This window comes from Streptomyces albireticuli (assembly GCF_021228125.1).
In the GTDB taxonomy this organism is placed as follows: Bacteria; Actinomycetota; Actinomycetes; order Streptomycetales; family Streptomycetaceae; genus Streptomyces; species Streptomyces albireticuli.
The window spans coordinates 1-208,038 of record NZ_JAJQQS010000018.1; the positions used below are offsets into that span (position 1 = coordinate 1).

Annotated in this window: 192 protein-coding genes and 6 pseudogenes; 92 read left to right on the forward strand and 106 right to left on the reverse strand. The window is 72.5% G+C overall.

All coding sequences use genetic code 11. From position 1 onward, the window contains the following. The 11 genes from LUZ64_RS27815 to LUZ64_RS27865 all read right to left on the reverse strand — a co-directional run. Positions 1-757: SidA/IucD/PvdA family monooxygenase (locus LUZ64_RS27815; RefSeq protein WP_143593296.1), on the reverse strand; the 757-nt coding region annotated here is incomplete at its 3' end. A 159-nt stretch (positions 758-916) separates the two neighbouring features. Next, on the reverse strand, positions 917-2,068 hold the full coding sequence (argJ, locus tag LUZ64_RS27820) for a bifunctional glutamate N-acetyltransferase/amino-acid acetyltransferase ArgJ (RefSeq protein ID WP_095582696.1): 1,152 nt from the start codon (positions 2,066-2,068) through the stop codon (positions 917-919). Between the two features lie 84 nt (positions 2,069-2,152). Beyond that, positions 2,153-3,178, reverse strand: a complete 1,026-nt coding sequence (locus tag LUZ64_RS27825; protein ID WP_095582697.1) for a Rieske 2Fe-2S domain-containing protein — start codon at positions 3,176-3,178, stop codon at positions 2,153-2,155. Between the two features lie 119 nt (positions 3,179-3,297). After that, positions 3,298-4,335, reverse strand: coding sequence for a terpene synthase family protein (locus LUZ64_RS27830; RefSeq protein WP_095582698.1), 1,038 nt, complete (start codon positions 4,333-4,335; stop codon positions 3,298-3,300). Positions 4,336-4,414: 79 nt separating this feature from the next. After that, positions 4,415-5,167, reverse strand: a complete 753-nt coding sequence (gene uppS / locus LUZ64_RS27835) for a polyprenyl diphosphate synthase (RefSeq protein WP_095582699.1) — start codon at positions 5,165-5,167, stop codon at positions 4,415-4,417. A gap of 470 nt (positions 5,168-5,637) precedes the next feature. Beyond that, a complete protein-coding gene (locus tag LUZ64_RS27840) occupies positions 5,638-6,270 on the reverse strand; it encodes a DUF4360 domain-containing protein (RefSeq protein WP_372478749.1) in 633 nt (210 codons plus the stop codon). 275 nt (positions 6,271-6,545) lie between these two features. Continuing rightward, on the reverse strand, positions 6,546-7,190 hold the full coding sequence (locus LUZ64_RS27845; RefSeq protein WP_095582701.1) for a DUF4360 domain-containing protein: 645 nt from the start codon (positions 7,188-7,190) through the stop codon (positions 6,546-6,548). A 112-nt stretch (positions 7,191-7,302) separates the two neighbouring features. Further along, entirely contained in the window at positions 7,303-10,548 is a 3,246-nt protein-coding gene (locus tag LUZ64_RS27850) for a DUF3376 domain-containing protein (protein WP_170116827.1), read from the reverse strand. 335 nt (positions 10,549-10,883) lie between these two features. Continuing rightward, entirely contained in the window at positions 10,884-11,807 is a 924-nt protein-coding gene (locus LUZ64_RS27855) for a MurR/RpiR family transcriptional regulator (RefSeq protein ID WP_170116828.1), read from the reverse strand. Between the two features lie 106 nt (positions 11,808-11,913). Continuing rightward, on the reverse strand, positions 11,914-12,360 hold the full coding sequence (locus tag LUZ64_RS27860; protein WP_095582728.1) for a nitroreductase family deazaflavin-dependent oxidoreductase: 447 nt from the start codon (positions 12,358-12,360) through the stop codon (positions 11,914-11,916). A gap of 133 nt (positions 12,361-12,493) precedes the next feature. Beyond that, positions 12,494-13,606, reverse strand: coding sequence for an FAD-dependent monooxygenase (locus LUZ64_RS27865; RefSeq protein ID WP_095582704.1), 1,113 nt, complete (start codon positions 13,604-13,606; stop codon positions 12,494-12,496). Positions 13,607-13,775: 169 nt separating this feature from the next. Here LUZ64_RS27865 and LUZ64_RS27870 point away from each other — a divergent pair, with 169 nt between their 5' ends. Further along, positions 13,776-14,786, forward strand: a complete 1,011-nt coding sequence (locus LUZ64_RS27870) for a TetR/AcrR family transcriptional regulator C-terminal domain-containing protein (protein WP_095582705.1) — start codon at positions 13,776-13,778, stop codon at positions 14,784-14,786. A gap of 92 nt (positions 14,787-14,878) precedes the next feature. Here LUZ64_RS27870 and LUZ64_RS27875 read toward each other — a convergent pair. The 6 genes and pseudogenes from LUZ64_RS27875 to LUZ64_RS27900 all read right to left on the reverse strand — a co-directional run. After that, positions 14,879-15,589: pseudogene (locus LUZ64_RS27875) on the reverse strand (dioxygenase family protein); the annotation flags it as partial. 38 nt (positions 15,590-15,627) lie between these two features. Beyond that, positions 15,628-16,569, reverse strand: coding sequence for a helix-turn-helix domain-containing protein (locus LUZ64_RS27880; RefSeq protein ID WP_095582707.1), 942 nt, complete (start codon positions 16,567-16,569; stop codon positions 15,628-15,630). Between the two features lie 110 nt (positions 16,570-16,679). Next, a complete protein-coding gene (locus LUZ64_RS27885) occupies positions 16,680-17,258 on the reverse strand; it encodes a TetR/AcrR family transcriptional regulator (protein WP_211305088.1) in 579 nt (192 codons plus the stop codon). Between the two features lie 73 nt (positions 17,259-17,331). Beyond that, positions 17,332-18,555, reverse strand: a complete 1,224-nt coding sequence (locus LUZ64_RS27890) for a Cmx/CmrA family chloramphenicol efflux MFS transporter (protein WP_095582708.1) — start codon at positions 18,553-18,555, stop codon at positions 17,332-17,334. 304 nt (positions 18,556-18,859) lie between these two features. Continuing rightward, positions 18,860-19,027 carry a hypothetical protein gene (locus tag LUZ64_RS27895; protein ID WP_170116829.1) on the reverse strand — a complete coding sequence of 56 codons (168 nt, stop codon included), beginning with the start codon at positions 19,025-19,027 and terminating at the stop codon, positions 18,860-18,862. 213 nt (positions 19,028-19,240) lie between these two features. Then, entirely contained in the window at positions 19,241-20,614 is a 1,374-nt protein-coding gene (locus LUZ64_RS27900; RefSeq protein ID WP_095582710.1) for an NsdA family TPR-like regulatory protein, read from the reverse strand. A 190-nt stretch (positions 20,615-20,804) separates the two neighbouring features. On the opposite strand from LUZ64_RS27900, the gene LUZ64_RS27905 reads away from it, so the two are divergent. From LUZ64_RS27905 to LUZ64_RS27925, 6 genes are all read left to right on the forward strand, one after another. Next, entirely contained in the window at positions 20,805-20,933 is a 129-nt protein-coding gene (locus LUZ64_RS27905; RefSeq protein WP_107426651.1) for a lasso RiPP family leader peptide-containing protein, read from the forward strand. Between the two features lie 161 nt (positions 20,934-21,094). After that, positions 21,095-22,345 carry an asparagine synthase-related protein gene (locus LUZ64_RS27910; RefSeq protein ID WP_170116830.1) on the forward strand — a complete coding sequence of 417 codons (1,251 nt, stop codon included), beginning with the start codon at positions 21,095-21,097 and terminating at the stop codon, positions 22,343-22,345. Beyond that, entirely contained in the window at positions 22,284-22,904 is a 621-nt protein-coding gene (locus LUZ64_RS37830) for an asparagine synthase-related protein (RefSeq protein ID WP_170116831.1), read from the forward strand. The genes LUZ64_RS27910 and LUZ64_RS37830 overlap by 62 nt, the downstream gene beginning before the upstream one ends. Continuing rightward, positions 22,844-23,134 (forward strand): PqqD family peptide modification chaperone, encoded by a 291-nt coding sequence (locus LUZ64_RS27915; protein ID WP_095582712.1) that lies wholly within the window; start codon positions 22,844-22,846, stop codon positions 23,132-23,134. The genes LUZ64_RS37830 and LUZ64_RS27915 overlap by 61 nt, the downstream gene beginning before the upstream one ends. Before the next feature lie 5 nt (positions 23,135-23,139). Beyond that, entirely contained in the window at positions 23,140-23,553 is a 414-nt protein-coding gene (locus LUZ64_RS27920) for a lasso peptide biosynthesis B2 protein (RefSeq protein ID WP_095582731.1), read from the forward strand. Positions 23,554-23,646: 93 nt separating this feature from the next. Continuing rightward, on the forward strand, positions 23,647-24,666 hold the full coding sequence (locus LUZ64_RS27925) for a protein-L-isoaspartate(D-aspartate) O-methyltransferase (protein ID WP_095582713.1): 1,020 nt from the start codon (positions 23,647-23,649) through the stop codon (positions 24,664-24,666). Positions 24,667-24,878: 212 nt separating this feature from the next. On the opposite strand, the gene LUZ64_RS27930 is transcribed toward LUZ64_RS27925, so the two are convergent. The 7 genes from LUZ64_RS27930 to LUZ64_RS27960 form a co-directional block, all read right to left on the reverse strand. Further along, positions 24,879-25,943, reverse strand: a complete 1,065-nt coding sequence (locus LUZ64_RS27930) for a chitinase (protein ID WP_095582714.1) — start codon at positions 25,941-25,943, stop codon at positions 24,879-24,881. 134 nt (positions 25,944-26,077) lie between these two features. Then, positions 26,078-27,184 (reverse strand): PP2C family protein-serine/threonine phosphatase, encoded by a 1,107-nt coding sequence (locus LUZ64_RS27935; protein ID WP_095582715.1) that lies wholly within the window; start codon positions 27,182-27,184, stop codon positions 26,078-26,080. A gap of 256 nt (positions 27,185-27,440) precedes the next feature. Further along, positions 27,441-28,190, reverse strand: coding sequence for an HNH endonuclease family protein (locus LUZ64_RS27940; protein ID WP_095582716.1), 750 nt, complete (start codon positions 28,188-28,190; stop codon positions 27,441-27,443). A gap of 292 nt (positions 28,191-28,482) precedes the next feature. Then, on the reverse strand, positions 28,483-30,429 hold the full coding sequence (locus tag LUZ64_RS27945; protein ID WP_095582717.1) for a M6 family metalloprotease domain-containing protein: 1,947 nt from the start codon (positions 30,427-30,429) through the stop codon (positions 28,483-28,485). A 259-nt stretch (positions 30,430-30,688) separates the two neighbouring features. After that, positions 30,689-31,723 (reverse strand): SIS domain-containing protein, encoded by a 1,035-nt coding sequence (locus tag LUZ64_RS27950; RefSeq protein ID WP_095582718.1) that lies wholly within the window; start codon positions 31,721-31,723, stop codon positions 30,689-30,691. A gap of 108 nt (positions 31,724-31,831) precedes the next feature. Continuing rightward, entirely contained in the window at positions 31,832-32,683 is an 852-nt protein-coding gene (locus LUZ64_RS27955) for an SAM-dependent methyltransferase (protein WP_095582719.1), read from the reverse strand. A gap of 124 nt (positions 32,684-32,807) precedes the next feature. After that, complete coding sequence (locus LUZ64_RS27960) at positions 32,808-34,310, reverse strand: SulP family inorganic anion transporter (protein WP_095582720.1); 1,503 nt, start codon at positions 34,308-34,310, stop codon at positions 32,808-32,810. A gap of 461 nt (positions 34,311-34,771) precedes the next feature. On the opposite strand from LUZ64_RS27960, the gene LUZ64_RS27970 reads away from it, so the two are divergent. After that, positions 34,772-36,175 carry an amino acid permease gene (locus LUZ64_RS27970; RefSeq protein ID WP_095582721.1) on the forward strand — a complete coding sequence of 468 codons (1,404 nt, stop codon included), beginning with the start codon at positions 34,772-34,774 and terminating at the stop codon, positions 36,173-36,175. Between the two features lie 127 nt (positions 36,176-36,302). Here the strand turns inward: LUZ64_RS27970 and LUZ64_RS27975 are convergent, their stop codons facing one another. Both LUZ64_RS27975 and LUZ64_RS27980 read right to left on the reverse strand, forming a co-directional pair. Then, positions 36,303-36,848: a YbaK/EbsC family protein gene (locus tag LUZ64_RS27975; RefSeq protein WP_095582722.1), complete on the reverse strand. Its 546-nt coding sequence runs from the start codon at positions 36,846-36,848 to the stop codon at positions 36,303-36,305. Positions 36,849-36,897: 49 nt separating this feature from the next. Continuing rightward, complete coding sequence (locus LUZ64_RS27980; RefSeq protein ID WP_232398896.1) at positions 36,898-38,148, reverse strand: MFS transporter; 1,251 nt, start codon at positions 38,146-38,148, stop codon at positions 36,898-36,900. Between the two features lie 244 nt (positions 38,149-38,392). Here LUZ64_RS27980 and LUZ64_RS37835 point away from each other — a divergent pair. The 6 genes and pseudogenes from LUZ64_RS37835 to LUZ64_RS28005 form a co-directional block, all read left to right on the forward strand. Continuing rightward, positions 38,393-38,794: pseudogene (locus LUZ64_RS37835) on the forward strand (DUF6002 family protein); the annotation flags it as partial. A gap of 40 nt (positions 38,795-38,834) precedes the next feature. Further along, positions 38,835-39,755 carry a DUF6002 family protein gene (locus tag LUZ64_RS27985; protein ID WP_143593302.1) on the forward strand — a complete coding sequence of 307 codons (921 nt, stop codon included), beginning with the start codon at positions 38,835-38,837 and terminating at the stop codon, positions 39,753-39,755. Between the two features lie 58 nt (positions 39,756-39,813). After that, a complete protein-coding gene (locus LUZ64_RS27990) occupies positions 39,814-40,746 on the forward strand; it encodes an LLM class flavin-dependent oxidoreductase (RefSeq protein ID WP_095582726.1) in 933 nt (310 codons plus the stop codon). Positions 40,747-40,795: 49 nt separating this feature from the next. Beyond that, on the forward strand, positions 40,796-41,593 hold the full coding sequence (locus LUZ64_RS27995) for a class I SAM-dependent methyltransferase (protein ID WP_232398898.1): 798 nt from the start codon (positions 40,796-40,798) through the stop codon (positions 41,591-41,593). 71 nt (positions 41,594-41,664) lie between these two features. Next, entirely contained in the window at positions 41,665-42,750 is a 1,086-nt protein-coding gene (locus tag LUZ64_RS28000) for a GNAT family N-acetyltransferase (protein WP_232398899.1), read from the forward strand. Then, entirely contained in the window at positions 42,747-44,081 is a 1,335-nt protein-coding gene (locus tag LUZ64_RS28005; protein WP_095583152.1) for a hypothetical protein, read from the forward strand. The genes LUZ64_RS28000 and LUZ64_RS28005 overlap by 4 nt, the downstream gene beginning before the upstream one ends. Before the next feature lie 25 nt (positions 44,082-44,106). Here the strand turns inward: LUZ64_RS28005 and LUZ64_RS28010 are convergent, their stop codons facing one another. From LUZ64_RS28010 to LUZ64_RS28020, 3 genes are all read right to left on the reverse strand, one after another. Beyond that, on the reverse strand, positions 44,107-44,910 hold the full coding sequence (locus tag LUZ64_RS28010) for a maleylpyruvate isomerase family mycothiol-dependent enzyme (protein WP_095583153.1): 804 nt from the start codon (positions 44,908-44,910) through the stop codon (positions 44,107-44,109). Positions 44,911-45,173: 263 nt separating this feature from the next. Continuing rightward, entirely contained in the window at positions 45,174-46,835 is a 1,662-nt protein-coding gene (locus LUZ64_RS28015; protein WP_095583154.1) for an APC family permease, read from the reverse strand. 381 nt (positions 46,836-47,216) lie between these two features. Next, positions 47,217-48,200, reverse strand: a complete 984-nt coding sequence (locus LUZ64_RS28020) for an ArsR family transcriptional regulator (protein WP_095583155.1) — start codon at positions 48,198-48,200, stop codon at positions 47,217-47,219. Positions 48,201-48,360: 160 nt separating this feature from the next. Between LUZ64_RS28020 and LUZ64_RS28025 the strand changes: the two genes are divergently transcribed. Beyond that, complete coding sequence (locus LUZ64_RS28025; RefSeq protein WP_107426662.1) at positions 48,361-49,620, forward strand: alpha/beta hydrolase; 1,260 nt, start codon at positions 48,361-48,363, stop codon at positions 49,618-49,620. A gap of 91 nt (positions 49,621-49,711) precedes the next feature. Here the strand turns inward: LUZ64_RS28025 and LUZ64_RS28030 are convergent, their stop codons facing one another. The 6 genes from LUZ64_RS28030 to LUZ64_RS28055 all read right to left on the reverse strand — a co-directional run bounded on the left by LUZ64_RS28030 (position 49,712) and on the right by LUZ64_RS28055 (position 54,695). Further along, complete coding sequence (locus LUZ64_RS28030; protein ID WP_211305105.1) at positions 49,712-50,224, reverse strand: MarR family winged helix-turn-helix transcriptional regulator; 513 nt, start codon at positions 50,222-50,224, stop codon at positions 49,712-49,714. 81 nt (positions 50,225-50,305) lie between these two features. Continuing rightward, positions 50,306-50,809 (reverse strand): phenolic acid decarboxylase, encoded by a 504-nt coding sequence (locus LUZ64_RS28035; RefSeq protein ID WP_095583156.1) that lies wholly within the window; start codon positions 50,807-50,809, stop codon positions 50,306-50,308. A 142-nt stretch (positions 50,810-50,951) separates the two neighbouring features. After that, positions 50,952-51,323, reverse strand: coding sequence for an arsenate reductase family protein (locus tag LUZ64_RS28040; RefSeq protein WP_095583157.1), 372 nt, complete (start codon positions 51,321-51,323; stop codon positions 50,952-50,954). 42 nt (positions 51,324-51,365) lie between these two features. Beyond that, positions 51,366-52,466 (reverse strand): calcium:cation antiporter, encoded by a 1,101-nt coding sequence (locus LUZ64_RS28045; RefSeq protein ID WP_095583158.1) that lies wholly within the window; start codon positions 52,464-52,466, stop codon positions 51,366-51,368. A 128-nt stretch (positions 52,467-52,594) separates the two neighbouring features. Next, positions 52,595-53,596: a TRADD-N-associated membrane domain-containing protein gene (locus LUZ64_RS28050; RefSeq protein ID WP_095583159.1), complete on the reverse strand. Its 1,002-nt coding sequence runs from the start codon at positions 53,594-53,596 to the stop codon at positions 52,595-52,597. A 193-nt stretch (positions 53,597-53,789) separates the two neighbouring features. After that, a complete protein-coding gene (locus tag LUZ64_RS28055) occupies positions 53,790-54,695 on the reverse strand; it encodes a hypothetical protein (RefSeq protein WP_095583160.1) in 906 nt (301 codons plus the stop codon). A gap of 225 nt (positions 54,696-54,920) precedes the next feature. Here LUZ64_RS28055 and LUZ64_RS28060 point away from each other — a divergent pair, with 225 nt between their 5' ends. Beyond that, positions 54,921-55,673: a YoaK family protein gene (locus LUZ64_RS28060; protein ID WP_232398901.1), complete on the forward strand. Its 753-nt coding sequence runs from the start codon at positions 54,921-54,923 to the stop codon at positions 55,671-55,673. Positions 55,674-55,805: 132 nt separating this feature from the next. On the opposite strand, the gene LUZ64_RS28065 is transcribed toward LUZ64_RS28060, so the two are convergent. Both LUZ64_RS28065 and LUZ64_RS28070 read right to left on the reverse strand, forming a co-directional pair. Then, positions 55,806-58,763 carry an NACHT domain-containing protein gene (locus tag LUZ64_RS28065; RefSeq protein ID WP_232398904.1) on the reverse strand — a complete coding sequence of 986 codons (2,958 nt, stop codon included), beginning with the start codon at positions 58,761-58,763 and terminating at the stop codon, positions 55,806-55,808. A 551-nt stretch (positions 58,764-59,314) separates the two neighbouring features. Continuing rightward, the gene (locus LUZ64_RS28070; protein ID WP_095578638.1) at positions 59,315-59,518 is read right to left on the reverse strand and encodes a cold-shock protein; all 204 of its coding nucleotides are present in this window, start codon (positions 59,516-59,518) and stop codon (positions 59,315-59,317) included. Between the two features lie 217 nt (positions 59,519-59,735). On the opposite strand from LUZ64_RS28070, the gene LUZ64_RS28075 reads away from it, so the two are divergent. Further along, complete coding sequence (locus tag LUZ64_RS28075; RefSeq protein ID WP_170116635.1) at positions 59,736-60,569, forward strand: NADPH-dependent F420 reductase; 834 nt, start codon at positions 59,736-59,738, stop codon at positions 60,567-60,569. Between the two features lie 188 nt (positions 60,570-60,757). Here the strand turns inward: LUZ64_RS28075 and LUZ64_RS28080 are convergent, their stop codons facing one another. Both LUZ64_RS28080 and LUZ64_RS28085 read right to left on the reverse strand, forming a co-directional pair. After that, positions 60,758-61,792 (reverse strand): sulfotransferase family protein, encoded by a 1,035-nt coding sequence (locus tag LUZ64_RS28080; RefSeq protein ID WP_211304904.1) that lies wholly within the window; start codon positions 61,790-61,792, stop codon positions 60,758-60,760. Between the two features lie 203 nt (positions 61,793-61,995). Further along, positions 61,996-63,282, reverse strand: a complete 1,287-nt coding sequence (locus tag LUZ64_RS28085) for an MFS transporter (protein WP_095578636.1) — start codon at positions 63,280-63,282, stop codon at positions 61,996-61,998. A gap of 381 nt (positions 63,283-63,663) precedes the next feature. On the opposite strand from LUZ64_RS28085, the gene LUZ64_RS28090 reads away from it, so the two are divergent. Next, the gene (locus tag LUZ64_RS28090; RefSeq protein ID WP_087929588.1) at positions 63,664-64,020 is read left to right on the forward strand and encodes a DUF805 domain-containing protein; all 357 of its coding nucleotides are present in this window, start codon (positions 63,664-63,666) and stop codon (positions 64,018-64,020) included. Here LUZ64_RS28090 and LUZ64_RS28095 read toward each other — a convergent pair. Beyond that, the gene (locus LUZ64_RS28095) at positions 64,014-64,661 is read right to left on the reverse strand and encodes a DUF5701 family protein (RefSeq protein WP_095578635.1); all 648 of its coding nucleotides are present in this window, start codon (positions 64,659-64,661) and stop codon (positions 64,014-64,016) included. The genes LUZ64_RS28090 and LUZ64_RS28095 overlap by 7 nt on opposite strands. Before the next feature lie 229 nt (positions 64,662-64,890). Here LUZ64_RS28095 and LUZ64_RS28100 point away from each other — a divergent pair, with 229 nt between their 5' ends. From LUZ64_RS28100 to LUZ64_RS28120, 5 genes are all read left to right on the forward strand, one after another. Next, positions 64,891-65,859 (forward strand): cyclase family protein, encoded by a 969-nt coding sequence (locus LUZ64_RS28100; protein WP_095578634.1) that lies wholly within the window; start codon positions 64,891-64,893, stop codon positions 65,857-65,859. A gap of 205 nt (positions 65,860-66,064) precedes the next feature. Beyond that, the gene (locus LUZ64_RS28105) at positions 66,065-68,998 is read left to right on the forward strand and encodes a SpoIIE family protein phosphatase (protein ID WP_232398906.1); all 2,934 of its coding nucleotides are present in this window, start codon (positions 66,065-66,067) and stop codon (positions 68,996-68,998) included. 36 nt (positions 68,999-69,034) lie between these two features. After that, on the forward strand, positions 69,035-70,549 hold the full coding sequence (locus tag LUZ64_RS28110; RefSeq protein WP_095583217.1) for a sugar ABC transporter ATP-binding protein: 1,515 nt from the start codon (positions 69,035-69,037) through the stop codon (positions 70,547-70,549). After that, the gene (locus LUZ64_RS28115) at positions 70,546-71,583 is read left to right on the forward strand and encodes an ABC transporter permease (protein WP_095583218.1); all 1,038 of its coding nucleotides are present in this window, start codon (positions 70,546-70,548) and stop codon (positions 71,581-71,583) included. Before LUZ64_RS28110 ends, LUZ64_RS28115 begins: the two co-directional genes overlap by 4 nt. A gap of 119 nt (positions 71,584-71,702) precedes the next feature. Further along, a complete protein-coding gene (locus tag LUZ64_RS28120; protein ID WP_095583251.1) occupies positions 71,703-72,824 on the forward strand; it encodes a substrate-binding domain-containing protein in 1,122 nt (373 codons plus the stop codon). 89 nt (positions 72,825-72,913) lie between these two features. On the opposite strand, the gene LUZ64_RS28125 is transcribed toward LUZ64_RS28120, so the two are convergent. Continuing rightward, on the reverse strand, positions 72,914-74,182 hold the full coding sequence (locus LUZ64_RS28125) for a glycosyltransferase family 4 protein (RefSeq protein WP_095583219.1): 1,269 nt from the start codon (positions 74,180-74,182) through the stop codon (positions 72,914-72,916). A gap of 194 nt (positions 74,183-74,376) precedes the next feature. Between LUZ64_RS28125 and LUZ64_RS28130 the strand changes: the two genes are divergently transcribed. From LUZ64_RS28130 to LUZ64_RS28145, 4 genes are all read left to right on the forward strand, one after another. Further along, on the forward strand, positions 74,377-75,090 hold the full coding sequence (locus tag LUZ64_RS28130; RefSeq protein WP_232398909.1) for a response regulator transcription factor: 714 nt from the start codon (positions 74,377-74,379) through the stop codon (positions 75,088-75,090). Further along, positions 75,090-76,658, forward strand: a complete 1,569-nt coding sequence (locus tag LUZ64_RS28135) for a sensor histidine kinase (protein ID WP_095583220.1) — start codon at positions 75,090-75,092, stop codon at positions 76,656-76,658. The genes LUZ64_RS28130 and LUZ64_RS28135 overlap by 1 nt, the downstream gene beginning before the upstream one ends. A gap of 140 nt (positions 76,659-76,798) precedes the next feature. Then, the gene (locus LUZ64_RS28140; RefSeq protein ID WP_143593365.1) at positions 76,799-77,626 is read left to right on the forward strand and encodes a hypothetical protein; all 828 of its coding nucleotides are present in this window, start codon (positions 76,799-76,801) and stop codon (positions 77,624-77,626) included. A 125-nt stretch (positions 77,627-77,751) separates the two neighbouring features. Then, positions 77,752-78,636: a DMT family transporter gene (locus LUZ64_RS28145; protein WP_095583222.1), complete on the forward strand. Its 885-nt coding sequence runs from the start codon at positions 77,752-77,754 to the stop codon at positions 78,634-78,636. Here LUZ64_RS28145 and LUZ64_RS28150 read toward each other — a convergent pair. Beyond that, positions 78,605-79,237 carry a TetR/AcrR family transcriptional regulator gene (locus LUZ64_RS28150; RefSeq protein WP_095583223.1) on the reverse strand — a complete coding sequence of 211 codons (633 nt, stop codon included), beginning with the start codon at positions 79,235-79,237 and terminating at the stop codon, positions 78,605-78,607. The genes LUZ64_RS28145 and LUZ64_RS28150 overlap by 32 nt on opposite strands. 73 nt (positions 79,238-79,310) lie before the next feature. Here LUZ64_RS28150 and LUZ64_RS28155 point away from each other — a divergent pair, with 73 nt between their 5' ends. Continuing rightward, positions 79,311-80,138 (forward strand): class I SAM-dependent methyltransferase, encoded by an 828-nt coding sequence (locus tag LUZ64_RS28155; RefSeq protein WP_095583224.1) that lies wholly within the window; start codon positions 79,311-79,313, stop codon positions 80,136-80,138. Positions 80,139-80,304: 166 nt separating this feature from the next. On the opposite strand, the gene LUZ64_RS28160 is transcribed toward LUZ64_RS28155, so the two are convergent. Next, on the reverse strand, positions 80,305-80,934 hold the full coding sequence (locus tag LUZ64_RS28160; protein ID WP_095583225.1) for a TetR/AcrR family transcriptional regulator: 630 nt from the start codon (positions 80,932-80,934) through the stop codon (positions 80,305-80,307). A gap of 99 nt (positions 80,935-81,033) precedes the next feature. Here LUZ64_RS28160 and LUZ64_RS28165 point away from each other — a divergent pair, with 99 nt between their 5' ends. Then, on the forward strand, positions 81,034-81,687 hold the full coding sequence (locus tag LUZ64_RS28165) for a CatB-related O-acetyltransferase (RefSeq protein WP_095583226.1): 654 nt from the start codon (positions 81,034-81,036) through the stop codon (positions 81,685-81,687). Between the two features lie 121 nt (positions 81,688-81,808). On the opposite strand, the gene LUZ64_RS28170 is transcribed toward LUZ64_RS28165, so the two are convergent. The 3 genes from LUZ64_RS28170 to LUZ64_RS28180 form a co-directional block, all read right to left on the reverse strand. Next, positions 81,809-82,309, reverse strand: a complete 501-nt coding sequence (locus tag LUZ64_RS28170; RefSeq protein ID WP_143593366.1) for a hypothetical protein — start codon at positions 82,307-82,309, stop codon at positions 81,809-81,811. Positions 82,310-82,372: 63 nt separating this feature from the next. After that, complete coding sequence (folB, locus tag LUZ64_RS28175; RefSeq protein WP_095583228.1) at positions 82,373-82,744, reverse strand: dihydroneopterin aldolase; 372 nt, start codon at positions 82,742-82,744, stop codon at positions 82,373-82,375. An 82-nt stretch (positions 82,745-82,826) separates the two neighbouring features. Then, a complete protein-coding gene (locus LUZ64_RS28180; protein WP_143593367.1) occupies positions 82,827-83,867 on the reverse strand; it encodes a hypothetical protein in 1,041 nt (346 codons plus the stop codon). A 190-nt stretch (positions 83,868-84,057) separates the two neighbouring features. On the opposite strand from LUZ64_RS28180, the gene LUZ64_RS28185 reads away from it, so the two are divergent. From LUZ64_RS28185 to LUZ64_RS28195, 3 genes are all read left to right on the forward strand, one after another. Next, positions 84,058-86,301, forward strand: a complete 2,244-nt coding sequence (locus LUZ64_RS28185) for a tetratricopeptide repeat protein (RefSeq protein WP_143593368.1) — start codon at positions 84,058-84,060, stop codon at positions 86,299-86,301. A gap of 202 nt (positions 86,302-86,503) precedes the next feature. Beyond that, positions 86,504-87,982, forward strand: a complete 1,479-nt coding sequence (locus LUZ64_RS28190; protein WP_143593369.1) for a hypothetical protein — start codon at positions 86,504-86,506, stop codon at positions 87,980-87,982. 358 nt (positions 87,983-88,340) lie between these two features. Continuing rightward, positions 88,341-89,435 (forward strand): hypothetical protein, encoded by a 1,095-nt coding sequence (locus tag LUZ64_RS28195; protein ID WP_095583232.1) that lies wholly within the window; start codon positions 88,341-88,343, stop codon positions 89,433-89,435. 151 nt (positions 89,436-89,586) lie between these two features. On the opposite strand, the gene LUZ64_RS28200 is transcribed toward LUZ64_RS28195, so the two are convergent. From LUZ64_RS28200 to LUZ64_RS28220, 5 genes are all read right to left on the reverse strand, one after another. After that, positions 89,587-90,252: a response regulator transcription factor gene (locus tag LUZ64_RS28200; protein ID WP_095583233.1), complete on the reverse strand. Its 666-nt coding sequence runs from the start codon at positions 90,250-90,252 to the stop codon at positions 89,587-89,589. Further along, complete coding sequence (locus LUZ64_RS28205) at positions 90,249-91,442, reverse strand: sensor histidine kinase (RefSeq protein ID WP_372478747.1); 1,194 nt, start codon at positions 91,440-91,442, stop codon at positions 90,249-90,251. Before LUZ64_RS28205 ends, LUZ64_RS28200 begins: the two co-directional genes overlap by 4 nt. A 20-nt stretch (positions 91,443-91,462) precedes the next feature. Further along, positions 91,463-92,005, reverse strand: a complete 543-nt coding sequence (locus LUZ64_RS28210; RefSeq protein ID WP_095583235.1) for a hypothetical protein — start codon at positions 92,003-92,005, stop codon at positions 91,463-91,465. Between the two features lie 151 nt (positions 92,006-92,156). Further along, the gene (locus tag LUZ64_RS28215) at positions 92,157-92,960 is read right to left on the reverse strand and encodes an ABC transporter permease (RefSeq protein ID WP_095583253.1); all 804 of its coding nucleotides are present in this window, start codon (positions 92,958-92,960) and stop codon (positions 92,157-92,159) included. A 55-nt stretch (positions 92,961-93,015) separates the two neighbouring features. Then, positions 93,016-93,945 carry an ABC transporter ATP-binding protein gene (locus LUZ64_RS28220; RefSeq protein WP_095583254.1) on the reverse strand — a complete coding sequence of 310 codons (930 nt, stop codon included), beginning with the start codon at positions 93,943-93,945 and terminating at the stop codon, positions 93,016-93,018. Between the two features lie 280 nt (positions 93,946-94,225). Between LUZ64_RS28220 and LUZ64_RS28225 the strand changes: the two genes are divergently transcribed. The 4 genes from LUZ64_RS28225 (at position 94,226) to LUZ64_RS28240 (ending at position 98,163) form a co-directional block, all read left to right on the forward strand. Next, the gene (locus LUZ64_RS28225; protein ID WP_095583236.1) at positions 94,226-95,422 is read left to right on the forward strand and encodes a sensor histidine kinase; all 1,197 of its coding nucleotides are present in this window, start codon (positions 94,226-94,228) and stop codon (positions 95,420-95,422) included. After that, positions 95,419-96,078 carry a response regulator gene (locus tag LUZ64_RS28230; RefSeq protein WP_372478748.1) on the forward strand — a complete coding sequence of 220 codons (660 nt, stop codon included), beginning with the start codon at positions 95,419-95,421 and terminating at the stop codon, positions 96,076-96,078. The genes LUZ64_RS28225 and LUZ64_RS28230 overlap by 4 nt, the downstream gene beginning before the upstream one ends. A gap of 177 nt (positions 96,079-96,255) precedes the next feature. Then, the gene (locus tag LUZ64_RS28235) at positions 96,256-96,915 is read left to right on the forward strand and encodes a hypothetical protein (protein ID WP_143593370.1); all 660 of its coding nucleotides are present in this window, start codon (positions 96,256-96,258) and stop codon (positions 96,913-96,915) included. A gap of 168 nt (positions 96,916-97,083) precedes the next feature. After that, the gene (locus LUZ64_RS28240; protein ID WP_095583238.1) at positions 97,084-98,163 is read left to right on the forward strand and encodes an LLM class flavin-dependent oxidoreductase; all 1,080 of its coding nucleotides are present in this window, start codon (positions 97,084-97,086) and stop codon (positions 98,161-98,163) included. A 102-nt stretch (positions 98,164-98,265) separates the two neighbouring features. Here LUZ64_RS28240 and LUZ64_RS28245 read toward each other — a convergent pair whose 3' ends face one another. Then, positions 98,266-98,952: a TetR/AcrR family transcriptional regulator gene (locus LUZ64_RS28245; RefSeq protein ID WP_095583239.1), complete on the reverse strand. Its 687-nt coding sequence runs from the start codon at positions 98,950-98,952 to the stop codon at positions 98,266-98,268. Positions 98,953-99,005: 53 nt separating this feature from the next. Between LUZ64_RS28245 and LUZ64_RS28250 the strand changes: the two genes are divergently transcribed. The 3 genes and pseudogenes from LUZ64_RS28250 to LUZ64_RS28260 form a co-directional block, all read left to right on the forward strand. Beyond that, complete coding sequence (locus LUZ64_RS28250; RefSeq protein WP_095583240.1) at positions 99,006-100,124, forward strand: FAD-dependent oxidoreductase; 1,119 nt, start codon at positions 99,006-99,008, stop codon at positions 100,122-100,124. 115 nt (positions 100,125-100,239) lie between these two features. Next, on the forward strand, positions 100,240-100,713 hold the full coding sequence (locus LUZ64_RS28255; protein ID WP_095583241.1) for a hypothetical protein: 474 nt from the start codon (positions 100,240-100,242) through the stop codon (positions 100,711-100,713). Positions 100,714-100,817: 104 nt separating this feature from the next. Then, a pseudogene (locus LUZ64_RS28260) lies at positions 100,818-101,060 on the forward strand (LysR family transcriptional regulator); the annotation flags it as partial. A 56-nt stretch (positions 101,061-101,116) separates the two neighbouring features. Here LUZ64_RS28260 and LUZ64_RS28265 read toward each other — a convergent pair. After that, positions 101,117-101,455, reverse strand: a complete 339-nt coding sequence (locus LUZ64_RS28265; RefSeq protein WP_095583242.1) for a thioredoxin family protein — start codon at positions 101,453-101,455, stop codon at positions 101,117-101,119. A 240-nt stretch (positions 101,456-101,695) separates the two neighbouring features. Then, on the reverse strand, positions 101,696-102,238 hold the full coding sequence (locus tag LUZ64_RS28270; RefSeq protein ID WP_095583243.1) for an ArsR/SmtB family transcription factor: 543 nt from the start codon (positions 102,236-102,238) through the stop codon (positions 101,696-101,698). Positions 102,239-102,295: 57 nt separating this feature from the next. Between LUZ64_RS28270 and LUZ64_RS28275 the strand changes: the two genes are divergently transcribed. Then, positions 102,296-103,201 (forward strand): S41 family peptidase, encoded by a 906-nt coding sequence (locus LUZ64_RS28275; RefSeq protein ID WP_095583244.1) that lies wholly within the window; start codon positions 102,296-102,298, stop codon positions 103,199-103,201. A gap of 342 nt (positions 103,202-103,543) precedes the next feature. On the opposite strand, the gene LUZ64_RS28280 is transcribed toward LUZ64_RS28275, so the two are convergent. Beyond that, the gene (locus tag LUZ64_RS28280) at positions 103,544-104,098 is read right to left on the reverse strand and encodes a heme-binding beta-barrel domain-containing protein (RefSeq protein WP_095583245.1); all 555 of its coding nucleotides are present in this window, start codon (positions 104,096-104,098) and stop codon (positions 103,544-103,546) included. Between the two features lie 190 nt (positions 104,099-104,288). Here LUZ64_RS28280 and LUZ64_RS28285 point away from each other — a divergent pair, with 190 nt between their 5' ends. After that, positions 104,289-104,990 carry a class I SAM-dependent methyltransferase gene (locus LUZ64_RS28285; protein WP_095583246.1) on the forward strand — a complete coding sequence of 234 codons (702 nt, stop codon included), beginning with the start codon at positions 104,289-104,291 and terminating at the stop codon, positions 104,988-104,990. Between the two features lie 17 nt (positions 104,991-105,007). Here the strand turns inward: LUZ64_RS28285 and LUZ64_RS28290 are convergent, their stop codons facing one another. Further along, the gene (locus LUZ64_RS28290) at positions 105,008-105,556 is read right to left on the reverse strand and encodes a hypothetical protein (RefSeq protein WP_095583247.1); all 549 of its coding nucleotides are present in this window, start codon (positions 105,554-105,556) and stop codon (positions 105,008-105,010) included. Between the two features lie 33 nt (positions 105,557-105,589). On the opposite strand from LUZ64_RS28290, the gene LUZ64_RS28295 reads away from it, so the two are divergent. From LUZ64_RS28295 to LUZ64_RS38195, 5 genes are all read left to right on the forward strand, one after another. Continuing rightward, positions 105,590-106,300: a response regulator transcription factor gene (locus tag LUZ64_RS28295; protein ID WP_095583248.1), complete on the forward strand. Its 711-nt coding sequence runs from the start codon at positions 105,590-105,592 to the stop codon at positions 106,298-106,300. Positions 106,301-106,338: 38 nt separating this feature from the next. After that, positions 106,339-107,886, forward strand: coding sequence for an ATP-binding protein (locus tag LUZ64_RS28300; protein WP_095583256.1), 1,548 nt, complete (start codon positions 106,339-106,341; stop codon positions 107,884-107,886). Positions 107,887-108,114: 228 nt separating this feature from the next. After that, positions 108,115-108,366 carry a hypothetical protein gene (locus tag LUZ64_RS28305; RefSeq protein WP_143593371.1) on the forward strand — a complete coding sequence of 84 codons (252 nt, stop codon included), beginning with the start codon at positions 108,115-108,117 and terminating at the stop codon, positions 108,364-108,366. A gap of 135 nt (positions 108,367-108,501) precedes the next feature. Continuing rightward, positions 108,502-109,548 (forward strand): lytic polysaccharide monooxygenase auxiliary activity family 9 protein, encoded by a 1,047-nt coding sequence (locus LUZ64_RS28310; RefSeq protein WP_095581555.1) that lies wholly within the window; start codon positions 108,502-108,504, stop codon positions 109,546-109,548. A 158-nt stretch (positions 109,549-109,706) separates the two neighbouring features. Further along, positions 109,707-109,781 carry a hypothetical protein gene (locus tag LUZ64_RS38195; RefSeq protein ID WP_467343482.1) on the forward strand — a complete coding sequence of 25 codons (75 nt, stop codon included), beginning with the start codon at positions 109,707-109,709 and terminating at the stop codon, positions 109,779-109,781. 62 nt (positions 109,782-109,843) lie between these two features. Here LUZ64_RS38195 and LUZ64_RS28315 read toward each other — a convergent pair whose 3' ends face one another. Next, complete coding sequence (locus LUZ64_RS28315) at positions 109,844-111,037, reverse strand: saccharopine dehydrogenase family protein (RefSeq protein WP_095581556.1); 1,194 nt, start codon at positions 111,035-111,037, stop codon at positions 109,844-109,846. 339 nt (positions 111,038-111,376) lie between these two features. Here LUZ64_RS28315 and LUZ64_RS28320 point away from each other — a divergent pair, with 339 nt between their 5' ends. Next, positions 111,377-111,961: a hypothetical protein gene (locus LUZ64_RS28320; protein ID WP_143593138.1), complete on the forward strand. Its 585-nt coding sequence runs from the start codon at positions 111,377-111,379 to the stop codon at positions 111,959-111,961. Positions 111,962-112,023: 62 nt separating this feature from the next. On the opposite strand, the gene LUZ64_RS28325 is transcribed toward LUZ64_RS28320, so the two are convergent. From LUZ64_RS28325 to LUZ64_RS28335, 3 genes are all read right to left on the reverse strand, one after another. Continuing rightward, complete coding sequence (locus LUZ64_RS28325; RefSeq protein ID WP_095581558.1) at positions 112,024-114,915, reverse strand: M4 family metallopeptidase; 2,892 nt, start codon at positions 114,913-114,915, stop codon at positions 112,024-112,026. 138 nt (positions 114,916-115,053) lie between these two features. Next, positions 115,054-115,332 carry a DUF1540 domain-containing protein gene (locus LUZ64_RS28330; protein ID WP_232398932.1) on the reverse strand — a complete coding sequence of 93 codons (279 nt, stop codon included), beginning with the start codon at positions 115,330-115,332 and terminating at the stop codon, positions 115,054-115,056. A 141-nt stretch (positions 115,333-115,473) separates the two neighbouring features. Beyond that, positions 115,474-117,579, reverse strand: a complete 2,106-nt coding sequence (locus tag LUZ64_RS28335; protein ID WP_232398915.1) for an alkyl/aryl-sulfatase — start codon at positions 117,577-117,579, stop codon at positions 115,474-115,476. A gap of 393 nt (positions 117,580-117,972) precedes the next feature. Between LUZ64_RS28335 and LUZ64_RS28340 the strand changes: the two genes are divergently transcribed. From LUZ64_RS28340 to LUZ64_RS28350, 3 genes are all read left to right on the forward strand, one after another. After that, on the forward strand, positions 117,973-118,926 hold the full coding sequence (locus tag LUZ64_RS28340; RefSeq protein WP_095582499.1) for a hypothetical protein: 954 nt from the start codon (positions 117,973-117,975) through the stop codon (positions 118,924-118,926). 754 nt (positions 118,927-119,680) lie between these two features. Continuing rightward, positions 119,681-119,917, forward strand: coding sequence for a hypothetical protein (locus LUZ64_RS28345; protein ID WP_170116806.1), 237 nt, complete (start codon positions 119,681-119,683; stop codon positions 119,915-119,917). 112 nt (positions 119,918-120,029) lie between these two features. Beyond that, a complete protein-coding gene (locus LUZ64_RS28350) occupies positions 120,030-120,800 on the forward strand; it encodes a hypothetical protein (RefSeq protein WP_095582497.1) in 771 nt (256 codons plus the stop codon). Between the two features lie 102 nt (positions 120,801-120,902). On the opposite strand, the gene LUZ64_RS28355 is transcribed toward LUZ64_RS28350, so the two are convergent. The 3 genes and pseudogenes from LUZ64_RS28355 to LUZ64_RS28370 form a co-directional block, all read right to left on the reverse strand. Beyond that, a complete protein-coding gene (locus tag LUZ64_RS28355) occupies positions 120,903-121,520 on the reverse strand; it encodes an RICIN domain-containing protein (protein WP_095582496.1) in 618 nt (205 codons plus the stop codon). 164 nt (positions 121,521-121,684) lie between these two features. Further along, positions 121,685-124,462 (reverse strand): helix-turn-helix transcriptional regulator, encoded by a 2,778-nt coding sequence (locus LUZ64_RS37280; protein WP_170116814.1) that lies wholly within the window; start codon positions 124,460-124,462, stop codon positions 121,685-121,687. Positions 124,463-125,104: 642 nt separating this feature from the next. Then, positions 125,105-125,998: pseudogene (locus LUZ64_RS28370) on the reverse strand (EamA family transporter); the annotation flags it as partial. Positions 125,999-126,067: 69 nt separating this feature from the next. Between LUZ64_RS28370 and LUZ64_RS28375 the strand changes: the two are divergent. After that, entirely contained in the window at positions 126,068-127,015 is a 948-nt protein-coding gene (locus tag LUZ64_RS28375; protein ID WP_095582494.1) for a LysR family transcriptional regulator, read from the forward strand. A 130-nt stretch (positions 127,016-127,145) separates the two neighbouring features. On the opposite strand, the gene LUZ64_RS28380 is transcribed toward LUZ64_RS28375, so the two are convergent. Then, positions 127,146-128,084, reverse strand: coding sequence for an oxidoreductase (locus LUZ64_RS28380; protein WP_095582493.1), 939 nt, complete (start codon positions 128,082-128,084; stop codon positions 127,146-127,148). A gap of 104 nt (positions 128,085-128,188) precedes the next feature. Between LUZ64_RS28380 and LUZ64_RS28385 the strand changes: the two genes are divergently transcribed. Continuing rightward, entirely contained in the window at positions 128,189-128,770 is a 582-nt protein-coding gene (locus LUZ64_RS28385) for a TetR family transcriptional regulator (protein WP_211305080.1), read from the forward strand. A gap of 148 nt (positions 128,771-128,918) precedes the next feature. Next, a complete protein-coding gene (locus LUZ64_RS28390) occupies positions 128,919-129,491 on the forward strand; it encodes a TetR/AcrR family transcriptional regulator (protein WP_095582491.1) in 573 nt (190 codons plus the stop codon). Here LUZ64_RS28390 and LUZ64_RS28395 read toward each other — a convergent pair. Continuing rightward, a complete protein-coding gene (locus LUZ64_RS28395; RefSeq protein ID WP_095582490.1) occupies positions 129,475-130,404 on the reverse strand; it encodes an MBL fold metallo-hydrolase in 930 nt (309 codons plus the stop codon). The two genes, LUZ64_RS28390 and LUZ64_RS28395, sit on opposite strands and share 17 nt — an antisense overlap. Positions 130,405-130,604: 200 nt before the next feature. Here LUZ64_RS28395 and LUZ64_RS28400 point away from each other — a divergent pair, with 200 nt between their 5' ends. From LUZ64_RS28400 to LUZ64_RS28410, 3 genes and pseudogenes are all read left to right on the forward strand, one after another. Beyond that, the gene (locus LUZ64_RS28400; protein WP_095582489.1) at positions 130,605-130,814 is read left to right on the forward strand and encodes a hypothetical protein; all 210 of its coding nucleotides are present in this window, start codon (positions 130,605-130,607) and stop codon (positions 130,812-130,814) included. Next, complete coding sequence (locus LUZ64_RS28405) at positions 130,801-132,192, forward strand: amidase (protein ID WP_095582488.1); 1,392 nt, start codon at positions 130,801-130,803, stop codon at positions 132,190-132,192. The genes LUZ64_RS28400 and LUZ64_RS28405 overlap by 14 nt, the downstream gene beginning before the upstream one ends. Before the next feature lie 94 nt (positions 132,193-132,286). Then, a pseudogene (locus LUZ64_RS28410) lies at positions 132,287-132,460 on the forward strand (alpha/beta hydrolase); the annotation flags it as partial. Positions 132,461-132,483: 23 nt separating this feature from the next. Here LUZ64_RS28410 and LUZ64_RS28415 read toward each other — a convergent pair. Both LUZ64_RS28415 and LUZ64_RS28420 read right to left on the reverse strand, forming a co-directional pair. Beyond that, positions 132,484-133,647: an AAA family ATPase gene (locus tag LUZ64_RS28415; protein ID WP_095582487.1), complete on the reverse strand. Its 1,164-nt coding sequence runs from the start codon at positions 133,645-133,647 to the stop codon at positions 132,484-132,486. Between the two features lie 373 nt (positions 133,648-134,020). Further along, a complete protein-coding gene (locus tag LUZ64_RS28420; RefSeq protein WP_095582486.1) occupies positions 134,021-134,854 on the reverse strand; it encodes a maleylpyruvate isomerase N-terminal domain-containing protein in 834 nt (277 codons plus the stop codon). A 293-nt stretch (positions 134,855-135,147) separates the two neighbouring features. Here LUZ64_RS28420 and LUZ64_RS28425 point away from each other — a divergent pair, with 293 nt between their 5' ends. Next, positions 135,148-136,041 (forward strand): alpha/beta hydrolase, encoded by an 894-nt coding sequence (locus LUZ64_RS28425; protein ID WP_095582485.1) that lies wholly within the window; start codon positions 135,148-135,150, stop codon positions 136,039-136,041. Between the two features lie 12 nt (positions 136,042-136,053). Here LUZ64_RS28425 and LUZ64_RS28430 read toward each other — a convergent pair whose 3' ends face one another. Continuing rightward, the gene (locus tag LUZ64_RS28430) at positions 136,054-137,364 is read right to left on the reverse strand and encodes an aminotransferase class V-fold PLP-dependent enzyme (RefSeq protein ID WP_095582484.1); all 1,311 of its coding nucleotides are present in this window, start codon (positions 137,362-137,364) and stop codon (positions 136,054-136,056) included. Between the two features lie 222 nt (positions 137,365-137,586). Here LUZ64_RS28430 and LUZ64_RS28435 point away from each other — a divergent pair, with 222 nt between their 5' ends. After that, positions 137,587-138,573 (forward strand): aldo/keto reductase, encoded by a 987-nt coding sequence (locus tag LUZ64_RS28435; RefSeq protein WP_095582483.1) that lies wholly within the window; start codon positions 137,587-137,589, stop codon positions 138,571-138,573. Positions 138,574-138,641: 68 nt separating this feature from the next. Here the strand turns inward: LUZ64_RS28435 and LUZ64_RS28440 are convergent, their stop codons facing one another. The 4 genes from LUZ64_RS28440 to LUZ64_RS28455 all read right to left on the reverse strand — a co-directional run bounded on the left by LUZ64_RS28440 (position 138,642) and on the right by LUZ64_RS28455 (position 143,035). Beyond that, positions 138,642-139,040 carry a protease inhibitor I42 family protein gene (locus LUZ64_RS28440; protein ID WP_143593270.1) on the reverse strand — a complete coding sequence of 133 codons (399 nt, stop codon included), beginning with the start codon at positions 139,038-139,040 and terminating at the stop codon, positions 138,642-138,644. A gap of 159 nt (positions 139,041-139,199) precedes the next feature. Next, positions 139,200-140,777 (reverse strand): hypothetical protein, encoded by a 1,578-nt coding sequence (locus LUZ64_RS28445; RefSeq protein WP_170116813.1) that lies wholly within the window; start codon positions 140,775-140,777, stop codon positions 139,200-139,202. An 88-nt stretch (positions 140,778-140,865) separates the two neighbouring features. Then, complete coding sequence (locus LUZ64_RS28450; RefSeq protein ID WP_095582480.1) at positions 140,866-142,356, reverse strand: sensor histidine kinase; 1,491 nt, start codon at positions 142,354-142,356, stop codon at positions 140,866-140,868. Further along, the gene (locus LUZ64_RS28455; RefSeq protein ID WP_095582479.1) at positions 142,349-143,035 is read right to left on the reverse strand and encodes a response regulator transcription factor; all 687 of its coding nucleotides are present in this window, start codon (positions 143,033-143,035) and stop codon (positions 142,349-142,351) included. The genes LUZ64_RS28450 and LUZ64_RS28455 overlap by 8 nt, the downstream gene beginning before the upstream one ends. 145 nt (positions 143,036-143,180) lie before the next feature. On the opposite strand from LUZ64_RS28455, the gene LUZ64_RS28460 reads away from it, so the two are divergent. The 3 genes from LUZ64_RS28460 to LUZ64_RS28470 all read left to right on the forward strand — a co-directional run bounded on the left by LUZ64_RS28460 (position 143,181) and on the right by LUZ64_RS28470 (position 145,312). Continuing rightward, complete coding sequence (locus LUZ64_RS28460) at positions 143,181-143,618, forward strand: PepSY domain-containing protein (protein ID WP_095582478.1); 438 nt, start codon at positions 143,181-143,183, stop codon at positions 143,616-143,618. 160 nt (positions 143,619-143,778) lie between these two features. Next, on the forward strand, positions 143,779-144,252 hold the full coding sequence (locus LUZ64_RS28465) for a carboxymuconolactone decarboxylase family protein (protein ID WP_095582477.1): 474 nt from the start codon (positions 143,779-143,781) through the stop codon (positions 144,250-144,252). 136 nt (positions 144,253-144,388) lie between these two features. After that, positions 144,389-145,312 carry an RNA polymerase sigma-70 factor gene (locus LUZ64_RS28470; protein ID WP_095582476.1) on the forward strand — a complete coding sequence of 308 codons (924 nt, stop codon included), beginning with the start codon at positions 144,389-144,391 and terminating at the stop codon, positions 145,310-145,312. A gap of 219 nt (positions 145,313-145,531) precedes the next feature. Here the strand turns inward: LUZ64_RS28470 and rox are convergent, their stop codons facing one another. Both rox and LUZ64_RS28480 read right to left on the reverse strand, forming a co-directional pair. Further along, on the reverse strand, positions 145,532-146,956 hold the full coding sequence (rox, locus tag LUZ64_RS28475) for a rifampin monooxygenase (protein ID WP_095582475.1): 1,425 nt from the start codon (positions 146,954-146,956) through the stop codon (positions 145,532-145,534). 170 nt (positions 146,957-147,126) lie between these two features. After that, entirely contained in the window at positions 147,127-148,542 is a 1,416-nt protein-coding gene (locus tag LUZ64_RS28480) for a polysaccharide lyase 6 family protein (protein ID WP_095582474.1), read from the reverse strand. A gap of 288 nt (positions 148,543-148,830) precedes the next feature. Here LUZ64_RS28480 and LUZ64_RS28485 point away from each other — a divergent pair, with 288 nt between their 5' ends. The 6 genes from LUZ64_RS28485 (at position 148,831) to LUZ64_RS28505 (ending at position 154,968) form a co-directional block, all read left to right on the forward strand. Continuing rightward, positions 148,831-150,117, forward strand: coding sequence for a M14 family metallopeptidase (locus LUZ64_RS28485; RefSeq protein ID WP_170116815.1), 1,287 nt, complete (start codon positions 148,831-148,833; stop codon positions 150,115-150,117). Positions 150,118-150,255: 138 nt separating this feature from the next. Next, the gene (locus LUZ64_RS28490) at positions 150,256-151,116 is read left to right on the forward strand and encodes an ABC transporter ATP-binding protein (RefSeq protein ID WP_095582472.1); all 861 of its coding nucleotides are present in this window, start codon (positions 150,256-150,258) and stop codon (positions 151,114-151,116) included. Beyond that, positions 151,113-152,099, forward strand: a complete 987-nt coding sequence (locus LUZ64_RS28495; protein WP_095582471.1) for an iron-siderophore ABC transporter substrate-binding protein — start codon at positions 151,113-151,115, stop codon at positions 152,097-152,099. The genes LUZ64_RS28490 and LUZ64_RS28495 overlap by 4 nt, the downstream gene beginning before the upstream one ends. A gap of 4 nt (positions 152,100-152,103) precedes the next feature. Further along, on the forward strand, positions 152,104-154,170 hold the full coding sequence (locus LUZ64_RS28500) for an iron ABC transporter permease (RefSeq protein ID WP_095582470.1): 2,067 nt from the start codon (positions 152,104-152,106) through the stop codon (positions 154,168-154,170). 120 nt (positions 154,171-154,290) lie between these two features. Further along, complete coding sequence (locus LUZ64_RS37285; protein ID WP_267897185.1) at positions 154,291-154,413, forward strand: hypothetical protein; 123 nt, start codon at positions 154,291-154,293, stop codon at positions 154,411-154,413. 153 nt (positions 154,414-154,566) lie between these two features. Further along, positions 154,567-154,968 carry a hypothetical protein gene (locus LUZ64_RS28505; RefSeq protein WP_095582469.1) on the forward strand — a complete coding sequence of 134 codons (402 nt, stop codon included), beginning with the start codon at positions 154,567-154,569 and terminating at the stop codon, positions 154,966-154,968. 49 nt (positions 154,969-155,017) lie between these two features. Here LUZ64_RS28505 and LUZ64_RS28510 read toward each other — a convergent pair. From LUZ64_RS28510 to LUZ64_RS28540, 7 genes and pseudogenes are all read right to left on the reverse strand, one after another. Continuing rightward, positions 155,018-155,308 (reverse strand): annotated as a pseudogene (locus tag LUZ64_RS28510) (SDR family oxidoreductase); the annotation flags it as partial. 3 nt (positions 155,309-155,311) lie between these two features. After that, positions 155,312-156,538: a ferritin-like domain-containing protein gene (locus LUZ64_RS28515; protein WP_095582468.1), complete on the reverse strand. Its 1,227-nt coding sequence runs from the start codon at positions 156,536-156,538 to the stop codon at positions 155,312-155,314. A gap of 20 nt (positions 156,539-156,558) precedes the next feature. After that, positions 156,559-157,200 carry an HvfC/BufC N-terminal domain-containing protein gene (locus LUZ64_RS28520; protein ID WP_095582467.1) on the reverse strand — a complete coding sequence of 214 codons (642 nt, stop codon included), beginning with the start codon at positions 157,198-157,200 and terminating at the stop codon, positions 156,559-156,561. Further along, positions 157,193-158,116: an MNIO family bufferin maturase gene (gene bufB, locus LUZ64_RS28525; protein ID WP_211305078.1), complete on the reverse strand. Its 924-nt coding sequence runs from the start codon at positions 158,114-158,116 to the stop codon at positions 157,193-157,195. Before bufB ends, LUZ64_RS28520 begins: the two co-directional genes overlap by 8 nt. Then, a complete protein-coding gene (locus LUZ64_RS28530) occupies positions 158,071-158,952 on the reverse strand; it encodes an Ig-like domain-containing protein (RefSeq protein ID WP_095582466.1) in 882 nt (293 codons plus the stop codon). Before LUZ64_RS28530 ends, bufB begins: the two co-directional genes overlap by 46 nt. Positions 158,953-158,964: 12 nt before the next feature. Then, positions 158,965-160,278: a phosphatidylserine decarboxylase family protein gene (locus tag LUZ64_RS28535; RefSeq protein ID WP_095582465.1), complete on the reverse strand. Its 1,314-nt coding sequence runs from the start codon at positions 160,276-160,278 to the stop codon at positions 158,965-158,967. A 325-nt stretch (positions 160,279-160,603) separates the two neighbouring features. Then, on the reverse strand, positions 160,604-160,924 hold the full coding sequence (locus LUZ64_RS28540; RefSeq protein WP_095582464.1) for a GatB/YqeY domain-containing protein: 321 nt from the start codon (positions 160,922-160,924) through the stop codon (positions 160,604-160,606). 461 nt (positions 160,925-161,385) lie between these two features. On the opposite strand from LUZ64_RS28540, the gene LUZ64_RS28545 reads away from it, so the two are divergent. From LUZ64_RS28545 to LUZ64_RS28555, 3 genes are all read left to right on the forward strand, one after another. Continuing rightward, positions 161,386-163,557, forward strand: a complete 2,172-nt coding sequence (locus LUZ64_RS28545; RefSeq protein ID WP_170116811.1) for a pyridoxal phosphate-dependent decarboxylase family protein — start codon at positions 161,386-161,388, stop codon at positions 163,555-163,557. A gap of 40 nt (positions 163,558-163,597) precedes the next feature. After that, positions 163,598-164,212, forward strand: a complete 615-nt coding sequence (locus LUZ64_RS28550) for a DJ-1/PfpI family protein (RefSeq protein WP_095582462.1) — start codon at positions 163,598-163,600, stop codon at positions 164,210-164,212. 139 nt (positions 164,213-164,351) lie between these two features. Next, the gene (locus LUZ64_RS28555; RefSeq protein WP_095582461.1) at positions 164,352-165,821 is read left to right on the forward strand and encodes a GntP family permease; all 1,470 of its coding nucleotides are present in this window, start codon (positions 164,352-164,354) and stop codon (positions 165,819-165,821) included. 113 nt (positions 165,822-165,934) lie between these two features. On the opposite strand, the gene LUZ64_RS28560 is transcribed toward LUZ64_RS28555, so the two are convergent. Continuing rightward, positions 165,935-166,954 carry an alpha/beta hydrolase gene (locus LUZ64_RS28560; RefSeq protein ID WP_232398917.1) on the reverse strand — a complete coding sequence of 340 codons (1,020 nt, stop codon included), beginning with the start codon at positions 166,952-166,954 and terminating at the stop codon, positions 165,935-165,937. Continuing rightward, positions 166,947-167,204 (reverse strand): hypothetical protein, encoded by a 258-nt coding sequence (locus tag LUZ64_RS28565; RefSeq protein WP_095582460.1) that lies wholly within the window; start codon positions 167,202-167,204, stop codon positions 166,947-166,949. Before LUZ64_RS28565 ends, LUZ64_RS28560 begins: the two co-directional genes overlap by 8 nt. A gap of 75 nt (positions 167,205-167,279) precedes the next feature. Here LUZ64_RS28565 and LUZ64_RS28570 point away from each other — a divergent pair, with 75 nt between their 5' ends. Continuing rightward, entirely contained in the window at positions 167,280-167,882 is a 603-nt protein-coding gene (locus LUZ64_RS28570; RefSeq protein WP_095582459.1) for a TetR/AcrR family transcriptional regulator, read from the forward strand. Positions 167,883-167,987: 105 nt separating this feature from the next. Here the strand turns inward: LUZ64_RS28570 and LUZ64_RS28575 are convergent, their stop codons facing one another. From LUZ64_RS28575 to LUZ64_RS28595, 6 genes are all read right to left on the reverse strand, one after another. Then, complete coding sequence (locus LUZ64_RS28575) at positions 167,988-168,377, reverse strand: hypothetical protein (protein WP_170116810.1); 390 nt, start codon at positions 168,375-168,377, stop codon at positions 167,988-167,990. A gap of 12 nt (positions 168,378-168,389) precedes the next feature. Beyond that, the gene (locus LUZ64_RS28580; RefSeq protein ID WP_143593266.1) at positions 168,390-168,689 is read right to left on the reverse strand and encodes a hypothetical protein; all 300 of its coding nucleotides are present in this window, start codon (positions 168,687-168,689) and stop codon (positions 168,390-168,392) included. Between the two features lie 7 nt (positions 168,690-168,696). Further along, positions 168,697-169,566 carry a GNAT family N-acetyltransferase gene (locus LUZ64_RS28585; protein ID WP_232398919.1) on the reverse strand — a complete coding sequence of 290 codons (870 nt, stop codon included), beginning with the start codon at positions 169,564-169,566 and terminating at the stop codon, positions 168,697-168,699. Between the two features lie 89 nt (positions 169,567-169,655). Next, positions 169,656-169,730: a 50S ribosomal protein bL37 gene (locus LUZ64_RS37840; protein ID WP_372478750.1), complete on the reverse strand. Its 75-nt coding sequence runs from the start codon at positions 169,728-169,730 to the stop codon at positions 169,656-169,658. Positions 169,731-169,775: 45 nt separating this feature from the next. Further along, positions 169,776-170,588: an SDR family NAD(P)-dependent oxidoreductase gene (locus LUZ64_RS28590; RefSeq protein WP_095582456.1), complete on the reverse strand. Its 813-nt coding sequence runs from the start codon at positions 170,586-170,588 to the stop codon at positions 169,776-169,778. Positions 170,589-171,150: 562 nt separating this feature from the next. After that, complete coding sequence (locus LUZ64_RS28595) at positions 171,151-171,897, reverse strand: TetR/AcrR family transcriptional regulator (RefSeq protein WP_095582455.1); 747 nt, start codon at positions 171,895-171,897, stop codon at positions 171,151-171,153. Positions 171,898-171,955: 58 nt separating this feature from the next. Here LUZ64_RS28595 and LUZ64_RS28600 point away from each other — a divergent pair, with 58 nt between their 5' ends. Both LUZ64_RS28600 and LUZ64_RS28605 read left to right on the forward strand, forming a co-directional pair. After that, positions 171,956-172,825, forward strand: coding sequence for an SDR family NAD(P)-dependent oxidoreductase (locus LUZ64_RS28600; protein ID WP_095582454.1), 870 nt, complete (start codon positions 171,956-171,958; stop codon positions 172,823-172,825). 138 nt (positions 172,826-172,963) lie between these two features. Then, positions 172,964-173,317 (forward strand): hypothetical protein, encoded by a 354-nt coding sequence (locus LUZ64_RS28605; protein WP_095582453.1) that lies wholly within the window; start codon positions 172,964-172,966, stop codon positions 173,315-173,317. Between the two features lie 123 nt (positions 173,318-173,440). Here the strand turns inward: LUZ64_RS28605 and LUZ64_RS28610 are convergent, their stop codons facing one another. Continuing rightward, on the reverse strand, positions 173,441-174,295 hold the full coding sequence (locus LUZ64_RS28610; RefSeq protein ID WP_095582506.1) for a glycoside hydrolase family 19 protein: 855 nt from the start codon (positions 174,293-174,295) through the stop codon (positions 173,441-173,443). Positions 174,296-174,716: 421 nt separating this feature from the next. Here LUZ64_RS28610 and LUZ64_RS28615 point away from each other — a divergent pair, with 421 nt between their 5' ends. Continuing rightward, positions 174,717-175,139 carry a cysteine/serine endopeptidase inhibitor gene (locus LUZ64_RS28615; protein WP_095582452.1) on the forward strand — a complete coding sequence of 141 codons (423 nt, stop codon included), beginning with the start codon at positions 174,717-174,719 and terminating at the stop codon, positions 175,137-175,139. 147 nt (positions 175,140-175,286) lie between these two features. Here LUZ64_RS28615 and LUZ64_RS28620 read toward each other — a convergent pair whose 3' ends face one another. The 4 genes from LUZ64_RS28620 to LUZ64_RS28635 form a co-directional block, all read right to left on the reverse strand. Then, positions 175,287-176,039, reverse strand: a complete 753-nt coding sequence (locus tag LUZ64_RS28620) for a DUF1775 domain-containing protein (RefSeq protein WP_095582451.1) — start codon at positions 176,037-176,039, stop codon at positions 175,287-175,289. Between the two features lie 16 nt (positions 176,040-176,055). Beyond that, entirely contained in the window at positions 176,056-177,642 is a 1,587-nt protein-coding gene (locus LUZ64_RS28625; protein ID WP_170116808.1) for a beta-propeller fold lactonase family protein, read from the reverse strand. Positions 177,643-177,754: 112 nt separating this feature from the next. Beyond that, positions 177,755-178,390: a hypothetical protein gene (locus LUZ64_RS28630; RefSeq protein ID WP_095582449.1), complete on the reverse strand. Its 636-nt coding sequence runs from the start codon at positions 178,388-178,390 to the stop codon at positions 177,755-177,757. Beyond that, positions 178,387-178,884: a sigma-70 family RNA polymerase sigma factor gene (locus LUZ64_RS28635; protein ID WP_211305077.1), complete on the reverse strand. Its 498-nt coding sequence runs from the start codon at positions 178,882-178,884 to the stop codon at positions 178,387-178,389. The genes LUZ64_RS28630 and LUZ64_RS28635 overlap by 4 nt, the downstream gene beginning before the upstream one ends. 439 nt (positions 178,885-179,323) lie before the next feature. Here LUZ64_RS28635 and LUZ64_RS28640 point away from each other — a divergent pair, with 439 nt between their 5' ends. The 6 genes from LUZ64_RS28640 to LUZ64_RS28665 all read left to right on the forward strand — a co-directional run bounded on the left by LUZ64_RS28640 (position 179,324) and on the right by LUZ64_RS28665 (position 184,018). Further along, on the forward strand, positions 179,324-179,803 hold the full coding sequence (locus LUZ64_RS28640; protein ID WP_095582504.1) for a hypothetical protein: 480 nt from the start codon (positions 179,324-179,326) through the stop codon (positions 179,801-179,803). 148 nt (positions 179,804-179,951) lie between these two features. Then, complete coding sequence (locus LUZ64_RS28645; protein ID WP_095582448.1) at positions 179,952-180,422, forward strand: hypothetical protein; 471 nt, start codon at positions 179,952-179,954, stop codon at positions 180,420-180,422. A gap of 156 nt (positions 180,423-180,578) precedes the next feature. After that, the gene (locus LUZ64_RS28650; protein WP_095582447.1) at positions 180,579-181,898 is read left to right on the forward strand and encodes a radical SAM protein; all 1,320 of its coding nucleotides are present in this window, start codon (positions 180,579-180,581) and stop codon (positions 181,896-181,898) included. Then, complete coding sequence (locus LUZ64_RS28655) at positions 181,895-182,479, forward strand: hypothetical protein (protein WP_095582446.1); 585 nt, start codon at positions 181,895-181,897, stop codon at positions 182,477-182,479. The genes LUZ64_RS28650 and LUZ64_RS28655 overlap by 4 nt, the downstream gene beginning before the upstream one ends. Before the next feature lie 10 nt (positions 182,480-182,489). Then, positions 182,490-182,729, forward strand: coding sequence for a superoxide dismutase [Ni] (locus LUZ64_RS28660; RefSeq protein ID WP_095582503.1), 240 nt, complete (start codon positions 182,490-182,492; stop codon positions 182,727-182,729). Next, positions 182,726-184,018, forward strand: coding sequence for an NAD(P)/FAD-dependent oxidoreductase (locus tag LUZ64_RS28665; RefSeq protein ID WP_095582445.1), 1,293 nt, complete (start codon positions 182,726-182,728; stop codon positions 184,016-184,018). The genes LUZ64_RS28660 and LUZ64_RS28665 overlap by 4 nt, the downstream gene beginning before the upstream one ends. A 547-nt stretch (positions 184,019-184,565) precedes the next feature. On the opposite strand, the gene LUZ64_RS28670 is transcribed toward LUZ64_RS28665, so the two are convergent. Together LUZ64_RS28670 and LUZ64_RS37290 are read right to left on the reverse strand one after the other, a co-directional pair. Further along, positions 184,566-185,759, reverse strand: a complete 1,194-nt coding sequence (locus LUZ64_RS28670) for a cytochrome P450 family protein (RefSeq protein ID WP_095582444.1) — start codon at positions 185,757-185,759, stop codon at positions 184,566-184,568. After that, on the reverse strand, positions 185,756-185,878 hold the full coding sequence (locus LUZ64_RS37290) for a hypothetical protein (RefSeq protein ID WP_267897184.1): 123 nt from the start codon (positions 185,876-185,878) through the stop codon (positions 185,756-185,758). Before LUZ64_RS37290 ends, LUZ64_RS28670 begins: the two co-directional genes overlap by 4 nt. Positions 185,879-186,028: 150 nt before the next feature. On the opposite strand from LUZ64_RS37290, the gene LUZ64_RS28675 reads away from it, so the two are divergent. Beyond that, positions 186,029-187,246 (forward strand): PP2C family protein-serine/threonine phosphatase, encoded by a 1,218-nt coding sequence (locus LUZ64_RS28675; protein WP_372478751.1) that lies wholly within the window; start codon positions 186,029-186,031, stop codon positions 187,244-187,246. Between the two features lie 235 nt (positions 187,247-187,481). Then, a complete protein-coding gene (locus LUZ64_RS28680) occupies positions 187,482-188,015 on the forward strand; it encodes a hypothetical protein (RefSeq protein WP_143593262.1) in 534 nt (177 codons plus the stop codon). 24 nt (positions 188,016-188,039) lie between these two features. Here LUZ64_RS28680 and LUZ64_RS28685 read toward each other — a convergent pair whose 3' ends face one another. Genes LUZ64_RS28685 through LUZ64_RS28695 form a run of 3 tightly spaced genes read right to left on the reverse strand, consistent with a single transcriptional unit; the run spans position 188,040 to position 193,185 of the window. Further along, positions 188,040-190,868: a pyridoxal-dependent decarboxylase gene (locus LUZ64_RS28685; protein ID WP_095582442.1), complete on the reverse strand. Its 2,829-nt coding sequence runs from the start codon at positions 190,866-190,868 to the stop codon at positions 188,040-188,042. Continuing rightward, entirely contained in the window at positions 190,856-191,791 is a 936-nt protein-coding gene (locus tag LUZ64_RS28690) for a 3-methyl-L-tyrosine peroxygenase-related protein (RefSeq protein WP_095582441.1), read from the reverse strand. Before LUZ64_RS28690 ends, LUZ64_RS28685 begins: the two co-directional genes overlap by 13 nt. An 11-nt stretch (positions 191,792-191,802) precedes the next feature. Next, positions 191,803-193,185, reverse strand: coding sequence for a pyridoxal phosphate-dependent decarboxylase family protein (locus LUZ64_RS28695; RefSeq protein ID WP_095582440.1), 1,383 nt, complete (start codon positions 193,183-193,185; stop codon positions 191,803-191,805). A 512-nt stretch (positions 193,186-193,697) separates the two neighbouring features. Between LUZ64_RS28695 and LUZ64_RS28700 the strand changes: the two genes are divergently transcribed. The 7 genes from LUZ64_RS28700 (at position 193,698) to LUZ64_RS28730 (ending at position 203,564) form a co-directional block, all read left to right on the forward strand. Beyond that, positions 193,698-194,213 (forward strand): RICIN domain-containing protein, encoded by a 516-nt coding sequence (locus LUZ64_RS28700; protein WP_095582439.1) that lies wholly within the window; start codon positions 193,698-193,700, stop codon positions 194,211-194,213. Between the two features lie 700 nt (positions 194,214-194,913). After that, entirely contained in the window at positions 194,914-199,695 is a 4,782-nt protein-coding gene (locus tag LUZ64_RS28705) for a glycosyl hydrolase family 18 protein (RefSeq protein WP_170116807.1), read from the forward strand. A gap of 429 nt (positions 199,696-200,124) precedes the next feature. Further along, positions 200,125-200,466: an ArsR/SmtB family transcription factor gene (locus LUZ64_RS28710; protein ID WP_095582437.1), complete on the forward strand. Its 342-nt coding sequence runs from the start codon at positions 200,125-200,127 to the stop codon at positions 200,464-200,466. Positions 200,467-200,537: 71 nt separating this feature from the next. Next, positions 200,538-202,241 carry a SulP family inorganic anion transporter gene (locus LUZ64_RS28715; protein ID WP_232398934.1) on the forward strand — a complete coding sequence of 568 codons (1,704 nt, stop codon included), beginning with the start codon at positions 200,538-200,540 and terminating at the stop codon, positions 202,239-202,241. Further along, positions 202,238-202,693 (forward strand): pyridoxamine 5'-phosphate oxidase family protein, encoded by a 456-nt coding sequence (locus LUZ64_RS28720; RefSeq protein ID WP_095582872.1) that lies wholly within the window; start codon positions 202,238-202,240, stop codon positions 202,691-202,693. The genes LUZ64_RS28715 and LUZ64_RS28720 overlap by 4 nt, the downstream gene beginning before the upstream one ends. After that, on the forward strand, positions 202,690-203,160 hold the full coding sequence (locus tag LUZ64_RS28725) for an ATP-binding protein (protein WP_095582861.1): 471 nt from the start codon (positions 202,690-202,692) through the stop codon (positions 203,158-203,160). Before LUZ64_RS28720 ends, LUZ64_RS28725 begins: the two co-directional genes overlap by 4 nt. Further along, complete coding sequence (locus LUZ64_RS28730; RefSeq protein WP_095582862.1) at positions 203,157-203,564, forward strand: STAS domain-containing protein; 408 nt, start codon at positions 203,157-203,159, stop codon at positions 203,562-203,564. The genes LUZ64_RS28725 and LUZ64_RS28730 overlap by 4 nt, the downstream gene beginning before the upstream one ends. A 124-nt stretch (positions 203,565-203,688) precedes the next feature. Here the strand turns inward: LUZ64_RS28730 and LUZ64_RS28735 are convergent, their stop codons facing one another. Genes LUZ64_RS28735 through LUZ64_RS28755 form a run of 5 tightly spaced genes read right to left on the reverse strand, consistent with a single transcriptional unit; the run spans position 203,689 to position 205,111 of the window. Then, positions 203,689-203,841 (reverse strand): DUF6126 family protein, encoded by a 153-nt coding sequence (locus LUZ64_RS28735; RefSeq protein ID WP_372478752.1) that lies wholly within the window; start codon positions 203,839-203,841, stop codon positions 203,689-203,691. Positions 203,842-203,864: 23 nt separating this feature from the next. Beyond that, positions 203,865-204,074: a hypothetical protein gene (locus LUZ64_RS28740; RefSeq protein ID WP_095582864.1), complete on the reverse strand. Its 210-nt coding sequence runs from the start codon at positions 204,072-204,074 to the stop codon at positions 203,865-203,867. Next, positions 204,064-204,531 carry an ATP-binding protein gene (locus LUZ64_RS28745; protein WP_372478753.1) on the reverse strand — a complete coding sequence of 156 codons (468 nt, stop codon included), beginning with the start codon at positions 204,529-204,531 and terminating at the stop codon, positions 204,064-204,066. Before LUZ64_RS28745 ends, LUZ64_RS28740 begins: the two co-directional genes overlap by 11 nt. A gap of 26 nt (positions 204,532-204,557) precedes the next feature. Next, positions 204,558-204,908, reverse strand: coding sequence for an ArsR/SmtB family transcription factor (locus LUZ64_RS28750; RefSeq protein WP_095582865.1), 351 nt, complete (start codon positions 204,906-204,908; stop codon positions 204,558-204,560). Then, the gene (locus LUZ64_RS28755; RefSeq protein WP_095582866.1) at positions 204,905-205,111 is read right to left on the reverse strand and encodes a hypothetical protein; all 207 of its coding nucleotides are present in this window, start codon (positions 205,109-205,111) and stop codon (positions 204,905-204,907) included. Before LUZ64_RS28755 ends, LUZ64_RS28750 begins: the two co-directional genes overlap by 4 nt. Positions 205,112-205,254: 143 nt before the next feature. On the opposite strand from LUZ64_RS28755, the gene LUZ64_RS28760 reads away from it, so the two are divergent. The 3 genes from LUZ64_RS28760 to LUZ64_RS28770 all read left to right on the forward strand — a co-directional run bounded on the left by LUZ64_RS28760 (position 205,255) and on the right by LUZ64_RS28770 (position 206,807). Then, on the forward strand, positions 205,255-205,608 hold the full coding sequence (locus LUZ64_RS28760; RefSeq protein WP_095582867.1) for a zinc ribbon domain-containing protein YjdM: 354 nt from the start codon (positions 205,255-205,257) through the stop codon (positions 205,606-205,608). A gap of 111 nt (positions 205,609-205,719) precedes the next feature. Then, positions 205,720-206,124 carry a YunG family protein gene (locus tag LUZ64_RS28765; protein ID WP_095582868.1) on the forward strand — a complete coding sequence of 135 codons (405 nt, stop codon included), beginning with the start codon at positions 205,720-205,722 and terminating at the stop codon, positions 206,122-206,124. Between the two features lie 305 nt (positions 206,125-206,429). Beyond that, a complete protein-coding gene (locus tag LUZ64_RS28770) occupies positions 206,430-206,807 on the forward strand; it encodes a hypothetical protein (protein ID WP_095582870.1) in 378 nt (125 codons plus the stop codon). A gap of 241 nt (positions 206,808-207,048) precedes the next feature. On the opposite strand, the gene LUZ64_RS28775 is transcribed toward LUZ64_RS28770, so the two are convergent. Then, positions 207,049-207,210: a hypothetical protein gene (locus LUZ64_RS28775; protein ID WP_170116841.1), complete on the reverse strand. Its 162-nt coding sequence runs from the start codon at positions 207,208-207,210 to the stop codon at positions 207,049-207,051. 447 nt (positions 207,211-207,657) lie between these two features. Further along, the gene (locus tag LUZ64_RS28780) at positions 207,658-207,852 is read right to left on the reverse strand and encodes a hypothetical protein (RefSeq protein WP_095582871.1); all 195 of its coding nucleotides are present in this window, start codon (positions 207,850-207,852) and stop codon (positions 207,658-207,660) included. Positions 207,853-208,038: the final 186 nt, after the last annotated feature.

Genomic DNA, 208,038 nt, shown 5'->3' on the forward strand with positions numbered 1-208,038 from the left:
CGGGGCTGTAGCCGTAGCGGGAGAAGACGGCGCAGATCTCGGCGTCGGGGAAGGTGCGGTGCAGGTAATCGGCCGTCTCGGCCGCGGACTGACCCGCACCGACCACGACGAACCGCCGATGCGGACGGACCGTCAGTTCCGGTGCGCGGAACAGCAGATCGCGGTTGTGCCAGACGTGCGGACCCAGCCGGACACCTTCCGGCAGGCGCGGGGTCAGCCCGGTGCCGAGCGCGACGTTACGGGCGCGCCGGACGGTCTCGCCGGCCGGGCCCTCCACGGCGCGGTGGACGACGTCCACGCTCTCCACGGTGCCGTCGTCGCCCGTCACCGGCCGCACGGCGACGGCGGTGCGACCGTACCCGACGGATCGCTCGAACGCGGCGGCGCACCACTCGAAGTAGTCGTGGAACTCGATCCGGGTGGGGTAGAAGCTCTTCTGGTTGATGAAGTCCGCGAGCCGGCCGCGCTCCTGGAGGTAGTGGAGGAAGGAGAACCGGCTGCCGGGGTCCCGCATGGTGACCAGGTCCTTGAGGAACGACACCTGCATGGTGGCGCCTTCGAGGAGCATCCCCTGGTGCCAGCCGAACCGCTCCTGGCGCTCCAGGAATCCGGCGCGCAGCGGGCTGCCGGGGTGCTCGCGGTTGTGGCCGTCGATCGCGATGGCCAGGGCGAGATTGGCGGGGCCGAAGCCTATGCCGACCAGATCGTCGATGGGGCCGCCGCCCGTCAGTGCGGTGTCCCCGCGCCGTGCCGACATGCTCATCCTTTCGCCGTGCCGCCCGGCCCGCGAACGCTTCACCGGTCAGCCCAAGAAGTTGATGTTTAGGTAAGCCTAACCTAACTTTCCGATCGGCTTACCTGTCAAGTCCCCGGCCCGTTCGGCATTTGAGGGCCGGCCGGCCCGCCCCCGCGCCCCTCAGGAGCTGTACGCGCTGTTCTCGTGGACGTACTCGGCGGTCAGGTCGTTCGCCCAGATGACGGCGGTCTCGCCGCCGGCCGCCAGATCGGCCGTGATCCGGACCTCCCTGCCCCGCATGTCGACGAGGTCACGGTCGGCCCCGACGGAGCCGTCGCGGCAGACCCAGACGTCGTTGATGGCGACGTTGAGCCTGTCGGGGTCGAAGACGGCGGAGGTCGTGCCGATCGCGGACAGCACCCGCCCCCAGTTCGGGTCCTCACCATGGATCGCGCACTTCAGCAGGTTGTTCCGCGCGAGGGAGCGCCCCACCTCCACCGCGTCGTCCTCGCTCGCGGCGTTGATCACCTCGATGCGGATGTCCTTGGAGGCGCCCTCGGCGTCCCCGATCAGCTGGCGGGCGAGGTCGTCGCAGACGCTGCGCACCGCCTCGGCGAACTCGCCCCCGCCCGGCACCACCCCCGAAGCGCCCGACGCCAGCAACAGCACCGTGTCGTTGGTGGACATGCAGCCGTCGGAGTCGATCCGGTCGAACGTGGTGCGCGTCGAGGCGCGCAGGGCCGCGTCGAGTTCGGGGGCCTCCAGGTCGGCGTCGGTGGTCAGGACCACCAGCATCGTGGCGAGACCCGGCGCGAGCATGCCCGCGCCCTTGGCCATACCACCGACCGTCCACCCGTCCCCCTCGTACACGGCGGTCTTGTGGACGGTGTCCGTCGTCTTGATCGCCAGAGCCGCCGCCTCCCCGCCGTCCGCCGAAAGCTCCGCGGCCGCCTTCCCGATCCCCGGCAGCAGCCGGTCCATCGGCAGGTACACACCGATCAGGCCGGTGGAGGCCACCGCGATCTCGCCCGCGCCGCACCCCAGCGCCTCGGCCGCCCTCTCCGCGGTGGCCCGGGTGTCCCGGAAGCCCCGCGGCCCGGTGCAGGCGTTCGCCCCGCCCGAGTTCAGCACCACCGCCGAGACCCGCCCGCCCTTGAGCACGCGCTCCGACCACAGCACCGGTGCGGCCTTCACCCGGTTCGACGTGAACACCCCCGCCGCCGCCGAACGCGGCCCCTCGTTCACCACCAGCGCCAGATCCGGGTTACCGCTCTCCTTGATCCCGGCCGCGATACCCGCCGCCGTGAATCCCTTCGCTGCCGTCACGCCCATGGAGCCACTCCCGTGATGTCGCTGTCCCACCACCCCCGACGAGGCTTAGCTTAGGCTAACCTAACTTCGATCAGTGGTCGTCCATCATCCAGCCGGGCCGGAGGCATAGAACTGCCGCGCCCAGTTCCGGAAAGCGCCGATGGGGCCATCGCCGCTGTTGAGTTTGGGGTGGGAGAGATACGCCTTGTGATGGAAGACGAACAGGTCGGTCCCGGTGTCGTGCAGCGTCCACCGGTTCATGCCCGCGCTTGAGGCACGCTCGACCGACCGGCGCACCGGGGAGGGAAGCCGGAGCGCGCTGTCGGTGACCACGTTCGCCGCCAGCCAGTAGCGAATGCGCCCTGGCCCGATGGGTGTCGGCAGCATCCACTGTGCCGCGCGGATCCGGTACCGGGGCACGTCGATGAGGATGACCGCGCCACCGAGCCCGAGCAGCCGGAAGCCGACCTCCTGGACCGAGGGGAGCAGGGAGGGGAACAGCGGGAGCGTACGGCGGGCGACGAACGTCATGGTGTAGAACGGCCCGTCGCCCGCGGGTTCCGACACCACCTCGAAGTGCTCGACACCGTGCAGCTCCGTGACGTGCCCGTAGTCGACGAAGTTCTCCATCACGTCCTGCGGGTGCCCCGCCAGCTCTACCGCGCAGAAGGCGCGCGGCCGGGCCAGGGCGGGCAGTTCCGGCAGTTCCCAGCCGGGAGGGGCGCCGTCGGCGTGGTGCCACACCCAGACGATGCCGTACGCCTCCCTCGACGGCAGCACGTCGAGGGACGCCTTCGGCGGCGCCCCGTAGGGCGTACGGGCGCAGGAGCCGTCCACCGCGAAGGCGAACCGGTGGAACGGGCACACCAGGAGTTCCCCGTCGACCGCGCCTCCGGCGCCCAGATGGGCGCCGAGGTGCGGGCAGTACGGCCGGGTGACCCGCAGGGTGCCGGAACGGGTGCGGTAGACGAGGACGTCGGCTCCCATGAAGGGCCGGGTACGGACCGCCCCCGGAGCCCACTCCCGCGAGAACCCCACACAGAACCAGCCGGCCGGATACGGGAACGGCGCCGGGAACGCCTCGTCCGCCGGGCGGGCCTGATGGACGGACTTGTACGTGCGCACTCGCATGTCACTCCCCCACTCGGAAAAGACCGGGCGCCGGGTCCGCCGGGCCCGGGACGGTCGCCACCGGCAACGTCATGTCGGCTCACGGCACTTCACGGCGTCCCACGACAGCTCGCGGTGGCTCACGGCGCGAGGAAGCTCGTCGTGCGGCGGTACCGCAGCGTGTCCTCCTGCCAGCGGAAGTAGCCGGAGATCGCCTCCTCCAGCACCCGCACCCCGCGCAGGATGTCGTCCTTGGCCATGGAGTGCGGGTCGACGGGGCGGTCCACCAGCCCGCGCAGGCGCTCCGCGACCCGGACGAAGTCCCGTAAGCGCTGCTCCACCATGTGCCCAGCCTGCTCGACGGCCTCACCCAGCGTCAGGCCGCGCGCCTCGCGCAGCACCAGGACCAGGTTGTGCGGGTTGCGGTAGTGAAGGTCCTTGCGGACGGTGTAGGTGTCGTTGGACCACAGCCACACCTCGCTCGCGAAGGCGCGGAGTTCACCGTAGAGCCCGTGCCGCAGGGCGTCGGGGACCTCGGCGCCCTGGAGGCCCTCCATCATGTCGATGCTGGAGCGCGTCGCGCCGTTCACCCGGCGCAGCCGCAGGTACGAGTCGAGGTCGGGGATCCGCTCCGCGGCCCGGTTGGCGGTCTCGTCGGCCATGGCCTGCAGGTAGAGCCGGACCGACACCGGGAAGCGCCGCCGCGCGGTCCCGGTCGCGCGGGCGTGGAAGGTTCCCCACAGGTCGGCGAGGGCGCGGGCGAGCGGGAGCGTCGGCCCCTCCCCCGCCCGGCCGGGAGGTTCGAGGGCCCGGTCGACCTGGGCCACCGCGGTCCGGAAGGCCACCGGGTCACGGCCGAGCGGGCCGTCGTCGAAGAGGTCGTCCCACAGGAACAGCCAGATGATCCACTGCGCCATGAGCACCGCGCCGTCGCGGTCGGCCCGCGGGCAGTACAGGGCGGAGAACATGCCGCATCCCATGTCGGCCAGCCGCTGGGCGGCCGCGGGCGTGCGGTCCAGGCCGAACGCGTGGGCCCAGCGCAGGGCCTGCGCCTCCGCGTACGCGTGGTAGGGGCCCAGGACCACCGGGAACGGCACGCTGTACCGCGGCACCCGGTACGCGGCCAGCGCGGCCCGGTCGTTCTCGAACGACTCGGAGAACAGCGGCGGCCTGGACATCGCTCTCCTTTCCACCGGGATTCCACCGGGCCGGGCGGGACATGGACGTGCGGGGCGGAGCACGGTCGTCCGGTGGTGTCTACCGGCCCAGACGGCGCCGGCGGGAGCGGTAGTGCCCCAGCGCCTTGTCGAACTCGCTCCTGTCGAACTCCGGCCAGTGGACGGGGCAGAAGTAGAACTCCGAGTACACGGTCTGCCAGGGCATGAAGCCGGACAGGCGCTGCTCCCCCGAGGTCCGGATCACCAGGTCGGGGTCGGGCTGGCCCGAGGTGTCCAGGTAGTGGTCGAACTCCTCGGGCCGGATCCCGTCGGCCAGGACGGGCAGGGTGCCCGCCTCCCGGTGGGCGAGGAAGAGGTTCCGCACGGCTCGGGTGATCTCGTCGCGGCCGCCGTAGGCGACGGCGATGTTGACGACCGGGTCGGAGCGGTGTCCCGACCGGCGGGCCAGCCGGACCAGTCCGTCGGCGAGCCGGGCGGGCAGCACCTCCGGGGCGCCGATGATCCGGATCCGCCAGTGACCGGTGGCGGCTATCTCCTCGGCGATGCTCATGATGACGTGCAGGAGGCCGGTCAGTTCCCCGTGCGGCCGGTGGAGGTTCTCGATCGACAGCGGCCAGAGGGTGACGGTCTCGATCTCGTCGGCGTCGCGGCACCAGGAAAGCAGGTCCAGGGCCCGCTGCCCGCCCCGCTGGTACCCCGCCAGGGTGGGGAGACCCCGGTCGTGCGCCCAGCGCCGGTTGCCGTCCAGGATCACGGCCAGGTGGCGCAGCAGGGGCCGGCCGCTCGCCACGGGAGGCACGAGGGTGTCGCCACTACCGGTGGTGAGGCTCATGGCATCTCCTGGCCTGGCTCGGCGGAAGAGGTCCTTGGCACCGGGGAGCGGTGCTGCCCGGTGTCGGGGTTGCTCCTTGGTGACGCGTGCTCTTGCCCTCGGTCCGGCGGCCGCCCGTCGACGGCGGCGACCGTGCGGTAATTTCCCTCCGTACCACTGCTGATCCGTGCCGCGTGCTGACGGTGCCCTTGCCTTCCCGCGCCGCCGCCGGACGCCCCGGCGGGCGCACGGCACACCGGCTCCCCCGCCCTTTCCCGGGAAAAGGGCAGGCGGACAAGCGGCGCCTCCCTTCATGGTCCCCGCCGGAGGGGCGTTCGCGAAGGCGCGCGCCACCAGCGCTTGACGCGTACCCATTCCTACGAAGTGCGCGGTGGTGCAACCCCCTTCGTAAGCATCCGTCCGTACGCCAGAGCGACGACCGGGTGTCGAGGGGCGGCGGCCGGGCGCGGTGGGCCCGGTGCGGGTCCGGTTCAGCGCGCGGGGCACTGCTTCCAGGCGAAGTGGTAAAGGGTGTTGATGCTGCCGTCCGTGGAGTCCATGGCCATGAAGCTGTTGGTCTTCGCCGGGTCCGAGGTGCCCGCGTCCACCCGCAGCTCGGTGTTGATGTTGAAATATCGCACGGCACCGCACGGGGCGTAGATCAGCGCGTCGATCTCCGTGGTGTCGGAGGTCTGCCAGCCGTCGTTGAGCGGTCCGGCGAACGGGTGGTTCATATAGGCGGTCTGCGACATGCCCTGGAAGTAGTACGTGGCCCGCTGGAGGGCGGTGGCCCCCTTCTCCAGCTTCGCGAAACCCCGGTAGTCGGCCTTGGCCACGGCGTAGGTGAAGCCCTGGGGGACATGGACGTTCAGGCTGAGCTGACAGTTCTTCCGGGCGTCCGTCGGCTTGGAACCGACGCCCACTTGGGCGACGTAGCTGCTGTACGACACGGTGAAGGCGGTGTTGTCCGGCGAGACGGCCACGATGGCCGAGCCGAGGGGACAGCCGGAGCCGTTCACGGACACCACATCGATCACTATCTTGTCCGGCGGGGGCACTCCGTCGGTGGCCGCCGCCCCGGGCGGCGCCGACACCGCGAGCAGCAGTCCCACCGCGCCGCCCACCGCCGCCGGCCTCGCCGTCGCCCGGCACGCCCTCCCGCGCACCGATCTGATGCCCGTCTCGCGCTTCCGTCTGAACACCGGTCCGAACATGGAGATCCCTCCCACTGCCCCATGGCCCGTTCGAGCGCCTGATGTGCTCATGCCACCATCAGTTACCGGATGTGTACAGAACAGGTTGAGCCGATACCACGGTGCCCGGTGGCCCGCCCTCGGGGCGGACCACCGGGCACAAGCGTGACGTTCCCCGCCGTACGCGCCCCGGGGGGGGCGACCGGTCAGGGGCACTCCTTCCAGGAGAAGTGGTAGAGCGTGTTGACGCTGCCGTCCGTGGAGTCCATCGCCATGAAGCTGTTGGTCGTGTCGGGGTCCGAGGTGCCGGCGGCGACCCGGAGCTCGGTGTTGACGTTGAGGATCCGCTGCGCGCCGCACGGGGCGTAGACGAGGGCGTCGGCCGCCGTCACGTCGGTCGTCCGCCAGTTGTCGCTGAGCGGACCGGTGAAGCGGTGGGTCACGGACGTCGTCTGCGACATCCCCTGGAAGTAGTAGCTGGCCTTCTCCAGGCCCGTGGCCCCTCGCTGGAGGTGGGCGAAGCCCCGGTAGTCGGCCTTGGCTATCGCGTAGGTGTAACCCTGCGGGACGTGGATGTTCAGGCCGAGCTGACAGTTCTTCCGGAAGTCCGTCGGCCGGGACCCGAGGCCGACCTGCGCGAGGTAGTCGCTGTAGGTCACGGTGAACGCCGTGTTGTCACCGGCGACCGCGACCGCCGCCGTCCCGGCCGGGCAGCCCGAGCCGTTGACCGACACCACGTCGATCACGACCTTGTCCGGCGGAGGTGCCCCGTCGGCGGCCGCCGACGGTGAGAACGACGCGGCCACCACCAGCGCCACGGCCGCGCCACCGATCATCACCGGTCTGAACATGGGGTTCCCTCCCACGACTCTGCGGACTCGCTCCGCCCTGTCCTTGCCACCACGAAAATAGGGCATGTACAAGTCAAGTCAAGCCATTCGGAACCCCTAAGACCGCGCGGGATCATCCCACCCCGGTGCGGCCGTCCGGGGCCGTGATCCGGCCATGAGCGGCGTCCGGTCCGGGGTTTTCCGGCCCGACCTCCGGGGCCGCGGTGCGGGTCTCCGGCGCCGGTCCGTCGGGGTCGCCCTCCGGGAGGAAGAGGATGAGGGCGAGGGTCGCCATGGCGAGGACCCCGTAGAGCACGGCGAAGGCGGCCCAGGCGCCGAGGGGGTGCCAGGTGTCCTGGAGGGCGCCCGCCCCGGCGCCGACGAGGAGCGGGGTGAGCACGCTGACCCGCCGGACGCCCACCCCCGCGAGCAGGGGAAGGGCCACGGCTCCGCCGTAACCGAGCGCGGTGACGAGGAAGACGCCCGCGGTCCCGAGGTCCGCCCGCTGGTGGTCCAGCCATCCGTAGCCCGCCACGAGCCCCGCGCCGAGGGGGACGAGGAAACCGGGCAGCAGCGCGCGGCGGCCCTTCGGCAGGTGATGGAGACAGATCCCCGTGACGGCCAGCGAGGCGCCGACGAGGACGGCGAGGTGGGCGGGGAAGGAGAACCAGACCCCGGTGCCGGCCATGACGGCGAACCAGGCGCACACGGCCGACGCGAGCGCCGCGGACGGGGCGACGAGGGACAGGACGAGCGGCAGGCACACGAACGGCAGGCAGAACCACATGAACCCGCGTGCCGCGTGGGTGCGCGGGCGCCCGCCCGAGGGCTGGAGGGCCTCCCAGGCGACGAGGCCGAGCCGCAGGGCGGCGCGGCGGGGCGCGGGCCTGCGGACGAGTTCGCCGACCGGCTGGGCCCCGACGTCGACGAGGGGGGCCAGCCGCTCGTCGAGCGGCCGGTCGTCGGGCGGCGCGGGGACGTCGGGCTCTTCTCCGAGGGGGCCGTCGCGCCTCTCCTCCTGGAGCCTTTCGACCAGGGGGAGTTCCTCGTCGAGGATCTGCCGCTGGATCCGCTCGGTGACGGCGGCGCGCACGGGGTCCCAGGGGCTGCCCGTGGGCGCGGGCTCCACCGGGGCGGCGAGCAGACCGGCGAGCGCCGGGTCGTCCGGGCCGGTGTAGACCTTCGCCAGCCGCTCGTCCGTCGCGACGACGTCCACCAGCGAGGCGGCGGTGTCCAGCCGTCCCCAGGTCCAGTCGTTGAGCCGCCAGCGGACGCTCAGGAAGGAGGCGAAGTTGTGCAGTTCGTTGCCGCCGAGCTTGGCGTCGACCAAGTTCTCCGTGGCGGCGGGGAACGCCTGCCGGGTGGCCCAGCTGGAGTTGGCGGCCGAGACGGTGTGGAAGCGGATGCGGGTGGGTTCGCCCAGCGGGTCGGGGCGCAGGGGCCCGATGAGCACCTCGGCGGCGAGCAGGGCGTCCAGGACGGCCTCCCGGCCCGCGGCGCCCTGGAGCCCGCCGAAGCCCGGTACGGGCGCCCGCACATCGGCGCCGATCGCGAGGCCCAGGGCGACGAGGCGCCGCCACACCGGCGCGTAGAGGTCCTCGGGCCAGTCGGCGTCGAGGTCGGCGGTCGCCGGGTTGGCGACGGCGACCGCGGCGGCCAGCCTGCCCGGCCACTCCTGCCAGGCGGCCACGTCCTCGGGGCCCGGCGTGCCGGCCTCGGCCATGACCGCGCCGAGCCAGACGGTGGCCTCGCGGATCCGCCGTACGGGCTCGTCGCCGCATTCGCGGAAGCGCCGGAGCACGAGCCGGTCCCGGGCGGCGACCAGGGTGGCGACGGCCAGCCGGCAGGCGTACAGGCGCTCGCGGGTGGCCGGTGACACGCTCTGCCCGGTCTCCTCCGCCGCCCGGATCCCGTCGAAGAGCAGCCGCACGGCGCGGGCCAGGGGCAGCGGCGAGACGCCGTGCGTCCGCACCTCCGCGAGCGACCCGGGCGCGGCGGGAAACGCGAGCCCGTCGGCGGCCTCGCGCAGGCGCTGGAGGCAGCGGGGCGAGGAGCCGCCGTCGAGCGGTCCGGGCCCCGGGGGCAGGGGCAGCGGGTCCGGGCCGGTGACCTCGGCGGGGTCCTCCAGGAGGCGGGCGAACCGGTCGGCCTCGGCGTGTCCGGTCAGTGAGCGGTACCGGGGCAGCCGGCCGTTCCGGAGCGCCTCCTCCGCCCAGCCGCTGGCGGGCAGGGCGGACACCGGGGCCCGGCTCTGTTCCGCGGCCGACCGGGCGGCGCGCAGGTCGACGGCGTCCTCCCAGAGCGACTCGGACCCGGTCTTGATGGCCGAGGCCCGCCGGGCGAGCCGCAGCAGCCGGGTCATCCGGCGCTGCGGTACGGGCCGGGTCACGGCGTCGGGGAGCATCGGGGGCACGGGTTGCAGGTAGAACAGCCAGCGGTCCACCGGCGCCTTCGCGGGCATGCCGGCGACGGCCCGGACGGCCCAGGCGACGGGGATGTTGTCCAGCAGGCCGCCGTCGACGAGTTCGAGGCGGCCGTCGGGCGGCTCGCCCTGGCCCGCCTCGCTGCTGACGGAGCTCATGTCGACGACGTCCGGGCCGTTCGGCGGCACGGTGGCCCCGGGGGCGCCGACGAAGGGCCGGGCCGGCTCGAAGGCGCCGGGGAACGACGAGCTCGTACGCGCGGCGTAGGCGAGGCGGCGTACGGCCTCCTCCGGGGGCCAGGGGCCGGACGGGCTGCCGAAGTCGGTCAGGAACGCGGTGCCGGGCCGGTGCCGGAAGCGGAAGAAGGCACGGGCGCGCCCCACTTCCAGCGGCTGGCCGAGGGTGGGGCGCACCCAGTCCTGGCGGGGCCTGACCCGGGTGGCGGTGAGGATCAGGCGTACGGGGCCGCCGCCGGGCCGGTCCGGGGGCTGCTTGCGGATCTCCGCGAGGAGGCTGTCGGCGAGCCGCCCGTAGAAGACCTCGTCGCCGCGGAGCAGGGAGTCCGGGACGGACGCCGGGCCCGGCGTCCGCAGGAAGGACAGCGGGCCCAGGCCGGGACGGCGGGTGAGGGACTCCAGATCGCCCAGGCGCAGCCACAGGCGCCGCATGTTGTCGCCGAACTCCATCCCGTAGGCCAGATGGCAGGCGAGCAGCGCGCCGTTGAGCCCGCCCGCGCTGGTGCCGGCGAGGACGTCGACGGTCACGTCCTCGTAGCGGCAGAGGTCCAGGAGCGCGCCGTAGCCCTCGGCCCCGGGCGCGTCCGCCCCGCGTGCCCGGTCCTGGGCGGCCCCGCGCAGCGCGGCGATCTCCCGGCAGCCCCCGCCCATCCAGACGGCGAGGCTGACTCCGCCGCGCATGGCCACCGCGATCCGCAGCTCCTTGGGGACCTGATCCATGGGACCAGCCTGTACGCGGCGGCTCCGGGGCGCACGTCCGTGCCGTCCTTGGGGGGGCGTTTGCGGCCGGCGGTCCCGGCCCAGGGGGTAGACCGGGGCCGCCGGGGGCGTCCGAGGGGGCGGAGCGCCCGAACGGAACACCGGGGGCCGACGAGGAGGTGTCGTCCCTGGATGTTCGTCCATGTCCCGGGCCGCCGCTTCAGGGGCCCGGGGGTGCCCACGAAGTAAATATATTTACCGCCAAGTAAGCAAGTGCATGAAAAATTTCATGTGCGTTCGGGGAGGAAAATCCCGGTGGGGCGTGGGTGGGCGCACCGGCTCCGGGCGCCCCCCGGTCAGGACTCCAGGAAGAAATCGTGCTGGTCGGCGGCCTGCTCGTACTTCTCCAGACGGAGCTGGGTCCGCTCGGGATCGGCGTCGGCCATGGCCTGGAGGAGCGCCGCGGACAGGATCCCCGGCGCCGCGTACGAGTCGAAGACGAGGCGCGACCCGGTGCCGGCCGTGAACGCCACGTCGGCCTCCTCCACGAGCGGCCCCAGCGTCAGGTCCGTGATCAGCGCGACGCGCAGGCCGGTGCTGCGCGCGGCCCGCATCGCGGCCAGGGTCTCCTTGGCGTGCCGGGGCATCGCGAAGGCGAGCACCCAGGTGCCGCCCGCCTCCCGGGACTGGAGGAGCGTGTCGTAGGCGACGCTGCCGCCGCGGGACACCAGGCGGACGTCCGGGTGGATCCGCCGGGCCGCGTAGGCGAAGTACTCCGCCAGGGAGACGGAGATCCGCAGGCCCAGGACGGTCAGCGGGACCGACGTGGCGAGCTCGCGGCCGACCTCGAGTACCTGGTCGGCGTCGGCGAACACGCGGCGCACGTGCTCCAGGTTCGCGATCTCGGCGTCGACGGCCGCCTGGAGCTCGTTGCGGCGGGCCTCCTCCCTGGCGCCCGGGGAGCCGGCGACCGCGCGCAGCGCGATGGGCTGGAGCACCTCCCGGAGCGCGGGGTACCCGCTGAATCCCAGGGAGGACGCGAAACGCGTCACCGACGGCTGACTGACGCCCACCCGGTCGGCGAGGTCGGTGATCGACAGGAACGCGGCCTCGGTGAGGTGGTCGGTGATGTACTGCGCGATGCGCCGTTGCGCGGGGGACAGCCGGTGGCCGCCGAACAGGGCGCGGACCTTCTCCGCGGCGGGCGGCTCCACCGCCGGGGACCGCGTGCCCGGCGTGATCGCGGACGCCTGCGCGCGTGCCTGCTGCCCTGATGGCACCGGCGTGCCTCCCTCTCGTCCGATCTCCGCTCAACATAGCCCACCGCCCGGCGCCGCCCGCCACGGGCGAACGGCGCCCGGACGGGCGGCGGCCCGCCGGACCGGCTCAGTGGGCGGAGGCGGCGGGCTCCAGGACGAAGACGGGGATCTCGCGCTCCGTCTTCGCTTGGTAGTCGGCGTAGTCCGGGTACGCCGCGACCGCGCGCTCCCACCACAGCGCCTTCTCCGCGCCGCCGACCTCCCGGGCGGTCACGTCCCGTCGCACGGGCCCGTCCTGGAGCTCGGCCCGGGGGTCGGCGACGAGGTTGTGGTACCAGACCGGGTGCGTGGGCGCCCCGCCCTGCGAGGCGACCACGGCGTACGCGCCGTCGTGCTCGACCCGCATCAGGGGCGTCTTGCGGATCTTCCCGCTCTTCGCCCCCAGCGTCGTGAGGATCACGACGGGCATCCCCCGCAGCGTCGTCCCCTCGGTACCCCCGGAGCCCTCGAAGAGCTCGACCTGATCCCGCACCCACCCCGCCGGGCTGGGCTCGTACTCACCCTGAAGAGGCATGTCCATCCTTCCCCTCGTCAAGAACGCGTGTCACGTGTGCTGTCCTGACCATGACGTACCCTCAGCACCTCCGCAATCACACACGTACGCCCGGCCCCGGGGACATACTCTCGGAACGGCCCGCGCGGCCGCGTCACCCGTCCAGCGCGATGCCGTTCTTGGCCTTCTCCAGGGACTCCTCGGAGGGCATGCCGCCCGGGTTCTCGTCCACGAGCGCCTGGTTGAGGCCGACGAACGGCCGCATGCGGGACTCGTAGCGGGCGAACGCGGCGGAGTGGTCGCCGGGGGCCTCGCCGAGTTCGGCGGCCAGTACGTACGCGCCCACGAGGGCCAGGCTCGTGCCCTGGCCGGAGAGCGGGGAGGCGCTGTGGGCCGCGTCGCCGACGAGGGCGACCCTGCCGGCGGTCCAGCGGTCCATGCGGATCTGGGCCATCGCGTCGAAGTAGAAGTCGGGCGCGTTCCTCATCGCCTCCAGCAACCGCGGGGTCTCCCAGCCCACATGGGCCAGCCGCTCCGTCATGAGCGCCTTCTGCCGCTCGACGTCACGGTGGTCGTAGGCGATCGGCTCCGACCGGAAGCCCAGCGTGGCCCGCAGCTCGCTGTTGCCGCGCACGGGGTAGAGGCAGTAGCTCGCGGAGTCCTCGTTCAGCCAGACCTCCCAGTCGTCGAGACCCAGGAAGTTGTCGGTGCTGAAGACCGTCAGATACGCGCCGAGGTGCCGTACGTACCGCTGTTCCGGCCCGAAGGCGAGCCGCCGTACGTTCGAGTGCAGGCCGTCCGCGCCCACCACGAGGTCGAACGTCCGTGCCTCGCCCCGCTCGAAGGCGACCCGTATCCCGTCCGCCCGCTCGTCGAGCGCGGTGACGGAGTCGTCGTAGCGGAACTCCACCCCTTCGTCGAGCGCCCGCCGGTGGAGCAGCCCGGTGAGGTCCTCGCGCAGCAGCTCGATGTCGGCGCTGTCCAGGCGGCCGCCGCTGAAGGTCATCTCGGTGGAGCGCCACTGCTCGTTCCCCTCGGGGTCGAGCATCGACATGCCGCGCAGGCGGGTGCGGGCGCCGCGCGCCTCCTCCAGGATCCCGGCCCGGTCGAGGACGTCGAGGGCGACGCCCCGGACGTCGATCGCCTGGCCGCCGGGGCGTACGGCGGGCGCCCGCTCGACGACGGTCGGGACGAAGCCGTCGCGGCGGAGCCGGCAGGCGAGCGTGAGGCCGGCGACACCGGCACCGGAAACGAGGACGGTCTTCATGGGAATCACCCTTCTGTACGGCGTACGCTTCTGAATGTACGCCGTACATACAGGTGCGCCAAGTCCCGTTCGCAAGGCCACTGCGCGGGGCTGAACTAGTACAGCGGGCCCGGAGCGGCCCATCCCCCCTGCTAGCCTGTGTACTAGTACAGGAGGAAGGAGCCCCTTCGTGGCCGAAAAAAACGTTCCGCCGTACCTGCGCATCGCCGCCGAGCTCCGGCGCCGCATCGCGGACGGCGAACTCGCCCCCGGCGACCGCGTCCCGTCGACGCGGCGGATCGCCCAGGAGTGGAGCGTCGCGCTCGCCACCGCCGCCAAGGTGCTGACCGCACTGCGGCAGGAGGGTCTTGTGGAGGCCCGGCCGCGGATCGGCACCGTGGTCGCGGGGCCGGGGGCCGGCGACCACGGGCGTACGTCCCCGGACGGACCCGCGCGTACGTCCGCGAGGGCCTCGTCTTCGCCCTCGCCCGCCTCCGCGCAGGCGCACGCGCCCGACCGGGAGCTGACCCGCGACCGCGTCGTGCGCGCCGCCGTCGGCATCGCCGACTCCGAGGGCCTGGCCGCGCTGTCCATGCGCGGGGTCGCCGCCCGGCTCGGAGTCGCCGCCATGTCGCCGTACCGCTATGTGAACAGCAAGGAAGACCTGGTGTTCCTCATGGCCGACGCCGTGCTGGCGGAGGCGGAGTACCCCCGCGACGCCCCGGCCGGCTGGCGGAGCCGGCTGGAGCTGGGCGCGCACACGCTCTGGGCGCTGCACCGCGCGCACCCCTGGCTGGCGCAGATCGGGCCCCTCACCCGGCCGCTGGCCGTCCCCTCCCTGATCGCCTACTCCGAGTGGATGCTCACCGCCCTCGACGGCCACGGCCTCGATCCGGCGACCATGCTCGACCTCAACGCGCTGATCTACAGCTACATCCAGGGCACCGCCGTCCACCTGGAGCGGGAGACCCAGGCGGCGAGCGCCACCGGGCTGACGGACGAGCAGTGGATGGACTCCCAGGCCGCCGCCTACGGCGCGCTCGTCGCCTCCGGCCGGTTCCCGACGTTCGCCAAGGTGCTCGGGTCCTTCGGGGACGAGGGCTACGACCTGCGCCTCGACGCGATGTTCGAGCTCGGCCTCACCTCGATGCTGGACGGCCTGACCGCGCTGATGGAGGGCCCGGGGCGGGCCCGGCCGTAAGGATCCTGGCGTGTGGGACCCGGCCGGAGGGCTCCCGGGGTGTGGGGCCCCCGGGAGCCGCCGGCGCCCTACCGCCCGCGCCGGCCGGAGGTGATGACGAAGTCGAAGGTCGCCTGCTTCGCCGGCCCGGCCTGGCGGACGTTCATCAGCAGCGCCGCGTTGAAGATCGGGTCGGTGTTGTTGCGGGGTTCGCCGGGGAAGTAGAGCTGCGTCGTGAGGACGCGTCCGCCGGGCGCCTGGACCTTGACGTGGATGTGGCGGGTGCGGCCCGGGTAGAGCCCCGGCACGATGGTCGTCAGGGTGAACGCCCCCCGGGCGTCCGTGTACTGATGCCCCCTCATCCGGAAGCCCCGGTTGTCGTACGCGCCCGCGTCGTCCGCCTGCCAGAAGTCCATCAGGGCCTGCGCGACGGGCTGACAGGTGAGCCCGAAGACGAAACCGGAGACCGTGAGCCGGGTGCCCCGGGTCCCCGGCTCCAGCAGGGAGGCACGCTCCGGCGAGTTCGGCTTGAAGTACGGGCCCTCGGTCTGCGGCGGCGTCGGGTCGTCACCGTCGTCGCAGAACGGCGTGGGCTCCAGGGGCGCGTCGGAGGGCCGGTGGTCGCGCGCGAGCGCCGCCCCGCCGCCGAGCAGCGCGGGCACCGGCACCGCGACGAGCGCCGCCTTGAGCAGGGTCTTGCGGCTGACCGGCCACCGCCCCGCGGCCGTCGCACCGCCGCCTCCGCCGGCTCTGCCGGTTCCGCCGGTTCCGCCGGTTTCTTCGGGCCCGCCTATGCCACCGCCGGCTCCGCGCTCATCCGTCATCGTCCGCCTCCTGGGGGTGAGTTGGCTCGCTGACGAACCTACGGACGCGGGCCGTCCGGATCGATGGACTCCGTTCGGTGAACGTGGTGATTCCCTCCTGCCGTCCGGCGGAAGTCCCCGGGGCTGACGCCGGTTTCGCGCCGGAAGAAGCGGCAGAAGTACGCGGGGTCCGTGAACCCCACCCGGCGGGCGACCTGACCGACGGTGAGGGCGGATCCGGTCAGCAGCCGCTTGGCCTCCAGGGTCCGCGTGGCGCGGACCAGCTCGCCGGGCGTCCTCCCGGTGGTCTGTTTGACGGCCTCGTTCAGATAGCCGACCGAAACCCCGAGGCGCGCGGCGTACGCCCCGACCGACCGCTCGGCCCCGGTGGTCGCGGTGAGGAGCAGGCCGAACTCCCGGGAGACCGCCGCGGCCCGGCCGGTGCCGGGTCCGGGGCCCGTCGCGCCGGGCAGGCGCAGCGCGCGCACGAGCAGGATGTGCAGGTACGCCTCCAGCACGGACGCGTAGCCGTCCGCCTTGGCGGTGAACTCCCGCCCCATCGCACGGACCAGCCGGCCGAGGCCCGCGGTGTCGTCGCCGTTCGACCCCCGGGGCAGGTCCAGCCACGGCCGTTCGCCGAGGGCCCGCAGGAGCTGCCGGTCGGCGGGGCGGGACAGCAGGAAGTCCTCGGTGAACAGCATCACCACACCGCGCAGCCCGGAGACCCGCTCCCAGTAGTGCACCTGGCCGGGCAGGAGGAAGCACAGGTGGGGCGGGTCGAGCGGACGGCGGACGAGGTCGACGACGTGGGCGCCCGAGCCGCCGGTCACGTGGACGATCTCGTAGAAGGTGTGCCGGTGCGGATAGCCCGCCCGGGAGTCGGGCCCGAAGACGTCGAAGGATCCCATGGCGAAGGGCGGCACCGACGGCCGCGGGACCCCCAGCCGGTGCAGCGGCACCGGGTCGGCGGCCGGTGACCCGGCGCGTGTTCGCGTGTCCATGCCTGCCACGCCCCCACCTCTTCATCCGATGTGGTCCCGGATTCAAGCGCAGGGTGGGGGCCGCCGCCAGAAAGGTATGAGCCGATCGCGCGGGCCGGGGCCGGGGGCGGCTAAAGGTCGGCGAGCGTGCTCTCCACGATGTCCAGCAGGACCTTCCGGTCGTCCTGGACACGGCTCAGGATCCGCAGGCCGTAGTACGCGCTCTGGACCTGCCGGGCCAGGCTCGGGGCGTCCCGCGTGGAGCGGATCTCCCCGGAGCGCTGGCCGACCTCCAGGACCAGGCGGAGCTCCTCCTCGACGCGGGCGAAGTTCCGGCGGGCCTCCTCCTTGACGTCCGGGTCCGCCGCGGCCATCTCGACGGCCGCGTTGATCGCGAAGCACCCGGCCCGCCCGGTGCCCGCGAGGTCGGCGTCGACGCCCTGGACCATCATGGCGCGCAGCCGGTCCTTGGCGGTGCCGGGAGAGCGGAGCAGCGCGATCTGGTCGGCGGTGCTCGTCTCGTAGTACCAGCGCAGGGCGCGCAGGTACAACCGGCGTTTGTCCCCGAAGGTGTTGTACAGGCTCGACGGCCCGAGCCCGGTGCTCTTGCTGAGCTCCCGGGTGGACGTGCCCTCGTAGCCGTGCCGCCAGAACGTCTCCATCGCCGCGCGGATGACACGGCTCTCGTCGAACTCTCTCGGCCTGGCCATGCCCACACGCTAAAGGGTTCGACGCGTTTACGGAAACCAGGGGGCGGAGCGTGCGGCAGGGCGTACGAGGTGGTCAGAGGCCGGGTCCGGCGGGTGCGGGGCGGGGTTCCGGCGTCTCGCGGACCGCGGGAGGCACGGCGGCCCCGGCGCGGTCGGCGCGCTGGAGACGGCCGGCCCAGAAGACGGCCGCGCACCCGGCCGCGCCGAGCGCGGCGCCGACCCAGGCCACGGACGCGAAGCCGAACCCGGCGTCGATGGCCAGTCCGCCCAGCATCGGCGCCAGGGTGTTGCCGACGTTGAACGCCGAGGTGTTGGTCGCGCCGGCCAGCGTGGGGGCGTCCGGGGCGAGGGGGAACACCCGGGCCTGGAGGGTGGGGTTGGTGACGTAGCCGGCCAGGCCGAGCAGGAAGACCAGCGGGATCGTGACGGCCAGGTGCCGTGCCGTCAGCGCGAGCAGTGCCGAGGCGATCACGAGCGCGCCCAGTCCCCAGGCGAGCGTGGCCAGCGGGTGTCCGGCGGCGGTGCGGCCGCCGATCACCAGGCCGAGGAGGCCGCCGACGCCGAACAGCGCCAGCACGGCGGGCACCCAGCGCTCCGGCAGACCGCTCACGTCGGTGAGCACCGGGGCCAGATAGCTGAAGGTGACGATGACCGCCCCGAAGGTGAACGCGGTGACGGCGTACGAGAGCCACAGCTGCGGCCGTGCCATGCCGCGCAGTTCGGCCCTGACCGACCGGGGCCGCTCGTCGGCGCCCGCGGCGGGCACGGCCACCAGGGTGCTCAGCAGGCTGACGACGGTCGCCGCCGCGACGGCCCAGAACGCCGCGCGCCAGCCGGAGAACTGGCTGAGGACGGTGCCGGCCGGCACCCCGACGATGGTGGCGAGCGTGAGCCCCCCGCCGACCACGGCCACGGCCTTGCTCCTGGCCTCCGCGGGCACCAGCGCCACGGCCGTGGTCACGGCCACGCCCCAGAACCCGGCGTAGGCCAGGGCGCTCACGACCCGGGTGGCGAACAGCACTCCGTAACCCGGCGCGAGCGCGCCGACGACGTGCGCGGCGACGAAGACCCCTTGCAGGGCGACCAGGGCCGTCCGGCGCGGCCAGTTCAGGGTGGCGACCGTCAGCAGGGGGGCGCCGACGACCATGCCGACGGCGAAGGCGGAGATCAGCAGCCCGGCGTCGGGGATGGAGACGCCCAGGTCGTCGGCGAGGGTGGGCAGCAGCCCGGACAGCATGAACTCCGAGGTGCCTTGGGTGAAGATTCCGAAGCCGAGTATGTAGACGGCCAGGGGCATGAACGCGTCCTCCGTTGCGGTACGGGGCGGCGGCCGGACGGGCAGATTTTGAATCATCCGCTTCAGAACCGGACCGCGACACCCCTTGCGTGAGGTCGAACGCTAACACGTTATGGATCACTCGCTCCATAACCCTCGGCACTCACGACACCGGCCTTCCCGGACGGGCGCCGCGCCGGCGGCGCCGACCGGGCCACCCTGTCGACGCCACCGTCAGCCCGGGAGCACCCCGCCGCCCGCCGACGCGGCCACTCGCACCGCCCGGCGCCCTAGCCCTCGCCCTCGCCCTCGACGTGCGGCAGGATTACTCGACGTCCCCGGGATCAGAGCCTTCGAAATGAACGACATCACTCGTCGTCGGGCTGTCGCTGTTCACGGTAAGAGTCACTTGGACACCGCCAATGGTGATCACGTCAGTCTGCTGCACCACTTCCTCGTCATCGGGCAATCTGGTCAGCAGCTTCAGCGTCATCTGCCGTGCCGGCACGGTCTGATCGGGCGGAGGCGGGGTCTTGTCCGGCGCACTGTCTGTCTGAGCCGTACGGGTGAAACCGCTTCAGCGATCCGCCATGTCATCGAGGGGCATGCCGACCGGGATACGAGGCCGGGGTACCGGGCACCCGCGGCGAAGGCGCCGCGAGTTTCGCTCAGAGGCCACTCAAGGCCCAAAAACACGTCCTGATGTTCAGCGATGGGCTGTGAGGAAGTCGCGCCCGCGTTCGTCGAGCTCTGCCGCGCAGCGCAGACCACGGGCTCGGAAGCGGGTCAGGTCGCGGCGCATGTTTCTGACGGCCTTGCGGGTTCGGACGGAGGCGACGCCGTCCATGTGGTCCATGGCCCGGCCCCAGGTGACACATGCTTCCTCGATGGCGCCTTGGCCGGCTTGGATTTCCGCTCGGGCGACGAGATCGAGGGCGATGATGCGCGCGTACGTACCCGGCGGCCTGCCGGCAGCAGCGCGGGCGTACTGCTGCGCGGCGTTACGGGGGTCGCCCAGCGCGGCGAATACCTTGGCGGTACGGGAGCGAACAGTGCCCTCGATCGGGCCCCACGCCAGAGCCCAGAAGGGTGTGGAATCGCCCTTGGCCGCATCGAGGCAGGCCCGCGCGCGCTCGACCGCGCGGAGGGCTTGCCTGCTCTGGCTCGTCTTAGCCAGCGCGTGGGCATAGGTGACGTGGAAGAGGGCTTCGGTGGCAGGGTCGACGTGACCTTTGGCTCTGTCCAGGCCGGTCTCGGCCAGGGCCAGGCAGTGCTCGGCGCGGTGGACCTTCATGCCCTGTTGAGCCATGGTCCGCATCACGAAACCATCGTGGCCGGGAACGCCTGACTCGGCGGCGAGCGCATAGCACTGCAAGTAGTACCGCTGCGCGAGCCCCTGTTCCCCGGCGTCATAGCTCTTCCAGCCGGCCAAGTGCACACCCGATGCGGCAACGGAGAGCATCTGACGGCGCGCTTCCTCGGTGCGAAAGCGCCCCCGGCACAGGGTGGCGACGTCGGACATCAGGTACTGCACCAGGGCCGAGCGGCCGTGCTGCCCGCCGTGGAGCTCGTCCATGTCTGTGAAGACCCGCACCATGTCGCGCACGGCGGCGACTTCGGCGTTTCCCGCGATGGCGCCGCTGCGGGCGGCGGCGGCCCGGCCGGCGATGTCGTGGAGGTAGCCCAGTGGCAGGGCTGCGGCTGCGACGGAGTAGGCGGAGGAGGCGAGGAAGCGTCGTCGGTTCACGTCTGCCTTCCCGATCAGGGTCAGGGTCTCGACCGGGTCGGGACCGAGGGACAGTCCGATGCTGTCATCCTCCCCACGCTCTGTGGAAAGACCCAAGTGGTCCACAGTCACGAGGCGACCCAGCAGCCTGGAGAGGGCTTCGGCGAGATACCGGGGAGTGTTTCCGGCAGGCTGGGCCCCGGAGATCCAGTGCTCGACGGTGGAACGGTTGGTGCGTAAGACCTCGCCCGACTCCGCCGCGGCGGCGCGCACGACGTGAGCGATGGTTTCGTACGGCAGCCTCTTCTCGTCGATGAGGGCCTTGAGCTGCATGTTCGGCGTGCGCTTGGTCATAGCCAGCCTCGGTATACGCGATATACGTCTCCGCCAGGCCCACACGGTACCCCTCAACTCGCCCTCGCAGTTCACTGATTGAGCGCCCACAAGCGCGGTCCTCCCGGGCCGTTGAGGGGGCGGCGTAACCCCGTTGGCCGTGTGCCCATGAGGTGGTGCACGGGACGGCGAAGCGACGAAGGAGGAATCGATGGAGATCACCCAGTCCCCGGCCTACACCGCGCCGGTCGTCCTGGACGCCGGAGCTGTCGTGGAGGTGACGCTCGGCAACCAGAACTTCGACACCGTCGACGACACCCAGTACAAGCAGGGCACCTGATCCACCTGCCGGGGCCGGGCGCGGTATTCGCCGCGCCCGGCCCCGGGCCTTTGCAGGTCATGTCCGGTCTTGAGGACGAGGGAGTCAGGAGGCTCACGATGCGGTGGTGCACGGGATGGGAGAGCGGCCCGGCCGGTCGGCAGCCCCGAGCAGGGCGTCCGGTGACCGCGCTGGGCGAGACGTGGACGGTCGGCTGGCCCGAGGACCAGGTCCGCACGGCCGGGGCGGGGGCGGTGGCGCTGGCCGTGATCGGGGTGTGCGGGGCCGGCGACCGGCAACTGGAGGAAGCCTTGCCTGTCGTGCGGGCGCAGCGGTGGCAAGCGCTGACACGGTGGCCCGGCTCTTACCTGGTGGTGGCCCGCAGCGGCCCGACGCTGGCGGTGATCGGCGATCTGTCGGCGCAGCACCCGGTCTACTTCCGGCGGGAGGCGGCCGGGACCTGGTGGGCGACCTCTGCCACCGCCCTCGCCGCGCTGGACGGGGCACCGGCCGATCCCATCGCGCTCGCGGCGCACCTGGCGTTCGGTCAGCCCGACGTCCTGGCCTCCCGTAGCCTGTTCCGCAGCGTGAACAGGGTACCCACCGGGCACCTGCTCCAGATCACCCCCGAGGGTGCCCGGACCGTCCGCTACGAACCCGCCGAGTACGAGCCGGTGAGCCTGCGCGACGCGGCGCCGACGGTGCGGGCGGCCCTGGCCGAGGCGATCGCGGTCCGTATGGACGGCCGCCCGGTGAGCGCGGACCTCGCGGGCCTGGACTCCACCACGTTGGCCTGCCTGGCGGCCCGGCACCGGCCGGTGACAGCGGTGACGTTCGCCGATGAGCGGCTGCGGGACGACGATCTGGCCTATGCGCAGCGGACGGCCGCCGTGGTGCCCCGGCTGCGTCACTACAAGGTGCCCGGCGCGCAGGAGACGGTCTACTACGCGGGACTGGACGACGTGTCTGCCCTCCCGTTCACCGACACACCGAACGCGTTCGCGGTCTCGGCGGCGGTCAAGCGAACTGTCCTGGACACCGTGATCGCCCATCAGACGGCGCCCGGCGTGCACCTGACGGGCGTCGCCGGAGACGGGCTGCTGTCCGCCTCCCCGTCGTACCTGGCTGATCTGCTGCGTGAACGGCAGCACCCGCGAGCCTTGCACCACGCCCAAGGCCACGCGCGACTGCGGCAGACCTCCGTGTGGTCGGTGCTGGGCCGGGCCCGGCCTGCGGCCCGTACCGGGCTGGCGGACGGCTGGCGCCAGGCCGCCGCCGAATTGCGTGAGGCGCCGAGGCAGTGGGTGCCCCAAGCACGCCGTCCGATCGCGTGGACGCCGCTGCTGGCCACGGCCGACTATCAGCCCCGGCGTGCGTCACCGGCTCGCCGACGCCCTCGCTGCGGCGGCCGACGAACTGACGAAGCCGCCTGAGCGGCTGGCGGCGTGGACGGACAGCCAGGACCTCGCCCGTATCGGAGCGGACACCAGCGGCTGGCGCACCCTCGCCCTCGACGAGCACGGCATCGAGATCGCCGCCCCGTACCTGGACAACGAAGTCCGAAGGGCCTGCCTGGCCGTGCCGGCTGACCAGCGCGGGACGCCAGGACGGTACAAGCCGTTGCTGGCCGAAGCCTTCGCGGGCACCGACGTGCTGCCTGACTTCGTCCTCGATCGGGCCACGAAGGGCGGCTTCAACGCGCTCTCCTACGCCGGGCTCGTCCAGCACGCCCCCGCCCTCCGCCGCCTGCTCGGCCCGTCCTCGCGCCTGGGCGCCATGGGCCTGGTGGCCGACGGGCCGGTGGGGGGCGATGCTCGCTCGTGCGGCAGTCGGCCGGACCACCGCCCAAGGTGCCTTGCATGTGGCGGTCGTGACCGAAGTGTGGCTGCGGCAGCTCGAACATGCCGGGGCCCGGTGGGAGGTGACCGGTTGTGTGGCAGCTGCGTGAAGGCTCCCACCCTGTCCTCACGGACGAAGGCGGAGCCATCCTGAACGAGCGGACCGGCCGCTGGGTCTACCTCACGCCGACCGCCGCCGCAGCGGTGCTGCTCCTCACCGCCAGCGGCAGCGAAGACCGGGCCGCCGAGCAGTACGGCACCCGCTACGGTCTGAGCCCCGAGCGGGCCCTCGCCGATGTCCGCGCCGTCGCCGCCGCCCTCACCACGCGGGGCATCGCGGGGGAACCCGTATCCCGGACCCGCTGGTGGGGGTGGTGGCGGTGACCACCATGGAGTCGTACGCCACCATCCGCACCGGCCCCTTCCGTGACCGCCTGGCGGCAGCCACGGGCCTCGCCCTGGCTCTGGTGCTCCTGGCGGTGCCCTTCCGCTACACCGTCCGCGCTGTCCGCCTCGCCCACCGTGCCGGCCGCCGGGCGATAGCACCCGACAGAGCGGAGGCCCTCGTCGCCGCCGTCCGGCACACCGGCCGGCTCTGGCCGGTCCGGGCGGCGTGCGCGGAAATCTCGCTCGGGACGGTCCTGGCCGCAGCCCTCCTCGGCCGACGCCTGGACTGGTGCCTGGGGGTGCGGTTCTCCCCGCCACCCACCGAATACCACGCGTGGACAGCGATTCCCGGCGGCGGACCGGTTGGCGAATACACCGAGGCCGGATGGCACCACTACGCCGCTCTCGTCATCTGAGCGCGTCAACTCGGCGCCCCGTTGACGCGTGTCCCTCACTCACTCGGAGCAGTTGAGGAACGCGTCCTGACCCTTCCACGAAGGAGTGAACTAATGACCCCCGTCGCTGCCGCCGCTGAGAGAGTCCCCGAGCAGCACTACACCCACCACAAGGCCAGGGGCGCGACCATCCACCGCACGAACCCGGTCTTCATCCACCGGGAGCTGGAAGCACTCGACGTCCACATGGGCATGAACGTCGCCGAGGTCGGCACCGGCTCAGGCCTCTCCGGGGGCCTGCTCGCCGAACTCGTCGGGCCGACCGGCATGGTCACCAGCCTCGACATCGACCCGTACCTCACGCGGTGGGCCAACCACATCCACGCCGAGCGCGGAGTGAGCAACATCCGCTGCTACGCCGTGGACGGCACCGCCGGCTATCCCGGCCGGGCGCCCTACGACCGCATGGTGGGCTGGTGCACGCCTCCGCTGCTGCCGAAGGCGTGGGTGAACCAGGTCAAGGACGGCGGACTGATCGTGGCCACGCTGCCGATCACGGCCGTGCCGAACCTGGCGATCGGTGCCGTGATCCGCATCAGCGACGGGCAGCCGAGCGTCGAATCGATCTTCCCCGGCTCCTACATCGAGACCGGCTCCTCTCCCCGCAGCGACTTCTCGGTCCCGGCACGGTGGGTCGACTGGGAGAGCCGCGTCCCGGCCACCTCGTGGGTGTCGATCGCCTGGCGCGAGCAGGACGACTGGCAGAACTCCGGGGCACGTGGGGTCCTCGACCGCCTGCGGGAGCCCGGTCACACCGAGCGGTACAAGGGCGAGGAGATCGACTGGTCCAGCCTGCGCGTGTGGCTGGCCACCACCGGCTCTCGGCTGACGATGACCGAGCTGAAGGCCGACGTCATCGGCCTCGGGCACTCGACCCGCGACACCGCGGCCGTGATCCAGCAGGACGGCACCATCACCGCCGACGCGGCGGACTCGACGTCGCTGACCTTTCTGCGGGGCCGGCTCACCGCATGGGAGGACGCCGGCCGCCCCGCCCCCGACACCTACACCGCGAGCCTGACCCTCGATACGGAAGGCGACGTCTCCGGCTGGGACCTCCGACTGGCACGGTAGCGACGCCGGAGCGAGACTCGGAAACAGAACCGGGCGTCAGCTCACCTCGTCCGTCGGCCCTCTGAGCCGTGGACTCCTGCCTGCGGTCCTGGGAGTCGTCTTGGCCTCGGATCAGCATTGCGAGGCGACCGCGCCGAGGCTCCCGGCCTCACACCGGCCTCACCCGGCCCGGCCACCGCGGTTTCCCATGGTGGCCAGGCCGGGACTGCGGCTCAGCGGCCCTGCAGTCTTTTGACGTTGTCTCCGAAGCTCCACGCCCTAGAGCCGTCCCAGTTGGCCGACCACGTCATCAGCCCCTTCAGGCCGCCCCCGTAGGTGTTCCACGCCTGCGACACCAGGTTGGGGGTCATGTACCCGCCCCCGGCACCCGGTTGTGCCGGCAGGCCCGGGACCTGTTTGTCGTACGGGACCTTGATCGTGGTGCCCTGGACGACGAGGCCCTTGTTCAGGCAGTCGGTCTGGGCGGTGAACCCCTTCACCGTCCCCGCGGAGTACGAGTCACCGGAGCAGCCGTACATGTTGCCGTTGTAGTACTGCATGTTCAGCCACCACAGGCGGCCGTTGTCCGCGTACTTCTTCACGATCGGGAGGTACGCGCCCCAGATCGACCCGTACGTCACACTGCCGCCGGTGACATAGGCGGTCTCGGGCGCCATCGTGAGGCCGAAGCCGGAGGGCATCCGGGCGAGCACGCCGTCGATGATGCGCATGAGGTTGGCCTGCGAGGCCGACGGTTTGGTGATGTCGCCGCCGCCGGTGAGGCCGGTCTCGATGTCGATGTCGATGCCGTCGAAGTTGTACGCCTTGAGGATCGGCACCACCGTCTCGACGAAGCGGTCGGCGACGGTGCTGGAGTTGAGGTCGATCCCGGCGGCCGCGCCGCCTATGGACATGAGGATCGTGGCCCCCGCCGCCTTGGCCTGACACATCTCGGCCGGGGTCGCGACCTTCACGGTGGCGTCCATCCCGTCCTCCCACAGGACTGTGCCGTCCGGGCGGATGACGGGGAAGGCCTCGTTGAGCACGTTGTAGCCGTGGTCGCGGAAACGGGCGTCGGTGATCGGAGCCCACCCGAACGGCGGGTGGACGCCGTTGGCCGCGCCGTCCCAGTTCTCCCAGTACCCCTGGAGCACCTTGCCCGCGGGCTTCGGCTTGACCGCGCAGGTCTCCTCCTTGGTCGGGCCCGCCGCCGCGTCGGCGGGCGGCTGCGCGAGAAAGGCCAGGGCCAGACCGGCCCCGAGCAGACGTGCCGTTCTGCCGAAGACGCTGTTTCCCATCGACATCCCCTCCACGCTCGCCTCCGGCCGCGCCCGACCGCACCGGGGCGCGATGACATCCGGAGGGGGCAATCGTCGGAGCGGCCGGACGGGCCGTCAATAGGTCTGGACCAAGTTAGGGAAGTGTGCGCGGCTCAGGCGCGGCGTTCGACGGCGACGAACGCCGCGTCGTCGTCGAGGGAACCTCCCGCGTGGGCGAGCAGGCTCTCGTGGATCAGCCTGACGAGCCGCGGGGGATCGGTCTCGTTCCAGGCCGCCACGTTCCCGGCGAGGTCGTAGAAGGCGCCGTGGGAGTCGCGCGCCTCGACGACGCCGTCCGTGTAGAGCAGGAGCACATCGCCGCCGCGGTAGGCGAACGTCTCGGACGCGTAGTCGCCCTCCGCCAGCTCGCCGCCCACCCCGAGCGGGAGCGCCGGGTCCCCCGCCGTCAGGAAGGTGACCTTCCCCTCGCGCAGGAGCAGCGGCGGCGGGTGACCGCAGCTGATCAGCCTGACCAGCTGTTCGTCGGCCGGGACCTCCAGGATCGCGGCGGTCACGAAGCTCTCGCCGTCGTCGGGCGCGCCCGTGGGCTCCACCGTGTTCCAGTAGACGGCGTTGTGCAGGTGCGCGACGAGCCGCGCCAGCGGAGGGTTGCGGTGGGCGGCCGCGCGGAAGGCGCCGAGCAGCAGCGCGGCGTCGCCGACGGCGGGCAGGCCCTTGCCGCGCACGTCCCCGATCAGGAAGCGCGTCCCGTACCGCCCGGGCGCCACCGCGTAGAGGTCGCCGCCGATCTGCGCCTCCGCCTCCGCCGCGACGTAGACGGAGGCGATCCGCAGCGCGCCGACCCGGTCCGGGAGCGGCCGGAGCAGGACCTTCTGGGCGACGTCGGCGACCGAGCGGACCCGGTCCAGGGCCCGTTCGTGCCGTTCGTGGACGGCCCTGAAGGCCACGACGAAGAGCGAGACCAGGAAGAGTGCCACGATCTGCGTCTGGCGGTTGGCCGTCGCCACCCCGCCGAGCAGCACGCCGAGGAGGATCTGGGCGCCGACGGCGAGCACCCCGACCAGGGCCGTGAGCCTGACGCCGCCGATCATGGCGGCGACCGCCGGCGCCACCACGAGCAGCGGCCCCAGCTGGATGTCCTTGCCGGTCACCAGGTCGAGCACCATGATCACCACGATGAGCCCGAACGGTACGGCGAGCAGCGCGGGGCGGTGACGCCACGGCTGCCCGAGACCCGGCGGACGGAGCTGGAGGCGCATGACTCCTGCTTACCTTCCCGGCGCACCGGGTGCCTCTCCGGCGCGTCCGACACGCCTCCCGCCCCGCGCTTTCGGGCTCCCGCCCCCCCGCGTTGCCGTGGCGCTCCCGCGCCCGCGTCGCCGTGGCAGGGCCGGAGCTCTCGGACGTACGCGCCGGGTCCGGGAGCCTCGGACGTACGCGCCGGGTCCGGAGCCTCGGACGTACGCGATCGGGGCGGAGGGTCCCCGCTCCGCGCCGTCCCGGGCCGCGGCCCGCTCAGCCCTGCGGCTTCAGCGCGACCTCCGGGCTGGACTCCGCCGGGAGGCGGTGGGCGGGGCAGGTGTCGAGGACCTTCCGCATGGCGGCGCCCTCTTCGGCGGTGACCCAGAGCTTGTACTCCTTCTTCACCGCGATCTGGCGCGCCACATAGGGGCACGCGTACGCCTTGTTCGGGGGCAGCCAGGCGGCGGCGTCCTTGTCGCCTTTGGCCCGGTTGGCCGGGCCGTCGGCCGCGATCAGATTGAGGGGATCGTTGGCCAGGGCCTCACGCTTTCCCTGGGTGAGCTGCTGCGCCCCGGTCCGCCACGCGGCCGAGAGGGCCACGGCGTGGTCGATGTCCACCGGGGAGGACCGGTTCCCGCGCTGGAAGGAGATCGTCCGGCCGGTGTACGGGTCGGCCAGGGTGCCCGAGGCGATCACGCACTTCTTCCCGCCGTCGAACACGGGGTCCTTCAGATCGCGGCGCAGGATGTCGTTCCTGGTGTCGCACTTGTTGCCCGAGCCGGGCGCGTCCGTCTTGTCGGACCAGGCCGGGCCGAACGACTTGGCCCGGTCGTAGCCCTCCTTCGACGCGGCGGCCTTCACGGGCAGTTCCGCCAGCGCCGCCCGGGCGGTGCCCGGTTTCGCGTCGCTGCCGGAGCGGTGTTTCTCGTCCTCTTCGCTGGAGCAACCGGCCAGGGCCGCCAGCAGCAGGAGGGAGAGTACGGAGAGAGCGGAACAGGTGTGGGTACGGGCACGAGGGCGCAACGGAACCCCATCTCCTCGGCGTGGGTCCGTCCGGTCGCCGACGCGGAATCGCGGCGGAACCGCTGCGGGCCCGCGGGAAAACTCCGTTCCGGGAAAGCTGTGCCCGGGGCCCGTAGCGGAACCACCGGCTTCCCGCCGCGCCTCGACGCATACGGGGATCCCGCCCCTCGGGGCCCGCGCACCGGCGTACGCGCGAGGGGAAAGGGGGCGTCCGCCGGACACGGACGACGCGCGGCCACCACCCGTGAGGACGGTGGCCGCGGTCCGTAGGGGAGATCGGGAGGCCGCCGGTCTACCTCTTCAGGGAGCAGGTGGCCCTGGCGGTCTTGCTCGGGTCGCTCTCGGAGCGCGCGGTGAGCACGACCTTGCCGTCCCGGTCGGCGCCCGCCTTGGCGTTCACCGCGACCTCGACGGGCACGGAGGAGCCGGCCTCGGTGGTGGCGAGCCGGTTGGGGAGCCAGGCGGACCAGCCGCGTCCGGCGGCCGTGGCCGACAGCCGGTACACGTCGGAGGACAGGTGCGGACCGGTGTCGCCGGCACGGCCGGTGTTGGCGAGGGCGAAGGTGCACACGGCCCGTCCGTCGGTGGGCCGGCCCTGAGCCTTGCCCTGGCCGAGGGCGAGCCCGCGGGTCTGCGGTCCCGCGCCGTCCAGGGACTTCACGCCGACGCTGTAGGACAGCACCCCGGCGGCGTCGCGCCGCATGTCGAGGACGTAGAAGTGCAGCCGGTTGGCCTGGTCGACGTACTCGTACGAGCTGCCGGAGTCGGCGCCCGCGTGCAGGAGCGCGTCGCTGAGCTGCCGGTAGTCCCCCATGGTGATCTTCTGGGGGGTGCCGTCGGGGCGCAGGAAGTCCACCATGCCGATGTCTTCGGGGTGCGCGTCGATCACCCAGGCGAAGGGGGCGCGGTCCGCGTTCTTGGTCTTGCTGAGCAGGACCCCGTTGTCGGGTGTGAAGGAGTCCATGCCCATGCGGTCGACGACCTCGACGGTGTAGTTGTCGTAACCCCCGCCGTCGCAGAGGGGGTCGGTGGCGCGGTCGCAGGCGGGCGACAGGTCGCGGCCCATGGTGATGTTGACGCCGGTGAGGCCCTTGTCTCCGGGCGGCGCGGAGCGCGCGGTGACGCGGGCGACGACGAGGCCGGAGCCCTTGAGGGCGTCGCGGTCGAGGCGCAGGACGTTCTTCTCGTCGACGATGCCGAGTTTGAGCTTGTCCCGGAGGACGTGCTGGGCGCCCATGGAGCCGCCGGCGGTGGCGGGGACCTGCCAGCGCGTGTGCGGTCCGCCGGGGCCGTTGAACGAGCCCCGGGAGAGCATGCCCCAGATGCCCGTGTAGGCGCGGCTCAGCGGAGTGCCGTAGGGGTTGTTGTAGTTGTCCCCGATGCCCAGGATGTGGCTGAGTTCATGGGCGAAGGTGGCCATGCCGGAGCTCTCGGCCTGGGTGGACGAGCCGCCCGCGGCGTTGGGCCAGATGCGGGCGGCGGCCTGCCAGGACGTCCACGGCACGTAGCGGGTCTTCGCGGCGTTGCCCCCGCCGGGGATCGCGGAGGGCGGGCCCCAGGCGGCGGGCACGTCCTGCGGGGACGCGAACTTCATCGGGCCGAACTCCTGCCAGGCGGAGGACTCGTCGACGCCCGCGGTGAGGTAGAAGACGAAGTCGAACTCCGCGGCCTTGTCGGCGCCCACGTCGGCGACCCAGTTGCGCTTGCCGTCGGTGCGGATGTCCTTGCCGCAGGAGTCGCCGACCGGGCAGGCGCCGGGGTTCATGCCGGGCTCGATGCCGTACTGGTAGGACTTCCACGGCATGCGGTAGACGCCGAAGGCGGTCAGGTTCACGCCGACGCGGCCTCCGGAGTCCTCCATCCAGTATTCGTTGATGGTGTGACCGTGGTTGAGGGCGCCGGGCTTGTTGAGGAAGTCCTCGTAGAACTTCGGGACCCGCGCGCGGGGGATGCCGGACGCGCTGGGCAGCGGGTTCCCGAATCGGGCGGCGCCGGGCGGCTTGCTGACCGAGAACTCCTCGTCGGGGTAGTCCAGGAGCACCAGGGCGCCCTTGAAGGTGCGCTTCGTGGGCTTGAGATCGGGGTCGGCCCAGTTCGTCCCCGGGACCGAGCGGTACTCGGCCCAGGTCATGTCGTCGGGGTTGCGCCAGTTCTGCGGATCGATCGGCTGGACGAGGGGCGGTCGGACCCGGGGGGCGTCGGGCGTCGCCCGCGCGGGTCCGGCGGCGACGACGGCCATGACGCCGAGGAGCAGGGCGACGATACTCGACCGCCGTAATCGGCGTGCGCGTCTGGGGCGCGGGAACACGGCTCACCTCTTGCCTGAACGTCATCGGATGCGGACATGACAAGCTGTTCGAGTGTGCCTAGCGTGGCCAAGGTAGAGCTGGGGGACGGCAGGACGCCAGAGTGCAGGCACGATGTTCGTGGGGCGCCGCCGAAGGCCGTCCGGCCCTGCTCGACCGAGGGTCGCGCTCGGACGGACCGCCGGCGATCGGTCAGTAGTCGATCCTGAACATGTAGCGCCGCTTGTCCGGACCGTGGCCCCGCACCGCCTCCAGGTGCTGGGAGAACCGGGTCGTCACCGTCGCGAGCGCCAGCGGGCCGATCGCCCCCCGCGCCGCCGCGGGCACGCCCGGGAGCCTCAGCTCCGCCGTGTCGATGTAGTGGGCCTTCTTCGTGTGCCGGTCGAGGAAGGCCCGCGCGCGTTCGGCCAGCGGGCGGGTCGCGTCCTCGCCGAGGAAGAGGAGGACGGCCTGCTCCGCCGTGACGATCTCGAAGGCGCCGTGGAAGAACTCGCCCGCGTGGAAGGCGGCGGCGTGCTTCCACTGCTTCTCCAGCAGATGGCACATGGCGAAGGCGTACGCCTCGCCGTACTGGGGGCCCGAGGCCAGGACGTAGGTGACGGGCTCGTCGGCCAGCGCGGTGGCGAGGGCGTGGTTGAGCTCCTCGGTCTCCTCCAGCGTCGCGTACAGCGCGTCGGGCAGCGCCTCGTACGCGGCGCGGACGGTGGCGCGGTCACCTTCCCCCTCCGCGCCGGCCGCTTCGAGGAACGCGTGGGCGAACTGGCCGAGCAGGACCTGCCGGGGCGCCACGACGGTCTCGTCGCTCCGGTAGGTCCAGACCGCGTCGGACATCCCGGCCAGCGGGCTGTCGCCGGCGCGGGTGACGGCGGCGACGCGGGCTCCGGCCGCGCGGGCCAGGCGCGCGGCGGCGAGGGACTCCTTGGTGGTCCCCGTGTGCGAGCTGACCAGGACGACCGAGCCCTCGCCCAGGGTGGCCGGCCGGCGGTGGGTGAACTCGGCGCTGGTCAGGCACCGGACGGGGAACGGCGCTCCGGCCTCCAGCAGGAAGTGCGCCGGGCAGGCGTCGGCCAGCGCGCCCCCGCAGCCGACGAGGAAGACGCCGGACACGCCCGCCGCGAAGGCGCCGGCCGCGAAGTCGCGGACGGCCCCGTACTGGCCGAGCGCGAAGGCGACGGTGTCTCTGAAGTCCTGGGGTATCGGCTGGAGCGGGGTGGCGGTGGTGGTCACGGGTGCCCCTCATCGTCGAAGGTGCGGTGGGAGTGCCGGTCGGTGTCCGGCGCCTTTCCCTTACCCGCCCCGCCCCAAGGGCATCTCCTGGAAATAGCCCACCGCCGGCTAACCCGCGCGCCGCCCGTGCATCACACCCCAGCGCAGCTTCCCCCCGCGCGCCGCCTCCGCCCACACCGGCAGGTTCTCCAGCAGGTGGTCGACGTACGCGCCGCTGACGGTCCTCCGGAGCTCCCCCTCGCGCGCGTGCGTCTCCGCCGTCAGCCGTGTGTAGTGGGTGAGAAGTTGCTCGCTGTGGTCGTCGAAGCCGACGTCCGTCAAGGCGAGTTCGGTGAGTCGCCGGTGGTACGAGGACGGGGTGGCCAGTGTGTCCACGCCGAGGCGGGACACGGCCGGGCGGAGCGCCTCCGCGGGGGTGTCCTCGGCGGCCATGATGTCGGTGAAGGCCAGCGCGCCGCCGGGGGCGAGGACCCGTGCCGCCTCGCCCAGCGCCCTGGCGCGGTCATCGCTGTGGCAGAGGGCTTCCAGGGAGCAGACGGCGTCGAAGTGGCCGTCGGTGAAGGGGATGTCGTGGAACGATCCGGTGACGACCTCGACGAGGCCGGCCAGGCCGCGCTCGGCGTTGGTGGCGCGGTGGTGCGCGTTCTGGGCGGCGCTGAGGTTGAGCGCGACGACGCGGCAGCCGAAGCGTTCCGCCAGATAGCGGGCGGTCCCGCCGTAGCCGGAGCCGAGGTCCAGTACGGAGCGGCCGGGGCCGAGCCGGTCGGCGAGCCGGTCCGCCACCCGTGCGACGGTGCGGCGGGAGGCGGCCGCGACGGGCTCGTCAGGGCGCAGGTAGATGCCGGTGTGGATGTCCTCGCCGCCCCATATGGAGCGGTAGAAGGCGTCGACGTCGGTGGAGTCGTAGTAGCGGCGCGTCGCGTCCTCGCCGGCGCCCGGCGTGCTGGTGTCCTGGCTCATCGGTGCTGACCTCGCTCGTCGTCGATCGGGACCGGCCGGGTTCAGCCTCTCCACCCGGCCGACGACGATCACAGGGACGAACCGGCCAAGTTCGATCAGTCTTACGGGCCCTTGGTCCCCGGCGTCACCCGCCGCCCGCGAGTTCCCCGCTCAGCGCGCCGTGCAGCTTCGCGCTCTCCCCGGCGAGCCCGGTGATCTCCACCGTCTTCCCGCGCTGCGCGTACTTGGCCTCGACCGCGTCCAGCGCGGCCACGGAGGAGGCGTCCCAGACACGGGCCCCGGAGAGGTCGACGACGACCGTGCCGGGGTCGCCCGCGTAGTCGAAGCGGCCGACCAGGTCGTCGGACGAGGCGAAGAAGAGCTCGCCGGTCACCGTGTAGACGACCCGTTCGCCGCCGGGCGCGAGGGCGGCCTCGACGTGGATGACTCGGGCGACCCGCCTGGCGAAGACGGCCATGGCGGCGAGGGAGCCGACGATCACGCCGACGGCGAGGTTGTGGGTGGCGACGACACAGCCGACGGTGACGACCATCACGGCGATCTCGCCCGCGGGCATACGTCTGAGGGTCTTCGGGGCGACGGAGTGCCAGTCGAACGCGGCGACCGACACCATGATCATGACGGCGACGAGGGCGGCCATGGGGATGTCGGAGACTACGGGGCCGAAGACGACGCACAGGACCAGCAGGAACGCCCCGGCCAGGAACGTCGACAGCCGGGTGCGGGCGCCGGACACCCGTACATTGATCATCGTCTGGCCGATCACCGCGCAGCCGCCCATGCCGCCGAGGAAGCCGGTCACGATGTTGGCGACGCCCTGGCCCATGGACTCGCGCCTCTTGTCGGAGGGGGTGTCGGTGAGGTCGTCGACGAGCCGCGCGGTCAGCAGCGACTCCATCAGCCCGACCAGGGCCATCGCCAGCGCGTAGGGGGCGATCGTCGTGAGGGTCCCGACCGTGAGCGGCACGTCCGGCAGGCCGGGGACCGGCAGGGCCGAGGGCAGGTCGCCCCGGTCCCCCACCGTCGGCACCGCGATGCCCGCGGCCACGGTCACCACGGTGAGGGCGACGACGGAGACCAGGGGCGCGGGCACGGCCTTGGTGATCCTGGGGAACAGCACCATCAGCCCGATTCCGGCGGCGACGAGCGGGTAGACGGCCCAGGGCACGTCCCGCAGTTCGGGCACCTGGGCCAGGAAGACCAGGATGGCCAGGGAGTTGACGAACCCGACCATCACGCCGCGCGGGACGAACCGCATCAGCTTCGCGACGCCGAGCGCGCCCAGGACGATCTGGAAGACACCGGCGAGGACGACACAGGCGATCAGGTACCCCAGGCCGTGTTCCCGGTTGAGGGGCGCGATGACGAGGGCGACGGCCCCGGTCGCCGCCGAGATCATGGCGGGTCGGCCGCCCACGACGGCGGTGGTGACCGCCATGGTGAACGAGGCGAAGAGGCCGACGCTCGGGGCGACCCCGGCGATCACCGAGAACGAGATCGCCTCGGGGATCAGGGCCAGCGCCACGACGAGGCCGGCCAGGACCTCGGTGCGCAGGACCTTCGGGGCGAGCCAGGACGGACGGGAGCCGCGCCACCGCGCGCCCCGGGACGATATGGAGGAGGGCAAGGAGAGGTACCTGTCGGGATCGGGCTCCGCCCGGGGCCTCGTCGGCCGGGCACGGTGAGGGGGCCGGGCGTGACCGGCACCGGGCAACTTTACCGTCGGTCCTCATAGGGCCGTCGGTCCTCATACGGCCCGTTTTTCCCGGCCTCCCCCGGAGCCGAGCGGCGGACTGCTCGGCTCCACATCCTTACCGCCGGTTCGGGCGGCGCGATCGAGCGTACGAATCCGGCCACTTGGCGGGCTCAACGACGTGATCGCCACTGGTGGGGCGGGTGTGACGCGTGAGAGGTTCGCGCCATGCAGGCCCCCGGGCCGACCCGGCCGCCACGGGCCCTGCCGAAGCTCTGGTGCGGGACGATCACGCTGCGTAAGGCGATCGTCCGAATATCGGACAGGCGGATCGAGTCTTCGTCCGCTTGCCCATACTCGTAACCCCCGATCTCGCATATTGGACAGGTACGACCATGAGCCGGACAGTCCCGTCCCCTCCCCCGCCGACCGAGACCTCCCCGCAGCAGGGCTCCCCGCTGTCGAACGGACTCAAGCAGCGGCACCTTTCGATGATCGCCCTCGGCGGTGTCATCGGCGCGGGCCTCTTCGTGGGCTCCGGCGCCGGCATCGCCTCGGCCGGCCCGTCCATCGTGCTGGCCTACGCCGTGTCCGGGCTGCTCGTGATGTTCGTGATGCGCATGCTCGGTGAGATGTCCGCCGCGAACCCGGTCTCGGGCTCCTTCTCCGTGCACGCCGACCGCGCGATCGGCCGGTGGGCGGGCTTCACCGCCGGCTGGATGTTCTGGACCCTGCTGGTGGTGGGCGTGGCGATCGAGGCGATCGGCGCGGCCCACATCGTCCAGGGCTGGCTGCCCGGCACCCCGTCCTGGATGTGGGTGCTGATCTTCATGGCGTTCTTCTGCGGCAGCAACCTCGCCGCGGTCTCCAACTTCGGCGAGTTCGAGTTCTGGTTCGCCGCGCTGAAGATCGCCGCCATCGCGGCCTTCCTGATCCTGGGCGTCCTCGCGGTCATGGGCGTACTGCCCGGCAGCGACTCCCCGGGCGCGTCGCACCTGCTGCACGACGGCGGCTTCCTGCCCAACGGCATGGACGGCCTGCTCATCGGCCTGCTGGCCTCCCTCGCCGCGTACGGCGGCCTGGAGACGGTGACCATCGCGGCCGCCGAGTCCGAGAACCCGGTCACCGGTGTGGCGAAGGCCGTGAAGACGACGATGTGGCGCATCGGCATCGTCTACGTCGGCTCGATGCTGGTGATCGTCACGCTGATCCCGTGGAACGACAAGACCGTCACGGAGAACGGTCCGTACGCGGCCGTGCTCGACCGCCTCGGCGTCCCCGCCGGCGGTCAGATCATGAACGTGGTCGTCCTGATCGCCCTGCTGTCGGCGATGAACGCCAACATCTACGGCTCCTCGCGCATGGCCTACTCGCTGGTGTCGCGCGGTCAGGGCCCGAAGGCCCTGGCCAAGGTCTCCGGCGGGGTGCCGCGCCGCGCGGTGCTGGCGTCGTCCGCGTTCGGCTTCTTCGCCGTCCTGCTGTCGTACTGGTGGCCCACCACGGTCTTCGCCTGGCTGCTGAACATGGTCGGCGGCGTGGTGCTGATCGTGTGGGGCTTCATCGCCGCCTCGCAGCTGCTGCTGCGCCGCCGGACGGAGCGCGAGGCGCCCGAGCTGCTGGTGGTGCGGATGTGGGCCTTCCCGTATCTGACCTGGGTGACGCTGGCCGGTGTGGTCGGCGCGCTGGTCCTGATGGGCCTGGAGACCGACACCCGCGTCCAGCTGTACTCCACGGGCGGCCTGGCACTGGCCCTGGCCCTGGTCGGCTACGTCCAGCAGCGGGCGGCCGCGCGGCGCTGAGTGCCGCCACCCGCCACGAAGGCCGGTCACCCCTCCCCGTGCGGGGAGGGGTGACCGGCCTTCGGCGTACGTACGCGGGCCCGCGCGGCACTTCGGCGTACGCGGGCCCGGGAGGAGCCGGTGTGCCCTACCCGACCGGAACGCCGAGCCCCGGGAGGACGTGGGCGCCCGGCAGTCCGGCGAGCAGCGGCCCGGGGACCCAGAGCTTGGAGCCGCGGATCCCGGATCCCACCACCAGCTTGGGGTGGGCGGCGACCGCGGGGTCCACCAGGATCGGCCAGCCCGCCGGGAGCCCGACCGGGGTGATGCCGCCGTACTCCATGCCGGTGGCCGACAGGACGGTGTCCATGGGCGCGAACGACACCTTGCGGGCTTCGAGGTGACGCCGCACCAGGCCGTTGACGTCGGCACGGCCGGTGGCCGGGACGACACAGGCCGCGTAGCTCGTCTCCCCGCCCCGCTTGGCGGCGACGACCACGCAGTTGGCGGAGTCCTCCAGGGCCACGCCGTACGCCTCGCAGAACTCGACCGTGTCGGAGAGCGCGGGGTCGATGCCGGCGATCTCCACCTGGGCAGCGGCCGGCTCGGTCCAGCCGCCGAGGGCGGCGGCGACGGCGGGGGCCATCAGATCGGTCCGGGACAGGGCGGGGCATACCTCGAGCGTGGTGTTCATGGAGCCATCCAACCGCACCGGCCCCACCGGGCGGCGGCCGAGGGGTGGGTCATGCCCCGGCCCGCCCGGCACCCGCCCGTACCGCCCGGCGCCCGGCCGGGAAGCGGCGCACCTGCGGGGAGAGCAGGGCCGCCGAGGTGGCGAGGACGACGAGGGCGGCGCAGCCCAGCAGCGCCGGCCGGGGTCCGGTCGCCGCGGCGACCGGACCGGCCACCAGCAGGCCGAGCGGGGCGAAAGCGAGGGAGCCGAACCAGTCGTAGGCGCTGACCCGGGAGAGGGAGTCGGCGGGCACCTCGCGTTGCAGCGTCGTCGCCCACAGGACCCCGAAGACGTCGCCCGAGACGCCGGCGGCGAACGCCGCCACCGCGGTCACCCAGACCGGGGCGTCCGCGCCCAGCAGCACCATGGGCGCCGCCGCCGGGAAGGTGGCCAGGACGGCGACGAGGAGGGGCCGCCGCGCGCGGAGCCGGATCGCCGCGGCGGCGCCCACGAGCGTGCCCACCGCCTGCGCGGCGACGACGAGGGACCACTCGCGCGCCCCGGCGGGGCTCCGCCCGCTCGCGAGCGGACCCAGGACACCCACCGTGGCGTTGACGGCCGCGACGACGAAGGCGTATTGGGCCACCACCACCCACAGCCACTGCCGCGAGGCGAACTCGCGCCAGCCGTCCCGGAGGTCGGCCCACCCGGTCCCGCCGCGCCGGTGGTGGGCCCGGGCCGGCCGGATGCCGGCGATCAGCACGGCGCTCGCGAGGAACGAGAGCGCGTCGAGGGCCAGTGCCCAGCCCGCCCCGGCCCAGGCCACGACCGTCCCGGACAGCGCCAGACCGAGCACCATGGCGACGTTCGTGCCCATCCGCAGCAGGGCGTTGGCCTCCGCCAGCCGGTCGCGGGCGACGATCTCCGGGACCACGGCGGTCATCGCCGGGGAGAAGAGCGCGGTGGCCGTCCCCGCCGTCGCGGCGAGCAGGGCCATGGCGGGGAGCGGCGCGTGTCCGGTGAGCGTCATGACGGCGAGGCCGCCGTAGGCGAGCGCGCCGGTGGTCTCGGCGACGGCCATGAGGCGTACGCGGGGTATTCGGTCCGCTATGACGCCGCCGGGCAGGACGAAGAGCAGCTGGGGAAGCAGCTGGCAGGCCAGTATCAGGGAGAGCTTCCCGGGGGTGGCGCCGGGCAGGCCGAGCACGGCGAACGCGAGGGCCACGCGGGCGAATCCGTTACCGAGGACGGACACCGTCCGGGCCCAGGAGAGGAGTTGGAAGTTCCGGTCGCGCAGTGGGGCCGGGGCGTCCGGGGGCACGGGTGCGGAGGGTGGTGACGGCGGTGCGGGCCGTCCGGATGAGCGACTCACCCCGCCAGTGTGCGTCGCCTCCCGAGCGGGGAGACCGGAACTTTCGGGCAGAGAACCATTTTCCGGCCAGTTCTCACCGGCTTCTCCGTAACCCCAGGAGAGGGACATTACGGGGTCTAGCATGGGTGAACGGACATGCTCAAGGACGTTCCGGCGAGTCGGCCCATGGGGTCCGGCGGTACGGGAGGGACCGATGGGAGCACACGGGCCGACGGTTCTGGACAATGCGCTCAGCCGTTATTACGACCGCGTCCAGACGGCGCTCCACCGGGTGGCGGAGAGCCGTCGCGCCGACGGCCGGGAGGACTTCTCCCCCGGCCCTCTCCTGCCTCCCCCGACCGACCGGTTGCGTGACTACCTGTCCGTATCCGGCCTGGCGGCGGCCGGGGCGGGAGAGCACCACGGCGTGCGGCTCACCCTGCTGGACCTGATGCGCAACCCCGGGACGAGAACGACCAAGACCATGGCCTCGCTGGTCATCGTGGCACGCGCCGCGCACCATGTGCGCGAGACCGGGGAGCCCCTGATGCTCCTCACCCCCTCCTCCGCGAACAAGGCCACCGCGCTGCGCGACGCCGTCCTGCGCGCCGTCGACCACGGCCTGGTCCGCCGCGGGGGGGCTGCGCGTCGCCTGTGTGGTCCCCGAGGAGTCCGCCCACAAGGTGTGGCGGTCCCGGCTCTCCGACGACCCGGAGCTGCGCCGCCGCAATCCGGTGCTGGTGCACGCCGGCCCCGGCGCGGCCGTCAAGGCCCTGGCGAGCGAGGCCGCCGGGGACGTCGCGGCCCGCGTCCGGCACCTGACCGGCGTCCGCGTCTGGCACACCCTCGACCTCGACAACTACCGCGCCGCGGACACCGTGAGGGCCTACTTCGAGGACGAGTACCTGCCGCCGCCGGACGGCGTCCGCTGGCACTCCCACGCGGTGTCCAGCGCGTTCGGCCTCCTCGGCCACCACTTGGGCACCAGGCTCCTCGCCGAGGAGAAGGCGGGCTCCGGCGCCGCCCGTCCGGCGACCGGGTACCTCCTTGTCCAGCACCTCGCCACCCCCGACATGGTGCTCGACCTGCACGGGGACGGCGGGTTCCCCAAGTACGGCGAGGACCCCGGGAGCGGGCTCTTCACCCAGGACGGAAACCCCCGCTTCCCTTCCGTCACGGACGACCCGGCGGAGGCCATCGACCCCACCTTCTACACGAAGTCGCCCGCCACGGCCCCCGCGATGAGCGGGATCGTCCGGGCCCGGGGCGGCGGGGGCATGGTCGTCTCACGGCACGAGTGCGTCGCGCTGTACGAGCGGGTCCGCGCCCTGGTGGCGCCCTCCGGGGTACACCTGCCGGCCGACCCGGCGCGGCTGCGCGAGTGGTCGCTGGTCATGGCGGTGACGGGCACGCTGCTCGCCGTCGAGCGCGGCCTGGTCGAGGCCGACGAGGTCGTCGTGCACTGCTCCGGCTCCTACACGGCCGACGACTTCACGCCGCTGCCGCCCGCCGCGCTGCGGACCGTGGGCGGCGTCGCCGACGTCGCCGACGCGCTCCACACCGCGGCGGCGGCCTAGGCAGGACGACCGCGGGGCGCGGAGGTCCTCGGGATACAGACGGAAGGAGGCGGCGAGGATGCGCGTCGGGATCGTCATCCTTCCCGAACACCCCTGGCCGGTGGCCCGCCGGCACTGGCTGCGCGCCGAGGAGCTCGGCTTCCACCACGCCTGGACCTACGACCACCTCTCCTGGCGCTCGCTGCGCGACGCGCCGTGGTTCGGCGCGGTCCCGCTGCTGGCCGCGGTCGCCGCGGTCACCACCCGCGTCCGGCTGGGACCCCTGGTCGCCACCCCGAACTTCCGTCACCCGGTGGTGCTGGCCAAGGAACTCATGACGCTCGACCACATCGCGGACGGCAGGATCGTCGCGGGTCTCGGCGCCGGGGCGGCCGGCTCCGACGCCCGCGCGCTCGGCGCCCCGCCGCTCTCCCCCGCCCGGCGGGCCGCCCGCTTCGAGGAGTTCGTCTCCCTGACCGACCGGCTGCTGAGCCAGGACCGCACCGACCACGAGGGACACGTCTACACCGCCCGGGGCGCCCGTACGGTCCCCGGCTGTGTGCAGCGGCCCCGTGTCCCCCTCGCGATCGCGGCGACCGGACCGCGCGGCATGCGCCTGGCGGGGCGGTACGGACAGTCCTGGGTGACCCACGGCACGGACACCGGGCCGGGCGAGCTCCCCGAGGCCGACGTGCTCCCCCTCCTGGCCCGGCAGTCCGCCCTGTTCCGGGAGGCCTGCGCACAGGTGGGCCGCGCCCCCGCCGAGGTCGACCGCATGGTGCTCGGCAGCCGGCTGGTCCCCGGACTCACGGATTCCGTGGACCGGCTGCTCGGCTTCGCCGGGGAGTGCGCCGCGCTGGGCTTCACCGACCTGGTCCTCCACCGGCCCCGCCCGTCAGGGGTGTTCGCAGGGGACGCCACGGCCTTCGAAGAAGTCGTCGCGGCCGCGCTCCCGCACATCGAGCGGCTCAAACCGCCCGGGGGTCCGCGGCGGGGCGGGGAGAACGGCTGACGGCGGCCACATGACGCACGGAGGAAGCACCGGGAAGGAGACGGCGGACGTGGAAGCGGACGAGGAGACCCCGCCACCCGGCCGGGAGCCGGACGGCCACGGCAGCGGCGACTACGGCCGGACCTTCGGCGAGGTCTACGACGACTGGTATCCCCCGGGGTTCGCCGACGGCGACGCGGCGGTGGCGGCCCTGGCAGACCTCGGAGGCGACGGCGAGGCCCTCGAACTGGGCGTCGGCACCGGCCGTATCGCCATACCGCTCGCGCGGCGCGGCCTCCGCGTCCACGGCGTGGACAGCTCGCCGGAGATGCTGCGCCGGCTGCGCGGCAAACCCGGCGGGGACCTGGTGCGCGCCGTGCTCGCGGACATGGCCGACTGCGACCTGGGCCACCGGTTCACCCTCGTCTACTCCGTCTTCAACAGCCTCTTCTGCCTCCCCGACCAGGCCCGGCAGGCCGCGTGCCTCGCCGTCGCCGCCCGACACCTGGCGCCCGGCGGGCGTCTCGTCGTCGAGCACCAGATGCCCGCCGGGGTCTCCCCCGGGGTCTCCGTCCGCCACTTCCACACCGGAGCGGACCGCTTCCGCTTCTCCGTCGTCGACTGCGACCCGGTGACCCAGGTGATGGAACGGCGCACCGTGGCCGTCACCGACGGCGACGCCGTCTCGTACCGGTCGGTCATCCGCTACGTGTGGCCCGGGGAGCTGGACCTGATGGCCGCGGCCGCGGGGCTGGTCCCGCTGGCCCGCACGGCCGACTGGAAGGGGTCGCCGATGAGCCCCGACAGCCCGTGCTGCGTGTCCGTCTACGGCCACCGGGCCCCCGGAGCCCGGGCGGGCGCGCGGTGACGGCGCCCGGCCTCCCCGGCCCCCGCCCCCCGGCGCCCGCCCCGGCCAGGGCGCCGGCACCGCTCCGCGCGGTGCTGCGGGCGCGGTACGCGTGGGACACCGATCCCCGGCTCGCGGCCGTACGCGTCCGGTGGGACGGCGCCGTGCTCGCCCGGCGCCCCTTCATTGCCTGTTCACCGCCGCACAGCCCGGTGCGGCTGTGCTACGAGGGGCTGGGTGACGGCTCGCGCCACGTCCTGCCGTTCCTCCGGCAGCGGGGCGTGGAGACCGTGCGGACACGGCCCGGCGAACGGCACGGCGCGCCCGTGGACGTCCGGCTGTCCGGGCTCCCGGCCCGGCGGATTCCCGCGCCGGGCCCGGCCACGGTCGTGCTTCCCTTCCGGGTACGGCTCGTCGTCCCGGTCGGCGACGGCCCCGAAGCCCTCCGCGCCCGGATCTCCGCGCGCGAGCTCCGCACCTTCCGCGCCCGTCGCGCCGCCCGGGGGTGGACGTGGGAGACCGGCACCGGCCCGTACGCCTTCGACCACTTCTACGAGCGGATGCACCTGCCCACCATGCGCCGCCGGCACGGGGAGGCGGCCCGCGGCCTGCCCGCCGCCCTCGCCTACGAATGCCTCTTCCGCCAGGGGATCCTCTTCTTCCTGGTCGAGAACGGCACCCGGGTGGCCGGAGTGCTGTGCGCCCGAACCCGGCGGCACCGCGTCCTGACCATGCGGCTGCTCGGCGTCCTCGACGGCGCCGAGCGGTACTACGCGGACGGCGCCGTACGAGCGCTGACGCACTTCACGCTGGAGTGGGCGGGCGCGCACGGCTTTGACCACGTCGACCTGTCCGGGTGCGAGCCCTTCCTCAGCAAGGGGATCTTCCAGTTCAAACAGCGCTTCCACCCGCTGTGCCTGCTGCCGGACGACCACTTCGGCGGCAAACGGCTGGTGCTGCGCGTCGAGCGGGACACCCCCGGGGTGCGGGACCTCCTGGTGGCGAACCCGGTGATCGCCTGTGCCGGCGACGGCCTCGAAGCCCTGTACTTCCACGACGCGGACCGGCCGCCCCGCACCGGACTGGCCTGGCGGTGCCCGGGTGTCCGCCGCGCCCGCCACGTCCCGCTGGACGCCTTCCTGAGCGACACCGCCGGGTACGAGGGGGACGGGCCATGACGGAGCACCACCCCTGGTTCGGCTCGTACGCTCCGGACGTCCCCGCCCGGCTCGGCCCGGCCGGTGTCCGCGAGGTCCTCCGCGAGGAGATGCGCGACCTGGGCTTCCACGAGGAGCTGGTGTCGGCCCGGCCGCTGCTCGTTCCCCCGCGCGCCGCCGCGGAGCTGTACGGCGCGGCCGCGCGGCTGCTGGACCTCCTCCGCCGCGCCCTGCTGGCGAGCGGGCCCACGGCGCGGCACCGGATGGCCGCGCTGGGCGTGGACGAGTCGCTGCACCCCCTGTTCACCGACGACCGGCTGGAGGAGCGCTACTGCGGCTGCATGGCCCGTCCGGACGCGGTGATCGGGGCGGACGGTCCGCGGTTCCTGGAGTTCAACGTCGGCGGGGCGGTCGGCGGCGCCGTGCACACCCACATGATGACGCGGGCCTGGCGCCGCGTGTACGGCCCCGGTGGCGTGCCCTTCGACGGCCCTTCGCTGTTCGGGGCGCGCCGCCGGCTCTTCGCCGCCGTCTGCGAGGAGCTGGGGGTGCCGCCGGCCGTCGCCCTGTTGGGCACCGTCCGCGACCTGCCCGGGGTGGGCAGCGCCCGCTACTTCGACGTCGAGGTCGGGCACCTGCGGCGGCACGGATTCCGGGCCGAGTTCTTCGAGCCGGAGGAGCTGGACGGGGGCCACGACCCCGGAGGCGGCTTCCGGTTCCCCGTGGGCCTGCGGCACTTCACGGTCACCGAGTGGCGCGGGCACGGCATCGACCTGGCGCCGGTGCGCCGGGCGCTCGACGCCGGGTGCCTCTTCCTCGCGCCGCAGACCGCCTTCCTGATCTCCAACAAGAAGGTCCTCGGGTGGATCTCGGAGGGGCTGCCCTGGATGACGGGCGCCGACCGGGAGCTGGTCCGCCGGTACCTCCCCTGGACCCGGGTCGTCCGCGAGCGCCGCGTCGTCTGGCGCGGCCGGGGACACGACCTCGGTGAGCTGCTGGTGCGCCGGCGGGCGTGCTTCGTGCTCAAGAAGGCCGTCGGGATGTGCGGCGACGGCGTGCTCCTGGGGCCGTCCACCGGCCCCGCGGTGTGGGAGCGCGCCGTCGGGCGGGCCTTGCGCGAGGAGGACAGCATCGCCCAGGAGTACGTGGAGGCGGGGCGGTGCGCGGCGGTGGTGACGGACGGCACGGGGTCCGGCACCCGGCCCGCGACGATCGCCCCGCTCCTCGGCCCGTACGTCGTGGCCGGGAAGCCGGCGGGATGCCTGGTCCGCTACTTCGCCTCGGGCGAGAGCGGCATCGTCAGCATGTACGGCCACGGGGCCCTGATCAACGTCCTGGTGGCCGGTCGCTGACGTGCGCGGGGTCCCGTGCCGCGGGTCAGAACGCGGAGTTCGCGGACCAGCGCGCCAGCAGTTCCCCGTCCCCGTCCACCCGGAGGGCGTCCGGGCCGGGGCCGAGGCGCCCGTACAGGAACAGCAGCAGATCCGCGGCCGCTCCCTGGACGGTCACGCCGGCGGCGACGGCGGTGCGCGTGCCCTCCGGGTCCGGGCCGGTGGTCTCCACGCCGAAGCCGTCGGGCCGGAGGCGGACGAGCCAGTCGCCGTCGGTGTCGGCGCACCGGAAGCGCAGGGTCTCGCCGTCACCGCGCAAGTCGGCCACCTTGGGGGCGAAGAACGCGGCGTGGGGAAGGTTGACGAGGAACTCGTCGACGCCGTCGGTGGCGAGGTCGCGGTCGATCACGGGCCGGAGGCCGAGGGCGCGTTCCGCGTCGGTGCGGTGGACGAGCGTCTCGAACAGCATCCGCCGGATCCAGAACCTGGCGTGCTGGTCGGCTCCCCAGGCCCACATGGGCGCGTCCGGGTCGAGACCGGCGAAGGCGTCGGCGGCCTCGGCGGCGCTGTCCGCCAGCCAGTCCGGGTAGCCGTCCTCGTTCGCCGGGAGCCGCAGTTCCACGTCGCGGCCGCGCGGCGGCTCCTGGATGCGTCCGCGCAGGAGGACGGAGAACCAGCGCTGGACGCCGCCGGTGTGCTTGACGAGGTCGGCGAGCGTCCAGCCGGGGCAGCCGGGCACCGGGAGGGTGAGGTCCGCGCCCTTGACCGCCGCCACGAACGCGGCGGTCTCGGCGGTGACGGCCTCGCGGTGGACGGCGGGGGCCGACGCGTTGCCCGAGGGGTTCGACATGGTGCGTTTCGCCGCGCTTCCTGGTGCTCCCGGCCCGGCGGTCCGACCCGCGGGCGTCTTGGAGGCAGCCTGCCACAGGGGCCTCGGCGGCCGGCGGGCGGGCCGGGGCGCGCCCTGCGGGCAGCCTGTTCCCCGGCCCCGCCCCTTCCCGAACCCGGGCCCCGCCCCGGACCCGGGTCCTCAAACGCCGGACAGGCTGAAAATCAGCCTGTCCGGCGTTTGAGGACATTCGGGAAGGGGCGGGTAGGGGAAAAGATCCGCCCCTACGCGACCGTCGTCCCGGCCGGGCTGCCCTGCCGGGGGATTTCCGGACCGGCAACCACCGGCTCCGCCACGTCCCCGAGCGGATCCGGAGCCGGCAGCCCCGCCTCATGAGCCCGTACTCCCGCCCGTACCGCCCAGAAGTAGAAGCCCAGGGCCGACACCCCGACCAGCGCCGTGTCGACACCGCTCGGAAGCACTCCGTGGCCGCCGAACTCCTCGCCGCCGAGGGCGGACAGCAGGGACATCCACAGCAGGAAGCCGACCATCCACCAGGCCGGGGCGAACTGCTTCCGCAGGTCGGTCTCGCCCTTGCGGCGCAGCACCAGCGCGGCGATGGGCACGGAGATCAGGGTGAGGAGGGCGACCTTGCCGGTGTTGGGCCACTTCGACCAGTACAGGGCGCAGGCCGCGAAGGCGAAGGTGAGGGGGCAGAGCACCTTGGCCGCGGGGAGGCGGAACGGGCGGGGCAGGTGGGGCTTGGTCTGCCGGAAGACGCCGACGGCGATGGGGCCCATGAGGTAGGAGACGACCATCGCGGCGGAGACGACGCTGGCCAGGGCCTCCCAGCTGTGGCCGATGGTGAGGAGCAGCAGTACGGAGAAGCCGAGGTTCAGCCACATAGCGGGCCGGGCGACGCCGTAGCGGGGGTGCACCTCGGCGATCTTCTTGGGGAAGAAGCCGGTCTCGGCGAGGTTCTGGGCCAGGTAGGCGGCCGAGGCGACATTGCCGATGTTGGCGCCGGACGGCGAGATGAAGGCGCCGAACTGGAGCATCGTGACGACCCAGTGCAGCATCAGCAGCTTGGCGAGGTCGGCGAAGGGGGACGCGAAGTTGATGCCGCTCCAGCCGCCGGCCTCGGCGAGCCGCTCCGGCGGGACGGCGCCGAGGAAGGCGACCTGGAGGGCGAGGTAGATCACGAGGCCGAGGACGAGCGCGCCGACGAGGGCGCGCGGGATGGCGCGGCCCGGGTCCTTGGCTGCGCCGCCGAGGTTGACGACGGCCTGGAAGCCGTTGAAGGCGAAGACGACGCCCGAGGCGGTGACCGCGGTGAGCACGGCGGACCAGCCGTTGGGGGCGAAGCCGCCGTGGCCGGTGAAGTTCTCGGTGTGGAAGCCGGAGGCGATGAGCGCGCCGACCGCGAGGACCGGGATGGCGAACTTGACCAGGGTCAGGAGGTTGTTGGCGCGGGCCAGCAGCGCGACCGACCAGTAGCAGGCCAGCCAGAGGGCGACGGTCAGGAGGAGGGCCACCGCCATGCCGGTGCCCGTGAGGCGGCCGTCGGAGACCAGGCCCTGGGCCCAGCCGAAGTTCCAGGAGGCCATGTACTGGGTACCGGCGATGGACTCGATGGGGATCAGGGAGGCCGTCGCGATCCACACCGCCCAGCCGGTGATGAAGCCCAGCACCGGGCCGTGCGAGATGGAGCCGAACCTGGCCATGGCCCCCGGCAGCGGGTAGGCGGCGCCCACCTCGGCGTACGACATGGCGATCATGCCGATGAAGACGGCACCGATCACCCAGGCGACCAGGGCGGCGGGGCCCGCGACCTGAGCGGCCTGACCGGCTCCGAAGAGCCAGCCGGAGCCGAAGATGGACCCCAGCCCGATCATGATCAGGGCGAAGAGGCTGAGGCCTTTTCGATTGGCCGCGCTCAGATCCACGACGTGCTTTTCCGTTCTGCCAGGAGACAAGGTCTGGAGGCAGCGTCGAGCGACCCTCCGGTCGTACGGCTGCCACACCTGTTGCTTTGGCTCGCGCCGACCGACGGCGCCATTTCCGGACTGAGTGCGTACTGAGTGAGTTCAGCCACCCTCGCTGAAATACCGGCCCCGTCGGCTTTGCCGACATCGGGCCCCCGGGAGCACACACCGGGATTTGCGTGACGGGCCCGGGGAAATTCGTGCGGGCGATTCTCCCCGGCCGTCGGCGACGAGATCGCCGAGGACGCAATAGCGACGCCCGTCATCGTACGGTAATTCGAGGGGCGGATCCAAACGCGAGCGGGCGCCCCATTACCCCTGTGAGCATGCCATTACCGCCGGTCAGGCCCGTCCGTTCCGCGCCCCGTCGCCCCTCCGGACGAGCAGGCTCCCCAGGGCGGTGCGGCGGTGCAGCACCGCCCGTCCGGCGCGGACCGTGCTGACCAGTCCCGCACCGCGCAGCGCGGCGGCGTGGGCGGACGCGGTGGCTCCGCTGACGCCCAGGCGGCGGGCGAGCCCGCCGGTGGTGTGCTCGTCCTCGAGCAGGAGCAGGGCGTCGGCGCGGGTCCGCCCGAGCACCCCGGCGAGCGCGTCACCGGCGCCGCCCGCCCCGGCGGGTTCCGGCGGCAGGCCCGTACCGGCCGGATAGGTCACGACGACCGGCCGGCCGGGCAGGTCGGAGAGCAGGGGACGGCCGGTCCAGTGGAAGGTCGGCAGGAGCAGTACGCCCCGGCCGCGCGGCCGGACGTCCCGTTCCCCGGGCGCCTCCCACTCCCAGACGGCCCCGCGCAGCCGGGTGCCGGGGACGAGCGTGGCGAGCGCGGCCCCGACGCCGTGCTCGGCCACGGCCAGGGCGTGCCGGGTGAACTCCGCGTGGTGCAGGTCCTGCACCAGGGGCCACACGGGGCGCAGCACCGTCTCGAAGGCCGCGCGCTGGGCGCGGTGGAGGATCCGCCACGCGTCGGCGTCGCCCCGGTGCAGCTCACGGACCCAGGGCGGGGCCGGCGCGTGCCCGGCGTACACCCGCTCGATCTCGCTCCGTACCAGGTCCGGTGGTACGGCGCGGACGCTTTCGAGGCCGTCCTCGAGCGAGTCGGCGAACACGTCGACGAAGGCGGGGGCCTCCCGCCCGGGCACCAGGTCGCCGAACGGCTCGGCGGCGGCCGGCAGGGAGTGGAACAGCCGCCGTCGCCAGCGGCCGAAGAGCAGCGCGTCGCCGTGGTCGAACAGCATGGTGAGCGCCGCGTTCAGCTCCTGCAAGGGGGCCGGCCGGGCCGCGAACCGGACCCGGGCGAAGTCCTCGGCCGTGAGGTGGATCCGGATCACTACGCTCCCCGCCGGGGCCGCGCCATCGTTTCGGGCAGGGCCTGAAGGATCGCCCGCGCGCCCCGCCCGCACCAGCATTCAGGTCATGCCCTCGTCATTCACTCAGGGGGCCGGCGCCCGGCACAAGGACCGGCGTCACAGCGGCGCGAAGGGGAGGACCATGTTCCACGGAGAGCTCGGCGACGGCGGGCGCGCGGGGGCCACCGGGGTGGGCCGGCGGGCCGTCGCGAAGGCGGCCGTAGCGGGTGCCGCGCTGGTGGTGACGGGCGGCACGGGCAGTGCGGCGGCTCGGGCCCGCGTCATGGGCGGCGTCGTCCCGCGGCTGCCGGCGCCGACCGGCCCGTACCCGCTCGGGGTCGCCGCGCTGCACCTGGTCGACAGGGGCAGGCGCGACCCTTGGGCGCCCGCGATCGCGGTGCGGGAGCTGATGGTGACGGTCTTCTACCCGGCCCGCGACGTCCGCGGCCGTCCGGTGGCACCTCGGATGACCGCCGACGCCGCCGCCACGTTCGCGGTGCTCGACCCCGCCGTGCACCCCGGACTGCCGACGTCAGGGGTGGACTGGGCGGCGGCCTCGACCCACGCGCACACGGACGCGCCCGCGCTGCCCGGACGGCGCCCGGTGCTGCTGTACAGCCCGGGAGGCGCCGATCCGCGCACGCTGGGCACCGGGCTCGCGGAGGAACTGGCGAGCCGCGGCCGTGTCGTGGTGACCGTCGACCACCCCGGCGACGCGAGCGAGGTCGACTTCCCGGCCCGTACGGCGTGGCGGAAGAAGGTGCGGACGACCGTCTTCGAAGGAGACCCCCGGAAGGACCCCGGTCTCTTCCGGACCGCGATCGGCGCCCGTGTCGCGGACCTCCGGTTCGTCCTGGACCGGTTGGGGGTCCTGGCGGCGGGCGGGAACCCGGACGCGGCGGGGCGGCCGCTGCCGGACGGTCTCGGCCGGGCCCTGGACCTCCGGCGGGTGGGGGCGTACGGGCACTCGGCCGGGGGCACGGCCGTGGCCCAGGCGCTGTACGAGGACCGTCGCATCGGGGCGGCCGTCTGTATGGAGGGGTATCTGGACCACCCTCCGCAGGCGCCCGGCCGGGAGGGTGAGTTGTTCCCGGTCGCGCGGTACGGGGTGGACCGGCCGCTGCTCCTGCTGGGCACCGACGGCTTCGCGGACCAGGAGGCGCTGGAGCGTTCCTGGTCGGCCGCGGCGGCCCACCCGGGGCGCCACGTCCGGCGACGGCGGATCGAGGGGGCCGGGCACTGGGTGTTCACGGACTACGGGCCGGTGGTGGCGCGGCTGCACGAGGCGGGGCTGATGACGAGGGAGGACCGGGTGCGGATGGTGGGGGCCATGGGGGCGGCGGAGTCGGTGCCGCTGGTGCGGGGGCTCGTGGGATCGTTCTTCGACCGGTGGGCGGCGTAGCTCCCGGGCTCCCGGGCTCTACCGGCTTTCCCGGACGTCCACGGGCTCCCACGGATTCCCCGGACGCCCACGGATCCTCCCGGTCGGGCCCTCACCGCTCCGGCGGTTCCGCCCCGGACCGGTCCTCACTCCGGAGTTCCGGCGGCAGGGGCGCGGAGCTCAGGTGCGGCAGCACGCTCCGCGCGATGTCCACCAGATGCGCCTGCTGCTCACGCGTCAGATGGTCCAGCAGGTAACCCCGTACGCCCTCCACGTGCACCGGCGCCGCGACCCGCAGGGCCTCCGCCCCGCTGCCGGTCAGGGCGGCCCGGGCCCGGCGCGGGTCGTCCGCGTCGCCCTCGCGCGTCACCAGGCCGCGCTCCTGCATCCGCCGGATCTGGTGGGAGACCCGGCTCTTGGACCACTGGGCCTCGGCGCACAGGTCGCTGAGGCCCATCCGGTGCCCGGGCGCCTCGGAGAGCAGGACGAGGACGGTGTAGTCGGCGCTCGACAGGCCGACCTTGCGGAGGTCCTGGCCCAGGCGCGCCTCGAGCATTTCGCTCATGGCGACGTACCCGCGCCAGGCCCGCATCTCGTCCCGGTCCAGCCACTTCGGTTCATTCACGGCAGCACCCTAATGAAGGGATTGATCCGCCACCTATTCCGGACCCGTTCGGGCAGGACCGGCCCGGGGCCCGTAAAAGGCTCAGCATCCGTTCTTGACGGACGTGAAGGTGCCCTGGAGCTCCGTGCGCTCCCTGGTCCCGGCATTGTCGAATTCGATGACCGCCCTGACGGTGCGGTCGCGCCAGTTCTGCACCTGCTCGACCGTCGTGCCGTCGGCCTCGGTCCACTTCAGGCGGTAGACGCCCGGCGCCTCCTGACGGTATTCGACCCGGACCGTGCCGCCCGCGGGGTCCTGTCCGGCGACGACCTTCCAATGGGCGGTGCGGGCACCCTCGAAGCGCAGCTCGAACACGAAGCCGTTGTCGTAGGAGACGCGCAGGGTGCGGTCGGCGAATCTCGGCGCGTCCGACCGGGTCGCCGGGTGTGTGTCCGGCGTCCGGTCCGACGCGGCCTGGGCGACGACCGGGCTCAGGCCCAGCAGCGTCACGGCCAGCAGCGCTCCCGCGCCGAGCCGTGCGGCCGGGCGGCGGTCTCCCCGGATCGCCCGGGCTGCTCCCCGGGTTCCACGGATCTCTCGGGTCATCGGTAACCCCTCCTTGGGTTGATGTGTCAACCTTGACGTTACGAGCGAATGGTTGATACGTCAACTCAATGGGCAGGGGGCGGCGGGAACGCGAAGGGCCCGTACGGCGTGTGCCGTACGGGCCCTTCGGCGCGGGTCGCGGTCAGCCTCGCGGGGACCTCGCCAGCGCCTCGCGCACCGCCTCCTCCGTGCGGGCGACCACGGCCGAGCCGTCGTCCGCCGTGATGAGGGGGCGCTGGATCAGCCGGGGGTGGGCGGCCAGCGCGGCGACCCAGCGGTCCCGCGCCGACTCGTCGCGGGGCCAGCTCTTGAGGCCGAGCTCCTTCGCCTCCGCCTCCTGCGTGCGCGTGATGTCCCACGGCTCCAGCCCGAGCCGGCCGAGCACGGCGCGGATCTCGTCCTCGTCCGGCACGTCCTCCAGGTAGCGGCGCACGGTGTACTCCGCGCCTTCCGCGTCCAGCAGACCGACCGCGCTGCGGCACTTGGAACAGGCGGGATTGATCCAGATCTCCATGGCGCACACGGTATCGCGGGGCGGCGGGGCGCCCCGGGGGCGTCAGGGACTGACGGCGAGGACGATGTAGGCCGCCAGGAGGGAGAGGTGCACCCCGCCCTGGAGCGGTGTGGCGCGGCCCGGGATCACCGTGAGGGTGCCGACGACGACCGTGAGGGCGAGCAGCACCATATGGGTCGCGCCGAGACCGAGGACGAGCGGGCCCTCCAGCCAAACGGAGGCCACCGCCACCGCGGGGATGGTCAGGCCGATGCTGGCCATGGCCGAGCCGAGGCCGAGGTTGAGGCTGGTCTGGACCCGGTCGCGGCGGGCGGCGCGCACGGCCGCGATCGTCTCGGGCAGGAGGACCAGCAGCGCGATGACGACACCGACGACGGAGGCGGGCAGTCCGGCGGCGGCCACCCCGGACTCGATGGTCGGCGAGACCCCCTTGGCCAGGCCGACCACCGCGATCAGGGCGACGGCGAGGAGGCCGAGGCTGGTCAGGGCGGCGCGGGCGGACGGCGGGTCGGCGTGGTCGTCGGCGTCGATGACGTCGCCCTCGGCGGTCACGGGCAGGAAGTAGTCGCGGTGCCGGACGGTCTGGGTGGCCACGAACAGCCCGTAGAGGATCAGCGCGGCGACGGCCGCGAAGACGAGCTGCGCCGGGGAGAACCGCGACCCCGGGGTGCTGGTGGTGAAGGTCGGCAGGACCAGGCTCAGGCCGGCGAGCGTGGCCACCGTGCCGAAGGCCGCTCCGGTGCCCTCGGCGTTGAACACCGCGACCCGGCGTTTGAGCGCGCCCACCAGCAGGGACAGGCCGACGATGCCGTTACAGGTGATCATCACGGCGGCGAAGACCGTGTCCCGGGCGAGCGTGCTGCTCTTGTCGCCGCCGTCGGCCATCAGCGTCACGATGAGGGCCACTTCGATGATGGTCACGGCGATGGCCAGGACCAGCGAGCCGAAGGGTTCGCCGACCCGGTGCGCGATCACCTCCGCGTGGTGCACGGCGGACAGCACCGCGGCGGCCAGACAGCAGCTGACCAGGACCACCATTCCGGTGGGCAGTGAGCGCCCCCAGGTCAGGGCGAGCACGGCGGCCGCGAGGACCGGTGCGAGGGTGGGCCAGTGCCGGGCGTACGAGCGGAGCCGAAGGTTCATGGGACGATCTTCGCAGATTGCCCCATGAGGACCGTTTCAGGGCGCTTGATGCCGCTACGGTCACCGAGGCCGGGTTTCCGCACGGCGACGACGCCCGCTTCCGCCGCCGGCCCGCCCGTCGCGCCTCTTCACCCTCCGTCGCCCGGAGGCCCCGGCGGGGCCGGATGCGGGCGGGGCGTCTTCAGCTCGTCGGCCGGCGGTTCCGCCTCGGCGGGCTCCCTGCCGCTCTTGCACGAACCGGCCAGGGACTTGGCCATGGAGCTCAGGGTCTCGTTGCGCAGGGCGTCGTCCCCGGAGATCCTGGCGGCGAGGTAGTTGCCGAAGTGCAGATAGTGGGTGGTGACCAGCCGGTCCTGCTGCGCCGTCAGCCTCTTGGAGGTCTCCTGGAACATCCTCAGGAAGATGTACGCGACGAAATTCGTCAGGATGCCGGCGACCGCGCCCACCCCACCGGTGATCAGTTTGGCCGAGGTGTCCGCTTCCTCGGAGCCGCTGACCTGTTTGAGGCTGTACGCGATGATGACGAAGCCCAGCAGGATGCAGAACAGGCCGAAGAGGAAGATGATGCGCCCCTGCGACAGGGTCTGGCTCTGATGCCGCTTCACCTGTAGCTGGTTCAGCCGGAAGAGCTTGTAGGCGAACAGGTCCACGGGCTGGCGCTCGAAGTCGACGAGGTCCTTCTCGTCGTCGATGTTCTGTATGTCCACCGTCACTTCACCCGCGGACGACAGCATAAAGCCGCCCAGCGCCGTGACCAGCAGGCCGTACAGCACGATCGGAATGGTGAGGGGGCGCGTTTCCTTGTCGAGGGTCACGTACAGGATGACCATGCCGACGGTGGCCAGGCACCCGACGGCCACGAGAACGACCCCGATGATGAGCCTGCGGGAGCGCCTGTCCTTGAGTCCGACCCGGCGCGCGTCGAGGACCTCGACGCGCTCCGCCACCCAGGCGTGCAGTTCGGGGTCGCGCGGAAATCCGGGTGCCCCGGGTTCGGATCCGGATGTCCCGGGCTCGGATCCGGGCTTCTCGGGCTCGCCGGGGACGTTATCCCCTCCGGCGTCCTCGATCGGCGGGAGGTCGATCGGCGGGAGGTCCTTGCGTCGTCCCGGCGACCTGAATCTGCCCATTGCGGCCCTCCCCTTCCCTTGACCGTGCAGGAGGGTGGGTACATCCATTCTCGTCCTTGCGGAGGGATCCCGCGATCGCGGCTCCGACCGGCGGGGCCCTGCTGCGGGCCGGCCGTGGCGGATCCGCCGGGTGCGCGGCACCCGGCGGATCCGCTTTCCCCGTGGTGCGAGGTCAGGGCCGACCGCCGGTGGTTCAGCCGAAGAAGACCGAGGAGACGGTGTTGTCGAAGCCGAGGGCGGCGAGGTCGGCGACGTCGCCGCTGACGACCTTGGACCGGCCGGTGCAGTCGCGCTCGGACCAGATCTTGAGGCTGCCCCGGGCCTGGAGGGACGACGCGACGTCGTCGCGCGCGACGTTCCGGCAGCCCTTGCCCGCCAGGCCCTGGGACGGGTCGCCGAAGGCCCGCTCGTCGAAGAGGACGACGCTGGTGGCGGCCCCCGCCTGGGCACCCGTGCCCGCGGCCCCGGATCCGGACGCGGCCCCCTTACCGGCCTTCTTGCCGTCGGGGGTGACACCGAACCACGTGCCCCCGACGCCCTGCCCCTTGGTGTCGCCCGGCTTGGTGTCCTTGGCGAAGCGGTAGACCGGCCAGCCGCCGATCGTGACCTGGCGGGTGCCGTCGGCCCGCTTGACTACGCCGACCTTCGACCTGTCGACCCCGTCGAGGAAGATCTTGCCGCCGGGCGCGACGACGACCGGCGGCCAGGTGACCGCGCACGCGCCGTCGCACGTGGACTTCGACGGGCTCGCCGTGTCCTTGTCGAAACGGTAGAGGGTGAAGCCCGCGCCGTTGACGACCACCGGGTCGAGCGCCCCGGCCCTGGACGCGGTGAGCTGCGTCCACCGGGTCGCCTCCGGCTTGACCGCGGGCTTCCCCGGGTCGTTCGCCCAGTCGCCGGTCATGGCCGGGGCGTTGTTCTTCTTCGCGGTGCCGCTGAGGAAGTTCAGGTCCTGTCCGGTGGCGTTCGCCCGGTCCTGGGCGGCGGTCGCGCCGGCCGGCGCCGAGGATTCCTTGTCGTCACCGCCGCCGCACGCGGTGAGCAGCAGGGCTCCGAGGGCGGCCGACGTCACGAGCGCTGCGGTGTGCTTGCGGAACATGAGAGATCCCCCCAGTCGTGGCCCCGGACCGGACCGGTGCCGTCGTCCCCCTGTACGGAGCCGGCTCCGCGACCGCCTCAGCCGGTTACCGTCCCGATACACGACGCGGACGATGTCACCGAGCCCGCGTCCCCTGACGTCTCCCCCGCCTCCTCCCGTCTCGCGTGTCCCGGTGGATACGGGCCCCCGGCTCGTGCCGTGCCCGACGCCCGCCGAAGAGAAGGTATGAACCGCATGCAAGGCACGCTGCACCGGGCCTCCGACCGTCTCTTCCCCGGTGGCACCAACCAGTACGGCGCGCTGCCGGCCGTATTCGTCCTGCTGACGGTCGTCACGGGCATCGTGGACGCCGTCAGCTTCCTCGGTCTGGGTCACGTCTTCGTCGCCAACATGACGGGGAACGTCGTCTTCCTGGGGTTCGCCCTGGCCGGAGCGGCGAACCTGTCCGCCGGGTCGTCCCTGGTGGCCGTCGGAAGCTTCATGGCCGGGGCCTGGGCGACGGGCCGTCTGGGCCGGCGCCTCGGGGACCCCGGGCGGCTGTTCACCACCGTCACCACCGCCCACGCCGTGTTCACCGCGGCCGCCCTGGCCGTGGCCCTCGCCGCGGGCCACCGGCCGTACGGCGTCCGGACGGTGCTCACCGCCCTCCTGGCCGTCGGCATGGGCATGCAGAACGCCGTCGTCCGCCGGCTGGCCGTCCCCGACTTCACCACGACGGTCCTCACCAGGGCGGTCACCGGTCTCACCGCCGACCCGCCGGGCCCCGCCACCACGCGTCGGCTCGTGGCCGTCGCCGCGATGTTCACCGGCGCGCTGTGCGGAGCCCTCCTCCAGCTCGGCCCGGGGCCCGGGGCGGCGCTGGTGCCGGTCGTGGTTCTGCTGGTGTGCCTGGCGTTCGCCACCGCTCCCGGTCCGTCCGGCGGCCGAGGGCCGGGGCCGGGGCCGGGGCGAAGCCCCGTTGGGGAAGGGACGGGGTGAGGACGAACCCCGCGGGAACCCGGTGAGGACGAACCCCGCGGGGACCCTGTGAGGACGAACCCGCGGGTGTCCTGTGAGGACGAACCCCCGCGGAGGCCCTGCGAGGACGAACCCCCGGCGGGGACCGGCCCCTCACCCCACCGCGCTCGGCCGCCGGTCCCCCGTCCTCCCGTCCCGCGCCCCCGGGATGTCCCGCACCGCGCCCCCGGCCGCCAGCCGCTCCTGCAACCGGGCGTGCCGGAACTGGTACACCGCCCCCACCTGCCGCAGCACCCCTCGCGCGTGCGCCTCGGCCAGGAAGCCCATCAGCCGCCAGGGCAGCCGCCCGGTCGCGGCCAGCCAGACCCGCGCCGTCATATAGCGGCCCCACGCGGTCACGTAGAGGCAGATCGGGCCGGCGGGCAGGGCCATGGCGAAGGCCACACCGCGGTCGAACAGGCCGAACGCCGGCGGCACATAACCGGACTGGACCCCTCCGTAGCGCCAGACGTGCCAGACCAGGAACACGGCGGTCAGCGCCGCGACGACGAGGCTGCGGATCAGCGCCGCTCTGCGGTCGCCGTGCAGACTCCCCGCCGGGCTGGTGGCCCGGGCGACGTCGGCCGGCGCGGACAGCCAGCGGCGGAGGCCGGCCGCGAGGCCCACGACCAGTCCGACGGTCAGCTGCCCGCGGACGGAGTTGTCCACGGCGTGCGCGGCGAGCACGCGGCGCGGCGCGCGTTCCTGCCACTCCTGGACCGGGCCTCCGGGAGCGAAGCGCACGGGTGTCGGGGCGAGTTCGCCGGGTGACGCGTCCGGGTCCGCCGGTACGGGCCCGCCGGCTTCCCTCACGGCCGGCAGGTTCAGATACCACTCGACCGCCGGGGACTCCCGCACGCCCTTGCCGGCCACGAGGGTCACCCGGCCGCTGCGGAACCCCTTGGAGAAGAGCAGGAGCCTGACGTGGCCCGCGTACCGCGTACAGGAGGCGGCCGGGCGGGGGCAGTTCACGGCCTCGGTGCGCAGCACCCTCTCCCACCGCCCGACATCGCCGCGCAGCCTCGTCCCGTCCCACAGGTGCGGCACGCCGTCGCCGTCGCGCGTCAGCGCCCCGCTGACCGGCCGGGGGATCTCGACGTAACGTGTGCCGTCGGGGAGCCGCCCGTAGCGCCAGCCGTCCGGTGTCCTGGTGTAGCGGGAGCCGTCGGGGGCGACGTGGCGGGTACCGGTGGCGGGCAGCCCGTGGTGCGCCGAGGCCCTGGCGACCGTGACCGCGGCCTGGGCGGCGCCGAACACGGCACCGGTCACCAGACCGGCCGCCAGTCCGGCGGCGAGTGCCACCGGGACGATCCGCAGCAGGCGCCGGAGCTGCTCGGCCCTGCTCCGGTGGGAGGCCCTGAAGGCGCGGGAGAGGGCGGTGGGGGTGTACGAGATGCCCATGGCACGTACGAGAGTCGCGCTCGCGACGCCGAGCAGCGCCAGTTGCAGGACGAGGTTCGTCGGGTGGGTCTGGGGGTCCCAGTAGCCGGACTCCCCGGATTCGTAGGTGAGCGGGCGGAACGCCCCGGTGAGGGCGCCCAGGCCGACGAGCACGGTGCCGCACGCCAGGACGCGCGGCGCGAGCCGCCCGCGGTCCCGCGTGGCCCCGGGCGCCGTCACGTAGGAGAGCAGCCGGTGGGTGCCGCCCATGCCGGCGACGAAGGCGGCCGCTTCCAGGCAGAGCAGTCCGCCGCCGGCGCCGGGCGCGACCAGGTAGGAGGCGAGCAGGGCGACGGGCAGTATCAGCAGGATCCTGGTGAGCGCGCCGAGGCCGCGCGGGGTTCCGGGCGGCAGCTCCCACCAGGCCAGGTCGCGGGTGCCGCGCCGCTGCATGTGGTGGGCGAGGAAGGCGAGGCGCGCGATCGTGCCGTCCGGGCCGTGGGCCTCCGGGGCGTCGGGGAGGTCGCCGTAGGCGGCGGGCACGAACCCGTCGAGGAGGTGGGCCTCCAGAACGGCCGGGTCGGCGAACCGCCGTTCCAGGAGCGTCCGGGGGTCGGCCGAGGTGTCGCTGTGGACGGCGCGCGCCAGTCCCACCATCAGCGGGCTGCCGAGCACGGCGCGCAGCGTGCGGCAGACGGCGTCCCTGGGGTCCTGCTCCACTTCGCGCAGGACGGGCGCCCACGCGGTCTCCGCCGTGCCTCCCGGCCGCGGGGGCGCGGTGCGGGTGAGGTACGCGCCGACGGTCTCCCACGACAGCGGGCGCAGTTCGACCACGGCTGCGGAGGTGATCACGTCGGCGGTCGTCACGAGGTCGGCGTAGTCCCGGGCCCGGCAGGTGAGCACCATCGGGTCGCCGCGGCCGAGGTCGCGGTTCAGGGCGTGGACGGCCTGCGGGCGCAGCGGTGCCGGGAGTTCGTCGAGGCCGTCGAGGAGGGGCAGCACCCTGCCGAGTTCGAGCAGGCGGCGGGCCCGGGTGACACCGGCGGGGTCCCGTACCGCCGTGGCGGGGTAGCCCGCGATCAGCCGTTCCTCCAGCCAGTCGGACAGGCTCCGGGTGCGCGGGTCCCAGGTGGCGAGGCCGAAGACCACCGGGACCGGGTCGTCCGGGCGGCGCCCGGCCAGCAGGTCGAGGGCGAGCTGGAGGAGCAGGACGGTCTTCCCCGCGCCGGGTTCGCCCAGCACGACGAGGCGCCGGGAGGGCACCCGCGCGTAGGCGTCGGCGACCTGACCGAGGTGGCCCCGGAGCGCCGAGGTCATGTCGGGCGGTTCGGCGGCGCCCGCGGTGACGTTGTCCCAGTGGTCGGACAGGTGCGGTTCCGCCGCGGTCCACCGGACGGGGAGGGGTTCGGGGTCCTGGAGGCGGCGCAGCCGGGCCTCCGCCCGCCACTGTTCGCCGACCGCCTCGGCCAGGTCGCGGGCGGTGCGGTCGAGGTGCTCGGCGCGGCCGCTCACGGACGCCTCGTCCGCGGCACCGCGCGCGGTCTCCCGGCCGAGCCCCGCCACGGAGACCAGCAGGGCGAGGATCGAGGCCGCCTGGTTCCCGAGTTCGAGGCCGTGCGCCGCGACGACCACGGCGAGCAGCGCCCCCGTCGCGGCGACGGCTCCCACCCACCACCACTGCCGCCGGTTCATCCGACGCACCGCCTTCCGCACATCCGCTCGACCGAATCGGTGCACGACGTGCGCCGCACCCCTGCTCGATCTGTCAACGACGAGCGGCGCGCCTCCGTAACGAATCAGCGGTAAGGCTGACAAATCGGCGACGGTGTGCGTACGGGCCGCCCCGCGGAGCCTCGGTGCCGGATCCCCTCGTCAGCGCCCCGCGGCCCCTACGCCGCCCGGGTCCGGTGCCACGGCCGGCCGGAGGACCGGCGGCGGAGACCCGCTGACGTCCGCTCACGAGGAATTCCGGGCAGCGGTGAGCGCGCACAGGGTCGCAAGAACGATCCGGAATAACGAAAGTGAAGCCCGGTCGGCGGGCGGATTTCCACCGCATGGCGGAAAGGAGAATTTTCCGTGCCCCGCCAGGAAAACCTGCGGGGCAACGGGCAGGATACGGCCGTGGGGTACTGATACTGGCAGTACGGAACCGGATGAATCGGTTCGGGTCGGCCGGGCCGCAAAAACAACGAGCTGGGGCCCGCACCAAGGTGCGGGCCCCAGCTACGCCGTACGCGGAGACGTCAGGCGGGAACGATGTTCTCGGCCTGCGGGCCCTTCTGGCCCTGCGTGACGTCGAAGGTCACCTTCTGGCCTTCCTGGAGCTCACGGAAGCCCTGGGTGGCGATGTTCGAGTAGTGGGCGAAGACGTCGGGGCCGCCACCGTCCTGCTCGATGAAGCCGAAGCCCTTTTCGGCGTTGAACCACTTCACGGTGCCAGTAGCCATGTCAATCTCCTTCGGGGCAGTGCCCGAGGCGCACACTGTGCGCGCCTCGCGTCGCCGCGATGATCGCCCCGGGCGGAAAAGCACCGGAAAAACAAAAAGCGCACTCACCGGCCCACCGGGGCCAGGAAGCGCATTTGAAGTCCTTGGGAAACCACAACTGCAACTGGATCCACACTAGCACGATGCGGGCCGCCGGGCGGGGTAAGAAAATTCACCGATGCCGCCGCGCCGTAAAAAAAATTACCCCTGTACAAGACACCGATTTTCTGCACGCGCGCGAGAGGGAGCCGGAGGGCCTCGGGCCGGGCGGCCGGGAAGCCGGAATAGGGCCCGCGCCCGCACGGTTGTGGCCTGGCACGACACACGGTCACGGCCTCCGGAAGGACTCCCCATGAAGATCGGCATCATCGGCGCCGGCAACATCGGCGGCAACCTCGTACGACGGCTCACGGCGCTCGGCCACGAGGTCTCCGTCGCCAATTCGCGCGGCCCGCACACCCTCGCCGCGCTCGCCGAGGAGACCGGCGCCACGCCCGTCACCGCGGCCGAGGCGGCGCGCGGTGCCTCGGTGGTCGTGGTCACCGTCCCCCTCAAGGCCGTACCGGACCTGCCGTCCGGGCTGTTCGACGAGGCCGCGGAGGGCTTCGCGGTGATCGACACCAACAACTACTACCCGAAGGAGAGGGACGGCCTGATCACGGCCATCGAGGCCGGTCTGCCGGAGAGCCGCTGGACCGAGCGGCATCTCGGGCACCCCGTCGTCAAGGTGTTCAACGGCACGTACGCCCAGGACCTCCTCGACAAGCCGCTGCCCAAGGGCGACCCCGGGCGGCTCGCCGTACCGGTGGCCGGCGACGACGAGGCCGCCAAGCGCCTCGTCCGCGAGCTGGTCGACGAGCTGGGCTTTGACACCGTCGACGCCGGCGGCATCGAGGACTCCTGGCGCCAGCAGCCCGACACCCCCGTCTACGGTCTCCGCGCGGGCGTCGAGGGCGTCACCAAGGCCCTCGCGGAGGCGTCCCCGGAGCGGCCGGACACGTTCCGCGCGTAGGCGGGCCGGGGCTCACGAGGGGGCGGCGCGGACGTCGGACCGCGCGGGAACGGACCGGAGCGGCCCGGACGTCACCGCCCTCCGGCACCGGCCGAGGCCCGCGGCAGGGTGACGTCACGGGCGGAGAGCGCGCTCTCCGGCGCGGCCCACCGTCCGGCGGGCACCGGCACCCCGGCCGGGCGGTGCCGTCACCGCGTCCGCGTTCCCGCCAGGGTGCGCGTGCCCGGTGCGCACCGCTCCCTGAGTTCGGCGAGTTCGCGGTCGGGCAGGCTCAGCGCGGCGCCGCGCCGACCGCTGTCGAGCAGGTCGCGCCCGTGGTCCAGCCATCGCGGGAGCGGTTCGACGCCGACGAACGCGGCGAGCCGCGCCAGTTCCTCCCGGGGCGCGTCGAGGAGGTGCTCGTAGGCGAGCGTGGTCCGGTGCTCCTCGGGAAGGGGGGCGAGGTGGTCGGTCGCCTCGGTGACGAGTTCGGACCACAGGGTGCCGAACTCCGGGAGCGGCAGGGCCCGGTCGCGCACCAGGGCGGGGTCGAAGCGCTCGCCGAGGAGGGGCGCGAGGTCCGGTGGCAGCGACTTCACGTGTTCCTCGGTCAGGTCGGCGAAGTCCCCGACTCCGGCGAGTTCCTTGATCTCCTTCCAGAGGAAGATCATCCGGTATCCGGGGTGACGGCTCATGGACAGCGCGCAGTCGGGCCCGTCCCTGTGCATGTGCACGAACCGGGCCTCGGGGAACGCGGCCCTCAGGCGCGGCACCCAGGCCGTGGAGTACCCGGACCGCTCCACGACGGCCGTACGCCCGAACTTCGCGCACAGCGTGCCGAACAGGGCCCGGTGGTGGTCGGGCGCGCTCCGCCGGGGGCGGTGGACGACCGTCTCCCGGAGTTCGTCGAGGAGGCCGTCCGGGTCATCGGTGAGGTGGGGCAGCACCATGAGGGAGAGCCCGGGGATGCCGGTGGTCTCCGCCGCGTACCGGCCCGGGCGCCGGGTGTAGAGGAACTCCGGCATCATGACGCCGCTGCGGATCATGGTCGCGAAGTACGGGGTCGGCATGGCGAGGCGCTGCCAGAACTCCTCACCGGTCAGCTCTTCTTCGGGGAAGGCGGTGTCGCCGACGGAGGCCATGAACTCGTTGAGGCTGAGGATGTCCGGATGGGCGTTGAGGATCCGGGACAGCGCGGTCGAACCGCTGCGGCCCGTACCGACGACGAAGGTCAGCGTGCGCACGGTCGGCTCCTTTCCTCTCCGGGGCGGCGGCAGGGTCGTCACCTGTTCCCGGGGCCCGGGTGGGCCGGTGCAGCCTTCCCCGCCCTGTCGGCGGCAAACGGCACCGGTCCGCGCGCGGTTCTTCGGTGCCGTCGGACGCCGGAGCGGCGAACGCCGGAGCGGCCGGGCCTTCCGGCCCGGTCCGTGCCCGCTGTCGCAGTGGCTCAAGGCTGCGGCGACCGCGCGTCGTAGCGTGCGAAACCGCGCCGCTTCAGGGCGATGAGCGCGACCGCCACGACGCAGGCGACACCGCCGCCGAAGACCGCCCGGTGCGGGGAGGCCAGGTCCGCGACGGATCCCGCGAGGAAGTCGCCCAGCCGGGGCCCGCCCGCGACCACGACGAGGAAGACGCCCTGGAGGCGGCCCCGCATGTCGTCGGGGGTGGCCGTCTGGAGCATGGTGGTGCGGAAGACCGCGGATATGGAGTCGGCGCATCCGGCGAGTGCGAGGAAGAGGAGGCCGAGCCACAGGTCGCGGGTGAGGCCGAAGACGGCGATGGCGGTGCCCCAGGCGACGACGGAGAGCAGAACGGCGAGTCCGTGCCGGTGTATCCGGCCGAGCCAGCCGGAGAACAGCCCGCCCAGGACCGCGCCCACGGCGGGTGCCGCGACGAGCAGGCCGACGGTCTTGGTGTCGCCGCCGTACCAGAGCCCCGCGACGGCCGGGAAGAGGGCGCGGGGCTGGGCGAGCACCATGGCCGCGAGGTCGACGAGGAACGTGAGGCGCACATTGGGGCGGGTGGCGAGGAAGCGGAGGCCGCCGCGTACGGAGGCGCGGCCCGGCGCCTTGCCTCCGTCCAGGGCCTCGGGGCGCATCGAGGGCAGGCGCCACATCGCGTACAGGGAGGCCGAGAACGCGACGACGTCGATCAGGTAGGCGGCCTGGTAGCCCCAGAGTCCGACGATGGCGCCGCCCAGCATGGGTCCGCCCATGAGGCCGAGGTTGGTGGTCAGGGAGGACAGGGCGTTGGCGGCGGGGAGTTGTTCCTTGGGCAGCAGTCTCGGGATCATCGCGCTGCGGGCCGGGCTGTTCATGGCGAAGCACACCGCCTGGAGGGCGACGATCGTGTAGAGCAGCCACACATGACGGAGGTCGAGCAGGGCCGCCGCGGCGAGCGCCACGGACAGCAGGGTCGCGCCCGTCGCGCTGACCAGGCCGAGGACGCGGCGGTCGACGGTGTCGGCGACGGCGCCGCCGTACAGGCCGAAGACGATCAGGGGGACGAGCGAGCAGAGCCCCACCATGCCCACCGAGAAGGTGGAGCCGGTGATCGCGTAGACCTGGAGGGAGCCCGCGAGGGCGGTCATCTGCTGGCCGACCCAGGAGACGGTCTGCCCGACCCAGAGCCGGCGGAAGTCGACGGAGCTGCGCAGGGGCGTGATGTCGGCCAGGAAGCGGGAACGGCGGCGTACGGGGCGGGTTTCGACGGCCACGTCGGACACATCGGGCACGGGAAGGTCTCCAGGGTTCGGTCGGCATCTCCTCGGTGACGCGGCGGAGTTACCGGGCGGAGCCGGCGTCGCGACCCGCCTGGAGCGGCCGTTCCGGAGCAGCCAGGAGTCATTCGCCTGTCATGTCCGCAACCCTAGAACATGGTTACTACAACTTCTCAGTCTGTCTGACAATTTTTGGCAAGGGTTTGTCAGAACCCTTGCCGAGCACTCCACTTACCCCCGCGAACCCACCCCGGCGCACACCGGCGGCCGGCGGTGGCGTCCGGGCGCCGCCGGGCGTTCCCGGGCAACGGTTGACCGACCCTCGCCGTCCTCCTACTTTCCCCATGAGGGCTCGGTCCACAAGGACGGGCCCCGCCGTGGTTCTTGGGGGCGCAGGTGCACTGGTATGTGGATGTGCTCAAGAAATACGCGACGTTCAGCGGGCGGGCGGGCCGCCCGGAGTTCTGGATGTTCACCCTGATCAACGTCATCATCAGCATCGTCCTGGCCGTTCTCGACGTCGTGTTCGGCACGGACCCTCTCCTCGGCACGGTGTACAGCCTCGCCGTGTTCCTTCCCGGGCTCGCCGTGGGCACCCGCCGGCTGCACGACACCGACCGGTCGGGCTGGTGGCAGCTGATCATCCTGATCCCGATCGTGGGCCTCATCGTCCTGCTGGTGTTCTGGGCGGGCGCGGGCAAGCCGCACGCGAACGCGTACGGCCCGAGTCCGCAGGAGGTGCCGGCTCACTGACCCCGGGCGCCCGCCGAGGCCATGCCCAGCCAGGTGTGGGGGTTGCCCTCCCAGCACCAGCCGAGCTTCGGCGCGCCCTTGCTGATCCACAGCGCGGGGACACGACGGTCGCCGAAGCGGGTGCCGGCCAGGGAGTAGCACTTGTTCTTGGCCAGCGCCCGCGGGTGCTGGACGAGGAGGGCGAGGCCCTCCTCGATCGTGAGGGGGGTGCGGTTCCGCTCCGCGACGGTCGCCAGGGCGTCCAGGGGGACGACGTCGCAGAACTCCTCGCCCCGCTCGACGTCGAAGACGACGTACACGGCACCGTCCGGCAGCGCCAGTTCCTCGATCGAGACGAACCTCTCCAGTTCACCGGGCTTGTAGAAGCGCTCGATGACGCCGGGCTTGCTCTTGCCCGCGAGCGTGGTCAGCGGCACCGCCTCTTCGAGGGGCACGAGCGCGCGGGTGACCACGATCAGGAACGGGACGCGCCCCTCGGCCGGCGGTTCCATGGCCGCCGCCCGGGCGAGCACGGACTCGCGCAACGGCTCCAGGAGACCGCGGAAGGCGTCTTCCGCCATGCCCGCGAGGGCCGGGTACGTGAGGTCGACCAGCGTCCGGACCTGGCGGTCGAACTCGGTACCGGCGTCGAAAACCGTCATGTGCGGGCCTTCCTGCTGAACGGGCTGGAGCGGTCGGCCCCGCACCGCCTCCGGGACCGACGAGAGGAAAACTTACTACGGACATAATTTTATGTCCACTGCCAATATTCCCTCATGGCACGTTTTTTGTACGGGGATCCCCGCCGTACGCCTCCTCCTCCCACGCGTTCGGTCGCCTACGGCCCATCATCGGCACCATGAACAGGAATCCCGGAGCCCGGAGCGGCGGATGAACGACGACCCGCGCGGCGCGACCGCTCCCCCGCCGCCCGGCCCGCGCAACGGGCCGGCCGTCTCCCGCCCGGAGTTCGACGCGCTCTTCGAGAGGGTCCGCGCGTGGGGCCGCTGGACACCCGCCGACCGCGGCGCCTGGAACCGGGTGACGGCCGACCACGTCCTGCGGGCCACGGCCCTGGTCCGCTCCGGGACGGTCGTGCCGATGGCACGGCCGTGGGACACCGCGCCCGCCCCGGACAACGCCAAGCCCGCCCTCCACTACATGTCCGACCTGGGCGACACGGAGACCCCGGAGCCCTCCACCTACAAGGACTTCGTGGGCGCCGACTACCACGGCAAGGGGGTGAGCCACCTGGACGCGCTGTCCCACATCGCCTACCGCGGGCGGCTCTACGAGGGCGGTGCGGCACGGGAGTCGACCGGCGCGGGCGGCGCCCGCTTCGGCTCCGTCTCGGCACTCGGCCCCCTGGTCACCAAGGGGGTGCTCCTCGACCTCCCCGCCGTCCTGGGGGTCCCCTGGCTGGAGCCCGGGCAGGCCGTGCACGGCATGGACGTCGTCACCGCGGAGCGGGCGCTCGCCACCCGGATCGACGAGGGCGACGCGGTACTGCTACGGACCGGCCGGTTCCGGCGCCGCCGGGAGCGGGGCGCCTGGGACCTCGACGCCGCGAGCGCGGGCCTCCACGTGGACGCCCTGCCCCTGCTGGCCGAGCGTGGCGTCGCCCTCCTCGGCGGCGACGGCGACAGCGACGTACGGCCCTCGCCGGTCGAGGGCCTGCGCTCCCCGGTCCACACGCTCGCGATCGCCGCGATGGGCGTACCGCTGCTGGACAACCTCGACCTCGAAGCGCTCTCCGCCGCCTGCGCCGAGGCGGGGCGCTACGAGTTCCTCCTGGTCGCGGCGCCCTTGAACGTACCGGGCGGTACGGGTTCGCCCGTCAATCCGGTCGCGGTCCTGTGACGGCGGCCGGCCGTCCCGCGCCGCGTACCGGCGCGTGGGCGTCACGGAGGGTGGCGCCCGGCGTCCCTCCGTACCCCTCCCGCCGCACCTCCCTCCATATCAGGGCAAAGCTCTAAAATGGAACAACCGTGCAGCCACCCCGGCGTACAGGCGGCCATGGGCGCGCGCACCGACAACCCGCGTACCGACGAGGGAAGTGATCCGGATGGGGCTCGTGGCGGAGGACATCGGCCCCGCGCTCGCCCGGGAGCGGTTCCTCGGCGGCGGGTCGGTCGAGGGATCCGTGCGCGATCCGATCCTGAGCTCGTGGCAGCGCTGCCGCTCCCTGGGCCTCTCGCCCGCCGGGTGCGAGCTCCCCTACACCGAGGAACTCGACCTCGAAGGCCGCCTCGTCCGCGCGGCCGGACCGGTGATGGACCGGCTGGAGGCCATGTTCGCCGGCCGGAACATGAACATCTCCCTCGCCGACGAGCGCGGCGCGGTGCTGGAACGCCGCTTCGGCGACGCCGCGATGGCCCGGCGGCTGGCCCCGATCCAGAGCGTCCCGGGGTTCGTCTTCGCCGAGAAGTACGGCGGGACCAACGGCATCGGACTGGCGCTCGCGGAGCGGCACCTGGTCAGCATCTACGGCGCCGAGCACTTCGCCGAACGCTCGCAGTCGAACGCGTGCTCGGCAATTCCCGTCCGGGACCTGCTCAACGGACGGATCGAGGGGGTCCTCTGCTTCGGCTTCCCGTACACCGACGCGGACGGGTCGCTGGACGTCGTGATCCGCAGGGCGGCCGGTGTCATCGAACGGCGGCTGCTGGAGCAGAGCTCGGCACGGGAGCGCGCCTTGCTGCGGGCGTACCTCGACGCCCGGCGCCGCGTACCGGCCGACGGTACCGGCGGCGTGGCGACCGGCGGTGCGGGCGACGTGGCGGCCGGTCTCACGGGCGGCATCGGAGGGCCGGGCGAGCTGGCGGCGAGCGGGCTGGACTGGCGCGACCAGATGATCCTCAAGGAGAAGGCCACCGAGCTGATCTCCTCGGCCCAGCGGGCCGCCGTCGAGGTGTCCCTGCCCGGCGGGCGGCGGGTCACCCTGCTGAGCCGCCCGGTCACGAGCGACTCCGGGGTCCAGGGCGTCGCCATCGAGGTGCTCCTGCCCTCACGGCGGCAGCCCCTCACCATCCCCACCGGAGCCGAAGAGACGCCCGGACTCCTGACCCGGCGGGACCTCTCCCCCACCGCCCCGCCGTCCGCGGACAGCGCGTCCGGACCGCCGCCGTCCCATGTGACGGCCCGCCCGCCCGGTGCGCCCCCCGGCATCACCGCGGAACCCCGCGTCACCGATCAGGCCCCCGGCGCCGCGACCAGCGGCCTGGTGCTGGTGGGCGAGCCCGGGGTGGGCAAGTACGCGGTGGCGGCGCGGCGCCGGCTGGAGCTGCTGTCCGAGGCCAGCACCCGCATCGGGACCACCCTGGACGTGAGCCGGACGGCCCGGGAACTGGCCGAGATGGCCGTGCCGCGCCTGGCCGACTACGTCACCATCGACCTTCCCGAGGCCGTGCTGCGCGGCGACGAACCGACCGACCCCCGCAAGGACCTGCACCGCACGGTCGTCCACGGCATCCGCGAGGACTGCCCCTTCTACCCGGCCGGCGAGCGGGTCGACCTCAAGCCGACCACGCCCCAGCTGCGCTGCCTGACCAGCGGGGAGACCGTCCTGGAGCCCGACCTGAGGTCGGCCACCGGCTGGATCTCCCAGGACCCGGCGCGCGCCCAGCGGCTCCTCGCGCACGAGGTCCACTCCCTCATCACCGTCCCGCTCCTGGCCCGTGGCATCGTCCTGGGCATAGCGAGCTTCTACCGCGCGCGGGACCCCGCGCCGTTCGGGGACGACGACCGTTCGCTGGCCCAGGAGCTCGCCACCCGCGCCGCCATCTGCGTCGACAACGCCCGCCGGTACACCCGCGAGCACAGCATGGTCCTCGCCCTCCAGCACAGCCTGCTGCCGCACGGCTTCCCCGAGCAGAACGCCGTCGAGGTCGCGCACCGCTACATGCCGGCCGAGTCCGGCGTCGGCGGCGACTGGTTCGACGTCATCCCGCTCTCCGGCACCCGCGTCGCCCTCGTCGTCGGGGACGTCGTCGGCCACGGGCTGCACGCCGCCGCCACCATGGGCCGGCTGCGCACCGCCGCGCGGAACTTCGCCGAGCTGGACCTGCCGCCGGACGAGGTCCTCTTCCACCTCGACAACCTCGTGGGGCGGCTGGACCGGGAGGAGTGCGGCGACGACCCCGCCGCAGGCAACACCGGGATCATCGGCGCCACCTGCCTCTACGCCATCTACGACCCCACCTCGCAGCGATGTGCCATGGCCCGGGCGGGCCACCCTCCGCCCGCGCTGGTGCGCCCCGACGGGACCGTCGCCTTCCCCGACCTGCCCGCCGGGCCGCCCCTGGGGCTGGGCGGCCTCCCCTTCGAGACGGCCGAGTTCCCGCTCCCCGAGGGCAGCCAGCTGGTCCTCTACACGGACGGGCTCATCGAGGACCGTCACCGCGACTTCGACACCGCCCTGGAACAGCTGCGCCGGGCCCTGGCCCACCCGAACCGGCCGCCCGAGGAGACCTGCGAGGCGGTGGTCCGAGCGGTGGTGCCCGAGCATCCCGCCGACGACATCGCCCTGCTCGTCGCCCGTACCCACGCGCTGGACCCGCAGCGGATCGCCACCTGGGAGCTGCCCGCCGATCCGGCGCTCGTCTCCACCGTCCGCGGTTCCGTCACCCGCCGGCTGGCCGACTGGGGGCTCACGGAGGCCGGCTTCGCCGTCGAACTGCTGCTCAGCGAGCTGGTCACCAACGCGATCCGCTACGGCACCGGCCCGATCGGGGTGCGTCTGCTCTACGACCGCACGCTGACCTGCGAGGTCTCCGACAGGAGCAGCACCGCCCCGCACCTGCGGCACGCCGCCACCACCGACGAGGGCGGGCGCGGCCTGTTCCTCGTCGCCCAGCTCTCCCAGGCCTGGGGCACCCGTTACACCGCCGAGGGAAAGGTCATCTGGGCCGAGTGCGCGCTGGAGGTCCCCGGCGGGCGGCCCGGCGCGGCCGGGGAGCCCCTGGCCGAGGTGTCCTTCGACGACATCCCCGCCATCTGACGGCCCATCCGGCACCGGAAGAAAAGGGGTCGTAGCATGACGAACGTGCGCTCCCCACAGCCTCTCGTCCGCATCCGCGGCCTCGGCAAGCGGTTCGGCGGCACCCTCGCGCTGGACTCCGTCGACCTCGACATCGACTCCGGCCGCGTCCTGGCCCTGCTCGGCCCCAACGGCGCGGGGAAGTCCACCCTCATCAAGGTGCTCGCGGGCGTCCACCACGCGGACGAGGGCGAGGTGACGGTCGCCGGGCACCCGCTCGGCACCGAGGCGGCCTCCCGCGCCATGTCCTTCATCCACCAGGACCTGGGACTCGTCGGGTGGATGACGGTCGCCGAGAACGTCGCGCTGGGCACCGGCTACCCGCGCCGCGCGGGCCTGGTCTCCTGGCGGCGGACCCGCGGGCGGTGCGCCGAGGCGCTGGGCATCGTCGCCGCCCACCTCGACCCCGACGCCGTCGTCGCCGACCTCGCCCGGGCCGAGCGCTCCCTGGTGGCCCTCGCCCGCGCGCTGTGCACCCGGGCCGAGCTCATCGTCCTCGACGAGCCCACGGCCAGCCTCCCGGCGGCGGACTGCGACCGGCTCTTCGGTGTCCTGCGCGCCCTGCGCGACCGCGGCCACGCCGTCGTCTTCGTCACCCACCGCCTCGACGAGGTGCACAAGGTCGCCGACACCTTCGCCGTCCTGCGCGACGGCCGCCTCGTCGCCCACGGCCCGCTCGCCGGCTACGGCCCCGCCCGGCTGGTGCGCGCCGTCGTGGGCCACGAACCGGCCCCCCACCGGCTCGCCGCCACCGCCCCGGGGCCCGCCGTCCTGGCCCTCGACGGCGTACGGACCGGGAACACGGGCCCGGTCGCCCTGCGGCTGCGCGCCGGGGAGGTCCTCGGCCTGGTGGGCCTCACCGGCGCCGGGCACATGGAGCTGGGCCGCGCGCTCGCCGGCGCCCGGCCGCTCCTCGGCGGGCGGGCACTGCTCGACGGCCGCCCGTACCGGCCGGACACGGTCGCGGCCGCCGTCGCCGCGGGCGTCGGCTTCGTCACCGGCGACCGTCAGGAGGAGGGCTGCGCGCCGGAGCTGACCGTGCGGGAGAACTTCCTGGCCAACCCCCGGGCCGGTGGCCCGCCGGGCACCCGCTGGCTCGGCCCCGGACGCGAGCGCGCCCGGGCCGCCGCCCTGATCGAACGGTTCTCGGTGCGCCCCCGGGACAGCGAGGCGCCGATCGCCACCCTGTCCGGGGGGAACCAGCAGAGGGTCATGGTCGGCCGGTGGCTCGGGCTGCCCCGGCGCCTGCTGGTCCTGGAGGAGCCGACCGCCGGAGTGGACGTCGGCGCCAAGGCCGCGATCCACCGCCTGCTCCAGGAGGCGCTGGCCGGCGGGCTCGCCGTGCTGCTCGTCTCCACCGACTTCGAGGAGGTCGCCGACGTGTGCCACCGGGCCCTGGTGTTCGTACGCGGCGACGTGACGGCGGAGCTGAGCGGCACGGCCCTCACCGTCGGCACCCTGACCCACGCCGCCTCGGACATCGACGCCCTCACCGGGACACCGGGGCGGTGACCCCCGCGCACCGCCCGACGGCCCACCGGCTCGGCCATCTCGTCGGCGCCTACGGCCTCCTGGCCCTCACCGCCCTGCTGTTCCTGGCCTTCTCCCTCGCCCTGCCGGACACCTTCCCCACCCTGGACAACATCTCCGCCGTCCTGTCCAACCAGTCGGTCCCCGCCCTTCTGGCGCTCGGCGCGACCGTCCCCGTCGCCGCCGGGAAGTTCGACCTGTCTCTCGGCTACGGCCTCGGCCTCGCGCACGTCATGACGATGCGGCTGGTCGTCACCGAAGGCTGGCCCTGGCCGGTCGCCTGCCTGGTGGTGGTCCTCGGCGGCGCGTTCGTCGGCGCCCTCAACGGCGTCGTCGTCGAGTTCGCGAGGATCGACTCCTTCATCGCCACCCTCGGCACCGGCAGCGTCATGTACGCCTTCACCGGGTGGCTCACGGACGGGGCCCGCATCGTCCCCGGCCCGCACGGCCTGCCCGACGGCTTCACCGCCCTCTACGACTCCCGGTTCCTCGGCCTGCCGGTCTCCGCCTTCTACGTCCTCGCCCTCACCGCCGTGCTGTGGGTGGTCCTGGAACGGCTTCCGCTGGGCCGGTATCTGTACGTCATCGGCTCCAACCGCCGCGCCGCCGACCTGGTGGGCATCCGCTCGCGCCGGCACGTCGTCCACGCCTTCGTCGGATCGGGCCTGGTCGTCGGCGTCGCCGGGGTCCTGCTCGCCTCGCAGCAGCAGATCGGCAACCCCAGCGTCGGCATGGACTACCTGCTGCCCGCCTTCGTCGGGGCGCTGCTCGGCTCCACCGCCGTCCGGCCCGGCCGCGCCAACGCCCTGGGCACCCTCGTGGCCGTCACCGTCCTCGCCGTCGGCCTCGCGGGCATCGGCCAGCTCGGCGCCGCCTTCTGGGTCACGCCGCTGTTCAACGGCGGCACCCTGCTCGTCGCCGTCGGCCTGGCCGGCTACGCCGCCCGCCGACAGCTGCGCCGAAGACGTACGGAACCGGCCCGGACGCCCCGGGAACCGCCGGGAGCCACCTCGTGACCACCGGCCCGGACGCCCCCGAACCCGCCCGGAGCCACCTCACGACCACCGGCCCGGACACCCCCGAACCCGCCCGGAGCCACCTCACGACCACCGGCCCACGACGGCGGGCCGCCGCCCTGGGAGCCGCCGTCGCCCTGGCCGCGCTGGCGGGTCTCACCGGCTGCGAGCGCGGTTCGTCGGCCGGCGGCGCCGCGCCCTCCGCCACCGGGCCGGCCGGCTGCCCCGCGGCGCTGGCCGGGGCGGAGGCCGCCGTCCGCCGGGCCGAGCGGACCGACACGGTGTGGAACGGCCCCACCGACGGGCCCCGGGCGGTGCCCGGCAAGAGCCTCGTCTACGTCGCGCAGACCATGACCAACCCCGGCGTCGCGGGCACCGTCAGGGGCGTACGGGAGGCCGTGAAAGCGATCGGCTGGCACGTCCGGGTGATCGACGGCCAGGGCACCCCCGCCGGGATCCAGGCCGCCTTCGGCCAGGCCGTCGCCCTCCGGCCGTCGGGAATCGTCATCGGCGGCTTCGACCCCCGCCTGACGTCCCAGCAGGTGGCGAGGGCCCACGCGGACCGCGTCCCGCTCGTCGGCTGGCACGCGCTCGACTCCCCCGGCCCGAGCGAGGAACCCCCGCTCTTCACCAACATCACCACCCGGGTCGGGGACGTCGCCCGGATCAGCGCGGACTGGATCATCGCGCACTCCCGGGGCCGCGCCGGTGCCGTCCTGTTCACCGACGCCTCGATCCCGTTCGCCAGGAACAAGTCCGAACTGATCAAGAAGGAGCTCGCGACCTGCTCCGGTGTGCGACTGCTCGCGGAGGAGAACATCCCGATCTCGGACACGAGCGGCAGGACGCCCCAGGAGGTCTCCGGGCTCCTCGCCCGCCTCGGTGACGAGTGGACCCACTCCGTCGCCATCAACGACGTCTACTTCGCGGACGCCGCCCCGGCCCTGCGCGCCGCCCGCCGAGAGGGCGCGGGCCCCCCGTACAACATCGGCGCGGGCGACGGCGACCCCTCCGCGTTCCAGCGCATCGACAGCGGGCAGTTTCAGACGGCCACCGTCCCCGAGGCCCTCATCGAACAGGGCTGGCAGATCGTCGACGAGTTCAACCGCGCCTTCTCCGGCGCCCCCGCGAGCGGTTACGTAGCCCCCGTCCACATCGCCACGTCCGCCAACAGCGCCGGCGCCACCTCCTGGGACCCACCGGGCTACCGCGCGGCCTACCGGAGCATCTGGGGCAAGTGATCAGCCGCGTACGACCTGTCGCTGCCCGGCTCACGGAAGGCGTCCATGGCCCCGAGTGCGGCGTGGCCGCCACCCGGTGGCAGCGGGCGTCACCTTCTCATCGCACGGCGCGCAGTGGATCGCAGGGTGTGCGCGGTGTCGATGGCGGCGGTACGTGTCCGGTGGGCGGTTTCCCGCAGGGGACCGAGCGAGCGCCGGCCGGGGCCGCGTCGGAGCAGGTCCTGGTAGAGGTCGAGGTGCTGCTCGGCGATGTGGTCCGGGGCGTAGCGGGCCGAGTTGTGCCGAGCTGCTTCCCCCATGCGCCGGCGCAGGGTGTCGTCGCGGATGAGGCCGCACAGCGCGGCGGCGAGGCCCTGTGTGTCGCCAGGGCGGACCAGGAGTCCGTCGACGCCGTGGGTGATGATCTCGCGCGGCCCGTTGGGGCAGTCGGTCGCGACGACGGGCAGGCCGCAGCGCATGGCCTCGACGATGGTCATGCCGAAGGACTCCCGGTCGGAGGCGGAGACGGCGATGGACGCTTTCGCCAGCTCGTCCTCCAGGGCGCCGACGTGGTCGTTGAGGAAGACGTGGCCGTTCAACCCAAGGTTGTCGATCAGGGCGGTCAGGCTGTTCTTCTCGTTGCCTGTGGTGTCGCCTTTGCCGAAGATTCGCAGCTGCCAGTCCGGGTGGGAGGCGACGACATCGGCGAAGGCCCTGATGAGGAGGTCGTAGCGTTTCACCGGGATGAGCCGTCCTGCGGCTACGACGACTTTTCCGGTGTGCTCGGCCGGCCTCGCGGTCATGGCGGGGACGCTGTTCGCGATCGCCCGCACCCGCACGTCAGGCAGGCCGAGTTGCCGGTAGGCCCGCGCGTCGGCTTCGGTCACGGTGGTGAGCGCGTCCAACAAGGGGTAGCGATGGCGTATCTCATGGCGCATGCGCAATCCGTGGCCGGAGAGGGTGAGGTGTTCCTGACCCACTCTGACGGCGGCGGGGTGGGCCTGCCGGGCGATGTGCACGTTCAGTCCCGGTCTGGTGCCGACGATCACGTCCGCCTCCAGGCGGGAGAGACAGCGGCCGATGCGTTCATCCGTGAGGCGGCTGTACTGCCTGTGACGGCCGTCCGCGCGGGGAAAGACACGGGCGGGCTGCGCGTGGCGGGGATCGTCGCCGTCGTAGTGCGCCGCGTTGCGGCGCAGATCCACCAGAGGCGTCAACCGCACATGTGGTGGTGCGCCCATGGCCGGCGTCTCGCGGTAGCGGAGGACCGAGATGATCTCCACGTCGTGGTGGGCCGCCAGCGCGGCGGCGAGGTTGAACGTCGATCTGATCGTGCCGCCAAAGGTGTAGGCGTTGTGGAGCAGGAAGGAAATACGCATGTGTCTGCATCTCCGGCTAGCTGGTGGGACGGGTCACGGGTGGTGGACAGCGCCGGGATACGGACCGGCCGGGGGCCGCTCGCGTGCGCGCCCGGGCCGGCGCGAGGCGTTCTGCGTGCGGCGGAGACACACCATGCCGGAACCAGCCCAAAGACCACCTGAAGAACCTAAAGATCACCTTCAGGAAAAAGGGCGTGCGGCATGAAAGGCTCGACTACGTGGAAGGCATCCTGGTCGTCGAGGACGATCCGCAGCTCGGGCCCGCCCTGCGCCGAGGATTGACCGCGGAGGGCTACCGCGTCGAACTCGTCCGTGACGGCACCACCGGACTGGAACGCGCACTGACCGGCGGCCACGCGCTCATCGTGCTGGACATCATGCTGCCCGGCCTCAACGGCTACCGGATCTGCTCCGCTCTGCGCGCCGCGGGCCTCAATACGCCCGTGCTGATGCTGACCGCGAAGGACGGCGAGTACGACGAGGCGGAGGGCCTGGACACCGGAGCCGACGACTACCTGGCCAAGCCGTTCTCCTCAGTGGTCCTGCTCGCACGGCTGCGGGCCCTGCTGCGCCGGGGCACCACCGCCACGTCCGGTCGGCCCGTGCTGCGCGTCGGCGACCTGTGGGCCGACCTGGCCTCCCGCCGCGCGGGCCGGGGCGCCGTCGAGTTCGCCCTGACACCGAAAGAGTTCGCGATCCTCACCTGTCTGCTGCACGCACCGGACTGCCCGGTGTCGAAAGAAGCGATCCTCGACGAAGTCTGGGACCCGGCGTACACCGGAGGCACCGCCATCGTGGAGGTCTATATCTCCGCACTGCGCAAGAAGATCGACGCGCCCTTCGCCACCCGCAGCATCGAAACCATCCGCGGATACGGCTACCGCCTCACGCCCCGCGAACAGCCGTAATGACCGCCCGGCGCCCTTCCCCGCACCGCGCACCGGCCCTGCTCCGTGCCCTGCCCGGACAGGTGCGCATCGCACTCGTGGCGGGAATCACCTCCCTCGTGCTGTTCGGCGGCGGGGCGTGGTGGCTGTTCCAGCACGTCCGCGCGGACGCCTACCGGACGACGGAGAACCGGGCATTCGAACTGTCCGTCCAACTCGCCGCGCAGGCGGCCGCCGGCGAAGAAATCCTCAGCGACCCCCTGCGCGGCTGGCCCCTCATCGAACTCGACCGGACGGGCCGCACCACCGCCGCGGCCGGCGGCACCCAGTACCTCACCGGTCTGACAGCACTGCTCCCCCCGCCCCCGGCCCAGCCTCCCCGCCGGACGACCGGCAGCCCGCAACGGGAGACGGTCCACGTCGGCGCGGTCGACGAACACGAGCGCGACCGCTTCCACCGTCCCGACGGGACGCTGAAGCCACCCCCCAGCAGTAACACCTCCGCCCAGCAGAAAGCCCTCATCGCCCACCGGCAGGCCCACACCCTCGCCCACCGCACCATGACCGTCTTCGCCACCTCCGTGCACGCCCCCGCGAACACATGCCGCCTGCCCACCGAAGCCGACGGATCGTGCCGCTCGACCCTCTACGTCTTCGTACCCCCCGACGACGCCAAGCAGGCCACCGCTCCCTTGCGCACCCCGCTCATCACAGGTGTCCCCCTGGCCGCGCTGCTGGTCGCCGCTCTCGCATGGACCGCCGCACGCCGCTCCCTGCGTCCGGTCGAGGCCATCCGGCAGGAGGTCGCCGAGATCACCGACACCAGCCTCGACCGCCGGGTCCCCGTCCCCGACGCCCGCGACCCCGTCCGCCGCCTGGCACAGACCACCAACACCACCCTGGACCGGCTGGAGACCGCCGTAGAACGCCAACGCCGATTCGTCGCGGACGCCTCACACGAACTGCGCTCCCCCGTCGCCGCCCTGCGCTACGAACTCGAAACCGCTCTCGCCCACCCCGACACCATCGACCCCCACCGGACACTCCACGACGCCCTCACCGCCACACGACGCGTCCACACCCTCACCGAAGACCTGCTCCTGCTGGCCCGCCCCGACCACCCCGCCGCCCAGTCGCTGATCGACCTGGCCGGCCTCGCCGCGGAGCTCGTCTACGAGTACCAGCACCGCGGTCACCCCGTCTCCCTGCGCGGCAGACCCGACCAGGCCCCCGTCCGCGGCGACGGCGCACAGCTCCACCGGCTGCTGCGCAACCTCCTCGACAACGCCGTACGGCACGCGCACACCGCCGTCGTCCTGGACATCACCACCGACGGTCGAACACACACCGTCAGCATCCACAACGACGGCACGCCCCTGACCCCGGACGAATGCGAGCGCGTCTTCGAACGGTTCACCCGCCTCGACGAAGCCCGCGCCCGCGACACAGGCGGCAGCGGCCTCGGCCTCGCCATCGCCCGAGACATCGCCGAGCGCCACCACGGAACCCTCACCGCCCACTCCGACCACCCCCGTCCCGGCACGACCTTCACTCTGACCCTCCCGGGCCCACCGGACGCGATCCCGTGAGCGCCCTCGCCGCGACCGGCCCGGGCGGCCCGGCCCGGCCCGCTCTTGAATCCCTTAGCCCGGACGGGCGAATCTCCGGGTGCTTTCGGGCGTATCGGGCATGCACGCCTTACGGGAGTAACAGCATCGGGGAGGACGCAGTGAAGTGGATCAGGATGTCTGTGATGGCGGCGGTCGCCGCCCTGGCCCTCGCCGCGGGAATGACGGACGCCCCCGGCTGGGCGCGCGGCGCGCCGGCCTCCGGGCCCAGAGTCGCGGCCCCCATGGATCACACCGGTAGTCAAGGCCCCGAGGTGGTCATCGGGGCGGGCGGGGTCGGGACGGCCCTCGCGCCCTGCCCGGCCGGCCGTGAACCGAGCGGAGGCGGCGGCATCAGGTCCGGCAAGGGGCTCTTCATGACCGGCTCCTCGCCCCGCGGCAACGCATGGGAAGTCAAGTTCAGCAACAAATCGGGCGCGGAGCGACGAGGCGCGGCCTTCGTCGTCTGCACCGCCCAGTCCCACACGCGCGTGTCCGGCGACTTCATCACGGTGTCCGCCCACCAGCAGAGCGTCAGCAGCTTCCTCCGCTGCCCCGGCAGCCAGGTGCCCACCGGCGGAGGGTGGGAGGCGACCGGCTTCGACGTCGTCGGTCTGCGGTTCACCGCCTCGACCCAGTCGTACCACGCCGTGGTGTTCAACAACTCGAACGCGACGCAGAACTTCAACGCGATCGCCCTGTGCTCGGCGGTCGCCCATGAGCCCCGGCTCGGCGGCCAGATCACCGTCCAGCCCGGCAACGAGGCGATCGCGACCGCCAATTGCGACCCCGGCCAAGTGGCCAGCGGTGGCGGTTCCTTCCCGAGCGGCCAGGCGTTCATCGGCGCCTCTCGCGCACTCCCCGGCGGCACCGGATGGCAGATCACCGCCGAGAACACGACGGGCACGGCCCAGAAGGTGACCGCGGAGGCGATCTGTACGTCGTCGTGAACGCGTCGCCATGAGCCGCTGCCTCCGGAACGTCCTCCAGAATGTGGGATTCCCGGGCCGGCCCCAGGATGGTCGGTGTCCGCGGACCCCGCCGCGGGCGGGGATCCGGCACCGGGAGGCGGTCCGTGGACACGGCAGCGGCTCTGCTCTTCGCGTTGCTCACCACCGCGAGCAACGCGCTGGCGACGGTGCTGCAGCGCAAGGCGGCCGGCCGGGTGCCCGCGGCGGACGGCCTGCGGTGGAGCCTGATCGCCCGGCTGGCGAGGCAGCGGGTCTGGCTGGCGGGCATCGCGGCGGTCCCCGCCGCGGCCTGCTTCCAGGCGCTGGCACTGGGGTACGGGCCACTGTCGGTGGTGCAGCCGGTGTTCGTCCTGGAGCTCCCGGCGGCGCTGCTGCTCGCCGGGGTGATCCTCGACCGGCGCCCGCCCGCCGGGGTGTGGCGGGCGGCGGCGTGCATCACGGCGGGGCTGGGCATCGCGCTGTGGGCGGCCGCCCCGAGCGCCGGGCACCCGACGGTGCCGACGGACCGCTGGCCGCTGGTCCTGGGCTGCTGCCTGTCCGCGGTCGTCGTCCTCGTCGCCGTCGCGGCGGTGCGGGCCCCCGGCCCCGTCCGGGCCGCCTGCCTCGCGCTGGCCGCCGCGATCTGCTACGCGCTGACGGCGGCTCTCCTCAAGACCTCCGTCCTGCGGTGGGAGGCGGCGGGGGCGGGCGGCTTCTTCTCCGCCTGGCAGACGTACGGCTTCGCCGTCGCGGGCGTCGCCGCGCTCTTCCTCCTGCAGAACGCGTTGCAGTCCGGGTCCCTGGTCTTCTCCCAGCCCGCCCTGACCCTGGGCGACGCCGGTACGAGCGTGGCGCTGGGAATCGCCCTGTACGGGGAGCGGATCCGCGGCGGCTGGTGGGCCGCGCCCGAGCTGGCGGGGGTGGCGCTGATCCTCACCGGCCTCGTCCTGCTCAGCCGGTCACCCCTGGCACACGAACTCAGCGGACCGGCGGGGCGGACGGACGCGTGAAGCCGGTAGGCCGTGACCCCCGCACCGGTGACTCGATCGCGGTCACGACCCTGTGAACGGCTCCGGCATCCGGCGGGGCGCCCTGCCGGTCGGCGAACAGCATGTGCACGGCCCCGACCAGGATGGGAGCGAGCGTGTCCACGTCGGCATCCGCGGTGACGCGGCCGAGTTCACGTTCGGCGGTGAGGTAGGAGGCGATCGCGGTCGCGGCGTCGGTCAGGATCGGGACGCCGGTGGGCCTGGCCTCGCGCAGCCGGGAGCGCAGTTCGTCCCGCGAGGTGACGAGGCTGACGATCGCCACCGCCACCGACGCGAACAGGTCCGTCAGCGCCCGGGTCAGGTTGTCGGCAACGGTGCCGGTTCCGGCGGAGTCGCGCAGGGCGGCGGCCCGGTCGTCGATCCGGGCGGCGCGGTCCAGCACGAGCTCGGTGAGGAAGGCGTCGAAGTCGGCGAAGTGCCGGTGCAGGACGCCTTTGGCGCAGCCCGCCTCCGTGGTGACCGCCCTGCTGGTCAGTGCGCTCGGGCCGTCCCGGAGCAGGACGCGCTCGGCCGCGTCGAAGAGTTGGTCGCGCACGTCGCGGATGGCTACTCCCGTGGGCACAGCACGGCTCCTTCTCCTCCTGATCGACCCGCCTCGATTGACGAGTGGGCATGTGCCCACTCATAGTGGGCACATGCCCACCTTACCGCCGGAGCGCACCCCTTCCTCCGGACACGCACCCCATCAACACCGGCAGTTGGCCGAGTCGTTCGGATCGGACGCCGAGCGCTACGACCGTGCCCGGCCCCGGTACCCCCAAGGCCTGGTGGACCGGATCGTCGCCGCCTGCCCCGGCCCGGACGTCCTCGACGTCGGCTGCGGCACCGGCATCGTGGCCCGGCAGTTCGCGGCGGTCGGCTGCCGGGTGCTGGGCGTCGACGTCGACGCCCGGATGGCCGCCCTGGCGCGACAGCGCGGACTCGAAGTCGAGGTGGCGCCGTTCGAAGCGTGGGACCCGGCCGGCCGGAAGTTCGACGCCGTCGTCGCCGGGCAGACCTGGCACTGGGTGGACCCGGTCGCCGGAGCCGCCAAGGCGGCCCGGGCACTGCGCCCCCGCGGCCTGCTGGCCCTGTTCTGGAACGCGGGGCAGCCCCCGCCCGAACTGGCGGAAGCCTTCGCCGAGGTCTACCGCCGGGTGATACCCGACTCGCTCGCCGCCCGCCAGGGGGCGGTGCCGGCCGCGGAGGCGTACACCGCGCTGGGCACCAAGGCAGCCGACGGGATACGGGAGGCCGGCGCCTTCACCACCCCCGAGCCGTGGCGATTCGACTGGGAACAGCCGTACACGCGGGACGAGTGGCTGGACCAGCTGCCCAGCCAGGGCGCCTTCACCCGGCTTCCGCGAGCCGAGCTGGAGGAGGTGCTGGCGGGCGTCGGCACCGCCATCGACGCCGCGGGAGGCGGCTTCACCATGCGCTACGCCACCGTGGCGGTCACCGCCACGCGAACCGGTACCACCTGACCCGCTTCCAGGGGGGTCCACCACTCCTGACCGCCGCCCCTGCGTGACCTACCCTCCATCGACGCCGACGGTGGCCGGGCCGCGCGGGGGGCCACGGTCGGGCGGCGCAGCCGAAGCCGACCGCGGCCAGGCCTTGTTCATGGAGCCGGGCCCTCAAGGGCCCCCGCTATTCACACGCTTCCTGCCCACGGACGGAGAAGGCACCCGCCGAAGCCGCCAGGACCGCCGTCTCCGCGGCCCGTTCCGGGAGTCGCGGGTCCGGATCGGTGCGCAGGAGCACGAGCTGGTGGTAGAGCGGTGCCGTGGCGGCGATCAGCAGGCTCCTGGCGTCCGTGCGCGTTGCGGGGAGTTCACCGCGCTGGACGGCACGCTCGACGAGGATCTCGCACTGGGCGTACCGGTCGGTCCACAGCTGCGTCTGGGCCCGCGCGGCCGGTTCGGAGTGGAACGAGGCGGCCATCAGGGCGACGGCGAACGACGGCCGCAGGACCAGGGATTCCTGGATCTCCTGGTTGAGGGCCGTGAGATCGCCGCGCAGCGAGCCGGTGTCCGGCGGCTGCCAGTCGATCTCGCCGGCGGCGGCGATGACGTCGACGAGCAGGCCACCGACATCGCGCCACCGCCGGTAGACCGTGGCCCGGTGCACGCCGGCCCGCGTCGCGACGCCCTCCATCGTGAGTCCTTCGTGGCCGTGTTCGGCGAGTTCGGCGCGCACCGCGTCGAGAACCTGTGCGCGGACGCGGGCGGTACGACCGCCCGGACGGCGGTCCGGCGTCGTGTCCAGTGGGTCTGTCATCGGCAATCGTTATCCGGTTGATCAGGGCGGCGGGACTGTGCCAGCATCTTAACGCGACAGCTGTCGCCCTAGGTCCACCGGAGAGGAACCGCCTCCGCCATGCCGCCCGTTCCCGCTGACCCCACCGTTCTCCACCCGATGCCCGAGCACCCGCGCGTGGTCCTGCTCAAACCGTTGGTGAAGTCGCCGCTGATCGAGGTCGGTGACTTCTCCTACTACGACGATCCGGACGACTCGACCGCGTTCGAAACGCGCAACGTCCTGTACCACTACGGCCCCGAGCGGCTCGTCATCGGCAAGTACTGCGCGCTGGGCACGGGCACCCGGTTCATCATGAACGGCGCCAACCACCGCATGGACGGCCCTTCCACCTTCCCGTTCCCCACCATGGGGGGCTCCTGGGCGGAGCACTTCGACCTGATCACAGGCCTGCCCGGCCGGGGCGACACGGTCGTCGGCAACGACGTGTGGTTCGGCCACGGCGTCACGGTCATGCCCGGTGTGCGCATCGGTCACGGCGCGATCATCGCCACCGGCGCCGTGGTCACGGGCGACGTCCCCGACTACGGCATCGTCGGCGGCAACCCCGCCCGGCTCATCCGCACCCGCTACGACGCCGAGGACATCGCCCGGCTCCTCGCCGTGGCGTGGTGGGACTGGCCGGTGCGGCACATCACCAGGCACGTACGGACGATCATGTCAGGAACCGTCGCCGACCTGGAGGAGGCGGCCGCGCGGATCGACCTGCCCTGACAGCGCGGCCTCGGCACGCCGCCCGTACCCGCCCGCACCGGAAGCGAGTGATCGCCCACGCCCCGTCGCCGCGCCCATCTCGCGATGGTCGGCGTCCCCCGGCCGGCGCCGTCCGGGATCCCTAATAGTCGGACGTCTCGAAGGTGACGACTGCGGTGTCCTCGTTTTCCCAGCGGACGTCCACCTTCACCTCGTCCGCCTGGAGGCTGCCCGGCGGCCTGAGAACGTCCAGGGCGAGCCCTTCCTTCCGTTCCACCACGCTGCTTTCGGATCCCGCCCCGTCCGGCTTGCTCCGCTCTCCCGGGAGCGAGGCGAGCCAGGGGCGGGCATCGGCGCGCGGCATGCGGAAGGTGCCCGACCGGGTGTGGCCCGCGAGGCCGCCGCTGAGGTCGGTGCACCGCTGGTCACTCGCATGGTCGGGAAGCACCCAGCCCATGGCGTACATGCTCTCCGAGCAGGCCACCGGACGTTCTCGAAAACCTTCGGCAGCGGCGTCCTCACCCCCGGTGAAGGCATACGTCACACCACCCAAGGCCGCGGTCGCGGCCAAGGCGATGAGCCATAACGCCTTGCGGCGCTTCGGACGAGGAACGGGCGCTGGGATCTCCGTGGCTGTAGACACGGAGAAAGTATGACCCAGGCGGTATGTCCACTGGCCAACCCGGGGATACGAGACCGACTTGCCCTACTCCGCGGGAGCACCGCGCTCGATGATGACGCCGACCGTATGCCCACCGCTGTTCGGCCGGGGTTTGACGAGCTCCAGCCGCAGCCGGCGTACGGAGAACTCGTCGAGGACCATCTGCGCGGTCCGCTCGGCGAGGGTCTCGACGAGCTGGAACGTGCTCGCGCCGACGAACTCCTTCACGCGTCGCAGGACGACGCTGTAGTCCAGCGCCTCGCGGAGGTCGTCGCGGGCGGCGGCCGGCGTGATGTCCGTGGCGAGTTCGAGGTTGATCACCACGATCTGCTCGACCTGCCGTTCCCACTCGACGACGCCGATGAGGGTCGGGATCTCCAGGCCGCGGATGAAGACGGTGTCCGTGGAAGCGTCCATAGGAGGGTGCCTTTCTGCGCGTCCCTGCCGGGGCCGGTCAGGAGCCTGCCCCGGAGACAAGGAAGGTGGTGTTCACCGCCGTTCACCGCGAAGCGGAGACCGATCCGGAGAGCAGCGCGTGAGCCGTTCGGTAGGCGTCGAGGAAGTGTTCACGGTCGACCCAGGGCTTGGCCAGGGCGTAGCGGCGCCAATCCTGGCGGGCGTCGAGGAGTTGCTCCGTCCGTATGTGGAAGTAGCGTTGCCGGCACCACAGCCCGTCGGCGCTTATGGCCCACTGCTCGTTCGGCAGCTCGATGAGCCGGCCGAGGTCCTGTTGTTCCTGTCCCGTGCGGGCGGCGATCGCCGTGCGGAGCGTCGCGACCAGGGGGCGCAGCAGCCCGTCGATGTCGCGCAGGGCGGCCGCCGCCGTCCCGGAGGAGACCGTGCCGGGTACCGCACTCGCCCGCCGGACCGTGAGCCGGCGGGCCGCGGCGGACGCCCGCTCGTCCCGCGCCCATGCTGTCTCGGAGACCGCCGCACCGCCCCGGTCCTCCAGCGTCAGGTGGAGGGTCTCGTCGGCGCTGGTCCGGCCGGGTTGCGCCTGGTTCGGTGGGTTCGGCGCGGCGGAGGTGCGGCGCAGGTCCAGGCGCAACCACAGGTCGGAGCCCGGCAGTCGCGTGCGCACGCCGCCGTCGTCCACGGCCTGCAGGCCGGCGGCCTCGTGGAGCAGGGAGGCCAGGCGCTCCGCTGTGGGTGCCCGCTCGGCTTCGCGGAGCAGCAGTTCCCGCCGCCGGTGGCGGTCGAGGAGGCCGTCCCGGCTGGTCTCGCCGAGGGTGTCGAGCCGGGCGCGCGTCGCGCGCATCTGGGCCTGGATGTCCGCCAGGTCGCTGGAAAGGGCGTCCTGTGTTCTCTGCATCCGGCGTTCGAAGACCCGGCCGAGGACGATGAGGGGCACGATGAGGACCAGTGAGCTGCCGAACTGCAGCAGCAGTCCCGGTGTGTACTCCTCGCCCTGCATCAGCCATCCCCACACCACCAGTGCGAGGCCGGCCAGTGTGGCGATGATGAGCACGGCGATGTCCTTGGGCGGCCGCAGGCGGCCCCTCCAGGACGGCCGCCCGGGCAGTCTTCCGCGATCGGTCACCGTCCGCCTCCCCCGTACGCAAAGGTGCTCCGTCATGCGTACCAATATGCGTACCAACTGTTGGCCCACCTGCGATAGTTCAGGGTAAGGGTTCGGGCGCGGAGCGTAGCCCGTCCTGGTCGAAGTCCGGGGAGCACGCCGGCCTTCCGGCCGGAGCCGAGCGGTGGCCCGCGAATTCTTAGGGGGAATCGTGCTGGGATGCACTACGGATCCCGGATGCCGGATCATCGGCATGCCGGTCGCCTACGGTCTGGAGACGTTCAAGGACCGCACGCACGAACGGGCCGAGGTCATGGCCCGTCTCGGCGACCCGCGGGCCCGTCTGGTGGCCATCATCGGGCGGCGCGGCATCGGCAAGAGCGCGCTGGCCGCCAAGGTGGCCGAGCAGTTGGCGAGCGGCGCGGGGGCGGAGGGGCGGGCGTGGGCGGGCATCGTCAACGTCAGCAGCCGGACGTCCGGGATCTCCCTGGAGCGGATCTTCCATGACTGTGCCAGGCTGCCCGGGCCGGACGCGCTGGAGGATCTGCTGGAGGTGTGGACCAGCCAGCGGGGCACGCCCGACAAGGTGGCACAGTTGTTCGCCGCCCTCTCCGGCGGGCCCTATCTGATCCTGCTGGACAACTTCGAGGACCGGCTCGACGACCGGGGAGAGCTGTACGACCAGGAGCTCTCCGATTTCTTCGAGGCCTTCTTCAGAACGCGGCACGGGGCCAGGATCCTGATGACCACCCAAGTGCCCCTCGCCCTTCCCCCGGAGCTGCGCCGCTACCAGGCCCGCCTCTACCTCGACCAGGGACTGCCCGTACCCGATGCGGTCGAGCTGCTGTGCGAGCTCGACGCGGACGGGGAGACGGACATCGTCCGCGCCTCCCAGCAGGACCTGGAGCGCGCCGTGCGCCGTGTCCACGGGGTCCCGCGGGCCCTGGAGTTGATCGCCGGTGCGCTGAGCGAGGACTATCTCACGCTGCCCACGCTCGACGAGGTGCTCGACACGTTCGTCGAGCGCGGGGACGTCATCGCCTACCTCGCCCAGGACCGCTTCCAGCGGCTGGACGCGGAGAGCCGGCTGGTCCTGGAGGTGCTCGCCGCGTTCGGCCGCCCGGCCTCGCGCGACGCCGTCTCGTGGGTGCTCGGGCCCCTGGCGCCGGACGTCGACGTTCCGGCGGCGCTGGCCCGCCTCGCCTCGCACGGCCGCATGGTCACGGTCGACCGTGCCCGTCGCATGTTCGCGCTGCACCCCATGGACGCCGACTTCATCTACGGGGAGCTGCCGCGCGACGGCCTGCTCGGCTACCGCTCGCTCAACCGGCGGGTGGCCGACTGGTACGCCCGTCAGAAGCCGTCCCGCGACCGGTGGCGGTCGGTGGAGGACGTACAGCTGCACCGCTACGAGTTCGCCCACCGGATACGCGCCGAGGACCACGAACCGGCCGCGGCGGTCCTCGACGAGATCGACTACTTCCTCACCTGGCGCGGCTCCGTGGGCGCGACGAAGGACATGCACCAGCAACTGTCCGGGCGGCTGCGCGACGACGAGACCAGGCTGGCCCATCTGGTCGGCTTCGGCGTGGCCCTGCTGGTCGGCGGCCCGCACCGCCAGGCCGCCCAGGTCCTGGGAGAAGCCGCCGACCTCGCCGAACGCTTGAACGACCAGCACCGTCTGGCACAGGCGCTGTTCGCCCTGGGCGACACGTACCGCCAGCTCAACCAGCTCGACGAGGCCATCGGCCCGCTGCGGCGCGCCGTCGAGCTCGAGGACCGGCTCGGCGACCCCGAGCGTCTCCTGCGCGCGCTGATGAGCCTCAGCCTCACCCACAGCTACCGGGGCGAGGTCCGGGAAGCGCTGGAAGTGGCCGACACGATGCGCACCAGGGCGCTGGAGCGTTCCGACGACCTGGGCCGTGCCCAGGCGAACGACTCGGCGGCCTGCGCCCACCTGGCCTCCGGCGACTGGAACCGCGCCCTGGACATGGCCAGGGCGGCGATCGCCCTCTACGAGGAGGTGGGGGTGACGGAGGCGCTCGGGTACGTCCACAACGTCCAAGGAGTCGCCTTCCTGGGGCTCGGTGACGTGGCACGGGCCGAGGCCGAGTTCCTGCAGGCGAACACCGACGGCGCCGCCGTGGGGTCGCCCCGCACCGAGGGGATCTGCCTGTACAACCTGGCCTGGGCCCATTGGACGGTCGGCCGCTACGCCGACGCCCTTACGGCCGCCCAGCGTTCGAAGTCGTGCTTCGAACGCGCGGCCGCGACGGGCACCGAGGTCGCCGACGCGCTGGCCCTCGCCGCGCGGGCGAGGCTCGCGGGAGAGGCGGGCGAGGCCGCGCGGCACCTGCGGGCCGCCGCCGAGAAGTCCAGGGGAAACGCGGACTTCGTCCCTCCGGCCTGGTTGCTGGCGGAAGCGGAACGGCTGACGGCCGAAAGCACCGACTGACGGTCAGGAGTACCGGCTGACCACAGTTGACACGGTCCGGCCCGGAACACGGGTCGCCACCGGCTTCCGTGGGAAGGATCCCCTGCGGCAAGGTGTTCCTCCCGGCCCGGGGAGCCGGGGCACTGCCCCGCGACTCCCCGGCACCCGGACCGGGCCGTACCGCCGACCGCACGCCGCTTCGACTCGGAAGGTGCGCACGCGCATGACCGCTGCTGCCTCTGGCCCGCCGCCCGGCCCCGTCGGCCACCACCGTGACCTGCAGGACTGCGAACGGGCCTTGGTGGCGGCCGCGGCACGCTACGGGCGTGAGCCGGGCGAGGAGGTCGTACGCGCCTGCATCGCCGTCCTCGAATCCCTCGACACCCTCGGCCCGGCGTCCCACGGCGACGCCGGCATCGACACCGCCGCCGACAGCCTTCGTGTGCGCACCCTGCGCGTCCTGCTCTGCGCGTCCGAGCTGTGGTGGCGTGACGGCGACGGGGAGGGCACCATCGGCGTCGAGCCGTGGCCGACCGTACCGGTGCACACGCTCGTCGCACAGGCCGAGGCGGCTGCCGCGCGCACGGCCGACCCGGCGCTGCGGGCGGCCGCCCGCCACATGGCGGGCCAGCACCTGGTCGTCACCCACAGCCTCGACGCCGCGCTCACCGCGCTCACCGCGGCGGTCGAACTCGCCCGTGAGGCAGGGGACGCGTTCACCGAGCTGGAGGCGCTGACCGATCTCGGGCACTGCACGGTCGGCCGGGACATGAAGCTCGGCGTAGGCATGCTCGAACGGGCCGAGACGCTGGCCTCCCGCTCACCGGGGTCGTTCCGGCACCCCGAGCAGGCGGAGCTCCTTCCCATGACGCTCGCCCGGCTGACCGGCCACATCGGTGTCGCCGCGTTCGACCGCGGCGCCTTCGACGCCGCCGAGGGCCGGCTCCGGGAATCCCTGCGCCGGCTGTCGCCCCGGAACACGCCCGGCCCGTACGCGAAGATGACCAACTTCCTCGGCCAGCTGCTGACCGCGGCGGGACGGTTCGAGGAAGCCGAATCCCTCCTCACCGAAGCGGTCGGCCGACTCGCGCCCCGGGCGACCGCGAGCACCCACCAGGGCTACAACCTCGGGCTGCTCGGCAAGCTGTACCTCGAATGGGACCGCCCCGAGCAGGCGGCGCCCCCGCTCCTCGCGGGCTGGGATCAGCTGCGTGCCGCACCCCACGTCTCCCTCCTGCCCCTGCTGCGGAACTACCTGGGCGAGCTGCTGATGCACCCCGCCTATGCCCTCCGGGACGTCACCCGCGCCTGCGAACTGTTCACGGAGACGGTCGAGGAGTGCCGCCGCACCGGGTTCCAGCGCAGCGAGATCGCCGCGCTGATGCTGGGGGCACGCGGCGCCATGCGACTCGGCGATCCTCGGTCGGCGCTCGGACTGAGCGACCGAGCGGTGGAACGCCTCGCCGAAACGGGCGAGATGCCGGCCCTGCGCTCCGAGGAGGTGTACCTCACCCGCTACGAGATCCTCCTGTCAGCGGGCGGGCAGGAGCACGCCGGCCCCTGGCTGGACCGGGCGCGGGCAGTCCTGCTGGCCAAGGGACGCACGATCGCCGACCCGGCCGCGCGCGACGCCTTCTACACCCGGGTGCCCACCAGCCGGTCCATTCTGGCCGCGGGCGGGCAGCGAGGGCACACCTCCTGACCATGCGCCTCCCCGTCGGCCGAACTCGCCCGGGAGGCGGGCCTTCGTGACGCCCGGTCACCCGCGCTCGCTCACTTGCCGTCCCCCTGGCCCCGGCCGTGACCGGTCCGCGCTCGTCGCCGACGGCCGGGGAACCCCATCGCGGCCGTACCGTGGACGAGTCCCGGGACGCGGACACGGCGGATCCCGGCGCCGGTGGCGAGGGCGAGGAGTGCCCCGCGCACACAGGCCGGTGTCGACGAGGTAGCGGGCGAGAGACCGTCCACCCGGCCGACTTCGCTGTCAGTGCCCTGTGTCATTATGCGGGCGCGCCCCAGGTGAGTGGGCCGTGGACTGCTGATTTGCCAGGGGGTTGGGGATGGGCGCGGGTACGGAGCCGGACGGCGGCTCGTCCAGGTCCGACGAGGAGTGGGAGCGGTTCCTGCGCGAGTCGGTGGCGGGTGCCGCCGACGCGCCCAAGGAGCCGTCGGCGCGGGCCCGCGAGGCGGCGAAGCGGCCGCGCGCGGAGCCCGACCGTGACCCGGAGGTCTGGCGCGGCTACCCGCCCGCGCGGCCCAAGCGGCGCACGGGCTGGTACGTGGTCGGGCTGCTGGCCTCGCTGGCGCTGCTGGTGGTGGCGCTCGCGCCGGGGCGGGTGGTGGACCTGTTCGCGGGCGCCGACTCCTCGCCGTCGGCGGCCGAGACCGCCCGCCCGACCAAGGCACCCCCGGCGGAGGCGGCCCGGCGCCCCACCATGAACGAGCCGTTCCGTGGCTCCCCGGCGGCGAGCTGGGCGAGCGGAGCGGCGGGGATCACCGTGCCGAAGGCCGAGGCGGTCGGCTGGATGAGCGCGGCCGAGGTCGAACGTGCCCTCGCCCGCAGCCGGGACTTCCTCGTCGCGGCCGGCCTGGACAGCGGGGTGCTGCGGGGCGAGCGCCCCGACAAGGCGATCGCGCTGATCAACCCGCACCAGAAGGACGTCCAGGAACTTCTGGCAACCGCTTTCCGAACCCCGAGCGAGAAAAGCGACCCGCTGCTCCTCTTCAGCCGCTTCCAGCCCTCCCGCACCCGCCTGGTCGGCGACGTCGTGAAGACCCGGGGCCGGCTCACCTACAAGGAAGGCGAGCGCGGCGCGCTCCAGGTGACCGCCGACGTCACCTTCGTCTACCCGGCCACGAGCGCGGACGCGAGCGGCGACGAGATCGTGCGTACGATCGTCCGGCGCGAGCTGGTCCTGAGCTGGGACGACCCCGGCAAGGTGATCACCGAGCCGGGTACGTTCTCGATCGTCTCGTACAAGTACGACATGACCAACGGCGGCTGCGGCGCCCCTACGGGCTACTTCACCCCGCCCTTCGGCACGGACCGCCGGGCGGACGAGACGGGCACGGAGATCGATCCGTACGACCGCAGCGCGCCGGTCGGCCGGGGCGAGTCCACCGGGGACGGGTGCGAGAGAGCGACGCGGTCCTAGCGAGAAGGCGGCGGTCCCGGGCTCGCGCCAGAGGGCCGGCCGCGGCGGGGATTGCCGGGCAGGCCGTTCCGGCCTCGGTCAGCTCGACCCGGCGGAGCCGGCGACCGTCGGGGGCCACCTCCGTCAGGTAGACCGCCGGGTCGTCGTGGGCTCAGGCGAGGCCCGAGGCGATGGCCCGGCGGACGGCGTCGGCGCGGTCCTTGATGTCCGCCTTGGCGAACAGGTTGTTGATGTGCGTCTTGACCGTGGCCTCGCTGATGAAGAGCTTCTCGGCGATCGCCCGGTTCGGCAGGCCCCGGCCGATCAGGGTGAGCACCTCGCGTTCGCGGGGCGTGAGGTCCCCGGGCAGCGGCCGCACGGGCGCCGGAGCCTTCGTACGGACGGTGGCGAGGAGCCGGTCCTGCACCTCACGGTCGAGTACGGCCTGTCCCGCGGCGGCGGCGCGGATCGCGCGGACGATGTCCTGGCGTCCCGCGTTCTTGGTCAGGTAGCCCCGGGCCCCGGCGCTCAGCGCGGCCAGGATCGAGTCGTCGTCCGCGAAGGTGGTCAGGACGACCACCGCCACCTCCGGGTGCCCCTCCGACAGCCGCCGGGTCGCCTCGGTGCCGTCCATCACGGGCATGCGCAGATCCATCAGGACCACGTCCACGGGCCCCGCCGCCACCGCCGCCAGCACCTCCGTCCCGTCGGCCGCCGCCGCGACGACCTCGATGCCCTCGGACAGGCCGAGGACCGCGGCCAGCGGCTCGCGCACCGCCGCCTGGTCGTCGGCCACGACCACCTTCAACCGCCGTACGTCCTGCGCGGATTCGCTCATCCCGGGATCCTTGCCTCCACCTGCCACCCGCCCGCGTCCGGTCCTTCGGTGACCGGGCCCGCGGTGATCGTCCCTTCCAGCAGGGCGACCCGCTCACGCATGCCGATCAGCCCCATCCCGCTGCCGGCGCCCGTGCTCACCGTACGGGTAGCCGGACCGTTGCGGATCCTCAGTGCCGTCGACGCGGGCCCGAACGTCAGCTCCGCGCGTACCGCGCCACCGGGCGCGTGCCGGGCCGCGTTGGTCAGCGACTCCTGGGCGATCCGCAGCAGGTTCTGGGTCACGCGGGACGGGACCTCGCGGACGGTCCCGGCGACGGTGAGCGCGTCGCGGTGGCCGGAGGTGTCCAGCATCGCGGTGAGGGTCTCGACGAGCGGCAGCGCGTCCTCGCGCAGTGCGTGCACGGTCCACTGCGCCTGCTTCAGGCTCTCCTTGACCATGCTGTGCGCCTTCTGGTTCGCCTCGCGGACCCGGTCCAGGTCGCCGGTGTCGATCAGCGCGTCCGCCAGCTCCAACTGCATGTTGATACCCGCCAGGGAATGGGCCAGGACGTCGTGGACGTCACGGGCGATCCGGCTCCGTTCGGTCAGGACGGCGGTCCTGGCCTCGGCCCGCGCCGCCCGCTCCGCCGACCCGGCCGCCGCGATGGCCGCGTCGAAGGCCCGCCGACGGCTGCGGTTGAGAATGCCGACCAGGACGGGAGCACCGGTGGCCAGGCCCAGTGTCCACGGCAACGGGTTGTGGCCGGGACCGAGGTGGAAGTACAGGACGCCGCCGCACAGCAGACCGCACAGGGCTGCCAGGGTGAGCGACTGCCGGGGGTCGAGGCGGACCCCGATGTGACCGACGAGGAAGTACGTGAAGAGGTAGCCGGTCCCGGTGCTGCTGACGCCGAGCAGGGCCGCCGCCGCCACGACGCCCAGGGTCGGCCAGGCCAGGGCGAGGCGCGGCGGAATCCGGTTCTCCGGCAGGTGCCGTGCCGCCAGGGCGACGGAGTTGACCAGGAGCAGGACTGCCACCGCCACCCCCTGGCCGCTGGGACCCAGCGGCCGGACCGTCCAGAACGCCGCGACGATGACGAAGACGGTCAGGGCCCGCTGAACCCAGGGGTTCTGACCGGGAACCGGCCGGGGGCCGGCCCCCTGGTGCGGGGCCGGCCCGTGATCGGGGACGTTCCGGGCTTCGGGCACGGCGCGACCATAGCCCACGGTCAGGCCGTACGGTCGAGGGCGGGTGCGGGAAGCGTCGCCGCGGAGGGGGACTGCCGGTGGGCGACGATCCGGCCGCGGACGAAGATCGTGGCGAGCCGCGTGACGACCTCGGTGAGCGCCATCAGGACGAAGGCCGCGACCCACGCCTGGTCGCCGGTGATGTGGTGCGTGACGCTGAACCGGGCGACGTCGTCGGCTCCGCCGTTCCGGACCCACACCTGGAAGCCCATGCGGGCGCCCATGCCGACGACCCACAGGACCGCGGAGACCGCGCCCGCCTTGATCAGCAGGTGCTCACCGGCGACGCGGATACGGGTGTAGACGCCACCCGCGACGCCGAGCGCGGCACCCACGGCCGTCAGCGCGCCGATCAGCACGAGGTCGTTGCCCGCCGTGGGGACGGTGTCGAGGTAGGTGTGGGCCACGAAGGCCACGATGCCGAGCGGGACGAGGAAGGTCTTCAGGTCGAGCCGGCCTTCCCGCAACTGCCGGAAGACGACGAGGACGAGGGCGATGTCGGTGATCCAGTCGGTCGTTGTCATGCCTCAAGCCTGCTGATCCGGCGCCTTCCGCGCCTGGACCCATGGGTGGAACGACGGGTGGAGATGGTCCGCGCGGACCCAGCGGCGGTGCTGCTCGGTCGCGGTCTCCCCGGTCTTCACCGGACCGGCGGGTCTCCCGGGAGAGACCGGCTCACTCCGCGCGCGGGTCCCAGCGGAACCGGCGGACCGCCACCACCGCGCCGACCGCACCCCACAGGAGCAGCACCCCGAGGTCCCGCCAGGGGAGGCCGGTGTGATCGGTGGTGAACGCGCGGAGCAGGGCGTCGTTGAACGGTTTCACCGGCAGCACGTCGGCGATGCCGTTCAGCGGACCGGAGTGGATCGGCATATAGGTGCCCGAGACGAACACCAGGGGGAACAGGACGAACTGCACGACCGACGGCGCGGCTTCCGCGTCGCGGATCAGCGACGCCACCGCGACCCCGAGAGCGCAGAAGGCGGCGGCGCCGAGCACGAGCGTCAGGGCCAGCGTGAGCAGCTGCGAGGACGCGGGCAGCGAGACGCCGTAGAGGCGGCCGACCAAGGTGATCAGCAGGACGTCGACGACACTCACGACGACGCAGTGCGCCAAGAGCCCCACGAAGTACACGGACGCGGGCAGCGGTGTCGCCCGCACCCGTCTCAGGATCCCGTTCTGGCGTCGCGCCGCGAGCACTATCGCCAACTGGCTGTAGCAGGAGCCCAGGACGGATACCGCGGCGATCGTCGAAACGTAGTACTGCAGCGCGGACCGGCCGTAGTAGAACTCGCTCTCGCCGATACCGCCGAACAGCCCACCGAAGATCGCGATGACGACGACCGGGAAGACGAACGTGAAGAACGCGCTCTGCGGACTGCGCCAGAACGTGAGCTGCTCGTAGCGGATCTGATGCCACAGCAGGGCGAGGCCGCGCCTCCAGGCTCGTCGGCCCGCGGCGCGGGGAGCGGCGGCGATGCTCACGATGCGGTCCCTTCTCGTGTGTGTTCGGGCGCGCCCTGGTCCTGGGCGGTCAGGCTCGTGTGTGTTCAGGCGCACCCTGGTCCTGGGCGGTCAGGCGTAGATAGACGTCCTCCAGGCTCGGCCGGTCGACCGTCAGTCCGTCGAGCACGGTGCCGCGTCCGAGCGCCCAGTCGGTGAGCCGGTGCAGGGCACCGGTCGGCTCCGCCGACTCCATGGTGACCAGGCCGTCCTCGTCCGGCTCCGCGGCCACCGGCAGGTCGGCGACCGTACTGCCGGGCGGCAGCGCGAAGCGGATCCGGGCCCGCGCGGTGTCGCGCCCCCCGAGGGTCGTGGGGGTGCCCTCGGCGACGACGCGTCCGGCGGAGATCACGGCCACCCGGTCGGCCAGTTCCTGCGCCTCTTCCATGTAGTGGGTGGTGAGCAGGATGGTGGTGCCCGCGGCGCGCAGGTTCCTCACGAGCTGCCAGGCGCCGCGGCGCGCGTTCGGATCGAATCCGGTCGTCGGCTCGTCGAGGAACAGCAGGCTCGGGTTCCCGATCATCCCCAGTGCCAGGTCCAGGCGCCGCTTCCGGCCGCCGGAGAGCGTGCGGACCTTCTTCGTCTCCTGCCCGGCGAGGCCGACCAGGCCGATCACCTCGTCGACATCGCGCGGCGCCGGGTAGTAGCCCGCGTTGCGGGCGACGGTCTCGCGGACGGTGAGGTAGGGCTCGACCGCGATGTCCTGCGGCACCAGCCCGATGCGCTCGCGCAGGGCACGCGCCGTGGACCGGTCTCCCGGGTCGAGGCCGAGGACGTCGACGTGTCCGCCGTCCCGGGTCCGGAACCCCTCGAGGATCTCCATGGTGGTGGTCTTGCCGGCGCCGTTGCGACCAAGCAGCGCGAAGATCTCCCCGTGCTCGACGGTGAAGCTCACCCCGTCCACGGCCCGCACCGCGCCGTAATCCTTGTGCAGGTCTTCGACCACGACCGCGCTGGACATGGCGGTCGCCTGCCGGTCGGCGTCCAGGAACCTCGCCGGCCGTACGTCGTCGCCCCGTCGGCCGTTGCCCGTGCCGAACCTGGGGGTGTCTGTCGCTTCCATGCCCCCATTCCACGGCGGCGGACCCGTCGCGCGGCAGGGCGAGCGGTCGGATCCCGGAGCGACGAACGGCCGGTCGTCGCGGGCCGCATGCGACTTTCGTAGGGTCCGCCCGGGGCGAAGGTAGGGGGTGGCCCCGGCACCCGCGGGAAGGCGCCCCGGATGGCTTACGGTGAGCGTCATGACGGACGGACCATGGCACCACCGGCACCGAGTGGCCGTGGACGTGGCGATCGCGGTCGCCTTCGTACTGCTGGACACCGGCACCACGCTGATCGGCGCCAGCTGGTGGCCGGACCGCCCGGACACCCTCGCCTGGGTCGTGCTGGGCGTACAGGCGCTCGCCTGCGCCTCGCTGGCCTTCCGCCGCGTCGCCCCGCTCACCGTCGTCGGCGTGCTCGGCGCGTTCACGGTCGCGGTGACGCTGCTGATCTCACCGGCCGGCGCGCTGACACCCGCCCACGACACCAACGTGTGGGCCCCCTACGCGACCGTGGTGGCCGCCTACGGCCCGTTCTTCCACCAACAGAACCGCCGCACCGCGTTCCTCGCGCTCGCCGCCTTCACCCTCGTCATCATGCGGCCCTGGGAGCCGTCGGTCACCGTCATGACGATCGGGCTGCTGCGCACCGCGGTCGGGCCGCTGCTGGCGCTGTACTTCGACGCCCGCCGACGGATCGTCCTCGCCCTTCTCGAACGCGCCGAGCGGGCCGAGCGGGAACGGCACCTGCTCACCGAACAGGCCCGCGCCGAGGAACGCGCCCGGCTCGCCGGGGAGATGCACGACGTCGTCACGCACCGGGTGAGCCTGATGGTGCTGCAGGCCGGAGCCCTGCGGGTGACGGCACGGGACGAGGAGACCCGGCAGGCGGCGGAGGAACTGCGCGCCGCGGGCTGCCAGGCCCTGGAGGAGTTACGGGATCTGGTCGGCATCCTGCGCACCACGCCCGAGGGCGACCGGACGCCCTCCGTGGGGGGATTCGCCGACCTGGTCGCCGAGTCGACGGCGGTGGGCACACCGACCGAGCTGATCGAGGACGGCGACCCCGCGCTCGCCTCGCCGGTGGTCGGACGCACCGCCTACCGCGTCCTGCGCGAGGCGCTGACCAACGTCCACAAACACGCGCCCGGCGCCCGGGTGACCGTGCGAGTGCGGTACGACCAGGCCCAGGTACGGCTCACCGTCCTCAACACGCCTCCGGCCGACGGAGCGAGCAGCGCCCTCGCGGACACCGGATCCGGCCTGGGCATCGCGCATCTGCGCCGACGCATGGAACTCGTACACGGCACCCTGCGTGCCGGACCCCGTCCCGACGGCGGGTTCGGCGTCGAGGCGACGCTGCCCGCGTACGTCCCGACCGCGGAATCGGCGGTGTGAGCGTGGCCCGCATAGTGGTGGTCGACGACGAGCCCATGGTGTGCGTGTTCCTGCGCACCATTCTCGGCTCGGCCCAGGACCTGGAGGTCGTCGGCGAGGCCCACGACGGCGCGGCCGGCATCGAGGCCGTCCGGCGCGGCCGCCCGGACGTCGTCCTGATGGACCTGCGCATGCCGGGCATGGACGGGATGACCGCGATCGAACGCATCAACGAGCTCGCGGAGCCGCCGAACATCGTGGTGCTGACGACCTTCGACGCCGACCAGTACGTGCTGCGGGCACTGCGGGCCGGAGCGACCGGCTTCCTGGTCAAGTCGACCCCGCCGGAGGAACTGATCGGACTCGTGAGGACGGCCGCGCAGGGGCACACCGTCCTCTCGCCGTCCGCCGCCCGTCGGCTCATCGCCGCGTCGACGGACAGTCTTTCCGCCCGCGACCGCGCACGCGACCTGGTCGCCGCGCTGACCGAGCGGGAGGTCCAGGTCCTCGCCGGACTCGGCGAGGGCCTGTCCAACGCGCAGATCGCGGCCCGGCTCTTCCTCTCCGAGGCCACGATCAAGGGCTACGTCTCACGCATGCTGGACAAACTGGGCTGCGTCAACCGCACCCAGGCCGGCCTCCTCGCCCACGACGCGGGCATCGTCGGCCCCCTGTAGGGGGACCGGTGGTCCTGGCTAGGGCAGCGGACTGCAAGGGCCGTGTGCGCGCCCCCAAGTACGCCCGCGCGTGCGCTCCGGTGCTTCCGTGGCATGTGCTCTCGCCATTGGCATCGGCGGCACCAGGCGGTGGAATGCGCTGTCGGAAGCGCCCGTACCGCGAGAGGAGTGTGGATCGTGATCCATATGACCGAGACCCTCGCCGTTCACACCGTGGAGGGGTTCCTCACCCCCGACGAGACCGCGGAGGTCGTCAAGCTGATGGACGACCACCTCGCGACGACGCGCTGGGTTCCCGCGCGGCCCAGTGACGGGCTGGCACCGCCCGCCTCGGTGCAGGAGATCCTCGGCGGGGCGGTGGAGCGGGCGCTGCCCGCGATCCGGCGGGTGTTCCCGTCCGCGGTCGCGGTCACGCCGTGGGACTACCACGACCTCGGGCCCGGCGACCGGATCGAGGCGCACGTGCACGGCGTGAGCGCCCCGGAGTCCCGGCCGCAGCGGGTGGCGCGGGTGGCGTTCCATCTGCGGGAGGCGGAGCGGGGCGGGGAGTTCTACGTGGACACGTGCGCGTCGGACGCGCTGTGGACGGAGCGGACGGCCGGGCCCGGCAGCGCGTTCGCGCCCGGCACGCGGTTCGTACGGGAGATATCCCACCACGCCGGGCCGCGGGAGATCGCCGCGCTGAGCGACGTCCCCCGCACCCGCTGGACCAGCGCGCCGCCGGCCGGGACCGCCGTCGTCTACGGGGCCCAGCTCGTACACGGCGTCGAGGCCGTACGCGCGGGACGGCTACGAAAGCTGATCACCAACCTGATGGACGGACCCGTCCGTCCGTGACCACCTCGTAGAGGCTGAAACCCGCCGGCCGCGCGGCGGGTTCGTCATGGCAGGCACGACCGTCCCGCCCTGCGGCGCTACGGATCACGCGACTCGGCGACGTCCCAGCGCGCCGGGACCTGCCATGCTGAGGAGGTTCGATTCGATCCTCACACCTTGGAGGTTCTGATGCGTGCAGGTGTCGTCGTCGCCGCGCGGCCCGGTGTGGAGGACCTCGCCGTGCGTGCCGAGGAGTTGGGCTTGCACAGCTTCTGGGTCAACGACTCCCCCATGGTCCACGGCGACCCCTTCGTCGCCTTGAGCCTGTGTGCGAAGGCCACCAGCCGCATCCGGCTCGGCATCGGCGTGACCTCACCCGCGTTGCGCTCGGCCCCGGCCGCCGCGAGCGGGCTCGCCAGCCTCAACGCCCTGGCACCGGGCCGGATCATCTGCGGAGTCGGTACCGGAAACACCGCCCGGCGCACCTTGGGCATGCGGCCGACCACGGCGGCCAGGCTGGAGGGCTTCACCGTCGCACTGCAGGACCTGTGCGCCGGGCGTTCGACCGAGTACCGCGAAGGTGACCGGGTCCGCGACATCCGGTTCCTGCACGCCGGGGCGCACGTGAACACCACCGACCCGATCGAGTTCGTCGTGGCCGCGCTGCTCGGGCCGAAGGCGGCCGCCGTCGCCGGCCGCCGCGGCACCGGTCTCATCTCCGTCGGCCTGCTGGACCCCACCGCCTGGCACGCGCTGCACGACACCCGCCGCCACGCCGCCCAGGGCGCACCTCGCGCCCCCGGCTCGCCCACGGGCTCCCGGGCGGACTCCTACCTGATCACCTCGCTTCACCTGCTCGACGAGGACGAGGACCCCCACGGCGACGCGGCCCGGGACGCGACGGGCCACCTCGTCCTGTCGCTGCTGGCTTTCGCCGCCGACACGGCCGCCGACACACCCGCCTTCGTCGGGCAACTCGGCCCTGAGGAACGCGAGGCGGTGCGGCGGCTCCTCGACCGGCGCGGCACCACCGCCACCGCGCCGGACCGGCACACCAAGCTCTACCCCGACTACCTCGGACGCATCTCACCGCGGGACCGGGACCTGGTTCTGCCCTCGCTGATGAACACCCTGGCCCTGGTCGGCACCCGCGACGACCTCCTCGCCCGCTTCGCCACCCTGGAACAGGCCGGCGTCGACGAACTCCTGATCCAGCCGGTGGTCGACCCGCCCACCGAGATGGCCCTGCTCGCGAAACTCCTCACCTGAACGGACCCGCCTGCCGCAGGTCCTTGACCGTCCGGGGTTCGGGGGACGCAGCGGTGGAACATGCGGCGGGACCGCTCGTGCTTTTCCGGGCCAAGGAATCGGTCAAGGCCGGGTGAGTTTGGCGGCCACGGCATCGAGGACCCAGTCCAGGCCGGTCGCGAAGGACGCCTCGGCGTCCACGTCCGTGCCGTCGTACACGGCCTTGGCCAGCGCCGGGAAGCGGCCCGTGGCCAGCATCCTCGTCACATGCGGGCCGGACGCGTGCTGCCAGTCGCGCTTGGACAGGCCCGTGGCGCGCTCGGCCCGCAGGTTCGCGATCTCACGTCTGATCGCGCCGGTGAAGTAGGCGCTGAGGGTCTCCACGGCACGCATACCGGTGTCGACGTCGGCGATTCCGTCGAGGGCGGCCAACGTCGTCTCGGCCACGGCGAGGCCGTTCGGGCCCAGGGTCGGGCGGCCGCCGAGCAGGTCTGCCAGCCATTCGTGGCGGAGAGCGGCCCGCCTGGTGCGGTGGGCGAGGGCGCTCAGCGCCTCCCGCCAGTCACCTGGCTGCTCCTCGGGGAGAATCTCGGCGTAGACCTCGTCCACCATGAGGTCGAACAGCTCTTGCTTGGTGGAGATGTATCCGTACAGCCGCATCGGACCGGCGTTGAGCCGGGCGGCGACTTTGCGCAGCGACACCGCCTCCAGCCCGCCCTCGTCGGCCAACGCGACGGCGGCGGCGACGATCCGCTCCCGGTCGAGCGGCACGGGGCGGGTCGGCGGTTCCGGCCGGTCCCACACAGTCATGGTCACACCGTTCTGTTGCGCTGGATCACGAAGGGGAAATACAGTGTATCGACATGATGCACCGTATCGCAGTGGTCGGGAGCGGACCCGCCGGCCTTACCTTCGCCCGGGTCATGCACCGCCATGGCCACCCCGTCACCGTCCTCGAACGCGATCCCGCCCCCGACTCACGCCCCCCGGGCGGCACGCTGGACCTGCACGAAGGGCTAGGCCAGCTCGCACTGGACAAGGCGGGACTGCTGGCGGAGTTCCAGGCGCTGTCCCGCCCCGAGGGGCAGGCCATGCGCATCCTGGACGCGGACGGGACCGTCCTGCGCGACTGGCGACCCCGTCCGGATGACCGGGCCAATCCCGAGATCGACCGCGGGCAACTCCGTGACCTGCTGCTCGGCCCTCTCGACGTCCAGTGGGGTCGTGGCGTGACGCGGGTGGTGCCGCGAGGCCGGGAGGGCGTGCGGGTCCATTTCGAGGACGGGCGACAGGAAACGTTCGACCTCGTGGTCGGCGCGGACGGCGCCTGGTCCCGGATCCGCCCCGCGGTCTCGCCGGTGACGCCGCACTACACCGGCGTCACCCTGGTCGAGACCACCCTGGACGACGTCGACGCCCGCCACCCCGACCTCGCCCGTCTGATCGGCGACGGTTCCATGGCGGTGTACGGCGTGAACCGAGCCCTCGTCGCTCAGCGCAACAGCGGCGGCCACGTCAGGGTGTACGCCCAGTTCCGCGCGCCGCTGGACCGGCACACGAACCTGGACCCGGCCGACGCCGAAGCCGTGCGATCGAGCCTGCTGGCCCTCTTCGACGGCTGGGCCGCTCCCGTCCTCGACCTCCTCCGCCACGGCACCGCTTTCGTCCGCCGCCCCCTCTACGCCCTGCCCGTTTCCCACACCTGGACCCACGTCGCCGGGGTGACGCTACTGGGCGACGCCGCCCATCTGATGCCCCCGTTGGGGGCAGGCGCGAACCTCGCGATGCTGGAAGGCGCCGAACTCGCCGAGTCCATCGCCAACGGCTCCGGGGAACTGGACGGGGCCGTCCGCGCCTTCGAGGAAAAGATGTGGGCACGGGCCGGCAGATGGGCGGAGATCACGACAGCCGGCCTGGAACGCCTCGTCAGCCCGGACCCCGCCGAAGCCCTCGCCCTCTTCGACCAAGTCCAGCCGTCCTGACCGCAAGCGCGGGAGCGCCAGAACCAACAGCTCGCCACGGCAGCAGGCAGTTGCGTCGAAACCCGCGTGACGTCAAGCAATGTTGACCGTAGGCTCTCGGCGAAAGGCGGGTGCGGTGGATATCACGGTGCAGTGGATCAAGACGTCCTGGACGAAGCACTCTCGGGGCGGGGAGGCCGCTGCCCGCAGGAACGCGGTGCCGGTCGGCTTCTCGTTGCCTCAAGTGCCCTCTGGGTCCGCGCACTTCGTCGAGATATCCGAGCGTGAGGGCTTCGAGCCACGTTCGAGCCGGAAGAACCACCGCGAGATCGGCGTCAGCCTGCGGGACGAAGGTGATCGGCTCCGAGTGCTCCCTCGTGTGGAGCCGCTCTTCGGGTTGCCGCCTCGGCCGCGCAGGCCGCCGGCGGTTCGGCTGCTTCCCGGGCAGTGGGTCCGCTGGCAGTTGAACTACCGGTTCACCAGCGCCCTGGGAATCCGCGGTTGGTCGTACTGGCTCGACACGTTCAACATCGCTTACGGCCCCGTCGACCGGGATGTCTTCCTGTCGGAGCCGACCGTAATCGTCGATGAGTGCGGGCCGGTTCGATAGGGCGGGCGGGCTGCGCTCAGGCGGCTGTTCGTTCCGCTTGGGCATGGGACAGCGACCGCGCCAGGACGTGGCGGGGCGCTACCCGTCGATGAAGTCGGGCGTGCTGGAACGGCGGCGAGCCGCGCGAGGGCCCGGTGGTACGCGTCGTCCAGGAATGCCTGCAGGCCGTGCTCTGGAACAGCACTGTCGGCTCGGCCCCGCTCGGACACGACCTGCCCGGGAACCTGATCGCGGTTCCGCTGGTCGGCATGGCGCCGAGCCGAGTGGTCGCGGTACGGAACGACGGCGACACCAACCCGTTGGTCCGCTCGTTCATCGAGATCGCGATGGCCGCGTACCGCCACTGAGCGCCTACGGCCCCGGAGTGCATTCGACGACCGGCCGGGGAAGAGCGGGATGGCGGTCAGACGTGAGCGAGCAGGAAATCCCGGAGCTCGGCGTGGGTCATCGACCCCGTGCCGCGCGCCGCCACCGCGCCTTCCTTGAGCAGGACGACGGACGGGGCCCCGGTGACGCCGTACCGCTTGGTCGCCTTCGGGCAGCGGGTGATGTCGATCTTGACGGCCGTCAGGAGGTTCGCGTACTCCTCCGCGATCCGGCCCACGACAAGGTCCATTGCCCGGCATGCCTCGATCGCCTTCGGCCACGTCCCGGAGAAATAGGCGAGGACCGGGCCATCGCTCATCCTGAGGACGAAGTCGACCTCCTCGTCCTCCAGTGGCTGATGAACGCGCTTTGGCATGGGAACTCCTGACCTCGTGATCGATGTAGATGTATAGGGGCACCATCATCGCCTGTAACACGCGCGTGCGACGCCGACCACTTCCAGCAGATCACCGACAGCTCGGGCGGGACACCGTCAAGCGAGTCCCAGGACCAAGCCGTCAAGCACCTCCCCCGACCTCATATACGGGGAGATCCACACGTCCACTGGCACGGGGAAGGCGCCGACGGACCGGCGCGAGACGTCACCGCCGCACGGCTAGGCGGAACTGGTGGTGCCGGCCGGCGGGGCCTGCTGATAGAGCGCCACCAGCACGCCGTGCACGGGCTGGTCCTCCGCGTTCTCCTCGGCCTCGTCGACCAGTCGGGCGAGGGTCTCGCCGAGTTCTCTCGCCTTCGCGGGACTGAGACGCAGGTGGCGCAGTGTCAGGTGGTGCTCGGCGGGAGAGCGGTCCAGCTCCTGGGCGACCGCGGCGAACATCGCGGCGGTGCCTGCCGCCTGGGGTTCGGCGACGACCATGTGGCGGGCCGTGCGCTGGTAGTACTGCTCGGTGCCGCCGCGGACCTGCCGGGTCCCGGCGATGTGGACCAGCCCGGCCGCGCGGAGCACTTTGAGGTGGTGGCCCACGTTGCCCTTCTTCGCGTCGAGCTGCGCCGCGAGCCGACTGATGGTGGCGGGACGCTGGCTCAAGGCGAAGAGCAACCGCTGACGCAAAGGGTGGGAGAGCGCCGCGAACTGCTCGGGCGCACCGATCTCCAGGACGTCCTCAGGAGGCGGCGGATAAGGAGGCTGATCACGCATACCGAAAGTGTCTAAACTCTTTGACGCTTTCGCAAGTGCGGTGTTCTACTTCCGGCCATGACGACTTCGACGAAGCTTCCACCGGCCCTTGTCATCGATGAGACAGCCCGGCTCGTGATCGAGCACTACGTCTTCCCCGGCATAGCCGAGCAACTCGCCGACCTGCTGCGACGACGCCTCGCCGAGGGCGCGTACGACGTCGACGACGCCGAGGAGCTCGCCCGGCTGGTCACCGCGGACCTTCAGTCCGTCAACGGCGACCGGCACCTGAGACTGAAGCACCACGCCGACCCGGTCTCCCCGGAGCAGGGGGCGGCCACCTTGGACGCCATGCGCCGGGACTTCGACACCTCGCTGGGCGGTGCGCCCCGGGTGCAGTTGCTGGACGGAGGGGTCGCCGTGGTGGAGCTGGCACCGATGCTGTTTCCGCTGGAGTGGGCCGCCGAACCGCTGAGCGCCGCGCTCACCCTCGCCTCCCGCGCCCGGGCCCTGATCGTGGACCTTCGCGCCAACCGGGGCGGTGCCCCGGACACGGTCGCCTTCGTCTGCAGCTACCTGCTCGACGAGCGCACCCACCTCAACACCATGCACTGGCACGGCGGCGAGCGCAGCGAGCAGTCCTGGAGCCTGCCGCACGTTCCCGGCGCGCGCTTCGGCGGCAGCAAACCGTTGTACGTGCTGTCCGGTGACAGCACCTTCTCCGCCGCCGAAGAGCTGGCGTACAACCTCCAGCAGCTCGGCCGCGCCGTAGTCGTCGGCGAGCCGACACGCGGCGGCGCACACCCGTGCAAGGGCTGGACGGTGCACCCGCATTTGGAAGCCACCGTCCCGGTCGGCCGCGCGATCAACCCCGTCTCCGGAACGAACTGGGAGGGCACCGGTGTGCGGCCGGACGTCACCTGCGCTGCTGGTGAATCCCTCGACCGCGCTCACGCGCTGGCCCTCACCCGGCTGGCAGGCTGACCCGGTTGTCACAACTTCGTAGGGCGGCTTACCACTGGTGCGGTCCCGCACCCGGACGCGGTCGTCGGCGTTCCGGCCGTCCGCGCCGGCGGGCCGGCCCGAGCAGGAAAAGCCACCGTGAGGCCGCCTGGGCGGGGCCCTGACGGTCTGGTTCAAGTCCGGCGGGTGGCGCCGGTCTGCTCGCGGAGGATGCCGCACACCGTCGGCGCCGACCGACACCTCCCGACCGGATCCGACGGGCCTTCCGCCCGCACTGCCGACGTGCCGCTGCCGGACGGACAGCGCTCACGTCGGCAGGGGACCTTCGGTAACAGCGGCCCCCGGTGTCCCGCGTGAGGGGCGCTACTTCCCGCCCGCGCGCCGGAGACGCGCCGAGAGGTGGTGCCCCAGCGGCTGTCCCACCGCCGCCAGGTCGTGGACGAAGTCGAGCGTGTCCTCGTCGGTCAGGACGTAGCGGCGGCGCGTGGCGTCGACCTTCTTGGCGGTGGGGGCGAGGGCCACCTCGTGGGTGGTGAGGTCCACCGTGCCGGCGGCGGCGTGGCCGACCGAGATCTCCGCGATGCCCGTGGGCTGGGTGATCAGCGCCTCCACCCGTCCCTCCGGCTGGAGCCGCCACCATCCGCTCTCCCGGGCCGACGGGCGCAGCGGGGCTCCGTCCGCGTCGAGCAGCCAGGCGCGTGCCTCGTAGTGGAGGAAGGGGCGCCCGTCGTGGCTGAAGGTGACCTCCTGGGCGTACGTGAACTCGTCTGCGAGTGTCGGGTACTCGCCGCGGCCCCGGCCGGTCCAGGTGCCCAGGAGAGCGGTCACCGGTGCGAGCAGCGGGTGCGGCGCGGGGGCGTCGTCCGGCCCGAAGGCATCGGGATACGGGTGATTCCGGGCGGGTTCGAATGCGAACATGAGGTGTGCTCCTGGGTGAAGGCCGGTGCCAGGTGGCAGCCTAGGGGGTCGCTCCGCCGGCCGGAGGGCAAAGGGCGGCGGACGGCTCGCCGCCTGGTAGCGCCGTTACGGGCACAGCGGCGCGGTCCGCTTCCGTGTCCGCGGCCGACACGGTCTTTCCCCTCGGCCGTCCGTGTGTTCCGATGGGGTGATGAGTGGTCAGGTGCGCGAGGGGCATCAGGGGACGGGGCCGGGAGCGATCACCCCGGACGGCTGCGCGGTCGAGCTGTACGAGCGGCTGCCGGTGGGCGACGAACCGGACGTCATCGAGCGGGCGGTGCCCGCCCGGGCCCGTATCCTCGAACTGGGCTCCGGTGTGGGCCGTGTGACGCATCCGCTGGTCGAGCGGGGCTTCACCGTGACCGCCGTCGACGAGTCCCCGCAGATGCTGGACCGGGTCCGGGGCGCCCGCACCGTGTGCGGCCCGATCGAGGAGCTGGAGCTCGGCGAGCGCTTCGACGTCGTACTGCTGGGGTCGTTCCTCGTCCACACCGGTGACCCCCGGGTCCGCCGGGGGCTGCTGCGAGCCTGTCGGCACCATGTCGCGGACGACGGATGCGTGCTGATCCAGCGAGAGGCCGCGGGCCGGCACGAGAACCTGCCCCAGGAGCGCGAGATCGCCGGTGGCGGGCTGGTCCGGGTGGTGTCCTCCGAGCCCGTACGCCCCGGTGTGCGCTCCGTCCACGTCGAGTACGTCTTCCCGGACGTGCGATGGACGCAGACGTTCCGGTCGCGTCCGCTCACCACGGAAGCCTTCGAGGACGCCCTGGCCGAGGCGGGGCTCACGGTCGACGCCTATCTGACCGAGGACCGCACCTGGGTCCGGGCCGTGCCGGTCCGCACGGGCCGGTAGAGGCACGGCGGCCGGGGTCAGCCCTCCACCGTCCGGACGTGCGGCGGATGGCCGTTCCAGGTGACGAACACCGACGTGGTCCTCTCCCCCGCCACGAAGTCCACCCGGATCCAGGCCGTCTGCTTCCACACCCGCATCCGCCAGCCCTCGTCCGGCGTCGCCGACACGAGCGTCGCCGCGCTCTCGCCGAGGTCGAAGACCGCACGCCCGCCCCGGACCTGAAAGCTCTTCACCTCACCGGCGCCCCGCTCCGGGGAGGGCGCCTCGGCGCTCCCCCCTGAATCGGGCTCCGGCGCGGACGGGGACGGAGGCGAGACCCGCGGCGTGGGCGGCGGCTCCGTGCCCACCGGACGCGAAGGGGGCGCCGAGGGCGTCGGTGCGGGTGCCCGGGTGGCGGGAACCGCCGTCGTCGGCGCCGCCGCCCCGGAGATCGGCAGGGCGCGCGGCGGCTCGTAGGCCGTGCCCGCGAGCACGGTCCGTACCCCGTACCAGGACACCGCCATCGCCACCGTCGTCGCCAGCGCCCACAGCAGGGCCCGCATCATTCCTCGCCTCACCTGGCTCATACTGCCTCACCCGTATGGCGTACGGTGCGGGCCATGGCAAGACTGCTCGTGGTCGAGGACGACCCGTTCGTACGCTCCGCCCTCGTCCGGCAGCTGACCGAGGCCTCGCACACCGTACGCAGCGTCGGAACCGCCCTGGAGGCGCTGCGCGAGGTGGCACAGGTCGGCTTCGACCTTGTGGTCCTCGATCTGGGGCTGCCGGACCTGGACGGCGCGCAGGCGCTGAAGATGCTGCGCGGCATCACCGATGTACCGGTTGTCGTGGCCACCGCGCGGGACGACGAGGCGGAGATCATCCGGCTGCTCACCGACGGCGCCGACGACTACCTCGTCAAGCCGTTCTCGGTGGCACATCTGACCGCGCGCATGGCCGCCGTGCTGCGGCGCTCGGGCAAGGGCGGCGCGGTCGGCGACCCCGTGCCGTCCGGGGCGCTGCGGGTCGGCGGCCTGTCCGTCGACCCCTTGCGCCGTGTGGCCGAACTGGACGGAGCCGTACTGGATCTGACCCGGCGTGAGTTCGACCTGCTCGCCTATCTGGCGGGCCGCCCGGGCGTCGTCGTACCGCGCAGGGAACTCCTCGCCGAGGTCTGGCAGCAGTCCTACGGGGACGACCAGACCATCGACGTGCACCTTTCCTGGCTGCGCCGCAAGCTCGGCGAGACCGCGGCCAGCCCGCGCTATCTGCACACCGTGCGCGGGGTCGGGGTGAAACTGGAGCCGCCGGCCGCACCGGGGACGACGTGAGATGGGCGCTCATCAGGGTGTCGCTGGCCGTCACGGTGATGGTGGTGCTCGCCTTCGCCGTGCCGCTCGGGCTGGTGGTCAAGGAACTGGCCAGGGACCGCGCCTTCGCCGACGCCGAACGGCTGGCGGCCCAGATCCGGCCCGCGCTCGCCATCACCACCGACCGCGAGCAGCTGGAACGGGCGGTCGCGAGCTCGCAGGCCGGCGGGGAGGGCCGGATGGCCGTCCATATACCGGGCGGTAGGCACAAGGCGGACGGCGAAGCCGAGGCGGAAGGTGAGCCGCGCGGCGATGCCAAGGCCGGTGGTGAGTCCGAGGCTGAGGCGCGTGACGCCGGGGCCGAGGCGCGTGAGGGCGCCGGGGCCGAAGGTAAAGCGCGTGGCGGTGTCGAGGCCGCAGGTCACGCACGTGACGGCGCCCGAGCCGAGGCCCAAGCCGCCGGCCCGGCCTACGACATCGGCCACCGCCGGGCCTCCCCCGGTGCCGTGGAGGCGGCCCGCCGCGGCCGCTCCGCCGTCACCTCCGTGCCCGGCGGCTACGCCCTTCTCCAGCCGACGGCCCTGAGCACCGGCGAGTTCGCGGTCGTCGAGGTCTACGTACCCCACCGCGCGGTCGGCAACGGCGTCACCACCTCCTGGGTGATCCTCGCCGGCGTGGGCCTCGGCCTGGTCGCCGGTTCCCTCGCCACGGCCGACCGGCTCGGCCTTCGCCTGGTGCGCCCGGCGGAGCGGCTCGCCAAGGCCGCCGGCGAGCTCGGGGAGGGCAGGCTGGGCGTGCGCGTCCGCGAGGACGGCCCGGCGGAACTGCGCGCCGCGGCCGTCGCGTTCAACTCCATGGCCGACAAGATCGTGCGACTGCTCTCCAACGAGCGCGAGCTCGCCGCCGACCTCTCGCACCGGCTGCGCACCCCGCTCACCGTGCTCCGCCTCAACGCCGCGTCGCTCGGCGACGGCCCGGCCGCGGACCACACCCGGGCCGCCGTCGCCCAGTTGGAGCGCGAGGTGGACCAGCTCATCCGTGCCGCCCGTGAGCAGGGCGAGCCGCAGGAGCGGCCCGTGCTCGGCTGTGACGCGTGCGAAGTGATCCGCGACCGGATGGACTTCTGGTCCGCGCTCGCCGAGGACGAGGGGCGCGCGGTGCGGCTCGCGGGCGTCGAGTCGACCGTACGGGTCCCCGTGGCCCGCGCCGAACTCGTCGCCGCGCTGGACGCGATGCTCGGCAACGTCTTCCGGCACACGCCCGAGGGCACCGCCTTCGCCGTGGACGTCCACCACAGCGAGGAGGCCGTGATCGTGCTCGTCTCCGACGCGGGCCCGGGCATCGCGGACCCCGACACCGCGCTGCGCCGTGGCCACGGCGACGGAGGCCCCGGTTCCACAGGGCTCGGCCTGGACATCGTGCGCCGGGCGGCGGAGTCCACGGGCGGTGACGTGCGGATCGGACGGTCGGTGCTCGGCGGCACGGAGGTGCGGGTGTGGCTGTCGCTGGGCGGAGGAGGCGGGCCGCGCCGCGGCGAACGGCGCCGCCGGATGGGCCGGATGCGCTGGATGAGGGCTGGGCGGAAGGCGGGGCGGCGGTCCTCGTGAGCGGGTTCCGGCCCTGCGAACGGGTCCGAGTCCCACTCCGCGAGCCGGTCCCGGTTCTTTAATCGTCACCCATGTGTTCCTTAAGCGCGCCATAAATCGCGGGCCCGGGACCGCGATTCAACCATTCGCCCGATTCGTTCTCGCTAGCGTGCTGCCGCGTCACCCCCCGACACATGACAGGCAGGCACGCCCATGGGTTCCCCCGCGTCCCCCGCACACCGCCGACACGTGAGCCGCGAGGCGAAGCTCGTCGGCGCGGGCTTCGTCGTGGCGCTCGCGGCGGCGTACGGCAAGGTCGACGACGCGGAGCGGCTGGTGCGGTTCGGCCGGTCCAAGGGCCCCGGACGGCTGTCGATGTGGTCCGCGACGCGTGACAAGCCCCGCCCGGGCGGTGCGCGGAATCCCGCTTCCGCGACGTTCAGCTCGATCCCGCCGAACGAACCGGCCTTCACCAGGGCGTTCGGCGCGTACCGGAGCTGACATTCTCCCGCTTCAACCCTCGCCCCCCACACCTCCTTTCCCCCATACTGCCCCGCACGCACGGCACCCCCCACTCCCCCCACCACGGCCCTGCGTGCGGGGCCACCCCTCACCCACCCACCAAGGAGTTCCCCCATGCATCGGACACGTCGGACCGTACGGATATCCCTGCTCTCCCTCACCCCCCTCGCGCTCGCCACGCTGACCGCCGGGCCGGCCGCGGCGCACGGCTCCATGACGGATCCCGTCAGCCGGGTGTCCGCCTGCTTCGCGGAGGGCCCGGAGAGCCCGGACTCGGCCGCCTGCAAGGCGATGGTCGCGGCCGGCGGCACCCAGCCGCTCTACGACTGGAACGAGGTGAACATCGGCGACGCCGCCGGGCGGCACCGCCAGATCATCCCCGACGGCAAGCTGTGCAGCGCCGGCCGCGACAAGTACAAGGGGCTGGACATGGCCCGCACCGACTGGCCGGGCACCAAGCTGGCGTCGGGCGCGCACACCTTCCGGTACCGGGCGACGGCCCCGCACCGCGGCACGTTCGAGCTCTACATCACCAAGGACGGCTACGACCCGGCCAAGCCGCTGAAGTGGTCGGATCTGGAGGAGAAGCCGTTCGCCAAGGTCACCAACCCGACGCTGAGGGACGGGAGCTACGTCATCGACGGTACGGTCCCGAAGCGGTCCGGGCGTCACCTGATCTACAGCGTCTGGCAGCGCTCGGACAGCCCTGAGGCCTTCTACACCTGTTCCGACGTGGATCTCGGCGGGAAGGCGGCGGCATCGGCGCCGGGGACGAAGGCGTCGGCGCCGAGCGACAAGCAGATCACCGACGGGGCCGCCAAGTCGACGGTCGACCACGGCGGGCACGGCGGGGACGGCCCCGGCAAGGGCGGACACGGCGAAGGCGGACACGGCGGGAGCGCTCACGGCGACGCCGCCGGCGAAGCCGCTAAGTCCGGTACGGCCGCTACGAGCGCCGACTCCGGCAACGGGCACCAGCGGCACTCCGCGGTGAAGGCCGCCGCCCCGGCCGACCCCGTCGCCCAGGGCGGTCGCCTCGCCGAGACCGGCGGCGACAGCCGTACGCCGGTACTGGCGGCGAGCGGCGCGGCGGTGCTCGCGGCGGGCTCCGTCACCCTGTTCCTGACCATGCGGCGCCGCTCCGCGCGAAACGGCTCCTGAGCACGTCGGGCACACGCCGGGGGACGGCGCGCACACGGTCGACGCGGCCTCCGCACGACCGCGCGCCGTCCCCCACGGCGGGCCGAGCCTCCGCGCACCCCACCCCCGAAAGGTATAAATTGGACGAAATCCCTAAGGGAGCTCGGAGAGGAGCCGACATGTCCTCGAAGCGACGACGCAAGAAGAGGGCCCGCCGCAAGGCCGCCAACCACGGCAAGCGCCCTCAGTGCTGAGCCGGGCGCCGGGTCCCCGGGTCTGAGCCCCGGGCGCCCGGCCGAGGCCACTCGGCACCGTCTCAGCGGGCGTGCCGCACCCGGAAGGGGATGCCGGCCGCTCCCAGCCGTCCGATCAGCGCGTCCCCCATGGCCGTGGCCGTCGTGACCTGCCCCGATGTGGTCGGCAGATCGTCCAGGGCCAGGCACATCGACGCCTCGGCCAGCATCTTCGCGGTCTCGCCGTACCCCGGGTCGCCGCCCGAGACCTCCGTGAAGACGCGCCTTCCACCGCCTTCGCCCACCGCCCGTACCTGGAACCAGGCGCGGGCCCGCCGCTCCGGTCCGGGGCCCCTCCCCGGCTCGTAGCGCTTCATCAGCCAGGTGCGGGCGGGAGGCACCTGCGCGACGGCCGCGACCGCGGCCACGCCCGCCGTCCCCACCAGGGCCATGGGCAGCGTCTTGACGGACGCGTAGTGGCGGTAGCGGAAGTCGGGCCCGTACCGCTCCAGCGCGGCGGCCGAGCGGCGGACGACCTGAGGGTCGAGCGTGGGCAGCGGCAGCGCCCACGTACCCGTCTCCTTGCTGAAGCGCGGCGCCGCCAGGGGGACCCGGACCTCGCGCCCGGACGGCGCCGGCTCGTACCGCCGCCGCTCCCGGGCCGCGGCGAGCGCCTGGCGCTGCCGCGCGAGGATCGTCAGGGACGAGGTCAGCGTCCCGCCGGAGACGAGCCCGAACGCCCGGACGAAGCCGTCGACCGTGAGCGGCACCCCTTCCGGCAGCTGCCGGACGGTGAAGTACGCGAGGAGGTCGTGCGGCATCGAGTCGAAGCCGCAGGCGTGCACGAGCCGCGCGCCCGTCTCCCGGGCTCGCGCCTGGTGGCGTACGTACGTGAGGTCCACGAACTCCGGCTCGCCGGTCAGGTCGGTGTAGTCGGTCCCGGCCTCCGCGCAGGCGGCCACGAGCTCCTCGCCGTACCAGATGTACGGGCCGACGGTCGACGCGACGACGTGCGTGGACTCGGCGAGCGCGCGCATCGCGGCGCGGTCGCGCGCGTCCGCGGTCACCACGGACACCTCGGCGGCCCGCTCGGGATCCGCAGCGGCCAGGTCCTCCCTCAGCCGCTCCAGCTTCGCCCGGCCGCGCCCGGCGAGCGCCCAGCGGAGGCCCTTCGGCCCGTGCGCCAGCAGGTACTCGGCGGTGAGCCGCCCGACGAACCCCGTCGCGCCGAAGAGCACGACGTCGTAGGGCCGTTCCGGGCCGTCCTGTCTGTTCATGGAGCCTCCGGCTGTCGCGGGGTGCGGGATGATCGGGCGTTCCCCACCGTACGTACGTCCGGCGGAACCCGGGCCGGTTCTCCTCATCCGAACGCCCCGGGACCACATGTGGGAGACCACCGTCCGGGCACGCCCCGGCCGCTGTGCGCCCGGCGCCCCCGAACGCGCGGCAGCGCCGCCACCCCGCCGGTCGAGCCGTATGCCCATGCACGAACCGGTGGTGGGCGACGGTTCCGGTGGGGGCGCGGCGGGGCGCTGACCCATGCTCATTGCGGACAGTGCGGTTCTGAGGCGAACCGTTCGCCTCCTCGAAACCCACGCAGAAACGGCAGGACGACCATGCCAGTGCACCCGCTCGCCCGGCGGCTCGCGACCCTCGTCGCCGCCTCCACGCTGGTGGTCCTGGCCCCCGGAGTGGGCCAGGCCGACACCCCGTCAGCAGGACTGATCAAGCACGAGGAAGCGGGGTGGTACCTCGACAGCGGCAGTGACGGCTCGGCCAAGGCCCCCGCGCACACCACCAAGTACACGGGCGAAGCCGCGGCGGCGCCCGGCAACCTGAAGTGGTCCTACGACGCGGCCACCAAACTCATCAAGAACGAGGCCAAGGGCTGGTACCTCGGCAGCGGTGGCTCCTCCTCCGCCAAGGCTCCCGCGTACACCACCAAGTACACGGGCGAGGCGTCGGCCGCTCCCGCGGAGCTGAAGTGGACCTACGACGCCGCGACGAAGCTCGTCAAGAACGAGGCGAACGGCTGGTACCTCGGTGCCGGCGGCGGAGGCGGCGAGAAGGGCGGAGAGAAGGGCGACGACTACTCCGGTTCCAAGTCCTCCTCCTCGGCGGCCTCGTCCGCGTACACCTCGAAGTACACCGGAGAGCCCGCTTCGGCGCCGGCGCAGCTGAAGTGGTCGATAACGCCGTAGCCCCGGGGCAGGGGATCCCGGTGCCTTCCCGTCGGGCGGAAGGCACCGGGGTCACGCGGAGGTCAGCCGCAGTCGCCCGCCGGGCGGGAGCGGGTCACCAGGTCGGTGGAGCCGGTCGTGGCGTCGAGCCAGACCACCTGCCTGCCGCCCGCCGTCGCGGGCCAGAACTGCTCGCCCCTGTTGCAGGAGACCCGGCTCCTGCGCGAGCCGTCCGGCGAGAGCTGCCACAGTTTGCCGAGCGTCTCGTTACTGATCCGCGTCTCGGACGACTCCGTGCCGACGGTCACCGCTTCGTCGGAGGCGGTCAGGTGGACGCCCCTCAGCGCGTCCTTGCCCTCGGCGGGACTGATGTCGAGGGTACCGGTGCCGTCGACGTTCGCGCGGCGCACCGCGGTCGGCTGCCTGGACTCGTCGTTCGACGCCAGCCAGTAGACGTACTTGCCGGTGATCGCGGTCGGGCCGGTGTCCACCGGTGTACCGAGCTGCCCCATCGTCGTCCGCTTGCCGGTGGCGGTGTCCAGGACCTCGGTGCCGGACCGGTACAGACCGTCCACGCGGCGCGAGGTGGAGAAGGCGATCCGGCCGTCCTTGAGGGACGGGTTCTCGGTGCTGCCGTACTTGCTGTACGGGACCGGTGGCACGACCACCGGCTGCTCGTCGCCCATCCGCATGTACATCACGCGCGGGCCCGTCCAGCGGCTGTAGGAGGTGAACGTCAGGAGCTTCCCCTCGACGCTCAGCGAGGAGACGCGTCCCAGGTTGCCGGAGTTCGAGAACAGCTTCTTGACGGGGCCGCCCGCGAGCGGCCGGGCCAGGACCTCCGAGGTCCGGCCCCGGTAGGAGTGCCACACCACGGTCTTGCCGTCGGTGACCGGATCCGCGTGGTAGCGACCGTCGTTGGGGCTGACGCGGATCTTCTCACCGGTGCCGTCCAGGCGCCCGGCCCAGACCGAGTACGCCTCGGAGCCGTCCTCGTTCGAGCTGGACGCGGCCCACCAGCCGCCGCCCGCGCCCACGGACGTGAAGCCGTCCGTGTTGATCCCGCCGAAGAGGCGGTCGGAGTCCACGCCCATGGCCGTCTCCCAGCCGGCCACGATGCCGTGGGCGTCGAAGGCCCGCTCGACGGACCTGAGCTGTGCACCCGTCACCTTGAGGTCCTCGGCCGCGGCGACGACGGCGTGACGGCCCTCGGTGAAGCCGTCGAGGGGCGTCATGTACTCCGTGAGCGCCTTGTGGACGATCTTGTCGGCGAGGGTGCGGTCCAGGTCCTCGCGGATGTCCCAGAGCGCGCCCGAGAAGAGGGTGGAGTTGGCGTGGACGCCGCCGTTGTCGGTCGCGAAGGACACCCCGAGGAAGGATTTGGAGGTGGTCCGGCCGTCGTTCATGTCACGGGCCGCGCACGCGCGGGGGCCCTTCGCCCGGCACAGCGCCTCGCCCACCAGGCCGGAGGCGGGGCTGTCCATGGGGGTGCCGTGGGCGTCGGTGTCGACGGCGTTGCCGAAGTAGTCGGCGAACGCCAGGCCCACGGATCCGGGCTGGTCCGCGTTGACCAGGCCGGCGCTGTTCTCGACGGCGCTCTTCGTCATCGTGTGCCCGACGACGTCCAGCGCGGCGGCGACGGGCCGGTGCTCGGCGTCGCCCTTCCCGTACATCGCCTTGGTGCCGTCCCAGACGGCCTCGTTGGCGAACCCCCAGCCGATGCCCACCAGGGAGTGCGCGGCCGCGCCGCGGCCGTCGGACCCGCCGCGGCCGTGCAGGCTCTTGTAGTAGTCGTGGACCTTGCCGGCGCCCCAGTGCGCGTCGACCGCGCCAGCCTCGGTCGCCTCCTTGCCGAAGGCCGGCTCCGGCGAGCCGAACTCCTTGAGGTCGGGCGGCCAGGTGCCCCACACCTCGCTGACGCTCCGGTCGCGCGCGTCCCAGGTGGAGATCTGGTTCTTGTCACTGCCCTCCTCGGCGCGGGTGCGGTCGCGCAGCACGTACTCCCCGCGCGCGTCGTCCCGCTCGACGGCCAGTCCGACCGTCTCCCCGTCGAGCCGGACGCCGGAGCCTCGCACACCGGCCGCGGCGGCCCGGGAAGGCGATTTCCCGGACCCGGCCGCCTTCGCGGCGCCCTCGGCCCCCGTCCCGGTACCGGACCCGGCACCCGAGAACGACTTGATCCCGCTGTACTGGAGGACCGGATAGCCGGACCGCGCCTCGACGTACACCTCTTGCAGCACGGGCGCGCCGGTGCCCGGCGCGGTGCCGCGCACGGTGACGTGGTGGGTCAGCACGCCGGCGCCCCGGGGCAGGACGACGAGCCCGTGGGCGGTGCCGGTCAGCGGCCGCGAGGTCCCCTCTCCCGGCTCCTCGCCCTTCCCGTCCCGGCCGGGCCGCCACGGGCCGAGCCGCGCCTCGACCGCTTCCACCGCCCGCTCGACCGCGAGCTTCCCGTCGACCTCGGGCTCGACCGCGACCTTCAGCCCGGTGAAGTACCGGCCGGAGGTGCCCGTGACGACCCGCTCCCCGCCCTTCCTCTCCATCCGGACGACGTACTGGGCGCCGAAGACCTCCACTCCGTGGTGCTTCTGCCGCAGCCGCACGGTCTCCGCGTCGCCCGCGGTGACGGTCCGTACGTGCTCCAGGTCGCGGTCCGGACGCGGGATCCGGTAGCGGCTCTCCTTGTCCGCGAGATGGTGCCGCGCCGCGTCGGCGGCGCTCCCCGTGGCCTTCACCCGCTCCCGTACGCCGCTGACCAGCGCGGGAGCCGCGGTGCGCTGTCCCGGGACCACCTCCTCCGTGCCGGCCGCCGGTGCCGCGACCGCGTTCGCGGGCAGTGCGGAGACGACGAGTGCGGCGACGCCGATCAGCGCCGCCGCACCGGGTAAGCCGCTCCGTGCTCCGGACGTCTCCGTTCTTCGTGCCGCTCTCCGCCGTGGACCCGGACTGTCCGCGAGCCCTCTGCGCTTACGCATGAGTACCCCCCCCCATCGATGAGACACCCGACATGCAATCGGTGTCGCGCGCACGCGTTCAATGGGGGCGACGGAAATGCGTGGGCGAGTTTCGGTCCGGGTGGCGGCGGGCCCGGAGGCCGGGGCCGGGTGCGTACCTTACGTCGCCGTGTACGTCAGGCAGTCCGGCGAGGCGCCCATGGCGGCGACGGTGATGCCGGGGGCCTGGCATTCGAGGCCGACGTTGTGCAGGCAGCCGGACATCTTGCAGGCGCCGACCCGGCCGACGGCCGAGGAGTCGCCGCCCTTGGCGGGGAACACGAAGAACGTGTCGCAGTGGGCGTGGGTCGAGTCGCCCACCGTGATGGCCAGGGCGTGGCAGGCGCTGTCCTGGTTGTAGGCGCACTCGTCCACCTGACACACGCTCACCTGCGGCATTTCCACGGCGTTCTCCTCGGCATGACGTCCGGGCCCCGGCAGCGGCACCCCGCTCCGTACCTCCGACGCCTTCCTCGGGCGCCGGACACCGACACCGGTGGCCCGGTGTCTTCACCCGGATGCGGGACCGGGTGCCGCGGGTCAGCCCGTGACGGGCCCGGGCTCCTGGCCGGAGGGGGCGGGGCGCGGGGTGACGAGGGGGAAGACCGGGTCGGGGTAGGTCAGGTAGCCGAAGACGGTGTCGGCGGCCGCCTGGTCGTCGACCTGGATCTGTTCGTTCCGCACTGCCTCGTCGAAGTTCTCCTTGAAGTGGATGCCGGACAGCGCCAGCTGGTCCAGGGCCTCACGGGTGAGGCTGATGGTCGCCTGGGGCTTGCCCGCCAGCTTGTCCTGGCCCTCGACGTAGATCAGCACACCGTTGCGCAGGGTCGTGGTGCACTCCTGGCCGGTGCCGGTCAGGACCCAGCGCAGCACGATGGGCGACCGCTGTTCGAGTGCGGCCTTGGGGCCGTCGACGCTCTTGGCCATGGCGGTGAAGAACTGGTCGAGGGACATGCTCCTGACCAGGTCGGAGGCGCCGTGCGAGGTGGGCTTCTGCGGACCCGTGCGCAGTTCTTCGGCACCGGTGAGGTAGAAGTTCCGCCAGGTGCCGTTCTCGGCCCCGTAGCCGAGCTGGGTCATGGCCTCGGCCTGGAGGGTCTTGGCTTCCTGGAGCACGTCGGCCGGTACCTCGAAGGCGTCCGCGGTGTCGCCGGAGGCGAAGATGACGTGATTGAGGAGTTCGACGACCCAGCGGTACTGCGGCGTTTCCGCCTGGTAGGCCTCCCGGGCGATGCGGACGACCTCGGCGGGGCCGCCCATGGCCTGGACGTAGTGCACGCCGGCCTGGACCGGGGGGAGGTTCCACAGGTGGGCGGGGTTGCCGTCGAACCAGCCGATGTAGCGCTGGTAGACGGCCTTGAAGTTGTGGCTGAGCGAGCCGTAGTAGCCCTGGTTGTACCAGTGCTCGGCGAGGCCGGGCGGCAGGTGCCGGAGCTTCTCGGCGATCTCGATCCCGTTGAAGCCTTCGTCGATGAGCCGCAGCGTCTGGTCGTTGAGGTAGGCGTACATGTCCCGCTGGTTGCTCAGGAACTCGACGATGCGCTCCCGGCCCCAGCGCGGCCAGTGGTGGGAGGCGAACTCGACGTCGGTGTACTCGCCGAAGGTCTGGATCGCCTCGGTGAGGTACGTCGACCACGCGTGCGGGTCCCGGACCTGGGCGCCGCGCAGGCTCAGGATGTTGTGCAGGGTGTGGGTGGAGTTCTCCGCCATACACATGGTGCGCAGTTCGGGGAAGTAGAAGTTCATCTCCGCCGGGCACTCGGTGCCGGGGGTGAGCTGGAAGACCATGGGGATGCCGTCGACGGAGTGCTGGTAGAGGCCCTTCCGCCACGGGACGACGTTCGCGGGCGACCATTCGCCGGGCGTGGCCGGCTGGATCAGCGGGCCGCCGACGTAGTGGGTCGGCGGGACGAGCGTGACCTCGCCCGTGGAGATCGTCAGGCCGAGACCGGAACCGACCTGACCGTGGGGCCCCTTGTCCAGCTTCGCCGCGTACATGTACTCCGCGCGCCGGGCCATGGCCGGGCCGGCGTAGACGTTCTCGCTGATGGCGTGCTCGAGGAAGCCCTCGGGCGCGTACACCGGGAGGTCCTTCGGTATGACATCGCCGGTCTCGTGGAAGAGGCCGCGGGAGCCGCCGAAGTGGTCGACGTGGCTGTGGGTGTAGATCACGGCGCTGATCGGCGTGGTGATCCCGGTGTGGTCCCGGAAGAGCTTCAGGGCGTACTGCGCGGTCTCGTACGAGGCGAGGGGGTCGATGACGACGATGCCGGTGTCGCCCGTGACGATCGTCATGTTGGACAGGTCGTAGCCGCGCACCTGGTAGATGGTGCGGTTGCCGGAGGACGTGACCTGGAACAGGCCCGCGACGGCGGTGAGTTTGCCCTGCCGCCACAGGCTCGCGTTGACGGACGGCGGGGCCTGGTCGTCGCTGTCGAGGAGGAAGTCGTAGCCGGCGAAGTTCCAGGCCACGCCCTTGTCGTCGCGGGTCGGGATCACGGCGACGTCGGGCAGGGCGATCAGACCGCGCTGGGCGTCCTCGAAGTCCTCCGCGTTGGGCGGGACGGTGTTGATGACGCCGCGGTTCGCTTCCACGACGGAGGGGGACGGCTCGACGGGCTCGGTGAAGCCATGGGTATCGGTCATGCGACTGCCTCCTTGGGACATACGGAGAGGAACTGTGCGCGTGAAAGGAGAGGCACGTGTGGTGCGATGGCCGTGCCGGTACGCAAACGACGCTATGAAGCGACTGATCCGCATACAAGGGACCGATCAAGCCACCCTTGGTACCGTGGCAGTTTCTCTGCGTAGGCGTGCACCCCCTCCCTCCACGCGTCCTCTCTCGTTACCCTGTGCGGCCCAAGGGGGAGAGATATGACGCACAACTCGCGTGCTCCTGAGCCCGATCCGTCCGCCGAGCCGACCGGCCCGCCTCCGGACCCTCCGTCCCGAAACGCTCCACCTCCGGGCGCCCCGCCTCCGCCTCCGCCGACCCCGCGCCGTGGCAGGGGCTACTTCCCTCTCCGGGACCGCAGTTTCATGTCGACGGTTGTCATCGGGCCCATCGTGGTGGCGGTCGTCGGAGCGGTGATCGGGCTGGCCGTCACCGGCGGGTTCTCCTGGGTGGTCGACGCGGTCAAGGGGGAGGACGGCCCGCCGCCGATCTATGTGTCCGGGTCGCGGTCGCCCCGGACCGTGGAATCACGGGGCCCGGACCCGGGTACGACCGCTTCTGGTACGGCCGCTCCCGGTACGGCCGGCCCCAGCGCGTCCGGTGCGGCCATGTCCGGCCCCACCGCGGCCCCTTCGGCCGACGAGGAGCACGCCCGGAGCAAGGGCCTCGACGTCCAACGGCCCCTGTACCTGTGCCCATGGGACGCCCGGGTGGTGAGGACCCCGCCGGCCGAGCTCGTGGAACCGCCGGTCCGGGACCGCGAACTGGACACCTCCCGGGTCTCGTCCCGCAACGCCGGTGACCCCGACAGGACCACGCTCACCCTGCACATCCAGCCCGAGGGAAGCAGACCGCTGGTGATCCGGGAGGTACGGATCAAGGTGATCGCGCGCGAACCCGTACCCGCGGCGGGCGAGGCGACCGTGCTGGGGCTCCAGGCGGCGGGCTGCGGAGGCGAGGAGGAGACGGTCACGGCACGCGCCGATCTGGACGGCGGCGGACGGTACGCCCGGGTCGTGCCCACCGGTGAGCTGTCGTTCCCCGTCGAGATCACGGGCGGCAGGACGCTGGCGGTGGACCTGACCGTGGCCACGAGGCGCTGCGACTGCTCCTGGGTGCCCGAGATCGTCTGGGCGAAGGACGGCGAGGTGCGCACGACGCCGTGGTTCGACAAGGGCGGCCTGCCCTTCCGTACCATCCCGTCGGCCGGGTACCGGCGCGTCGCGTGGAAGCTGCTGTACGCGAACGACGTCGGCAACCCCGGCCTCACCGAGGACAAGTGGGTACCCGTCCCCTTCGACGAGCGGATCCTCGATTAGGCGCGCCGACGGCCTTCGGACCGCGCTCGGGAACGTCACGGCGCACCGGCCTCCTCGGCCGGCAGCCGCCCGAAGGACGCCCGTGCGCACGTCGCGTGCGGACGCGCGGCGGCGCCCGGGGCGGCGGCCCGGATCACGGCGTCGAGCTGGGCCACCGTGTCCCGGCGGGTACTGCGGCGGGCGTCGTCGAGCTCGTCCCGCCACGGGGCCCACGCTGGTGCCGTCCGGCAGGGGCATGTGCCACGCGTCGAGGGTGTCGAGCCGGCCGGGGTCGTCCGCCATCGCCCTGAACGCCTCCAGGCCCCGCGGGTCGCCGAGCACGGCCAGCGTCTCGGCGGCCAGGACGCGTTCCCTGCCGGGGATCCGGCGGTGGCCGAGGGCCGCCCGGGCGAGGGTCTCGCGCGCGGCCGCCGCGGTCTCCGGGCTGATGCGGGTGCCCGGCGCCGCCTGGAGAGCGATGAAGGTGCCGCCTTCGGCGCCGCCCTTCCCGGCCACGCGCCGGAGCTTGGGGCCCGGGTCGGCTCCGGCGCTCGCGGCGAGGCCGAGGACGAATCCGGCGTAGGACATGTCGCCGCGCTCGCGCGTCCGCGCCTCCTAGTGCGCGAGGGGTCCGCAGCGCGGGGCCCTGTTGCGCCGGTGGATCCGGTCGGCGTACCGGGTGTAGACCGCGGTGCGCCCTTCGGGGAGCCGGCCGCCCGGGCTCGCTCGCGTAGAGCCCGCACAGCGGGGAGGCCATGAGCGGGGTTCGGGCCAGGTGGTCGAGGTCGGCGTCGGCGTCGGCGTCGGCGTCGGCGTCGGCGTCGGCGTCGGCGACCAGGGTGGTGAACAGGGCGGCGTGCCGGTCCGGGTCGGCCAGGTCCCGGAACCGCTCGCGTGCGTAGCGGCGCACGTCGCCCGGGGTGAAGGTGATCCACGCGCTGGCGGAGGTGGTACGGGCCTTGTGGGGCGGGAGGTGACCAATTCGCTTTACCGGTTTTTGACTTCTTCTTGAACGTCGTTTGCCGGTACTGTCCCGTCCTGGCCGGTGTTCGCGATCAAGTCCGGCCCCCGTACGTCATTTGCTCGTCGGCTCCCCCGAGCCGCCGGATGTCACCGGAGGATGCATGCCCTCTCGTATCGCCACCGCGGTCGCCACGTGCGCGCTGAGCCTCGGGGTCCTCGCCTCGGGCGCGGGCACCGCCATAGCCGCCTCGTCCCCCGCCGCCGGTCCGGCCGCCGGCGCCACGTCGCCCCGGCCGGCGATCGACGCGCGCGCCGCCGCCGTGGACGGGTGCAGCTACCAGGTGGTCCGCACCGACGACTCCCGCTACGTCCACTCCGTGAGCGGGGTCTTCGCCGGCGGCGTCCGCGAGCTGCCCGTCCAGAAGGAGGACTTCGTGCGGTTCTCCGACGGATGGCGCGTGGTCACCCAGGTCGACGCGTGCGCGGGCGGGCGGACCCAGGCGCCCACCGCGCTCCGCGTCACCGGCAGGCTGGACAACCCGGACGGCTACGACTCGTCCGTGCCGCGGACGATCCGCAGCGGCGACGCCAAGCCCGCGGCCTCCTCGGTGATCCCGAAGGCACCGGCGGTGACCTCCGTCGACCGTCTCGACGCGGGCACCGTCCGCGTCAACTGGAAGCCCGCGCAGGGAAGTCCCGACCTGGTCGCCCTGATGGAGACCAAGCCGTTCTACAGCAGCGAGGTCGGCATCTGGCACCCCTACACCTTCCAGCGGGACGTCCCGGGCGGCGCCACGTCGGCGGACCGCAAGCTGGAGCGCCACCCCGACATCCCCGCGTCCGCCCGGGCGCACTCGTACTGGATGCGCGTGGTCAAGGGCGGCTTCGTCAGCGACCTGCGCACCGAGAAGCCGGTCACGATCGAGCCGTAACCGCACGGCCGCCCCCTCCCTCGCCTACCGCGGGCACCGCTCCGCACGGGTTCCGCTTCGCCCCCGTGCGGAGCGGAACCCGTGCGGGAAGGGACTGCCGGCCTACCTGACGCAGTCCCACATCGCGGCCTGGGCGCCCGGTGCCGTGCCGGCCCCCGGCATGTCCAGGCACATCCAGGTGGGGGCGCCGCTCGGGGTGGTGGCGCTGACCCACCAGCCCGGGTTCGCGTCGAGGCCGTCGGTGTCCCACCACTTCTGGTTCAGGGCGCCGGTGCAGTCGTACTGGATGATCTTGGCGCCCCAGTGGGCGACACCGCCCGAGATGTCCATGCACTTGTTCGAGTAGGAGTTGCGGAGCTGCATGTACCTCCCGCCGTCCGTCGTCTCCGCCTTCCACAGCTTCTCGGACGCGGTGCCGCACTCGTCCTGGACCACCGGGGCCAAGTTGTCCCTGGAGGCGCCCTTGACCTTCAGACACAGACCGCTGTGGCGGTTGGCGATCTCGTACCGGTTGTCGCGCCGGCGGAGCTCCCACAGCTCGTTGGGCGCGAGTCCGAAGGCCTTCGGACTCGCGGCCTCCTGAGCGGATCCGGCCGTCGTGCCGGCGGAGGCCGGAGCGCTCCCGGTGCCGGCGGAGGCGGTGACGGGCACGGACAGCGCCGCCGCGGAGAGCAGGGCGACGAGAGCGGTTCTGGCGGACGCGCGCGTTGCGGACATCATGGTGAGAACCTTTCGTCCTGGGCACCGGTGAACGGCGGCGGTGCCGCTGGTGTGGAAGGGACGACCGGGTCGTACGGGACGGCCCGACGCGGTTCCCACGATGCCCGGGGCCACCGCGGCGGACATCGTGGAAGTCCACGAACTCGGCACCACGGCCCGCCCTTTCAGCCACCTGACGCGACGTCGAGGAGAGCGCCGTTCAAGCTCGCCGCGAGCTGCGTCCGGCGCGTCACCTCAAGCTTGCGGTAGGCACTGGTCAGATGGGTCTCCACGGTGCGGCGGGCCAGGTGGAGCACCGCGCCGATCTCGGCGTTCGAGTGTCCTTCGACCGCGAGGGCGACGACGCGCCGTTCGGCCGCGGTGAGCGCCTCCCGGCCGGTCCGCGTGTGCGGGGCGCCGCGTACGCCGACGGCGGCCAGCGCCTGCCGTGTCTCGCGGACGAGGCGGCCGGTGACGGGCACGTCACCCGGGCCGGCCGGGTCCGGCGCGGGCAGCCGGGCGGCCCGGGCGTGGGCCTCGCGCAGGTCCTCCCGGCCCTTGCGGCCGAGCCCGGCGGCGACCCGGGCCCGGCCGAGGTCGATCAGGACCTCCACGCGCTCGACCGGCGCGGGCGCGCCGTCCAGCAGGGCCGCGGCCTCGGTGAGGGCCTCCAGCGCCTCCCGTCCGCCCAGGGCCGCGGCACGGGCCCGCAGCGCCCGGCCGACCGTGCGCGGGGTTCCCCAGCGGCGCGCGTGGCGCAGTTCCTCCTCGGCGAGCTCCCGGGCCTCCGGCGCCCGGCCGAGACGGGCCAGGGCGAGGGCCGCGCCGGAGCGCCACGGGGTGGCGACGGGGCTGACGAAGTCCCGGGCGCCCTGGGCCCTGCCGCAGGCGAGGTAGTCGTCGAGCGCCGCCCGCCAGTGCCCTTCGGCGGCGCGGAGCACCGCCCGCGCGTAGCGGAGCTCGTTCCACTCCCAGGAACTGTCGGCGCGGTCCTCGCCCGGCACGGCGAGGATCTCCAGGGCCTGGTCGCGCAGGCCGAGTTCGTGCCGGGCGAGGGCCACCATGGAGATCAGGTGGGGCATGCGGATGCCCTGCCCGGCGCAGGCCTCGACCAGGGGCAGGTTCTCGGCGACGACCCGCCGGAAGTCACCCGCCCACAGGGCGGCCTCGGCACTGACGCTCAGCAGGCACTGCACGCCCACGTCGGTGAGATCGGGCGGAACGGGCGGGGCCGGCAGGCATTCCAGGGCGAGGGACCGCGCCTCCTCCAGCCGGTCCGCCCATTGCAGGAGGGTGGCGGCGCTGCCCAGCCAGGCGGTGCGCAGGACCGGGTGGACGGGTGCCGCCAGCCGGGGCCGGACGCGGGCGAGGACCTCTTCCGCGGAGACCAGTCCGGCTCCGGCCTCGTACTCGGTGACCAGGCCGCAGACCAGCGGTTCGACGGCGGCGGGGGCGGTGGGCGCCATGGTCCGGAGCTCGGCGACGGCGTCGCGCCACGCGGTCGCGTCGTGGGAGGCGATGAGCGCGGCGACGGCCCGCAGCACGTGGGCCGGTTCGTCGTCGCCCGCGCCGCCGCCCGCCTGGCGCAGGACGCGCAGAGCGGTGTCCGTACGGCCGCGGACGGCGAGGGCCGCGCCGAGGACGGGGGCCGCGGCGGCGCGTTCGCGGACGTCCGGGTGCAGTTCCAGTGCGGCCCGGAGCCTGCGGATTCCGGCCTCGGCGCTGTGCGGGAACTCCAGGGTGCCCAGGCGCAGGGTGAGGGCGGCGCGCCTGCCGGGGTCGAGGGGGCCGAGGAGGGCGTGCCGCAGCAGAGCGACCGCCTCGGCGGATCCGCCGTTCCGTAACGCCTCCTCTGCCGCGTCCTCCAGCGTCCGCGTCATCCACGGCTCCGCGGGACGGGCGAGGCGGAGCAGGTGGGCGGCCACGGCGTGGGCGGGTGCGCCCTGTTCGTCGAGCCGCCGGGCGACGTGGGTGCGGAGCGCGTCGAGTTCACCGGGATCGGCCGCGGCCAGGACGGCCGCCCGGGCCAGTGGGTGGCGCAACAGCTCGGCGTAGCGCGGCGCGCCGGCCACCTGTTCGGTGCGCCCGTCCGGGCAGAGGGCGGCGGCTTCCCGGAGCAGCCCGGTGGCGTCCCCGGGCCCCTGGGCGGTGACGGCGAGGGCGAGACAGAGGTGCCGGGTGAGGTGGTCGGCGTGGTGCCGGAGCCAGTGGACGAGGGTGTCGCGGTAGCGGTTCGGACCGGTCTCGGACGGGTGGCCCGGCGGGTGCCCGTGGGCGAGGTACGGGACCTCGGCCAGGTCCGGGGCCTCGGCCAGGTCGGCGAGGAGCGCCTGGAGCAGGGCGGGGTTGCCCGCGGTCGCCTCGGCGCAGGTACGGGCCTGCCCGGTGGTGAGGCCGTGGGCGCGTGCGAGGCGGGTGACGGTTTTCGTACTGAGCGGGGGCAGCGGGACGCCGGTTCCCGTGGACGGGGGAAGCCCGGTGATGCCGGGGTGTTCGCGGCATTCGGTGAGCAGCAGCAGGACGGGGAGTCCCGCGATCCGGCGGGCCAGGTAGCCGGTCCAGCGCCGGGACGCGTCGTCGGCGTAGTGGAGGTCGTCGACGGCCAGCAGGACGGGGCGGCGCACGGCGGCGCGGGCCAGCAGGTCCGTGAGCCGGTGGAAGATCCGCTGTTCCTCCGTGCCGGACGGCTCGGCGAACGGGATGTCCTCGGCGGCGGGGAAGAGCTGGCGCACCAGGGCGAAAGGGAACGCGGTCTCCTCCTTCGCGCACCGGGCCCACCGCGCCTGGAGGCGGCCTTCCCCGGTCTCCCGCCGCACCGCTTCGTCGAGCACGGCGGTCCGGCCGCGGCCGGGAGGCGCGGCCACCATCAGCCAGCCGCCCCGGCCCTCCCGTGCCCGGGCCGCCGCCGCGGCCACGGCCCGGAACACGTCCTCACGCTCGGCCAATGTCCGTATGGGTGTCACCTGTTCCCTCCCGAATCCCGCGGCGCCCGGTCCCCGGCCCCTGTGGGGGCGGTGCGGGGGCCTGTGGTGCATCCTGTGCGGTCCGGCGGGCCCGAGTGAGGTGATCCTCAGTCAGATTTCGGAAGGGCGGCCGGAAAGGGCGGCCCCGCCCCCGGCCGGGCGGCTCGTGGCGGGCCGGGCTCCGGCGGAACGGTTCTTGGTGGGACGGGTCTTGGTGGGACGGGCCTTGAGCGGGCCCTCCGCCGCGGGCCGGGCTCCGGACGGACCGCCCGTAGAAGGCAGGACTCCGGCCGGGCCGTCCGGAGAAGGCGGGGCCTCGGACGGACCGCCCGCGGAAGACAGGACCCCGGCCGAACCACCTGTAGCGGGCAAGGCTCCGACCGGACCGTTCGTCCCCGTGACGGGCGAGACCACGACCGGACCGTTCACCCCCGTGACAGGCGAGACCACAACCGGACCGTTCACCCCCGCGACAGGCGAGACCACAACCGGACCGTTCACCCCCGCGACAGGCGAGACCACAACCGGACCGTTCACCCCCGCGACAGGCGAGGCTTCCGCCCGGTGATCCCCCACCGCGACGGGCGAGGCTTCCGCCCGGTGGTCCCCCGCCGCGACGGGCGAGGCCCCGGTGCGGCGGCCGCCCGTGCGTACCGCGCCCGCGCTCGCCAGGACCACCATCGCGACGGCGGCCCAGCGCGTCGGCGACATCGCTTGGTCCAGCACCAGGACGCCCGCCGTCGCGGCGACGGCCGGTGCCAGGCTCGCCAGCACGGCGAACGTCCCGGCGGGCAGCCGCCGCAGGGCGAGGAACTCCAGGGTGTAGGGCACGCCCGACGACATCACCGCGATCGCCAGGCCCAGGCCCAGCACCCCCGGTTCCAGCAGCGTCCCGCCCGCTGCCCCGATGCCCAGCGGCAGGCTGACCAGCGCGGCGACGGCCAGCGCGAGCGCCAGGCCGTCCAGCCGCGGGAACCGGGCGCCCGCGCGGGCGTTGAGCACGATGTACGCCGCCCACAGCGCGCCGGCTCCCAGCGCGAAGGCCACGCCGCCGGCGTCGAGCCGGCCGAAGCCGTCGCGGCCCAGCAGGAAGACCCCGGCCAGCGCGAGGCCGGCCCACAGCAGGCCTGCGGCGCGGCGCGAGACGACGACCGACAGCAGCAGGGGGCCGAGCACCTCCAGGGTGACGGCCGCCCCGAGCGGGATCCGGTCGATCGCCTGGTAGAAGAGGATGTTCATGCCGCCGAGCGCCAGGCCGAAGCAGACGACGAGCGCCCGGTCGGCGCGGGTGTGGCCGCGGAGCCGGGGGCGGGCGGCGGCCAGCAGGAGCAGCGCGGCGAACGTCACCCGCAGCGCGACCGTGCCGAGCGCCCCGGCCCGGGGGAAGAGCAGTGCGGCGAAGGCCGACCCGAACTGGACGGACAGCGTTCCGGCCAGGACGAGGCCGACGCCACCGAGGGTGCCGCGTCCGGCGGCGTGGCGGAGGACGGCGGGCGCGGCCGTCGTCGGGGAGGTGGTGGGCACCGTGGAGGTCATGTCTTTCACGGTAGGGATCGGGCCACTCGGCGTGAAATGCCTGTTCTCCCGCGGTTATGCTTCCGACGCATGACCATCGAGCTGCGGCATCTGCGCGCCTTCCTCGCCATCGCCGAGGCGGGCAGCGTCACCCGCGCCGCCGCGCGCCTCCACCTCGGCCAGCCCGCGCTCTCCCGCACCTTGCGCCAGCTCGAGGACCACCTGGGCGCCCGCCTCGTCGACCGCTCCACCCATCACCTCGAACTGACCGCGGAGGGCCGTACCTTCCGCGACAAGGCAGCCGCGGCGGTCGCCGCCGTCGAGACCGCCCTCGACCCCGGGGGCCTGCGGAGCTGGCCGCTGCGCCTGGGCCACACCTGGGCGGCGCTCGGTGACCACACCGTCCCGCTGCTGCGCCGCTGGGACGAGACGTGGCCCGGCACCCCGCTGGAGCTGCTCCGCGTCGACGACCGTACGGCGGGCCTCACGCAGGGCAAGGTCGACGCGGCCGTGCTGCGCGGCGCGGACGCCTGGGCCGGACTCCGCACGGAACCACTGCTGTCGGAGGAGCGGGTGGTGGTCATGCCGGCGGACAGCCCGCTGGCGGCACTCCCCCAGGTCACCCTGGCGGACCTCGCCGGCCGCCCGGTCGTCCTCAACACCGTCTCCGGCACCACGACGATGGACCTGTGGCCACCGGCGACGCGACCCGTCGCGGCGATCGAGGTGACCAACACCGACGAGTGGCTGATCGCCATCGCCGCGGGCCGCGCCCTGGGGGTCTCCACGTCGGCCACCCCGAGCAACCACATGCACCCGTCGCTGGTCTACCGCCCGCTCGTAGACGCGCCGGAGGTCCCGGTCGTCCTGGCCTGGCGCGAGGGGCCGGTGCACCCGGCCCTCCCGGACCTGCTGGCACTCGCCCGCGAGGTCCTCGGCGGCGGAACCGCCCGAGCCGGGGCGCCGTGTGCCGCGCCGTCCGGGACCGGGGTGGCGACGGCCGCTCCTCCCGGGCCCACCGGGGGCGCCCGGCGGTGACACCGGTGAAGGGCTGATCTTCAGCCTGTCCGACGATTGAGGACACCGTGCGCCGGCACGGAAAAGGGGGGCCCGGGGGCGAAGTACCCGGTTACGGGAAGGGGCGGGCAGGGGAAAGGGCCGCGCGGGGTCAGGCGAGGGCCGGCAGCGCGAACCGCACACCCGTCAGACGCTCCGACAGCTCCCACAGGCGCCTGCCGGTCTCGCGGTCGGCCGCGGCGGGGGCGAGCTCCACCCGGGTGGGGGCGCCGCGCAGTTCGGCCGTGCCGTCCGGGCCGAAGAACCGGCCGCCCTCCGCGTCCGGGGCGGTCGCGGCGTACAGCTGCGGCAGCGCGCCCTCGGCCGGGGTCTGGGCGAACAGCGGGTTGCCGATCCGGCCGAAGACGACCCGCCACAGGCCGGTCGGCGCGCTCGTCTGGAGGTTGGTGGCGGTGTAGCCGGGGTGGGCGAGCACGCTGCGGACCGGGCTGCCGGCCCGGGTCAGCCGCAGGTGGAGCTCGTGCCCGAAGACGGCGTTGGCGAACTTCGACTGGTTGTAGAAGCCCATGGGCGAGTAGCCGCGCTCGCCGGCGAGGTCGTCGAAGCGGAGGCGCGCCTTGCGGTGGTTGACCGAGCTCACCGTGACCACGCGGGGGTCGCGCCCGGCGGTCAGCGTGTCGAGCAGCAGCCCGGTGAGCGCGAAGTGGCCGAGGTGGTTGCAGGCGAACTGAAGCTCGTGGCCCTGCGCGCTCAGCGTCCTGGGCGGCGCCATCACACCGGCGTTGTTGACGAGCACGTCCAGCCGGGGGTGGTCGGCGCGCAGCCGGTCGGCGAAGGTCCGGACCGAGTCGAGGTCGGCCAGGTCGAGCCGGCGCACTTCGAGGCTGGCGTCCGGCTGTTCGGCGGTGATGCCGGCGACCGCCCGGCGGCCCTTCTCCCTGTCGCGCACCGCGAGGATCACATGTCCGCCCCGGCGGGCGAGTGCCCGAGTAGTCGCCAGGCCGAGGCCGCTGTTGGCTCCGGTCACGAGGAACACCCGGTCGGTCTGGTCGGGAATCTGCTCGGCGGTCCATCGCTGATGCTTCGTCATGCGTCATAGATTGACGCTCGTGTCACTCGGTGTCAAGGCGCTACTTGGTGCCACGCAAGGCATGGCGTTACCATCGTCGGGTGAGTTCCCGCCCCGAAGTGAGCATGGCCGAGCGCAAACGGCAGTTGGTCTCGAACGAGCTGACCGAAGCAGCGCTGCAACTCCTGGCGACGAAGGGGTTCGACGCGGTCACCATCGACGAGATCGCGACGGCCGCCGGCGTGTCCAAGCGGACGTTCTTCCGCTACTTCGCGTCCAAGGAGGATGTCGTCGTCCAGTTCCTGGCCGGCATGGGCGCCGACATCCGGGCGGAGCTGGCGTCCCGTCCCGCCGGGGAGCGCCCCTCGGTGGCGCTGCGGTACGCGGTCGGGGTCCCCCTCACCACGTGCTCCGACCACGGCGACCGGGCACTGCGGGTCGTCCGGCTGATCCTGCGCACCCCCGCTCTGCACGCGCGCTTCCTGGAGCACCAGGCGCGGTGGCGCGACGACCTGGCGGCGGAACTGGCCGACCGCCTGGACCTCGATCCCGGCACCGACTTCTATCCGCGCCTTGCCGCCGGGATGGCGCTGAACGCCTTCGACGCCGTCCTGCACCGGTGGAGCGGCGGCGACAGGCCCGAGGACCCCACCGGGCTGACCGACCGCGCTTTCGCCGTCATCGCCCCGGCGCTGGACGCCACCTGACACGCCCGACACGACCGGCACACACCGGGCACGCCTGACACGACCGGCGCGCCCGACACCGGAAGCTTGGATTCCGTGGCATCCCGCGCGGCCGTCCGGCCCGCCACCACCCCGGCCTGACGCAAGTAATTTGCTTTAGGGTGGCCGCATGAGCCGTAAACCCATGGTCCGCCCCGGAGGCCGCAGCGCACGGGTCCAGCAGGCGGTCCACACCGCCGTGCGTGAGCTCCAGGCCGAGGTCGGGCGCCCGGAACTGACGGTTCCCATGATCGCGGCCCGCGCCGGCGTCACCCCTTCGACGATCTACCGTCGCTGGGGCGACCTCCAGGAACTGCTCTCGGACGTCGCCGTCGAGCGCCTCCGCCCGGAGGCCCCCCCGGAGGACCACGGCCGCCTGCTGGACGACCTGCGGAGCTGGGCCGAGCAGTTCCTCGAGGAGATGGCCGCCCCCACGGGGCGGGCCTATCTCCGCGACGCCCTGCTGGGCGACCCCGACGGCGACAACGCGGGCCGGTGCTCGGACTACGCGGCGGAGCAGATCGGCACCGTGCTCGCCCGCGCCGTGGAGCGCGGCGAGGACGTCCCCGACGTCGACACCGTGATCGACCGGGTCGTGGCGCCGGTGATGTACCGGATCCTGTTCCGCCCCGACGGCCTCACCGGCGCGTACGCGCACCGTCTCGCGGAGGAGGCGCTGGAGGGCTTCAGCGCGGGCCGCTGACCCCGGGCACGGCTTCGAGCCGGTAGGCGTCCCCCTCGGTGACCACACGGCCCGCGGTCGGCGGCGGGAAGTGCGTACCGAGGACGAGCCCGCCGGTCCCGGCGAGCCGGGCGAGCAGCGCGCGGCGGGTCTCCTCCGCCCGTACGGGGTCGATGTCCACGCAGCTGCCGATCCCCGGGTGCGCCAGTTGCACGGGGTGGTGGAGCGAGTCCCCGGTGATGAGCGCCACCGCGCCACCGCTGCGCACCTCGACGGCGACCTGTCCGGGTGTGTGGCCCGGCGCGGGCACCAGGCGCAGGCCGTCGGCCATGTCGAGCCCGCCGTCCGGTACGTCGACGAGGTCGAGCAGGCCCGCCCGTCCGACCGGAAGGACGGAGTCGGCGAACATGGCGCGCCGCGCCTCGTCCATGTCGTACGCGGCCCAGAAGTCGTACTCCGCCTTCGAGGTCACGTAGCGCGCGTGGGGGAACGTCGGCACCCATTCCCCGTCGACCAGCCGGGTGTTCCATCCGACGTGGTCGGTGTGCAGATGGGTGAGCACCACCAGGTCGACGTTCCCGGGGGTGAATCCGGCGTCCGCGAGGCGCGCGAGGTAGTCCGTGCGGAGGTCGTGCCACGCCGGGTTCGCCCTCGTCTTGCCGTTGCCGACCCCGGTGTCGACCAGTACCCGGAGCCCATCCACGACCAGCGCGAAGCTGTGGCTGTCGACGCGCAGGACGCCGTCCGGGCCGGCGAAGTCGGGCCGCAGCCACTCGTGTCCGGCGACCACATCGGCGGTGGCGGCCGGCAGCAGCCACGCACCGGTCTCCGGCGGCAGCGGGGTCTCGTCGACGCGGTGGACGGTGATGTCCCCGACGGTCCAGCGGGCGGCGGCGCCGGGCGGGGCCGGCTCGGTGGGCTGCGTCGTGCGCATGGGCGTACTTCTCTCGTCTGCGGAGGGCCGGGCGCCCGGACGGGACGACCGGGCCGCCCCTCCCGCCCAAAGCGGGCGGAGGCGACCGGACTTGACATCAAAAGCAATTGGTTTGCTTTAACTGACCGTAGGCTCTACCTTCGACTAACGCAAGCCGTTAGCTTTAGCGCGGCGGCCGACACCCGAGGGAAGGACAGCCCGTGCCCGCCCCAGATCTCACCCCGCCCGAAGCCGCCCGCTGGGCCGCGCGGTCCGGACTGCCCCTGGCACCGGACCGCCACGCCGAAGTGGCGCTCACCGCCGACCACATCCACTCCGTCGTCTCGGTCCTGCGCGAGCTGGACTTCGGCGACACACCGCCGGCCACCGCGTACCGCGCGGGAGGGGAGCGACACGATGCGTCCGTATGAACTGACCGTGGCCGAAGCGGCCGAGGCCGTACGCACCCGGCGGCTCTCACCCGTCGAACTGGTCGACTCGGTGCTGGAGCGCATCGAGCACGTCGAGCCGCGCCTGCGGGCCTTCACCACGGTGACGGCGGGCCCCGCGCGAAGAGCGGCGCGCCGGGCCGAGGACGAGATCGCCGGAGGGTTCCTCCGGGGGCCGCTGCACGGCATACCCGCCGGGCTGAAGGACCTCATCGACGTGGCCGGGACGGCCACCACGGCGAGCTCCCGGGTACGGGCGGACCACCGGGCGGAGGCGGACAGCACCGTCGCCGCACGGCTCACCGCCGCCGGCGCGGCGTTCGTCGGCAAGACCCACACCCACGAGTTCGCCTACGGGCTGACCACCCCTCAGACCGGCAACGCCTGGGACCTGGGAAGGGTGGCCGGCGGTTCCAGCGGCGGTTCGGCCGTCGCCGTGGCCGCCGGGGCGGCCACCTTCGCCCTGGGCACCGACACCGGCGGGTCGATCCGGGTGCCCGCCTCGCTCAACGGCGTCGTCGGACTGAAGCCGACGTACGGGCTGGTGCCCCGGTACGGTGTGACCTCGCTGTCCTGGTCGCTCGACCACGTGGGGCCCCTCACCCGCACGGTGGAGGACGCGGCGCTGGTACTGGCCGCCCTGGCGGGACACGACCCGCGCGACCCCGCTTCCGTCGCCGCCCCGGCCGTGGACTACCGCCCGGGCCCCGGCACGGATCTGACGGGCCTTCGGGTCGGAGTGCCGCGCAACTACTACTTCGACCGGGTGGATCCCGAGGTCGAGGCGTCCGTCCGCCGGGCGATCGAGCGGCTGGAGGAGCTCGGCGCCCGTGCCGTCGAGGTCGAGATCCCGATGACGCGTTACATCCAGGCTACGCAGTGGGGGCTGATGGTGCCCGAGGCGTCCGCCTATCACGAGCGGACGCTGCGGGCGGTGCCCGACCTCTACGCGGCGGACGTCCGCGTCCTCCTGGAGGCGGGCGAGCTCATGACCGCGGGGGACTATCTGCGGGCCCAGCGCGCCCGCACCCTCATGCGGCAGGCCTGGCTGGAGATGCTGGAGGACGTCGACGTGATCGCGGCACCGACCGTGCCGCTCACCGCGGTGAAGGCCGGCCGGTCCTCCGTGACCTGGGGCGACGGCGAGGTGGAAAGCGTCTCGGACGCGTACGTCCGGCTGTCGGCGCCGGCCGACATCACCGGTGTCCCCGCGCTGACCGTCCCCGTCGGCCGGGACACGGCGGGCATGCCGATCGGCATGCAGCTCATGGGGAAGCCGTTCGGCGACGCCACGGTGCTGCGCGTGGGCCACGCCTACGAGCTGACCGGCACCGCCCTCGGCCTGGCCCCGGCCGCGTAGCCTCCGCCCCGTACGGCCGCGGGCCCGGCCCCTCCGGGCGTACGGCCACGGGGGCACGCACCGGAGCCGCGGTCGGGGACGGACCCGTCCGGTGGATCCGCGGGCGATCCCCGCCGACGTCCGCGCCGACGTCCGCGCCGCCTACCTCGACGCCTGCCGGAACGCGGTGCCCTCGATCGTCGCGGACCACCGCGCCTCGGCGGGTGCCGGCACGGACCACGACCGGGCGGACCGGGCGGCCGGCAACCGGCTGACGATGCCGACGGCCGGTGCCGTGCGGTGCCCGGGGCGTCAGCGCTTGGGCCAGTGCCACAGCGGCTCGTCCAGAAGGCCCTCCCGGCCCGCGACCCCGGTCTCTCCGGAGTCGTCCTTGACCAGGGTGAGGGAGTTGACGTCGAGCCGGTGGTGCCGGGCGCCGCGGGCGAGGGCGGCGGCCAGGTCCGGCGCGTGGGTGACCACGACGATCTGGGTGTCCCGGTTCGCGGTGAGGATCAGTTCGGCCAGCGGGACCAGCAGGTCCGGGTGGAGGCTGGACTCCGGTTCGTTGAGGACGAGCAGCGCGGGCGGGCGCGGAGTGAGCAGCGCCGCGGTCCACAGCAGGTACCGCAGGGTGCCGTCGGAGAGCTCGGCCGCGCCGAGCGGACGCAGCAGGCCCGGCTGCCGCAGCCGCAGCTCGAACCGGCCGCTCTCGTCGGCGATCTCCACCCGGCTGCCGGGGAACGCCGCGTCCACGGCGGCGTCCAGGGCGTCGTGGTCGCCGATCTCACGGATCGTCTGGAGCGCGGCCGCGAGGTCCGCGCCGTCGTGGCCGAGGACGGGGGTACGGGTGCCGATCCGCGCCCCGCGTGCGGGCGCCCCCGCGTCGGTGCGCACATGGTCGTAGAACCGCCAGGACCGCAGATGCTCCCGCAGCCGCAGCAGGTCCGGGGCGAGCCGGGGGTCGGCGAGCGCGCCGAGCATGCTGTCGTAGGGGCGGACGCCGTTCACCGTGCGGTGCCACGAGCCGTCCGCCGCGCGGGTGCGCACGGCGGGGCCGGAGCGGTCCGAGAGCAGGGCGGCGGGCCGGAGCACGGGCCCGGCCCAGGTGCACTCCCGCTTGATCTCCGGGTCGAGGTTGAACATGGACGGCGCGCCCCGGTCGCCGGAGGTCGGTATCGGGTGCCCGAAGTCGACCGCGTAGCCGAACTCGTCGCCGGCGAAGCCGAGGCGGAGGCCAACGGGCTCCGCACGGCCCGCACCCCGCCGCTCGCCGGCCCACAGGGTGGAGGGCAGCCCGCCCTCGCGGGCCAGCGCCGCGACCGCCCCGCCCCGGGCGGAGTCGGCGAGCAGCCGCAGCGCCCGGTAGAGGCTGGACTTGCCGGTGCCGTTGGCACCGGTGACCACGTTGAGCCGGCCCAGCGGGACGATCAGGCGGCGCAGGGATCGGTAGTTCTCGACGGCGAGGGTGGTGAGCATCCGGGCCTCTCGTACCTTGCGGTGGATCTTTCGGCCAGTCTGCCAAGGGGGTCTGACATCGCACCTCGGGGCGATCCCGCCGCCCGCCCCGACCGCCCCGCGACGCCTGCCCGACGTAGCTCCTCGCTACTCCCCCATAGACGGATCCTCCTTGATCCCCGCACCGGATCCGGGGTTCGGTGAGCCGGTGGCCGAGGGGCGGATCCCGCCCGGGGGCGGGACTCGTGACGTGGAGCCGACCTCACCGGCTCGTTCCTCGCGAAGCTCGGCGTCTTCGGGGTCCGGGTCCTGGACCACACCTGGGACTTCCCCAAGCTGGCGTACGAGCACAAGCCGGCCGGCAGCGGCTCCTGACCGCGGCGCGGGGCCGGGCTCACTCCTCCTCCAGCCAGAAGCCCGCCCGCTTCCGCCACAGATCCAGCAGCGGCGCGTCACCGGTGACCTCGACGCTCCCGGCCGGGACGGGCCGCCGGTAGACGAACAGCAGCAGGCCGGCCAGCGGGCCGCGCACGGACACCGCCGCGTCCGCCGTGACCTCGGCGGAGCGTGCGCGGCGCCAGGTCGCGGACGTACCGGTCAGGTCGACCAGCCACTCCCCCGGCTCGTGGGCCGGGGCGTCCGTGGCCCGGAAGCGGAGGACGCGGCCGGGTCCGAGCAGCCCCGGCCCACCGGGCCCTGGATCCACGGCCTCCGGCAGGACGCCGAACTCCATCCACTCGTCGAGCGCGTCCAGGGCGGCCCCGGAGCCGACGGTGAACCCCACGCCGACGGCCAGGGCCGCGTCGGCGCGGTGCAGGGCCGTCTCGTACGCCATGCGGCGGGCCCAGAAGCCGGACGTCCCGCCGGGTCCGGGGGTCCACACCGCCGCGCCGGGCCCGGCGGCGCGCAGCGCGTCCGCGAGCCGCCCGGCCCCCTCGGCGAGCCAGGCGCCGAGCTCCTCGGCGCCGTCGCCGGGGCGCTCGGGCGGATGGTTCACCTCGGTGTCGGGTACGGGCAGCGTGGCGCGGGTCCGTACGACGGTCCCGGCCCAGCGGTGGGTGGCGCCGAGGTGCCGCAGCAGCCTGCCGAGGTCCCAGCCCGGGCAGGAGGGCACGGGTGACGCGAGGTCCGCACCGGAGAGGTGGTTTCTCAACAGGTCGGTCTGGGCGATGATTTCGGCGCAGTGCCGCGCGTAGCGTTCGGGGCTCTCACCGCTCGAAGGGTTCATGGCGACCAAGGTAGCGAGGGGCGTGCGCCGACGCGTGCGGATATCTCCGGCCTGCCTGCCGGCGCGGCCGGGCGAGCGGCCGTTCGCCTCCGTGGAAGGGGCGTCTCCACGGGCCGAGCCCGCGGCCACGTCCGGCCGGGCCCGGCGGCCACCGGCCACCGGCCACCGGCCACCGACGGGAACGCCCGGCCGGGCGGGACCGGGCCGCTACCGGGATCCCACCGGCAACTTAGGCTAACCTAAGTCCCCTTCGGTCGAACGGCTCGCCTGACCCGCTTCTGAGGACGGTCACCATGCAGCGACAGCACAGCCAGGGAACACCCGGCACCGCACGGACCCGTGACGGCCGCGAGCTGTTCTTCATGGAACATCCGGGGCCGGCCGGCGGCGGGGGCGCGACCGTGGTGTTCGAAGGGGGCCTGGCCTCGCCCCGCTCGTACTGGGCACTCGTCCAGCGGGCCGTCGCCGGCTCGGCCCGGGCGGTGGTCTACGACCGCAGCGGTCTCGGCCGCAGTGCCCCGGACCCGTCCGGCCGTCGCCCCCTCGCCAGGCTCGCCGACGACCTGGGCGACCTGCTCGACCACCTCGGCCCGGGCCCCTTCGTACTGGTGGGGCACAGCTGGGGCGGCCCGGTCGTGCGCCTCGCCGCGGCGGCCCGCCCCGGTCGGATCGCGGGCCTCGTCCTGGTGGACCCCACGGACGAGGCGTGCGACCTGCTCTTCGAACCCGCCATCCGCAGTCTGGAGAAGACCCGCTACCGCATATCCATGGTGCTCGCCCACCTCAAGGTGTTCGGCCTCCTCTTCCGCAAGGTGACCGCCGCCCTGCCGCCCGACGCCGCCGCCGACATGCGCGCCGAGGCGTTCACCGTCGGGGCCGTGCGCACCATGGGCGCCGAACAGGCCCGTGTCGAGGCCGACCTGCGGGCCCTGCTCGCACAGCCGCCGCGGCTCGGCGACATCCCCGTCACCGTCATCTCCGCCACCCGGCCCACCCCCGGCATGAGCGCGCGGGCCCGCGAGTCCGTGAACGCGTCCCACGCCTACCGGGTACGGCAGTCGCCGCGCGGACGGCACGTCCTCGCCCGGCAGGCCGACCACATGGTTCCCACGACCGAACCCGCGATCGTCGTCACCGAGACGGAGCACCTGCTCGGCGCGCCGGCCGGCCGCTCCCCGGAGCGCTGAGAGGCCGGCCGGTCAGGGGCGGAACCGCCGGGAGACGTCCCGCAGCGCGACGGTGAACCGGTCGATGTCGGCCGCCCCCGTGAAGAGCGCGGGCGTCACCCGGACGCAGTCGCCCTTCACCGGGCCGCCACGACGGACGGTGAAGATCTTGTACTCGTCGAAGAGATACTTCGCGATGGCGGTGTTGTCCGCTTCGGAGGTCCGGCCGGTGACCCGGAACGAGGTGATCCCCCCGTACATCGCGGGCTCGTCGGGGGTGAGCACCTCCAGGCCTGGAAGGTCCCGTGCCGCGCCGACCCAGCGGTCGCGCAGATAGCGCAGCCTGGCCTCCTTCACCGGGCCACCGCCCAGGGCCCGGTGGAAGTCCAGCGCCGTGGGCACGGAGAGGACGGGTGCGACGTCCATCGTCCCGGAGTGGACGCGCGAGCGGATGTCGGTGACCGGGTAGGTCTCGTCGGCGAACACGGGGTCGATGTCGGCCAGCCGGTCCCGGCGGACGTGGAGGAAGCCGGTGCCGAGCGGCGCGCCCATCCATTTGTGCAGGGACAGGCCGACGAAGTCCGCGCCGAGATCGGGGAGGGTGAAGTCCAGCTGCCCCCAGGAGTGCGCCGCGTCGACGATCACATCGACGTCCCGTTCCCGGGCGGCGGCGACGATCTCGCGCACGGGGGTGACCAGGCCGGTGCGGTTGTTCATGTGGCTGAGCAGCAGCAGCCTGACGCGCGGGTGCGCGCGCAGCGCCTCGGCGTAGGTGTCCAGCACGGCCTGGCGGGTGGCCGGTTCGGGGAGGGCGATCCGTACGACCCGGGCACCGCGGCGGTCCTTCAGCCAGTTCATGGCGTACTGCATGCTGTAGTAGTCGAGGTCGGCGTACATGACGGCGTCGCCGGGCCGAAGCCGGTTGTAGCCGCCGATGAGGTTCTGGAGCGCCTCGGTGCCGCAGCGGGTGAGGGCGATCTCCTCCGTGGGCACGCCGGCGACGGCGGCCGTACGCTTCCTGACTTCCTCGGCCTCCGCCTTGTAAGTGGTCCGCAGGAGATAGGAGTTGAGCGAGTTGAGGCGCTCGACGTTGCGGGCGTTGGCGCGGCGTACGACCTCCGGCATGATCCCGTAGTAGCCGTTCTCCAGGTTGACGAATTCCCGGCTCACCCGGTACTGCCGGGCGACCGCGCGCCAGAATCCCTCGTCCCGGGCGATCTCCCCGGGCCGGGCGCCCCGGGGGACGGTGAGCGGGGGCGGCTCCTCCGCCCCGGCCCGGGCCGCCACGGGGGTGGTGGCGACGGCACCGAACGAGGCGAGCACATGACGTCTGGGCAGAACCATCGAACAACCTCCAGGGGTGAGGAGTCGGTGGAGCGGGACCGCCTCCAGAATCACAGGCGGCACGGCTTCGTGGGAGTGTCCGGACGGCGGCGGCGATCCGTCCGCACGCGGACGGCGGGCCCGTCACCGTCCAAGAGCGGGTGTACAGAGCCCGTTTGACTTGGAGCGCACTCCAGCGCCTAGCGTCCTGAACAGATGATTCCGAGATCAGGAGGCAGCAGCATGAACGACGTCCCCACCCGCCGCCTGGGTGATCTGACCGTCTCCGCGCAGGGCCTGGGGTGCATGGGCATGAGCCACACCTACGGCGCCGCGGACGACACACAGTCGATCGCGACCCTGCACCACGCCCTCGGCCTCGGGGTGACGCTCTGGGACACCGCCGACGTCTACGGCGCCGGGCACAACGAGGAGCTGGTCGGCCGGGCCCTCGCCGGGCGCCGCGACGAGGTGGTGCTGGCCACGAAGTTCGGCTTCGCCAACCGCCCGGGCGAGCCCGTCCACATCCGCGGCGACGCCGCCTATGTGCGCCAGGCGTGCGAGGCGTCGCTGCGCCGGCTCGGGGTCGACCACATCGACCTCTACTACCAGCACCGCGTCGACCCCGAGGTGCCGATCGAGGAGACCGTCGGCGCCATGGCCGAGCTGGTGCGCGAGGGGAAGGTCCGCCACCTCGGGCTGTCCGAGGCCGGCGTGGGCACCATCCGGCGGGCGCACGCGGTGCACCCGATCGCCGCCCTCCAGAGCGAGTGGTCGCTGTGGACCCGCGATCTGGAGGCGGAGACCGCCCCGGTCTGCCGCGAGCTCGGCATCGGCCTGGTCCCCTTCTCCCCGCTCGGACGCGGCTTCCTCACCGGCAAGTACCAGTCCGTCGAGGGGATGGAGGCGACCGACCTGCGGCGCACCCAGCCGCGCTTCGCCGACGGCAACCTCGAACGGAACCTGGCCGTCGTGGCGAAGCTCGACGAGCTGGCCGCGGCGAAGGGCGTCACCACCGGCCAGCTCGCCCTGGCCTGGGTGCAGCACCGGGGCGACGACGTGGTGCCGATCCCCGGCACCCGGCGGCAGCGCTACCTGGAGGAGAACGTCGCGGCCCTGGCCGTGGAGCTGACCCCGGAGGACCTCGCCGCCATCGAGGCCGCCGCGCCGGCCGAGGAGATCGCGGGCACCCGCTACGACGCCACCCACCTCACGTTCGTCGGCAGGTGAGCCCCCGCCGCCCACCGGTGCCACGGCGCGGGCATCGGTGAGCGGCGGTCGGGGACCCGGCGCACGCGTCACTTCACCTTGATCTTGGCCTTCCACGGCACGATGATCAGAGGGCAGATGTGACCGTCGTCGGGGCGGCACTTGCGGGTGACGCTGATCGTGGCGACGCCCTGGTTCTTCGCGCGGAACACCGCGGCGGCGCTGCCGTCCGCCGTCACGGCGCCCTTCGTCCGCGTGAGCACCGCGGCGTCGCTGGTCTGCGGGGCGTCCCAGGTGTACGTGCGCGACTTCTCGTAATAGCGTTCGAGGCGCACCTCGATGTCGTCGCCGAGGGACACCTCCACGGCTCTCCCGCTGTCGGGGTTCGTGAGCACCACGCGCTTGGCGGGCGCCTCGGCGGAAGCGGTCCCCGCCGTCAGCGCCAGCGCCACGGCGAGCGGAGTGATCAGACACCTGACTGCTTTCAAGGTTCCCCCTCAGGGCTCCCACGTCCCGGCGTCACATACCGGGTCGGAACGACGCGCACCAGCCTCCCTCCCGGAGCCCGAGGGGCGGGTGCGTTCAGCGGTAAGACCCCCCTTGTGGGTGGCGGCGCGCACACACTGACCCCGGGGTGTCCGGGGTGGTCAGCCGCAGCGGCCCGTCGCCCGGGGCGAGGGGGCCAGGTGGAGGTACCAGTCGGCCCCGTCCGGCATCCGCAGGACGCACGGCGTCCAGCCGCGCGTGAACCCCGGCGCCGGCGGGGTGCGGGCGGCGACGGCCACCGGCTCCGTCCGGGCCCGCCGCAGCAGTTCGCCGGCGGTGGTGGAGGCGTTGTTGCCGCTGAGCGCTTCGGAGGCGCAGCCCGCGTGGAAGGCGAGGGGGACGACCTCGGGACCGACCAGCGTGCACGGCGGGCGCACCCCGGCCCGGTGCAGGCGCTCCGCGGCCCGCAGCGTGTCGGCCCGGAGACGCGCCTGGTCGTCGATCCTCCGTTGGAGCACCAGGTACTGGGAGGCCGTGTGCAGGGCGAGGAGGACGCCCAGCGCCACGGCCACGGCCGGGCGCCGTCGCCGCCGGGCGCCACGGACCAGGGCCACGGCGAAGGCGGCGACGGGGAGCGCGAGTTGGGCGTAGGCGGGCATGAGGAAGCGGGGCGCGGCGTAGTCCAGGAGGAAGAGGTACTGCGCCGACATCGCCGCGGCGCAGACGACCGGCAGGGCGACCACGGCCACCCGTGGCGTGCCGCGTCCGCCACGGCCGGCGCGCCGCCGCCGGGCGAGGAACAGGGCCGCGACGGCCACGACGGGCGTGGCGAGCCACCACAGGGACAGCGGCGGATAGTCCCAGGTGATGTGGCAGGGGCGGCACAGCAGGGGGCCGTTCAGGGCGCGCAGGTGCATGCCGAGGGTGTTGGTCCAGCCCATGCCGCCCTGGACGCCGCTGCCGTCCCGCAGCCGGGCCACCGGACCGCCGAAGCCGGTGTACGCCTCGGCGAGCCACGGCGCCAGTCCGGCGGCGAGTCCGCCCACCACGGCGGCCGCCGGCCGCCACCGTCGCCAGGAGGGCGTCACCGCCAGGGACACGAGCAGCGCGAGCGCGAGGAAGACCGCGTCGGGCGGGCGCATCAGGGCGGTGAACGCCGTGCTCACCGCCAGGGCCGCCGTCACGCCCCGCCGTCCCGGCCCGGCGACGGCGCGCAGGAACCATCCCGTCGCGGCCACCGCCCCGTAGGCCACGTAGAGGTTCGGCATGACCTCGCCGGCGTAGAACTGTACGACCCACAGGCCGGCGAACGCCGCCGCGGCGACCGCCGTCACCGCTTCGCCGGCCAGGCGGCGCCACGGCAGGAAGGCCGCGGCCAGGCCGGCCGCGGCGAGCGCCACCATCCAGGCCCGCAGCACCACCACCGACGCGCTGAGCAGCACCGCGGGCGCGGCCAGCCAGCTGATCCCCCGGGCGCGCGGCGCGCTGAAGTACGCGGCCGGCACCCGCGGGCTGACCTGGCTCACGTAGACGGCCTCGTCCCAGCCCAAGGGCAGCCGCAGGGGCACCACCACCAGTTGGAGCACCCCGAAGGCCACCGCCACCCACACCACCGGAGCGATCCCCCGCCACCCGCGTCTCCCCCCGCCATCGGCGCGGGCGGCGTCGTCCCCGGGTCGCGCGGCCGGGCCGGGCGCGCGTTCCCGGTCGTCCGCGACCTGGCGCTCGACGCGATCCACCACGCCCTCCTCGCCCACGCACAGTGATCACGGCCGGTTCCACACTAGGTTCCCCGCGTCACACGCGCATCGCGGCGGGAACGACGGCCTACCGGTCCTGGCCGGAGGCGGCCGTCCGCGGCTGCTGGCCGGGGGTGCGCAGGCGCGGCAGCTCGACCTCGAAGAGCGCTCCGCCTTCCGGGGCCCGGCGCACCGAGATCCGGCCGCCGTGCCGGCGTACGACGTCGCGGGCGATGGCCAGGCCCAGGCCCGCGCCTCCCTCGTCGCGGCTGCGGGCGTCGTCCAGGCGGACGAACCGTTCGAAGACGCGCTCCCGTTCGGCGGCGGGCACGCCTCCGCCGTCGTCGCCGACGGCCAGCACGACGTGGTCGCCCTGTCCGCCCAGGGTCACGGACACCCGCGAGGCGGCGTGGCGCTGGGCGTTGTCGAGCAGGTTGCCCAGCACCCGGGTGAGCCGGGAGGCGCTGCCCGACACCACGTGGCCCTCTCCCGTGATCCGCACGCCGGGCGTGATCCGGTCGGTCGCCGCCCGCCGGACCAGTTCCGCGCGTACCAGCCGGGCGAGGTCCACGGTGCCCGCGTCGGCGCCGTCGCCGGCGTCGAGGCGGGCGAGCAGCAGCAGGTCGGCGGCCAGGGTCTGGAGGCGGATCACCTCTTCGAGCAGCCCGTCGGTCTCCAGGAGCTCCGGGTGGGCGTGGGCGACCTCGAGCTGGGCGCGGAGGCTGGCGATGGGGTTGCGCAGTTCGTGGGAGGCGTCGGCGACGAATCGGCGCTGCCGTTCGACGGAGCTCTCCAGCGCGGCCAGGGTCTCGTTGGTGGTCGCGGCCAGCCGGGCCACCTCGTCGCGCGAGGCGGGTTCGGGTACGCGGCGGCCGAGGTCCTGGCTGGAGGTGATCTCGGCCATGCGCGCCCGGATCGCCTCGACCGGGCGCAGCGCGCGGCGGGTGACGAGCCAGGTGACGGCGGCGATGACGAGGAGGAGCAGGGGCAGCCCGATGAGCATGGCCCGGGTCACGGACGTGACGGTCTCCTCCTCGTCGTCCAGCGGGGTGGCGGCGTAGACGGTGTAGGTGCGGCCGTCGTACGTGGTGGCGTGGACGGAGGCGAAGCGGTACTCCTGCTTCTCGTCGTCGACGGTGACGGCGAGGGTCTTGTGTCCGGTGCCGGTGGAGACCTGCCCGCGGCGTGGTGCCCCGTCGTGGTCGTCGTCGCCCTCTTCGCCGTCCTCGTCGCGTTCCGGAGGCTTCGGGGTGGCCGTGGGGGCGGGGTCGTACGTGGTGAGGGGGCCGCGTCCGCGCAGCGGCTCGCTCGCGGCGAGGACGCGGCCGGCGCCGTCGACGATCTGGACGAGGTGATCGTCGTCGTCGGGGAGGGCGGTGTCGGTGAAACGGCCGTTCAGGGCCGTCTGGGAGGCGGCGACCGTGCGGGCGCGGACCTCGGAACGCAAGGACGCGCGGTCCGTCAGGTCGCCGCGCAGCACGCCGACGACGGTGATCCCGGCGGCCACCAGGGCCAGGGCGACCACGGTCGTGGCGCCGAGGGTGGCACGGGCGCGCACGGAGGCGAACGGCCTAGACACGGGTGCCGCCGTCGGTGGCGAGCCGGTAACCGGCACCGCGGACCGTGGTGATCGAGCGGCGCCCGAAGGGGATGTCGAGCTTGCGGCGCAGGGTGCGGATGTAGACCTCGACGATGTTCGGGTCGCCGTCGTAGGCGAAGTCCCAGACGTGTTCGAGGATCTCGGCCTTGGAGACGACCTGGCCGGCGCGCAGGGCCAGCTGTTCGAGGACGGCGAACTCGCGCGCGGTGAGCGGCACCTCCGTCTCCCCGCGCCGCGCCCGCTTCGCGTCCGGGTCCACCGTCAGGTCCCCCAGCCGCAGCACCGGGGTGCCGGCGCGGGTGCGGCGGCGCAGCAGGGCACGGATCCGGGCGACGAGCACGACGTAGGAGAACGGCTTGGTGAGGTAGTCGTCGGCGCCGGTGTCGAGGCCCTCGGCCTCGTCGTACTCGCCGTCCTTGGCCGTCAGCATCAGGATCGGGGTGTCGTCGCCGGCCGCCCGCAGGGTGGAGCAGACCCGGTAGCCGTTCATGCCCGGCAGCATGATGTCCAGGACGATCAGGTCGTAGGAGGTCTCGCGGGCCCGGTGCAGGCCGTCCAGGCCGTTGTGGACGACGTCGACGGCGAAGCCCTCCGCGGTCAGGCCCCGGGCGAGGGTGGTGGCCAGCCGTTTCTCGTCCTCCACGATCAGCAGTCGCATGCCCTCAGCCTGGCAGAGCGGACCTGAAGAGGATTTCAGCTTCCTTCAGCCGGCGTTCAGGAAGCCTTCGGCACCGTGAGGACAGCGATGACGACCGGCCCCGCCACCGGAGGCCGGAGCTTCGCGGACGAGAGGGACTGATCCTATGAAGCCGCAGCTCAAGCGCGTACTGACCAGCCGCCGCCGCATCCTCGCCGCCGCCCTGGCCGCGACGGTGCTCCTCGGCGGGGCGGGGGCCGCGACCGCCGCCGCCCTCACGGAGGACGGCGTCCGCGACACCCCGGTCCTGTCCTCCATCAGGGCGGACGAGCGCCACGACGACGATCACGACGACGACGGCGCCGAGCACCGCGCGCTCCTGAAGAACGCGAAGGTCGACGTCAAGCGGGCCGCCGACGCGGCGCTGAAGAGCGTCCCGGGCACCGTCGTCTCCGCCGAGCTGGACGACGACCGCGGCCGTACGGCCTGGGAGGTCGAGATCGTCGACGGCGAGGGCACCGAGCACGACGTCACGGTCGACGCGGCCGACGGCAAGGTCACGGCCGCCACGGTCGACGACGCCGGGACCGACCGGGACGACTGACCCGCCGCGGGGCCCGGCCGGCGGCTTCACACCGGCCGGCACCCGTGGACGGGGCCGGCACCGGAGGCCGGGAGACGCGGGTCACATCCGCCCGTGTCACAGGGGGGCGGGCTGTCTCGTCCCAGGGGTGTAGCCACTTTCGACCACGAAGGAGCACCCCATGGACGCGCGACTGAACCTCCTCGCGGAGCCGGTCTCCGGCAAGATCCTCAAGCACTTCATGTCGGCGGGGAAGCTGCTCAAGGACTCGGCGCTGCCGACCGCGACGCAGGAGCTGGTGGCCCTGCGCGTGAGCCAGATCAACGGCTGCGCCGTGTGCGTCGACATGCACACCAAGGAGGCGGCCGCCGCCGGCGAGCTCCCGGTGCGGCTGAACCTGGTGGCGGCGTGGCGGGAGGCCACGGTCTTCACGGAGGCCGAGCGGGCCGCGCTGGAGCTGGCGGAGGAGGGCACCCGGGTCGCGGACGCGGCCGGCGGGGTCGGTGACGAGGTGTGGGCGCGTGCCGCCGAGCACTACGACCAGGAGCAGCTCGCCACCCTGGTGATCTTGATCTCGCTCCTGAACATGGCGAACCGGATGAACGTCATGACCCGGCAGCCGGCCGGCGACTACGTGGCCGGGCAGTTGTACTGAGCGGCAGCACCGAGCGGCGCCGACGGCCACGGTAACCCGGCCCCGGGGCCGGGTTACCGTGGCCCGGATGATCATCGGAAGAACGCCCGCGCCGGCGAGCACGGCGGGCGGGCATCACGGGGGAAAGGGATTCGGCGTGAACGAAGTCGAGGAGTTCGAGGAGCTGCGACCGCTGCTGTTCTCCATCGCCTACCGGATTCTGGGCAGTGTGGGCGAGGCCGAGGACGCGGTGCAGGAGACCTGGCTGCGCTTCGACGGCGCGAAGACCCGGCCCGCGTCGCTCAAGGCCTACCTGTCGACCACGGTGACCCGGATCGCGATCGACGTGCTGCGCTCCGCGCGGGTGCGGCGCGAGGAGTACGTGGGCCCGTGGTTCCCCGAGCCGCTGCTCACCGACCCCTATGAGGAGCCGGCGCGGTCGGCGGAGCTGGCCGACTCGGTGTCGATGGCGGCGTTGCTGCTGCTGGAGCGGCTCAGCCCGCTGGAGCGGGCGGCGTTCGTGCTGCGGGAGGTGTTCGGCTTCGGGTTCGACGAGGTCGCCACGGCGGTGGGCCGGTCGGAGGCCGCGTGCCGGCAGCTGGTGGTACGGGCGCGGCGGCACATGGAGGCCGGGCGGCCGCGCTTCGAGGCGGCCCGTCAGGAGCGGGAGGAACTGGCGTCGCGGTTCTTCGACGCCCTCCGCGAGGGCGACGTCACCGGCCTGCGGGAACTGCTCGCCGCCGATGTGTCGATGGTCGGCGACGGCGGCGGCAAGTCCCCGCAGTTCGCCCGGGCCGTCGTCGGCGTCCGGAACGTGTCCCGGCTGCTCGCCGCCGTCTTCCCCAGGCTGGCCCTGGTCGAGGTGACGTGCGAGCCGCGGGAGGTCAACGGCCAGCCGGGGGCGATCTTCCGCGACCGGGACGGCAGGGTGCTCCACGCCCTGACCCTCGATGTGCTCGACGGGCGGGTCCAGGCGATCCGCGCGGTGCTCAACCCCGACAAGCTCGGGCACCTGGGGCCGGTCGGCGACGCCTGGGCGACCCACTACGAGCTACGGCGGGCGGGCCGGCCCCCGGTGTAGCCGTACGGCCGGCCGTATCCCGGACCGTCCGCCGCACCGGCGGCGGCGTTTCGGCACCCGAAGCACGCGGGGTGGAGACGGCCGGGGAACGCCCGCACCTCGCGGACGTTCCCCGGCCGTCGCCGTACACCGGGAGAGCCGGGGTCGGCCGGACGGTGTCCGGCGGCCCGCGAACCTCACGACCCGGACCGCGGACCGCTCCGGGTCACCCCCGCGCGATCAGCGGGTGGGGGCGCCGAACCACCGGGGCAGCACGTCGAGCAGCTCCGCCTGGTCGTCACCGGCCCAGGCCACATGGCCGTCGGGCCGCAGCAGCACGGCGGGGACGTCCAGTTCCTCACTGACGTCGACGACGTGGTCGACCCGGTCCGCCCAGCCCTCCACCGACAACAGACCCGCCTGGTCGAGCAGCAGACCGCGGCCGCCGCGCATCAGCTCGTAGAGACGCCCCTGCTTCAGGGTGATGTCCCGCATCCGCCGGCCGAGCAGCTCGTGGCCCTCGCCGAAGTCGTAGCGGACCCCGACGGCGGTGATCATCTCCGTCACGTACCGGTTCACGACCTCGAACTTCAGCAGCTCCGCGAACAGCTCCTTCAGTGCCGTCGCCGCCGCGTCGGTGCCCAGCAGCATGCCCTGCGCGCGGGTGTTGGCCAGCACGCTCGCGCCCACCGGGTGCCGTTCGGCGTGGTAGCTGTCGAGGAGGTCCTCCGGCGCCCAGCCGTTGACCGCGGCGGCCAGCTTCCAGCCGAGGTTGAACGCGTCCTGCACGCCCAGGTTGAGGCCCTGGCCGCCGATGGGCGGGTGGATGTGCGCCGCGTCGCCGGCCAGCATCACCCGGCCGACCCGGTACCGCTCGGCCTGCCGGGTGGCGTCACCGAACCGGGACAGCCAGCGCGGCGAGTGGGCGCCGAAGTCGGTGCCGGCGACCTCCCGCATCCGCTGCTTGAACTCCTCGAGGGTCGGCGCCGCACGGTCCTCGGCCACTCCGTCGGCGGGCACGATGACGCGGTACACCCCGTCCCCGCTCGGGACGGTGCCGAACCGCACCTGCGTCTTGCTGACCTCGGCCGTCACGGCGGCCACCGTCGCCGGGTCCGCGGTCACCTCCAGCATGCCCAGCATCGTCTCGACCTTGGCGGGCTCGCCGGGGAAGCCGACGCCGATCAGCTTGCGCACCGCGCTGCGGCCGCCGTCGCAGCCGACGAGGTAGCGCGAGCGCAGCCGCGTGCCGTCGGCCAGTTCGACGTCCACCCCGTCCTCGTCCTGGCTCAGCCCGACCACCTCGCAGCCACGCCGGATCTCGACGCCGAGTCCGAGCGCGTGCTCGATCAGCACCTGCTCCGTGACCGGCTGCGGCATGGCGAGGCCGTACGGGTGGGCGGTGTCCAGCTGTTGCGGCCACGGCGTGGCGAAGGCGGCGAAGGGGCCGCCGACCGAGAACGGCTCGCTGACCTCGCGGAAGCGCTCCAGCAGACCGCGCTGGTCCATCACCTCGACGCTGCGCACGTGCAGACCGCGCCCGCGGGACTCCGCCGTCGGCTCGGTCAGCTTCTCCAGTACGACCACGCGCACCCCCGCCAGTCGCAGTTCGGCGGCCAGCATCAGCCCGGTCGGTCCGCCGCCGGCGACTATCACGTCGATCATCAAGAAAATCTCATTTCGCAGTTCTGGTCGAGCCCGGTGATTCTGCGTCATGACCGGGGCCTTGCCGCAAGTCCCCCCTTGCGCTATAAGTTAAGAGTGGCAAGGAGGCGGTGCGCTCCTTGCCTTCTCTTTTGTCTCCTCTTGTGCCGTCCTCTTGTGCCGTCGTCCGCTCAGGCGGCGTTCGGGCCCACGTCCGCGGTGGTGAGGGGTCGCCGGACCGGGGCCGATGCCGTGTACTGGTCGGCGCCGACGTCACGGGCGCTGCCGCGCGGGTGACCGTCGATGTCCTCGGTGACGGACGTGCTCCTCAGGGTCGCCGCTCCGATCGCGGGGCTGCCCGCCGAAAGCCGGAACACCCCGTCGGACTCCTGCCGGAGCAGCGGGTCGGCCCGGCGGTAGCCGCCGGAGGGAATGGTGCCGTCGGACGCGGCACCCCACAGGATGTTGCCCTGCCAGGTGAAACCGGTGGTCTTCCCCATCGAGACCAGGCTGCCGGCGCTCGCGACCAGGAGGTTGTCGGCGATGACCACGTCCTGGGGCGCGTGGTCACGTCCCTCGCCCGAGAGCGTCCCCTTGTTGCCGAACAGCGTGTTGTGCACGATCACCGCGCGGTCGCAGGCGTCGTTGCCCCGCCGCTCCTCCTTCGACTCGCCGGAGTGGTGGTCGCGGGTGGTGCCGCTGCCGATCACCAGGGCGCGCCCCGACAGGCCACCGAGGTAGTTGTTGACGATCAGGTGGTCGTTGCCGTAGACGCGGATGCCTTCCGCGCCGCCGAGCAGGTAGTTGCCCTCCACGGTGGAGTGGTTGCCGTGCCGCAGCACGATTCCGCCACGGCTGTCGCGGACGGTGTTGTACCGGACCGTGTTCTCCGAGGTCTTCACCGAGACGGCCTCGGGGTCCCCGTCGCACTTCTCGAACAGGTTGTGCTCCACGACGGCCTTCGCGCTGAGCAGTGCCCGGGCGCTGTCGCCGAGCCGGACGGCCTCCCCGCCGTTGTCGCCGGTGTAGCGGTGACCGGAGAAGTGGTTCCTGAACAGGTGCAGGTTCTTGGCGACGGTCTTCGCGTCGGCGCCGTCGAGGACGACGAAGATGCCCTCGGTGGTCCTGTCGTGGAACCGGTTCCGGTCGATCTTGACGTCGTCGCCCCGTACGACGACCCAGTCCAGCCCGCTGACATCGGCGAACTTGAAGTCGTTGCGCGTCAGCCGGATACGGGAGGAGTTCGCGGGGATCTCCAGGGTGGTGCTCTGCCGGAAGGCGAAACCGCTCAGGACGATGTCGCTCGAATCGCTGAAGACGAAGCCGCGCTCGCCCTGGAGCACCACGCCGCCGCGGGATGCCGCGACGATGCTGATGGGCGCGTCGCCGGTGCCCTTCTTCCCCGAGACGCGAAGGGCGCTCCCCGACGGAACGGTGTACGTGCCGTCGGCCACGACGATGCGGTCGCCGGGCACCGCGCGGTCGATCGCCTTCTGGAGGGCGTCCAGGGAACTCACCGTCACGGGGGCCGCCGAGGCTCCGACGGGTACGGCGGCGAGCCCGGCGGCGCCCAGCAGCGTGCCGGTGAGGAACATACGTCTTTTCATGACGGCTCCTGATGGATCGGATATGTAAGGGATATGTACGAAGCCGATCCTTGTGCCCCATCAGGGCATTGCGCAATGCCTGACGGACCGTGACCACGGGGCGCCGCACTCCCCTCCCCCGCTACGGCGAGTTCGGCCCTCTGTTGCGCAGGAGTGGGCCGGGGTACCTTCCGCCCCATGGGGATACGCACGCGGAGCACCCGTATGACGTACAGTCCGCTCGTCACCGCGGCCGCGGGCCGCCCCTTCCGGCCGGCCGGCCGGTCCCGGCCCCGACAGCGCCCGCCCATGAAGGCGCGTGTCCGCACGCTCGCCGCCGGCTTCGCCACCACCGCACTCGCCCTGACACTCATTCAGGCACCCGCGCACGCCGCCCGGACCGTGCCCCGGACCGGCTTCGAGCTCAGCAACGGGACCCGCTGGACCACCGAGAGCGAGGAACAGCGCCTCCTGACCGCCCTCGACCGGTCGAGCGACCGCGTCTCCGTCAGCCGTATCGGCACCACCCGCCAGGGCCGGCCGCTCCAGCTGGTCCGCGTCGGCCCCGCCCACCGCACCACCGGGACCCTGCTCCTCACATGCAGTCAGCACGGTGACGAACCCGCCGGCCGGGAAGCCTGCCTCATCCGGGTCCGCGACCTCGCCCACGCCACAGACCCGGCCACCCGGCGCTTCCTCGAACGCACCACCGTCCTGGTCGTCCCCACCGCCAACCCCGACGGCCGCGCCGCCGACACCCGCGCCAACGCGGACGGCGCCGACATCAACCGCGACCATCTCGCCCTCAGGACCGCCGAGAGCCGCGCCCTGGCCGCCGTCGTCCGGGACCACCGGCCCGACGTCGTCCACGACCTGCACGAGTACGGCGCCACACCGCCGTACTACGACAAGGACCTGTTCGACCTCTGGCCGCGCAACCTCAACACCGACCCGCGCGTGCACCGGGAGGCACGGACCCTCTCGGCGGACTACGTACGCCCCGCCGCCCACGCCGCCGGGCACAGCACCGGCACCTACGGCATCTGGACCGACCCCGCCACCGGCGACCCCGTCAAACAGGTCGCCGGCGACGGACAGGAGCGCATCTTGCGCAACACCGCAGGTGTGAAGCACGCGGTCGGCCTGCTCGTCGAGAGCCGCGTCGATCCGGTGACGGAAGCGGAGAAGGCGGACCCGGCCCTGAACAACCGGCGCCGTGTGCGGTCCCACCTCGTCGCACTCGACGGGACGTTCGCCTTCGCGGACGAGCGGCGCGGGCGCCTCGCCTCGGCCACGGCAGCGGCACGCCTCAAGGGCCTCGCCGACCGCGGCCCGGTCCACCTCGGCGGCGCCGACAACGAACCCGCGCCGCCCGGCCGGACCCTGACCGACCCGCCCTGCGCCTACCGGCTCACGGCCGGGCAGTACGCGGAGACCCGGGACGCGCTCGCCCTGCACGGCGTCCGGACCGTCCCCGCGCCCGCGGGCGGCGCGCTGGTCCCGCTGCGCCAGCCGCTGCGGTCCCTGGTGCCCCTGCTCCTGGACGCCCGGGCGTCGTACGGGCTGACCGCGGCCGAACCCGTCGACCACTGCTGACGAACGGCCTACCCGAACCCGCCGACCCGAGCATGCGGCTCAAACACACAGGCTCAAAAATATGGCGAGATTTCGCCTTGTTTCAGACTGTCCGGACCCTGGTTCACCCCGTCATAAGGTTAGGCTAACCTTCGCATCGTGAAAGCTGCCGAAGAGACCCCCGACGCCAGGCGTCCCCGTGGGCATGAGCTGTCGGCCACAGGTGTCACCGTGGCGTACGACGGCGTCGACGTCGTGCACGACGCGTCCTTGACGCTGCGGCCCGGCGAAGTGACCGTCCTCGTGGGTCCGAACGGCAGCGGGAAGTCGACGCTGCTGCGCACGCTCGCGCGGCTCCAGCGACCTCGCACCGCCGAGCTCGTCATCGACTCCGACACCGACGGCCTCGCGCTGTCCCCGCGCGAGTTCTCGCGCCGCGTGGCCCTGCTGACCCAGGGCCGCCCCACCCCCAGCGGGCTGACCGTACGGGACGTGGTCGAATTGGGCCGCTACCCGCACCAGGGCCGCTGGGGCAAGGCGGACCCGGGCGGCCGGGCCGCCGTGGACCGCGCGCTCGCCATGACGGGCGTCGGGGAACTCGCCGAGCGCGGCGCCGAGCACCTCTCCGGAGGCCAGCTCCAGCGCGTGTGGCTCGCCGGCTGCCTCGCGCAGGAGACCGGCGTGCTGCTCCTCGACGAGCCGACGACCTACCTCGACCTGCGGTACCAGATAGAGCTCCTCGACCTGGTCCGCGACCTGGCGGACGACCACGGCATCGCCGTCGGCGCCGTCCTGCACGACCTCGACCAGGCCGCGGCCGTCGCCGACCGCGTCGTCCTGCTCCACAAGGGACGGATCGTCGCCGACGGCCTCCCCGAGGACGTCCTGACAGCCCGGCGGCTGACCGACACATACGGCATCCGCATCGAGGTCGACGACGACCCCCTCACGGGCCGGCTGCGCACCCGCGCGATCGGCCGGCACCACACGCGTAACGAAAGGCTCAGCACCACCTCATGAGACGCTTCCTCCTCTCCGCCGCGGCCGCCACCGCCGCGGCCCTCGCCCTGACCGCCTGCGGAACGACCGAGCCCGCCACGGACGACGCGAAGAAGAAGGCCGCCGAACCCCTCACCCTCACCGACGCCAAGGGCGCGAAGGTGGAGCTCGACGGCCCGGCGAAGAAGGTCGTCGGCACCGAGTGGAACGTCGTCGAGAGCCTCGTCTCGCTGGGCGTCGACCCCGCCGGCGTCGCGGACGTCAAGGGCTACAAGACCTGGAACACCGCGACCCCGCTCAAGAACGAGCCCAAGGACATCGGCACCCGTGGTGAGCCGAGCACGGACACCATCGCCGCCCTGAAGCCGGACCTCATCGTGGCCACCGACGACCTCAAGCCGGCCGTCGTGAAGCAGCTGCGCAAGGTCGCCCCGGTCCTGGAGGTGCGCGCCGCCGACGCCGCCGACCCGATCGGCCGGATGACCAAGAACCTCGACCTCATAGCCAAGGCCACCGGCACCACGCGGCAGGCCGAGAAGCTCAAGAAGGACTTCGAGACGAAGCTCGGCGAGGGCAAGAAGGCGCTCGCCGACGCCGGTCACGCCGGGGCGAAGTACGCCTTCGCCGACGGTTACGTCGTCTCCAACCAGGTCACGATCCGGCCGTTCACCAGCGGCTCGCTCATCGGCGCCGTCAACGAGAAGCTCGGCCTGAAAAACGCCTGGACCGTCGAGGGCGACAAGGCCTACGGGCTCGGCTCCACCGACGTCGAGGGCCTCACCAAGCTCGACGAGGACGTGCAGTTCGCCTACATCGGCAGCGACGGCGACAAGAGCAGCACGCCGTTCACCGGCGTCCTCGCGAAGGACTCCGCGTGGACCTCGCTGCCGTTCGTGGAGAAGGGCAACGTGCACCGGCTGCCCGACGGCATCTGGATGTTCGGCGGTCCCCGGTCGATGAGCGAGTACGTCGACTCCGTCGTCGAGGCCCTGAAGAAGAAGTAGCACCATGACCGTCACCGCCTCACCTCCCGCCACCCGTCCGCCGGCGGCCGCCTCCCGGACGGGCGCGGCCGCGGCGGTGGCCGTTCTGGTCCTCCTCCTCGTGGGCCTCGCGCTCGCCGACATCACCCAGGGCACCGCCGCGGTCGGCGCGCCCGAGGTCTGGAAGGCGCTCACCGGCCGGGCGGACCCGGGCGACGCGTCCGTCGTCGTCTCCTCCCGGCTGCCGAGGATGGCCGCCGGGCTGCTCGTCGGCGTCCTGCTCGGCATGGCGGGCGCCGCCCTCCAGGCGGTCAGCCGCAACGTGCTGGCCTCGCCCGACACCCTCGCGGTCAACGCCGGCTCCTACCTGGCCCTCGGTCTGGTCGCGGTCACCGGAGTCTCGCTCCCCCTCTTCGTCCACTCCGGCGTCGCGTTCGTCGGCGGCCTCGCGGCGGCGGCCGTCGTGCTCGGTCTGTCCGGCCTGGGCGCGGGCACCGTACGGCTGGTCCTCGCCGGCAGTTCCCTCACCCTCGGCCTGACCGCCGTCACCGAGGGACTGCTTCTGCTGTTCCCCGAGCAGACACACGGCCTCTACCAGTGGAACCAGGGCAGCATCGCCCAGCACGGGTTCGACGCCGTGCTCCACACGGCGCCGGTCGGGCTCGTCGGCCTCGTCGGACTGCTGCTCGTCGCCCGCCGCGTGGACGCCCTGGCGCTCGGCGACGAGGCCGCCCGGGGCCTGGGCGTCCCGGTCCGCGGCACCCGGATCACGGTGGTGGTGCTGGCGACCCTGCTCTCCGCGGCGGCCGTCACGCTCGCCGGGCCGATCGGCTTCGTCGGCCTGTGCGCCCCCGCCCTCGTCCGCCCCGTGGCCCGCAGGCTCCGGGCGTTCACCCGCACTCGGGCGAGCGTGCCGGTCGCGGGCCTGGCCGGCGCGGTGCTGGTGCTCGGTTCGGACGTCGTCCTGCGCGCCTTCGTGCCGGCGGACGTGGCCGTCGCCGTGCCCACGGGCGTCGCCACCAGTATCGCGGGCGCCGTGCTCCTGATCGTGATGGCCACCCGGGTCAAGGACACCGCCGGGGCCACCGCGACCGACCGGCTGCGCATCAGGAGCCGGGCCGTCTTCCTGACCACCACGGCCGTCCTGGTGGTGGCGCTCGCCGGCGTGGCGACCGCCGCCGTGCTGCTGGGCGACAGCAAGCTGCTGCTGGGCGACGTGGTCAACTGGGCCCAGGGCAGGGCGGGCCGTACCGTCGGCTTCGTCCTCGACACCCGGGTGCCCCGGGTCCTCGCGGCGCTCCTCGCGGGCGCGGCGCTGGCCCTGGCCGGGACGCTCGTCCAGGCCGTGACCCGCAACCCGCTCGCGGAGCCCGCCACCCTGGGCGTCTCCGGCGGGGCCTCGCTCGGCGCCGTGCTCCTGGTGACGACGGTGCCGTCGGTCGGCTCGTGGGGCCTGGCCGGAGCCGCGTTCGCGGGCGCCGCGCTCACCGCGGTCATCGTCTTCGGGCTCGCGGCACGGGGCGGGTTCCAGCAGAACCGGCTCGTCCTCGTCGGTTTCGGCGCGGCCACCGGGACCTCCGCCGTGATCAGCCTGCTCATCGTCCTCACCGACCCGTTCAACGCGACGAAGGCCCTCACCTGGCTGTCGGGCTCCACCTACGGGCGGACCCTGCCCGACGTGGCGCCGCTCGCGGCCGTACTCGCCGTGGGCGTGCTCGTCGCGGTGCTGAACCGCACCGAGCTCGACCTGGTCTCGCTCGACGAGGACACCCCCAGGCTCCTGGGGCTCGACCCGGCACGCGGGCGCCTCGGCTTCCTCGCCCTGAGCGTCCTGCTCAGCGCCACCGCCGTGGCGGCCGCGGGCATGATCGGCTTCGTCGGTCTGGTGGCACCGCACGCGGCCCGGGCCCTGGTGGGCCGCCGGCACACCAGGGTGGTCCCGGTCTCGGTGCTCCTGGGCGCCGTGCTCGTCTGCACCGCGGACCTGGTGGGCCGGACCGTGATCGCGCCCGCCCAGCTGGGCGCCGGGCTGATGACCGCGGTGATCGGCACGCCGTACTTCCTCCATCTGCTCATGCGCGGGCGCCGGTAGGCGCGTACGACCGCTACGCCCTCGCCCGCTCCGGACGAACGCCGGGGACCCTCGTACGGGGGTCCCCGGCGTTCGTCGTACGCACCGGCGGGCACGGCGGAGAGCCACGGCCACCCGGGGGTGCGCTTCGTCCCGGTCGACGACGCGCCCGCCGCCACGGTCTACCTCGCCCGCCCGGCCCACCCGACGCACCCGCGTACGGAGGAGTTCCTCGCGGCGGTGCGGGAAGTCGTCAGCCTCTAGGCCCGGGTCTTCGATACGAAAAGGGCTCACCGGTCAAATTGCCGACCGTTTCCGGCAGGTACGGGCCGGAACTCCGATCGTCTGAATTGGCGTCAACACCCCTTGCTCCACTAGACTTTACGCGCAGACCGGCAAAAAGGAGAGGCGCCGTCCATGGGCACCAAATTCATTGAGGTAGACGAAACCCACAAGGGTCAGCCCGGCGTGGAGGAAGGGGTAAAGACGATCGAGGTCGGTGGCCAGGCGATCACCACCACGATTTTCGTCAAGCGGATCGACTTCGACGACCTCGTCCCCGATGTGACCGACAATCTGACCACGGTCAAGTTCGCCGTGACGGTGGCCGAGGAAATGGAGGACCTGACGGGGGAGGTGGACGGTGACGGTTCCCCGGTCACGGAAATCAAGGAAATCCAGGTGCCCAAGTGGCTCGAAATCGACCTGGGTTCCGAATCCTTGAGGCAGTACGAAGAGGTAATGGCGCCCTTCTTCGCCGCCGCCCGCGAAACCGAGGCACCGACCGTGCCCGCGCCCCGCAAGCGCCGCAAGAAGTGATCCCGTGCCCCTCTCCTGCCGCCAGGAGAGGGGCTTCGCCGATCCGTGCTCAGGCGCGCGGCCCGAGGAACAGGCCACCGCTCGCGTCGATGACCTGCCCGGTGATCCAGCGCGCGGCGTCGGAGGCGAGGAACGCGACCACGTCGGCGATGTCGTCGGGCCCGCCCAGCCGGTCGAGCGCCGTCATGCCGGCGATCCGCTCGGCCAGGCCCGGCGCTTCGAAGAACGCCCCGTTGGTCGCCGTCCGGGTGGCGCCGGGAGCGACCGCGTTCACCGTGATCCCCCGGGCCCCGAGCTCATTGGCCAAGGTCGTGCTCATCGTCTCGACGGCGCCCTTCGTCCGTCAGTTACCCGGGAGGTCGATGTCGGGCAGCAGGCTGATCTGGTGCAGGACGCCGTCGGCCCCGCCCAGTCGGGGGTACGCCGCCAGCAGCTTCGCATCGGTGCACAGGGCGGTGAGGTCGTCTTTGGGTTTCGGGCCGAAGGGGTAGCGGCCGAAGGTGGGGGCGGCGTTCTTCCCGGTCCGGCCGACCGGGGTGCTGACGAGGATGCCGGCGACGGGAGAGAGGACGCCCTGCATCGCGGCGACGAAACCCCGCTCCAGGGCGTACCGCTGGGAGGTCGGATTCGGCGTGTGCGGGCCGGGGTCGTCCGCCGGGGTGAGGTAGAGCTCGTCCAGCAGTGCCAGGACGTAGCTGTAGGCCGCGTCGGAGAGCTGGGCCAGTGTCTTGAGCGGGCCGGTGAAGGAGTCCGCCGTGGCGTCCGTCATGATCGGCCAGACGGCGTCGTCCCCGTCGATGGTGAACTTCTGCCGGCCGTTGTCGTCGACGACGACGCCGATGCCGTAGAGGCCGTCCCGGATGCGGGTGAACTTCTGGTAATGGGAGTCCTCCACCTCGTCGGGGGCGCCCTCGCCCTGTTCGACGATGACGTAGAGGGCATCCAGGGCACTCCCCCGGTCGATGACCGGAAGGGGCTTGGGCGGGCCGCCCCACTGGTTCCAGTAGCCCCGCAGGTACTGCCGCTTCCAGGCGTCGTCCTGGTTCCACGTGATCTGGTCGTTCAGGGTGACGATGCCCTTGCCGATCACGTCGTACAGCTCGCTGAGCGTGCGGTAGGTGTCCCCTTCCGCCTTGGAGTCCTGCACCACCATGCTCTCCGGGAGTTCGACCTCCATGAAACCCTCCACGGCGGCCGTCGAGACGCGCTGCTTGTGCAGGGTGAGTTCCGGGACCCGGTGGAGCATGTCACCGGGGTAGGAGGGCACGTTGTCGTAGAAGCGGAAGGGCGTGCCGTCGACCTTTTCGCAGCCGGTGCCGGCCATGACGTTCCGCACCAGGGCCATGTGCAGCATTTCCTCGATCGCGATGCCGATCAGGGCGCGCTGCGCCGACAGGCCCTGGGCCCACTGGGAGTAGCCGGAGGTCTTGATGGAGTACGCGGCGGTGAGGTAGGGCGGGATGGTGGACAGCTCGATGCGGGCCGCGTCGGCCAGGTGCCGGGCGAGTTCGTCGAGGGTGGTGATGCCGTCGGTCGTCCGGACGGCCGAGCGCTTCGTGAGGTAGGGCATGGGGTCCTCCAGTACGGACGTCAGGCGGCCGGGGACGGCGGGGCCGTCGCGCGGTGGGCCCGGTGGCCGGCGTCGGTCGGGTCGTGGACGACGACGGTGCCGTCGCGGCGGGTCAGCGAGAGCCGGACCGGCTGGGCGCCGGGCGGTTCGGGTTCCTGCCCGTGGCGCACCGCGGCGGCGTAGCGGTGGACGGGGAAGCGTGCCTCGAAGAGCAGCGCGTCCCCGTCCTCGCCGGTGTCGGGCCCGTCGAGCACGGTCGTGAAGTCCCGCTCGAACCGGGCCAGATCGATGAGCAGGTCGATCCACTCCTCGGGCGGGCCGCCGTCCGCGGTGTCCGGGCGGGTGCGGGCCAGGTGGTCCGGGAAGTCGTCGCCGAGGGCGTCCAGGACCGGGGAGCGCGAGGGGTTGGCGTCCAGGTGGTCCAGGGCGAACCGTTCGAAGAGCTCCCGGCCCAGCAGGTGCAGCATCGCGGGATACCGCAGGCGCATGCAGCGCAGCAGCCGGAGCCGGTAGCCGCGGTGGTAGACGCGGAAGCGCTCCTCGGCCGACTGCGTGGCGGACGCGGTGAACACCTCCGCCAGGTACGGGACACGGCCCGGTGCCAGGAGCGCGGCCTGCATCCACCGCTGTATGTCGGCGAGTGAGCGCGGGACGTCATCCACGGCGACCGGTCCCCGCTCCGGCGGTGGCCGCCACCGACCTCGCCCGGTCGAGTTCGGCCTCCAGGGCGCGGAAGGGCGGGAGGCCGTCGTCGCGCTCGATGACGGTGGCGGCTCCTCCGGTGAGCTCCACGGCGAGCCGGTACAGCTCCCAGACCCGGCCGGGCACCTCGGCGTCGTGGGTGTCGACGAGGTGCGTCCCGTAGTCGGTGTGCCCGGCCAGGTGCATCTGTGTCACCCGGTGGTGCGGCAGGGCCTTGAGGTACACCTCGGGGTCGAAGCCGTGGTTGACGGCGGAGACCTGGACGTTGTTGACGTCGAGGAGCAGCCCGCAGTCGGCCTCCTCGGCCAGCCGGCCCAGGAAGTCCCACTCGGTGAGGGTCGAGGCACGGAACTCCACGTAGCTGCTGGGGTTCTCCAGGACTAGCGGGCGCTCCAGGACGTCCTGGACGGTACGCGCGCGCCGTACGACGTGTGCCAGCGCCTCCTCGGTGAAGGGGATCGGCAGCAGGTCGTGGGTGTGGACGCCGAGCACGCCGGTCCAGCACACGTGGTCGGACACCCAGGGGGTGTCCACCGCGTCCGCCAGCCGTTTCAGCCGGCTCAGGTAGTCGCGGTCGAGCGGGTCGATGCTGCCGATCGACAGCGACACCCCGTGCAGGACGATCGGGTAGTGCTCGGCGATCTCGTCCAGTGCGCGGCGGCGGTCGGAGCGGGGATCGAGGTGGTTCTCGGAGATGATCTCGAAGAAGTCGACGGGCGGGCGGTGCGCGCGGATGTAGGGGATGTGCGGCCCTCGGAGGCCGAGCCCGAATCCGAGGTGCGGGGCCGTGCCGCCGGTCCGTATCCCCGTTCCGGCGGCTTCCCGGGGCGCTATGACGCCCCCTCGGCCGTCAGGACCGTGACATGGAAGTCGCACGTGGCCGTGTCGGCCGGGGGCGGTACGGGTGTGGAGGCGGTGACGGTCACCCACTGGTCGCCGGGGGTGGTGTGACCGGCGTAGAGCGGTACGGCGGTGGCCACGCCCTTGTCGTCGGTCGGAACCTGGCAGGTGGGGCTCGGCGACTTCCCCGCCTCCTTGAAGTACAGGACGGACGACAGACCTTCCGGAATGGTGAAGGTGACCTGGACGTCCGGGAGGTGCCTGCCCGCGCTGTTGCGCACGATGGCCTGGAGCACGGGGAAGGCCACGCCCTCGTGACAGCGGGGGTTGTCCGCGGACGAGCGGAACAGGACGGCCGCCTTGTCGGAGTCACCGGCCCGCGGGGGCACGAGCCGTTCGCACTCGGGGAAGTAGTCGTCCGGTACGCCCTGGCCGGGGGCCGGGCCGAACGCCTTGCCCGCCGCGTACATCCGGCCCTCGAAGAGGTGGCGCGCCTGCTGCCAGACGCTCTTGCCCTTCAGCGGGCCGGCGGAGAAGACGCGGCTCTCGTTGATGGGGCTGGCGCAGCTGCCGTTGAACCGGCACGCCTGCTCACCCGGGTGGAACTGCTCGTAGTCGTCCCCCGCGTATCCGCATCCGCCCTGGCCCCGGCAGGCGCCTTCGCCGTGGCACACGTGCTGCACTGTTGCGCACTCGCCCGTGCCGGCCATGGTGGCCTTCCCGTGAACGTCCTGGCCCGCGCAGGAGTTGAGGCCCATACAGACGTGGAGTTCCCCGTCCTGGGAAGGTTGGCCGCAGATGTTCTCCGTCCGGGAGGGTCCCGGTCCGGCGGCCGGCTTCCGGCCGGGCTCAGGGGTCTTCTTCACCGCCATGATGTCCCCCTCCTATGCCTTGCGCTTGGGCGCGGCCGCGGCCCGGGCGACCTGGCTGTTGACCTGGATCGGATGCCCGCTCTCCATGTCGCCGGGGTTGTCCGGGACGGTGAACTCCTCGATGGCGCCCTTCTGGAACAGCAGGCACATGCTGGAGCCGCCGTAGCTGAAGTAGCCCAGCTGGTCGCCCTTGGTGACGTGGTCACCGGGGCGCACCGTGAGCGTGACGGAGGAGATCTCGGTCATGCCGAGGGGCATGACGCACACCATGCCGAGGGGGGCGGGAGCCTCGATGAAGACCAGCCCCCGGGTGTTGACCGATGCCCCGTAGACCTGCGACTCGGTCCCCGAGCTGGGCTCCCACACACCCTCCAGCTCGGTGAACATGAGGGCCTCGACCACCCGGGCGCTGCGGACGATGCCGGTGACGGGCGCGTGCCAGCGGTGGTAGTCGGCGCCGGAAAGGAACGACTGGAGGACGTCACCGCCGATGAACGAGTCGGTGAGATCGCTGCTGTCGAGCATGTCGTGGAGGGAGTACCTCTGTCCCTTGGCCCAGAACTCGTCGCTGCGTTTGATGTTCCTGCGGATGCGTACGACCCGTCCGTCGTTGGCCGAGACGACGACACGGGGGTCGTGCTTGCCGGCGATCGGGCGCTCGCCGTCGAGGAGCTCACGGTGGAAGAAGGCGTTGTAGGAGGGGAACCCGCCGTGGTCGTCGTCCCAGTCGATCAGGAATTGCTCGAGCTTGAACTCGTCCTTGGCGGCGGGTGACAGCCAGCCGTGCTCCTCCTTGTTCAGGACGTCCCGGCTGTCCGGGCTGTCCAGGTGCGTACACCACTCGCGGAGGATGCCGAGCAGTGCCCTGTTGAACTGCTTGTCGCGGAACACCGCGTAGCCGGGCTCCGTCATCATCATGTAGCAGAACAGGGATGACAGAGGGAAGAAGTTCCGGTCGGGGTCGCCCTTGGGGTAGTACCGGGGGGTGCTGGTGACGACGCAGTCCAGGTGGTCGAGCAGGTCCGGGATGTCCCGCACCGTGTGCTTGGCGTCGGCGTTGATGGCGTGGGCGTCCTCGATCATCCGGCTGACATACATGCGGATGACGCCGTCGCGCTCGATCAGCTGCTGGAGGTCGTCGACGGACCGGCGCCGGACGATGGCGTTCCGGGCGCGCTTCTCGTGGACGTCCCGGCTGAACTGCTCCAGCCAGGCGTCCAGTGCCGCACGGTTCTTCGGCAGGTAGCCGGCGGCCCGGCCGAACGAGTTCCGGTAGCGCCTCTCGATGTGCTGGGCGCTCCGGATCTGCGGGGTGTGCTGGGTCATGAGGGCCCCTCTCCTTCGGACGAGGGGCTCAGGTTCCCGGACGCCGCCGAGACCGCTCAACACCCCCCTCGGAGGGCGGCGCAGGGAACAGGACCGGGCCGGGTGGCCCGAATCGGCTGCCGGCGTGGGGCGGACCCGAGGAGGTCGCTCCCCTTCCGCCTGCTCAGTGGGGCGCCGGGGCGGTGCCCGTCGACGACACGCGCGGACTTGAGGTCACTTCGCGGAGGAAAGCTTGGCCTGTACGCGACCGCTCGGCGGCGGGCCGCCGACTCGGCGACGCGATGCCGGGGCCTACGCGGCGCCGTGTCCTACGCGACGCCGTGTCCTACGCGACGCCGGGGCCGTCGAGGAAGCGAAGCAGTACGTCGGCCTCCGCGCGGAGCCCCGCGGCCCGGTCGGCGTGTGCGAGAGTCGTCAACTCCTCTGCCGCTGCCAGCCGTTCGGCCACCTCGGCACGCACGACGTCCGTCACCTCGCGCTCGCTCAGCTCACGGCGCGCCGCTTCGGTGACCCCGACGCCCGCGGGCGCGTGCTCCAGGGCCGTGCCGCGCAGCGCGGCTTCGCCGACGGGCACCGCCTCGGCGTTGTCCAGCGCCGCGAGTGTCGAGCGCAGGGCGCTCACCGCGGCCTTGTCGCGGGCGCGCATCGCTTCGGGCAGTGCTTGACGCATACGGAGACGTAGAGACATACCGGTGACCTTATGGCCGCGCTCCTGAGCGGGACAACGCGATTGCGGTGCGGGCCGGACGTCCGGTGGACCGCCGCGCGCCCGTGCTTCGGGATTCTGTCGAGCGGCTCGGAATAACCGAATTCACTCCCCTTCAAGGGCTTTCGCTCCAGTTGGCCGAATAGCCCCTGGCTGCCCCGCGGGCCCACGCCCATGCTGAGGAGTCTGCGATCGCCAGGGCGCAGGTCACTCACAGGACGCGCATGCGTGGGACGCCGCCTCGCCGTCCTCTGCCCCTGTTCCGCTCCTCTGCCGAAGACCCCGCAGACCCCGCAGAACCCGCAGAGAACCCGCAGGACCCCGCAGAGACACCGGGGAGCGCCACCCCCGGCCCCGCAAGCACACCCCTGCCCCGACTTCCCATCTCCGCAGGAGCCGTCATGACCGATCAGCCCACGCCCTCGGCCCGGCGCCGGTTCGCCGATGCCCTGGCGCGCCACGAGTCCCACTTCGACCTCACCGACGCCCCCGGCACCTCGACGCTCGCCGCGTGGTTCCTCGGCCCGAAGGCCGAGAACCAGCAACTGCTGGAGGACCTCGTGCGATCGGCGGTCCAGGCGCAGGCCGACGACCGGCGGGAGCTCTACCCGGACGACCCCGTCTACGTCACCGAGGAGATGAAGCGTTCGGAGGCGTACCAGCAGGACGTCAAGAACCTGCGGGGCGAGTTCGAAACCCTGCTGAACTCCCTGCGGGGCTCCACCCCCGCCTGGAGCTACCGCTTCCAGGGCCATATGAACTGGGACCTGACCCTCCCCGGCATCGCCGGTTACTTCGCGGGCATGCTCTACAACCAGAACAACGTCGCCGCCGAGGCGTCACCGGTCACCACACTGCTGGAGAAGGCGGTCGGCGAGGACCTGTGCCGGCTGCTGGGCTACGCCGTCGGGGAGTCCTGGGGGCACATCACCTGCGACGGCACCGTGGCCAACCTGGAGGCCGCCTGGTCGGCCCGTAACCTCACGTACCACCCCGTCGCCGTCGCCGAGGCGATCCGCCGGGAGGCCGGGCTCGCGGCGGCCCGCGACATGACCGTGCCCCTGCCCGACGGCACCGAGCGGCCGCTCCTGGAACTCACCCCCTGGCAGCTGGTCAACCTGCGCCCGAACACCGTGCTGGACCTGCCCACCCGGCTGCGGAACGCCTACCGGCTGACCGACGACCAGCTGAACCTCGTCGACCGGTACACGATCCAGCACCTCGGGTACGACAGCTTCCGCCGCTTCCTCAAGGACGAGGTCGAGCCCGGCGTGATACTGGCGTCGGCCACCATGCACTACAGCTGGCCCAAGGCGGCCGCCGTCCTCGGGATCGGCCGCGACAACCTGCTCCCCGTCGGCGTCGACCTCGACGCGCGGGCCACCGTGGAGGCCCGCCGCGAGCTGCTCGACGAGTGTCTGCGCCTGCGCCGGCCCGTACTGCTGGACGTCGCCGTCGTGGGCAGCACCGAGCTCAGCGCCGTCGACCCCCTGGCCGGCATCCTCGACCTGCGCGACGAATACGCGCAGCTCGGTCTGGGCTACCCGATACACGCCGACGCCGCCTGGGGCGGCTACTTCGCCGCCGTCAAGCGGCCGAAGCCGCACAACGGCAAGCCGCGCATCACCCCGGACCTGGCCATGAGCCGCTACGTCAACGAACAGTACGACGCGCTGCACCGCGCGGACTCGATCAGCATCGACCCGCACAAGGCCGGCTACGTCCCCTACCCGGCCGGCGGCCTGTGCTACCGCGACAAGCGGCAACGCGACCTGATCGCGATGGGCGCCGCCTACATCGACCAGGGAGCGCCCGTCGACACCAACGTCGGCCTCTTCGGCGTCGAGGGCTCCAAGCCCGGTGCCGCGGCGGCCGGCGTCTACCTCAGCCACCGCGTCATCCGCACCGACGCCGGCGGCTACGGGCGCATCCTCGGCCAGGCGCTGTTCAACAGCAAGCGCTTCTACGCCGCCGTCCGCACCATGGCCCGGCCCGGCGACCCGTTCACCCTCGCCACCTGCCAGCGCATCCCCGCCGAACGGGCCCCGCACCCCGACCCGACGCTCGTCGAGGAAGAGCTCGCCTACATCAGCGAGCACATCGTTCCCAAGCGCAACGAGGAGCTGCTCGGGGACCACAAGGCCATGAAGCGCCTCCGCGAACTGGGCTCGGACCAGATCATCATCGGGTACGCGTTCAACCCGGTCGTCGACGGCCGTCCCAACACCAGCCTGAAGGTGGCCAATCAGCTCAACGAGCACATCGCCCAGCGGCTCAGGCTCCTTCCGGAACTGGTCGAGCCCAGGACCCCGCAGGCCCACGAGATGCCTCCCCTCATCGTCACCTCGTCCGACTTCGACCCCGCCCTCCACGGCCGGGAGTTCATCGACGCGTTCTGCGGGCGGCTCGGCGTCGTCGGCGAGGACCCGCTGACGCCGGTCACGTACCTGATCTCCACGACGATGGACCCCTGGATGACGGACACCGCCGACGGCGACTTCATCCCCGTCCTCGTCGAGGCCCTCCGCGACACGGTGGTGCGCTGTGTCGAAGAGATGAACCTGACGCCCTGACCCGCTGCTCGCGACATCACGCCCTCACGAGGAGAAGACCATGCGTCACATACAGATCGTGCTGTTCGAAGGTGCCGAGGACCAGGACTTCACCGGCCCGTACGAGGTGTTCTCGGCGGCGGGGCACATAAGCCCCGGGGCCTTCGCGGCGACGTATGTGACGCTCGACGGGCCGCGGACCGTCACGACCTCCTACGGGACGCGGGTCGAGGTGGAGTCGGGCTGGTCACCGGACTCGGCCGACGTCCTCGTCGTGCCCGGAGGCGGCTGGCATCCCAAGCGCCCGGGCCAACCGGGCGTCACGGCGGAGATCGAGCGGGGTGACCTGCCCAAGGCCCTGAGGTCCGCCCGGCAGCGCGAAGGACTGACGATCGCCGCCGTCTGCACCGGCGCCATGCTCCTGTCCGCCGCCGGAATCACCGACGGGCGCCCGTGCACGACGCACCACGGCGCCAAGGCCGAGCTGGTCAAGGAGGGCGGCGTCGTCAAGGACGCCCGCGTCGTCGACGACGGCGACCTGGTCACGTCGGGCGGCGTGACCTCGGGCCTGGACCTGGCCCTGTGGCTGGTACGGCGCGAAGCCGGGGCCGATCTCGCGGTGAAGCTGGAGGCCCTTCTGGAGTACGAGCGGCGCGGCACGGTCTGGCGGGCGTGACGGGGGTTCCGGCCGCCGCCCCGCGGCAGGCCGTTGCGAGCTGCGCAACGACTGTTGCGCAGCTCGCTGCACCGCGCCTAGCATCCCGGCCAACACCGGGTCTCCGAGCGGGATCCCCCGTGCGAACAATGGAGTTCCCATGCTGTACGGCGCGGCCGCACCACCCCGGACTCCCCACACCGGCGGCCTGTTGGCCCTCGTCGGTGGTACGGGCGGTCTGCTGACCGTGGCCGTCCTCGGCATCGCGCTGCTGCTCCTCCTGATCATCAAAGTCAGGCTGCAGCCGGTCGTGGCCTTGCTCACGGTCTCCATCGCGGTCGGTCTGGCCGCGGGGCTCTCGGTCACCGAACTCTTCGGCACGGTACAGAAGTCCGCCGCCGTCTCGGTGATCGAGAGCGGGATGGGCGGCATCCTCGGACACATCGCGATCATCATCGGCCTCGGCACGATGCTCGGCTCGATACTGGAGGTGTCGGGCGGCGCCGAGGTCCTCTCCGGGCGGTTGCTGAACCTCTTCGGGGAGCACCGCGCCCCCTTCGTCATGGGTCTCACCGGCCTGATCTTCGGCATCCCCGTCTTCTTCGACGTGGGCGTCTTCGTCCTCGCGCCGGTCGTCTACGCCGCCGCGAAGCGCTCGGGCAGGTCGGTCCTGCTGTACGCGATGCCGCTGCTGGCGGCGCTGTCGATGACCCACGCGTTCCTGCCGCCGCACCCCGGCCCGGTCGCCGCGGCCGGTCTGTTCGACGTCTCGCTGGGCTGGATCGTCGTCATGGGCATCGCCTGCGGCATCCCCGCCGTGCTCGCCGCCTGGGTCTACGCGGGCTGGATCGGCGAGCGCGTCTTCGTCGCCGTCCCGCAGGACATGGCCGAGGCCGCCGAGGAGGCCAAGGCGGCGATCGCCGCCGAACAGCGGTCCGCGGGCGGCAGTCCGCGCGAGACACCGGTGTCCTTCGCCACCGTGCTCGTCATCATCGGTACGCCGCTGCTGCTGATCCTGGCCGCGACCTTCTCCTCCATCATGTTCGCGCCGTCGACCCCGCGGTCCGTCGTCGAGTTCTTCGGCAATCCCTTCGTGGCCCTGACGATCGCCCTGCTCATGGCGTACTACCTGCTCGGCATCCGCCGCGGCTGGTCCCGGCGGTCCCTGGAGAAGGTCTCGACGTCCTCGCTGAAGCCCGTCGGCAACATCCTCCTCGTGGTCGGCGCCGGCGGGGTCTTCGGCGCGGTCCTCAAGGGCTCCGGCATCGCCGACGCCCTCGCGGACACCTTCGACGGCATGGGGCTCCCCGTGATCGTCCTCGCCTACCTGATCTCGCTGGTCCTGCGCGTGGCACAGGGCTCGGCCACGGTCGCGATCGTCACCACCGCGGGCATCACCGTCCCGCTGGTCGAGGACGCGGGCCACTCCCAGCCGTTCCTCGCGCTGGTCATCATGGCGATCTCGGCCGGTTCGATCTTCGCCTCGCACGTCAACGACGGCGGCTTCTGGATCGTGGCCAAGTACTTCGGCATCTCGGAGCGCGACACCCTCAGGTCCTGGACGGTCCTGGAGTCCGTCCTCTCGGTGACCGGCTTCGCGGTCGCGGCGGCCCTCAGCACGGTCGTCTGAGACCGGTCGAGGTTAGGCGAGTTCGTAGTGCACGGGTGCCACGTAGTGGGCACGGGGGTGAGCCGGAAGGTGGATACGGGGGTGAGCCGGAAGGCGGACACGGGGGCGGGCCGTCACGCCAGTCCCGCGAGGACGGCGGCCAGAGGCGCCGGGTCGGCGGGGCCCAGGTGCGGGGCGCGCAGGGAGTGGACGTCGAATCGGTTGCCGGGGGTCGCCGCGTCGGCCTCCTTGATCATCCGGTCCTGGAGGGCGAGCGGGATGCTGCGGTCCAGGGTGAAGCGCAGGTAGCTGCGGGGGACGCGGCCCCATGTCGCCGGGTGGCCGCGGGCGTCGTCGCGGATGAGCGAGGCCGATTCGTCCGGCTCGAAGGTGTTGAGCGCGTTGCGGAAGGCCGCGTCGCCGTACTCCGCCGCGAAGGCGGCCTTCGCCTTGGCGACGAAGCCGGCGTCCGCCGAGCGCCAGTTGTTCCGGAGGACGCCGGTCCGCTCGGGGTCGCCGACGCTCGGGATGGTGGGGAGCAGCGTCGTCCTGCCCTCGGGGACCAGGAAGCAGTCGAGGACGGTACGTATCCGGACGCAGCAGAACGCCGACATGTACACCAGCCGTGCTATCGCGTCCGGCACCTGATTGCCCACCCTGGTGATCGTGGCACCGCCCATGCTGTGGCCGACCAGGATGACCGGACCCTGGCGGGCGACGCCGCGCACGACGTCCGCGACATGGCGGACGTTGTCCTCCAGGGTGGTCCGGGAGAGGACCGGTGACGGGGCGGTCGCGAACGCGGCCAGGTCCTGCGGCGCCTGGTAGGAGGGCGGGAAGTTCGCCTGTGTGCCGTGGCCGGGGAGGTCGACGGCGAGCGCGCGGTGGCCCTCCAGGGTGAGGGCGGCGATCAGGGGCGCGAAGGTGTAGGCGTTGCTGTTGGCGCCGTGCACGAGGAGGAAGGTCGGGCGCTGCCCGGTCGCGCCCTTCTCCTTCGCGGCACGCGCGCCGAGCAGACCGCCCGCCGCCGCGCCCGCGCCGGCCGCGGCGACCACCGTCCCGGCCCGCCGTAACAGCCACCGTCTGGCGACTCCGCGGGCCGGGGCGCGCTCGGGCGTTCCGCCGGACGGGGACGCGTCGGCCGGCTCAGGCACGTGCCCGCCGTTCCGCGCCTCGTACGGCCTGCGCCCAGGCGAGGAGCACCGCGCCGAGCGCGCCGACCGCCAGGTCGGTCCACCGCGGCAGGCCCGCGCCCCTGAGGAGGCCGGCCACGCCGAAGCTGGTGCTCCACAGCGCCTCCGTGAGGGCCGAACCGAAGCCCTGCACGAACAGGATCACCCCCAGGAGCCAGCGGGTGCGCTGCCCGTTGCCGGGACTGTGTCGCCTCGCGCGTGTGACGGTCATGCCGCTCCTCAGGTCGCTTGAACAAGGGATTCGATACGCTCGTATCGATACGAAAGTATCACTAGAATCGAGGGCATGCCCAGACAGGTGGATTACGACAGCCGGCGGCGTCGGATCGTGGCGGCGGCCTTCGCCCTCGTCAGCGAAGAAGGACTCGAGGGGATGACCGTGCGCGACGTGGCGGCCCGGGCCGGCGTCTCGGTCGGAGCCGTGCAGCGCTGCTTCCCCAGCAAGGAGGAGATGATGGCCTCCGTCGTGGAGGACATGAACGCCCGGGTCAGCGCGCGCGTTCAGGGCCGGATCGCGGACTCGGCCGACCCGGGCTCGGCCACGACGATGCTGCGGCACACGCTCGCCGGCATCCTGCCGCACGACGAACCGACGCTGGCGGAGAGCCGGGCCTGGCTCGCCTTCGCCGCCCACGCGGCCGTCACCCCCGCCCTGGCCGCCGTCCAGCGCGAACAGTACGACGGGCTCGCGGAACTCGTCGCCCTGCTGCTCCGCACGGCACAGGCGTCCGGAGACGTCCGCCCCGGCACCGACACGGACGGGGAGGCGGACGCCCTGATCGCCCTCGCCGACGGACTCGGCATGCAGGTCCTGATGGGCCGCCGCACCCCCGGCGAAGCCCTGGCGACGCTCGACCGACGACTCGCCGCCCTCCGGACCGCGCGGTGAGCCGAGCGCGGCGCCCGGCCGGACGGAAGGGCCACCCCGGGCCCCGTGACGCGGCGCGGCCTGGCGAGGCGCGCACCGCCGGCCCCGCCCACGAGGACGGACGGACTACTTGACGCGTACCTTGCGGCCCTTCGGCGGCTCGCATTCCTTCGCGGCCGCGATGAAGGGCCTGAGCGCGTCATGGAGCTTATTCAGCGAATCGGGCCCGAGCTCGATCTGGTAATACTGGACAGAAGGGATCAGTCTGGTTTCGAACTCGCCGCTTTCGTCCTCGTCATTCTTCGCGGCTCCGACCCGAACCTCCATACCCGGGACGGCGAACGTGTGCAGATGGACATCCCCGGTCACGGTCGGATCGAGATCGTCGTAGGCTTCGACCTTCACCCATGCGTCCTGGGTGATGGACTGGTCTCCCACTGTCAATGTCCTGCCTCCCTTCCGCACCCCCGGCTCGCCTTGCCGGGATTCGTCTACCTCGATAAACCTGGTGCCCATGAGCGCCCCTTCTCAAGAAAGATCAAATCCTAGCCTCTGCTGGGGAGTTGCGCTCAATCGGGAAGGCGCCGCGACGGCGGCTTTTGATCCGGGTACGGCCCGGAAAACCACATATCCGGAGGGCGTCGCCCGGGGAAACGCCAGCCCCGCGGCCTGGTGGTAGGCCAGGTGGATCACATAGGGCGACCCCACGATCTTGACGGCGCGCTCGGTGGCTGTCAGGAGGGAGGTCGGTCCGATGATGTGGGCGTGGATCTGGTATTTGCCGGGCTTGACCGGAATCGGGGCCGTGCGCGGCACGTCCTCTCTCACGTTTCCGCTACCGGCGGCGGACCCGCCGACACGCGCCCTCCACCCTCGCGTCAGGTCCGGCGGCCAAAAAGGAGGTGCTGACAGCCTGCCGTCCGGAAGGGACCGCCGATGCTCCTACCGCGTAGTGCACGTACTCGCGGTGCAGGCGGAATCCGGCACCGGCCGCGAGCCGACGGCTGGGGTCGTTGTGGCGCGAGCACGTCCAGGTCGGCAGGGTGCCCCGGGCGGTGATGTCCGCGCACAAGCCGTGTACACAGGCAGTGGCGAGTCCTCGGCCGCGCTCCTCGGGGCGGGTGGCGACGGCGATGTCCTCGTACAGGCTGCCGCGGAAATAGGTGCAGGCCAAGGAGAGCAGCCGCCCCTCGCGAAAGGCGCCCCAGCAGAGGCCCGACGCGGCGAGCCCGCCCGGTCCGCCCCAGGTGCCCGCGATCCAGCTCAGGTCCGGGCCCAGCCCGCGGACCGCCAGGGCGTCCGCACCCGTCAGCCGTCGGACGGTGACCTTCACGCCCGTCACCGGTCGAGTCGTCACCGGCGCGCTGTCGCCGCGCACCCAGAGCATGCGCTCCCAGGGCACGACCCGTTCGAACGCCTCCCCCAGCAGGGGCAGGAATCTGTCCGGCACCGCGAAGTAGCCGTGGGCCAGCGGCGCCAGCGCCTCCGGGGGCACCGCGCGCGGGTCACCGCCCATCAGGGTGTACCCCGCGCAGGTGAGCGCCGCCGCCCGGGGCGACGACGGCCGGTCGGCCCACCATCGCCCGGTCCGGGTGAACCGCACGTGGTCGGGCAGCGCTCCCAGGCCGGGCATCCCCGGCGGGAACCACGACGCCCACTCCCCCGCACCGGACGTCATAACCCGGCGCGCGATCTCCTCGAACACAGAACTCCACTCCCCACCACGCACGAGACGGGCGGCGCGAAACCAACCCCCTGGTTCCGCACCGCCCGCCGGTCAGAGGTGTACGGCCGTCAGGTGCACGCCTTCTTGCCGTGGTTGGCGTTCTTCTTGCGACGGGCTCGTCTCTTACGAGCGCGCTTCGACATCGGTCGTCCTTCCTTCGCTCTTCAGGGGGTCGTTCGGAGAGTCGGTCAGGCGTGCTGGGCGACCAGCTGGTCGGCGAGCTTGCACAGACGACGGACCGTGCGGTCCTCCAGCACGACCGGCGCGGCGGGGGCGAGGACGGTGCCGTCGTAGTACGCGCCGCCCTCCACCTCCGTGGCCGGATCACACAGGCGCGCCACACGCGCGGCGCCCTCGGCCGCGGAGTCGCCCTCGTGCGCGTACAACGGCATCAGGGCGGTGTCGCAGACGCCGGGATGCACACTGACGGACGTCCACGGGGCGCTCTCCCGCGCGAAGATCGTCAGGGCTAGCTGGGACTGCGCGTAAGCGGCGAGGCGGGAGTAACGGCGCGCGCGGTGGGGGTCGTTCCAGGAGATGGACGCGGTGCGGTGCATGGCCGAGGACACGTTGACGACGCGGCTGCCGGGTCGGGCGCCGAGCGGGCCGGAGAGCTCATGGGTGAGCAGATAGGCGGCCAGGAAGTTGACCTGGAGGGACAGCTCGTTGCCGTCGTCCGTCACGGTGCGGCGTTCGGGGGCGGCCACGGCCGCGTTGTTCACCAGCACGTCCAGCACGGGGTGCGCGTCGGCGATACGGGCGGCCATGGCGCGCACCTCGTCCAGCCGCGAGAAGTCCGCGACGGCGAGGCGCAGCCGCAGGGTGTCGGTGCCGGACGCGACCAGGCGGGCGACGGCGTCGTCGCCGGAGGCCTGGTCCGGGGCGTGCACGATGACCGTGTCACCGCGCGCGGCGAGCAATCGCGCGGTCTCCCAGCCGATGCCCGAGGTGGCACCGGTGACCAGCACCGTCCGGGAGGCAGGCGAGAGCGCAGAAGACATAAGGATCCACTCCGGGATAGGGAAAAGACGACAGCGACCGCCTGCGGCGGGGGCTCTCGTACGAACGGACGCTTCCGTCATCGGCTCGGTGAGCGCGGGTGACGGGATGCGCGAAGACGCCGCGGCTCCCGGTATCAGGGAGCCGCGGTAAAGGCTTCCGGCGCTTCTACAGCACCGGAGGCGGAACAGCGCGCAGGACTCGGCACGCCGTATGAGGCGGTCGGTCGTCGTGGCGCAGAGGGCTGTTCACGTCATCCATACAAAGGGACGGCAGACCCGGGTTCAACCGGCGCGTCATGTTCCTTACGCCGCCCTGATGTCGCCGACGCCGGTCACCTGCCGGGAGAGTGGCGGCCCTGCCGGCGGCACCGCGCGGAATCGCCGGCGCCACCGCGCTCGGTACGGGGCGACGGCGTCGCTGTCGCCGACCCGGCGGCCCCGGCCGATCGGCACCAAGCGGTCCACGCCGTCGCGCACCGCCGGGATCCGGATGCCCTACGCCGGCGGTGACCGCCTCTTCACGCAGCGGACGGACGCCGGCCGGTGTCTTGTGACGCCCCCGCTACTCCACCTGATCCGCCGGCCGGCCCGCGCCGTCGGCGCCGTAACCCCGCAGCAGCGCGCTCAGGATGCCGGTCAGCCGGGGGGCGACGTCGACGACGGCGTGGGCCAGATCCGGGTCCGACTCGTAGAGGCGGCGCAGTGCGGTTCCCGGGGCGGCCATCTGCCACAGGGCGCCCGCCATCGCCGTGGCCGTGGCGACGACGTCGCCGGCCTGCGCCGGGGTCAGCGCGACCACCCGGCGCAGCGCCTCGCCCACGGCCACGACCTCGGCGATGGCGATCACCTTGAAGGACCGGACGCTGTCCAGCGAGACGTTGTGCTCGAGCGTCATCGGCGTGTGGGCGAGCAGGTCACAGAACAGGGGGCGCGCGACCAGCGTCTCGGCCAGCAGGCCGGCGGCCGCGCGCGGGCCGGGCTCCGGGTCCGCGCCGTTCGCGGCATGCGCGGAGTCCCCACCGTCCCCGCCGCCCGCTCCGGGCGCGAGGGCGGCGAGCCGCTCGCGCACCTCCCGCGACCACTCCACCCACCCGGCGGCGGCCAGGCGGAGGAAGATCTCTTCCCGGGTCTCGAAGTAGCGGAGCATCGCCGACTTGTGCAGGCCGACCTCTGCGGCGATGTCGGTCAGGGTCACCGCCCGGATGCCGTTCACCGTGGCCAGGCGGGCCGCCGCGTCGAGGATCGCGGCTTCGCGGGCGCGCTTGGCCTCGGGGCTCCGGGCTCGTGTGGGCTGACTGCGGCTGACCATGCGGACATTCTAACGCAACGAGGTTGCGCTATTAACGCAACCGTGTTTTGCTATCCGTATGGCACCTCAGACCCGAACGTGGTTCATCACCGGTTCCTCCCGCGGCTTAGGCCGCTCCCTCGCGGTCGCCGCCCTGGAGGCGGGCGACCAGGTCGCCGCCACCGCCCGTAAGCCGGAACAGCTCGCCGATCTGGTCGAGAAGTTCGGCGACAAGGTCCTCCCGCTCGCGCTCGACGTGACCGACGCCCAGGCCGCCGCGGCCGCGCTCGGCGCCGCCCGTGACCGCTTCGGCCGCGTCGACGTCATCGTCAACAACGCCGGCTACGCGAACGTCGCCCCGGTCGAGACGGCCCCGGAGGACGACTTCCGCCGCCAGTTCGAGACGAACTTCTGGGGCGTGTACAACGTCTCCAAGGCGGCGCTCCCCCTGCTGAAGGCCCAGGGCGGCGGCACCGTCGTCCAGTTCTCCTCCATCGGCGGCCGGGTGGGCGGCAGTGCCGGCCTGGGCTCCTACCAGGCCGCCAAGTTCGCCATCGACGGCCTCACCCGTGTGCTCGCCACCGAGACCGCGCCCTTCGGTATCCGCTACCTGGTCGTCGAGCCCAGCGGCTTCGCCACCGACTGGGCCGGAGCCTCCATGGACGTCCAGGACATCCCGCCGGAGTACCAGGCGACCGTCGGCGCCTTCAACGACCAGGTCCGCGACAGCCGTACCGCCGGCGACCCGGACCGCGCCGCCGCGATCCTGGTGCGCGTGGTCAAGCGCGACCACCTCCCCACCCATCTGCCCCTGGGCGCGAACGCGGCCCGGATGGCGCTCGACCACTCACGGCGGCGGACGGCCGAGGCCGAAGCCTGGCAGGCCGTCTCCGTCTCCGCCGACTTCGGCGCGCGGTACCCCGTCGGGCTTCCGGCGGACATCGCGTAGACCGGCCGCGTCACACGGTTCGACCGGAACACCGCTCCTCGTCGCGGCGGACCGGGGAAGCCCCGCGCCCCCGTCCTCGCGAAATCGCCCGACCATTCGCACTTCACGCCTGACCACTCGGACTTCACGGAGGCAGTCATGGGCCCTGGAATCAAATCCGTCCTCACGATCGGCGTCTCGGCGTCGGTGCTCTCGCTGACGCTTCTCACCGGCTCCGCGTCAGCCGCCGGCCCCGATACCCGGGAGATCTGCGTGACCGGATCCGCGTGCTTCTACGAGACCCCCTTCGAGGGAAGGACGTCCTGGCACGCCGACCCCGGGGCGGACTGCGTCACGCTCCCCTTCCCCGCCTACGGAGTGTTCAACCTGACCGACAAGCGGCTCGACATGTACGCCAACGCCGACTGCACGGGCGACGTCCTCTCGGAGCCGGCCAACGACTTCCACACCTGGAAGTCCCGGGCACCGCGCTTGAGCTTCCGGGCCGTCTGACCGCGAACACCGCCCTCGGCTCCGCGGGAGGCACGGGCTCCGGACAGAGCTCTGGAGGCCATGGGATTCCATGGCCTCCAGAACTCCCCCGCGGAGCCTGCGCGTCAGCCGCCGGCCCGGGGCTCAGCAGTAGAGGTTGCCACCCGGGTCCGCACCCAGCGTCCGGGCGAATCGCTGGTAACTGTTCACCCGGCTCTGCACCTGCGCGGGGTTGCGGCCGTCGCACTCCACGGCGCCGTTGATGCTGCGGATGGTCTCCCCGAATCCACGACCGTTGACCATCGCGTCGTGCGGCGTCATGCTGCCGGGGCCGCGCTGGGTGTTCCAGTACCACAGGGCGGTCTTCCAGGCGACGGCCGCGTCGCTCTGGACGAGCGACGGGTTGTTCAGCAAGTTGATCCCGAGGGCGTCGCCCGCCGCCTTGTAGTTGAAGTTCCAGCTGAGCTGGAGCGGACCGCGCCCGTAATAGGCGGCCTGACCGGCCGGGCAGCCGTAGGGCTGGTTCCGGTCGCAGTAGTGCGGGTAGTTGGCCGTGTTCTGCTCCACGATGTGGACCAGGCCACCGGTCTCGTGGTCGACATTGGCCAGGAAGGCCGCGGCCTCCTGCCGCTTGACCTGGTCACTGCCGGTGTTGGCGAATCCCGGGTACGCGGACAGCGCCGCGATCAGCCCGTTGTACGTGTAGAAGGAGTTCCGGCCGGGGAACATCTGCTGGAACTGGGCCTCCGTCACCGGGAACTTGCCGGTGCCCGGGTTGCCGCCGCCCTGACAGGTGTAAGGGTCCCAGTACCACGTGCTGATGATCGGGTCGTAGCCGGGATTGTCGTGTTCGGCGAGGTAGTACTTGCCGTCCGTGTACCGGACGACCGTGCCCGCCGGATACCAGGCACCGGCCGTCCAGTTGGGCGCGCTGTCGCACGGGCCCGCGGCACTCGCCGTGCCGGAGGGCACGAGGAGGACCGTACCGACCAGAGCCATTACGGCCAGCAGCAAGGTGACGAAGCGGTTTCTTCTCACGGTGACTCCTGTGGGGGTCGGATCGCTGAGGTGACACTCGCTCACTGAATGCGTGACGGGGCCGGCGAAAGGCGCTGCGGCCGTCACCCTTGCGCAGTGAATAACTCTTCAACTTCGTTGTCAACGACATGCGTCATGGGCAGCCAAACCAGCTGCATTTGGCAACCGATTCCGGACAACTGTCACTGCGGGGACTTGCGTCGGCGTCGCCCCGCATGGCACTCATGGACCGAAAGCCGGACGCGTGCCGAAGAATTGCCGCTGTCCTTCCACTTCCCGACCGGCGAGCCGTCGCGGCTCCGCGATGCCGGTTTCCGGGATGCTCGCTCCACGGATCCGTGGAGTGCACCCACCCGCCATTACCCCTGAACGAGGAGAGACCATGCGTGGAAACCGAGCTGCGCGCTCCGCTGCCGTCATCCTGGCGGTCGCCGCCACCGGCATTGCCGTCGCCGCGGGACCGGCGGCCGCCGACGTGCCCATCGGCCAGCCGATGAACGGAAAGATGACCTACTACACCGACCAGGGATTCGGCGCCTGCGGGACGCCCATCGACGCGAACTCCCAGGACCTGGTCGCGGTCTCGCCCTCGTGGTGGACCTCCGCCAACCCCAACAACGACCCTCTCTGCAAGGGCATATCGGTCGAGGTCAGCTACAACGGCAAGACCATCAGGGTGCCGGTCAAGGACAAGTGTCTCTCCTGCGACCGCACCCACATCGACCTCGGCCGCCTGGCCTTCCAGAAGCTGGCACCGCTCGACCGGGGCGTGGTCAACGGCATCACCTGGAAATTCGTGCGCTGACCCCGGCGCGCCCCCGCCGAATGACTGGTCGAACCATGACGGGGAGGAGTGGGAACCCACTCCTCCCCGCACCCCCGAATTCCTGGTAATTTCCCCAGAATTGCCGCCGCTATCCTCATCGGCACCATGATTGAGTGATACGAAAACTCATTCGCAAAACTTCGTCTTGCGGCGTATCACGACCATGGCACCCGCGGCCGAGGCCGCGGCGCCCGCTACGGTCCATGGAAGCCATGGAGCCACGCCCGGCCCTTCGTCCCCGGCACCCGCTGCCGCAATCGCAGTCGCAGTCGCAGCGCTCGTCCGATTCGGCGTCGGTGTCGGTGTCGGTGTCGGTGTCGGCCGTACCGTCACGTCCCCTCGGGCTTGCCCGGCCTTGGCGGCAGTGGCGTCGAGGACCAGTACGGCTGCCGGGAAGTCCGGTTCCTTGCCGCCCGTCGGCTGTTGGTTCCAGTTCGCCACGGTGCCGTCCGAGTACGTCTGGGCCACGTCGAAGGCGATGCTCGGTTTCTTCGGAAGCGGCCCCACCTGAACGTCGAAATAGCGGTGTCGGTCGGGCTTGAGCTCGTGGCCCGCCGCGGCGGTCCACACGATGTGCGCCGCCCCGCCCGCGGAGGCGGGGATTTCCGTGCGTGTCCATCCAGAGGCCGGTGGCACACCTGTGGACGTGACCCCGGTCGGGAGGGTGACGTCGACACGTACGGTGGTGGTGTCCGCCTTTTCGGAGGGGACCCGGAACCGCAGTGTGGCCGGGCTTCCCTCCGTGGCGCCCTCGGAGAACACCCGCACGTGTGCCGAGGCGGTTCCCGTGAGCGGGAGGAGTGCTCCCACGACCGTTGCCAGTACCGCGGCCGTCCGGTGTGCGCGCCGGCCGGGGCGCGTGCGAGGTGTGCGTGTCATGGTGGCGTGCGTCCTTTCAGCAGCAGTCGCAGTACAGGAGGTCGGCGGCCTCGACACCGCTGTCCGAGCCGTGGTGCGCGGAGGTGGCCGCGGCCGACATCCGGGCCAGGGTCTGCGCGGTGGCCTTGCCTTGGGACGTGAGGGAGACACCCACGCCGGTGAAGTCGGCGAAGGCCAGGACCTGGGCCGCGTTGCCCGAGGAGTCCGTGGTGAAGGACAGCAGCGGTGTCTTGGCGCCGTCCTTCCGGACCGCGTACGCCCGGTAGGTCGTGGTCGGCCGGAGGTCACGGGCCTGGAGCTGGATCATGCCGAGTCCGCTGACGGTCCGGACCGTGGCTTCCAGCCGGCGTCCCTTGTCGTCCGGGCGCATGGGCTCACCCGCCGTTCCGTCGGGGAGGGTGGTGGGCACGTTACGTGGTGTGTCGCCGAGGCCCTGGCGGCCGAGGTTGGCCGCGGATCCGGCGGGCGCCGCGTCGGGCACGTACACCAGGGCCTGGGGCTCCTTGCCGACGCCCATCGTGTCGGTCACCTTGTTGGTCGCGGTGTCGATGACGTCGACCGTGTCGGACTTCTCCATGCCCACGTACATGCGTGTGCCGTCTCCGCTGGGCCACATGCCGTGCGGTGCGTGCCCGGTGTGGTGGATCCGAGTCGCCAACCGCGGTGTGCCGCCCGGGTTACGGTGGTAGACGAGCGTCTGGTCGAGACCGCCCACGGTCAGATAGGCGAACGAGCCGTTCCTCGTGTCGGCGAAGTTGGGGTGGTTGGAGTCCGGTCCGGTCTTCAGCACGGCCGTGACCCTGCGGTGCCGGAGATCGACGACGCTGGTCAGGCCCGCGCGTTTATGCGATGCCCACAGCTCCGTGCCGTCGGGCGAGATCGCTTCGTCGGAGGAGAAGGCGTCCCCCAGGCCCTTGACGGTGTAGCGGATCCTGTGGGTGCGCACGTCGACCGCGGTGATCTCGGACGCGCTGATGTGGTTGACGTAGGCCGTCCTGCCGTCGGGGCTGAGAACCACTTTGGACGGGCCGGGGCCGACCTTGATGTGGGTGACGACGCCTCCGCGCACCGCGTCGACGACCGTGACGGTGTCGCGTCCGCGGTCGGCCACCCAGAACTGTTCGCCGTCCGCGGTGAAGGTGCCCTCGTGCGAGGCGCGGCCGACGTCGGTCTCGCTGATCACCTTGTTGGTGGCCGTGTCGATGATGTCGACGGTGTTGCTCGTGACGCTCACCACGCCGAGGCGCTTGTGGTCACGGGAGAAGGCCAGACCGTGCACTCCCACGTTGCCGGTGTACTGCGGGCTGAGCGTGGTGCCCAGACGCTGGACTCCGAGGGCGATCGTGCCGAGCGTCCGGCCGGTGGACGGGTCGATGACCGTGACCGTGTTGGAGGTCTGGTCGGCGGTGTACACGCGATCGCGGCCCGATATGGGCACGTGGACCGACTTTCCGTAAGCCGCGGCGGCCTTCACCTCACCGTGCCGGACGGAGGTCGGGTGCGACGGTTGGGCGGCCTGGGCGAGGCTCACCGCCCCGAGCGCAGTTGCTCCGATGCCGGTCAGCACCGCGGTGACACCGGCGATCCTTCTGATCGAAAACACTGACAAACCTCCATATAAGGCACACCTGTGGGTGCGTTGAGGGAGGGTCCGGCAGACAACCGGCCCTGATGAGGGGGTGGCCGGGGACGACGAGGCGGGACGCCGCCCCGTGTCAGGCCCTGCGACGCGGCCCTGCGGGGGCCTGGGCGACGAAGCGCCCGTCAGCGTCCTGGACGTACAGCGTGACGACGGCGTCCTTGCTCATGGCGGTGGTCATGCGCACGCGCAGCGGGGCTTCGCCCCGCCCGCTCACCCGCACACTGCCCGCCTGCACCCGCTCACCACCGGAGTCGCCCGTCATCAGCCGGTAAGTGCCGCCGGCCCGTAGTCCGGACAGCGACACCGGGATCTCGGTGCCCCAGGGATGCGCGATCATCTCACCGTCCTGTGCGACGTGGACGGAGGCGACGGACGTGCGGGTGTCGTCACCGGCGTCCGCCACGACGGTGACGAAGGCCGCGCAGGCCGCCAGCACCAGGGACGCGATTCCGGCCGCCACCAGGCGGCGTACGGGCATGCGCGCCCGTACCGTGTCGACGACGGTTGTCCCGCTGGGCTCGGGAAGAGCGGACGGGACACGGAGGAAGTCGGCCCGCTCGAAGGTGCGCACCACCCGGCGCACTCCTTCCGTTTCCTGGGCGCACCCCTCGCACGACGCCGCGTGGCGGGCGAGCGGATCGGGCAGCGGCCTGCCCAGGAGCAGGAGTTCCGTGACCTCCTCGCGGATCGCGGTGCAGAAGTCGTTCATGGCGCCAGCCATCCGTTCTCGTCGAGGATGCCGCGCAGCGCGCGGATGCCGTGGTACAGGCGACTGCGGGCGCTGGAGGCAGGGATGCCGAGTTCACCGGCCAGATCCGCGCAGCTCCTGCCCAGGAAGTACACCTCGATGACCACTTCCCGGTGCTCGGGGCGCAGACGGTCCAGGGCCTCGCGCAACTCGATCCGTGCCAGCAACCGGTCGTACGGGTCGGCGTCCGCGCCCGCGCCCTCCCGCCCCGCCTCCTCCGCACGGGCCGCGGGCGGCCGGGCCTCCCGGCGCCGCCGGGCGTCCACGATCACGTTGCGGGCGATGGCGTACAGCCAGGTCCGCGGGGTACCACGGCTGCTGTCGAAGGAGTCCGAAGCGCGCCACGCCCGCAGGAACACCTCCTGGACCACCTCCTCGGCCAGCTGGTGGTCACCGAGCGCGTTGTGCGCGAAACCCAGAAGCTCGCCACCGAACTCGGCATAGGCGGCCCGCACGCCCTTCTCACTACCGAAAGCCGCTCCCTCCGCCTTCCGCCGAGCGCGCCACATGCGGACGCCCACTACGAACGCCTGCCTTTCCCGGCATGCCACACACCCATCCGGCATCCTCCGATCTCGCCATGCGTGATTGCGCGAGGGGATACGGGGGCAGGGGCGGCAGTGTTGAAGGGATCGAACGTGACCTGAGCCACATGGTGCGACTGTCATGCCCGGAGCCTTCGCACGACCGGTGTCGGACGCGGCGAAAGGTGACCGACCCGGCCAGGCCCGAACGCCACCGGGACCGCCCGCCGCCCCTCTTCGACCGTGCCCTCGGCAAGGGCCGACCCCTGGGACGACCCCATGGGTCACAGGTCCTAGTGCCTTCTGACCAGGCGGAACCACGACCAGAGCCCGATCCGGAAGAACATCTTCCGGATCTAGCGTGGTGGTCATGCAAGAAGCTGGCCAGAAACCATCGGCCGAAGACGGTGCCCTCGCGCTCGTACGCGGGTACGCGGAGCACGACCCCACCGCGGTGGCGGAGACCCTCGCCGCGCTGGATCCGTCCGGGCGGGCGATCGCATACGGCGTGCTCGGCGGCCTGCTCCAGTTCACCTTGAGCATCGTGGAGATCGGCGACCGCGACATCCGGATCTGCCGTCTGCTGCGCCTGGCGGACTCGATCGCCCCCGCGGTGCCACCGTCCTACGGTCCCGCCGTCGCCGAGGCCGTACGGGCCTGGGCCCGCGACGACCAAGCGGCGGTACGGCAGGTCACCGGCACGGACCCGGCGTGCGCCCTGCACGTGTCGGCCGTCTTCGTCGCGGCCCTGGGACTGGCGCTGTGGGGCCGCGCCTCCTTTCTGAACGTACTGACGGAATATGAGCAGGTCCTCACGGATCCCCCGACCGGGCAACGGCCGGCGCCCTGACACCACCGGGCCCCTGACTCTCGCCGGCTTCGTCGTCGATGCCCATCCATGGCCGAAGCCGGCGAGAACCCCCGTGACGCGCGGGAACAACCCGCCCGTGCCCAGCCGTGGCGGATGAACCGGCGCGTCGACGACGAGGAGTGGCGTGATGTCCGTACCGCTGGGTGACCAGCTGCCTCGGTCCGTCCTGCGGTTGTTCACCCCCTCCGAGAGGGAGCGGCCGGAGGGACAATGTTTCCTCCTCGTCACCGTGGACGCGGACGGCTGCCCCCGTCCGTGCGTGCTGAGCGTGGGGGACCTGTGCCCGATCGGCGACCGGCGGTTGCGCGCGGCCGTGCGGCCCGGCAGCCGGACGGCCGCGAACCTCGGCAGCGGACGGCCCGCGCTGCTCACCTCGGCCGCGCCACCGGACGTCTTCCACGTCCGGCTCGCCCCGGCCCGGCTGCCGGACGCTCCCGGCAGCCCGCTCGCCCGCTTCGAGTTCACGGTCGTGTCCGTCGACCGGGACGGACACGAAGGGCTGCCCGTCACCCGGCCCATGTGGTTCGCCGCACACCCCGAGCGGCGGGAGGACGTGCTGGCCCTGTGGCGGGAACAGCACAGGGTGCTCGTCCACTGACCGGCACGGGTACCGGACCCCGCGCGAGGCTCAAGTCCTCCGCTCCCGCCCGACGGCCCACCCGCCCCGGCCCTGCCCGGTCGCGTACCGAAGGACCCGGGATACACCCCCGACGCAACACCTGAGCGGCCTCGGCCGCCTGGAGGAGATCAGCACATGCCCAGCCGTACCGCTCTCGTCGAAGGACTCATGGACCGCTTCCCGCACCTGCCGCGGGAAGCGGTGATCAAGGAGGATCTGCTGCGCGGCGGCATGGCCTTCGACGCCTCGGCGCTGAGCGGCAACGACGGCGGTGAGGTGAAGCCGAAGTCGTACTTCATCTTCTCCTTCGATCACGGAACCCTGCCCGAGCTGGGCGAGGCCGCCTTGCGCCGCCCGCCGGAGGAAGTGGTGCTGACCGGCGGCCCCTACGGGCTGCGCCGCACGGTGGTGTCCGTGCGGGTCAACCCGGCGTCGCCCTACCGGGTTTCGGCCGGCCCCGACGGCCTCCTCGGGCTCTATCTCGACGGCGCGCGGATCGCGGACGTCGGTCTGCCGCCGATGCCGGACTACTACCGGCACGCGCTGGCCAACGGGAAGTCGGTGATGGAGGTCGCGCCGACCATCCAGTGGGGCTATCTGATCTACCTGACGGTCTTCCGGGTCTGCCAGTACTTCGGCGCCAAGCAGGAGTGCCGGTACTGCGACATCAACCACAACTGGCACCAGCACAAGGCCGCCGGCCGCCCCTACACCGGCGTCAAACCCGTCGAGGAGGTGCTGGAGGCCCTGGAGATCATCGACCGGCACGACACCGCGGGGGCCTCCACGGCGTACACCCTGACCGGCGGGGCGATTACGGGCCGGGTCGGCGGGCGGGACGAAGCCGGTTTCTACGGGCGGTACGCCCAGGCCATCGAGGAGCGCTTCCCGGGCCGCTGGATCGGCAAGGTCGTCGCCCAGGCCCTCCCCAAGGCCGACGTGCGGCGCTTCCACGACTACGGCATCCGCATCTACCACCCCAACTACGAGGTGTGGGACGAGCGGCTCTTCCAGCTCTACTGCCCGGGCAAGGAACGGCACGTCGGGCGCGACGAATGGCACCGCCGGATCCTGGACTCCGCCGACGTCTTCGGGCCGCGCAACGTGATCCCCAACTTCGTGGCCGGTGTGGAGATGGCGGCCCCGGCGGGCTTCACCACCGTCGACGAGGCCATCGCCTCCACGGTGGAAGGCCTGCGGTTCTTCATGTCCCACGGCATCGTCCCGCGGTTCACGACCTGGTGCCCCGAACCCACCACACCCCTGGGCCGGGCCAACCCCCAGGGGGCACCGCTGGAGTACCACGTCCGGCTGCTGGAGGCCTACGGAGCCACGATGCGTGAGTTCGGACTGAGTTCACCGCCCGGGTACGGGCCGGCGGGTCCGGGGCGCGCGGTCTTCTCGGTCAGCTCCTTCATGGACAGCCTGCCCGAGACACCGGAGGAAGCGAAGTGAACTTCCGCACGCCGATCCCGGCGCTCTTCCCCGGCGCCTCGGGCCGCATCGTCACGGCCCTCACAGCGCACCACACCGCCTTCGGTGACGCGCCCTTGCCCCTCGCCGAGCTCGCCCGCGACGCGTCCGTGGCCCTCACGCAGCTGGAGGCCACGCTCTTCCGCCTCGGCCTGCTGGGCATGCTCGAGCACCGGGCCCGTGGCGATCATGTGCGCCCGGTCCGCGGACACATCGCCTGGAAGGCCCTCGACGGCCTCGCCGACCTCGGCGGGCGCGTGGTGGAGGAGGTCCGAGCACGAGCCGCCGCGGACCTCGATCCGGCACCCGCCCACCTCACGCTCTCCGGCCCGGTGGCCGACGGAAGCGCCACCCACCCCGCCGACGTACTCGAACTGATCGTCGTACCCCCGCACGCGGCCCCCGCCGACTGGCCGGAGCGGATCGACCGCATGGCGGCACGGCTCTCCCGGGCCCTGGGCAACCTCGTCACCGTCCGTATCACGGCCACCCCCGAAGAGGCCGGCGGGCCTTCCCTCGTCATCACCCCGTCCGACGGCTCACCGAAGTCGTCACGTGAGTAAGGACATGTTCATGCTTTCCCGTTCGCTCGTGCCCAAGGTGAAGGTCAGCGCGCGCTGCGACCTGCCCCACGGCGTCCACGATCCCGCCCGGGCCCGCGTCGAGGCGGATTCGGTCAAGGCCCTCCGGGAAAGACACGGGGCGAACGAGAGCGCGGACTTCCGCGCCCGTGCGCTCATGAAGGCCGGCGAGAAGGAGCTGGAGCTCACAGCCGGGATCCACCGCATGTTCCGGGAGACGAAGAAGGTATGAGCAGCCACCGCGGGACGGACGGCGTCGTCATCGCCGGAGCAGGGGTGGCCGGGGCGCAGACCGCCGTGGCCCTGCGCGAGCGGGGCTACGGCGGGCCCGTCGTCATCGTCGGAGCCGAACCCCACCGCCCCTACGACAGACCCGCGTTGTCCAAGGGCGTCCTGATGGGGACCGCGCAGGACCCGGCCTACGACATCGACTTCGACGCCCTCGACGTCGAACTGCGGCTGGGCGTCGAGGTGACCGGGCTGCACCCCCGCACCCGCACGCTCGACACCACGGCGGGCCCGGTCCCCTACCGGACCCTGGTCCTGGCGACCGGCGCCGAGCCCGTTCCTCTCCCCGGAGCCGACGGCGTCCACCTGTTGCGGACGCTCACCGACGCCAGGCGTCTGCGGAGCGTCCTCGCCGAGCGCCGTGACGTCGTCGTGGTCGGCGCCGGCTGGATCGGCGCCGAACTCACCGGCGTCGCCCGCGCGTCGGGCTGCGCGGTCACCGTGGTGGAGGCCGCCGACCGCCCTCTGGCCGGTTCCCTGCCCGCGGAAGCGACCGCGCCGATGGCCGACTGGTACGCCCAGGCGGGAGCGGAACTCCTGCTGGGCGCGCGGGTGTCGGCGTACGAGCGGGGCGCCGTCGTGCTGGCCGACGGACGGCGGCTCACCACCGACGCTGTGGTCGCCGGCGTCGGCGCCCGGCCGGCCACCGCCTGGCTCGCCGGCTCCGGCATCGCGCTCGGCCCGGACGGCTCGGTCACGGCCGACGACCGGCTGCGCACCTCGCTGCCCGATGTGTACGCGGTCGGCGACTGCGCCTCCTTCCCCTCCGCTCGCTTCGGCACCCGGCTGCTCGTCCACCATTGGGACAACGCCCTGCACGGTCCCCGCACCGTGGCCGCCGGCATCACCGGCGGCGCACCGGATCCCTATGACCCCGTGCCGTACTTCTGGTCGGAACAGTTCGGCCGTCATGTGCAGTACGCGGGCCATCACGCGGCCGCCGACACCGTTGTGCGACGTGGAAAGTCGACGGACACCGAGTGGGCCGTGCTGTGGCTGCGCGACGGCGTACCGGTCGCGCTGCTCACCGTGAACCGCCCCCGCGACCTGGCACAGGGCCGCAAACTGATCGGCGTCGGCGCACGGGTCGACGCCGCCCGCGCGGCCGACCCGTCCGTGCCGCTGAAGGCAACGGTCATCGCCCCCGCGCGGGCCCAGGGACCCGGCGAGGGCCCGGCGCGCCCCGATTCGACGTTCCGGGCAGATCAGGTCTTCTCCGGTCAGAGCCTATAACCGGACTCCGGCGCCCGATTCTTGGCGAGTCGGGTCCGCGCGGAGATCCGGACCGGCCGCGGTTCGTGATCGACTCCGTGAGCACACGGGCGATGAACGAGGACCTGACGGACCCGCACACCGGCTGCGGGCGAAGCGGCGGTCGCGCGAACTGCCAGCGCGAAAGCCCCTGTTCGGTTCGGGATGATGCCGTCCGAGCCCTGCCCCCAGCCGGGGCCGCGACTGACCGCGACTCCGTCTTCGGCGTGTTTCACGACCCGCCCCGGGGTGCCCCGGTGCGCCGTACCCGCCGGCAACCCGGGAGAGCGGGACACCTCCGCTGCCGCCTTCCGGTCCGGGCGTCGGAGGGCCGAACAGGACCTCCGTGGGCATCCCCGGCTCGAGAACGACCGGCTCGTGGGGGGACATGGTCTCAGTGGCGTATACAGGCGCCTTGCGGCCCTTTCCCGGCGTCGTCGGCCTCCCGGGCATCGGGGGCCCCTGACTCCAACTGTGCGCCTCGCGGCTCCACGCCGCATGGCCGGCCCGGTACACGGTCGGCCGCGCTCTACCGCGTGAACACCGGCAAGGACTCCAGCCCTCGCATAAGTCGCGTACGCCGCCATCGGAGTTCGCCGGGCGGGACCGCGAGGCGGAGCCCGGGAAACCGGGTCAGGAGCGCACGGAGGGCGATCTCCGCCTCGGCCAGGGCAAGGGGGGCTCCCGGGCAACGGTGGATTCCGTGGCCGAACGCCAGGTGGCCTCCGGCGTCGCGGTCGGCGTCGGGGCGGCCGGGAGCCGGGTACCGGGCGGGGTCTCGGTTCGCCGCTGCGGGTGAGATGAGCACGGGGACGCCGGCGGGGATTTCGGTATCGCCGAGTGCGATCGCTTCCGTGGTGTATCGGAAGGTGGCGATTCCGACCGGTGAGTCATAGCGCAGCAGTTCGTTCAGCATGCTGTCGATCCGGGCGGGGTCGCTTCGTGCGTCGCTGAGGAGGGCGGGGTGCTGAAGGAGCGCCAGGACGGCGTTGCCGATGAAGTTCGTGGTGGTTTCGTGACCGGCGACGAGGAGCAGGACGGCGAGGGAGACCAACTCGTCCTCGCCGAGCTGTTCGCCTTCGCCTTCGCCTTCCTCCCGGACGGTGATGAGGTCGTGCAGCAGGCTGTCGTCCGGGGCGCGGCGCTTGGCCTCGATGAGGTCGGCCATATAGCCGGCCACGGCGTGGGAGGCCACGTCGATCCGTTGGGGCTGCCCGGCGGCGAAGAGGTCGTTCGACCAGATCCGCACCTGGGACCGATCGGTCTCGGGCACGCCGAGCAGCTGGCAGATCACCGTCACCGGCAGCGGGACGGCCAGACCGGTGACGAGGTCCGCCGCACCGTTCTCCGGGAGAGCGTCGAGAAGGTGGTCGACAGTGTGCTGGATATGCGGGCGCAGGCGGGTGACGGCGCCGGTGGTGAACGCTTTGGTCACCAAGCGGCGCAGCCGGGTGTGTTCGGGCGGGTCGGTGGCGAGCATGGTGCGGGCCACCGCGGGGTGCAGGTCGCGGCCGGAGGTACGGTCGGCGAAGAACCTGGCGGTGTCCTTGGACAGGCGCGGGTCGGTGAAGGCCGCCTTCGCTTCGGCGTAGCCGGTCACGAGGTAGCCGGACCGGCCTCCGGAGCCGGTGGCCACCTGGCTCACCGGGGCCGTCGCCCGGAGTTCGTCGTAGAAGGGGTAGGGGTTCCGGAGGAACTCCGGGGACGACAGCGGGTCGCTCATGGTGTGGGGACGGCTTCCTTGTCCTGGACGGTCTCGGTGGTGGTCGCGCGCACGACGCCGCTGTCGCGTACGCCTGGACGAGCACACGCGTACGCCCGGGCGACGAGCGCAGCAGCCATTCTGTCCCGGCTCGCACGCCGCCTTCTCGTCCGCCGGTGCCGGTGCGGGCCGGGCGAGCAGCCGTACCCACGCGAGGGTGCCCGGCACGAGACGCGATCGTGCCCGACGTGAGAGAAGCCGGGATCGGTGTGAGACTGGGAACGGAAGGGGTGATCCCCGTGCCGGACCCACCACACTCGTCCGCCGGCCCCGGCACCGCCGTCGACGAGAACCGGCTGGAAGATCTGATCGTCGAGGCGCAGACGGCCCTGCCGTTCGAACTGCCCGACCTGGCGAACCGGTGCGCCTCGGCCCTCGGCCTGGGCACCGCGCTGATCTACCTCGTCGACCTGCAGCAACAGCTGCTGATCCCGCTCGACGAGGCGTTGGAGCCGCTTCCGGTGGACCGTTCGCCGGCCGGCTGGGCGTACCGTACGGTCACTCCGCGAGTGGCCGATGCCGACGACGACGTGATGGTCTGGATGCCCTTGGTCGACGGTGCCGAACGGCTGGGCGTGCTGGCGGTGCGCACCCCCTCGCTCGACGGGGTGCGGATGCGCCGCAGCCGGATGCTGGCCTTCCTGTTCGCCATGCTGATCACCTCCAAGCGCACCTACAGCGACTGGCTCGCCGCCCGCGCCCGCACCACGACCATGCGGCTGCCCACCGAGATGCTGCGGGCCTTCCTGCCGTCCCACACCATCGGCAGCAGCAGGTGCGTCTCGACCGCGGTGCTGGAGCCGGCGTACGACGTCGCCGGCGACGCCTTCGACCACTCGGTGGTCAAGGACGTGCTGCACACCATGATCCTCGACTCCATGGGGCACGATCTGAACTCCGGCCTGACCACGTCGGTCGCCATGGCGGCGGCGCGGAACGCCCGCCGCGGCGGCGGCGACCTGGCCGATGTCGTCGGCTCCGTGGACCAGGCGCTCGCCCAGTGGCTGCCCGACCATTTCTGCACCGGTGTGCTCTGCCGCCTCGACGCGCTCACCGGGGAGCTGCGCTGGGTCAACTGCGGTCATCCCCCGCCGCTGCTGATCCGGTCCGAGCGGGTGCTCGGTGGGGTGCTGGACAGCCCTCCGCAGCCGCCGATCGGCCTGGCCGGCCAGTTCGCGCCGTCAGCCCGGCAGGTCCACGAGGCGACGCTGGAACCGGGCGACTGCGTCCTGCTCTACACCGACGGCGTCGTGGAAGCCCGCGACGCGGACGGTGCGGAGTTCGGCCTCGACCGGTTCACCGACTTCATCATCCGCTCCTCCGCCGCCGGCCAGCGTCCGGCCGAAGTCCTGCGGCTGCTCATCCACGCCATCCTCGACTACCAGCGCAACCAGTTGCGGGACGACGCGACCATCCTGCTCTTCGAATGGCGCCCGCAGTACTGGTAGCACGCGCTATCGAGCCGAGCGTCCGAACGGGCCCCAGCCTGCCGTCAGCCTCGACCACCATGCCGTCCCGCCACGGCACAGCGTGCGGGTGATCTCTCGCGCCGCTTGTGCGCGGACGCTGCGTCAGCTTCGCAGCTCCTCACCGGTCATCCCACGGAAGCGGGCCGGGGACCGGAGAATGCTGCCGTCGTCAGGGGCCGGTCGCGATCGGGAGCAGGACGGGGAGTGGATGGGCATGGGGTATCGGTGGGGCAAGGCATGGGGGTGCGCGGGCGTGGTCGTGGTTCTGGTGGCGGCGGGTCCGGTGGTGCTTCCCGCATCCGCGCGTTCCGGGGAGAGCGCGGACGCCGTCCTCAACTGTGCGGGAAGCAACTCCGTCGCGTTCTCACCGGGATTGACTTTCTCGGCGAAGCCCACACAGATCACGGGCCACGGTGACTACCACTGCGTATCGACGGATCCGTCACTGACGGCGGCGAAATCCGTGATCAAGGGTGGAGGGGAGAACAGCTGCCTGCTGTCCCGTTCGGTCACCGAGGAGCGGATCACGTGGAACACCGGAGAGCGGAGCACGGTGGTGTACGACGTGGGGGTCGTGCCGCAGCCCGCCGGTGAGGCCGTGGTGCTGGTCGCGGGCAAGGTGACGTCCGGCAGGTTCACGGGGAGGAGGGTGGCCTCTCCCGGCGTTCAGCTCACGGCCGATCCGTTGAGGTGCGGCAGCGGCGGGGTGAAGCTGATCGAGGGGCCGTCAGCGCTGGTGTTCTCCTGACCCTGGCAGGGCGGCGGTTCATCGTCAGGGCCTGCGGCCCTGCTGGGCAACCAGTTCCAGGACGGCCTCCACGTCCGCGCGGGTGCTGGTGGGGTTGATGGTGCACATCCGCAGCACGGTGACACCGCGCACCCGGGTGGTCAGGATCAGGGCCTGACCGCCCGCGCAGATGTCGCGGCTGATGCGTTCCTGGGCGGTGTCGCCGTCCCAGTCCTCCGATGCGTCGGCCGGTTGGTAGCGAAAGGTGAGGACGGCGAGGCTGGGCGCGGTGACCAGCCTCAGATCGGGGTGGGCGGCGATGAGCGCGGCAGCGTGCTCGGCCAGGTCCATGCCGTGCTCGATGGCCCGCCGGAACGCCTGGGCACCGAAGGTCTTGAGCGAGAGCCACAACTTCAGGGCCCGGAGGCCGCGGCTCTGCTGGGGCCCGTAGTCGGAGAGGTTGACCTCGTCGCCGCGGGATTCGGTGGGCTCGAGGTAACCGGTGTCCAGGGCGTGGCGTCCCAGCGCGAAGGTGGCGGGCAGCAGCTCGGGGCGGCGGAGCAGGACGCAGCCGGTCTCGTAGGGCTGGAAGAGCCACTTGTGCGGATCGAAGGTCAGGGAGTCGGCCCGCCCCAGGGCGCCGCGCAGATGGTGGCCTCGGGGGGTGGCGGCCACCGCCGCGCCGTGGGCGCCGTCGACGTGGAGCCACAGCCCTTCCCGCTCGCACAGGTCGGCGAGGTCGTCGAGGGGGTCGACGGCGCCGGTCCCCGTGGTGCCGAGGGTGGCGACCACGGCGAAGGGGCGCAAGCCCTCGTCCCGGTCCCGGGCGATCCGCCGCGCGACGGCGGGAGTGTCCAGGCGCAGGCCCTCATCGGCGGGGACGGCGGAGAGCCGGCCGCGGGTGAGACCCAGGAGGTGCGCCGCGCGCGGGACGGACGGGTGGGCCTGGGTGGAACAGTACAGACGGGCCTGTGCGCAGTCGCCGCCCAGGTGGTGGTCGCGGGCGACGGCCAGGGCGGTGAGATTGGCCAGGGATCCGCCACTGACGAGCAGACCACCGTGGCTTTCGGGCAGGCCGAGCAGTGCCTTGAGCCAGCCGAGGGTGGTGAGTTCGAGCTGGGTGGGTCCGGCGCCGACGAGCCAGGCCCCGGGGACCGAAAGGTGGGCGGCGGCGAGTGCGTCGGCCAGTACGGCCGGGAAGTTGCCGGTCGAGGGGACGAAGGCGAAGCAGCGCGGGTGATCCAGGCGGGTCGCCTCGCCGAGGGCCTGCTGGGTGACGTGGTCGAGAAGAGCGGGCAGGTTCGAGGTGCCGTGCTCGGGAAGGGGCTCGTCCAGGGTGGCCCGGAGGGTGGCGGGTGAGGGCGCGTGGAGGGGCGGCCGGTCACCGGCCGTGGTGAGCCGGTTGATGATCAGTTCGATGGTGTGGTGGCCGGCTTCGCGCATCCGTTGTTCGTCCAGCCGCAGGGGCGGCGGTCCGGCTGCTGGTGGCGCGCTTGCCGGTGGCGCCTGCGACCGGCCCTGGGCGGGGAGGCCGGGAAGACTGTCGGTGGCGATCCGGGACCGCTGGAGGAGCGTGGCGATCCACGCCATCGCGTCCGGGGCCGGGCGCGGGCGCGGTTCGAGGGCCGCGACGGGACGGCCGAACTGGGCGAGCGCCAGCTCTTGGCCGGCACTGACGGGTCCGGGGTGGGCGATGCCCCACCACAGGGCTTCGTCGTCGGCGACGCCGGCACCGGTGGGGAGGGGACCGGTCACCCCGTGGTCGGCCCTCCGGTAGCGCCCCGAGGGCGCGAGGTCGTGCACGGTGCCGTCCGTGGCGCTGTGCACCACGAGCTGACTGGGGTACGGGCCCGGGGGAAGAGCCCGTGCCACCGGATCGGGAAGGGCGGGGAGCAGGAAGGACAGGATGTGCAGACCCAGGGACGGCAGGAGTCCCGCGCCGCCCTCGACGGCCTGGACGAGGGAGACGACGGTCTGGAAGCGCGGGTTGACCTCGACGGCCATCAGCCGGCCGGCGTCTTCGACGAGGTCCAGGCCGAATACGCCGCGGAAGCCTCGTCCGCGGAGCACCTCGCCCACGCGACGGGCGGCCTCGCGAGCCTGCCCGTACAGGCCCGCGGGCAGATCGTCGGGGTGCACGAGCTGGTTGCCGCAGTGGGTGCCCCAGCCTGCGGCCAGTTCCGGAAGCCCCACCAGCTGGTGGGAGACCGCCGAGACGAGTGTGCGGTCCGGCCCCGCGCAGGCGGTGACGGTCAAGGAGATTCCGGGAGCGTGACGACTGAGCTTGACCGGCTCGTCCGGCCAGGCGTCCAGGCAGGACCGGAGGCTCGATGGGGAGTCGACGAGGACGGTCCCGCGGCCGATGAGGTTGTTCTCCCTCCGTTGGGCCACCGCCTGCGGCCAGCGGTCGTTCCAGTACGTTTCGGCGGGTTCCCGATCAGCCGCGGGGACGACCCGTGACGGCGGTGCGGGTACGCCCGCCATCGCGAACAGCTTGACGGCATGGATCTTGTCCGCGGCCCAGGCCGTGACACCGGGGTCCGGGGCGAGCAGTCGGTATCCATGGGCGCGCGCCCAGGTACGGGCGTTGGTGCCGTGTTCGGGGGCGAAGGACACGCAGAGCCGACGCGGGCCGGAGGGTGGCGGACGATGACCGGGCGTGGGTGCGGGCAGCGGCTGGAACGCGGAGACCGGCTCATGTCTCAGCCAGGTCGGCGCCGGCTGGAACGACGCGCTCAGGAAAGGACAGTGATCCAGCCACACGACCTCGCCGACCGACTCGGCCAGCAGACGCAGTCCCGCCTGCCCGTCGATACCCTCGATGTCCCCGGGCGCCCGGGAAACGTCGCTCCGGAACTCGGTCAGCTGTCGCACAGCGGTTCCTCCCGGGGAGAGCTCTGCGCGAGATGGTGCCTCAGCAGTGAGGTGCCGGAGGGCACGCAGCGCTCGCAGATCTTGACGTGACCGCTGTGATTCCGGCTTTGGGCCGCGTCGAGGGAGAGAGCCGCGTGACGGATCTCGTCGACGGGGCCGGTCTCCGGCGGCAGGTCCTTCACCGCTCGCCTGAGACGGCGCATGCCGATCGTCATCGCGCGGTGTTCCCGGTTGAAGACCCCCGAGAACCCGGGCCCGACGAAGGGAGGTCGCATGCTCGGACGGATCTCGTCCTGGTAGGCGGCGGTCGGGACGTCCGAGGCATAGGTCATGGCGGCGGTGGCCGCGTCGTACAACACCCGTAACCGTTCCATGCCCTGGACCAAAGAAGGCCCTTGGTTGTCTTGCGCGGCGGTCAAGGTCTCGTCCAGAACGGTGTTCATCGTGGCCAACAGCACGTGAAAGAGCTGATGGCCGAGTTTCCAGCGGCGCAGCGCGTCGCCCTGCTCCGCCCCGGGCTGATCGCCCTGCTCCACGCCGGACTGATCGCCCTGATCCGCCCCGGACCGCCCGGGCCCCGGACGGGCCCCCGCGAACGGTTCGTGATGCTCCGGGGCCGGGCCCGGGGTGGTACGCAGCCAGGACGCGAGTGTCGCGGAGGACGTGTACAGCAGCCCGGTGAGAATGTCGGCCCGTTGACCGTCGTCAAGGCTCGGCGCGTGCGCAAGGTCGGCGAGGACCGCCTCCTGGAGGCCCAGGCAACTCCTGGTCCATGCGCACAGGTCCGGTGGAGTCCTGAGGATGTGGAAATACCGGTCGTATTCGGCTGTCGCACCGCTCTGAGGATGTGACCGGGGAATCCGTGAGTCCTCGGGAAGGACCGCGGCTGTCGTCGACGGGCGGACGCGGGATTCGGGATTCATCGCCCACTCCTTCATGCGTGCCGGATCGATGCTCGTGCCAGGTGCTCCACGCGGGAGTGCAACCGCTCCAGATAGAGCTCGCTCTCCGGTTTCATCAGCACACTGCGCAGGATGTGGGTGTGATCACGGTCCGCGGTGACTTCCCCGTGACGGGCGGTGAAGTCGGAGGCGCCGATGCGGGCGACGCTGAGGAAGACGGGGTCTTCCTTGGCGTTCATGCCCCGCTGCATCACATCGTTGCTGGCCACGCCGATCCGGGACAGTACGGCGGGTGTGGTGCGCGGGTGATAGGTGACGATGTCGAGCTCGGGCCGCTGGTACAGCTCCAGCACGGGTGATTCGTCGATCAACTCCGCCCAGCGCAGTGCGGCCCGGCGTCCGGCCGCGAGGACGGCACCGAGCCCCCGGCGCGTCAGCGGCAGCAGCTTGAGGGTCAGCCACAGGGCGGCGGCGGAGGCACCGGAACGTGAGCACTCCAGACTGATTTCCCCGAGGTGCGGACGCTGGGACGTGAAGTAGGTGTACGGGGAGTCGTGCCGGTAGAAGCGGGCGACCGCCGGGTCGCTGAAAATCACCGCCCCGCAGCCGTACGGCTGCAAGCCGTGCTTGTGCGGGTCGATCACCACCGAGTCGCAGTGGGTGACGGCCCGCCAGGGATCCCCTGTCACCAAGGCGGCCCCGTGTTCCTCGTCGGCGAGGAGCGTGAAGAATCCACCGTAAGCGGCATCCACATGGACGCGCGCGCCATGGCGCCGGGCCAACGGCACGATGAGGTGCAGGGGGTCGACGGCCCCCAGCGCCGTGGTTCCCGTGGTGGCGACGACCGTCCCGATGTCCCCCGTGGACAGCAACTGCCCCAACGCACCTGTGTCCATGCGTCCGTGGACGTCGACCGGTACCGTGTGCACCCGCATGCCGAGCAGGTGACTCATCCGGGCATGGGTGTAGTGAGCTTCGGCGCTGATGGCGATGCCCCGGCCGGGATGACTCTCACGGGCGACGAACAGTGCCTCCAGGTTCGCCAGGGTGCCACCGCTGGTGAGATGCCCCATGTGCGTCCGCAGGCCGAACATGGCCGCGAGCTGCTCGACCACCTCCTCCTCCATGGCCGAGGTGGCCGGACCACCGTCCAGCGCGTGGTTGTTGGAGTTGACGAGTATGGCGGCCAGATAGCCCGCGACGGCGACGGGGTGCGGCGGCTTGAGCATCTGCCCGGCGTAGCAGGGGTGGAAGAACGGATAACTGCCGCGCAGACGAACGCTCAGCTCCGCGAACGCCGACGCGCGGGCGTCCTCGTCCACCGCCATGGCGGGATGGGCCGCGTACTCCTCGTACTCCCGGGCCCATGCGTGAAATGCCCCCACGGCCTGCCCGAGCCAACGCTGCAGCTCCATCCCCGCCCCCAGCCACCGGCCGCCCCCCGGCCAGGCCAAGTGACCCTAGCCCAAACAAAACGCCCAAGCAGGCGATCATCGGGGCAAGTACCTGAATAGGTTGAAAGTTAGCGCCATAGGGTTGCTCCGGAGCCACTGCTCGGCCACAGCCGACTCCGGTCGGCCGTCTCCACGCGGGAGACGGTCCGGCGCCACCTCAGGGCGCCGACGACGACATCGTCCTTCGCCCACGGCCACGCCCCGCGCGCCCTGACCGCCCGCCGCCTCAGAACGTCGGCAGGCGGACGGCTCCCTCTACCGGCCGGACAACGGCACGCTGCCCGTGCTCGGCATCGAGCGCGAACGGCCGATGATCACCAACTGGAACATTTGCCCTGATCAGGCCCGACCGGATCAACGCGTCGTCAATCGGGCGTTGATCGATTCTTGAACAGCCGTTCCTAGCCTCCTTGAGGAAATCACCCCGGGCGCACCGCGTCTCCGGGGCCGCTCAAGGAAGGGGAACGGGCCTCATGCAGGCATCGACCACGAAGTCGTCCACCACGTCACTCAGGAAGTCGTCCGTATGGGGCGTCCTCGCCCTGGCCGCGCTCGGTGTCACCGCCGCCCTGCCGACGTCGGCACAGGCGGCCGCGCAGGCCGGACAGCTCGTCGGGCTCGCCGGAAAGTGTCTGGACGTCCGCGGCGGCGTGCGGGACAACGGCACGCCGGTCCAGCTCTACGGCTGCAACGGCACGGAGTCCCAGCAGTGGATGTACGTCGAGCAGCCCGGTGAGATCGGTGCCACGATGACCGCTTTCGGCAAGTGCCTGGACGTCGAGTCCAGCGGCACCGCCGATGGGACGCCCGTCCAGTTGTGGGACTGCAACGGCTCGGGTGCCCAGAAGTGGGTGCGCTACCAGGGTGACGTCCTGATCAACCCGCAGTCCAACAAGTGCCTGGACGTGCGCGGCGGCAACCCCAACGACGGCACCCCGGTCCAGCTCTACAGCTGCAACTACACCGCGTCCCAGGTCTGGAAGTTCTAGGACGACGGCGGCAGACCCCGATCCCGGACTCCAAGTCGGCGCGGCGCCAGGTCTTCGGGTACTCCGCAGGTGCGCGATGCGGGGCCTCCGTTTCTCGGTGCCCGGCCCGGTGCCGGGCCAGGACGGGGACACCTCACTGCCGTCGGACAGCGGGCAGCGGGCAGCCCCCGCTCGCCGCCACGGCCCCGCCCCTCCCGCGCGACTCCCTCTTTGAGGCCCGCCTCGGCCTGGCCGCCGTCCTCACCGTCGAACTCGGCGACCGCGAGATTGCGTCCTCCGTCTACCGCCGGCTTCTCCCCGCCGTCGGCAGCCTGGCGGGCGCCGGCAGCGGCTTCGTCACCCTGGGCCAGAGCGCCCACCACCTGGGCGCCCTGGCCCACCTTCTGGACCGCCCGCGCGCGGGCGGTGGCGAGACGTGACCATCCATCCGCCGTTTATCTCCCCTTGATCCGCGTCAGCAGACTTGGCGATGGCGGCGGCCGTCTGCGCGCGGGGACGACCACTGCCGTCGGAACGACCGTACGAGAGAGCGAGGCAGATGATGACCGGTGCAGTGGAATGCGGACGAAGACGGGGGCGTGGGCCTGCCGACTGGGCAGGCATGGTGGTAGCCCTAGTGGTCCTCGCGTTGACCGCCGGCCTTCTCCAAGCGCCGCCGGCTGCCGCGCAGGACGAAAGAAGCGCCGCGTACCAGGCCCTGATGACGCGTCTGACGGAGCGCTACTCGGCGCCGTACCGGGACAGGTACCGGGTCACCGTGCCGCGCGTGGACGGCGAGGAGCTGGGGGCAGAGAGCATTCTCGCCCTCTATACGGGGGCCAGGCCGCCGGAGGGTGACACCACTACGGATATCGGGGTGATCTTCCGGCCGGAAGACGCGTACATCGTGGGCTTCTACGTGGTGAGGGGAGACCAACGGGACGTCTGGTATCTCAACGATCAGTTCACCCGGGCGCAAAGAACGTGGCTTGAGAACTTCGCCCAAGGACAACGAGGTCGAGCGAGGCAGCTCGCATACACCAGCAACTACCAAGACCTGCGCGACCGGACAGGGCGATACGAGATGGGGGACACCGGCGGCACGCGGAGCACCTGGCCGCTGGTCAACCAGAACAACATCAACCGGGCCATCGAAGACTTCCGTACCGCTCCCACCCCCAGCCAAGGGCAAGTCAGGGAAGCGAGGGGAGCGGTGATGGTGATGGCCGTGGTGATCGCGGAGGGGCTCCGCGATTACGCCATCAGGACCAGGGTCATCCAAACACTCGAGGGAGTGCGGTATGACGCCGCAGGGAGACGGCAAGATGTCCTTACGCAAGCCGACGAGGCTGCCATCAACGCATGGGCCGCCAACAGCACCCTGGTGTCCGATGCCAATGCCGACGATCCCCAACGTTTCGCCGAGCTGACCGACCCTTTGCGCGAGGACAACCGGCTCCGCCTCGCGATCCTGAAGCGCGGCTGTGCCCGCTTCGACCCCCGGCCCCCACGGTCGATGGAATCCTCTCCCGGGCAGTGCTCGAAGACAGGGAAGCCCATTCAGGCGGCGGTCTCCATCAACGACCACGCCGACGTCCTGCTCTTCAACGGCCCGAACTACCAGCGGGTGCGCCATGCGACCGTGGTATCCGGAGGCAAGAGGATTCCCTCGTGGGGCCTGTCCGGGGGAGCGGACGCGGTGCGGAGTATCTCCGAGGACGTTCCCGCCTTGCGGGGGACGGTGTTCGTCAACGGCATCGACGCCGCGATCCGGCTTCCCGGTCACCCCAAGGATCTTCTTCTCTTCAGCGGTGACCAGTACCTCCGCCTGTCGCTCGACAAGGAGGCAGCAGGGCAGGGACTCCTGGGCGGCACCATCGCCACCGGCCCGATGAAGATCGCCGAGACGTTCCGCCCGCTCGCCGGGACCGTCTTCGCGGACGGGATCGACACGGCGGTCGCTGTCCAGGGGAACAACGCCTACTTCTTCAAGGGCGACCAGTACGCCCTGGTCGGCATCGACATCGACGGGACCGGGGACAAGCTCATCAACGGCCCGAAGAAGATAGCCGACAACTGGTCGGCCTTGAAGAGCGCCGGATTCTCCGAGGGTCTCGACGCGGCGTTCTACGCGCCCGCTCCCGGAGGCGTATGGCGGCAGGACCCATCGGGTCAGTTCCCGCCGCAGCCGACCATGAGGACGGTCTTCATCAAGGACGGCGCCTACGTCTCCATGCGGGTGAATCCCGGGACGGTGGACGACGACTACGACACCTCCGGAATGATCGACGACGATTGGGGCGGCCTGCGGCGGTCGATCTTCTCCGCGGGGGACGACGTCACGCGCATCCCCGACAGCATGCGCCGCCCGCCCAAGGAACTCCCCTCCGGCCAGTTCGAGGGCCTGGCGGGCAGGTGCCTCGACGTGAAGGACGGTGCGCGCGACTACGGCACCCCGGTCCGGCTCCACGACTGCAACGGCAGCGAGGCCCAGGACTGGACGCTGCCCGGCGACGGGACGGTCCGGGCGCTGGACCTCTGCCTGGACGCGGACCACTCCGGCAAGGACTACGGCACCAAGGTGCAGCTATGGGGCTGCAACGGCAGCGAGGCCCAGAAGTGGACCCGCACCGACGCCCATGAGCTGAAGAACGACAACGCCGACCTGTGCCTGGACGTACCCGGCTCCGTGCCCGGCGACGGGCGGCAGTTGCAGCTCTGGGGCTGCAACGGGAGCGACGCGCAGAAGTGGGTGCTCAACGCGCTGTCGGGGCAGGACAAGCCGAAGCCCGGGCCCGGCGACGCCGGCGACCCCTTCGACGACTCCGCCGACGACCGTGGCACCAAACCCGCCTCCTCCGGCGACTGCCGCCCCGAGGGCATGACCCCGGCCAAGGGCGTCTCCGCCCGCTACTGCGACGTCTACGACGACGCGGGCCGCGAGTGGGTCGGCAAGGACCGTACCCGGCGCATGGTCGGGTACTTCACCGGGTGGCGCGCCGGGACGAACGGGGACCCCCGGTACCTGGTCTCCAACATCCCCTGGTCGAAGGTGAGCCACATCAACTACGCCTTCGCCCGCGTCGACGACGACCGGATCTCCATCGGCGACCCGGGCGACGCCAAGAACCCGGCCACCGGCATGACCTGGGACGGCGCGAAGAACGCCATGGACCCGTCGCTGCCGTACAAGGGGCACTTCAACCTGCTCAACACCTACAAGAAGAAACACCCGGCCGTGAAGACGCTGATCTCCGTCGGCGGCTGGGCGGACACACGGAACTTCTACACCATGACCACCAACGGTGACGGCTCGGTGAACCAGGCCGGCATCGACCGGTTCGCCGACTCCGTGACGGAGTTCCTCGACCGGTACGGGTTCAACGGCGTGGACATCGACTACGAGTACCCGACCGCCCTGCCCAACACGGGCAACCCCAAGGACTGGGACGTCTCCAACCCTCGCCGCAAGGGGCTTCAGCAGGGCTACAACGCGCTGATGAAGACGCTGCGGGAGAAGCTGGACAAGGCCGGGTCGGACAAGGGGCGCTACTACCTGCTCACCTCCGCCGGGTCCTCGTCGGGCTACCTGGTGCGCGGGCTCGACGCCGGGCAGTCGCTCCAGTACCAGGACTTCGTCAACGTCATGACGTACGACCTGCACGGCTCGTGGAACAAGTTCGTCGGCCCGCAGGCACCGCTGTACGACGACGGGAGGGACAACGAGCTGGCCGACGCCGGCATCTACGACGACAAGGGGGCCGACACCAAGGACTTCCAGAAGCACGGCTACTTCAACGTCGACTGGGCCTACCACTACTACCGCGGCGCGCTCCCGCCCGGCCGGATCAACCTCGGCATCCCGTACTACTCCCGGGGCTGGCGCGACGTGCAGGGCGGCTCGGACGGGCTGTGGGGGACCGCGGCCATGCCGGACCAGTCCAAGTGCCCGGAGGGCACAGGGGGCCGGGGGCCCGCCAACGCGCAGTCCTGCGGCCTGGGCGCGACCGGGATCGACAACGTCTGGCACGACACCGAGGACGGCCGCGAGGTCGGCGCCGGGTCCAACCCGCTGTGGCACACCAAGAACCTCCAGGACGGCGTCACGCCGGGATATCTGGGGTCCTACGGGGTGAAGGACGGGAAGCTGACCGGCACCTACGCCGAGAAGTACTCGGACGCCCTCGAATCGCCCTGGCTGTGGAACGACGCCAAGAAGGTCTTCCTCTCCACCGAGAACGAGCGGTCCGTCGACGCCAAGGCGAAGTACATCGCCGACAAGGACATCGGCGGCGCGATGGTCTGGGAGCTCGCCGGCGACTACACCAAGCGCCCGGGCGGCGAGTGGGGCATGGGCTACGACCTCACCACCCGCCTCGACAACGCCTTCAAGGGCGCGGGCGCGTACGGCAACGCCAAGGCAGGGGGACGGACACAGCCGAGGGAGGTGATCGACGTCAAGGCGGAGCTGGTCGACTTCCCCACGGGGAAGGACGACTTCTACCCGGTGCAGCCCAAGCTGCGGATCACCAATGACAGCAAGGCGACCCTCGGCCGGGGGACCGAGATCTCGTTCGACATCCCGACCTCGACACCGCCGGTCGTCAAGGACAACGACTACAAGGAGATCAAGGGACTCACCCCGGGCCACACCGGCCCCAACGCCGGTGGCCTGAAGGGCGACTTCCACCGGCTCACGCTCAAGCTCGGCTACTGCGAGGACCTGCCACCGGGCAAGTACCGGGACATCGACCTCAAGTACTACCTGCCGGTCACCGGCCCCGCGAACGTCACCTTCAAGGTCGGGGACAAGGAGTTCGGCAGCACGGGCGACCAGCGCCGCGAGGTCGACGTCGTCGATCCGCCGGCCCCCGCCTCCGGGGACCGCTGCCAGGCGGCCGACTACACGAAGGGGCAGGTCTACCGGCCCGACGGCGGACGGCTGTGGCGGATGTACGACAAGGGGGACAAGGGCTGGATGTTCGAGTACGGCGACAGCCCCTCGGGCCGGCCGATGATGATCGACAACAACCCCGACCAGTCCCGCGTCCATCTGGTGGAGCTCGGCGAGTCGAACCCCAACCAGTACTGGCGGATCCGTCCGGCCGGAGACGGCCTCTTCACGATCGGTAGCGGCGACCGCTGTATGACCGCGGCCGACTCCCGTGAGGACGTCGCCTCGGTCGGCTGTGACGGACGCGCCGAGCAGAAGTGGAAACTCGTCCCCATCGCCGACAACGGCGGTGAGGGGGCACCCGGTGGCCCCAGGCACAACGGCCTGTTCAAGCTCCGCTCGGCCGTCGGCGACCACGACGTCGAGGTCGCCAACGGCACGACGACCCGGGAGACCCACATCGTGAACGGCGACCCGTCGGCCTCGACGGCCGCGTTCGTGAAGCACGACGGCTGGTACTGGTACGCCCAGTGGTACACCACCGTCGCCCCCGGGCAGGCCGAGTCCAACGGCGGCAAGCCGTGGAAGAAGCTCGGTCCCGCCGCGTAGCGAGCAGGGTGGACAACGGTGGCCCGGCGGAGCGACAACGCTCCGCCGGGCCTTTTCCGTCATTCAATTCGACGGCGCCCGTACGAGGTGGGCCCGGGCAGAAACCGCCCCCTCATGGGCGCTTCCCTCACACCTCACCCCCAAAGTGCGGTCCCCCACCACATAGGCCCCTCACCTGCACCTTCCTAGGAGCCGGACCGCCGCGACAGTCACCCACCGTGCCCCAGTGGAAGCCGGCGTCGCGGCGCTCGCCCGCCGCATGGCCGGCCCGTCGGGGCGGGGCCGTCCCGCCGCGGGGTATCGATGTAGCGAATTGCAGAATTTTGCAATTCACTACATGATGTCTTCGCTGTGTCCGTAGGTAGCCGCGGGCACAGCACCAGACGCTGCCCCGGACGGGGGCAGGTGAGGCGAGAGGCTGAGGGTGTCGTGCCGGTTCCGCTGTATCAGGTGAAGGCCGAGTTCTTCCGGATGCTGGGGCATCCGGTGCGTATCCGGGTGCTGGAGCTGCTCCAGGACGGGCCCCTGCCCGTGCGGGACCTGCTGGCCGCGATCGAGATCGAGCCGGCGGCACTCTCCCAGCAGCTGGCGGTGCTGCGCCGGTCGGGCATCGTGACCTCCGCGCGTACGGGTTCGACGGTCGTCTACGAGCTCGCGGGCGGGGATGTGGCCGAGCTGATGCGCGCGGCCCGCCGCATCCTGACCGAGATGCTCGCCGGGCAGCACGAGCTCCTCGAAGAGCTGCGTGAGGCCGAGGTCGCCACGCAGTGAGTGCCACCGTGACCGCCCGGGGCCTCTCCCGGTTCCGTGGACTGCTGCCTGCCCGTGCCGACTGGGTGTTGATGGGGCGCGACCCTCGCCGGGATCTGCTGGCGGGTCTGACAGTGGCGATCGTGGCACTGCCACTCGCCCTGGGGTTCGGGGTCTCCTCCGGCCTGGGCGCCGAGGCCGGGCTGGCCACGGCCGTGGTCGCCGGCGCGCTGGCCGCGGTCTTCGGCGGGTCGAATCTCCAGGTGTCGGGGCCGACCGGGGCGATGACCGTGGTCCTGGTCCCGATCGTCGCCCGGTACGGGCCCGGCGGCGTCCTTACGGTGGGTCTGCTCGCCGGCCTGATGCTGATCGCGCTCGCGCTCGCCCGCGCCGGGCGGTACATGCGCTACGTCCCCGCCCCGGTGGTGGAGGGCTTCACCCTGGGCATCGCCTGCGTGATCGCCTTGCAGCAGGTGCCGAACGCCCTGGGGGTGGCCAAGCCGGAGGGCGAGAAGATCCTGGCGGTGACGTGGCGCGCCATCGAGGCGTTCGTGAAGTCGCCCAACTGGAGTGCGCTCGCGCTCACGGGCGCGGTGGCCGCGGTCACGCTGCTGGGCGCACGGTGGCGGCCCACGGTCCCGTTCTCGATCCTGGCGGTGACGGGCGCGACCGTCGCCGCGCAGGTCGGCCATCTGGGGGCTCGTCCGATCGGCGACCTGCCGGCCGGGCTGCCCGCGCCGTCCCTGGCCTTCCTCGACCCCGGTGCGCTGGGATCGCTGCTGGCGCCCGCCGTGGCGGTGGCGGCGCTGGCCGCGCTGGAGTCCTTGCTGTCGGCGTCGGTGGCGGACGGCATGACGGTGGGGCCCAAGCACGATCCGGACCGGGAGCTGTTCGGGCAGGGCCTCGCCAACCTGGCGGCCCCGCTGTTCGGCGGGGTACCGGCCACCGGTGCGATAGCCCGTACGGCGGTGAACGTCCGTACCGGCGCGTGCTCGCGGCTGGCTTCCCTCACCCACGCCGTGATCCTGGCCGTCATCGTCTTCGCCGCCGCCCCGCTGGTCTCGCGCATTCCGCTGGCCGCGCTCGCCGGTGTGCTCATCGCGACCGCTATCCGCATGGTGGAGACGGCGAGCCTGCGGGCGATGACCCGTGCCACACGCTCCGACGCGACCGTTCTCGTCCTGACCGCCGTCGCCACCCTGGCCCTGGACCTGGTCTACGCGGTCGTCCTCGGCCTTCTGGTGGCCGGCGCGCTCGCCCTGCGGGCTGTGGCCGGGCAGGCCCGCCTTCACCGGGTGCCACTGGCCGCCGACCTGCCCGACGGCCACAGGGCAGAGGACCACGCGCTGCTGACCGAGCACATCGTGGCGTACCGGATCGACGGACCGCTGTTCTTCGCCGCCGCCCACCGCTTCCTGCGCGAACTCTCCGAGGTCGCCGACGTGCGCGTGGTGATCCTGCGCATGTCCCGCGTGAGCACCATCGACGCCACCGGCGCCCTGGCCCTCAAGGACGCGGTGACCGAACTGAACCGGCGCGGCATCACCGTCCTGGCCTCCGGCATCCGCCCCGGCCAGCTACGCGTTCTGGCCTCCGTCGGCACCCTGGACCTGCTCCGGCCCCACGGCCACGACCACCCCACCACGCCCGAGGCCCTCGCCGCCGCCCGCGCCCACCTGCGCGGCACCGGGCTGCCGGCCGTCCCCGCCCAGCCCGCACCCGCACCCGCACCCGCACCCGCACCCGCACCCGCACCCGCACCCGCACCCGCGATCACCGAGGAGCCCTCTCGATGACCACCGCCCCCTCGCCACGCCGCATGCTCGACGTCTCCGGTGAGGAAGCCTGGTACATGCTCGGCGGTGCCTCACAAGGCCGCCTCGTATACGAGCAACGCGACGCCCTCGCCGTGCGGCCCGCCTCACACGTCCTGGAATACGGGCGTCTGGTCATCCGCGTCCCGGCCCCCGGCGCCGCGTTCTCCACCCGGATCAGCGTCACGTACCACTGCGACTACCTGCACCCCAATACCGGCACCGGCTGGGCGGTGACGGCGGGCGGCCTGGCCGAGGTGGTCACCGACCGGGACGAGGCCGCCCACTACCGGCGCACCCTCCCCGGCTGGGCCCACGGTCCCCACGACATCCTGCTGCGCATTCACCCGCAGACCGTGACCGGCTTCCGTTTCGCCCACACCACAGCCCCGGCCCGGACGGGCGGCGGCACGGGTGGGTCCGCGGCCTCGTGAAAGCACCCGCCACCCTGCCGTACCGGCACGTGCTGACCCTGCCGACGGTCCCGGCCTCGGTTTCCCTGGCCCGTCGCACCGCCCAGGTGGCCTATTCCGGCTGGGACATCCGCCCCAGCCGCCACGTCCTGGACGCAGCCCTCCTCATGCTGAGCGAGCTGGTCACCAACAGCGTCCGCCACGCCGCCGTCGCCTCGCCCCAGCTGACCGTCACCTACGCCGCCGGCCAGGACGCCCTCGCCTTCGCCGTCCACGACCGTCACCCCCACCGGCCCGATGCGGCGTCCTTCACGGACGGCCCCGGCGGGCTCGGTCTCATCGGCGAACTCACCACGGAACTGGGAGGCGCCTTCTCGGTGCTGCCGGATGCCGACGGCGGCGGCAAGAACATCTGGATCGTCCTGCCGACCCGGCCCGGGCAGCGCGGTACCGGGTCCACCGAAAGAAGCGTGCGAGGAACATCATGACGATCGAGTGGTCCTACACCGTCCATGACAGCCTGGGTGTCCTGGCGCTCTCCGGCTACCTCGGCGCTCAGGCCGCGGGTCGCTTCGGCGGTGCCGTCGGCTGGGCCGCCGCCCGCGGCACCGGCCCTCTCATCCTCGACCTCGCCCGGCTCAACGGCTGGTCCGTGGCAGGACAGCACGCCATCGCCGAGGCCGCCCTCCACCTCACCGCCCACGGCCGGCCGCTGGCACTCGCCGCGATCCCCGCCGACGGCTCCCTCGTCCCCGACGCGGCACAACCCCCCGTGCCCGTCCACCCCGACCTGACGGCTGCCCTGGCCTCCTACCGGTCACCGGCAAACACGTCAGGACAGCGGCAATGGCACACCACGGCCTGGCCCCAGGACACACCGCGGGTCAACTGACCCCCGGACAGCACTGCGGTCCGCACTCGGCGGCCGGGGAGAGACCGCCGAGTGCGGACCATGGGCCCCTGTGCGCCGACGCGCACAACCTCACACCGGTACAGAACCCGCTCTCGCCGTCCGGCTATTTGTCCGCGTGGCCGCCGAGATAGAACAGCAGCCAGATGAAACCGGCGAAGAGGTGGGTGACGAAGACATAGACCAGCACCCGCAGGGCGACCTGCCGTTCCGCCCGCTTCTCGCCCGCCTCCCCGGAGGCCGACGGGGACGGGGGCAAGGGCCGGTCGGAGGCGTCATCCGTCATGACGGGTTTCCTTCCTCGGACATCACGGGGACGGCCGGATTGTCGCCCGAGCCGTCGCGCGGGGTGGTGGGCACGGTGACGGGGCGCACGCGAACCCCTACCCCTGTCCTGGAGGCCCAGGCGACGAGGGAGCGGATCTCCTGCGCGTCGGCCGTGTGCGCGGGCCGGCTGCCGTCGGGGTGCAGGTAGGTGATCTCAAAACACACGGGAAGCGACGCGCCTTCCGTAGGAGCTCAGCTCGTCGGGCACCTGGAACCGGACCAGGACCACCTTGCCGCAGCCGTGCGCGGCAGGCTCCACGCCCAGCGCGCCGCCGTACGCGGCCGCCAGGTCACTGACGGTCCGCAGCCCTTCCCCCATCGCCTCGGGGGACAGGCGGGGAAGCCGCGGGTCCTGATCCGCGACACCGATCACCAGCTGCCCGGCCCCCACCGCGATGGTCACGTCCGCCGTGGGGGACTGTTCGGCGGCGTGCCGTACGGCATTGGCGACCAGCTCGCTCACCACCAGCAGGACGGCTCCGGCGAAGGCCGTATCGGGGCGGAGCCCGTACTCGGTGAGCGCCATGGCGGTGTCACGACGTGTCTGCCGCACCGCCTCCGGAACCAGCGGAACACTCAGCAGGCGCCGCCACACAGGCGAGGCCCCCCGCGCACAGGCCACCGGCCGCGTGCGCCTGCGGTGCCACGTCACCGCGCGGCTCCCGTCTCCGCGTCGCGGAGCTCTTCGAGGAGCTCGTGCTGCCCGGCGAGCATCTCGGTCAGGATCCGGCGAGCCGCGCGCATCAGCTCGGCCACGTCCCCGCCCGCGAGCTCGTAGACGACGGTGGAGCCGGCGCGGGTGGCGGTGACGATGCCCGAGCGGCGCAGCACCGCCAGCTGCTGGGACAGGCTGGACGGCTCGATCTCGATCGCGGCCAGCAGGTCCCGCACGGGCAGGGGCCCGTCCTGGAGCAGCTCCAGCACCCGGATACGCACCGGATGCCCCAGCATCCGGAAGAACTCCGCCTTCGCCTGATACAGGGGAACCGGCGCCTTCATGACCGCTCACCTTCCATGTCCACACCGTTCTCACGAGCCAGACGCAACGCGTCCTCCAGCTCATCCGCCGCCACCGCGAGCGCATACGCGTCCCCGGCCTCCCGCGCGGCCTCCACAGCCGCCCCCGCCCGGCGCACCCGTGCCCGCGCCGCCTCGACGAACCCGCCCACCCCGAACCTCCGCACCCGGCACAGCTTGACCACTACGGCAACTAATGAATTGAAGAACTCTTCAAGTCTACCGCTCCAGGGGCGACCCGGCTCAAGCCGGCACACGTACCGACACGTAGAGAATTGCACATTTCTTCAATTCGTCATTCTTGCGGGCCCGGGGCTACAGTGGCGCCGTGACCGAGAACCTGCCGCCGTGCCCCGAATGCTCCAGTGCGTACACCTATGAGATGGGGGCGCTCCTGGTCTGCCCCGAATGCGGCCACGAGTGGACGCCCGCGCCCGCCGGGGCCGCGGGTGACACCGAGGACGGGGTGATCAGGGATTCGGTCGGCAATGTCCTCGCCGACGGCGACACGGTCACGGTGACCAAGACCTTGAAGGTCAAGGGCCACCCGACCGGGATCAAGGCGGGCACCAAGGTGCGCAACATCCGCCTCGTGGAAGGCGTGGCAGGCCACGACATCGACTGCAAGATCGATGGGTTCGGCGCCATGCAGCTCAAGTCCAGCGTGGTCAAGAAAGCCTGACCCGCCACGGCGACACAGGGGGCGGCGGCCAGGGCTCGTGGGCGGGCCGCGGAACGGGACCGTGGTGCCTGGGCCATCCGTGATGTCAGTGGCGCCTGCGACGCTGCCGGCATGACACCGTGGAATCTGCTTGATCTCGACAGGGCCCTGCGAGCGAGTTGGGCCGCCGATACCTGTTCCCCGGACGACCTCGCTCGCGCCGGCTGGGAACCGGGGAACCCGGCCTGGGGCCACTGCGACATCACCGCGTTGATCGTCCATGACATCTTCGGCGGCGACCTGGTCGTGGGCGAGGTGCGTCTCGACGGAAACCAGCAGGGCTTTCACTGGTGGAACCGGCTGCCCAGCGGTGTCGAACTCGATCTGACGCGAGAACAGTTCCAGTGCGGGCAGACCATCACTGCGGACCGTGCCGTCGAACGCCCGCCGGGCCCTCTGCGTCGCTGGGACGAATACCTTCTTCTGCGCAGGCGCGTCATCGAGCGCCTTGGCGATCTCCCGGAGCCGGCCGTTTGATCGGGGCATGGTCAGCCGACCGGGGTGAGAGGGTGACGCCCTGGCGCCTTCCTCTTGCCCTGCCGATGCCGTCGCACGTCATTGACCTGCCATCACGGCGTTCAGAAACACCTTGTACCGGGCCGTCCGCTCCGTCCACAGCGCGTCCGACGCGCACGTGTCCACGGAGAACTCCCCGCTCCGCTCCGCCTCCCGCAGATGGAACGCCACACGCGCCACACGCTGCGGCCGGAAGAGACGACCGTGATCGAAAAGGCGGCTCACGGGACGAGCACGTTCCGCGAAGCGACTGGTATTACTGGTGGATGCAGGAAGAGACCGCACGTTCCGCGATCGACACGTTCATCTCAGCGTTCAACGCCTCGGACGACAGCTATGTGACTGTTCTGCTCTCCCAGGCCCTGACCTCGGACGTGGTGTTCTGGGGGCCGTTGGGGCGCAGTGAGGGGATCGAGTCGGTCGAGCGGTTCGTGCTGGACATCCGACGGCATCCGGCGGGTACGGGAACGATGGTGCGCTGCTCGGCGGTGGACATGCCGGGCGAGTGGGCCCGGTACCAGTGGGTTTTCACCACGCCGGACGGAGGCCCCCGCCTGGCGGGAACGGACGTCGTCCATCTGCGACGGAGCCTCATCGACCAGGTCATCGTCTTCGCGGGCGAAATCGAGCCGTCCGCCTCCTGAGCCGTCCTTCTCCGCCGGCCTGGTTGGCCGGGCGGCTGCGGTGAGGGGCCAGGAACCGTTGTTCGGTGCGGGCCCGCCTCGGTGAGTCGGCGCCGCCAGGTGCTGTGCTCAGGCTGGTCGGGGCCGGGGGTGACGTTGGCGAGCGGCGAAGCAGGCGGCGGGTGGCTGAGCATGGTGCCGTTGTGCCACACACTCCACGTCGCGGCTCACGGGCGAGCGGCCGCAGTCCGGGAGGGGTAGATCAGCTCTGGTCGCCCAGGTCCCGGCGGGTCAGGCGACGGGACCTGCCGAGCCGGCGCCGGACGGCTGCCGGGTCCTTCTCCGAGCGGCCGACGCCACGCACCTTGTGCGGTGCGCACAGCGTGCAGCAGCCCTTCCAGCGCCGGTGCGGTGAGTGTGCCATCGTTCGAGTCCTTTCCCAGACGCCCCGCCTTGGGGCCGGTCTGGCTCGAACAACAGCGAAGAAAAAGTCACTACGGGCATGAAGGCCATCCTCCCCCACCGGCAGAGTCCACCACCAGCCGGTTCTCGGGGGCGCCGCGGCGTATGACTCGACGGTGGGCTCCCCGACCCGCCCCGGAGAGAGCCGCCTGGTCTCACCGCGCGCACCAAGTAACGCGCCGGCCTGGGCCGTCCCTCGTTCGGACGGCCTCGGCCCCGCGTGCGCTGCAGCGGCCCGAACCAGGTGCCCGGGCGTGCGTGCCGGGCCACCAGGAGCCGTCCGGCCTCGCCGTGCGGTCCGGTTTCCCCCTGCTTCCGACCCCTTGACGGTCTCCATGTCTACCGAGGGCCCCGCCGGAGCGGCACCCATACGAGAGAGGTGCGCCGCCGAAGCGACGCACCCCGCCGGTTAGCCGAAGAACACCGAGTGCACGGTCGTCGCTCCGCCGTACGCGCCGCCGGTGTTGGGCGGCAGCGTGTCCTGCGGGATGGTGCAGGCCTCGTCCCGGTAGAGCGTGGCCACGGTGTCCGTGAAGTTGTCCACCACACCGGCGCCGCCCGGCATGACGATGCACTCGTCGTCCGACGGGTTGTCCAGGACCATCCGGAAGCCGGTGTCGGCCCGGTTGTAAGCGAACCTGCCCGACGCCGCCTGGGCGCTGGTTGAACCGTTCCGACTTCTCTGCCGCTCCGTTGTGAGCTAGCAGAGAGGATGGGCGCCATGCCCAAGAAGATTGACTCAACGCTTCGTAGCCAGGCTGTGCGGCTGGTGATGGAGCATCGCGCGGAG

Excerpts from the sequence above, each read along its gene's own strand:
- LUZ64_RS28495 (WP_095582471.1), top strand. The coding sequence starts at position 151,113 with ATGAGACGCTTCCTCCTCTCCGCCGCGGCCGCCACCGCCGCGGCCCTC.
- LUZ64_RS27860 (WP_095582728.1), bottom strand. The coding sequence starts at position 12,360 with ATGCCTCTTCAGGGTGAGTACGAGCCCAGCCCGGCGGGGTGGGTGCGG.
- LUZ64_RS28315 (WP_095581556.1), bottom strand. The coding sequence starts at position 111,037 with ATGAACAGACAGGACGGCCCGGAACGGCCCTACGACGTCGTGCTCTTC.
- LUZ64_RS28420 (WP_095582486.1), bottom strand. The coding sequence starts at position 134,854 with ATGAACCCTTCGAGCGGTGAGAGCCCCGAACGCTACGCGCGGCACTGC.
- LUZ64_RS28310 (WP_095581555.1), top strand. The coding sequence starts at position 108,502 with ATGCATCGGACACGTCGGACCGTACGGATATCCCTGCTCTCCCTCACC.
- uppS (WP_095582699.1), bottom strand. The coding sequence starts at position 5,167 with ATGAGCCTCACCACCGGTAGTGGCGACACCCTCGTGCCTCCCGTGGCG.
- LUZ64_RS28565 (WP_095582460.1), bottom strand. The coding sequence starts at position 167,204 with ATGACCGTCACACGCGCGAGGCGACACAGTCCCGGCAACGGGCAGCGC.
- LUZ64_RS28070 (WP_095578638.1), bottom strand. The coding sequence starts at position 59,518 with ATGGCTACTGGCACCGTGAAGTGGTTCAACGCCGAAAAGGGCTTCGGC.
- LUZ64_RS28485 (WP_170116815.1), top strand. The coding sequence starts at position 148,831 with ATGAAGGCGCGTGTCCGCACGCTCGCCGCCGGCTTCGCCACCACCGCA.
- LUZ64_RS28005 (WP_095583152.1), top strand. The coding sequence starts at position 42,747 with ATGACGGAGCACCACCCCTGGTTCGGCTCGTACGCTCCGGACGTCCCC.
- LUZ64_RS27930 (WP_095582714.1), bottom strand. The coding sequence starts at position 25,943 with ATGGGAAACAGCGTCTTCGGCAGAACGGCACGTCTGCTCGGGGCCGGT.
- LUZ64_RS28575 (WP_170116810.1), bottom strand. The coding sequence starts at position 168,377 with ATGGGCACCAGGTTTATCGAGGTAGACGAATCCCGGCAAGGCGAGCCG.
- LUZ64_RS27880 (WP_095582707.1), bottom strand. The coding sequence starts at position 16,569 with ATGGACACGCGAACACGCGCCGGGTCACCGGCCGCCGACCCGGTGCCG.
- LUZ64_RS28750 (WP_095582865.1), bottom strand. The coding sequence starts at position 204,908 with ATGAAGGCGCCGGTTCCCCTGTATCAGGCGAAGGCGGAGTTCTTCCGG.
- LUZ64_RS28720 (WP_095582872.1), top strand. The coding sequence starts at position 202,238 with ATGACCACCGCCCCCTCGCCACGCCGCATGCTCGACGTCTCCGGTGAG.
- LUZ64_RS28265 (WP_095583242.1), bottom strand. The coding sequence starts at position 101,455 with ATGCCAAAGCGCGTTCATCAGCCACTGGAGGACGAGGAGGTCGACTTC.
- LUZ64_RS28680 (WP_143593262.1), top strand. The coding sequence starts at position 187,482 with ATGGGGTATCGGTGGGGCAAGGCATGGGGGTGCGCGGGCGTGGTCGTG.
- LUZ64_RS27945 (WP_095582717.1), bottom strand. The coding sequence starts at position 30,429 with ATGGCCGTCGTCGCCGCCGGACCCGCGCGGGCGACGCCCGACGCCCCC.
- LUZ64_RS27970 (WP_095582721.1), top strand. The coding sequence starts at position 34,772 with ATGAGCCGGACAGTCCCGTCCCCTCCCCCGCCGACCGAGACCTCCCCG.
- LUZ64_RS28550 (WP_095582462.1), top strand. The coding sequence starts at position 163,598 with ATGCGTCACATACAGATCGTGCTGTTCGAAGGTGCCGAGGACCAGGAC.
- LUZ64_RS28025 (WP_107426662.1), top strand. The coding sequence starts at position 48,361 with ATGTTCCACGGAGAGCTCGGCGACGGCGGGCGCGCGGGGGCCACCGGG.
- LUZ64_RS28620 (WP_095582451.1), bottom strand. The coding sequence starts at position 176,039 with ATGACACGCACACCTCGCACGCGCCCCGGCCGGCGCGCACACCGGACG.
- LUZ64_RS28350 (WP_095582497.1), top strand. The coding sequence starts at position 120,030 with ATGCCCTCTCGTATCGCCACCGCGGTCGCCACGTGCGCGCTGAGCCTC.
- LUZ64_RS27920 (WP_095582731.1), top strand. The coding sequence starts at position 23,140 with ATGGAGTCGTACGCCACCATCCGCACCGGCCCCTTCCGTGACCGCCTG.
- LUZ64_RS28050 (WP_095583159.1), bottom strand. The coding sequence starts at position 53,596 with ATGGGCAGATTCAGGTCGCCGGGACGACGCAAGGACCTCCCGCCGATC.
- LUZ64_RS28645 (WP_095582448.1), top strand. The coding sequence starts at position 179,952 with ATGTCCGTACCGCTGGGTGACCAGCTGCCTCGGTCCGTCCTGCGGTTG.
- LUZ64_RS28065 (WP_232398904.1), bottom strand. The coding sequence starts at position 58,763 with ATGAACCGGCGGCAGTGGTGGTGGGTGGGAGCCGTCGCCGCGACGGGG.
- folB (WP_095583228.1), bottom strand. The coding sequence starts at position 82,744 with ATGGACGCTTCCACGGACACCGTCTTCATCCGCGGCCTGGAGATCCCG.
- LUZ64_RS28075 (WP_170116635.1), top strand. The coding sequence starts at position 59,736 with ATGCCGCCGCGCCGTAAAAAAAATTACCCCTGTACAAGACACCGATTT.
- LUZ64_RS28465 (WP_095582477.1), top strand. The coding sequence starts at position 143,779 with ATGGACGCGCGACTGAACCTCCTCGCGGAGCCGGTCTCCGGCAAGATC.
- LUZ64_RS28690 (WP_095582441.1), bottom strand. The coding sequence starts at position 191,791 with ATGAATCCCGAATCCCGCGTCCGCCCGTCGACGACAGCCGCGGTCCTT.
- LUZ64_RS28190 (WP_143593369.1), top strand. The coding sequence starts at position 86,504 with ATGACCGCTGCTGCCTCTGGCCCGCCGCCCGGCCCCGTCGGCCACCAC.
- LUZ64_RS28415 (WP_095582487.1), bottom strand. The coding sequence starts at position 133,647 with ATGCTCACCACCCTCGCCGTCGAGAACTACCGATCCCTGCGCCGCCTG.
- LUZ64_RS28135 (WP_095583220.1), top strand. The coding sequence starts at position 75,090 with ATGACCGCCCGGCGCCCTTCCCCGCACCGCGCACCGGCCCTGCTCCGT.
- LUZ64_RS28630 (WP_095582449.1), bottom strand. The coding sequence starts at position 178,390 with ATGAACGACTTCTGCACCGCGATCCGCGAGGAGGTCACGGAACTCCTG.
- argJ (WP_095582696.1), bottom strand. The coding sequence starts at position 2,068 with ATGGGCGTGACGGCAGCGAAGGGATTCACGGCGGCGGGTATCGCGGCC.
- LUZ64_RS28270 (WP_095583243.1), bottom strand. The coding sequence starts at position 102,238 with ATGCGTGATCAGCCTCCTTATCCGCCGCCTCCTGAGGACGTCCTGGAG.
- LUZ64_RS28515 (WP_095582468.1), bottom strand. The coding sequence starts at position 156,538 with ATGCCCTACCTCACGAAGCGCTCGGCCGTCCGGACGACCGACGGCATC.
- LUZ64_RS27905 (WP_107426651.1), top strand. The coding sequence starts at position 20,805 with ATGGAGATCACCCAGTCCCCGGCCTACACCGCGCCGGTCGTCCTGGAC.
- LUZ64_RS28425 (WP_095582485.1), top strand. The coding sequence starts at position 135,148 with ATGCAGCGACAGCACAGCCAGGGAACACCCGGCACCGCACGGACCCGT.
- LUZ64_RS27825 (WP_095582697.1), bottom strand. The coding sequence starts at position 3,178 with ATGCGAGTGCGCACGTACAAGTCCGTCCATCAGGCCCGCCCGGCGGAC.
- LUZ64_RS27925 (WP_095582713.1), top strand. The coding sequence starts at position 23,647 with ATGACCCCCGTCGCTGCCGCCGCTGAGAGAGTCCCCGAGCAGCACTAC.
- LUZ64_RS27890 (WP_095582708.1), bottom strand. The coding sequence starts at position 18,555 with ATGCCCCTGGCCGTCTACATACTCGGCTTCGGAATCTTCACCCAAGGC.
- LUZ64_RS28535 (WP_095582465.1), bottom strand. The coding sequence starts at position 160,278 with ATGACCCAGCACACCCCGCAGATCCGGAGCGCCCAGCACATCGAGAGG.
- LUZ64_RS28325 (WP_095581558.1), bottom strand. The coding sequence starts at position 114,915 with ATGCGTAAGCGCAGAGGGCTCGCGGACAGTCCGGGTCCACGGCGGAGA.
- LUZ64_RS28460 (WP_095582478.1), top strand. The coding sequence starts at position 143,181 with ATGAAGCCGCAGCTCAAGCGCGTACTGACCAGCCGCCGCCGCATCCTC.
- LUZ64_RS28670 (WP_095582444.1), bottom strand. The coding sequence starts at position 185,759 with ATGAGCGACCCGCTGTCGTCCCCGGAGTTCCTCCGGAACCCCTACCCC.
- LUZ64_RS28665 (WP_095582445.1), top strand. The coding sequence starts at position 182,726 with ATGAGCAGCCACCGCGGGACGGACGGCGTCGTCATCGCCGGAGCAGGG.
- LUZ64_RS28730 (WP_095582862.1), top strand. The coding sequence starts at position 203,157 with ATGACGATCGAGTGGTCCTACACCGTCCATGACAGCCTGGGTGTCCTG.
- LUZ64_RS28435 (WP_095582483.1), top strand. The coding sequence starts at position 137,587 with ATGAACGACGTCCCCACCCGCCGCCTGGGTGATCTGACCGTCTCCGCG.
- LUZ64_RS27935 (WP_095582715.1), bottom strand. The coding sequence starts at position 27,184 with ATGCGCCTCCAGCTCCGTCCGCCGGGTCTCGGGCAGCCGTGGCGTCAC.
- LUZ64_RS28530 (WP_095582466.1), bottom strand. The coding sequence starts at position 158,952 with ATGGCGGTGAAGAAGACCCCTGAGCCCGGCCGGAAGCCGGCCGCCGGA.
- LUZ64_RS28615 (WP_095582452.1), top strand. The coding sequence starts at position 174,717 with ATGCGTGGAAACCGAGCTGCGCGCTCCGCTGCCGTCATCCTGGCGGTC.
- LUZ64_RS28390 (WP_095582491.1), top strand. The coding sequence starts at position 128,919 with ATGAGCCGTAAACCCATGGTCCGCCCCGGAGGCCGCAGCGCACGGGTC.
- LUZ64_RS28695 (WP_095582440.1), bottom strand. The coding sequence starts at position 193,185 with ATGGAGCTGCAGCGTTGGCTCGGGCAGGCCGTGGGGGCATTTCACGCA.
- LUZ64_RS28705 (WP_170116807.1), top strand. The coding sequence starts at position 194,914 with ATGACGCGTCTGACGGAGCGCTACTCGGCGCCGTACCGGGACAGGTAC.
- rox (WP_095582475.1), bottom strand. The coding sequence starts at position 146,956 with ATGATCGACGTGATAGTCGCCGGCGGCGGACCGACCGGGCTGATGCTG.
- LUZ64_RS28385 (WP_211305080.1), top strand. The coding sequence starts at position 128,189 with ATGGCCGAGCGCAAACGGCAGTTGGTCTCGAACGAGCTGACCGAAGCA.
- LUZ64_RS28300 (WP_095583256.1), top strand. The coding sequence starts at position 106,339 with ATGGTGGTGCTCGCCTTCGCCGTGCCGCTCGGGCTGGTGGTCAAGGAA.
- LUZ64_RS28545 (WP_170116811.1), top strand. The coding sequence starts at position 161,386 with ATGACCGATCAGCCCACGCCCTCGGCCCGGCGCCGGTTCGCCGATGCC.
- LUZ64_RS28780 (WP_095582871.1), bottom strand. The coding sequence starts at position 207,852 with ATGGTCCTGGACAACCCGTCGGACGACGAGTGCATCGTCATGCCGGGC.
- LUZ64_RS27990 (WP_095582726.1), top strand. The coding sequence starts at position 39,814 with ATGCGCGTCGGGATCGTCATCCTTCCCGAACACCCCTGGCCGGTGGCC.
- LUZ64_RS28275 (WP_095583244.1), top strand. The coding sequence starts at position 102,296 with ATGACGACTTCGACGAAGCTTCCACCGGCCCTTGTCATCGATGAGACA.
- LUZ64_RS28570 (WP_095582459.1), top strand. The coding sequence starts at position 167,280 with ATGCCCAGACAGGTGGATTACGACAGCCGGCGGCGTCGGATCGTGGCG.
- LUZ64_RS27845 (WP_095582701.1), bottom strand. The coding sequence starts at position 7,190 with ATGTTCAGACCGGTGATGATCGGTGGCGCGGCCGTGGCGCTGGTGGTG.
- LUZ64_RS28055 (WP_095583160.1), bottom strand. The coding sequence starts at position 54,695 with ATGTTCCGCAAGCACACCGCAGCGCTCGTGACGTCGGCCGCCCTCGGA.
- LUZ64_RS28035 (WP_095583156.1), bottom strand. The coding sequence starts at position 50,809 with ATGACCCGAGAGATCCGTGGAACCCGGGGAGCAGCCCGGGCGATCCGG.
- LUZ64_RS28650 (WP_095582447.1), top strand. The coding sequence starts at position 180,579 with ATGCCCAGCCGTACCGCTCTCGTCGAAGGACTCATGGACCGCTTCCCG.
- LUZ64_RS28600 (WP_095582454.1), top strand. The coding sequence starts at position 171,956 with ATGGCACCTCAGACCCGAACGTGGTTCATCACCGGTTCCTCCCGCGGC.
- LUZ64_RS27900 (WP_095582710.1), bottom strand. The coding sequence starts at position 20,614 with ATGACCAAGCGCACGCCGAACATGCAGCTCAAGGCCCTCATCGACGAG.
- LUZ64_RS28210 (WP_095583235.1), bottom strand. The coding sequence starts at position 92,005 with ATGACAACGACCGACTGGATCACCGACATCGCCCTCGTCCTCGTCGTC.
- LUZ64_RS28320 (WP_143593138.1), top strand. The coding sequence starts at position 111,377 with ATGCCAGTGCACCCGCTCGCCCGGCGGCTCGCGACCCTCGTCGCCGCC.
- LUZ64_RS28195 (WP_095583232.1), top strand. The coding sequence starts at position 88,341 with ATGGGCGCGGGTACGGAGCCGGACGGCGGCTCGTCCAGGTCCGACGAG.
- LUZ64_RS28660 (WP_095582503.1), top strand. The coding sequence starts at position 182,490 with ATGCTTTCCCGTTCGCTCGTGCCCAAGGTGAAGGTCAGCGCGCGCTGC.
- LUZ64_RS27850 (WP_170116827.1), bottom strand. The coding sequence starts at position 10,548 with ATGGATCAGGTCCCCAAGGAGCTGCGGATCGCGGTGGCCATGCGCGGC.
- LUZ64_RS28040 (WP_095583157.1), bottom strand. The coding sequence starts at position 51,323 with ATGGAGATCTGGATCAATCCCGCCTGTTCCAAGTGCCGCAGCGCGGTC.
- LUZ64_RS27895 (WP_170116829.1), bottom strand. The coding sequence starts at position 19,027 with ATGACGCTGAAGCTGCTGACCAGATTGCCCGATGACGAGGAAGTGGTG.
- LUZ64_RS28095 (WP_095578635.1), bottom strand. The coding sequence starts at position 64,661 with ATGACGGTTTTCGACGCCGGTACCGAGTTCGACCGCCAGGTCCGGACG.
- LUZ64_RS28225 (WP_095583236.1), top strand. The coding sequence starts at position 94,226 with ATGACGGACGGACCATGGCACCACCGGCACCGAGTGGCCGTGGACGTG.
- LUZ64_RS28220 (WP_095583254.1), bottom strand. The coding sequence starts at position 93,945 with ATGTCCAGCGCGGTCGTGGTCGAAGACCTGCACAAGGATTACGGCGCG.
- LUZ64_RS28455 (WP_095582479.1), bottom strand. The coding sequence starts at position 143,035 with ATGCGACTGCTGATCGTGGAGGACGAGAAACGGCTGGCCACCACCCTC.
- LUZ64_RS27975 (WP_095582722.1), bottom strand. The coding sequence starts at position 36,848 with ATGAACACCACGCTCGAGGTATGCCCCGCCCTGTCCCGGACCGATCTG.
- LUZ64_RS27865 (WP_095582704.1), bottom strand. The coding sequence starts at position 13,606 with ATGAAGACCGTCCTCGTTTCCGGTGCCGGTGTCGCCGGCCTCACGCTC.
- LUZ64_RS28285 (WP_095583246.1), top strand. The coding sequence starts at position 104,289 with ATGAGTGGTCAGGTGCGCGAGGGGCATCAGGGGACGGGGCCGGGAGCG.
- LUZ64_RS28335 (WP_232398915.1), bottom strand. The coding sequence starts at position 117,579 with ATGACCGATACCCATGGCTTCACCGAGCCCGTCGAGCCGTCCCCCTCC.
- LUZ64_RS28110 (WP_095583217.1), top strand. The coding sequence starts at position 69,035 with ATGACGAACGTGCGCTCCCCACAGCCTCTCGTCCGCATCCGCGGCCTC.
- LUZ64_RS28770 (WP_095582870.1), top strand. The coding sequence starts at position 206,430 with ATGCAGGAAGAGACCGCACGTTCCGCGATCGACACGTTCATCTCAGCG.
- LUZ64_RS28200 (WP_095583233.1), bottom strand. The coding sequence starts at position 90,252 with ATGAGCGAATCCGCGCAGGACGTACGGCGGTTGAAGGTGGTCGTGGCC.
- LUZ64_RS28380 (WP_095582493.1), bottom strand. The coding sequence starts at position 128,084 with ATGACGAAGCATCAGCGATGGACCGCCGAGCAGATTCCCGACCAGACC.
- LUZ64_RS28555 (WP_095582461.1), top strand. The coding sequence starts at position 164,352 with ATGCTGTACGGCGCGGCCGCACCACCCCGGACTCCCCACACCGGCGGC.
- LUZ64_RS28430 (WP_095582484.1), bottom strand. The coding sequence starts at position 137,364 with ATGGTTCTGCCCAGACGTCATGTGCTCGCCTCGTTCGGTGCCGTCGCC.
- LUZ64_RS28155 (WP_095583224.1), top strand. The coding sequence starts at position 79,311 with ATGCCCACCTTACCGCCGGAGCGCACCCCTTCCTCCGGACACGCACCC.
- LUZ64_RS28595 (WP_095582455.1), bottom strand. The coding sequence starts at position 171,897 with ATGGTCAGCCGCAGTCAGCCCACACGAGCCCGGAGCCCCGAGGCCAAG.
- LUZ64_RS28715 (WP_232398934.1), top strand. The coding sequence starts at position 200,538 with ATGGGGCGCGACCCTCGCCGGGATCTGCTGGCGGGTCTGACAGTGGCG.
- LUZ64_RS37290 (WP_267897184.1), bottom strand. The coding sequence starts at position 185,878 with ATGGCTGCTGCGCTCGTCGCCCGGGCGTACGCGTGTGCTCGTCCAGGC.
- LUZ64_RS28775 (WP_170116841.1), bottom strand. The coding sequence starts at position 207,210 with ATGGCACACTCACCGCACCGGCGCTGGAAGGGCTGCTGCACGCTGTGC.
- LUZ64_RS28245 (WP_095583239.1), bottom strand. The coding sequence starts at position 98,952 with ATGACTGTGTGGGACCGGCCGGAACCGCCGACCCGCCCCGTGCCGCTC.
- LUZ64_RS28605 (WP_095582453.1), top strand. The coding sequence starts at position 172,964 with ATGGGCCCTGGAATCAAATCCGTCCTCACGATCGGCGTCTCGGCGTCG.
- LUZ64_RS27885 (WP_211305088.1), bottom strand. The coding sequence starts at position 17,258 with ATGGCCAGGCCGAGAGAGTTCGACGAGAGCCGTGTCATCCGCGCGGCG.
- LUZ64_RS28340 (WP_095582499.1), top strand. The coding sequence starts at position 117,973 with ATGTCGACGGTTGTCATCGGGCCCATCGTGGTGGCGGTCGTCGGAGCG.
- LUZ64_RS28100 (WP_095578634.1), top strand. The coding sequence starts at position 64,891 with ATGAACGACGACCCGCGCGGCGCGACCGCTCCCCCGCCGCCCGGCCCG.
- LUZ64_RS28105 (WP_232398906.1), top strand. The coding sequence starts at position 66,065 with ATGGGGCTCGTGGCGGAGGACATCGGCCCCGCGCTCGCCCGGGAGCGG.
- LUZ64_RS28355 (WP_095582496.1), bottom strand. The coding sequence starts at position 121,520 with ATGATGTCCGCAACGCGCGCGTCCGCCAGAACCGCTCTCGTCGCCCTG.
- LUZ64_RS28010 (WP_095583153.1), bottom strand. The coding sequence starts at position 44,910 with ATGTCGAACCCCTCGGGCAACGCGTCGGCCCCCGCCGTCCACCGCGAG.
- LUZ64_RS28160 (WP_095583225.1), bottom strand. The coding sequence starts at position 80,934 with ATGACAGACCCACTGGACACGACGCCGGACCGCCGTCCGGGCGGTCGT.
- LUZ64_RS28590 (WP_095582456.1), bottom strand. The coding sequence starts at position 170,588 with ATGTCTTCTGCGCTCTCGCCTGCCTCCCGGACGGTGCTGGTCACCGGT.
- LUZ64_RS28505 (WP_095582469.1), top strand. The coding sequence starts at position 154,567 with ATGGGCACCAAATTCATTGAGGTAGACGAAACCCACAAGGGTCAGCCC.
- LUZ64_RS28250 (WP_095583240.1), top strand. The coding sequence starts at position 99,006 with ATGATGCACCGTATCGCAGTGGTCGGGAGCGGACCCGCCGGCCTTACC.
- LUZ64_RS28405 (WP_095582488.1), top strand. The coding sequence starts at position 130,801 with ATGCGTCCGTATGAACTGACCGTGGCCGAAGCGGCCGAGGCCGTACGC.
- LUZ64_RS28395 (WP_095582490.1), bottom strand. The coding sequence starts at position 130,404 with ATGCGCACGACGCAGCCCACCGAGCCGGCCCCGCCCGGCGCCGCCGCC.
- LUZ64_RS27830 (WP_095582698.1), bottom strand. The coding sequence starts at position 4,335 with ATGTCCAGGCCGCCGCTGTTCTCCGAGTCGTTCGAGAACGACCGGGCC.
- LUZ64_RS28610 (WP_095582506.1), bottom strand. The coding sequence starts at position 174,295 with ATGGCTCTGGTCGGTACGGTCCTCCTCGTGCCCTCCGGCACGGCGAGT.
- LUZ64_RS28700 (WP_095582439.1), top strand. The coding sequence starts at position 193,698 with ATGCAGGCATCGACCACGAAGTCGTCCACCACGTCACTCAGGAAGTCG.
- LUZ64_RS28060 (WP_232398901.1), top strand. The coding sequence starts at position 54,921 with ATGAACCGCATGCAAGGCACGCTGCACCGGGCCTCCGACCGTCTCTTC.
- LUZ64_RS28375 (WP_095582494.1), top strand. The coding sequence starts at position 126,068 with ATGACCATCGAGCTGCGGCATCTGCGCGCCTTCCTCGCCATCGCCGAG.
- LUZ64_RS28295 (WP_095583248.1), top strand. The coding sequence starts at position 105,590 with ATGGCAAGACTGCTCGTGGTCGAGGACGACCCGTTCGTACGCTCCGCC.
- LUZ64_RS28290 (WP_095583247.1), bottom strand. The coding sequence starts at position 105,556 with ATGAGCCAGGTGAGGCGAGGAATGATGCGGGCCCTGCTGTGGGCGCTG.
- LUZ64_RS28765 (WP_095582868.1), top strand. The coding sequence starts at position 205,720 with ATGACACCGTGGAATCTGCTTGATCTCGACAGGGCCCTGCGAGCGAGT.
- LUZ64_RS28240 (WP_095583238.1), top strand. The coding sequence starts at position 97,084 with ATGCGTGCAGGTGTCGTCGTCGCCGCGCGGCCCGGTGTGGAGGACCTC.
- LUZ64_RS27955 (WP_095582719.1), bottom strand. The coding sequence starts at position 32,683 with ATGAGCCAGGACACCAGCACGCCGGGCGCCGGCGAGGACGCGACGCGC.
- LUZ64_RS28480 (WP_095582474.1), bottom strand. The coding sequence starts at position 148,542 with ATGAAAAGACGTATGTTCCTCACCGGCACGCTGCTGGGCGCCGCCGGG.
- LUZ64_RS28330 (WP_232398932.1), bottom strand. The coding sequence starts at position 115,332 with ATGCCGCAGGTGAGCGTGTGTCAGGTGGACGAGTGCGCCTACAACCAG.
- LUZ64_RS28125 (WP_095583219.1), bottom strand. The coding sequence starts at position 74,182 with ATGCGTATTTCCTTCCTGCTCCACAACGCCTACACCTTTGGCGGCACG.
- LUZ64_RS28280 (WP_095583245.1), bottom strand. The coding sequence starts at position 104,098 with ATGTTCGCATTCGAACCCGCCCGGAATCACCCGTATCCCGATGCCTTC.
- LUZ64_RS28640 (WP_095582504.1), top strand. The coding sequence starts at position 179,324 with ATGCAAGAAGCTGGCCAGAAACCATCGGCCGAAGACGGTGCCCTCGCG.
- LUZ64_RS28045 (WP_095583158.1), bottom strand. The coding sequence starts at position 52,466 with ATGAACCTTCGGCTCCGCTCGTACGCCCGGCACTGGCCCACCCTCGCA.
- LUZ64_RS28540 (WP_095582464.1), bottom strand. The coding sequence starts at position 160,924 with ATGCGCGCCCGCGACAAGGCCGCGGTGAGCGCCCTGCGCTCGACACTC.
- LUZ64_RS28165 (WP_095583226.1), top strand. The coding sequence starts at position 81,034 with ATGCCGCCCGTTCCCGCTGACCCCACCGTTCTCCACCCGATGCCCGAG.
- LUZ64_RS28500 (WP_095582470.1), top strand. The coding sequence starts at position 152,104 with ATGACCGTCACCGCCTCACCTCCCGCCACCCGTCCGCCGGCGGCCGCC.